Source organism: Micromonospora sp. M71_S20, assembly GCF_003664255.1.
Classification (GTDB): Bacteria; Actinomycetota; Actinomycetes; order Mycobacteriales; family Micromonosporaceae; genus Micromonospora.
Map to the genome: position 1 here is coordinate 735,809 of NZ_RCCV01000001.1, position 228,736 is coordinate 964,544.

At 74.5% G+C, this 228,736-nt stretch carries 204 protein-coding genes, 3 tRNA genes, 4 pseudogenes and 1 riboswitch (2 of these 212 cut by a window edge); of the genes and pseudogenes, 66 read left to right on the forward strand and 145 right to left on the reverse strand.

What is annotated here, in order from left to right; translation table 11 throughout:
* The 3 genes in view from DER29_RS03450 to DER29_RS03460 are tightly spaced (at most 41 nt apart) and all read left to right on the forward strand, a layout consistent with a single transcriptional unit that may run on beyond the window.
* Positions 1 to 86: the 3' end of a glutamate ABC transporter substrate-binding protein gene (locus DER29_RS03450; protein ID WP_121395987.1), read on the forward strand. 793 nt of this gene lie to the left of the window's left edge; only the last 86 of its 879 coding nucleotides appear in the window; its start codon lies off the left edge, out of view; its stop codon occupies positions 84 to 86.
* A gap of 41 nt (positions 87 to 127) precedes the next feature.
* A complete protein-coding gene (locus DER29_RS03455; RefSeq protein ID WP_121395988.1) occupies positions 128 to 835 on the forward strand; it encodes an amino acid ABC transporter permease in 708 nt (235 codons plus the stop codon).
* Positions 832 to 1,800 (forward strand): amino acid ABC transporter permease, encoded by a 969-nt coding sequence (locus DER29_RS03460; protein WP_121395989.1) that lies wholly within the window; start codon positions 832 to 834, stop codon positions 1,798 to 1,800. The genes DER29_RS03455 and DER29_RS03460 overlap by 4 nt, the downstream gene beginning before the upstream one ends.
* Before the next feature lie 59 nt (positions 1,801 to 1,859).
* Here the strand turns inward: DER29_RS03460 and rny are convergent, their stop codons facing one another.
* The 9 genes from rny to DER29_RS03505 all read right to left on the reverse strand — a co-directional run bounded on the left by rny (position 1,860) and on the right by DER29_RS03505 (position 12,268).
* Complete coding sequence (rny, locus tag DER29_RS03465; RefSeq protein ID WP_121395990.1) at positions 1,860 to 3,626, reverse strand: ribonuclease Y; 1,767 nt, start codon at positions 3,624 to 3,626, stop codon at positions 1,860 to 1,862.
* Positions 3,627 to 4,535: 909 nt separating this feature from the next.
* On the reverse strand, positions 4,536 to 5,249 hold the full coding sequence (locus DER29_RS03470; RefSeq protein WP_121395991.1) for a 3-keto-5-aminohexanoate cleavage protein: 714 nt from the start codon (positions 5,247 to 5,249) through the stop codon (positions 4,536 to 4,538).
* Between the two features lie 88 nt (positions 5,250 to 5,337).
* Positions 5,338 to 6,033, reverse strand: a complete 696-nt coding sequence (locus DER29_RS03475) for a regulatory protein RecX (protein ID WP_121395992.1) — start codon at positions 6,031 to 6,033, stop codon at positions 5,338 to 5,340.
* Between the two features lie 14 nt (positions 6,034 to 6,047).
* The gene (recA, locus tag DER29_RS03480) at positions 6,048 to 7,094 is read right to left on the reverse strand and encodes a recombinase RecA (protein WP_089001435.1); all 1,047 of its coding nucleotides are present in this window, start codon (positions 7,092 to 7,094) and stop codon (positions 6,048 to 6,050) included.
* 184 nt (positions 7,095 to 7,278) lie between these two features.
* Positions 7,279 to 7,479: a DUF3046 domain-containing protein gene (locus DER29_RS03485; protein ID WP_121395993.1), complete on the reverse strand. Its 201-nt coding sequence runs from the start codon at positions 7,477 to 7,479 to the stop codon at positions 7,279 to 7,281.
* Between the two features lie 4 nt (positions 7,480 to 7,483).
* Positions 7,484 to 8,791 (reverse strand): MFS transporter, encoded by a 1,308-nt coding sequence (locus tag DER29_RS03490; RefSeq protein ID WP_121395994.1) that lies wholly within the window; start codon positions 8,789 to 8,791, stop codon positions 7,484 to 7,486.
* A gap of 78 nt (positions 8,792 to 8,869) precedes the next feature.
* Entirely contained in the window at positions 8,870 to 10,012 is a 1,143-nt protein-coding gene (locus tag DER29_RS03495) for an acyl-CoA dehydrogenase family protein (protein ID WP_121395995.1), read from the reverse strand.
* A 62-nt stretch (positions 10,013 to 10,074) separates the two neighbouring features.
* Complete coding sequence (locus DER29_RS03500; RefSeq protein ID WP_121395996.1) at positions 10,075 to 10,779, reverse strand: UdgX family uracil-DNA binding protein; 705 nt, start codon at positions 10,777 to 10,779, stop codon at positions 10,075 to 10,077.
* Between the two features lie 148 nt (positions 10,780 to 10,927).
* Complete coding sequence (locus DER29_RS03505) at positions 10,928 to 12,268, reverse strand: aminotransferase class I/II-fold pyridoxal phosphate-dependent enzyme (protein WP_121395997.1); 1,341 nt, start codon at positions 12,266 to 12,268, stop codon at positions 10,928 to 10,930.
* A gap of 34 nt (positions 12,269 to 12,302) precedes the next feature.
* On the opposite strand from DER29_RS03505, the gene DER29_RS03510 reads away from it, so the two are divergent.
* The gene (locus DER29_RS03510) at positions 12,303 to 13,547 is read left to right on the forward strand and encodes a bifunctional pyridoxamine 5'-phosphate oxidase family protein/GNAT family N-acetyltransferase (RefSeq protein WP_121395998.1); all 1,245 of its coding nucleotides are present in this window, start codon (positions 12,303 to 12,305) and stop codon (positions 13,545 to 13,547) included.
* The gene (gene leuE, locus DER29_RS03515; RefSeq protein WP_121395999.1) at positions 13,544 to 14,212 is read left to right on the forward strand and encodes a leucine efflux protein LeuE; all 669 of its coding nucleotides are present in this window, start codon (positions 13,544 to 13,546) and stop codon (positions 14,210 to 14,212) included. Before DER29_RS03510 ends, leuE begins: the two co-directional genes overlap by 4 nt.
* A 10-nt stretch (positions 14,213 to 14,222) precedes the next feature.
* Here the strand turns inward: leuE and DER29_RS03520 are convergent, their stop codons facing one another.
* The 10 genes from DER29_RS03520 to DER29_RS03565 all read right to left on the reverse strand — a co-directional run bounded on the left by DER29_RS03520 (position 14,223) and on the right by DER29_RS03565 (position 24,636).
* Entirely contained in the window at positions 14,223 to 15,149 is a 927-nt protein-coding gene (locus DER29_RS03520) for a sporulation protein (protein ID WP_121396000.1), read from the reverse strand.
* Between the two features lie 168 nt (positions 15,150 to 15,317).
* A complete protein-coding gene (locus DER29_RS03525; RefSeq protein ID WP_121396001.1) occupies positions 15,318 to 16,382 on the reverse strand; it encodes a hemolysin family protein in 1,065 nt (354 codons plus the stop codon).
* Complete coding sequence (locus DER29_RS03530; RefSeq protein ID WP_121396002.1) at positions 16,379 to 17,728, reverse strand: hemolysin family protein; 1,350 nt, start codon at positions 17,726 to 17,728, stop codon at positions 16,379 to 16,381. The genes DER29_RS03525 and DER29_RS03530 overlap by 4 nt, the downstream gene beginning before the upstream one ends.
* A 211-nt stretch (positions 17,729 to 17,939) precedes the next feature.
* Positions 17,940 to 18,272: a monovalent cation/H(+) antiporter subunit G gene (mnhG, locus tag DER29_RS03535; protein WP_121396003.1), complete on the reverse strand. Its 333-nt coding sequence runs from the start codon at positions 18,270 to 18,272 to the stop codon at positions 17,940 to 17,942.
* A complete protein-coding gene (locus DER29_RS03540; RefSeq protein WP_121396004.1) occupies positions 18,272 to 18,541 on the reverse strand; it encodes a monovalent cation/H+ antiporter complex subunit F in 270 nt (89 codons plus the stop codon). The genes mnhG and DER29_RS03540 overlap by 1 nt, the downstream gene beginning before the upstream one ends.
* A gap of 3 nt (positions 18,542 to 18,544) precedes the next feature.
* Complete coding sequence (locus tag DER29_RS03545) at positions 18,545 to 19,117, reverse strand: Na+/H+ antiporter subunit E (protein ID WP_121396005.1); 573 nt, start codon at positions 19,115 to 19,117, stop codon at positions 18,545 to 18,547.
* On the reverse strand, positions 19,114 to 20,619 hold the full coding sequence (locus DER29_RS03550) for a Na+/H+ antiporter subunit D (protein ID WP_121396006.1): 1,506 nt from the start codon (positions 20,617 to 20,619) through the stop codon (positions 19,114 to 19,116). The genes DER29_RS03545 and DER29_RS03550 overlap by 4 nt, the downstream gene beginning before the upstream one ends.
* A 25-nt stretch (positions 20,620 to 20,644) precedes the next feature.
* Entirely contained in the window at positions 20,645 to 21,097 is a 453-nt protein-coding gene (locus DER29_RS03555) for a Na(+)/H(+) antiporter subunit C (protein ID WP_121396007.1), read from the reverse strand.
* A gap of 23 nt (positions 21,098 to 21,120) precedes the next feature.
* Positions 21,121 to 23,955: a Na+/H+ antiporter subunit A gene (locus tag DER29_RS03560; RefSeq protein WP_121396008.1), complete on the reverse strand. Its 2,835-nt coding sequence runs from the start codon at positions 23,953 to 23,955 to the stop codon at positions 21,121 to 21,123.
* 279 nt (positions 23,956 to 24,234) lie between these two features.
* On the reverse strand, positions 24,235 to 24,636 hold the full coding sequence (locus tag DER29_RS03565; protein ID WP_121396009.1) for a hypothetical protein: 402 nt from the start codon (positions 24,634 to 24,636) through the stop codon (positions 24,235 to 24,237).
* A 157-nt stretch (positions 24,637 to 24,793) separates the two neighbouring features.
* Between DER29_RS03565 and DER29_RS03570 the strand changes: the two genes are divergently transcribed.
* On the forward strand, positions 24,794 to 29,389 hold the full coding sequence (locus DER29_RS03570) for an ATP-dependent helicase (RefSeq protein ID WP_370040030.1): 4,596 nt from the start codon (positions 24,794 to 24,796) through the stop codon (positions 29,387 to 29,389).
* Between the two features lie 8 nt (positions 29,390 to 29,397).
* Here DER29_RS03570 and DER29_RS03575 read toward each other — a convergent pair whose 3' ends face one another.
* A complete protein-coding gene (locus tag DER29_RS03575; protein ID WP_121396011.1) occupies positions 29,398 to 29,994 on the reverse strand; it encodes a hypothetical protein in 597 nt (198 codons plus the stop codon).
* 146 nt (positions 29,995 to 30,140) lie between these two features.
* On the opposite strand from DER29_RS03575, the pseudogene DER29_RS35040 reads away from it, so the two are divergent.
* Together DER29_RS35040 and DER29_RS35045 are read left to right on the forward strand one after the other, a co-directional pair.
* A pseudogene (locus tag DER29_RS35040) lies at positions 30,141 to 30,524 on the forward strand (GNAT family N-acetyltransferase); the annotation flags it as partial.
* Between the two features lie 345 nt (positions 30,525 to 30,869).
* Positions 30,870 to 31,658: an S-adenosyl-l-methionine hydroxide adenosyltransferase family protein gene (locus DER29_RS35045; protein WP_233600003.1), complete on the forward strand. Its 789-nt coding sequence runs from the start codon at positions 30,870 to 30,872 to the stop codon at positions 31,656 to 31,658.
* 129 nt (positions 31,659 to 31,787) lie between these two features.
* Here DER29_RS35045 and DER29_RS03585 read toward each other — a convergent pair whose 3' ends face one another.
* Complete coding sequence (locus tag DER29_RS03585; RefSeq protein ID WP_121396013.1) at positions 31,788 to 33,002, reverse strand: hypothetical protein; 1,215 nt, start codon at positions 33,000 to 33,002, stop codon at positions 31,788 to 31,790.
* Positions 33,003 to 33,112: 110 nt separating this feature from the next.
* On the opposite strand from DER29_RS03585, the gene DER29_RS03590 reads away from it, so the two are divergent.
* Both DER29_RS03590 and DER29_RS03595 read left to right on the forward strand, forming a co-directional pair.
* Positions 33,113 to 34,021, forward strand: a complete 909-nt coding sequence (locus DER29_RS03590) for a zinc finger domain-containing protein (protein ID WP_121396014.1) — start codon at positions 33,113 to 33,115, stop codon at positions 34,019 to 34,021.
* 224 nt (positions 34,022 to 34,245) lie between these two features.
* Positions 34,246 to 37,890 carry a hypothetical protein gene (locus DER29_RS03595; protein ID WP_121396015.1) on the forward strand — a complete coding sequence of 1,215 codons (3,645 nt, stop codon included), beginning with the start codon at positions 34,246 to 34,248 and terminating at the stop codon, positions 37,888 to 37,890.
* A gap of 122 nt (positions 37,891 to 38,012) precedes the next feature.
* On the opposite strand, the gene DER29_RS03600 is transcribed toward DER29_RS03595, so the two are convergent.
* From DER29_RS03600 to DER29_RS03630, 7 genes are all read right to left on the reverse strand, one after another.
* The gene (locus DER29_RS03600) at positions 38,013 to 38,792 is read right to left on the reverse strand and encodes a hypothetical protein (protein ID WP_121396016.1); all 780 of its coding nucleotides are present in this window, start codon (positions 38,790 to 38,792) and stop codon (positions 38,013 to 38,015) included.
* Positions 38,793 to 38,815: 23 nt separating this feature from the next.
* Entirely contained in the window at positions 38,816 to 39,688 is an 873-nt protein-coding gene (locus DER29_RS03605) for a PspA/IM30 family protein (protein WP_121396017.1), read from the reverse strand.
* Positions 39,689 to 39,916: 228 nt separating this feature from the next.
* Entirely contained in the window at positions 39,917 to 40,351 is a 435-nt protein-coding gene (locus DER29_RS03610) for a helix-turn-helix domain-containing protein (RefSeq protein WP_121396018.1), read from the reverse strand.
* Between the two features lie 145 nt (positions 40,352 to 40,496).
* The gene (locus tag DER29_RS03615; RefSeq protein ID WP_121396019.1) at positions 40,497 to 41,084 is read right to left on the reverse strand and encodes a CinA family protein; all 588 of its coding nucleotides are present in this window, start codon (positions 41,082 to 41,084) and stop codon (positions 40,497 to 40,499) included.
* A 172-nt stretch (positions 41,085 to 41,256) separates the two neighbouring features.
* Complete coding sequence (pgsA, locus tag DER29_RS03620) at positions 41,257 to 41,850, reverse strand: CDP-diacylglycerol--glycerol-3-phosphate 3-phosphatidyltransferase (protein WP_121396020.1); 594 nt, start codon at positions 41,848 to 41,850, stop codon at positions 41,257 to 41,259.
* A gap of 77 nt (positions 41,851 to 41,927) precedes the next feature.
* Entirely contained in the window at positions 41,928 to 43,427 is a 1,500-nt protein-coding gene (rimO, locus tag DER29_RS03625; protein ID WP_121396021.1) for a 30S ribosomal protein S12 methylthiotransferase RimO, read from the reverse strand.
* A gap of 86 nt (positions 43,428 to 43,513) precedes the next feature.
* The gene (locus DER29_RS03630) at positions 43,514 to 44,437 is read right to left on the reverse strand and encodes an ornithine cyclodeaminase family protein (protein WP_121396022.1); all 924 of its coding nucleotides are present in this window, start codon (positions 44,435 to 44,437) and stop codon (positions 43,514 to 43,516) included.
* An 88-nt stretch (positions 44,438 to 44,525) separates the two neighbouring features.
* A riboswitch (guanidine-III (ykkC-III) riboswitch) is annotated at positions 44,526 to 44,591 on the forward strand.
* A gap of 64 nt (positions 44,592 to 44,655) precedes the next feature.
* On the opposite strand from DER29_RS03630, the gene DER29_RS03635 reads away from it, so the two are divergent.
* On the forward strand, positions 44,656 to 44,970 hold the full coding sequence (locus tag DER29_RS03635) for a multidrug efflux SMR transporter (protein ID WP_121396023.1): 315 nt from the start codon (positions 44,656 to 44,658) through the stop codon (positions 44,968 to 44,970).
* A gap of 91 nt (positions 44,971 to 45,061) precedes the next feature.
* Positions 45,062 to 45,307 (forward strand): hypothetical protein, encoded by a 246-nt coding sequence (locus DER29_RS03640; protein ID WP_121396024.1) that lies wholly within the window; start codon positions 45,062 to 45,064, stop codon positions 45,305 to 45,307.
* A gap of 139 nt (positions 45,308 to 45,446) precedes the next feature.
* Here the strand turns inward: DER29_RS03640 and DER29_RS03645 are convergent, their stop codons facing one another.
* Positions 45,447 to 47,894 carry a DNA translocase FtsK gene (locus DER29_RS03645; RefSeq protein ID WP_121396025.1) on the reverse strand — a complete coding sequence of 816 codons (2,448 nt, stop codon included), beginning with the start codon at positions 47,892 to 47,894 and terminating at the stop codon, positions 45,447 to 45,449.
* 113 nt (positions 47,895 to 48,007) lie between these two features.
* Here DER29_RS03645 and DER29_RS03650 point away from each other — a divergent pair, with 113 nt between their 5' ends.
* Together DER29_RS03650 and DER29_RS03655 are read left to right on the forward strand one after the other, a co-directional pair.
* Positions 48,008 to 48,487 (forward strand): YbjN domain-containing protein, encoded by a 480-nt coding sequence (locus DER29_RS03650; RefSeq protein WP_121396026.1) that lies wholly within the window; start codon positions 48,008 to 48,010, stop codon positions 48,485 to 48,487.
* The gene (locus DER29_RS03655; RefSeq protein WP_121396027.1) at positions 48,484 to 50,133 is read left to right on the forward strand and encodes a YbjN domain-containing protein; all 1,650 of its coding nucleotides are present in this window, start codon (positions 48,484 to 48,486) and stop codon (positions 50,131 to 50,133) included. The genes DER29_RS03650 and DER29_RS03655 overlap by 4 nt, the downstream gene beginning before the upstream one ends.
* Positions 50,134 to 50,204: 71 nt before the next feature.
* Here DER29_RS03655 and DER29_RS03660 read toward each other — a convergent pair whose 3' ends face one another.
* The 5 genes from DER29_RS03660 to DER29_RS03680 form a co-directional block, all read right to left on the reverse strand.
* Positions 50,205 to 51,893, reverse strand: a complete 1,689-nt coding sequence (locus DER29_RS03660; RefSeq protein WP_121396028.1) for a ribonuclease J — start codon at positions 51,891 to 51,893, stop codon at positions 50,205 to 50,207.
* 52 nt (positions 51,894 to 51,945) lie between these two features.
* Positions 51,946 to 52,872 carry a 4-hydroxy-tetrahydrodipicolinate synthase gene (gene dapA, locus DER29_RS03665; RefSeq protein WP_121396029.1) on the reverse strand — a complete coding sequence of 309 codons (927 nt, stop codon included), beginning with the start codon at positions 52,870 to 52,872 and terminating at the stop codon, positions 51,946 to 51,948.
* A 53-nt stretch (positions 52,873 to 52,925) separates the two neighbouring features.
* The gene (gene thyX / locus DER29_RS03670; RefSeq protein ID WP_121396030.1) at positions 52,926 to 53,663 is read right to left on the reverse strand and encodes an FAD-dependent thymidylate synthase; all 738 of its coding nucleotides are present in this window, start codon (positions 53,661 to 53,663) and stop codon (positions 52,926 to 52,928) included.
* 647 nt (positions 53,664 to 54,310) lie between these two features.
* A complete protein-coding gene (locus DER29_RS03675; RefSeq protein ID WP_121396031.1) occupies positions 54,311 to 54,964 on the reverse strand; it encodes a DUF2752 domain-containing protein in 654 nt (217 codons plus the stop codon).
* Complete coding sequence (locus DER29_RS03680) at positions 54,961 to 56,190, reverse strand: winged helix-turn-helix domain-containing protein (RefSeq protein ID WP_121396032.1); 1,230 nt, start codon at positions 56,188 to 56,190, stop codon at positions 54,961 to 54,963. Before DER29_RS03680 ends, DER29_RS03675 begins: the two co-directional genes overlap by 4 nt.
* A 78-nt stretch (positions 56,191 to 56,268) precedes the next feature.
* Here DER29_RS03680 and DER29_RS03685 point away from each other — a divergent pair, with 78 nt between their 5' ends.
* Positions 56,269 to 56,820 (forward strand): GNAT family N-acetyltransferase, encoded by a 552-nt coding sequence (locus DER29_RS03685; protein WP_121396033.1) that lies wholly within the window; start codon positions 56,269 to 56,271, stop codon positions 56,818 to 56,820.
* On the opposite strand, the gene DER29_RS03690 is transcribed toward DER29_RS03685, so the two are convergent.
* Positions 56,719 to 58,026: a glycosyltransferase 87 family protein gene (locus DER29_RS03690; protein ID WP_121398979.1), complete on the reverse strand. Its 1,308-nt coding sequence runs from the start codon at positions 58,024 to 58,026 to the stop codon at positions 56,719 to 56,721. The two genes, DER29_RS03685 and DER29_RS03690, sit on opposite strands and share 102 nt — an antisense overlap.
* Positions 58,027 to 58,061: 35 nt before the next feature.
* On the opposite strand from DER29_RS03690, the gene DER29_RS03695 reads away from it, so the two are divergent.
* Both DER29_RS03695 and DER29_RS03700 read left to right on the forward strand, forming a co-directional pair.
* Entirely contained in the window at positions 58,062 to 58,712 is a 651-nt protein-coding gene (locus tag DER29_RS03695; protein WP_233599628.1) for a GNAT family N-acetyltransferase, read from the forward strand.
* A 188-nt stretch (positions 58,713 to 58,900) separates the two neighbouring features.
* Positions 58,901 to 59,281: a VOC family protein gene (locus DER29_RS03700; RefSeq protein WP_121396034.1), complete on the forward strand. Its 381-nt coding sequence runs from the start codon at positions 58,901 to 58,903 to the stop codon at positions 59,279 to 59,281.
* A 5-nt stretch (positions 59,282 to 59,286) separates the two neighbouring features.
* On the opposite strand, the gene DER29_RS03705 is transcribed toward DER29_RS03700, so the two are convergent.
* The 19 genes from DER29_RS03705 to rimP all read right to left on the reverse strand — a co-directional run bounded on the left by DER29_RS03705 (position 59,287) and on the right by rimP (position 79,104).
* Complete coding sequence (locus tag DER29_RS03705) at positions 59,287 to 59,781, reverse strand: GNAT family N-acetyltransferase (RefSeq protein ID WP_121396035.1); 495 nt, start codon at positions 59,779 to 59,781, stop codon at positions 59,287 to 59,289.
* 48 nt (positions 59,782 to 59,829) lie between these two features.
* Positions 59,830 to 60,603 carry a 4-hydroxy-tetrahydrodipicolinate reductase gene (gene dapB / locus DER29_RS03710; protein WP_121396036.1) on the reverse strand — a complete coding sequence of 258 codons (774 nt, stop codon included), beginning with the start codon at positions 60,601 to 60,603 and terminating at the stop codon, positions 59,830 to 59,832.
* A 133-nt stretch (positions 60,604 to 60,736) separates the two neighbouring features.
* Positions 60,737 to 62,161 carry a pitrilysin family protein gene (locus tag DER29_RS03715; protein ID WP_121398981.1) on the reverse strand — a complete coding sequence of 475 codons (1,425 nt, stop codon included), beginning with the start codon at positions 62,159 to 62,161 and terminating at the stop codon, positions 60,737 to 60,739.
* 49 nt (positions 62,162 to 62,210) lie between these two features.
* Entirely contained in the window at positions 62,211 to 64,595 is a 2,385-nt protein-coding gene (locus DER29_RS03720; protein WP_121396037.1) for a polyribonucleotide nucleotidyltransferase, read from the reverse strand.
* A 227-nt stretch (positions 64,596 to 64,822) separates the two neighbouring features.
* Positions 64,823 to 65,092: a 30S ribosomal protein S15 gene (rpsO, locus tag DER29_RS03725; protein WP_121396038.1), complete on the reverse strand. Its 270-nt coding sequence runs from the start codon at positions 65,090 to 65,092 to the stop codon at positions 64,823 to 64,825.
* A gap of 181 nt (positions 65,093 to 65,273) precedes the next feature.
* Positions 65,274 to 66,203, reverse strand: coding sequence for a bifunctional riboflavin kinase/FAD synthetase (locus tag DER29_RS03730; protein WP_121396039.1), 930 nt, complete (start codon positions 66,201 to 66,203; stop codon positions 65,274 to 65,276).
* Positions 66,204 to 66,258: 55 nt separating this feature from the next.
* Positions 66,259 to 67,143 (reverse strand): tRNA pseudouridine(55) synthase TruB, encoded by an 885-nt coding sequence (gene truB, locus DER29_RS36170; RefSeq protein WP_121396040.1) that lies wholly within the window; start codon positions 67,141 to 67,143, stop codon positions 66,259 to 66,261.
* Between the two features lie 180 nt (positions 67,144 to 67,323).
* Entirely contained in the window at positions 67,324 to 68,649 is a 1,326-nt protein-coding gene (locus DER29_RS03740; RefSeq protein ID WP_121396041.1) for an MATE family efflux transporter, read from the reverse strand.
* Positions 68,650 to 68,695: 46 nt separating this feature from the next.
* Entirely contained in the window at positions 68,696 to 69,652 is a 957-nt protein-coding gene (locus tag DER29_RS03745) for a DMT family transporter (protein ID WP_233599629.1), read from the reverse strand.
* Between the two features lie 376 nt (positions 69,653 to 70,028).
* Positions 70,029 to 70,541 carry an adenylate kinase gene (locus DER29_RS03750; RefSeq protein ID WP_233599630.1) on the reverse strand — a complete coding sequence of 171 codons (513 nt, stop codon included), beginning with the start codon at positions 70,539 to 70,541 and terminating at the stop codon, positions 70,029 to 70,031.
* Positions 70,542 to 71,086: 545 nt separating this feature from the next.
* Positions 71,087 to 71,296 (reverse strand): DUF6186 family protein, encoded by a 210-nt coding sequence (locus DER29_RS03755; RefSeq protein ID WP_199729397.1) that lies wholly within the window; start codon positions 71,294 to 71,296, stop codon positions 71,087 to 71,089.
* A complete protein-coding gene (locus DER29_RS03760; RefSeq protein ID WP_121396043.1) occupies positions 71,296 to 71,703 on the reverse strand; it encodes a hypothetical protein in 408 nt (135 codons plus the stop codon). The genes DER29_RS03755 and DER29_RS03760 overlap by 1 nt, the downstream gene beginning before the upstream one ends.
* 88 nt (positions 71,704 to 71,791) lie before the next feature.
* On the reverse strand, positions 71,792 to 72,769 hold the full coding sequence (locus DER29_RS03765; protein ID WP_233600005.1) for a bifunctional oligoribonuclease/PAP phosphatase NrnA: 978 nt from the start codon (positions 72,767 to 72,769) through the stop codon (positions 71,792 to 71,794).
* Positions 72,770 to 72,870: 101 nt separating this feature from the next.
* Complete coding sequence (rbfA, locus tag DER29_RS03770; protein ID WP_121398986.1) at positions 72,871 to 73,371, reverse strand: 30S ribosome-binding factor RbfA; 501 nt, start codon at positions 73,369 to 73,371, stop codon at positions 72,871 to 72,873.
* Between the two features lie 156 nt (positions 73,372 to 73,527).
* Positions 73,528 to 73,821 carry a DUF503 domain-containing protein gene (locus DER29_RS03775; protein ID WP_101414636.1) on the reverse strand — a complete coding sequence of 98 codons (294 nt, stop codon included), beginning with the start codon at positions 73,819 to 73,821 and terminating at the stop codon, positions 73,528 to 73,530.
* Positions 73,822 to 73,908: 87 nt separating this feature from the next.
* On the reverse strand, positions 73,909 to 76,920 hold the full coding sequence (gene infB / locus DER29_RS03780) for a translation initiation factor IF-2 (protein WP_121396045.1): 3,012 nt from the start codon (positions 76,918 to 76,920) through the stop codon (positions 73,909 to 73,911).
* Positions 76,921 to 77,013: 93 nt separating this feature from the next.
* Positions 77,014 to 77,346, reverse strand: a complete 333-nt coding sequence (locus DER29_RS03785) for a YlxR family protein (protein WP_121396046.1) — start codon at positions 77,344 to 77,346, stop codon at positions 77,014 to 77,016.
* A gap of 16 nt (positions 77,347 to 77,362) precedes the next feature.
* Positions 77,363 to 78,406, reverse strand: coding sequence for a transcription termination factor NusA (nusA, locus tag DER29_RS03790; RefSeq protein ID WP_121396047.1), 1,044 nt, complete (start codon positions 78,404 to 78,406; stop codon positions 77,363 to 77,365).
* Positions 78,403 to 79,104 (reverse strand): ribosome maturation factor RimP, encoded by a 702-nt coding sequence (gene rimP, locus DER29_RS03795; protein WP_121396048.1) that lies wholly within the window; start codon positions 79,102 to 79,104, stop codon positions 78,403 to 78,405. Before rimP ends, nusA begins: the two co-directional genes overlap by 4 nt.
* Positions 79,105 to 79,333: 229 nt before the next feature.
* Here rimP and DER29_RS03800 point away from each other — a divergent pair, with 229 nt between their 5' ends.
* The 7 genes from DER29_RS03800 to DER29_RS03830 all read left to right on the forward strand — a co-directional run bounded on the left by DER29_RS03800 (position 79,334) and on the right by DER29_RS03830 (position 85,599).
* A complete protein-coding gene (locus DER29_RS03800; RefSeq protein ID WP_121396049.1) occupies positions 79,334 to 79,783 on the forward strand; it encodes a hypothetical protein in 450 nt (149 codons plus the stop codon).
* Entirely contained in the window at positions 79,780 to 80,226 is a 447-nt protein-coding gene (locus DER29_RS03805) for a ferritin-like domain-containing protein (protein WP_121396050.1), read from the forward strand. The genes DER29_RS03800 and DER29_RS03805 overlap by 4 nt, the downstream gene beginning before the upstream one ends.
* 64 nt (positions 80,227 to 80,290) lie before the next feature.
* The gene (locus DER29_RS03810) at positions 80,291 to 80,878 is read left to right on the forward strand and encodes a PadR family transcriptional regulator (protein ID WP_121396051.1); all 588 of its coding nucleotides are present in this window, start codon (positions 80,291 to 80,293) and stop codon (positions 80,876 to 80,878) included.
* On the forward strand, positions 80,875 to 81,633 hold the full coding sequence (locus tag DER29_RS03815) for an ABC transporter ATP-binding protein (protein WP_233599631.1): 759 nt from the start codon (positions 80,875 to 80,877) through the stop codon (positions 81,631 to 81,633). Before DER29_RS03810 ends, DER29_RS03815 begins: the two co-directional genes overlap by 4 nt.
* Positions 81,630 to 84,335 carry an FtsX-like permease family protein gene (locus tag DER29_RS03820; protein ID WP_121396052.1) on the forward strand — a complete coding sequence of 902 codons (2,706 nt, stop codon included), beginning with the start codon at positions 81,630 to 81,632 and terminating at the stop codon, positions 84,333 to 84,335. The genes DER29_RS03815 and DER29_RS03820 overlap by 4 nt, the downstream gene beginning before the upstream one ends.
* A 28-nt stretch (positions 84,336 to 84,363) precedes the next feature.
* Positions 84,364 to 84,864, forward strand: a complete 501-nt coding sequence (locus DER29_RS03825; RefSeq protein WP_121396053.1) for a nitroreductase/quinone reductase family protein — start codon at positions 84,364 to 84,366, stop codon at positions 84,862 to 84,864.
* A gap of 9 nt (positions 84,865 to 84,873) precedes the next feature.
* The gene (locus tag DER29_RS03830; protein WP_121396054.1) at positions 84,874 to 85,599 is read left to right on the forward strand and encodes a nucleotidyltransferase domain-containing protein; all 726 of its coding nucleotides are present in this window, start codon (positions 84,874 to 84,876) and stop codon (positions 85,597 to 85,599) included.
* Between the two features lie 13 nt (positions 85,600 to 85,612).
* Here DER29_RS03830 and DER29_RS03835 read toward each other — a convergent pair whose 3' ends face one another.
* Positions 85,613 to 86,329: a VIT1/CCC1 transporter family protein gene (locus DER29_RS03835; protein ID WP_121396055.1), complete on the reverse strand. Its 717-nt coding sequence runs from the start codon at positions 86,327 to 86,329 to the stop codon at positions 85,613 to 85,615.
* Positions 86,326 to 87,183 (reverse strand): type I methionyl aminopeptidase, encoded by an 858-nt coding sequence (map, locus tag DER29_RS03840; protein ID WP_121396056.1) that lies wholly within the window; start codon positions 87,181 to 87,183, stop codon positions 86,326 to 86,328. Before map ends, DER29_RS03835 begins: the two co-directional genes overlap by 4 nt.
* Positions 87,184 to 87,278: 95 nt before the next feature.
* On the opposite strand from map, the gene DER29_RS03845 reads away from it, so the two are divergent.
* A complete protein-coding gene (locus DER29_RS03845; RefSeq protein WP_233599632.1) occupies positions 87,279 to 87,596 on the forward strand; it encodes an STAS domain-containing protein in 318 nt (105 codons plus the stop codon).
* Positions 87,597 to 87,661: 65 nt separating this feature from the next.
* Here DER29_RS03845 and DER29_RS03850 read toward each other — a convergent pair whose 3' ends face one another.
* The 9 genes from DER29_RS03850 to pcaF form a co-directional block, all read right to left on the reverse strand.
* On the reverse strand, positions 87,662 to 91,330 hold the full coding sequence (locus DER29_RS03850; RefSeq protein WP_121396058.1) for a SpoIIE family protein phosphatase: 3,669 nt from the start codon (positions 91,328 to 91,330) through the stop codon (positions 87,662 to 87,664).
* A gap of 316 nt (positions 91,331 to 91,646) precedes the next feature.
* Positions 91,647 to 92,360: a gamma-glutamyl-gamma-aminobutyrate hydrolase family protein gene (locus tag DER29_RS03855; protein WP_121396059.1), complete on the reverse strand. Its 714-nt coding sequence runs from the start codon at positions 92,358 to 92,360 to the stop codon at positions 91,647 to 91,649.
* Entirely contained in the window at positions 92,357 to 93,124 is a 768-nt protein-coding gene (locus DER29_RS03860) for a 3-oxoacyl-ACP reductase (protein ID WP_121396060.1), read from the reverse strand. The genes DER29_RS03855 and DER29_RS03860 overlap by 4 nt, the downstream gene beginning before the upstream one ends.
* 4 nt (positions 93,125 to 93,128) lie before the next feature.
* Complete coding sequence (locus tag DER29_RS03865; RefSeq protein ID WP_121398989.1) at positions 93,129 to 94,484, reverse strand: aldehyde dehydrogenase family protein; 1,356 nt, start codon at positions 94,482 to 94,484, stop codon at positions 93,129 to 93,131.
* Positions 94,485 to 94,631: 147 nt separating this feature from the next.
* Entirely contained in the window at positions 94,632 to 95,993 is a 1,362-nt protein-coding gene (locus tag DER29_RS03870; RefSeq protein ID WP_121396061.1) for a glutamine synthetase family protein, read from the reverse strand.
* Positions 95,994 to 96,758: 765 nt separating this feature from the next.
* Positions 96,759 to 97,259, reverse strand: coding sequence for a DUF456 domain-containing protein (locus DER29_RS03875; protein WP_121396062.1), 501 nt, complete (start codon positions 97,257 to 97,259; stop codon positions 96,759 to 96,761).
* Complete coding sequence (locus DER29_RS03880) at positions 97,256 to 99,430, reverse strand: bifunctional diguanylate cyclase/phosphodiesterase (protein ID WP_121396063.1); 2,175 nt, start codon at positions 99,428 to 99,430, stop codon at positions 97,256 to 97,258. Before DER29_RS03880 ends, DER29_RS03875 begins: the two co-directional genes overlap by 4 nt.
* A 4-nt stretch (positions 99,431 to 99,434) precedes the next feature.
* Positions 99,435 to 100,253: an SAM-dependent methyltransferase gene (locus tag DER29_RS03885; RefSeq protein ID WP_121396064.1), complete on the reverse strand. Its 819-nt coding sequence runs from the start codon at positions 100,251 to 100,253 to the stop codon at positions 99,435 to 99,437.
* 377 nt (positions 100,254 to 100,630) lie between these two features.
* On the reverse strand, positions 100,631 to 101,833 hold the full coding sequence (gene pcaF, locus DER29_RS03890) for a 3-oxoadipyl-CoA thiolase (RefSeq protein ID WP_121396065.1): 1,203 nt from the start codon (positions 101,831 to 101,833) through the stop codon (positions 100,631 to 100,633).
* 107 nt (positions 101,834 to 101,940) lie between these two features.
* Between pcaF and DER29_RS03895 the strand changes: the two genes are divergently transcribed.
* From DER29_RS03895 to DER29_RS03910, 4 genes are all read left to right on the forward strand, one after another.
* Positions 101,941 to 102,906 (forward strand): glutathione S-transferase family protein, encoded by a 966-nt coding sequence (locus DER29_RS03895; RefSeq protein WP_121396066.1) that lies wholly within the window; start codon positions 101,941 to 101,943, stop codon positions 102,904 to 102,906.
* The gene (locus tag DER29_RS03900) at positions 102,899 to 103,534 is read left to right on the forward strand and encodes a DUF998 domain-containing protein (protein WP_121396067.1); all 636 of its coding nucleotides are present in this window, start codon (positions 102,899 to 102,901) and stop codon (positions 103,532 to 103,534) included. Before DER29_RS03895 ends, DER29_RS03900 begins: the two co-directional genes overlap by 8 nt.
* A 260-nt stretch (positions 103,535 to 103,794) precedes the next feature.
* Entirely contained in the window at positions 103,795 to 105,099 is a 1,305-nt protein-coding gene (locus tag DER29_RS03905) for a dicarboxylate/amino acid:cation symporter (RefSeq protein WP_199729398.1), read from the forward strand.
* 179 nt (positions 105,100 to 105,278) lie between these two features.
* Positions 105,279 to 106,346, forward strand: coding sequence for an NADH:flavin oxidoreductase/NADH oxidase (locus DER29_RS03910; RefSeq protein ID WP_121396069.1), 1,068 nt, complete (start codon positions 105,279 to 105,281; stop codon positions 106,344 to 106,346).
* Positions 106,347 to 106,492: 146 nt separating this feature from the next.
* On the opposite strand, the gene DER29_RS03915 is transcribed toward DER29_RS03910, so the two are convergent.
* The 5 genes from DER29_RS03915 to dxr all read right to left on the reverse strand — a co-directional run bounded on the left by DER29_RS03915 (position 106,493) and on the right by dxr (position 114,892).
* Entirely contained in the window at positions 106,493 to 110,095 is a 3,603-nt protein-coding gene (locus tag DER29_RS03915) for an ABC transporter ATP-binding protein/permease (RefSeq protein ID WP_121396070.1), read from the reverse strand.
* Between the two features lie 217 nt (positions 110,096 to 110,312).
* Positions 110,313 to 111,152 (reverse strand): DUF4081 domain-containing GNAT family N-acetyltransferase, encoded by an 840-nt coding sequence (locus tag DER29_RS03920; protein ID WP_121396071.1) that lies wholly within the window; start codon positions 111,150 to 111,152, stop codon positions 110,313 to 110,315.
* 93 nt (positions 111,153 to 111,245) lie between these two features.
* Entirely contained in the window at positions 111,246 to 112,418 is a 1,173-nt protein-coding gene (gene ispG, locus DER29_RS03925; protein ID WP_121396072.1) for a flavodoxin-dependent (E)-4-hydroxy-3-methylbut-2-enyl-diphosphate synthase, read from the reverse strand.
* Between the two features lie 9 nt (positions 112,419 to 112,427).
* Positions 112,428 to 113,678 carry an RIP metalloprotease gene (locus DER29_RS03930; protein WP_121396073.1) on the reverse strand — a complete coding sequence of 417 codons (1,251 nt, stop codon included), beginning with the start codon at positions 113,676 to 113,678 and terminating at the stop codon, positions 112,428 to 112,430.
* Positions 113,678 to 114,892, reverse strand: a complete 1,215-nt coding sequence (gene dxr / locus DER29_RS03935) for a 1-deoxy-D-xylulose-5-phosphate reductoisomerase (protein WP_121396074.1) — start codon at positions 114,890 to 114,892, stop codon at positions 113,678 to 113,680. Before dxr ends, DER29_RS03930 begins: the two co-directional genes overlap by 1 nt.
* 678 nt (positions 114,893 to 115,570) lie before the next feature.
* Here dxr and DER29_RS03940 point away from each other — a divergent pair.
* Positions 115,571 to 116,887 carry a family 43 glycosylhydrolase gene (locus DER29_RS03940; RefSeq protein WP_121396075.1) on the forward strand — a complete coding sequence of 439 codons (1,317 nt, stop codon included), beginning with the start codon at positions 115,571 to 115,573 and terminating at the stop codon, positions 116,885 to 116,887.
* A gap of 86 nt (positions 116,888 to 116,973) precedes the next feature.
* Here DER29_RS03940 and DER29_RS03945 read toward each other — a convergent pair whose 3' ends face one another.
* Complete coding sequence (locus DER29_RS03945) at positions 116,974 to 117,528, reverse strand: GNAT family N-acetyltransferase (RefSeq protein WP_121396076.1); 555 nt, start codon at positions 117,526 to 117,528, stop codon at positions 116,974 to 116,976.
* 51 nt (positions 117,529 to 117,579) lie between these two features.
* On the opposite strand from DER29_RS03945, the gene DER29_RS03950 reads away from it, so the two are divergent.
* Positions 117,580 to 118,455 (forward strand): YhjD/YihY/BrkB family envelope integrity protein, encoded by an 876-nt coding sequence (locus tag DER29_RS03950; RefSeq protein ID WP_121396077.1) that lies wholly within the window; start codon positions 117,580 to 117,582, stop codon positions 118,453 to 118,455.
* On the opposite strand, the gene DER29_RS03955 is transcribed toward DER29_RS03950, so the two are convergent.
* Entirely contained in the window at positions 118,359 to 120,557 is a 2,199-nt protein-coding gene (locus DER29_RS03955) for an MMPL family transporter (RefSeq protein ID WP_121396078.1), read from the reverse strand. The genes DER29_RS03950 and DER29_RS03955 overlap by 97 nt on opposite strands.
* A 103-nt stretch (positions 120,558 to 120,660) precedes the next feature.
* Here DER29_RS03955 and DER29_RS03960 point away from each other — a divergent pair, with 103 nt between their 5' ends.
* The gene (locus tag DER29_RS03960; RefSeq protein WP_121396079.1) at positions 120,661 to 121,389 is read left to right on the forward strand and encodes a TetR/AcrR family transcriptional regulator; all 729 of its coding nucleotides are present in this window, start codon (positions 120,661 to 120,663) and stop codon (positions 121,387 to 121,389) included.
* Between the two features lie 55 nt (positions 121,390 to 121,444).
* Here the strand turns inward: DER29_RS03960 and DER29_RS03965 are convergent, their stop codons facing one another.
* On the reverse strand, positions 121,445 to 122,092 hold the full coding sequence (locus tag DER29_RS03965; RefSeq protein ID WP_121396080.1) for a hypothetical protein: 648 nt from the start codon (positions 122,090 to 122,092) through the stop codon (positions 121,445 to 121,447).
* 205 nt (positions 122,093 to 122,297) lie between these two features.
* Here DER29_RS03965 and DER29_RS03970 point away from each other — a divergent pair, with 205 nt between their 5' ends.
* Positions 122,298 to 123,893 carry an NAD(P)/FAD-dependent oxidoreductase gene (locus DER29_RS03970; RefSeq protein WP_121396081.1) on the forward strand — a complete coding sequence of 532 codons (1,596 nt, stop codon included), beginning with the start codon at positions 122,298 to 122,300 and terminating at the stop codon, positions 123,891 to 123,893.
* A gap of 147 nt (positions 123,894 to 124,040) precedes the next feature.
* On the opposite strand, the gene DER29_RS03975 is transcribed toward DER29_RS03970, so the two are convergent.
* Positions 124,041 to 125,624 carry a Rieske 2Fe-2S domain-containing protein gene (locus DER29_RS03975; RefSeq protein ID WP_121396082.1) on the reverse strand — a complete coding sequence of 528 codons (1,584 nt, stop codon included), beginning with the start codon at positions 125,622 to 125,624 and terminating at the stop codon, positions 124,041 to 124,043.
* Positions 125,625 to 125,896: 272 nt separating this feature from the next.
* Here DER29_RS03975 and DER29_RS03980 point away from each other — a divergent pair, with 272 nt between their 5' ends.
* The gene (locus DER29_RS03980; RefSeq protein ID WP_121396083.1) at positions 125,897 to 126,118 is read left to right on the forward strand and encodes a DUF2631 domain-containing protein; all 222 of its coding nucleotides are present in this window, start codon (positions 125,897 to 125,899) and stop codon (positions 126,116 to 126,118) included.
* A gap of 100 nt (positions 126,119 to 126,218) precedes the next feature.
* Here the strand turns inward: DER29_RS03980 and DER29_RS03985 are convergent, their stop codons facing one another.
* From DER29_RS03985 to DER29_RS04020, 8 genes are all read right to left on the reverse strand, one after another.
* Positions 126,219 to 127,601 (reverse strand): DivIVA domain-containing protein, encoded by a 1,383-nt coding sequence (locus DER29_RS03985; protein ID WP_121396084.1) that lies wholly within the window; start codon positions 127,599 to 127,601, stop codon positions 126,219 to 126,221.
* Positions 127,602 to 127,632: 31 nt separating this feature from the next.
* Complete coding sequence (gene rlmN / locus DER29_RS03990; RefSeq protein ID WP_121396085.1) at positions 127,633 to 128,784, reverse strand: 23S rRNA (adenine(2503)-C(2))-methyltransferase RlmN; 1,152 nt, start codon at positions 128,782 to 128,784, stop codon at positions 127,633 to 127,635.
* Positions 128,785 to 128,888: 104 nt separating this feature from the next.
* Positions 128,889 to 130,085 carry a phosphatidate cytidylyltransferase gene (locus DER29_RS03995; protein WP_121396086.1) on the reverse strand — a complete coding sequence of 399 codons (1,197 nt, stop codon included), beginning with the start codon at positions 130,083 to 130,085 and terminating at the stop codon, positions 128,889 to 128,891.
* A gap of 292 nt (positions 130,086 to 130,377) precedes the next feature.
* On the reverse strand, positions 130,378 to 130,935 hold the full coding sequence (gene frr / locus DER29_RS04000; RefSeq protein WP_089001534.1) for a ribosome recycling factor: 558 nt from the start codon (positions 130,933 to 130,935) through the stop codon (positions 130,378 to 130,380).
* A gap of 76 nt (positions 130,936 to 131,011) precedes the next feature.
* Positions 131,012 to 131,779 (reverse strand): UMP kinase, encoded by a 768-nt coding sequence (pyrH, locus tag DER29_RS04005; protein ID WP_091096741.1) that lies wholly within the window; start codon positions 131,777 to 131,779, stop codon positions 131,012 to 131,014.
* Positions 131,780 to 131,939: 160 nt separating this feature from the next.
* Positions 131,940 to 132,770, reverse strand: a complete 831-nt coding sequence (gene tsf / locus DER29_RS04010) for a translation elongation factor Ts (RefSeq protein ID WP_121396087.1) — start codon at positions 132,768 to 132,770, stop codon at positions 131,940 to 131,942.
* Positions 132,771 to 132,906: 136 nt separating this feature from the next.
* Complete coding sequence (rpsB, locus tag DER29_RS04015) at positions 132,907 to 133,821, reverse strand: 30S ribosomal protein S2 (RefSeq protein ID WP_121396088.1); 915 nt, start codon at positions 133,819 to 133,821, stop codon at positions 132,907 to 132,909.
* 411 nt (positions 133,822 to 134,232) lie between these two features.
* Positions 134,233 to 135,498, reverse strand: coding sequence for a hypothetical protein (locus DER29_RS04020; RefSeq protein ID WP_121396089.1), 1,266 nt, complete (start codon positions 135,496 to 135,498; stop codon positions 134,233 to 134,235).
* A 276-nt stretch (positions 135,499 to 135,774) separates the two neighbouring features.
* On the opposite strand from DER29_RS04020, the gene DER29_RS04025 reads away from it, so the two are divergent.
* Genes DER29_RS04025 through DER29_RS04035 form a run of 3 tightly spaced genes read left to right on the forward strand, consistent with a single transcriptional unit; the run spans position 135,775 to position 138,897 of the window.
* Positions 135,775 to 136,134 carry a YraN family protein gene (locus tag DER29_RS04025; protein WP_121396090.1) on the forward strand — a complete coding sequence of 120 codons (360 nt, stop codon included), beginning with the start codon at positions 135,775 to 135,777 and terminating at the stop codon, positions 136,132 to 136,134.
* A 37-nt stretch (positions 136,135 to 136,171) separates the two neighbouring features.
* Positions 136,172 to 137,692, forward strand: a complete 1,521-nt coding sequence (locus tag DER29_RS04030) for a YifB family Mg chelatase-like AAA ATPase (protein ID WP_121396091.1) — start codon at positions 136,172 to 136,174, stop codon at positions 137,690 to 137,692.
* Entirely contained in the window at positions 137,689 to 138,897 is a 1,209-nt protein-coding gene (locus DER29_RS04035) for a DNA-processing protein DprA (RefSeq protein ID WP_121396092.1), read from the forward strand. The genes DER29_RS04030 and DER29_RS04035 overlap by 4 nt, the downstream gene beginning before the upstream one ends.
* Positions 138,898 to 138,923: 26 nt before the next feature.
* Here the strand turns inward: DER29_RS04035 and DER29_RS04040 are convergent, their stop codons facing one another.
* Complete coding sequence (locus tag DER29_RS04040) at positions 138,924 to 139,259, reverse strand: hypothetical protein (RefSeq protein ID WP_121396093.1); 336 nt, start codon at positions 139,257 to 139,259, stop codon at positions 138,924 to 138,926.
* A 460-nt stretch (positions 139,260 to 139,719) separates the two neighbouring features.
* Here DER29_RS04040 and DER29_RS04045 point away from each other — a divergent pair, with 460 nt between their 5' ends.
* Positions 139,720 to 140,820 (forward strand): tyrosine recombinase XerC, encoded by a 1,101-nt coding sequence (locus DER29_RS04045; protein ID WP_199729399.1) that lies wholly within the window; start codon positions 139,720 to 139,722, stop codon positions 140,818 to 140,820.
* Positions 140,821 to 140,942: 122 nt separating this feature from the next.
* On the opposite strand, the gene DER29_RS04050 is transcribed toward DER29_RS04045, so the two are convergent.
* Positions 140,943 to 141,527, reverse strand: coding sequence for a GNAT family N-acetyltransferase (locus tag DER29_RS04050; RefSeq protein WP_121396095.1), 585 nt, complete (start codon positions 141,525 to 141,527; stop codon positions 140,943 to 140,945).
* Between the two features lie 146 nt (positions 141,528 to 141,673).
* On the opposite strand from DER29_RS04050, the gene DER29_RS04055 reads away from it, so the two are divergent.
* Positions 141,674 to 142,855: an aminotransferase class V-fold PLP-dependent enzyme gene (locus DER29_RS04055; protein WP_121396096.1), complete on the forward strand. Its 1,182-nt coding sequence runs from the start codon at positions 141,674 to 141,676 to the stop codon at positions 142,853 to 142,855.
* Between the two features lie 46 nt (positions 142,856 to 142,901).
* Here the strand turns inward: DER29_RS04055 and DER29_RS04060 are convergent.
* Positions 142,902 to 143,477, reverse strand: a pseudogene (locus tag DER29_RS04060) (murein hydrolase activator EnvC); the annotation flags it as partial.
* A gap of 261 nt (positions 143,478 to 143,738) precedes the next feature.
* On the opposite strand from DER29_RS04060, the gene DER29_RS04065 reads away from it, so the two are divergent.
* Positions 143,739 to 144,845: a sulfite oxidase gene (locus DER29_RS04065; protein ID WP_121396098.1), complete on the forward strand. Its 1,107-nt coding sequence runs from the start codon at positions 143,739 to 143,741 to the stop codon at positions 144,843 to 144,845.
* A 98-nt stretch (positions 144,846 to 144,943) separates the two neighbouring features.
* Here DER29_RS04065 and DER29_RS04070 read toward each other — a convergent pair whose 3' ends face one another.
* The 12 genes and pseudogenes from DER29_RS04070 to proS form a co-directional block, all read right to left on the reverse strand.
* A complete protein-coding gene (locus DER29_RS04070; protein WP_007075222.1) occupies positions 144,944 to 145,267 on the reverse strand; it encodes a DUF2469 domain-containing protein in 324 nt (107 codons plus the stop codon).
* Positions 145,264 to 146,076 (reverse strand): ribonuclease HII, encoded by an 813-nt coding sequence (locus tag DER29_RS04075; RefSeq protein WP_121396099.1) that lies wholly within the window; start codon positions 146,074 to 146,076, stop codon positions 145,264 to 145,266. The genes DER29_RS04070 and DER29_RS04075 overlap by 4 nt, the downstream gene beginning before the upstream one ends.
* Positions 146,070 to 146,564 carry an NUDIX hydrolase gene (locus DER29_RS04080; RefSeq protein ID WP_121396100.1) on the reverse strand — a complete coding sequence of 165 codons (495 nt, stop codon included), beginning with the start codon at positions 146,562 to 146,564 and terminating at the stop codon, positions 146,070 to 146,072. The genes DER29_RS04075 and DER29_RS04080 overlap by 7 nt, the downstream gene beginning before the upstream one ends.
* A gap of 48 nt (positions 146,565 to 146,612) precedes the next feature.
* Positions 146,613 to 147,233 (reverse strand): signal peptidase I, encoded by a 621-nt coding sequence (gene lepB / locus DER29_RS04085; protein ID WP_121396101.1) that lies wholly within the window; start codon positions 147,231 to 147,233, stop codon positions 146,613 to 146,615.
* 9 nt (positions 147,234 to 147,242) lie between these two features.
* Positions 147,243 to 148,117 (reverse strand): annotated as a pseudogene (lepB, locus tag DER29_RS04090) (signal peptidase I).
* Positions 148,118 to 148,301: 184 nt separating this feature from the next.
* The gene (gene rplS / locus DER29_RS04095; protein ID WP_091458359.1) at positions 148,302 to 148,658 is read right to left on the reverse strand and encodes a 50S ribosomal protein L19; all 357 of its coding nucleotides are present in this window, start codon (positions 148,656 to 148,658) and stop codon (positions 148,302 to 148,304) included.
* A gap of 142 nt (positions 148,659 to 148,800) precedes the next feature.
* Positions 148,801 to 149,574, reverse strand: a complete 774-nt coding sequence (gene trmD / locus DER29_RS04100) for a tRNA (guanosine(37)-N1)-methyltransferase TrmD (RefSeq protein ID WP_121396103.1) — start codon at positions 149,572 to 149,574, stop codon at positions 148,801 to 148,803.
* Positions 149,575 to 149,594: 20 nt separating this feature from the next.
* Positions 149,595 to 150,203: a ribosome maturation factor RimM gene (gene rimM / locus DER29_RS04105; protein ID WP_199729400.1), complete on the reverse strand. Its 609-nt coding sequence runs from the start codon at positions 150,201 to 150,203 to the stop codon at positions 149,595 to 149,597.
* A 2-nt stretch (positions 150,204 to 150,205) separates the two neighbouring features.
* Positions 150,206 to 150,466 carry an RNA-binding protein gene (locus tag DER29_RS04110; protein WP_172862164.1) on the reverse strand — a complete coding sequence of 87 codons (261 nt, stop codon included), beginning with the start codon at positions 150,464 to 150,466 and terminating at the stop codon, positions 150,206 to 150,208.
* The gene (rpsP, locus tag DER29_RS04115; RefSeq protein WP_121396105.1) at positions 150,441 to 150,908 is read right to left on the reverse strand and encodes a 30S ribosomal protein S16; all 468 of its coding nucleotides are present in this window, start codon (positions 150,906 to 150,908) and stop codon (positions 150,441 to 150,443) included. The genes DER29_RS04110 and rpsP overlap by 26 nt, the downstream gene beginning before the upstream one ends.
* Positions 150,909 to 151,177: 269 nt before the next feature.
* Complete coding sequence (locus DER29_RS04120) at positions 151,178 to 151,825, reverse strand: DUF402 domain-containing protein (protein ID WP_121396106.1); 648 nt, start codon at positions 151,823 to 151,825, stop codon at positions 151,178 to 151,180.
* 107 nt (positions 151,826 to 151,932) lie between these two features.
* Positions 151,933 to 153,339 (reverse strand): proline--tRNA ligase, encoded by a 1,407-nt coding sequence (proS, locus tag DER29_RS04125; RefSeq protein WP_121396107.1) that lies wholly within the window; start codon positions 153,337 to 153,339, stop codon positions 151,933 to 151,935.
* Positions 153,340 to 153,442: 103 nt separating this feature from the next.
* Here proS and DER29_RS04130 point away from each other — a divergent pair, with 103 nt between their 5' ends.
* Positions 153,443 to 154,048 (forward strand): TetR family transcriptional regulator, encoded by a 606-nt coding sequence (locus DER29_RS04130; RefSeq protein ID WP_121396108.1) that lies wholly within the window; start codon positions 153,443 to 153,445, stop codon positions 154,046 to 154,048.
* A 96-nt stretch (positions 154,049 to 154,144) separates the two neighbouring features.
* Here the strand turns inward: DER29_RS04130 and DER29_RS04135 are convergent, their stop codons facing one another.
* On the reverse strand, positions 154,145 to 155,224 hold the full coding sequence (locus tag DER29_RS04135; RefSeq protein ID WP_121396109.1) for an amidohydrolase family protein: 1,080 nt from the start codon (positions 155,222 to 155,224) through the stop codon (positions 154,145 to 154,147).
* Between the two features lie 302 nt (positions 155,225 to 155,526).
* Between DER29_RS04135 and DER29_RS04140 the strand changes: the two genes are divergently transcribed.
* Positions 155,527 to 159,096, forward strand: coding sequence for a S8 family serine peptidase (locus DER29_RS04140; protein WP_233599633.1), 3,570 nt, complete (start codon positions 155,527 to 155,529; stop codon positions 159,094 to 159,096).
* Between the two features lie 66 nt (positions 159,097 to 159,162).
* On the opposite strand, the gene DER29_RS04145 is transcribed toward DER29_RS04140, so the two are convergent.
* The 7 genes from DER29_RS04145 to ftsY all read right to left on the reverse strand — a co-directional run bounded on the left by DER29_RS04145 (position 159,163) and on the right by ftsY (position 167,769).
* On the reverse strand, positions 159,163 to 159,459 hold the full coding sequence (locus tag DER29_RS04145) for a Uma2 family endonuclease (RefSeq protein ID WP_121396111.1): 297 nt from the start codon (positions 159,457 to 159,459) through the stop codon (positions 159,163 to 159,165).
* Between the two features lie 66 nt (positions 159,460 to 159,525).
* Complete coding sequence (ffh, locus tag DER29_RS04150) at positions 159,526 to 161,085, reverse strand: signal recognition particle protein (protein WP_121396112.1); 1,560 nt, start codon at positions 161,083 to 161,085, stop codon at positions 159,526 to 159,528.
* 180 nt (positions 161,086 to 161,265) lie between these two features.
* Positions 161,266 to 163,695 (reverse strand): [protein-PII] uridylyltransferase, encoded by a 2,430-nt coding sequence (locus tag DER29_RS04155; RefSeq protein WP_121396113.1) that lies wholly within the window; start codon positions 163,693 to 163,695, stop codon positions 161,266 to 161,268.
* Positions 163,696 to 163,711: 16 nt separating this feature from the next.
* Positions 163,712 to 164,050 carry a P-II family nitrogen regulator gene (locus DER29_RS04160; protein WP_176733926.1) on the reverse strand — a complete coding sequence of 113 codons (339 nt, stop codon included), beginning with the start codon at positions 164,048 to 164,050 and terminating at the stop codon, positions 163,712 to 163,714.
* A 25-nt stretch (positions 164,051 to 164,075) separates the two neighbouring features.
* Positions 164,076 to 165,518 (reverse strand): ammonium transporter, encoded by a 1,443-nt coding sequence (gene amt / locus DER29_RS04165; protein WP_233599634.1) that lies wholly within the window; start codon positions 165,516 to 165,518, stop codon positions 164,076 to 164,078.
* Positions 165,519 to 165,710: 192 nt separating this feature from the next.
* The gene (locus DER29_RS04170; protein ID WP_192581443.1) at positions 165,711 to 166,574 is read right to left on the reverse strand and encodes an aminoglycoside phosphotransferase family protein; all 864 of its coding nucleotides are present in this window, start codon (positions 166,572 to 166,574) and stop codon (positions 165,711 to 165,713) included.
* A gap of 7 nt (positions 166,575 to 166,581) precedes the next feature.
* A complete protein-coding gene (gene ftsY, locus DER29_RS04175) occupies positions 166,582 to 167,769 on the reverse strand; it encodes a signal recognition particle-docking protein FtsY (RefSeq protein ID WP_121396114.1) in 1,188 nt (395 codons plus the stop codon).
* Between the two features lie 150 nt (positions 167,770 to 167,919).
* Between ftsY and DER29_RS04180 the strand changes: the two genes are divergently transcribed.
* Together DER29_RS04180 and DER29_RS04185 are read left to right on the forward strand one after the other, a co-directional pair.
* Positions 167,920 to 169,632 (forward strand): alkaline phosphatase D family protein, encoded by a 1,713-nt coding sequence (locus DER29_RS04180; RefSeq protein WP_121396115.1) that lies wholly within the window; start codon positions 167,920 to 167,922, stop codon positions 169,630 to 169,632.
* A gap of 123 nt (positions 169,633 to 169,755) precedes the next feature.
* The gene (locus DER29_RS04185) at positions 169,756 to 170,277 is read left to right on the forward strand and encodes a DinB family protein (RefSeq protein ID WP_121398990.1); all 522 of its coding nucleotides are present in this window, start codon (positions 169,756 to 169,758) and stop codon (positions 170,275 to 170,277) included.
* A 29-nt stretch (positions 170,278 to 170,306) separates the two neighbouring features.
* Here the strand turns inward: DER29_RS04185 and DER29_RS04190 are convergent, their stop codons facing one another.
* From DER29_RS04190 to DER29_RS04200, 3 genes are all read right to left on the reverse strand, one after another.
* Complete coding sequence (locus DER29_RS04190) at positions 170,307 to 170,927, reverse strand: HAD-IA family hydrolase (protein ID WP_121396116.1); 621 nt, start codon at positions 170,925 to 170,927, stop codon at positions 170,307 to 170,309.
* Complete coding sequence (gene smc, locus DER29_RS04195) at positions 170,927 to 174,538, reverse strand: chromosome segregation protein SMC (RefSeq protein ID WP_121396117.1); 3,612 nt, start codon at positions 174,536 to 174,538, stop codon at positions 170,927 to 170,929. Before smc ends, DER29_RS04190 begins: the two co-directional genes overlap by 1 nt.
* Positions 174,539 to 174,869: 331 nt before the next feature.
* Positions 174,870 to 175,064, reverse strand: coding sequence for a hypothetical protein (locus DER29_RS04200; RefSeq protein WP_091096806.1), 195 nt, complete (start codon positions 175,062 to 175,064; stop codon positions 174,870 to 174,872).
* Between the two features lie 374 nt (positions 175,065 to 175,438).
* On the opposite strand from DER29_RS04200, the gene DER29_RS04205 reads away from it, so the two are divergent.
* Both DER29_RS04205 and DER29_RS04210 read left to right on the forward strand, forming a co-directional pair.
* Positions 175,439 to 176,668, forward strand: a complete 1,230-nt coding sequence (locus DER29_RS04205) for a CAP domain-containing protein (RefSeq protein WP_121396118.1) — start codon at positions 175,439 to 175,441, stop codon at positions 176,666 to 176,668.
* Between the two features lie 106 nt (positions 176,669 to 176,774).
* Positions 176,775 to 177,617, forward strand: coding sequence for an endo alpha-1,4 polygalactosaminidase (locus DER29_RS04210; protein WP_121396119.1), 843 nt, complete (start codon positions 176,775 to 176,777; stop codon positions 177,615 to 177,617).
* A 48-nt stretch (positions 177,618 to 177,665) separates the two neighbouring features.
* On the opposite strand, the gene mutM is transcribed toward DER29_RS04210, so the two are convergent.
* The 8 genes from mutM to rsmD all read right to left on the reverse strand — a co-directional run bounded on the left by mutM (position 177,666) and on the right by rsmD (position 183,003).
* The gene (mutM, locus tag DER29_RS04215) at positions 177,666 to 178,523 is read right to left on the reverse strand and encodes a bifunctional DNA-formamidopyrimidine glycosylase/DNA-(apurinic or apyrimidinic site) lyase (protein ID WP_121396120.1); all 858 of its coding nucleotides are present in this window, start codon (positions 178,521 to 178,523) and stop codon (positions 177,666 to 177,668) included.
* The gene (gene rnc, locus DER29_RS04220) at positions 178,516 to 179,310 is read right to left on the reverse strand and encodes a ribonuclease III (RefSeq protein ID WP_233599635.1); all 795 of its coding nucleotides are present in this window, start codon (positions 179,308 to 179,310) and stop codon (positions 178,516 to 178,518) included. The genes mutM and rnc overlap by 8 nt, the downstream gene beginning before the upstream one ends.
* The gene (locus tag DER29_RS04225; protein WP_121396121.1) at positions 179,307 to 180,302 is read right to left on the reverse strand and encodes a phosphate acyltransferase PlsX; all 996 of its coding nucleotides are present in this window, start codon (positions 180,300 to 180,302) and stop codon (positions 179,307 to 179,309) included. Before DER29_RS04225 ends, rnc begins: the two co-directional genes overlap by 4 nt.
* Before the next feature lie 114 nt (positions 180,303 to 180,416).
* Positions 180,417 to 180,590 (reverse strand): 50S ribosomal protein L32, encoded by a 174-nt coding sequence (rpmF, locus tag DER29_RS04230; protein WP_018786309.1) that lies wholly within the window; start codon positions 180,588 to 180,590, stop codon positions 180,417 to 180,419.
* Between the two features lie 5 nt (positions 180,591 to 180,595).
* Complete coding sequence (locus DER29_RS04235; RefSeq protein ID WP_121396122.1) at positions 180,596 to 181,159, reverse strand: DUF177 domain-containing protein; 564 nt, start codon at positions 181,157 to 181,159, stop codon at positions 180,596 to 180,598.
* Between the two features lie 109 nt (positions 181,160 to 181,268).
* Positions 181,269 to 181,766 carry a hypothetical protein gene (locus DER29_RS04240; protein ID WP_121396123.1) on the reverse strand — a complete coding sequence of 166 codons (498 nt, stop codon included), beginning with the start codon at positions 181,764 to 181,766 and terminating at the stop codon, positions 181,269 to 181,271.
* 188 nt (positions 181,767 to 181,954) lie between these two features.
* Entirely contained in the window at positions 181,955 to 182,443 is a 489-nt protein-coding gene (gene coaD / locus DER29_RS04245; protein WP_121396124.1) for a pantetheine-phosphate adenylyltransferase, read from the reverse strand.
* Complete coding sequence (rsmD, locus tag DER29_RS04250; RefSeq protein ID WP_121396125.1) at positions 182,440 to 183,003, reverse strand: 16S rRNA (guanine(966)-N(2))-methyltransferase RsmD; 564 nt, start codon at positions 183,001 to 183,003, stop codon at positions 182,440 to 182,442. Before rsmD ends, coaD begins: the two co-directional genes overlap by 4 nt.
* 314 nt (positions 183,004 to 183,317) lie before the next feature.
* Here rsmD and DER29_RS34060 point away from each other — a divergent pair, with 314 nt between their 5' ends.
* Positions 183,318 to 184,565: a hypothetical protein gene (locus tag DER29_RS34060; protein ID WP_158618961.1), complete on the forward strand. Its 1,248-nt coding sequence runs from the start codon at positions 183,318 to 183,320 to the stop codon at positions 184,563 to 184,565.
* A gap of 126 nt (positions 184,566 to 184,691) precedes the next feature.
* On the opposite strand, the gene recG is transcribed toward DER29_RS34060, so the two are convergent.
* Entirely contained in the window at positions 184,692 to 186,893 is a 2,202-nt protein-coding gene (gene recG, locus DER29_RS04260) for an ATP-dependent DNA helicase RecG (RefSeq protein ID WP_121396126.1), read from the reverse strand.
* On the reverse strand, positions 186,890 to 188,506 hold the full coding sequence (locus tag DER29_RS04265) for a DAK2 domain-containing protein (RefSeq protein WP_121396127.1): 1,617 nt from the start codon (positions 188,504 to 188,506) through the stop codon (positions 186,890 to 186,892). The genes recG and DER29_RS04265 overlap by 4 nt, the downstream gene beginning before the upstream one ends.
* Positions 188,507 to 188,790: 284 nt before the next feature.
* Between DER29_RS04265 and rpmB the strand changes: the two genes are divergently transcribed.
* Positions 188,791 to 188,982, forward strand: coding sequence for a 50S ribosomal protein L28 (rpmB, locus tag DER29_RS04270; RefSeq protein WP_088963534.1), 192 nt, complete (start codon positions 188,791 to 188,793; stop codon positions 188,980 to 188,982).
* Positions 188,983 to 189,254: 272 nt separating this feature from the next.
* Here rpmB and DER29_RS04275 read toward each other — a convergent pair whose 3' ends face one another.
* Together DER29_RS04275 and DER29_RS04280 are read right to left on the reverse strand one after the other, a co-directional pair.
* Positions 189,255 to 189,722: a GNAT family N-acetyltransferase gene (locus tag DER29_RS04275; protein ID WP_121396128.1), complete on the reverse strand. Its 468-nt coding sequence runs from the start codon at positions 189,720 to 189,722 to the stop codon at positions 189,255 to 189,257.
* Between the two features lie 30 nt (positions 189,723 to 189,752).
* A complete protein-coding gene (locus DER29_RS04280; RefSeq protein ID WP_121396129.1) occupies positions 189,753 to 190,691 on the reverse strand; it encodes a thiamine-phosphate kinase in 939 nt (312 codons plus the stop codon).
* 125 nt (positions 190,692 to 190,816) lie between these two features.
* Between DER29_RS04280 and DER29_RS04285 the strand changes: the two genes are divergently transcribed.
* Positions 190,817 to 191,050 carry an Lrp/AsnC ligand binding domain-containing protein gene (locus DER29_RS04285; RefSeq protein WP_091621086.1) on the forward strand — a complete coding sequence of 78 codons (234 nt, stop codon included), beginning with the start codon at positions 190,817 to 190,819 and terminating at the stop codon, positions 191,048 to 191,050.
* Positions 191,051 to 191,695: a DUF3515 family protein gene (locus DER29_RS04290; RefSeq protein ID WP_121396130.1), complete on the forward strand. Its 645-nt coding sequence runs from the start codon at positions 191,051 to 191,053 to the stop codon at positions 191,693 to 191,695.
* Positions 191,696 to 191,795: 100 nt separating this feature from the next.
* Here DER29_RS04290 and DER29_RS04295 read toward each other — a convergent pair whose 3' ends face one another.
* Positions 191,796 to 192,902 carry a D-alanine--D-alanine ligase family protein gene (locus tag DER29_RS04295; RefSeq protein WP_121396131.1) on the reverse strand — a complete coding sequence of 369 codons (1,107 nt, stop codon included), beginning with the start codon at positions 192,900 to 192,902 and terminating at the stop codon, positions 191,796 to 191,798.
* A 195-nt stretch (positions 192,903 to 193,097) separates the two neighbouring features.
* Here DER29_RS04295 and DER29_RS04300 point away from each other — a divergent pair, with 195 nt between their 5' ends.
* Positions 193,098 to 194,381 (forward strand): 26S protease regulatory subunit, encoded by a 1,284-nt coding sequence (locus DER29_RS04300; protein ID WP_121396132.1) that lies wholly within the window; start codon positions 193,098 to 193,100, stop codon positions 194,379 to 194,381.
* Positions 194,382 to 194,496: 115 nt separating this feature from the next.
* On the opposite strand, the gene DER29_RS04305 is transcribed toward DER29_RS04300, so the two are convergent.
* Entirely contained in the window at positions 194,497 to 194,715 is a 219-nt protein-coding gene (locus DER29_RS04305) for a hypothetical protein (RefSeq protein ID WP_121396133.1), read from the reverse strand.
* A 279-nt stretch (positions 194,716 to 194,994) separates the two neighbouring features.
* Between DER29_RS04305 and DER29_RS04310 the strand changes: the two genes are divergently transcribed.
* Positions 194,995 to 195,840 (forward strand): helix-turn-helix transcriptional regulator, encoded by an 846-nt coding sequence (locus DER29_RS04310; protein ID WP_121396134.1) that lies wholly within the window; start codon positions 194,995 to 194,997, stop codon positions 195,838 to 195,840.
* A 4-nt stretch (positions 195,841 to 195,844) separates the two neighbouring features.
* Positions 195,845 to 196,045: a DUF397 domain-containing protein gene (locus tag DER29_RS04315; RefSeq protein ID WP_121396135.1), complete on the forward strand. Its 201-nt coding sequence runs from the start codon at positions 195,845 to 195,847 to the stop codon at positions 196,043 to 196,045.
* 185 nt (positions 196,046 to 196,230) lie between these two features.
* Here DER29_RS04315 and DER29_RS04320 read toward each other — a convergent pair whose 3' ends face one another.
* From DER29_RS04320 to DER29_RS04340, 5 genes are all read right to left on the reverse strand, one after another.
* Positions 196,231 to 197,283, reverse strand: a complete 1,053-nt coding sequence (locus tag DER29_RS04320; protein ID WP_121396136.1) for an ROK family protein — start codon at positions 197,281 to 197,283, stop codon at positions 196,231 to 196,233.
* Between the two features lie 147 nt (positions 197,284 to 197,430).
* The gene (locus DER29_RS04325) at positions 197,431 to 198,222 is read right to left on the reverse strand and encodes a putative protein N(5)-glutamine methyltransferase (RefSeq protein WP_121396137.1); all 792 of its coding nucleotides are present in this window, start codon (positions 198,220 to 198,222) and stop codon (positions 197,431 to 197,433) included.
* Positions 198,219 to 199,337, reverse strand: a complete 1,119-nt coding sequence (locus tag DER29_RS04330; protein WP_121398992.1) for a cystathionine gamma-lyase — start codon at positions 199,335 to 199,337, stop codon at positions 198,219 to 198,221. The genes DER29_RS04325 and DER29_RS04330 overlap by 4 nt, the downstream gene beginning before the upstream one ends.
* A gap of 5 nt (positions 199,338 to 199,342) precedes the next feature.
* Positions 199,343 to 200,341, reverse strand: a complete 999-nt coding sequence (locus DER29_RS04335) for an NAD(P)H-dependent glycerol-3-phosphate dehydrogenase (protein WP_121398994.1) — start codon at positions 200,339 to 200,341, stop codon at positions 199,343 to 199,345.
* A complete protein-coding gene (locus DER29_RS04340) occupies positions 200,338 to 201,075 on the reverse strand; it encodes a 1-acyl-sn-glycerol-3-phosphate acyltransferase (protein WP_121398996.1) in 738 nt (245 codons plus the stop codon). The genes DER29_RS04335 and DER29_RS04340 overlap by 4 nt, the downstream gene beginning before the upstream one ends.
* 128 nt (positions 201,076 to 201,203) lie before the next feature.
* Here DER29_RS04340 and cofC point away from each other — a divergent pair.
* The 4 genes and pseudogenes from cofC to DER29_RS04355 all read left to right on the forward strand — a co-directional run.
* Positions 201,204 to 201,839 (forward strand): annotated as a pseudogene (cofC, locus tag DER29_RS04345) (2-phospho-L-lactate guanylyltransferase); the annotation flags it as partial.
* 18 nt (positions 201,840 to 201,857) lie between these two features.
* The gene (locus tag DER29_RS35065) at positions 201,858 to 202,055 is read left to right on the forward strand and encodes a cold-shock protein (protein WP_233600006.1); all 198 of its coding nucleotides are present in this window, start codon (positions 201,858 to 201,860) and stop codon (positions 202,053 to 202,055) included.
* A gap of 53 nt (positions 202,056 to 202,108) precedes the next feature.
* Complete coding sequence (locus DER29_RS04350) at positions 202,109 to 204,439, forward strand: RNA degradosome polyphosphate kinase (protein ID WP_121396139.1); 2,331 nt, start codon at positions 202,109 to 202,111, stop codon at positions 204,437 to 204,439.
* Positions 204,440 to 204,463: 24 nt separating this feature from the next.
* Entirely contained in the window at positions 204,464 to 205,447 is a 984-nt protein-coding gene (locus DER29_RS04355; protein ID WP_121396140.1) for an NUDIX hydrolase, read from the forward strand.
* Positions 205,448 to 205,499: 52 nt separating this feature from the next.
* Here the strand turns inward: DER29_RS04355 and DER29_RS04360 are convergent, their stop codons facing one another.
* From DER29_RS04360 to leuC, 4 genes are all read right to left on the reverse strand, one after another.
* Positions 205,500 to 207,476: an endonuclease/exonuclease/phosphatase family protein gene (locus DER29_RS04360; protein WP_121396141.1), complete on the reverse strand. Its 1,977-nt coding sequence runs from the start codon at positions 207,474 to 207,476 to the stop codon at positions 205,500 to 205,502.
* A gap of 130 nt (positions 207,477 to 207,606) precedes the next feature.
* Entirely contained in the window at positions 207,607 to 208,293 is a 687-nt protein-coding gene (locus tag DER29_RS04365; protein ID WP_199729116.1) for an HU family DNA-binding protein, read from the reverse strand.
* A gap of 172 nt (positions 208,294 to 208,465) precedes the next feature.
* Positions 208,466 to 209,053 (reverse strand): 3-isopropylmalate dehydratase small subunit, encoded by a 588-nt coding sequence (gene leuD / locus DER29_RS04370; protein WP_121396143.1) that lies wholly within the window; start codon positions 209,051 to 209,053, stop codon positions 208,466 to 208,468.
* A 12-nt stretch (positions 209,054 to 209,065) separates the two neighbouring features.
* A complete protein-coding gene (gene leuC / locus DER29_RS04375; RefSeq protein WP_121396144.1) occupies positions 209,066 to 210,514 on the reverse strand; it encodes a 3-isopropylmalate dehydratase large subunit in 1,449 nt (482 codons plus the stop codon).
* Positions 210,515 to 210,563: 49 nt separating this feature from the next.
* Here leuC and DER29_RS04380 point away from each other — a divergent pair, with 49 nt between their 5' ends.
* Positions 210,564 to 211,250 (forward strand): IclR family transcriptional regulator, encoded by a 687-nt coding sequence (locus DER29_RS04380; RefSeq protein ID WP_121396145.1) that lies wholly within the window; start codon positions 210,564 to 210,566, stop codon positions 211,248 to 211,250.
* Positions 211,251 to 211,670: 420 nt separating this feature from the next.
* Here DER29_RS04380 and DER29_RS04385 read toward each other — a convergent pair.
* The 4 genes from DER29_RS04385 to DER29_RS04400 all read right to left on the reverse strand — a co-directional run bounded on the left by DER29_RS04385 (position 211,671) and on the right by DER29_RS04400 (position 213,404).
* Positions 211,671 to 211,743 (reverse strand) — tRNA-Glu (locus DER29_RS04385).
* A 471-nt stretch (positions 211,744 to 212,214) separates the two neighbouring features.
* A tRNA-Glu gene (locus tag DER29_RS04390) sits at positions 212,215 to 212,287 on the reverse strand.
* Between the two features lie 133 nt (positions 212,288 to 212,420).
* A tRNA-Gln gene (locus DER29_RS04395) sits at positions 212,421 to 212,492 on the reverse strand.
* Between the two features lie 108 nt (positions 212,493 to 212,600).
* The gene (locus tag DER29_RS04400; RefSeq protein ID WP_121396146.1) at positions 212,601 to 213,404 is read right to left on the reverse strand and encodes a fumarylacetoacetate hydrolase family protein; all 804 of its coding nucleotides are present in this window, start codon (positions 213,402 to 213,404) and stop codon (positions 212,601 to 212,603) included.
* A gap of 193 nt (positions 213,405 to 213,597) precedes the next feature.
* On the opposite strand from DER29_RS04400, the gene DER29_RS04405 reads away from it, so the two are divergent.
* Both DER29_RS04405 and DER29_RS04410 read left to right on the forward strand, forming a co-directional pair.
* Positions 213,598 to 214,881 carry a hypothetical protein gene (locus tag DER29_RS04405; protein ID WP_121396147.1) on the forward strand — a complete coding sequence of 428 codons (1,284 nt, stop codon included), beginning with the start codon at positions 213,598 to 213,600 and terminating at the stop codon, positions 214,879 to 214,881.
* A 34-nt stretch (positions 214,882 to 214,915) separates the two neighbouring features.
* Complete coding sequence (locus DER29_RS04410; RefSeq protein ID WP_121396148.1) at positions 214,916 to 215,809, forward strand: 3-methyladenine DNA glycosylase; 894 nt, start codon at positions 214,916 to 214,918, stop codon at positions 215,807 to 215,809.
* Between the two features lie 19 nt (positions 215,810 to 215,828).
* Here DER29_RS04410 and arfB read toward each other — a convergent pair whose 3' ends face one another.
* The 7 genes from arfB to DER29_RS04445 all read right to left on the reverse strand — a co-directional run bounded on the left by arfB (position 215,829) and on the right by DER29_RS04445 (position 221,411).
* On the reverse strand, positions 215,829 to 216,254 hold the full coding sequence (gene arfB / locus DER29_RS04415) for an alternative ribosome rescue aminoacyl-tRNA hydrolase ArfB (RefSeq protein WP_121396149.1): 426 nt from the start codon (positions 216,252 to 216,254) through the stop codon (positions 215,829 to 215,831).
* Positions 216,255 to 216,263: 9 nt separating this feature from the next.
* Complete coding sequence (locus DER29_RS04420) at positions 216,264 to 216,566, reverse strand: hypothetical protein (protein ID WP_121396150.1); 303 nt, start codon at positions 216,564 to 216,566, stop codon at positions 216,264 to 216,266.
* Between the two features lie 109 nt (positions 216,567 to 216,675).
* Complete coding sequence (locus tag DER29_RS04425) at positions 216,676 to 217,539, reverse strand: S1C family serine protease (protein ID WP_121396151.1); 864 nt, start codon at positions 217,537 to 217,539, stop codon at positions 216,676 to 216,678.
* A 44-nt stretch (positions 217,540 to 217,583) separates the two neighbouring features.
* The gene (locus DER29_RS04430) at positions 217,584 to 218,543 is read right to left on the reverse strand and encodes a VWA domain-containing protein (RefSeq protein ID WP_121396152.1); all 960 of its coding nucleotides are present in this window, start codon (positions 218,541 to 218,543) and stop codon (positions 217,584 to 217,586) included.
* Positions 218,540 to 219,526 carry a DUF58 domain-containing protein gene (locus tag DER29_RS04435; protein ID WP_199729401.1) on the reverse strand — a complete coding sequence of 329 codons (987 nt, stop codon included), beginning with the start codon at positions 219,524 to 219,526 and terminating at the stop codon, positions 218,540 to 218,542. The genes DER29_RS04430 and DER29_RS04435 overlap by 4 nt, the downstream gene beginning before the upstream one ends.
* A gap of 29 nt (positions 219,527 to 219,555) precedes the next feature.
* Positions 219,556 to 220,605, reverse strand: coding sequence for a MoxR family ATPase (locus tag DER29_RS04440; RefSeq protein WP_121396154.1), 1,050 nt, complete (start codon positions 220,603 to 220,605; stop codon positions 219,556 to 219,558).
* 278 nt (positions 220,606 to 220,883) lie between these two features.
* Positions 220,884 to 221,411, reverse strand: coding sequence for a hypothetical protein (locus DER29_RS04445; protein ID WP_121396155.1), 528 nt, complete (start codon positions 221,409 to 221,411; stop codon positions 220,884 to 220,886).
* Between DER29_RS04445 and DER29_RS34065 the strand changes: the two genes are divergently transcribed.
* Positions 221,410 to 221,577, forward strand: coding sequence for a hypothetical protein (locus DER29_RS34065; protein WP_158618962.1), 168 nt, complete (start codon positions 221,410 to 221,412; stop codon positions 221,575 to 221,577). The genes DER29_RS04445 and DER29_RS34065 overlap by 2 nt on opposite strands.
* Before the next feature lie 281 nt (positions 221,578 to 221,858).
* Positions 221,859 to 222,806: an endonuclease/exonuclease/phosphatase family protein gene (locus DER29_RS04450; protein WP_199729402.1), complete on the forward strand. Its 948-nt coding sequence runs from the start codon at positions 221,859 to 221,861 to the stop codon at positions 222,804 to 222,806.
* A gap of 48 nt (positions 222,807 to 222,854) precedes the next feature.
* Here DER29_RS04450 and cimA read toward each other — a convergent pair whose 3' ends face one another.
* The gene (cimA, locus tag DER29_RS04455) at positions 222,855 to 224,435 is read right to left on the reverse strand and encodes a citramalate synthase (protein ID WP_121396156.1); all 1,581 of its coding nucleotides are present in this window, start codon (positions 224,433 to 224,435) and stop codon (positions 222,855 to 222,857) included.
* 341 nt (positions 224,436 to 224,776) lie between these two features.
* Between cimA and DER29_RS04460 the strand changes: the two genes are divergently transcribed.
* The 4 genes from DER29_RS04460 to DER29_RS04475 all read left to right on the forward strand — a co-directional run bounded on the left by DER29_RS04460 (position 224,777) and on the right by DER29_RS04475 (position 227,290).
* On the forward strand, positions 224,777 to 225,337 hold the full coding sequence (locus DER29_RS04460) for a peroxiredoxin (protein ID WP_121396157.1): 561 nt from the start codon (positions 224,777 to 224,779) through the stop codon (positions 225,335 to 225,337).
* Positions 225,338 to 225,339: 2 nt separating this feature from the next.
* Entirely contained in the window at positions 225,340 to 225,870 is a 531-nt protein-coding gene (locus tag DER29_RS04465; RefSeq protein ID WP_121396158.1) for a carboxymuconolactone decarboxylase family protein, read from the forward strand.
* Between the two features lie 166 nt (positions 225,871 to 226,036).
* Positions 226,037 to 226,495 (forward strand): PRC-barrel domain containing protein, encoded by a 459-nt coding sequence (locus DER29_RS04470; protein WP_121396159.1) that lies wholly within the window; start codon positions 226,037 to 226,039, stop codon positions 226,493 to 226,495.
* Between the two features lie 30 nt (positions 226,496 to 226,525).
* A complete protein-coding gene (locus DER29_RS04475; RefSeq protein WP_370040243.1) occupies positions 226,526 to 227,290 on the forward strand; it encodes a tyrosine-protein phosphatase in 765 nt (254 codons plus the stop codon).
* A gap of 53 nt (positions 227,291 to 227,343) precedes the next feature.
* Here DER29_RS04475 and DER29_RS04480 read toward each other — a convergent pair whose 3' ends face one another.
* On the reverse strand, positions 227,344 to 228,120 hold the full coding sequence (locus DER29_RS04480) for an ABC transporter permease (protein WP_121396160.1): 777 nt from the start codon (positions 228,118 to 228,120) through the stop codon (positions 227,344 to 227,346).
* A protein-coding gene (locus DER29_RS04485) for an ABC transporter ATP-binding protein (protein WP_121396161.1) crosses the window boundary here: on the reverse strand, positions 228,117 to 228,736 show its 3' portion. The gene runs 319 nt beyond the window's last position; only the last 620 of its 939 coding nucleotides appear in the window; the start codon falls outside the window, past its right edge — the gene reads right to left on this strand; its stop codon occupies positions 228,117 to 228,119. Before DER29_RS04485 ends, DER29_RS04480 begins: the two co-directional genes overlap by 4 nt.

Here is a 228,736-nt window from a genome sequence, read left to right on the forward strand (position 1 = left end):
ACGGCAGCTGGAAGAAGGCCTGGGACGACACCGCCGGCAAGTTCGGTGCCGAGCTCGGCGCCGCGCCGACCGTCAACCGCTACTGAGCTGATCCGTTGATCTGGAGGGTGGGGAGGAAGACCGGCCCGTGAGTGTGCTCATCGACAAGTTCGACGTCTTCGCGGGTGGTTTCTGGCTCACCCTCCAGATCTGCGTACTCGCCGCGGTCGGCGCCCTGCTCCTGGGCGCCGTCCTGGCGGTGCTGCGGATCTCCCCGGTGCCGCCGCTGCGGGCGGTCGGCACCGGCTACGTCAACGTCTTCCGCAACATGCCGCTGACCGTGGTGATGTTCTTCGCCGCGTTCGGCCTGCCGGCGCTCGGCTCCAACGCGGACTTCCTGCGCGTCCCCGGCCTCGACGCGGTGTTCAGCCGGCTCGACACCGATCTGCCGTACTTCCGCTTCGCGCTGATCGCGCTGGTGCTCTACACCGCGGCGTTCGTCTGCGAGGCGCTGCGCTCCGGCGTGAACGCCGTGCCCGCCGGCCAGGCGGAGGCCGCCCGGTCGCTGGGTCTCACCTTCGGCCAGAACCTGCGGTACGTGGTGCTGCCGCAGTCCTGGAAGGCCTCGGTGGTGCCGCTCGGCTCGGTGATCATCGCGATGATCAAGAACTCGGCGCTGGTCGGCTTCTTCGGCGTGGTCGGCGACCTCTCGCAGACCGCCGACCAGCTCACCTCGGCCGAGGGCTACGCCTTCGTGCCCGTCGCCATCGGCATCTCGATCGGATATCTGATCATGACCGTCCCCCTCGGCGCGCTCCTCGACCGGATCGAGAAGCGGCAGGCGGTGGCCCGATGAGCCAGCAGAGCGTCCTCTACGACGTCCCCGGCCCCCGGCAGCGCCGGCTCACGCTGATCGGCAGCGTGGTGGCGACGGTGCTGCTGCTCGCCGCCGCGTACTTCCTGGTCTACCGTCCGCTGGACGACAAGGGCCAGTTCTCGATGGAGCTCTGGGGGCCGCTGATCGACCCCTCCAACGAGAACTTCTCGCTGGTGTGGAAGCGCATCGGCACCGGCTTCCAGAACACGCTGACCGCCGCCGCCCTGGCGATCGTCTCCTCGCTGGTGGTCGGCACCCTGCTCGCGGTGCTGCGGATCCAGCTCAAGAGCCTGACCCGGCGCCGCTTCACCGGGCTCGCCACGCCGCTGGCGTACCTGCTGCGCGGGCTGAACATGCTGCTGTCGGCGGTCACCCGGGTCTGCGTCGAGGTGTTCCGGGGCCTGCCCGTGGTCATCACGATCTTCTTCGTGGCCCGCGGCTTCCCCGAGTTCGGCGTCTCGTTCGACACGCTGTGGTACCTGGTCATCGGCCTGACCATCTACAACTCCGTGGTGATCGCCGAGATCCTCCGCTCCGGCATGGAGGGCCTGCCCGGCGGGCAGGCCGAGGCGGCTGCCGCGATCGGGCTCTCCCCGGCGCAGACCACCCGGATGATCCTGCTGCCGCAGGCGTTCCGGATCATGCTGCCGGCGCTGATCAGCCAGCTCGTCGTGGTGCTCAAGGACACCTCGCTCGGCTTCATCATCAGCTACGAGGAGACCCTGAACATCGGCAAGCAGATCATCGGCGCGCTGGACAACCCGATCCAGGTCTACGTCGTGATCGCGGTGATGTTCATCCTGGTGAACTACTCGCTGTCGAAGCTGGCCCAGTACGTCCAGCGCCGGCTCTCACGCGGTCGCAAGACCGCCGGCACCCCGGCCCAGAACCCGCCCCCGGCCGCGCTCGCCTCGCAGTCGGAGAGCAACGGCCAGGGCATCTGACCCCGACGTACGACGAAGGGCCGGCCCGATGATCGGGCCGGCCCTTCGTGTCGACGCCGTCAGCGGGCGATCTCGGTGACCCGGGACTCGCGGACCACGGTCACCCGGATCTGACCCGGATAGGTCAGCTCCTCCTCGATCTGCTTGGCCACGTCCCGGGCCAGCACGGCGGCGCCGATGTCGTCCACGTCGTCGGGCTTGACCATCACCCGGATCTCCCGGCCGGCCTGCATGGCGAAGACCTTCTCCACGCCGAGCTTCCCGGCCGCGATCTCCTCGATCCGCTCCAGCCGCTTGACGTACGCCTCCAGGCTCTCCCGCCGAGCCCCCGGCCGACCGCCCGAGCAGGCGTCGGACGCCTGGGTGAGGACGGCCTCGATGGTCTGCGGCGGCACCTCGTTGTGGTGCGCCTCGATGGCGTGGACGACGTCCTCGCTCTCGCCGTACTTGCGGGCCAGGTCGGCGCCGATGATGGCGTGGCTGCCCTCCACCTCGTGGGTGAGCGCCTTGCCGATGTCGTGCAGGAACGCCGAGCGCTTGATGATCGGCACGTCCAGCCGCAACTCGGCGGCCATGATGCCGGCGATGTGCGCGGTCTCCACCAGGTGCTTGAGCACGTTCTGCCCGTACGACGTCCGGTAGCGCAGCCGGCCGAGCAGGGTGACCAGCTCCGGGTGGATCTCGGTGATGCCGACCTCGACCAGGGCGTCCTCGGCGGCCCGCTGGCAGAGCTCCTCCACCTCGTGCCGGGCCAGGTCGTAGACCTCCTCGATGCGGTGCGGGTGGATCCGCCCGTCCAGGACCAGCTTCTCCAGCGTCAGCCGGCCGACCTCCCGGCGCACCGGGTCGAAGCAGGAGAGCAGCACCGCCTCGGGGGTGTCGTCGATGATCAGGTTGACGCCGGTGACCGACTCGAAGGCTCGGATGTTGCGGCCCTCCCGGCCGATGATCCGCCCCTTCATCTCGTCGCCGGGCAGGTGCAGGACGCTGACCACGCTCTCCGCCGTCTGCTCGCTGGCGACCCGCTGGATGGCGTCCACGACGATGTGCCGGGCGCGCTGCTCGGCGGTGCCACGGGCGTCGGACTCGATGTCGCGGACCAGCAGGGCGGCCTCCCGCTTGGCCTGGACCTCGATCGCCTCGATGAGCTCCGCCCGGGCCGCGTCGGCGGTGAGGCCGGCGACCCGCTCCAGCTCGCGGCGCCGGTGCTCCTCCGCCTCGGCCAGCTCGGCCTCCCGCTGGGCGAGGGCGGCCTCGCGGGCCGACAGGGCCGCGCTGGCGGCGGTGAGCTGCCGCTCCCGCTCGGCGAGCCGCTCCACCTCCTCGGTGTGCAGCCGCTCGCGCTCGTCCATCCGGGCCGCCCGCCGCTCCACCTCGGCGGCCTGCTCGCGGGTGGTGGCGGCGAGCACCGCGACCTCCCGCTCGCCGCTGCGCCGGGCGGTGGCCCGCAACTGCTCCGCGTCGGCCTCGGCCTGCTTGTGGGCCCGCTCCAGGACGGTGTCGGCCTCCGCCCGGGCGTCGTCGAGCACCCGGCGGGCCTCCGCCCGGGCCGCCTTCGCCTCGGCCTTCGCGGCCGCCGCCTCGGTGCGGGCCGCCGCGGCGGCGGACTTGGCCACGTCGATCGTGCTGTTGGCCTCGTCGGCGGCGGTGCGCAGGGCCGCGAGGGACTGCTCCTGCCGGTCCTTCTCGGCGATGAAGGCGGGATCCTCGGGCGCCGGCGCCGCACCGAACCGGCGCAGTGCCCGTACGCCGAGCAGCACCGCCCCGAGCACGACCACGGTCAGGACCAGCACCACGGCGAGGATCACGACGTCGAACCCGCTCATGTCGGCGCCCCGTTCCGCCCGGTGGCCACGGGGCCCGGCCCGACCGGCCCGCTCATGTCGGGACCCCGGTGGAACTGCGCCGCCTCGCCATGGCCGCCTCCCCTGAACGTCGGGACCGCAGCGACCGTGCCGTTGGGCACGCACCCTGCGGCTGTGGACGCCCGACCGGAGCGACTGGCCGTGGGGTAGCTTCCGTCGGCGGTGCCCACGCGGGAGCATCGCCGACGGCCGGGTGCAGTTGTCACGCCAGCGTCGGACCGGCCAGTCCGAAGCTGCCGTCAATGACCGATCGGATCGGCCAAAGTGATGCTGTTCCGTTACGCGATCTATGTTGTGCGCTTAGCCTGCGCTTGGTCGGGCAATGTGAGCCTGTATGGCGAGGCTAGGTCTCCCGGGGGGCTCCGGTCAAGAACTCATGATCAAACCCCCCGAACGGAGAGAAGTTGCCGCGTCACGCAAAGCTGATGCGCGCCCGGACACCGGTGGACAAAACGGCAGCGGATCGGGCCTCCCGGCACGTCGGCCCTGCTCAGCGGTGGCCCCGAGCGCCCGCCCGCTGAAGGGCCGCCCGACGGCCGCGCGCGTGCCCGCCGGTGTGCCACCGGCCGGCTGTGACGCAACCGTCTGCGCCGCAGCGCTCGCCGGAACCCGCCGGTAGCCGCACAACTGCACCACTCCCCTGATCGTTTGTCACCGAGCCGGCCGTTCACGGGGTCCGGGGCCGGACCCTCGTCAACTGATCGTGAGCGCGCGACGAGGCCGGCGAGCCGCGCGCAGCGGAGGGGTCGCAGGGTGGCGAGGCGGCGGTGGGGCCGCAGGGTGGCGAGGCAGCGGCGGGGCCGTAGAACGTGGGGCGGCGGCGCGCCGAGGTAGCGGCGGGGCCGCAGGGTTGGTTCCGGGTCGGGCGGGTCAGCGGGCGCCCGCTGCCAGCGCCGCCGCCACCAGTGCGGCGTTGTCGGGCGCGGGCGAGCCATCGGGCAGCGACAGCGTGTCCTCCAGCCCGACGCGGCCGTGCAGGCCCCGGCGCACCGCCTCGGTCAGCACCGGCCAGGTCGCCGGCCCCTCGGCATGCAGCAGGACCGGCGGGCTTCCGACCGCGGGGGACGGCAGCGCCGCCAGCATCGCGGCGGCGTCCGCAAGCGCCACCGCAGGATCCTCGGCCATGCACTCGATCAGGATCCGCCCGGCGGGCACCCGCCACCGCGCGTACGCCCCGACCGCGTCGACCGTCCAGAGCCCCGCCTCGACCATGACGCCCCGCTCGTGCAGGGCCGCCGCCACGTCCTCCGCGCCCGGCTCGTGAGCGTTGACCGAGGCGAAGTCGGGCAGCACGGTCCAGGCCCGGACCGCGGCCACCCGGGCGGTCGGCTGCGGCTCGATCCAGGACCCGGTGCTCACCCCGACCGGCAGCCCCGGCCGGGCGGCCCGGATCGCGTCCAGCGCGGCGGCGACCACCGACGGATGCAGGGACTCCCGGCCGGCGGCGTCCCGAGGATGCACGTGCACCGCGCCGACCCCGAGCGCCGCGCAGCGGGCCGCGTCGGCCGCCAGCTCGACCGGGGTGACTGGCAGCGCCGGATGCTCGTCACGCCCTCGGGCGCCGTTGAGGCACGCCTTCAGCATCGAAGTCTTCCCTCCGCCCACCACCGGACTCAGCGGCCCGTCGCGACACGTCTTGAGCAGCAGAGCCCTCCCGGCCCGGCGCTCCCGTTCACCCGAGGGGGCGGCTGTCCCGGTCCGGCTCGCCCTCGGCGTCGGCGAGCGCGTCGGCGTCGATCTGCTCGGCGAACTCGGCCGCCTCGGCGCTCTGCGCGGCGAGCGCGTCCTTCACCGCCCGGATCGCCACGCCCGGCGGGTAGCCCTTGCGGGCCAGCATGGCCACCAGCCGCCGGAAGACCGCGTCCGGCTCGCCCCGGGCGGTGCGCAGCTTCCGCTCCACCAGGGCGCGGGCGGTCTCGGCCTCGGTCTCCTCGTCGAGCTCGCCGAGCGCCTCGCTCGCGACCTCGCCGTCCACCCCGCGCTGGCGCAGCTCGTTGGCCAGGGCCCGGCGGGCCAGGCCCCGGCCGGAGTGCCGGCTGGCCACCCAGGCCCGGGCGAACGCGGCGTCGTCGATGATGCCGACCTCGTCGTAGCGGTCGAGCACCTCCGCCGAGACCTCGTCGGAGACGCCCCGCTTCGCCAGCGCCCCGGCCAGCTCGGCCCGGGTGCGGGGCCGGACGGCCAGCTGGCGCAGGCAGATCTCCCGCGCCAGCTCGGCCTCGTCGCGCGGCGGGGCCGGGGGCGCCTCGGGGTCGGTGTCGTCGGTACGGCCGCGCCAGGCCCGACGGGGCCGGGGCGCGCTGTCGTCACTCGCGCGGGCGGGGCTGGCATCCCAGCCCCGCCCGGTGCGAGCGCGTCGTCCTGCCACGGGTCAGGGACCGGTCAGAAGTCGACCGGCGGCAGCTCCGGGCCACCGGCGGCGTCACCCGCGCCGACCCCGACGCCGAGCTTCTCCAGGATCTTCTTCTCGATCTCGGCGGCGACGTCCGGGTTCTCCCGGAGGAACTCGCGGGCCTTCTCCTTGCCCTGGCCCAGCTGGTCGCCGTCGTAGGTGTACCAGGCGCCGGACTTGCGGATGATCGCCTGCTCGACGCCGACGTCGATCAGCGAGCCCTCGCGGGAGATGCCCTTGCCGTACATGATGTCGAACTCGGCCTGCTTGAACGGTGCGGCGACCTTGTTCTTCACGACCTTGACCCGGGTGCGGTTGCCGACCACGTCGGTGCCGTCCTTGAGGCTCTCGATGCGGCGCACGTCGAGCCGGACCGAGGCGTAGAACTTCAGGGCCCGGCCACCCGTGGTGGTCTCGGGGCTGCCGAACATCACGCCGATCTTCTCGCGGAGCTGGTTGATGAAGATCGCCGTGGTGCCGGTGTTGTTGAGCACACCGGTGATCTTCCGCAGCGCCTGGCTCATCAGCCGGGCCTGGAGACCCACGTGGCTGTCGCCCATCTCGCCCTCGATCTCGGCGCGCGGCACCAGCGCGGCCACCGAGTCGATGACGATGATGTCGATCGCGCCGGAGCGGACCAGCATGTCCGTGATCTCCAGCGCCTGCTCGCCGGTGTCCGGCTGGGAGACCAGCAGGGCGTCGGTGTCGACACCGAGGGCCTTCGCGTATTCCGGGTCGAGCGCGTGCTCGGCGTCGACGAAGGCGGCGATGCCGCCGGCCCGCTGGGCGTTGGCCACCGCGTGCAGGGCCACCGTGGTCTTACCGCTGGACTCCGGACCGTAGATCTCGACGACCCGGCCCCGGGGCAGACCGCCCACGCCGAGCGCCACGTCGAGCGCGATCGAACCCGTCGGAATCACCGAGGTCTGGACGACCGGCCGCTCTCCCAGCCGCATCACCGAACCCTTGCCGAACTGCTTGTCGATCTGAGCGAGAGCAAGGTCGAGTGCCTTCTCCCGATCGGGCCCTGCGGCCATGTTTGCCACCCCTGCCTTCGCCGGCGTCTTTCCTGAGCTTCGCGTCACGCGGACACGCTAGGCGCTGGGTCCGACAGAAAACCAGCCGACCGGCCGTGAGCTGTGGACGAGCACCCCGCTGTGGACAATAGCCGAACAGGTGTACGAGTCGGCAAGCGACACGCGGAAGCCGCGAAACGGCTGCTCAGCGTAGTCGGGCGGGCACCCGGTCGGGATAGGCGGCGCAGACCGCCCGCCACACCACGTGGGTCTGCTCACCCGACGCCAGGGCCTGCTCGATGGTCCGCCCACCGAGCTGCGAGAGGACCTGGTCGCGGGCGATGCTGCCCGCGTAGCCGGGCCCGAAGGCCTCCTCCAGCCGGGACCAGAAGTCGGTCAGCCGCACGTGATCAGTCCTCCTCGTCCGGTGCCCCCACCGGCACCGGCCGCAACGCTAGCGTCACCAGGGGCACCACCGCGACCGCCGCGAGTCCGGTGAGCACCGGGTAACCGGCCGCCTCCACGACAAACCCGCTGACCGCCCCGGCGGCGGCACCGGCCAGGCCCATGGTCAGGTCGGAGAGCCCCTGCACGCTCGGCCGGATCCCCACCGGCACCGACTCCGACAGCAGCGTCGAGCCCGCGACCATGGTCCCCGACCAGCCCAGGCCGAGCAGGAACAACCCGACCGAGAGCCAGGCCGTGTGGTGCCCGGCCGTGCCGGCGACCGCACACGCCGCGAGCAGCAGCCCGACGCCGCCGAGGATCACCGCCCGGCGACCGACCCGGTCGGTGAGCCAGCCCGCCACCGGGGCCAACGCGTACATGCCGGCGATGTGCAGGCTCAGCACGAGACCGACCACCCGCAGCACGTCGGCGTCGTCGTGCCACTCGTGCAGGCGCACCGGGGTCATCACCATCACCGCGACCATGACCAGGTGGCCGACCGCCACCGCGACGATGCCGAGCCGGGCGGCCGGCCGCGCGCGTACCACCGCCCAGGCGGCCCGCATGCCCGCACCGCGCCGGGCGGTCGGCGCCGGCAGGACGACCGGGGTCGCCGGGGTGCCGGTCGCCGCCAGCCGGCGCGCCGTGAGCAGCGGGTCCGGCCGCAGCAGCGCCAGGATCGCCCCGGCGGCCAGCACCAGCGCGACGGCGCTGAACGCGAACGGACCGGCCAGCGTCGGCAGCCCCCAGCCGCTGGTGGTGCGGTCGGCGAGCGAGGCGAAGTTCGGCGCGGCGACCGCGCCGAGGGTGGTGGCCCAGACGATCAACGAGAGCTGGCGGCCCCGGCGCGCCGGCTCGGCCAGGTCCACCGCCGTGTAGCGGGCCTGGAGGTTGGCCGCGCTGCCGCCGCCGAACAGGAGCATGCCGAGGAAGAGCAGCGGGACCCAGCGGGTCACCGCGGCGAGCACCACCAGCGCGCCGCCGGCCGCGCCGGTCAGGTACGCCACGACCAGGCCGGGCCGTCGGCCACCGACGGTCATGATCCGGGTGACCGGCACGGCGAGCAACGCCCCGCCCACGACGGCGGCGCTGCTGACCAGGCCCGCCACGGCGGTGCCGGCGATGTCGGAGGCGAGCAGCGCCCCGACGGCGACGCCGATGGTCACCCCGACCCCGCCGATGATCTGGGTGACGAAGAGCAGCCGCAGGGTACGCCGCTGGATGGCCGCGACATCGGGCGCGGCGAGCGGCGCGGCGAGGTCGGTGGCCATGGCGGCTCCTTCGGGGTAAGGGGCGAGATGCCATCTCATCCTTGCGCACCAGCCCCTCCGCCCGGCAGCCGGTTGACGCTACAACCCGAGGCCCCGGCCGATGATCTCCTTCATGATCTCGGTGGTGCCGCCGTAGATCGTCTGCACCCGCCCGTCCAGCCACGCCTTCGCCACCGGGTACTCCAGCATGTAGCCGTAGCCGCCGTGCAGCTGCACGCAGCGGTCGGCGACCCTGTTCTGCAGCTCGGTGGTCCACCACTTCGCCTTCGCCGCGTCGGTGACCGAGAGCCGGCCGGCGTTGTGCTCCGCGACGCAGTGGTTGACGAAGGTGCGGGCGATGGTGACCTCGGTGTCCAGCTCGGCCAGCAGGAAGCGGTTGTGCTGGAACGCGCCGATCGGCCGGCCGAACGCCTGCCGGGAGCGGGCGTAGTCGAGGGTGACGGCCAGCAGCCGCTCGGCGGCGGCCACCGCGGCGACCGCGATGCTCAGCCGCTCCCGGGGCAGGTTGGCCATCAGGTGGTAGAAGCCGTGGTTCTCGGTGCCGATCAGGTTCTCCGCCGGCACCCGGCAGTCGTCGAAGAACAGCTCGGCGGTGTCGTTGGCCTTGAGCCCGACCTTGGCCAGCCGCCGGCCCCGGGAGAAGCCGGGGGTGCCGCTCTCCACCGCGATCAGGCTCACCCCGTGCGCGCCCTGGTCCGGCGCGGTACGCACGACCACGACCACCAGGTCGGCCATCTCCCCGTTGGTGATGAAGGTCTTCTGGCCGTTGAGTACCCAGCTGTCGCCGTCGCGGACCGCGCTCGTGCGGATCCCGGCCAGGTCGGAGCCGGCCCCCGGCTCGCTCATCGCGATCGCGGTGACCAGGTCGCCGGAGCAGAACCCGGGCAGCCAGCGCTTGCGCTGCTCGTCGGTGGTCAGCTCGGTCAGGTACGGCGCCACCACGTCGTTGTGCAGGCCGAAGCCGAGCCCCGTGCAGCCGGCGGCGACGATCTCCTCGTCCAGCACGGCGTTGAACCGGAAGTCCCGCTGACCGCCGCCGCCGTACTCCGCGTCGACGTCCATGCCCAGCAGGCCGGCCGCCCCGGCCCGGCGCCACACCTCACGGTCGACGATGCCGTCGGCCTCCCAGCGCTCGTGGTGGGGCACCGCCTCGCGGGTCAGGAACTCGCGGCACAGCTCGCGGAACTCCTCGTGGTCGCGCTCGTAGAGATGCTGCTCCATGGCGGCAAGTGTGGCACCGCCCACCCGCCCTGCCCAGCGGCCGACGGGCCGGAAGCGGCGGCTCAGCCGACGAGGGCGCGGGCGGCGACGGTGAGGTCGGCGACCAGCCCCTCGTACGCCTTGTCCTGGTCGTCCGCGCGCAGCACGGCGGACGGGTGGATGGTGGCCAGCAGCCGCGCCGGCGGGGCGTCGGCGACGGCGCCCTCGGCGTCCACGGGCACCCGCCGGAAGTCCTCCGGGTGCTGGGCCGAATCCGGCCAGGGCAGCAGCTCGCCGCGCTGGCGGGTCACCCGGAACGTCGGGCCGAGCAGGGCCTTGGCGGCGGTGGCGCCGAGCACCACCACGATCTCCGGGCGCAGCCGGGCGAACTCGGCCACCAGCCAGGGCCGGCAGGCGGTGATGTGCACCCGGTCCGGGGTCTGGTGGATGCGCCGCTTGCCGCGCTGCTCGAAGCGGAAGTGCTTCACCGCGTTGGTGAGGTAGATGTGGCCCGGGTCGAGTCGCGCGTCGTCGACCGCCCTGCGCAGCAGCCGGCCGGCCGGGCCGACGAACGGCAGGCCCTTCTGGTCCTCCATGTCGCCGGGCTGCTCGCCGACGAAGACCACCCGCGCACCGGCGTCGCCGCGGCCGAAGACCGTCTGCGACGCGTCCCGGTAGAGCTCGCAGCCACGGCAGCCGGCGGCGGCGGCGCGCAGGTCGTCGAGGGTGTCGGCCCGCGGCGGGATGAACTTCTGCGCGCCCGGCGCGGTCTCGGTCTGCTCGGCCATGGCGACTGTTCTACCCGGTGCGGGAGGAAACACGCGCGGGGACCCGCCGGGCGGGACACGCCGGTGCGAACAAAGTGGACGGTGTGGGCGGAGTGACGACGCGGCGTCGCCCGCACCGGGCCGGCCGGGGTCGCCTCGGGCTACCCGCTCACGCCGTGAAGCCGGCGACCGGGGCGGGCTGGACCGCCCGGGCCACCGCCTCGGCCAGGTCCGCGATCTCCGCCTCGTCGAGCGAGCTGACGGTGATCCGCAGCGCCGGCGGGCCGGCGATCCGGTGCAGCGCGCCGGGCGCGACCGCCCAGCCGGCGTCGCGCAGCGCGGTCAGCACACTGGTCTCGTCGTCCACCGGCAGCCAGACGTTGATGCCGCTGCGGCCGTGGGCGACCAGGCCGTGGTCGGCGAGCGCGTCGATCAGCGCCGTACGCCGCCGCTCGTAGCTGCCGGCGGCCCGCTCCACCAGCCCGGCCACGGCGGGGTCCCGCCAGAGCGCCAGGACCAGCCGTTGCAGCACCGTGGAGACCCAGCCGGCACCGACCCGGGCGCGCCCGGCCACCCGGGCCACCGTGGTCTCGTCGCCGACCAGCACGGCCAGCCGCAGGTCGGGGCCGAACGGCTTGCTCACCGAGCGGACGAAGGCCCACGTCGGGGTCGCCCCGGCGAGCGGGTGCAGCGGTACGCGAGCCAGCTCGGCGGCGTGGTCGTCCTCGATCAGCAGCAGGTCGGACCGGCCGGCGAGCAGGGCGCGCAGCTCGCCGGCCCGCTCGGCGGAGACCGCCGCGCCCGTGGGGTTCTGGGCCCGGCTCGTCACGATCAGCGCCCGCGCGCCGGCGGCGAGCGCGGCGGCGACCCCGCCGACGAGCGGACCGTCGTCGTCGACCGGCACGCCGATCGGCCGCAGCCCGAGCGCGGCGACCAGGTCGAGCAGGTTGGCCCAGCCCGGGTCCTCGACCGCGACCGCGTCGCCGGGGCGCAGGTGCGCGCCGAGCAGTCGCTCGATGCCGTCCAGCGCGCCGCCGGTGACGGTCAGCTCCGCCGCCGGCACGCCGTCGGCGGCCAGCCGCTCGCGGGCCGCCTCGGCCAGCTCGGGCAGCACCCCGGCCGCCGGGTAGCCGACCGGCTCGCCCGCGGCGGCGGCCAGGCCGGCGAGGTGCGCCCCGAGGGGTGGCAGCAGCCGCACGTCCGGCTCGCCCCGGGAGAGGTCGCGCAGGCCGGGGGCGGTCGGCGGGCGCAGCGCGGACCGGCGCGACGCCACCGGCGGTCGGGGCCGGACCCGGGTGCCGTGCCGGCCGGCGGTGACCACCAGGCCCCGCTGGCGCAGCTCCTGGTAGGCGCGGGCGGCGGTGGCCGGGCTCACCGCGAGCCGGGCGGCGAGCTCCCGCACGGGGGGCAGCGCGTCGCCCGGGGCGAGGGCGGCGGAGCGGATGCCCGATTCGATGCTGGCCGAAATCTCGGCGGCCGTCGTACCGACGACCTGATAGCGTGCTGACACAAATCAGAGATTGTACTAGAACAAAGGTCGAGCCATGTACGCACCCACCGACCGGACCACCGCCAGCCGCTCCCGGGAGCGGATGAGCTACGACGAGGCCGCCGCGCACGCCGTCCTCGACGAGGCGTACGACTGCGCGCTCGGGTTCACCGTCGACGGCGAACCCCGGGTGCTGCCCACCCTGCACGTGCGCGTCGGCGACACCCTCTACCTGCACGGCTCCACCGGCAGCCGGCCACTGCTCGCCGCCCGGGGCGACGGGCTGCCGGTCTGCGTCGCGGTCACCCTGCTCGACGGCCTCGTCTACGGCCGCTCGCAGTTCCACCACAGCGCCAACTACCGCTCCGTGGTCGCGCACGGCACCGCCCGCCTGGTCACCGACGAGCGGGAGAAGCTGCGGATGCTGACCGCCCTGGTGGAGAAGGCCGGCGCCGGGCGCAGCGCCGACAGCCGACCCCCGTCGCGCCGGGAGCTGGCCGAGACGGCCGTGCTGGCCCTGCCGCTGCGGGAGGTGTCGGTGCGCGCCCGCACCGGCGGCGTACGCGACGAGGAGACCGACCTCGCCCTGCCGCACTGGGCCGGCGTGGTGCCGCTGCGGCTGACCGCCGGGCTGCCCGAACCCGACGCCGGGGTGACCGTGCCGGTGCCGGCGTACCTGCGGCCGGAGACGTCGCCGTGGCTCGACCCGGCGGTGCTGCGCGGGGAGCACGTGCTGCTGGAACCGCTCGACCTCGCGCACGCCGACGAGCTGCACGCCGCGACGGCCGACCGGGAGGTCTGGCGGCACCTGGGCGGCCCGCAGCCGGTCGACGCCGCCGGCACCGCCGACGAAATCGCCACCGCGCTGGCCGCGCACCGGCGGGGCGAGCGGGTGCCCTGGGCGCAGCGCTGCGCGGTGACCGGCACGGTGGTCGGCACCACCTCCTTCTACGAGGTGGACCCGGAGCGCCGGGCGGTGGCGATCGGCTACACCTACCTGGGCCGCCCCTGGTGGCGCACCGGGATCAACACGGAGGCGAAGCTGCTGCTGCTCACCCGCGCCTTCGAGGAACTGGGCGCGGTACGGGTGGTCTGGCACACCGACATCCGCAACGAGCGCTCGCAGCGGGCGATCGAGCGCCTCGGCGCGTCCCGCGAGGGGGTGCTGCGGCGGCACCGGATCCGTCCGGACGGCTCCTGGCGGGACACCGTGCAGTATTCGATGACCGTCGACGAGTGGCCGAACGCACAGGTCACGCTCCGGGAAAGGCTTCGCCGGGCGGCACCCGTGGCCCCATGATGGCGGGCGTGCTGGGCATCACCGACTTCTGGACGTACGTGCTGGGCACCGTGGCGATCGTTCTGCTGCCCGGTCCCAACTCCCTCTTCGTGCTCTCCACCGCCGCGCAGCGGGGCGTGGCGGCCGGCTACCGGGCGGCCGGCGGGGTCTTCGTCGGCGACGGGGTGCTGATGTTCCTCTCCGCCGCCGGCGTGGCGTCGCTGGTCCAGGCGTACCCGCCGTTCTTCCTCGTGATCAAGTACGCCGGCGCCGCGTACCTCGGCTATGTGGGGTTGACGATGCTGCGCGGCGCGTGGCGACGCTGGCGGACCCGCAACGACCCGGCCGCCCCGCGGCTCATCGACGCCGCGGAGCCGGCGGCGATGCGCAGCCCGTTCCGCAAGGCGCTGGTGATCAGCCTGCTCAACCCGAAGGCGATCCTCTTCTTCGTCTCGTTCTTCATCCAGTTCGTGGACCCGGGCTACGCCTGGCCGGCGCTGTCGTTCCTGCTGCTCGGGCTCATCGCCCAGGTCACCAGCGTGCTCTACCTGACCGCGCTGATCTTCACGGGCACGTTCCTGGCGGCGCAGTTCCGTCGGCGCCACCGCCTGGCCGCCGGCGCCACCACGGGCGTCGCCGCGCTCTTCCTCGGCTTCAGCCTCAAGCTGGCCACCGCCACCGCCTGACCCCGTCGGGTCACGTGCCGTCGCCGCCGCCGGAGCCGCCGATGCCGCCGGAGCCGGCGGTGCCGCCCAGCCCGAAGCCGGGGTGGATCGGCTCGTCCGGCGGGCGGCTGACGTGCGCCGACCCCGAGATGGTCGCGGACCAGTCGGCGTGCGCGGCGGCCGCGGCGTGCCGGTTGATCGCCGTACGCAGCCAGGCGTCCACGGTCGCGATCCAGTCCCGCTTGTCGGCGCCGACGTGCCAGACCCGGAACCGGCTGATGCTCTGGTGGGTGATCCCGGCCAGGGCCAGCCGCCGGTCCAGCCAGAGGATCACCTCCAGGCCGGCCGGCTCGGCGATGAAGATCAGTTCCAGCTCGGTGATCGGCCCGGCGTAGAGCGGCGCCACCCAGTAGCCCAGCCGCTGGTGCAGCGGCAGGGTCTGCGCCACCCCCGGCAGCCGCGCGTCGACCAGGCCGGCCTGGCGCATGCTGAAGCCGAGCGTGTCGAGGGCTGCCAGGACGTGCGCCTGGGTGGGCAGCGGATGCACGAAGACCGGCACCATCGCGCCCTGGTCGAGGCGGGGCTCGACCGCCACCTCCGTACGCAGCCCCATCCGCAGGCTGAGCAGGGGCGCCCCGCCGAACACGGTCACCGGGGTCTCCCACGGCAGCGGGAACTCGAACGGAATCGACCGGCCCCGCCCGGCCCGCAGCACGAAACCGCCGGCCACCGTCGCCTGGTGGAACTGCACCAGGCGACGGGGCGCCTCCGGGTCGTCCGGCTCGGCCGTGGTGACCAGGCCGAGCCGGACGTGCAGGACGGGTACGTCGGTGGAGCCGGCGACGACGGTGACCCGCCCCGGCAGCCGCAGCCCGGGACGGGTGCTCGCGTTGGCCAGGGCCGTGCGCACCGACAGGCCGGTCCAGCCGGACTCGGGCGACACCCCCGTCAACCGCACGGCACTCCCCCGTCCGCCACCGGGCCGGTCCCGCTCAGCCACCCCACGGTCGCGGACCTCGCGCGGGGTCCCTCCATGGTCGCGGACCCGGAGGGTGGCCCCCTCCATGGTCGCGGACCCCGCGCGTGGCCGCCCCGACTTCGGCGAACAGCGGCCACCTGTCCGGTTTCACCTCATGCGTCGACCGCGCGGCACCGGGTCGGTCTCGTCGTCGAACTCGCCGATGACCTCCTCCAGCAGGTCCTCCAGCGCGACGAACCCGATCGGCCGGGTCGGCCCGCCCCCGTTGCGCACCAGCGCGAGCTGGGACTGCCGGGCGCGCATCTCCGCCACGGCATCGCTGACCGACGCCGAGGCCGGCAGGGTGAGGGCGTTGGTCATCAGGTCGCCGGCGGTGGCCGTACGGCCCGTGGTGGTGACCCGCACCGCCTCCCGGACGTGGACCAGGCCGCAGACGTCGCCGTTGGCGTCCAGCACGGCCAGCCGCGAGCGGCCGCTGTCCCGGCTGACCTGCTCGATGCGGTCGGCCCCCTCGTCGCGGCGCACCGTCACCATCTGGTCGAACGGCTCCATCACCTGCGCCACCGTGGTGCCCTGGAGCTCCAGCATGCTGGTCAGCATCTCGTGCTGTTCGGCGCCCAGCAGGCCGTGCTCGCGGGACTGCTCCAGCAGCATCCGCAGCTCGTCCGGGCCGTGCACCTGGGCGAGCTGGTCCTGCGGGTTGACCTTGACCAGCCGCAGCATCGCGTTGGCCAGCGCGTTCATCACCGACAGCACCGGCCGGGCGACCCGCGCGAAGGCGCGGAACGGCAGCGCCAGCAGCACGGCCGAGCGCTCCGGGTGGGTGATCGCCCAGGACTTCGGCGCCATCTCCCCGACCACCAGGTGCAGGAAGGTGACGACGCTCAGCGCGAAGATCAGTGCGATCACGTGACTGGCGGCGTCCGGCAGCCCGACCGCGTGCAGGAGCGGGCTCAGCAGGTGCTCGATCGCCGGTTCGGCGAGCGCGCCGAGACCCAGGGTGCACAGGGTGATGCCGAGCTGCGCGCCGGCGAGCATGAGCGACAGCTCACGTACGCCGTCCAGCGCGGCCCGGGCGGCCCGACCGCCACCGGCGGCGGCGTGCTCCAGCCGGTAACGCTTGCTGGCCACCAGGGCGAACTCGGCGGCCACGAAGAAGCCGTTCAAGGCCAGCAGGATCACCGACGTGAAGAGCGCGATGCCGGGGCTCATGCGGACACCTCCCCGGGCTCGGCGATCCGCAGCCGGACCGAGTCGGCCACGTGCCGGTCGACGGCCAGCACCTCGACCAGGGCGCGCGGCTCCTGCGCGCCGTCCTCGCCGTCGGCCGGCAGGCTGATCTCCAGCCGGTCACCGACCTCGGGGACCCGCCCCAGCTCCCGCATGACCAGGCCGGAGAGCGTGTCGTACTCCGGGGCCTCGGGCAGCGAGATGCCGGTGCTGTCGGCGACCTCGTCGATGCGCCAGCGGGCCGGCACCACCCAGGAGCCGTCCTCCTGCCGGGCCGGAGCCCGCTCCGGCGGGTCGTCCTCGTCCCGGATCGGGCCGACCAGTTCCTCGGCGATGTCCTCCAGCGTGATCACGCCGGCGAAGCCGCCGTACTCGTCGACCACGCAGGCCAGCTGCCGGTGGCCGGAGCGCAGCCGGTCCAGCACCGTCGGCAGCGGCAGCGTCTCCGGCACCAGCAGCGGGGGTCCGGCGACCGCGCTGACCGGGGTGCTCGCGCGCTTCTCCGGGGGTACGCCGAGCACGTCGGCGATGCCGACGACGCCGACGAGGTCGTCGACGCCCTCGGTGCCGCGTACGGGGAAACGGGACTTGCCGGTGTCCAGCAGCTCCACGACCCGGCTGAGCGGCTCGTGCGCGCGTACGGTGTGCACGTCGACGCGGGGCACCATGGCCTCGCCCGCGGTCAGCCCCCGGAAGTCGAGCCCCCGGTCGAGCAGCGTGGACATCTCGGCGGTCAGGTGCCCCTCCTGGCGGGACTCGGCGATGATCTGCTCCAGGTCCTGCGGGGTGGCGCCGCTGGGCAGCTCCTCGATCGGCTCGATGCCGACGCGGCGGAGCAGCCGGACCGCGGCCCGGTCGAAGAGCTTGATCAGCGGACCGGCGACCTTGAGGTAGATCAGGGTGGAGCTGCTCAGGGCCTTCGCGAGGGGCTCGGGCCGGGCGATGGCGAGGTTCTTCGGGGCCAGCTCGCCGAGGACCATCTGCACCACGGTGGCGATGACCAGGGCCAGGACGACGGAGAGCGGCAGGGTGACGGCCGTGGAGACGCCGGCGACCCCGAGCAGCTCGGCCAGCCCGGCACCGAGGAACGGCTCGGCGACGTAACCGACCAGCAGGGCGGTGACGGTGATGCCGAGCTGCGCGCCGGAGAGCATGAACGACAGCCTCGCGGTCACCTCCAGCGCCCGGGCGGCGGCCTTGTCGCCGTCGTCGGCCAGCTGCTTGAGCCGGCCCCGGTCCACGGCGACGTAGCCGAACTCCTGGGCCACGAAGTAACCCGTGGCGACGGTGAGAACGATGATGAGGAGAAGACCAACGACGATCAACACGGGTCGCTCAGGGCTCCCGGGGTCGTCGGGGTCGGGATACGCCGGGCACGACCCGGCTGGCTACTGCTGCCCTCCTGGGCAGAAGAGTCGATCATGCGGCCCATTTTATCGGGATCGGCTGGATATCCGCTGAAGGTGTGCCGAAGGCCCCCCGGCGTCCGCGCCGCCGCAGCCGGCGGGGGACGCCTCGGCCGCCGTGGGCGGGGGGCCGTCAGCGGTCGGCGAGTTCGTCGGCGTCGAGCAGGGCCGGATCGACCCGGCCGGCGCGGTACGCGGCCCGGCCGATCATCTGTGCCGCCACCGGGGCGGTGGCCAGTTGGAAGATCCCGACCAGCGCCACCATGCCCAGGTCGGCCGGGGCACGCAGGCGCAGCCCCAGGCCCAGCAGCAGGAGCAGCACCCCGAGCACCTGCGGCTTGGTCGCGGCGTGCATCCGGTCCAGCGTGCCCGGGAAGCGCAGCACCCCGATCCCGGCGGCGAGGCTCAGCAGGGCGCCGGCCACCAGGCAGCCGGCGCCCACCCAGTCGGCCAGGTCGCCCCACATCACACCTCACCGTCCTCGCGGACGGCGAAGCGGACCAGCGACACCGATCCCACGAAGCCGAGCATGGACAGCGCCACCAGCACCGGCAGGGTGGTGGCGTGGCGGTTCACCGCGGCCTCCGCGCCGACCGCGCCCACCATGGTGGCGAGCAGCATGTCGGCCGCGACCACCCGGTCGATCAGCGACGGCCCCCGGTAGAGCCGGATCAGGGCCAGCAGGGCGGTCACCGAGAGCAGGGTGGTGAGGGTGACGGCGAGGAACGTGGTCACGGGTCAGGGTCCCCTCTCGACGGGATCGGCGCTCACCTGGCGGACCTCGGCGTCGGAGCCGACCGCGCGGACGAGCCGCCGCTCGACGGCGAGGATCCGCCGCCGGCTGCCACGGAGGTCCTGCGGACCGTGGGTGTCGAACACGTGCACGTAGAGGACTCCGACGTCCCGGTCCACCTCGACGATCAGCGTGCCCGGCACCAGCGAGATCGCCTCGGCGGTGAGCGCCAGGTTCAGGTCGGTACGCACCCGCAGACGGACCGCGATGATCGCCCCCCGGGGCCGGTAGCCGGGCTGCACCGCGACCCGGGCGACGTGCGCGCTGGCGCTGACCAGCTCGCCGACGAAGCGCACCGCGAAGACGAACAGCGGCCCGGGGCGCAACCGGCCGCCGAAGCTCACGGGCGGCAGCGGGAAGAACAGCAGCACGGCACCGGCCACCAGCGCCCCGCCCGCGAGGTTGCCCCACGAGAAGTCCCCCCAGAGCAGGCTCCAGACCAGCACCAGCCAACCGAAGGCGATCAGCCGGTCGCGGCGCCCCCGCCCGCGCGGCGGCGCCGCGGAGGCCCGGGTCACGGGGCACCGACCGGCAGCACGGAACGGATGTACGGGGTGCGCTCGCGCAGGTCGGCCGCCGCGTCGGCGGTGACGTCGAACAGCGGCCCGGCGACGACGGTCAGCGCCAGCCCCAGCCCGACCAGCGCGATCGTCGCGCCGACCATCAGCGCGGGCAGGCGGACGACCGGCTCGGTGGTGGCCAGCCGGGGGGCACGCCAGAAGGCGATGTTCCACACCCGCGCGGCCACGTAGAGGGTGAGCAGGCTCGTCACCGTCCCCGCCGCGACCAGCACGCCGGGCAGCGGCTCGCCCGCCGCGACGCCGGCCTGGAGCAGGCCGAGCTTGCCGAGGAACCCGGAGAAGGGCGGCACCCCGGCGAGGTTCATGGCGGGGACGAAGAAGAGGACGCCGAGCAGCGGGGCCGCCCGGGCCAGCCCGCCGATGCGGCGCAGGTCGGTGCTGCCGGCCCGCTCCTCGACCAGCCCGGCGACCAGGAACAGCGTGGTCTGGATGGTGATGTGGTGCACCACGTAGAAGATCGCGCCGGAGAGCCCGGCCACGGTGCTGAGCCCCACTCCGAAGATCATGTAGCCGATGTGGCTGACCAGGGTGAACGAGAAGAGCCGCTTCATGTCGGACTGGGCCACCGCGCCGAGGATGCCGACCACCATGGTCAGCCCGGCCACCACCATCAGCAGCCCGGACAGGTGGCCGCCGGGGAAGAGCAGCGTCTCGGTGCGGATGATCGCGTACACGCCGACCTTGGTGAGCAGGCCGGCGAAGACCGCCGTGACCGGCGCCGGCGCCGTCGGGTAGCTGTCCGGCAACCAGGCCGAGAGCGGGAATACCGCCGCCTTGACCCCGAAGGCGAGCAGCAGCATCAGCTGGAGGGTCAGCCGTACGCCGTCGGGCAGGGCGTCCAGCCGGTGCGCCAGCTGGGCCATGTTCAGGGTGCCGGTGGCCGCGTACACCAGGCCCACCGAGGCGAGGAAGATCATCGAGGAGAGGATGCTGACCACCACGTACGTCGAGCCGGTGCGGATCCGGGTCTCGGTGCCACCGAGGGTGATCAGCACGAAGCTCGCGGCCAGCAGGATCTCGAAGCCGACGAAGAGGTTGAACAGGTCGCCGGCGAGGAACGCGTTGGTCACGCCGGCGGTCAGCACCAGGTAGGTGGGGTGGTAGATGGTCACCGGGACGGTCTCGCCGAAGTCCCCCTGTCCCTGGCCGACGGAGTAGAGCAGCACGCACAGGGTCACCGCGGAGGAGACCACCAGCATCAGCGCGGCGAGCTGGTCCGCGACCAGCACGATGCCCACCGGCGCCGGCCACCCGCCGACCTGGACCACCACCGGCCCGTGCCGGTACGCCTGCACCAGCAGCACCGCCGCCACCGCCAGCGTGGCGGTCAGACACGCCACGCTGACGACCCGTTGCAGCCCGGGCCACCGGGCCAGCAGCAGGGTGAGCGCCGCGCCCAGCAGCGGCACCACCACGGGCAGCGGCACGAGCCAGCTCATCGGGCGCCCTGTCCCGCGTACCCGGTCATCCGGGGCCGTCCCCGCGCCGCAGCCGGCGCGGCGGCTCCGGGTCGACCTGCTCGGGGTCGGCGTCCGGGCCCTCGCCGCCGAAATCGGCGGCGGCTGGCTCGTTGCGCTCGGCCGCCTGCCTGACCTGCCGGTCCTCGATGTCGTCGGGCACCTCGTCGTCGCCGGTCAGATACCAGCTGCGGTAGCTCACCGCCAGCAGGAACGCGGTCAGCCCGAAGGTGATCACGATGGCGGTGAGGATCATGGCCTGCGGCAGCGCGTCGCTCAACGCGCCGGCGGGCGCCGCGCCGACCACCGGGGCGGCCCCGGCGCGCCCACCGAGCAGGATGAGTGCGTTCACCCCGTTGCCGAGCAGGATGACGCCGAGCAGGATCCGGGTCAGGCTGCGTTCCAGCAGGAGGGTGACCCCGCAGCCGACCAGCACCCCCACGGCGACGACCAGCACCATGGACGGTCCCTCGACGCCCGTCCTCACGGCCGCTCCCCCTGCCGGTCGACCCGCAGCCCGCCCCCGGACTCGCCGGCCGCCTCGATGTGCCGGTCCACCTCGGCGCCGAGGCTGCGCAGGATGTCCAGCACCAGCCCGACCACGACCAGGTAGACGCCGACGTCGAAGAAGAGGGACGTGACCAGGTAGAAGTCCCCGATCAGCGGCAGCCACAGGTTGATCCGGGCGCTCTCGAGCACCGAACCGCCCGCGAACAGGGCGACGGCGCCGGTGCCGATCGAGACGAAGAGACCGGCGCCGAGCACCGTGCCCGCGCCGACGGGGGCGGCCTCGGCCAGCTCGTAGCGGCCGCCGGCCAGGTACCGCACGGCCAGCGCCAGGCTCGCGACCAGGCCGCCGGCGAAGCCGCCGCCCGGCGCGTTGTGGCCGGCGAAGAGCAGGAACAGGGAGAAGACCACCACCGTGTGGAAGACCAGCCGGGTCACCACCTCCAGCACGATCGAGCGCTGCCGCTCGTGCAGGGTCGCCCCGCCGCGCAGCCAGACCCGGTGCCCCGGCCGCTGCACGCGGCTCGGCGGCTCCGGGCGGCGGGGGCGGGGCCCGGTCCGGGACTGCTGGAAGACCAGGCTGGCCACGCCGGTCGCGGCCACCACCAGCACCGACAGCTCGCCCATCGTGTCCCAGGCGCGGATGTCGACCAGGGTCACGTTGACCACGTTGCGGCCGTACCCCTCGGTCACGGCCAGGTCCGGGAACGCGTCGGAGATGGTGGGCGCCCGCCTGGCCGAGGCGGCGGTCAGGGCCAGCCCGCCGGCCACCACGCCGACGACCAGCCCGATCGTCCGACGCACCCACTTCATGTGTCTCGGGCGGGCCGAGAACCGCTCCGGCAACCGGCGCAGCACCAGCACGAACACCGCGATGGTGGCGGTCTCGACGAGGAACTGGGTCAGCGCCAGGTCCGGCGCGCCGTAGACCACGAAGAGCATCGCCGTGCCGTAGCCCGTCATGCCCACCAGCAGCATCGCCGTCAGTCGCCGGCGGGCGCCCACCGCCAGCACCGCCGCGACGGTCACCACCGCCACCACCACGACCTGCAACGGGCTGTCCCAGAGGGCGATCCGGTCCCGCCACGGACGGGTGGCCAGCATCGCCCCGCCGGGCACCAGGGCGAGCACGATCAGGATGACGCCGAGGTACTGCGGCAGCGAGCCCCGCTGGGTGGCCCCGGTGACCCTGATGGCCAGCCGGTCGAAGCGGCGGGTGAACCACTCGTACCCCTGGTTGCCACTGACCGGTACGTGCAGCCGGGCCAGCACCGGGGCCAGCGGGCCACGCAGCGCGAACAGCAGCGCGCCGCCGGCCACGGCCAGCGCGGAGAGGCCGAGCGCGGGGCTGAGGCCGTGCCAGAGCGCCAGGTCCTTGCCGACCACGCCGAACGACTCGGCGTACGGGCGGAGCAGGCCGTCGAGGATCCCGGCGGCAGGGCCGGCGGCCAGCCCTACGGCGGCCAGCAGGGCCGGCGGGGCGAGCATCGACGCGGGGACCCGCCCGAGCACGGCCGGCGCCACGCCCGGCCGGGTGGCGAACGCGCCCCAGACGAAGCGGGCGCTGTAGGCGACGGTGAGCGCCGTGCCGACCACCAGCACGGCGACGACGGCGGGTCGGTCGGTGAAGGCGGCCAGCACGGCCTCCTTGGCGACGAAGCCGACCAGCGGCGGCAGCCCGGCCATCGACGCGGCGGCGAGCACCGTCACGGTGACGAGCAGCGGTGCGCGGCGCCCCAGTCCGGACAGCTCCCGCAGGTCGCGGGTGCCGGCGCAGTGGTCGATGATGCCGACGACGAGGAAGAGCGGCGCCTTGAACAGGGCGTGGGCCAGCAGCATCGCCACCCCGGCCAGCGCGGTGTCCGGGGTGCCCGCCCCGATCGTCACCGCGATCAGGCCGAGCTGACTGACCGTGCCGTACGCCAGCAGCAGCTTCAGGTCGGTCTGCCGCAGCGCCGCCCAGCCCCCGGTCAGCATGGTGGCCAGGCCGGCGACCACGACCACCGGCCGCCACGGCCCGACGCCGGCCAGCACCGGGGCGAGCAGGCCGATCAGGTAGACGCCCGCCTTCACCATCGCGGCGGCGTGCAGGTACGCGCTCACGGGCGTGGGCGCCGCCATCGCCACCGGCAGCCACGAGCTGAACGGCAGCAGCGCGGACTTGGACAGTGCCCCGGCGAGAATCAGCAGGACCGCCGCGACGAGGTACGCCCCGCCCGGCAGCGGGGCGGCGGCGATCTCCGACCAGCGGTAGGTGCCGGCGTGCTCGCCGAGCATGATGAACCCCACCAGCATCGCCAGCCCGCCGAGCGTGGTCACGGTCAGCGCCTGCGCCGCCGCCCAGCGGCTGGAGCGCCGCTCGGTGCTGTGCCCGATCAGCAGGTACGAGAAGATCGTGGTGAGTTCCCAGCAGACGTAGAGCAGCAGCAGGTCGTCGGCGAGGACCAGGCCGAGCATCGCCCCCGCGAAGGCCACCAGCACGGCCGCGAACCGGGCCACACCGGCCGACTTCCGGCCGAAGTAGTGGGCGCTGTAGACCAGGACCAGCGCCCCGACGCCACCGACGAGCAGGGTCATCAGCCAGGACAGGGTGGTCAGCCGCAGCGCCAGGTCGACGCCGAGTTGGGGTATCCACGGGTACGTCTCGACCACCGCGCCGCCGTCGTGGACGGCGGGCGTGCGGGCCAGTGCCCAGCCGAACGCCGCCGCCGGCGCCAGCGCCAGCGGGTAGCAGGCGCGGGGACCCCACCACCGGACGAGCAGCGGCGCGACGAGGGCCGCCACTAAGTGGAGGATCAGCAGTACGAGCACCCGCGCTCCCGGTCGAGGTGGCTGCGGCGCGCGCCGGAGGTGAAACGGCACCTAGCTGCGATCACACGCCAGTTCGTCGCCCGGCGGGCGGTTTTGCGCGAATTCGTCCTGTTGTCGCCCGCAGCCGGTCAGCCGGCGCGGACGGGAGGGCAGCCGTCAGCCGAGGGCGACACGGAAGGGCGGCCGGGCGTAGGCGGCAGGGCGGCAGGGCGGCCGGGCGCCGGTGGGACGGCGGCCGGGCGCCGGTGGGAGGGCGGCGGCCAGCCGGAGGCGGTGGCGTCAGCCGACGGCGACGTCGGCGGTGGGGGCGACGGGCTCCCGGGCGGGGCGCTCGCCACGGGACTCCACCAGCAGTTCGGGACGGCCGAGCTGGACCACGACCTTGTTGACCACCCGCTGGGCGGCGGCGAGGGAGCGCACCGGCAGCAACCGGCCCCGGCTCTCCCGGCGCAGCACGAAGTAGTGCACGGCGGCGCGGACCTGCCCCCGGTCGGCCGCGCTGGCCTGGGCGGTGGAGACGACCAGCTCCCGCAGCGCGGCGGCGAGTCGCTCGGCCAGCTCCAGCTCCGGGCCGGACAGCCCGGTGCGGACGGCGGCGAGGTGACTGTCGACCTTGCGGATGAGCACGTCGGTGCCGGGCTCGAAGCTCCGCTGCTCGACGGTCAATCCGATCTCCTCCACCCCGGGCCGACGCTCCGGGTGAAGTTACTTTATGTTGTGGGGCACAAGCAAGCAGTTAAGTAAGACTTAACGGATTCAACGCGCAAACATCGCGTATGAGCCGGAGCGGGGCAATGGCCCCCCGACGAAGGCCTGGATGTCACACCGCCGGGGCAGGATGGATGGCGTGACGGATGCGATGGCGGGTTTCGGCGCGGCCACCCGGGAGTGGTTCGGCGCCGCCTTCGCCGCGCCCACCGCCGCCCAGACCGGCGCCTGGAACTCCGTCTCCGCCGGGCGCAGCGCGCTGGTGGTGGCCCCCACCGGCTCGGGCAAGACACTGGCCGCGTTCCTCTGGTCGCTCGACCGACTCGCCCGCGAGCCCGCACCGGCCGACCCCCGGCAGCGGTGCCGGGTGCTCTACGTCAGCCCGCTCAAGGCGCTCGCGGTCGACGTCGAGCGCAACCTGCGCACCCCCCTCACGGGCATCCGGCAGGCCGCCACCCGGCTCGGCGTCGCCCCGCCGGAGATCACCGTCGGGATGCGCACCGGCGACACCCCGGCCGACGAGCGGCGGGCCTTCGCCCGCACCCCGCCGGACATCCTCATCACCACACCCGAGTCGCTGTTCCTGCTGCTCACCTCCGCCGCCCGCGACTCCCTGCGCGGTGTCGAGACGGTGATCGTCGACGAGGTGCACGCGGTCGCCGGCACCAAACGCGGCGCCCACCTCGCGCTCTCCCTGGAACGCCTCGACGAGCTGCTGCCGGCCCCGGCACAGCGGATCGGCCTCTCCGCCACCGTCCGGCCCGTCGACGCGTGCGCCCGTTTCCTCGGCGGCGCCCGCCCCGTCGACGTGGTCGCGCCCCCCACCGCCAAGACGATCGAGGTCAGCGTCCAGGTGCCGGTGGAGGACATGACCCGCCTCGACGAGCAGGAGCCGCCGGAGGACGACCTCGGCGGCCTCGGCGCCCGCCGGGCGTCCATCTGGCCGGCGGTGGAGGAGCGCGTCTTCTCCCTGGTCAGGGCGCACCGGTCGACCATCGTCTTCACCAACTCCCGGCGTTCCGCCGAGCGCCTCTGCGCCCGGCTCAACGAGCTGGCCGGCGAGGAGCTGGCCGGCGGGTCCACGCCGGCGGCGGGCGGCGTGCAGGAGTGGGGCGGCCCGGAAGGGCCGGTGCGCGTCGGCCGTACGCCGGCGGAGCTGATGGCGCAGGCCGGGGCGGCGGCCGGCGCGGCGGCGGTGATCGCCCGCGCCCACCACGGCAGCGTCTCCCGGGAGGAGCGCAAGCACATCGAGGAGGCGCTCAAGTCCGGTCAGCTGCCCGCCGTGGTGGCGACCTCCAGCCTGGAGCTGGGCATCGACATGGGCGCCGTCGACCTGGTGGTGCAGATCGAGGCGCCGCCCAGCGTGGCCGCCGGCCTGCAACGGGTGGGTCGGGCCGGGCACCAGGTCGGCGCGGTCTCCCGCGGGGTGGTCTTCCCGAAGCACCGGGGTGACCTGCTGTCGTGCACCGTGGTGGCCGAGCGGATGGCCGTCGGCGCCATCGAGGAGCTGCACCACCCGCGCAACCCGCTCGACGTGCTGGCCCAGCAGATCGTCGCCATGGTGGCGCTGGAGCCGTGGCGCGTCGGCGACCTGGCCGTGCTGGTACGCCGGGCGGCGCCCTTCGCCGAGCTGCCCGACTCGGCCCTGCACGCCGTGCTCGACATGCTCTCCGGCCGCTACCCGTCCACCGCGTTCGCCGAGCTGCGGCCCCGGCTGGTCTGGGACCGCGCCACCGACACGCTCACCGGCCGGCCCGGCGCGCAGCGGCTCGCGGTGACCAGCGGCGGCACGATCCCCGACCGGGGCCTGTTCGGGGTCTTCCTGGCGGGGGCCGAGCGGGCCGCCCGGGTCGGCGAGCTGGACGAGGAGATGGTCTACGAGTCCCGGGTCGGCGACGTCTTCCTGCTCGGCTCGTCGTCCTGGCGGATCGAGGAGATCACCCCCGACCGGGTGCTGGTCTCCCCGGCCCCGGGGCAGGCGGCGAAGATGCCGTTCTGGAAGGGCGACCAGCTCGGCCGGCCCGTCGAGCTGGGCCGGGCCATCGGCGCCCGGGTGCGGGCCCTGCTGCGGCAGGACGACGAGACGGCGGTCGCCGCGCTGCGGGCCGGCGGCCTGGACGACTGGGCCGCCGGCAACCTGATGGCCTACCTGCGCGAGCAGCGCGCCGCCACCCGGTCCCTGCCCGACGACCGCACCGTCGTGGTCGAACGGTTCCGCGACGAGCTGGGCGACTGGCGGCTGGCCGTGCACAGCGTGCTCGGCGCCCGGGTCAACGGGCCGTGGGCGCTGGCCATCGGCCGCCGGCTCGCCGAGCGCTACGGCGTGGACGCCCAGGTGATGCCGTCCGACGACGGCATCGTGGTCCGCCTGCCGGACACGGCGGAGGAGCCGCCCGGCGCCGACGTGGTGGTCTTCGAGCCGGAGGAGATCGCCCAGCTCGTCGAGGAGTCGGTGGGCACGTCCGCGCTCTTCGCGTCCCGGTTCCGCGAGTGCGCCGCCCGGTCGCTGCTGCTGCCCCGGCGCGACCCACGCCGCCGCCAGCCGCTGTGGCAGCAGCGGCAACGCGCCGCCCAGCTGCTCGACGTCGCCCGCGAGTACGCCGACTTCCCGGTCACCCTGGAGGCCGCCCGGGAGTGCCTCCAGGACGTCTTCGACCAGCCCGCGCTGGCCCAGCTGATGCGCGACCTGGCCGCCCGCAAGGTGCGCCTGGTCGAGGTGGAGACCGCCCAGCCGTCGCCGTTCGCCCGGTCGCTGCTCTTCGGCTACGTCGGTGCCTTCCTCTACGAGGGCGACGCGCCGCTGGCCGAGCGCCGGGCCGCCGCGCTGGCGCTGGACTCGACCCTGCTCGGTGAGCTGCTCGGCCGGGTCGACCTGCGGGAGTTGCTCGACCCGACGGTGCTGGCCGAGACCGAGCGGCAGCTGCGCTGGCTGACCGAGCAGCGCCGCCCGCGCGACGCGGAGGACGTGGTCGAGCTGCTCCGCGTGCTCGGCGACCTCTCCGAGGCGGAGCTGGCCGAGCGGGGCGCCTCCCCCGGCTGGCTGACCGAGCTGGCGGCGGCCCGCCGGGTGCTGCGGGTGCGCGTGGCCGGCGAGGAGCGCTGGGTGGGCGTCGAGGACGCGGCCCGGCTGCGCGACGCCCTCGGCGTGGCCCTGCCGGTCGGGGTGGCCGAGGCGTACCTCGCCCCGGTGGCCGATCCGCTCGGCGACCTGGTCGCCCGCTACGCGCGTACGCACGGGCCGTTCGCCGCCGCCACCTGCGCGGCCCGCTTCGGGCTCGGCGTCTTCGTGGTCGAGCAGACGCTGCGCCGGCTCGCCGCCACCGGTCGGGTGGTCGCCGGCGAGTTCACCCCCGACACGGTCGGCAGCCAGTGGTGCGACGCGGAGGTGCTGCGGCTGCTGCGCCGCCGGTCCCTGGCCGCGCTGCGCCGGGAGATCGAGCCGGTGCCGCCCCGCGCGCTGGCCGCGTTCCTGCCCCGCTGGCAGCAGGTCGGCTCGTCCGCGCGGGGGATGGAGGCGCTGGCCGCCGCCGTGGAGCAGTTGCAGGGGGCGGCGGTGCCGGCGTCGGCGCTGGAACGGCTGGTGCTGCCCGGCCGGGTCGCCGACTACTCCCCCGCCCAGCTCGACGAGCTCTGCGCCAGCGGCGAGGTGCTCTGGGCCGGCTCCGGGGCGATCTCCGGCGGGGACGGCTGGGTCACCCTCGCGTACGCGGACGTCGCGCCGCTGCTGCTCGCCCCGCCCGACGAGGCGCTCACCCGCACCCCGCTGCACGACGCGGTCCTCGACGCGCTCGGCGACGGGCAGGCGCTGTTCTTCCGGTCGCTGTCCGACCGGGTCGGCTCGACGGACGACGCCGCGCTGAGCGCCGTCGTCTGGGACCTGGTGTGGGCCGGCCACCTCACCAACGACACCCTGTCGCCGTTGCGCGCGGCGCTCGGCGGCGGCGGGGCGCACCGGTCCCGTGCCACCGCGCCGCGCACCCGTTACCGGCGCCCCGGGCGGGTGGCACTGCCGACGCGCGGCGGCCCGCCGACCGTCGCCGGCCGCTGGTCCCGCCTGCCGGATCGCGACACCGACCCGACCCGCCGCGCCGCGGCCCTGGCCGACGTGCTGCTCGAACGGCACGGCGTGGTGACCCGGAGCGCGGTGCTGGCCGAGCAGGTGGCCGGCGGCTTCGCCGCGGTCTATCCGGTGCTCTCCGCGCTGGAGGAACGCGGCGCCGCCCGGCGGGGCTACTTCGTCGAAGGGCTGGGCGCGGCGCAGTTCGCGGTGCCGGGGGCGGTGGACCGGATCCGGGCGCTGGCCGAGCCGACCGACGGCGGGCGGGGGCGTGGCGGGCCCACCCTGGTGCTCGCCGCGACGGATCCGGCCAACCCGTACGGTGCGGCGCTGTCCTGGCCGGAGCGGGTGGTCGACTCGGGCGACGGGGCGGCCCCGGCAACCGGGCACCGGGCGGGGCGCAAGGCCGGCGCCGTGGTGGTGCTGGTCGCCGGCGAGCTGGTGCTCTACGTCGAACGCGGCGGGCGGACGATCCTCTCCTTCGCCGACGACGCCGACATGCTGACGGCGGCCGGGAAGGCGCTTGCCGACGCGGTCCACTCCGGCGCGTTGGGCGCGATGTCGGTGGAGCGGGCCGACGGCGAGGCGGTGCGCTCCTCGCCGCTGCGCGACGCCCTCACCGCCGCCGGTTTCCGGGCCACCCCGCGCGGCCTGCGGCTGCGCGGCTGACCCGCACGTCAGCGCAGGCTCGTGAGGACCTTCTCGTACCTGGCGCGATCGGCGGCGGGGGTCTTCGCCTCCAGGTAGTTGAGCACCACCGTGCCGCGCCGGAACGACTGCCCGCCCCACGTCTCGGCGATGTCGCCGGCGCTGGTCTCGTCGGGGAAGACGTACACGGTGACGGCGTCGGTCGCGACCAGCTCGGAGCAGCCCAGGCCGAGCCCGTCCGGGCCGCACTCGACCGACCGGTCCCGGGGGTTCGGCACCTTCAGCCCGGCGGCCTTGAACGCGTCGACGACCTGCCGCGCGCCGGGCGTCCCGGTCGGCCGGACCGGCAGCTTCACGGGCGGCGGGCTGGCGGGACGGCGCTGGGTCGGCCCGCCGGCGCTCGGACCCGCCGGTCCCGGGCCCGTCGACTTCGCGGTCGGCGGGGCGGCCGGCATCGTCGAGGCTTCCGCCGCGCCGGTCGGGCCCGAGGAAGGCACGTCGGCCGGGGTCGACGCCGTGGCGGCCGGGGGCGCGGCGCGCCGGTCCTCCGCGTCGTCGCCGCAGGCGGCGGTGAGGGCGGCGGCGATCACGAGCACCGCGACGGCGGGCAGGCTCCGGTTGGTCACCCCTGGCAGTCTGCCCAACCGGATCCCGTCCCGGCAGTGGCCGGTCGGTCAGTGCCGCTGTCCCATTTCTGCCAGCCCGCCCCGGTCGACCGGGGCGGGCGGCCGACGTCGGTACGATCCCGACCGGTCGACGAGGGGAGCCGAGGATGACCGGGACGAACGGGGCGGACGGGGTGGACGGGGCGGACGGGGTGACCGTCCGGCCGGCGCGGGCCGGGGACCGCCCGGCCGTCGACGCGCTGCACGAACGCGAGTGGGGTGGGCCGTACGTCGTCGCCCACGACACCCGGTACGACCTGCGTGCGCTGCCCACGCTGGTGGCGACCGACGGGGCCGGGGCGGTCGTCGGGGCGCTCGCCCACCACGACGACGCCGACGGGCTGGAGGTGGTCAGCGTGGTGGCCGCGACGCCCGGCGGGGGCGTCGGCACGGCGCTGCTGGCGGCGGCCGGGGAGGTGGCCCGGGCCGGGGGCCGGGCCCGGCTCTGGCTCGTCACCACGAACGACAACCTGCGGGCGCTGCGGTTCTACCAGCGGCGCGGGCTGCGGCTGGTGCGCGTGGACCGGGGCGCGGTGGACCGGGCCCGCCGGCTCAAGCCGAGCATCCCGCTGGTCGGCGAGGACGGCATCCCGCTGCACGACGAGCTGGTCCTGGAGCTTCCCCTCACCGCCGACGCAGCGGCCCTGACGCGGCCCCGCACCGCCGACGCAGCAGCCCTGACGCGGCCCCGCACCGCCGACGCAGCAGCCCTGACGCGGCCCCGCACCGCCGACGCAGCAGCCCTGACGCGGCCCCGCACCGCCGACGGACGGGTTCCCGCCGGCCGCCCGGTCGACGGTCGACAGGTCGTCGCCGGCGCGGCCCGCGCCCCGTGGATCTCCCTGACCACCGACTACGGCCTCGCCGACGGATTCGTCGCCGCCTGCCACGGGGTGATCGCGCGGCTGGCGCCGGAGGCCCGGGTCGTCGACGTGACGCACCTCGTCCCGCCGGCCGACGTACGCCGGGGCGCGGCGGTGCTCGCGCAGGCCGTGCCGCACCTGCCGGAGGGGGTGCACGTGGCCGTCGTCGACCCGGGTGTGGGCACGACCCGGCGGGGCGTCGCGCTGGCCACGCCCCGCGGGCTGCTGGTGGGGCCGGACAACGGCCTGCTGGTGGAGGCCGCCGAGGCGCTGGGCGGGGTGACCGCGGCCGTCGAGCTGACCGATCCGGACTGGCTCGCGCCCGAGGTGTCCCGCACGTTCCACGGCCGGGACGTCTTCGCGCCGGTCGCCGCACGGCTGGCGCTCGGCGCACCGCTGGCCGGGGTCGGTCCGGCGGTCGACCCGGAGTCCCTGGTCCGGCTGCCGGCGCCGGTGCTCCGGCGGGAGGCGGACGGGTTCACGGCCGAGGTTTCGACCGTCGACCACTTCGGCAACGTCCAGTTGGCCGCGCCGGCCGACCTGCTGGCGCCGCTGCCGGCCCGGGTCCGGGTGCGGTCGGGCACGGGTGGCGAGCCCGGCCGCGAGGCCGTGCACGGGCGCACCTTCGGCGACGCCCGGCCGGGCGGGCTGGTGGTGCACGCCGACTCCGCCGGCCGGGTCGCCGTGGCGGTCAACGGCGGCCGGGCGGTGGACCTGCTGGCGGTGGCGCCGGGCGACCTGCTGCGCGTCGCGGCCGACTGAGCGACGGGCCGGCGGGGCAACGGGCCGCCGCCGGACCGGGCGGACGCCGGACCGGCGGGACGGGCGACCCGAGCGCCGGGCCGGGCCGGAGCCACCCGTCCCGGCCCGGCGGGCGTACGCGGGTGGTGGTCAGCAGAGCGGCACCGTGCCGCCGTAGACCGCCGAGACGTACGCGTGGCTGACGTACTGGCCGCCGGCGAGGCGGTTCCACCGGTTGGTGGTCCGGTACGGGCCGGCGACGGTCTGCCCGGTCACGTAGCACTCGATCGGCACGTTGGCGTACCTCGCGGCCAGGCCACGCACCGCGTACCCCGTGCCGGCGCCGGCGCGGATGTTGAGCGGGCCGTCGCCGACCACGCCGCGCGGGCCGCCGCCGGTCCACAGGTACGCCACGTCCACCCAGGCGTTGGTGGTGAGCTGCAGCCCGTCCCAGAAGGTGCCGTCGGCGAGGTCGACGCCGGCCGGGTTCAACACCACCCGCCCGAACTGGTCCCGCCCGCCGTTGTAGCCGTACTGGTAGGCCGCCTGTGCCTGCGGCCTGCCCTGCGGAAGGTCCTTCCAGTTCTCCCGGACGGCGCTGAGGTTCCAGTAGTCGTCCCGGGTGTTCCACGGGCCGACGTCCCAGACCGGGGCGTACTCGCAGCGGCTGCCCGTGGTGGTGCAGACCCGGACGGTGTAGTCGCCGGTGTTCGCCGGGGCCAGGCCGCGCCGGGAGGGCAGTGCGACGAAGTGGTCCCCGGGCACGATCGTGTGCCCGTTGGCGGTCACCTCGCCGACCAGCCCGATCCGGGTCGCGTACACCCGGTAGGTGAGGCCGGGCGTGGCGGCGGCGACGGCGGCGACGGTGTCGGCGGTGTCGGCGGTGAGGCGCACGGCACGCACCTCCGCGGTGGCGCCCGGCCGGCTCGCGGTGAGCACCACCCGGGTCTGCACGCGGGTGACCGGCCGGTCGAAGACCGCCCCGCCGGTGGCCTCGCGCCACTCGGTCCAGCCCACCGCCCGCCAGCCCCGCACCTGGGCCTCTGCGGTGCCGCCGGCGGCGGTGCGGGCGTCGACGGCGGCGCGGACCCGGGTGGCGGGCCGGGTCAGGGTGCGCGGCGGCCCGAGGAAGATCCCCTCGGCGACCGCGCTGCGGGGCACGCGGGCCGGCGCGGGGCGGGGGTCGGCCAGGCGGAGCCCGGCGCGGGTGTGCCGGACGTTGACGTCGTCGGCGTCGACCCGGGAGAGGTCGGTGCTCCACCGTTCGCCGGCGGCGGCGAGCGCGGGGCCCGGGGAGGGTACGAGGGCGAGGGCGAGGATGACGGTCAGGGCGGCGGTACGGGCGCGACGGTGGGGCAGAATCATGGGCATTCTCCTCAGAACTCCCTGATCGTGCCCTTGTCGGTAGATCGACAGGAACCTCCATACAAATAGCGACACATGCGAATTCGGCTCGGACGAGGAAGGATGGACGGGTGCCCGAAGGCGACACCGTCTGGAACACCGCCCGCGTGCTGCACCGCGCCCTGGCCGGCGCGCGCCTGACCGGCAGCGACTTCCGGGTGCCGCAGCTCGCCGCGACCGACCTCGCCGGCTGGACGGTGCGGGAGTCGGCCAGCCGGGGCAAGCACCTGCTGCTGCGCCTCACCGCCCCGCCGCACGCCACGCCACCGCCCGACGCCCCGACCGCACCGGAGGGCGGCGCGGCCCCGGCGCAGGGTGGTGCAGTCTCGGCGCAGGCCGGCGGCGCGGCACCGGGCGACGACGGCGGGGCGCGCTGGACGCTGCACTCGCACCTGCGGATGGACGGCGCCTGGCGGGTGTACGCGCCGGGGGAACGGTGGGCGGCCCGGCCGGCGCACCTGATCCGGGTCGTGCTGCGCAGCGCGCGGGCGGTCGCCGTCGGCTACCACCTGCACGAGCTGGCGCTGGTGCCGACCGCCGAGGAGGGGTCGCTCGTCGGGCACCTCGGCCCCGACCTGCTCGGCGCGGACTGGGACCCGACGGAGGCGGTACGCCGGTTGGCCGCCCACCCGGACGTCACCATCTCCGAGGCGCTGCTGGACCAGCGCAACCTGGCCGGCGTCGGCAACCTCTACAAGTGCGAGGTGCTCTTCCTGCGCGGCGTCTCGCCGTGGACTCCGGTGCGCGCGGTGCCGGACCTCGCCGGGACCGTCGCCCTGGCGCAGAAGCTGCTCGCGGCGAACCGGGGCCGCTGGACGCAGAGCACCACCGGATCGCTGCACCGGGGGCAGACCAGCTACGTCTACGGCCGGCGCGCCCAGCCCTGCCGTCGGTGCGGCACCGCGATCCGCAAGGAGGAACTGGGCGAGCGGGTCACCTACTGGTGCCCGGTCTGCCAGCCGGAGCCTCCCGCCGACTGACGCCGCCGGGCCGGCACGCGGCCACCGGCCGGCGTGTCGGGCCTGACACTCCGTCGACGCGGCCGCGAGTCGCATCTCTGCCACAGATACGGACGATTGGGTACTTCCTAACGTCGCCGTCGAGGTCGCATGCTGCGGTTGACTCCTCACGCATCGTCAGCGACGCGCGACCGCGTCCGCCACGCCGCCGTGGTGGCCGCCGCGCCCGGACACCGGGGAGAGCCATGGAGCTGTTCCGCAGACTCCGGATCCCGTGGGCGGAGCGGGCGCCGGCCCGCGCCGACGGCGACGGCGACGGGACCGGGGCGGGTCCCGTCCCGGCGGCCCGACGCGCCGCGGAGCCGGTCGTCGCGCCGGCCAGCCTCGACCCGGCCGCCGTCCCGCGCTACTTCGGTCCGGTGCCGAACCACGCCCGCAGCCCGCTGCCGGTCGTCGACGCCGACGGTCGCGTGGTGCCCGGCACCGGCATCCGCAAGTTCGTCGACGCGCTGCCCCGCCCCGGCGCGCTCGGCCGCACCGAGCTGGGCGCCCACCTGCCGGTGGCGGTGCCGGACACCGTCAGCTACCCGGGCTGCGACTACTACGAGATCGGCCTGGAGCAGTACGCGCAGCGGCTGCACCGGGACCTGCCGGCGACCCGGCTGCGCGGCTACCGGCAGCTCAACCTCGGCACGGACGCCCACGGGCACAACACGGTCGCGCCGGCGGGGCGCCCCTGGCACCTCGGCCCGCTCATCCTGGCCCGGCGCGGCCGGCCGGTCCGGGTCAAGTTCATCAACCAGCTCCCCACCGGCCGCTCCGGCGAGCTCTTCCTGCCGGTCGACCCGACCGTCGACGGCGCCGGGGCCGGCCCGCTCGACGGCCCGGCGCCCTACCCGCAGAACCGGGCGGTGCTGCGGCTGGCCGGCGCGCACACCGCCTGGACCAGCGCCGGCAACCCCTGGCAGTGGGTCACACCGGCGGGCGAGATCACCCCCTACCCGACGGGGCCCGGCCTGACCCACGTGCCCGACATGCCGCCGCCCGGCGCGGGCGCCACCACGCTCTACTACCCGAACGAGCAGAGCGGGCGGCTGTGCTGGTTCCACGACAACACCGTCGGCCTGGCCCGGCTCACCGTCTACTCCGGGCAGCTCGCGCTCTACCTGCTCACCGACCCGGCCGAGGAGCGGCTCGTCGCCGACGAGGTGCTCCCCGCCGACCAGCTGCCTTTGGTGATCGAGGACAAGACCTTCGTACCCGAGGACACCCAGCTCGCCGGGGAGGACCCGACGTGGGACCGGGACCGCTGGGGATCCCGGGGCAGCCTCTGGCATCCGCACGTCTACCAGCCCCGGCAGAACCCGCACCGGGCCGACGGGACGAACCCGACCGGCCGGTGGGACTACGGGCCGTGGTCGCGTACGGGCGACGACGCCGGGCAGCGGGAGCACGGCGGTACGCCGCACCGGGCGGAGCCCGTCCCGAACCCGCACCACGACCCCGTCGCCGAACCCGACGAGCCGCCGCTCGCGCCCGGCGTCCCGCACCCCTCGGCGGTGCCGGACGCGTTCGGCGACACCGTGCTGGTCAACGGGACCGCGTACCCGTACCTGGAGGTCGAGCCGAGGACGTACCGGTTCCGGATCCTCAACGCCTGCCTGGACCGCGGCCTGAACCTCCAGCTCTACCGGGCCCGCTCCGACGGCCCGATGTGGGACCCGGACGGCGGGCTGGCCGACGGCGACGCCGGTGAGGTGCCGATGGTGGAGGCGGTACGCGCACCGCACCGGCCGGCCGGCTGGCCGGCGGACGGGCGCGACGGCGGGGTCCCGGACCCGCGCGCCGCCGGCCCGGAGTTCATCCAGGTCGGCAACGAGTGCGGCCTGCTGCCCGCGCCGGTGGTGGTGCCGAACCAGCCGGTCGGCTACCGGTACGACCGGCGCGACCCGACCGTGCTCAACGTCGACGCGCACGCGCTGCTGCTCGCCCCCGGGGAGGCCGCCGACGTGTTGGTGGACTTCTCCACCGTCCCGCCAGGCGGCACGCTGATCCTCTACAACGACTGCCCGGCGCCGCTGCCCGGCTTCGACCCACGCGCCGACCACCACACCGGCGCGCCGGACCGCGGCGCCGAGGGCGGGGCGCCGCCGACCCGCCCCGGGTACGGGCCGAACACCCGCACCCTGCTCCAGTTCCGGGTCGCCGGCACCCCGGCGCCGCCGTACGACCTGGCGCGGCTGCGCGAGCGGCTGCCCGGCGCGTACGCGGCCAGCCAGCGCCCGCCGATCGTGCCGCAGCCGGCGTACGACGCGGCGTTCGGCACCCGGACCGCGCGTGACACGGTGGTCCCGGTGCACGCCGCGACGGTCAGCTTCGTTCCCGCCGGCGCCGCCGCCCCGGTGCTCCTGCCGCTGGAGGTCAAGGCGGTGCAGCAGGTCTTCGAGCCGGAGCACGGCCGGCTCGTCGGCCGCCTCGGCGTCGGGCACCCGCACGCCGGGCCGCTCTCCCCCACCGTCCTGCCGCTCGGGCCGACCGACCCGGCCACCGAGGTGCTGCACGTCAGCGACCCCGCCGTCGCGTTGGGCGGGCCCGCCGACGGCACCCAGCTCTGGCGCATCCGTGGCAACAGCCGGCAGACCCAGCCGGTGCGGTTCACCGGCTGCGACGTGCAGCTGGTCGGCCGGGTCGGCTGGGACGGCGCCACCCGGCCGCCGCACCCGGCGGAGCGGGGCTGGAGGCAGGTCGTCCGGGTCAACCCGCGCGAGGACGTGATCGTCGCGCTCCGGCCGGTCGCGCCGCCCCTGCCGTTCAAGATCGGCGACAGCGTACGGCTGCTCGACCCGGTCCGGCCGGCGGGCACCCGGACCGGCTCGACCCCGGTCAGCCCGGTGGACGGCCGGCCCGCGGTGGTGGTGAACCAGCTCGTCAACCTCGGTTGGGAGTACCACTGGCACAGCCAGCTCGGCGGCCACCGGGACCAGGGCATGACCCGACCGCTGGTGCTGCGGGTGTCGCCCCGGGCACCGACCGGGCTGACCGCGACGCCCGCCCCCGGCTCGGCCACCGCGCTGCCCGCGATCGCGCTGACCTGGACGGGCAACGGCAGTCGCCCGCCGGCCACCAGCCACCTGCTCCAGCGGGCCACCGACGCCGCCTTCACGGAAGGGCTCACGGCGATCACCGTGGCGGCCACGGCGACCCGCCACACGGACGCCACGGTCACCCCCGGGGTGACCTACCACTACCGGATCCGGGCGGAGAACGCGGTGAGCTGCTCCACCTGGTCCAACAGCGTGCCGGCCGCGGTGCACCTCGCCGCGCCGGCCGGGCTGACCGCGGCGATCCCGCCGGCCGCGCCGCTGCGGATCGCGCTGCGCTGGGCCAACCGCTCCTTCGCCACCGGGATCGACGTGCAGCGAGCCACCAACCCGACGTTCAGCAGCGGGCCGGGCACCACCGCGATCGGCGTCGGCGACAACCATCTCGACGCCGCCGTGGCGCCGGACACCACGTACTACTACCGGGTGCGGACCACCTACCTCGGCGCAGCGTCGGCCTGGTCGACGGTGGCCCGGGCGACCACCCCGCCGGCGCCGGGCCCGCCCACGGGGGTGACCGCCACCGCGACGGCACCCGGGCCGGACACGGCGACGGTGATCCTCGCCTGGGCGGCGAGCACCCCGGCCGGACCGGGCGCGGGGTTCATCGTGCAACGGGCGCTGGACCCGGCGTTCGGCCGGGAGGTGGCGACCTTCACCGTCACCGGCCGGGGCTTCACCAACAGCGGACTGGCGCGCGGCGTCACCTACCACTACCGGATCCGGTCGTTCAACGTCGTCGGCAGCTCCCCGTTCACCGGCCCGATCCCGATAACCACGCCTCCCTGACCGGCCGCGCCACGGCCCGCGCCGATCATGCAGTTGTGGTGGGGTGCGAAACGCCCGAACGGTTGCCGAGCCAGCACCACGACTGCATGATCGACCCGGTCGTGAGGCGGGGCGGGGCGGCGTCAGGGGGTGCGGAGGGGGGCGCCGACGCCGCGCAGCTCGGTCAGGGCCATGGCGACGCCGTGCAGCAGGTCGGTCGCCTCCGTGAGGCGGGAGGCGGCCGGGTGGGCGGCGTCGGGGTGGGCGTCCCCGGCCACGTAGCCGGCGGCGGCCACGACGAGCCGCTCGTACGCGGCGACGCCCTGCTCCAGCTGCGCGGTGAGGGCCCGGTGCGCCTCGGCCAGCGGCGGCCGGGCCTCGGCCGGGGCGAGCCGCAGCGTGCGCTCGACGCTGGCCACCCGGTCGGCGAGGTCCCGCAGCGACCGGTCGGCCTCGGCGGCCTCCAGCACGGCCGGCGAGGCGAGCCCCGTGAGCCGGTTGGTCATCCCGGCGAGGGTCAGGGCGGCCCGGTCCAGCCGGGCCCACGGCTCGGCGGCGCTGGTGCCGCGCAGCGCCACCCGGGAGCGCACCCGGCGGACCTCGGCCAGCACGCCGGGGCCGACGGGGAGCCGTTCCACGGCGGCGACCAGCTTGGCGCGGGACCGCGCGGCGGCCTCGGCCGGGTCGAGCGCCGGCGGTGCCGGCCGGGCGGCCAGCGCCCGCAGGTCGATCCACCGCCAGGCGGCGAGCACCACCGCGCCGCCCGCCCCGGCCACCCAGGCCGCGTCGGGCAGCCCCAGCCCGGCGTACGGGGTCAGCACGGCGGCGGCGCCGCCCAGGCCGCCGGCCGTGACGCTCCACCGGCGCGCGGACCGCCGCAACCGGCTCAGGCGCCGGAAGTACCGCGTGCGCTCGTCTGCCACCTCTGCCTCCTCGACCCGGCCGCTCAGCCGGCGGCGGTGGTGTCTCCGGTGCCGCGCTCCCGGCCCATGCTGGCCCGGATCTCGTCCAGCCGGGCGGCGGCCGCCGGGTCGGCGGCCGGCGCGGCGGGCTGGGCCTGCGCCGCACCCTGTCGTTCCTGCTTGCCGCCGAGCTGCTCGCCGGCCATGCTCGACCGGATCTGCTCCAGGCGGGAGGAGCCGGCCGAGTCCAGGGTCGCCTTCTGGATCTCCAGCATGCGGCCCTCGACGGAGTTGCCGGCCAGCTCGGCGCGGCCCATCGCCGTGGCGTACCGCTGCTCGATGCGGTCGCGCACCTCGTCGAGCGAGGGCGTGTTGGCGGGGGCGGTCAGCGCCGACATCGACTCCAGCGAGCGGGCCACGCTCTCCTGCATCTTGGCCTGCTCCAGCTGGCTGAGCAGCTTGGTGCGCTCGGCGAGCTTCTGCTGGAGGATCATCGAGTTGTTCTCGACCGCCCGGCGGGCCTGGGCGGCGGCGCCGAGCGCCTGGTCGTGCAGGGTCTTGAGGTCCTCCGTGGCCTGCTCGGCCGAGACCAGCTGGGTGGCCAGGGTCTGCGCGGACTGCTCGTAGCGGCCGGCCTCGGCCTCGTCGCCCCGGGCGCGGGCCTGGTCGGCGAGGACCAGGGCCTGGCGGGCGTTGGCCTGCAACCGCTCGACCTCGGTCATCTGGCGGGACAGCTTCATCTCCAGCTGCCGCTGGTTGCCGATCACGGCGGCGGCCTGCTGGACCAGCGCCTGGTGCTGACGCTGGGCCTCCTCGATGGCCTGCTGGATCTGCACCTTCGGATCGGCGTGCTCGTCGATCCTGGCGCCGAAGAGCGCCATCAGGTACTTCCACCCCTTGACGAACGGGTTAGCCATCTTTGCGTTGCCCCCTTGAGTAGCGTCGCTCCGCCTCGACCGCGCCGGGTGCTCCCGGCCGGCTCCCGCACGGCAGTGGCTCCATCGTCCCAGCCGGACGCCACCGGGGCATCCGTACCGGCGAGCGAAGCGAGCGCCGACGCCGTCCGCGATCAAGGGTACGCGGCGCCGTCGAGGCCGACCACGTGGTGCGAGAGGGGGTGGATCAGGCGACGCGAGGGGGGTGGATCAGGCGGCGCAGACCACGTCGCGCTCGCTGCCCCGGACCCGGGAGCTGCGCAGGGTGGCCTTGAGCGGGGAGTCCTGGCGGACCTGGACGGCGACCGTGCCGTCGGAGCTGACCTGGTGGACGCCCCGGCCCGTGCTCCTGCGCACGGCGACGGGCGCGGCCGGCTCGTCCTGCACCGGCACGAGCACGCCGGGCATCTGCTCGGCGAGGGCGACGGTGTCGCTGACCTCACGCAGCAGCTCGGACAGGCGCGCACCGAGGGCGTCGCAGATCGCGGCCAGCAGCTCGCTGGAGGGCTCCTTCTGGCCGCGCTCGATCTCGGACAGGTAGCCGAGGCTGACGTTGGCGGCGGAGGAGACCTCGCGCAGGGTGCGGTGCTGCCCCTGCCGGCGCGCCCGCAGTGCGTCACCGATCACGCGGCGTAGCAGGACCATTCGCACCTCCCCCTGAGGGACACCACTCGTCCACGCGGCCCGTCCGGCACGTCGAGCCGGACCGGTCGTCGGAGCCTTCCCGCAACCGTACCCGTTGCGGGCCCCCACGACATCCCACCCCGCCCCTCGGATCGCGGGGAGAGCGTCAACGGCGCCCTGCGCCAGCCGCGTCGGCCCGCCCGTCGTCGACCCCGGCCGCCGGGGTGTCGGCCTCCTCCGCCCCGGAAGCGTCGGTCCCGTGGATCCGCGCGGCGAGCAGCCGCAGTGCCTCGACGACCGCGGCGGAGCGGATGTGGTCGCGACCGCCGTCCAGGTCGAGCTGCCGGACTTGGGTGCCGGACGGCCCGGCCACGGCGACGTAGACGAGCCCGACGGGCTTGCCGTCCTGCGGTTCCGGGCCGGCCACCCCGGTGGTGGCGAGGCCCCAGTCGGCCCCGCAGCGGCGCCGCCCACCCTCCGCGAGGGCCACCGCCACGTCCGGGTCGACCGGCCCCCTGTCGGCCAGCAGGTCCTCCGGCACGCCGGCGAGCTGCGACTTGAGCTCGGTGGCGTAGACCACCAGGCCGCCCCGGTAGATCCCGCTGACCCCGGCGATCTCCACGATCGAGGCGGCCAGCAGGCCGCCCGTCAGCGACTCGACGGTGGCGAGGGTCTCGTGCCGTTCCGAGAGGCTGTGCACCACGCCGGCCGCCGGACTCCCGACCGGCCGCGCTCCGTCAACGTCACTGTCCATGTCCCGGATCCTTTCCCCGCCCCGCCGGCCCTACTCATCCTTCCCGACCGGCGTGGGCGCGGGCGGGCGGCCCGGCTGCCCCGTCGGCCTCCGCCGCGAGGGCTTCGGGCGACGGCGTCCGGTCCGGACGGGAGGGGACGGACGGGCGCCGGTCAGATGGCCAGGCGGCGGGTCAGGCGGCGGGGCGGCGGAGCCGGAGGGCCTGGGCGACGTAGTCGAAGCCGGTGATCACCGTGACGCCGACCGCGGCGGCCATGATCCACGGGCCGACGGCGGCCAGCGCGTCCGGCATCGGCCACAGGTACCAGGTGATGGCCAGGATCTGGAGCGCAGTCTTGATCTTGCCGCCCCGGCTGGCCGCGATCACGCCGTGCCGGATCACCCAGAAGCGCAGCGCGGTGATGCCCAGCTCCCGGACGAGGATCACGGCGGTCACCCACCAGGGCAGCTGGTCGTACCAGGAGAGCAGCAGCAGCGCGGCCCCGGTGAGGGCCTTGTCCGCGATCGGGTCGGCGACCTTGCCCACCGAGGTGACCAGGGCGAAGCGGCGGGCGATCCAACCGTCGACCAGGTCGGTCGCGGAGGCGACGGCGAAGATCAGGCAGGCGACCATCCGCCAGCCGGCGTGGCTCATCGCCGAGGCGACCACGGACGCCGCGAAGACCGGCACCAGGGCCAGCCGCAGCGCGGTGAGCGCGTTGGCCGCGTTCAGCACGGGCACGCCGGCCACCACCGGCGCGGGAGTCGAGTCCGTCGCCCCGGTCACCGCCGCACCCCGCTCCGGCCTCCGTGGCGCACCTGACACCCCACCACGTGGCTCCCCCGCTCCCTCCGGGCCCGCCGTCACCGTGTTGCGCCGGGCGCAGCCGAGATCATCTCATCCGGGACCGCGACCAGGTCCACCCCTTCGGTGCCCGTGACCGTCGCCCGCACCAGGTCGCCGGGGCGCAGCGCGGCCAGGTCCACTCCGCCGCCGGACGGGGCGACGAGGGTGGTCGAGCCGTCGACCTCGGGGGCCTGGTGGGCCGCCCGGCCCTCGACCACGCCGTCGTCGACCGAGTCGACGAGCACCTCGACCGTGGAGCCCAGGCGTTCCTCGGCGCGCTGCGAGCACAGCTCGTCGGCGAGCGCGCTGAGCTTGTCGTAGCGACGCTTGACCGTGGCGGCGGAGACCTTGCCGGGCAGCCCGGCGGCCTCGGTGCCGTCCTCGTCGCTGTAGTCGAACACCCCGATCGCGTCGAGCCGGGCCTCGGTCAGGAACCGGACCAGCTCCTGGTAGTCGCCGCGGGTCTCGCCGGGGAAGCCGACGATGAAGTTGCTCCGTGCGCCCGCGGCCGGGGCCAGCGCGCGGGCGCTCGCCAGCAGCTCCAGGAACCGCTCGGTGGAGCCGAAGCGGCGCATCCGGCGCAGCACCGGCTCGCTGGAGTGCTGGAACGACAGGTCGAAGTAGGGCGCCACGCCGGGCGTGGTGGCGATCGCCTCGACCAGGCCGGGACGGGTCTCGGCCGGCTGGAGGTAGCTCGCCCGCACCCGGACGATGCCGTCGATCGCGGCGAGCTGGGGCAGCAGCTTCTCCAGCGCCCGGGGGTCGCCCAGGTCCTTGCCGTAGGAGGTGGAGTTCTCGCTGACCAGCACCAGCTCGCGTACGCCGGTCTTGGCCAGCCACTCCGCCTCGGCGAGCAGCTCGTCCGGCGTACGGGAGACGAAGGCGCCGCGGAAGGCGGGGATAGCGCAGAACGCGCAGCGCCGGTCGCAGCCGCTGGCCAGCTTGAGCGAGGCGACCGGACCGGTGTCGAGCCGGTGACGCAGCACCTGGCGCAGGTGGGCCGGGGTGTGCTCGTCGGTCTCGGTGACGCCCCGCACCGGGGTGCCGTGGCCGGGCAGCGACACCCCGCTGTCCCGCCGGGAGACGGGGGTGAGGGGCAGCAGCTCACGCCGGTCGCGCGGGGTGTGCGCGCCGATCCGCTCGCCGGCCACGACCGCGTCCAGCCGGGCGGCGATGTCCGGGTAGTCGTCGAAGCTCAGCACCGCCTGCGCCTCGGGGAGGCTGTCGGCCAGCTCGCGGCCGTACCGCTCGGCCATGCAGCCGGCGGCGACCACCTTGGCGCCGGTGTCGGCGGCGGCCAGCAGGGTCTGGATGGAGTCCTGCTTCGCCTTCTCCACGAAGCCGCACGTGTTGACGACCACCACGTCGGCGCCTTCGCCGTCGGTGGTGACCTGCCAGCCGTCGGCGTGCAGCCGGGCGGCCAGCTCCTCCGAGTCGACCTCGTTGCGGGCACAGCCCAGGGTCAGCAGGGCGACACGGCGGCCGTCGGTCGGGGAAGGGGAGGTGGCAGACACCATCCGAGGGTACCGGGCGGGTGGGCGGCGGCCGTCAACGGCGGGCCGCCCGCACCGGCCGCCGCACCCTTCCCGCCGCCACGACCGGCTCAGACCGCCGCCGCGCCGACCCCGACCAGCCGGTCGAGCAGGAAGACCTCCGTGCCGGCCAGGCCGGTCGAGCAGAAGACCGAGACCTGGTCCGCGCCGGTCCGGCCCGCGACGGCGCCGGCCAGCACCGCGCCCAGGTCGCGCAACCGTCCGGCGTACGCGGGCAGCGTCGCCAGCATCGGCGGGTCGTACGCTGCCGCCTGCGCCGGCGAGTCGGTGACCAGCAGGTCGGCGGCGTCCAGCAGGTCGGTGCCGAACTCGTGCCGGTCGACCTGCTTGAAGCCGACCGTGTTGACGTGGGTGCCGGGGGCCAGGTCGGCGGCGTCGAGCACGGGGCCGACGGCGGTGGTGGCGAGCACCACGATGTCGCGGTCACGGACGGCGGCCCGCGCCGAGCCCACCGCCCGCGCCGGCACGCCCAGCTCGGCGCGGACGCGGGCGGCGAACGCCTCCCGCCGGGCGGCGGAGCGGCTGTGCACGGTGACCTCGCGCAGCGGGCGGACGGCGGCGGCGGCCCAGACCTGGGTCCACGCCTGCCCGCCGGAGCCGATCACGCCCAGGGTGGCGGCGTCCGGCCGGGCCAGGGCGTCCACGGCGACCCCGCCGAGCCCGCCGGTACGCCGGGAGCCCAGCTCCTCCCCGACCGCCACCGCCCGGACCGCCCCGGTACGCCCGTCGTGCAGCACGACCACCTGCTCGCTCTCCGGGTGCCCGAACGTGTCGTACGAGCGGTAGCCGTACCACTCGCCGGTGAGGTGGCCGGCGGTGAGCACCATCCGTCCTCCGCCCAGCGGCGCGGCGGCCCGGGGCGGGGCCACCAGGCGGCCGGCGTACGCGGCGAGCAGGGCGTCCCGCATCGCGGCGACCGTGGTGGGGGCGTCCAGCGCGGCGGCGACCTCGGGATCGGAGAAGAGCAGCGGCATACCCCGATACTGCAAGTTGAAGCGAGGTTCACGTCAACCCGTGGTGGCCCGGCTCACCCCGGGCACCGCCCGCCGGTGCTACCGTCGGTCGTGGCGGCCCGAGGTCGCCCCGGACGAGTGGTGGGCGTACCCGGTCAGGCCAAGACGCCCCGCGTGTGTGTACCGAGCCCACTCTTCCCGGCCCGATGGTCCGGGCGCCTACGCAGAGGTGATCTTCCATGGCCTGGATCGTTCTGGTGATCTCCGGACTTCTCGAGACCGCGTGGGCGATCGCCCTCGACCGCAGCGCCGGCTTCACCCGGCTCGTCCCGTCGCTGGTCTTCGTGGTGACCCTGGTGCTCAGCATGGCCGGCCTGGCGTACGCGCTGCGCGAGATCCCGGTCGGCACCGGCTACGTCGTCTGGGTGGGCATCGGGGCGGTCGGCACCGCCCTGGTCGGGATGCTCGCGCTGAACGAGCCGGCCAGCCTGCCCCGGATCGCCTGCCTGCTGCTGGTGGTCGCCGGCGTCGTCGGCCTGAAGGTCTTCCACTGACCGGCGTCTTGCGGGGCGAGGCGTGACGGAAGACCACAGTGGGTAGAGCTGTGCCTGGCACCGGAAAGGCTCTCACCCACGGAGGCAGACAATGGCCAACATGCACTCGACCGCCCGCCCGCGCACCAACGCCGCCCGCATCTGCACGATCCTGGGCTTCGTGTTCGCGGTCCTCGCGCTCCTGCTCAACCCGCTCGTCTTCGGCGTGATCGGGCTGGTCCTGGGCATCGTCGGCGCCGTGCTCGGCGACAAGCCGCTCGGCTGGTACGCCGCCGCCGCCAACGTGGCCGCCATCGTCATCAGCCTGCTGATCATCAACGCGCTCGTCAACAACTGACCTCCGCTCCCCCGGGCGAAGACCGGGCCCGCCGGCGTGCCGGCGGGCCCGTCGTCTGTGCGCCCTGTCGGGCGGTTGCCCGGCTCAGCCCCGCCGTGACGACCGGGAACGCCCCCGCGCCATCAGCGGCCGGCCCGTCCTAGTCCTCGCCGCCGCGCAGGCCGACCAGTACCTCCTCCAGCTCGTCCGGCTTGACCAGCACGTCACGGGCCTTGGACCCCTCCGACGGGCCGACCACGCCCCGGGTCTCCATGAGGTCCATCAGCCGCCCCGCCTTGGCGAAGCCGACCCGCAGCTTGCGCTGGAGCATCGAGGTCGAACCGAACTGCGAGGTGACCACCAGCTCGACCGCCTGCACCAGCAGGTCGAGGTCGTCGCCGATCTCCTCGTCGATCTTCTTCTTGCCGGCGTCCGGCGCGACGAGCACGTCCGGGCGGAACTCCGGCTCGCGCTGGTCCTTGCAGAACTTCACCACGTCGGCGATCTCGCGCTCGGTCACCCAGGCGCCCTGGATCCTGATCGGCTTCGAGGCGCCCATCGGCAGGAACAGGCCGTCGCCGCGACCCAGCAGCTTCTCCGCGCCCGGCTGGTCGAGGATGACCCGCGAGTCGGCCAGCGAGGAGGTGGCGAACGCCAGGCGCGACGGCACGTTGGCCTTGATCAGGCCGGTGACCACGTCGACCGACGGACGCTGGGTGGCCAGCACCAGGTGGATGCCGGCCGCGCGGGCGAGCTGGGTGATCCGGACGACCGAGTCCTCCACGTCGCGCGGGGCGACCATCATCAGATCGGCCAGCTCGTCCACGATCACCAGCAGGTACGGGTACGGGCGCATCTCCCGCTCGCTGCCCGGCGGCGCCTTGATCTCGCCGTTGCGCACCTTGCGGTTGAAGTCGTCGATGTGCCGGACCCCGTTGGCGGCGAGGTCGTCGTAGCGCATGTCCATCTCGCGGACGACCCACTCCAGCGAGTCGGCCGCCTTCTTCGCGTTGGTCACGATCGGGGTGACCAGGTGCGGGATGCCCTCGTAGCCCGTCATCTCGACCCGCTTCGGGTCGATCAGCAGCAGCCGCACCTCGTCCGGGGTGGCCCGGGTGAGGATGGACACCAGCAGCGAGTTCAGGCAGGACGACTTGCCCGCGCCGGTCGCGCCGGCGATCAGGATGTGCGGCATCTTGGCGAGGTTGGCCACCACGTAGCCGCCCTCGATGTCCTTGCCGAGCGCCACCACCATCGGGTGGTGGTCGCTGGTGGCGGCCCGCGACCGCAGCACGTCGCCGAGCGCCACGTTCTCCGGGTCGGTGTTCGGGATCTCCACCCCGACCGCGCTCTTGCCCGGGATCGGGCTGAGGATCCGCACGTCCGGCGACTTCACGGCGTACGCGATGTTGCGGGAGAGCTGGGTGATGCGCTCGACCTTGACGCCGGGGCCCAGCTCCACCTCGTAGCGGGTGACGGTCGGGCCGCGGGTGAACCCGGTGACGGCGGCGTCCACGCCGAACTGGTCGAAGACGCCGGTGAGCGCGACGATCACCTCGTCGTTGGCCTTGCTCCGGGACTTCGGGGCCGCGCCGCTGCCGAGGATGTTCGCCGGCGGCAGCGTGTAGTCGCCCGCCAGCCCGGTCAGCGCGAGCTGCTCGGCCCGCGTCGGCGCGGGCGAGTGCTCCGGCGGCTCCGCCGGCTTGCGGCTGGCCGGCACTTTGCCCGGGGGCTTGCGGGGCAGCACCAGGGTTTCCTGGAGGTCCACCCCGTCGAGGTCGTCGTCGAACTCCCCCGGCTCGGGCGGCGGCGGGGCCGCCCGCTTCGCCGGGCGCTTGCGGGGCGCCGGCCTGGCGGGCTCCTCGTCCGTCTCCGCCACGACCGGCGGGGCGATCCGGGTGCCGAACAGCAGGCCGAGCCGCTCCGGAACCTTGTTGATCGGGGTCGCGGTGACCACCAGCAGGCCGAAGACCAGCAGCAGGATCAGCAGCGGCACGGCCACCCACGCGGTGACCGCCCGCTCCATCAGGCTGCCGACGCCGGCGCCGACCAGGCCGCCGGCGAAGTCGCGCTGGCCCGCGTCGGCCGGGTCCTGTCCGATGTGCAGCATCGCGGCGGTGGCGACCAGCATGGACGTCCAGCCGACCAGCCCCCGGCCACGGTGCTCGGGATCGACGGGCTCGCGCATCAGCCGCCAGGCGCCGATCATCAGCAGCACCGGCACCACGACCGAGATCGCCCCGAGGAAGAGCCGGAAGGTGTCGGCCAGCCGGGCGCCGACCGGGCCGGCGCCGGAGAACCAGAGGGCCACCGCGCTGAGCAGGGCGAGGCCGAAGACCAGCAGGCCCGCGCCGTCACGGCGCTGCTCCGGGTCGAGCCCCCGGGCGGAGCCGGCCTGCCGGAACGCCCAGCCGACGCCGTGCGCCATCCCCATCCACAGTGCGCGGACCGCCTGCCCGACGATCGGACCCGGGCCCGGCCGGGCCGCCGGCCGCCGCCGGGGCGCCGCCCGGCCGGCCTTCTTCGCCGGCTGACGGGCACGACTGTTCGTGGTGCCACGCGGCGACGCGCCGCGCCGCCGGCTCGCCTGAGAGGTACGGCCCGCCATAGCATCAACCTAATGGCGTGACCCGGCAGATCGCCGCCTTTCCGGGTCGTGTCCGCGTGTCGCAGCGCGGGCCCGCCGCGTCACGTGATATCTGCCTCAGAAGGGTTGCCCCCATGGCGTCGCCGGAAACCGAGGACGGTCGGGACGGCCCGCTGGCCGGGCACCCGGGGGCGCTGGAACCGCTGACCGGCGAGCTGATCGCCGCCGTGCTGCGCAGCCGGGGCTACCACGTCGGGGCCGACGCCGACGGCGACCTGGTCGGCCGCTGGGACGACAGCCTGATCTGGTTCCTGCGCCCCGGCGCCAACGGCGAGCTGCTCCAGGTCCGCACCCTGACCGCGCCGGCGTTCCCCATCGAGTACGTGCCGGCGCTGCACGCCTTCTGCAACGCGTGGAACCACGACCGGCTCTGGCCGAAGGCGTTCGTGCACGTCGAGGACGACGGGCGGGCCCGGATCTGCGGCGAGGTCATCACCGACCTGGAGCGCGGCGTCACCGCCCACCAGCTCGACCAGTTGCTCGACTGCGGCATCGCCACCGGCTGCCAGCTCGCCACCGAGGTGGCCCGGCTGCCCGGCGGGGTGGTGGCGTGACGGGTCAGGGCGAGGGCCTGGCCGGGCGCGGCCTCGACCCGTTCGGGCTGCCCGGCTGGTGGAGCGGGCTGCGGCGCGGGGGCCGGCAGCCCGACCCCGCGCTGGCCGGAGCGCTCGCCGACGCCCGCGACACCCCCGACGGCGAGGCCCGCAGCACCGAGCTGGAACGGATCGCCGCGCACGCCGACGCCACGGGCGACGACCGGACGGCGCTGGCGGCCCGGTTCGCGCTGATCGAGGCGTACCTCCTGCACGGGCAACGGTGGCGGCTGGTCGAGCCGGTGCGCCGCTGCCTCGCCACCGCCCAGCGCCGCCCCGACCTGCTGGCCGGAGACCAGGCCGAGCTGCTGCGGCGCCACCGACGGTACGCGGTCGAGGCCCTGCTCGGCTCGCCCCGGGTCGGGCTGGACCAGGCCCGTTCCATGCTGGACGACCTCGCCGCGCGCGCCGCCGACGACCCGGCGGTGGTCGCCGAGCTGCGCTGCCGCGTCGCCGACCACCTCGGCGACGAGCCCACCGCCCGGCGGTGGTACGACCGCTGGGCGACGGCCGGTCCGGGACCGGTCGGTGGCTGCCCGGACTGCGCGTCGGCCCGACGGGCGGAACTGCTCGCCGGCTGGGGCGACCACCGGGCCGCGCTGGCCGCTTTGGAGGACTCCCCGCCCGGCGGCGTCGACTGCACCGAGCAGCCGGAGCGGACGCTGGTCGCCGGGCTGCTGTCCTGGCTGCGGGCCGGGGAGCCGGAGCGAGCGGCCGAGGCGCACGTCCGGGCGTACCGGCGGCACCGGCGGGAGCGGGCCGCCTTCGGGTTCCTCGCGACGCACCTGCGGTGGTGTGCGCTGGCCGGGCACCCCGCCCGGGGCCTCGACGTCCTCGCCGAGCAGCTGCCCCGGCTGGACCGGCCGCACGACGACCTGTCCGCGATGGAGTTCGCCGCCGCCGGGGCGCTGGTCTGCGCCCTCGCCGTGGAGGCGGGGCTCGGCGGGCGGACGGTGCACCGCCCGGCGTACGGGGTGCGTCCGGCCGCCGAACTCGACGTGGCCACGCTCGGCGCCACCCTGCTCGGGGTGGCCACCGCGCTGGCCGGCAGCTTCGACGCCCGCAACGGCACCGGCCACCAGTCCGGCCGGATCGCGTCCTGGCTGGCCGAACGGCCGGCCGCCGCGCCGGTGCCCCTGCCGCCCGACGACGACCCGGACGACGACGCCGACGACCCGCCCCACGAGGACCCGCCGGACGGGGAGCCGCGCCCGCTGAGCCTGGCGATGATCACCGCCGAGCTGGACCGGCGCGGGGACCGGTACGCCGTCGACGACCGTGGCGCCGTGACGGGCCGGTGGGGCGAGGCGCTGATCCAGTTCCGGCGGGCCGGCGAGCGTGGCGAGATCCTCCAGGCCCGGTCCGTGGCGAACCGCCGCCTACCGGCCGACCGGCTCGCGGAGGCGTACGCCTTCTGCAACGCCTGGAACCACGACCGGCTGCTGCCGAAGGCGTACGTGCACGAGCGGGAGGGCGAGCTGCTGCTGGCCGGTCACGTCGCCACCGACCTGGCGCACGGGGTGGCCCCGGCCCAGCTCACGGTGCTGCTCGACGCGGCCGTGGAGACCGGCGTCGCGTACGCCCAGGCCGTGGCCGCCCTGCCCTGAGCCGGGCGGCCCGCCCTACGGCGACGCCCGCCGGCACACGGGGTGCGGGCGGGCGTCGCGGCGGCGCGGGGTCAGACCTCGACGACGGTGGGAACGATCATGGGCCGACGCCGGTACGCGTCGTTCACCCACCGTCCCACGGTGCGTCGGACGATCTGCTGGAGCTGGTGCGGGTCGGTGATGCCGTCGGAGGCCGCCCGGTTCAGGGCCTCGGTGACCAGCGGGATCACCGGGCTGAACGCCTCCGGGTCCTCCGAGAAGCCCTTCGCCGACAGGGTCGGGCCGCCCACCACCTTGCCGGTCACGGAGTCGACCACCACGGTGGTGGCGATGAACCCGCCGTCGCCGAGGATCCGGCGCTCGGTGAGCAGCGACTCGCTGACGTCGCCGACGGCGAGGCCGTCGACGTAGACGTAGCGGCTCTTCACGTGCCCGACCAGGCTGGCCCGGCCCTCGACGAGGTCGACGACGTCGCCGTCCTCGCAGAGCACCACCCGGTCGGGGGCGACGCCGGACTCGATGCCGAGCCGGGCGTGCGCGCGCAGGTGCCGCCACTCGCCGTGCACCGGCATCAGGTTGCTGGGCCGGACCACGTTGAGCAGGTAGAGCAGCTCGCCGGCGGGCGCGTGACCGGAGACGTGCACCTTGGCCACGTCCTTGTGCACCACCACGGCGCCGGCCCGGGCCAGCCGGTTGATCACCCGGTAGACCGAGGTCTCGTTGCCGGGCACCAGCGACGAGGCGAGCACCACGGTGTCGCCGGGGGCGATGGTGATGTGGCGATGGTCGCCGCTGGCCATCCGGCCCAGCGCGCTCATCGGCTCGCCCTGCGAGCCGGTGGACATCAGCACGATCTGCTCGGGCGGCATGTTCGTCGCCTCTTCGATCCCGATGACCAGCCCGGACGGGATGTTGAGCAGCCCCAGGTCACGGGCGATGCCCATGTTGCGGACCATGGACCGGCCGATGAGGGCGACCTTGCGGCCGTGCTCGGCGGCGGAGTCGAACACCTGCTGCACCCGGTGCACGTGCGAGGCGAAGGACGCGACGATGATCCGCCCCTTGGCCTTCGCGAAGATCGAGTCGAGCACCGGCCCGATCTCCCGCTCGGGGGTGACGAAGCCGGGGATCTCCGCGTTGGTGGAGTCCGAGAGCAGCAGGTCCACGCCCTCGGCGCCGAGCCGGGCGAAGCCGGCCAGGTCGGTGATCCGGCCGTCCAGCGGAAGCTGGTCCATCTTGAAGTCGCCGGTGTGCAGCACCAGGCCGGCCGGCGTGCGGATGGCCACCGCGAGCGCGTCGGGGATCGAGTGGTTGACCGCGAAGAACTCGCACTCGAACGGGCCGAGCCGCTCCCGGCCGCCCTCCCGCACGGTCAGCGTGTAGGGCTGGATCCGCCGCTCGGCCAGCTTCGCCTCGACCAGGGCGAGGGTGAACTGGGAGCCGACCAGCGGGATGTCGGGCTTGTGCGCGAGCAGGTACGGCACCGCGCCGATGTGGTCCTCGTGGCCGTGGGTCAGCACGATCGCCTGGACGTCGTCGAGCCGGTCCAGGATCGGACCGAAGTCGGGCAGGATCAGGTCGACCCCGGGCTGCTCCACGTCGGGGAAGAGGACCCCGCAGTCGACCACCAGCAGCTTGCCGTCGTACTCGAAGACGGTCATGTTGCGACCGATGGCGCCGAGCCCGCCGAGCGGGATGATCCGCAGCCCACCCTCCGGCAGTGGCGGGGGCAGTTCCGTCTCGAAGTGCGCCTCGGTCACGCGTCCACCTCATTCTGCGACGCCGTCACTCGGCGTCCGTCGTGTCGTTCGGTCATTCGGAAAGTTCCACGCCCGCCGCCGCGCTGTCGGCGCGGAGCTGGGCGATCTCGTCGTCGGTCGCGTCGACCAGCGGCGAACGCACCGGCCCGGCGGGGAGCCCGGCAGCCGCCAGGCCCGCCTTCACCAGGATCACGCCCTGGGTACGGAAGATGCCGGTGAACAGCGGCAGCAGCCGCCGGTGCAGGCTCAGCGCGGTGGCGGTGTCCCCCGCGTCGTACGCCTCGATCATCTGCTTGGTGAGCGCGCCGGTGAAGTGGGTCGAGGTGCCGACCACGCCCACGCCGCCCACGGCCAGCGAGGGCAGGGTGAGCGAGTCCTCGCCGCTGTAGAAGGCGAGGTTCGTCCGGCTGGTGACCCAGCTCGTGGCGGTCAGGTCCCCCTTGGCGTCCTTCACCGCGACGATCCGGGCGTGTTCGGCCAGGCGCACCATCGTCTCGGTGTCGATCGGCACGCCCGCCCGGTGCGGGATGTCGTAGAGCATCACCGGCAGCCCGGTGGCGTCCGCGACGGCGGTGAAGTGCCGCAGCAGGCCGCTCTGCGGCGGCTTGTTGTAGTAGGGGGTGACCACGAGCAGGCCGTGCGCGCCCGCCTTCTCGGCGGCCGTGGAGAGCTCGATGGTGTGCCGGGTGTCGTTGGTGCCGACCCCGGCCACGACCTTGGCGCGGTCACCGACGGCCTCCACCACGGCCCGGATCAGCTGTTCCTTCTCGGCCTCCGTGGTGGTCGGCGACTCGCCGGTGGTGCCGTTGACCACCAGCGCGTCGTTGCCCTGCTCGTCGACCAGGTGGCTGGCGAGCCGCGCGGCGCCGTCGAGGTCGAGCGAGCCGTCGGCGGTGAACGGGGTCACCATGGCCGTGAGCACTCGCCCGAAGGGGCGGGACACCGCCCGGGCGGGCGTGTCAGGGTGGTCGTGCGTCATGCCACCAACCTAGCGGACGACCACCGGCGCCCCGCCGGGGAAGCCCTCAGGACTCACTCGGCGTGCGGGCTCGCCGCGACCTCGGTGCCGTCGGGCAGGGCCGAGATCACGAAGTCGGCGAAGACGTTCGGGGCGACACCCTGGAGCTGCCGCAGGCACTCCACCGCCAGCTCGCGGATCTCCACGTCGGCGTGCTCGGTCGCGCGCATGGCGATGAAGTGCCGCCAGGCCCGGTAGTTGCCGGTGACCACGATGCGCGTCTCGGTGGCGTTGGGCAGCACCGCGCGGGCCGCCTGGCGGGCCTGCTTGCGCCGCAGCGTGGCGTTCTCCACGTCGGCGAAGCGCCGTTCCAACCCCTCCAGCAGCTCGTTGTACGCCCGCACGCTCGCCTCGGCGGCCTCCACGAACTTCTTGTGCAGCTCCGGGTCGTCGGCGATCACCGAGGGCTCGACCATGGCGGCGTCGCGCTCCGGCACGTACCGCTGGGAGAGCTGGGAGTACGAGAAGTGCCGGTGCCGGATCAGCTCGTGGGTGAAGGAGCGGGACACCCCGCTGAAGTAGAAGCTGACCGAGCCGTGCTCCAGCACGCTCAGGTGGCCGACCTCCAGGATGTGCGCGAGGTAGCCGGCGTTGGTGGCGGTGGCCGGGTTCGGCTTCTTCCAGCTCTGGTAGCAGGCCCGGCCGGCGAACTCCGCGAGGGCTTGGCCGCCCTCGGCGTCGGTCGACCACGGCACGTCGTCCGGCGCCTCGAAGTGGGTCCACGCGACGAGCTTGACCTGGGGCTGCACCATCTCCGGCATTCCTGGGACTGTAGTGGCGTCGCCCCTGCCCGCCCAAGCCAGGCTCGCCGGGTGCAATGTCGGTCACCGCGGACGGACGGCACGGGCGGCCGGATCCCGGTCGCTCGACGAAGTGAGCGGGGGTGACGGCAGGTTCGTACGTGCCCTTTCGAGCTGAGTCGGCTACGACATCACGCGCGCCGGCGGCGGACGTGGGCGGCCGGCGGCACGACGCCACGCGGGCAGCCGACGGCGGGACCCCCACGCGGGCAGCCGGCCGGAGGACCTCCGCGCCGGCGGGACGCGCACCGGTCGCACGCGCACGCGCCGACCTGCGCGACCGGCATGGCTGCCCCCACGTGCGCCGGACGGGCGCACCGCCGCCGGGATGCCGGACGGGCTCATCGCCCGTGGCCCCGCGGAGCGAGGCCCCGGCTGCTGATGTCGCAGACGATTCAGCTCGAAAGGGCGCGTGTAGCGATCGGTCACCGGGCGGACGGACGGCACCGGCGGCCGGATCGCGCCGCCCGGCGGCGTGAGCCGGGTGAACGGGGTGACGGCAGGTTCGTAGGCGCGACCGGCCGGCGGCGGCGCGGACGTCGGACCAGGCGCCACCGCTGGCGGCAGGCACAGACGTCAGGCTCGGCGCGTGGCGAGGGTCAGACGTAGAGGGAGGTGAACGGTGCCCAGGGAAGGTTGCGCAGGATCGTGAAGGCCAGCCAGGAGGCCAGGAAGACGCCGATCACCCGGGAGCTGATCCGCAGCTCGGGCAGGCGCCAGCCGAACGCCTGCCGGCCCGCCCAGGCGACGAAGAGGTACGCCAGGAAGGGCAGCGCGAAGACGAAGAGGAAGTGGTGCCGGGCGGCGGCCGGCAGGTCGGCGTGCAGCACGTACCAGAGCGCGCGCGTGCCGCCGCAGCCCGGGCAGTCCAGCCCCGTGGTGAGCTTGAGCAGGCAGGTCGGCGCGGCGTCGGGCGCCGATCGGGTGGGGTCGCTGATCAGCGCGTAGCCGATGCCGGCGGCGACGCAGCCGAGCGCGGCCAGGGGCACCGCCCAGCGCGGAGAACGCTCGTAGAGACGCACGACGAAGCGGGTGAGCCGGTCCGGCTCCGCGACGGGGTAGGGCGCCGCCCCCGGATAGGGCGAACCGGGGTGGGCCGCTCCGGGGTAGGGCGACCCCGGGTGGGGCGGCGCCTGCTCCGTGGGCCATCCGCCGGCCGGCGCGGCCGGACCCGCCTCGGGCGGGGCGTCGAGCCCACCCGTCTGCGGATGCGACGCCGAGGCCGGTCCGTCAACGCTCGTCACGTCGCTCACCGTACACCGGCCACGCCCGCCAGCGCGGCGGCCAGCGGGACGGCCAGGTCGCCGGCGGCGGGCGGGGCCACCGCGTCCAGGCCCAGCCAACCCGCGAGGCGGTGCAGCTCGGCGGCGAGCGCCAGCGCGGTCTCGCCCCGGTCGACGCCCGGCTCGGCCCAGGCGGCCGGCACCAGCAGCACGCGGGCCTTCCGGTCGGCCTTCAGGTCGACCCGGGCGGTGAACCGCTCCCCCTGCAGGAACGGCAGCACGTAGTAGCCGTGCACCCGCTGCGGCGCCGGCACGTAGATCTCGATGCGGTAGCTGAAGTCGAAGAGCCGCTCGGCGCGGGCCCGCTCCCAGACCACCGGGTCGAACGGGCTGACCAGGGTGTTGCCGCGCACCCAGCGGGGCAGCCGCGCACCGGCGTGCAGCCAGGCGGGCCGCCGCCAGCCCTGCACGGCGACCGGCAGCAGCTCGCCCGCCTCGACCAGTTCGGCGATGGCCTGCCGGGCCCCGGCCACCGGCAGCCGGAAGTAGTCGCGCAGCTCCGGCTCGGCGGCCACCCCGAGCGACCGCGCGGCGATGCCCACCAGCGTGCGGTGGGCATCGGCGTCGGTCGGCGTCGGTGCGTCGAGCACGGCGGCCGGCAGCACCCGCTCCGGCAGGTCGTAGCGACGGGCGAACGACGTCGTGCGGTCGGCGGCCGTCACCTCCCCCGCCCAGAACAGGAACTCCAGCGCCCGCTTGACCGCCGACCAGTTCCAGCCCCAGTTGCCCGTCTCCCGGGGCGCGTCGTGCTCGATCTCGGCGGCCGTGAGCGGCCCCCGGGCGGCCACCTCGTCGCGGACCCAGGCCACCAGGCCGGGCTGCTCCTGGGCGATGCGCCGCATCCCGCCCCAGGCCTCCGAGCGGGCGCGGGCCATCCGCCAGCGCAACACCGGGTGCAGCCCGACGGGCACCAGCGACGCCTCGTGCCCCCAGTATTCGAACAGCTCCCGGGGGCGGCGGTAGGCGGCGGCGTCGAGCAGCGAGGTCGGGTAGGGCCCGAGGCGGCTGTAGAGCGGCAGGTAGTGCGCCCGTTGCAGCACGTTGACCGAGTCCATCTGGATCAGCCCGACCCGGTCGAGCACCCGGCGCAGGTGCCGGCGGGTGGGCGCGCCGGTGGGCGCGGGGTCGGCGAAGCCCTGGGCGGCGAGCGCCACCCGGCGTGCCTGGGCGAGCGAGAGCGATTCCGGTGCGGCCATCGTCGGGCACCCTAATCCACCGGTACGACACCGGTGCGGACACTGGACCGATCACCCGCCGGGGCATAGAACGGACGCATGCTCACGATCCGCCGCGAGGAGCCCGACGACGCCGAGGCGGTCGCCCGGGTGCACATCCACGGCTGGCAGGCCGGCTACGCCGGGATCATGCCCGAGGAGGTGCTGCGGCGGCTCAACGTCACGGCCTGGGCGCAGCGCCGCCGGGACCTCGGCACCGCCGACCCGGAGCACCCGTTCACCACCCTGCTCGCCGAGGTCGAAGGGACGCTGGCCGGGTTCACCACGTTCGGCCCGTACCGCAACAACCAGGACCGTGGCGACCTCGACGCCGCGCACGGCGAGGTCGTGGCGATGTACGTCGAGCCGACCCGCTGGGGCGACGGCACGGCGCGGGCGCTGCTGGCCGCGGCGCGGGACGGACTGGTCGCCCGGGGCTGGTCGGACTACCGGCTCTGGGTCCTGGAGGCCAACCACCGGGCCCGCCGGTTCTACGAGCGGGCCGGGCTGTCACCGGACGGTGAGCGGTCGACCTATCCGGTGCCGCTGGCCGGCGGGCGCCCGCCGGTCGGGCTGGTCGAGCTGCGGTACGCCGGGCGCCTCGGCGGCTGACCCGGCCGGCGCCGCCCGACGGCGGTTGCTCCGGCCCGGGTCGCCCCAGCGGCGGATGGGCAGGAACGCCAACAGCGCCAGGCTGATCCAGACGTAGGTGTTGCTGCCGAGGAAGCCGTCGAGCCCGGTGAAGTCCTTCTCCCAGGCCCAGACGATGCGGCTGATCAGGAAGCCGTAGCCGACGATCGCGGCGCCCAGCAGGACGCGGCGTCGACGGCTGCCGGCGGGCGCGGCCATCCCGTTGTCGACCAGCAGGATCAGCGCGGGCAGCAGCCAGACCAGGTGGTGCACCCAGGTGACCGGGCTGACCAGGCACATCACCGCGCCCGTCAGCGCCAGGCCGGTCGCCTCGTCGCCGGCGGCCACGGCGGCGCGGGAGCGCCAGGCCCACAGCGCCAGCGTGGCGAGCACCAGCGCCAGCCAGGCCAGGGTGCTCGGGTGTTCCGGGTTCAGCCGGGCGACCACGCCGCGCAGCGACTGGTTGGAGACGAACGCCAGCTCACCGACCCGGCCGGTGTTCCACAGCGCCTCCGTCCAGAACTCCCGCGAGGCGTCGGGGAAGAGCGCGGCGGCCAGCAGCGTCGTGCCGGCCGCGGCGGCCATCGAGGTGACCGCGGCCCGCCAGCGGCGGGTCACCAGCAGGTAGACGATGAAGATGCCCGGGGTCAGCTTGATCGCGGTGGCCAGGCCGATGCCCACGCCGGCCCAGCGGTTGCCGGCCGGCAGCAGCCGGAGCAGGTCGATCGCGACCAGGAAGAGCAGCAGCATGTTGACCTGGCCGAAGTTGACCGTCTCGCGCATCGGCTCGTACGCGGCGGCCAGGCAGAGCGCCACGGCGAGGGCGAACCAGCGGGTCCAGCCGGAGCGGCGGGAGACCGGGTCGATCAGCCACCAGAACAGCACGGCGGTGACCACCACGCTGGCGGCCACGCTGACCGCGATCGCCGCCCACCACGGCAGGTACGCCATCGGCAGCATGACCAGGGCGGCGAAGGGCGGGTACGTGAAGCCGTACTGGGTGCCGGGCTTGAGGAAGTCGTAGATCTCCCCGCCGTCGTGCACCCACCAGGTCAGCGCGCCGTAGTAGACCTTCAGGTCGAAGAAGCCGTGCCGGACGGCCGCGACGGACAGGAAGGCGGTCACCGCGACGGCGAGCGCGACGACGCCGACGACCTGCTGGATCGTCCGTCGGGGACCCTGCGCCACCATCGCCTCCCTCGCCCTGCGTAGGCTTCCGTCCCATGGCTCTCGGGTACGTCCGCCCGGCGCGTCCGGAAGACGCCGGCGAGATCGCACGCATCCAACTCGCGACCTGGCGGGTCGCCTATCGCCGGATCCTGCCCCGGCACGTGCTCGACAACCTGGACGAGGCGTGGCTCGCCAGGCGGTGGAGCGCGGCCGTGCAGGAGCCGCCCTCCGGCGCCCACCGGGTGCTGGTCGCCGTCGAACAGGCCGAGCAATCCTATCTGGTGGGGTTCGCCGCCTCCGGTCCGGCCGACGCCGAGGCGCTCGCCCCGGGTGAGCCGGCGGAGGTCCTCGGGCCGGACGTCGCCGCGGTGACGGACCTGCTGGTGGAGCCGCGCTGGGGCCGGCGGGGGCACGGCAGCCGGCTGCTCGCCGCGACCGTCGACCTGTGGCGTGCCGACGGGTTCACCCGCGCCCTGGCCTGGGCCTTCGACGGCGACGCGGCGACCCGGAAGTTCCTCACCAGCACCGGCTGGGAACCCGACGGCGCGGCCCGCGCGCTGGACGTGGAGGACATGCTCGTCCCGCAGGTGCGCCTGCACGTGGCGGTGCCCGCGGACGCGGACCCGGCGGACGCGACGCCCGCCGAGGCGACGCTGCCGGACCTGACGCCGGGTGCGTCGCCGCCGGCGACGCCCGGGGACTGACCGTCCCTGGCGGCGCTCCCCGGCCCCAAGGGCGACCGGGCCGGGCGTTCCCGGGCCCGGAGGGCACCGACACCGACCCACGGTCCCCGACCCGCCGGTGCCGGCGTTCCGCCGGACACTGTCGGGGGCGTCGCCTACGGTGACCTCATGGTCGCGGTGGCGGCGTCCACGAGAGGGAGGCACCGGGCATGTTCACGGACACGACGGCGTGGAGCAGTTTCTCGGTCGACGACCCCGGCCGGGCCGAGCGGTTCTACGCCGACACGCTCGGCCTGCGGGTCTCGCGGGACGACGCCATGGGCGGCCTGCTGACGCTGCACCTCGCCGGGGGCCGGGACGTGATGGTCTACACAAAGGCGGACCACGCCCCCGCGGGCTACACGGTGCTCAACTTCCCCGTCGACGACGTCGACCGGGCCGTCGACGAGCTGACCGCGCGCGGGGTGCGGTTCGCGCGCTACCCCGGGATGCCCCAGGACGACAAGGGCGTCATGCGCGGCAACGGGCCGACCATCGCGTGGTTCACCGACCCGGCCGGCAACATCCTGTCGGTGATCGAGGAGGGCTGACCCCGTCAGGGTCGGGGCGGGACCTGGGCGGGCGGAAGGAGTTCGACGACCAGTTCGTCGTCCTCCATCGCCCCGGTGGGCACGAAGCCGAGGCTCGTGTAGAGGCGGGCGGCCTGGACGTTGTCGGGGTGGTAGGAGAGCCGGACGGGGTGACCGCCGTCCTGACCGCCCAGCCACGCGGCCAGGGTGCGCACGGCCGCCCGCCCGACGCCCCGGTCCTGTTCCGCCGCGTCGACCACCATGCCGCCGATCCACCGGGACCCGTCGTCGTCGACGCCCCACATGACGTGCCCGGCGACGGTCTCGTCCGCGTACACGGCCAGCGAGGTCCACACGTCGGAGCGCATGGTCAGCAGCAGGTAGCGCGCGGCCAGCGCCGCCACCCACCCACGCTGGTCGTCGCGCGGGGCGACGTCGGCCACCGCCCGCCAGTTGTCGTCGTCCACCGGGCGCAGGGTGACCCGGCGCCCGGCCCGGTCGGAGAGTCCAGAATCGATCACCCGGGCAGCCTAGGGGCCGCCCGGGTGCCGCCGCGACGGGTTTGCCCGTCAGTCCAGGAGGGCGTCCAGGCCGACGGTCAGCCCGGGCCGGGTGCGGACCGCGCGGACGGCCAGCAGCACGCCGGGCATGAACGAGACCCGGTCGTACGAGTCGTGCCGGATGGTCAGCGTCTCCCCCACGGTGCCGAAGAGCACCTCCTGGTGGGCGACGAGGCCGGTGGCGCGCACGGCGTGCACGCGTACCCCGTCGATGTCGGCGCCCCGGGCGCCCGCGACCTCGTCCTTCGTGGCGTCCGGCGCCGGGCCGAGCCCGGCCTCGGCGCGGGCGGCCGCGACCAGCCGCGCGGTGTGCGTGGCGGTGCCGCTGGGGGCGTCCAGCTTGCGGGGATGGTGCTGCTCGACGATCTCGACCGACTCGAAGTGCCGGGCGGCGCGGGCGGCGAACTGCATCATCAGGACCGCGCCGATGCCGAAGTTGGGGGCGATCACCACGCCCACCCCGGGCTTGTGGGCCAGCCAGCCGCGCACCCGCTCCAGCCGCTGCTCGGTGAAGCCGGTGGTGCCGACGACCGCGTTGATGCCCTGGTCGATGCACCAGTGCAAATGGTCCATGACGACGTCCGGGGTGGTGAAGTCGACGACCACTTCGGCCCCGGCGTCGGACGCGGCGAACAGGCCGTCGCCCTGGTCGACCATGGCCACCAGCTCCATGTCGGCGGCGGCGTCCACGGCCCGGCACACCTCGATGCCCATGCGTCCCCGGGCGCCCAGCACGCCGACCCGGATCAGCTCGTCCGGGCTCTTCTCCTGCTCGTCAGTCACGGGGCACAACCTATCCCAATCGGGACGCGCGCATCCGGGCGGACCGGCACCGGCGGGGACGTGCGGGACAGTCCGCAACGCCGGCGACGACGCGACGGGCCGGCGTCGGGCGGGACCGGGCGAGCGGGACGGGTCAGCGGGCGGAGAAGTCGCCCGCGCCGAACGGGCCGACCACGGCCAGCGACATCGGCCGGCTCAGCAGCTCGGCGGCCAGGGTGTTGACGTCGGCCACCGTGACCGCGTCGACCCGGCCGAGCAGCTCGTCGACCGGCATCAGGTGGCCGTAGAGCAGCTCCCCCTTGGCCAGCCGGCTCATCCGCGAGCCGGTGTCCTCCAGCCCCAGCACGAACGAGCCCTTGCTCATCCCCTTGCCACGGGCCACCTCGGCCTCGGTCAGGCCGTCGGCGGCCACCCGGGCGAGTTCGGCCCGGGTCAGCTCCAGCACCTCGTCGACCTTGCCCGGGGCGCAGCCGGCGTAGACGGCGAAGAGGCCGCTGTCGGCGTACTGGCTGGCGTAGGAGTAGACCGAGTAGGCGAGGCCGCGCCGCTCGCGGATCTCCTGGAACAGCCGGCTCGACATGCCGCCGCCGAGGATGTTGTTGAGCACGCCCAGCGCGAAGCGCCGCTCGTCGAGCCGGTCGATGCCGGGGCAGCCGAGGATGACGTGCGCCTGCTCGGTCTCCTTCGGCTCCACCAGGGTGGTGGCGGGCTTCGTGCGTACGGCCGGGGTGGCCGACCGGTGCGACGCGGGCGTCGCCGGGTCGGTGTCCAGCGGGGTGCCGCGCAGCGCCTGGCGGACCAGCTTGACCACCGTGGCGTGGTCCAGGTTGCCGGCGGCGGCGACGACGATCTGCGGAGCGGTGTAGCGGCGGCGGTAGAAGCCCTGGATCTGCCGCCGGGTCATCGGGGTGACGGTCTCCTCGGTGCCGGAGATCAGCCGGCCCAGCGGGTGGTCGCCGTAGACGGCCCGGGCGAAGAGGTCGTGCACCTCGTCGCCGGGCTCGTCGTCGTGCATGGCGATCTCCTCGAGGATCACGCCCCGCTCGGTCTCCACGTCGGCCGGTTCCAGCACCGAGTCGGCGACCAGGTCGCACATCACGTCGATGGCCAGCGGCAGGTCCTCGTCCAGCACGCGAGCGTAGTAGCAGGTGTATTCCTTGGTGGTGAAGGCGTTGGTCTCGCCGCCCACCGCCTCGATCTCCGAGGAGATGTCCAACGCGCTGCGCTTGTTGGTGCCCTTGAATAGCAGGTGCTCCAGGAAGTGCGCCGCGCCGGCCTGCGGGCCGGTCTCGTCCCGCGAGCCGACCGCGACCCAGACGCCGAACGAGACACTGCGCATCGCCGGGATCGCCTCGGTGAGCACACGCAGCCCGCTGGGCAGCACGGTACGCCGTACCGTGCCGCCCAGCGGGTCGTCGCTGATCGTGCGGGTCACCGCCCGGGCGGCGCCGCCGGAGCGGGCCGCCGCGGTGCTCCGGTGGAAGGCCCCTGCGGGGCCCGGGACGGACGCCACCCCCCGTCGATCCGGCGGAAACGGCGCGCTGACGGCCCGACTCACGTGTTGCTCCCAGATCGACGAGGGGTGGGTGATGCGATGGTGCGGTGCGTCAGCTGCGCCGGGTGCGGCGGCGCGGACGCTCGCCGCCCTCGCCACCCTCGCCGCCGCCCTCGCCGCGCTCGCCGCCGCCCGGGCCACGACCGCCCCGGTCGCCGCCGCGCTCACGGTCGCCCCGGTCGCGCGGAGCCCGGTCGTCCCGGTCCCGGCCGGCCGGACGCTCGCCACCGGCGGCCTCGCCGGCGGCCGGCGCCTCGGCGCCCTCCGGGCGGACCTTGTCCAGGTAGATCTTGCCGCGGGCGTCGATGTCCGCGATCTCGACCTCGACCCGGTCGCCGACGTTGAGGAAGTCCTCGACCCGCTCGACCCGCTTGCCGTCGCCCACCTTGGAGATGTGCAGCAGGCCGTCCCGGCCCGGCAGCAGCGAGATGAACGCGCCGAACGCGGCGGTCTTGACCACCGTGCCGAGGAACCGCTCCCCGGCCTTCGGCAACGTCGGGTTGGCGATCCCGTTGATCCGGTCCACCGCCGCCTGGGCCGACGGGCCGTTGGTGGCGCCGACGTAGATCGTGCCGTCGTCCTCGATGGAGATCTCGGCGCCGGTCTCGTCCTGGATCGCGTTGATGGTCTGCCCCTTCGGGCCGATCACCATGCCGATCTTGTCGACCGGGATCTTGACGGTGGTGACGCGCGGGGCGTACTCCGACATCTCGGCCGGGCCCTCGATCGCCGCCTGCATCACGCCGAGGATGGTCTGCCGGGCCTCGTACGCCTGCTGCAGCGCGGCGGCCAGCACGTCCGACGGGATGCCGTTGAGCTTGGTGTCGAGCTGGAGCGCGGTCACGAACTCCGGCGTGCCGGCGACCTTGAAGTCCATGTCACCGAACGCGTCCTCGGCGCCGAGGATGTCGGTCAGCGTCACGTACTGGGTCTTGCCGTCCACCTCGTCCGAGATGAGCCCCATGGCGATGCCGGCCACCGGCGCCTTCAGCGGCACACCGGCGGAGAGCAGGCCCAGCGTCGAGGCGCAGACCGAGCCCATCGAGGTGGAGCCGTTGGAGCCGAGCGCCTCGGAGACCTGCCGGATGGCGTACGGGAACTCCTCGCGCGACGGCAGCACCGGGATCAGCGCCCGCTCGGCGAGCGCCCCGTGGCCGATCTCGCGCCGCTTCGGCGAGCCGACCCGGCCGGTCTCACCGGTCGAGTACGGCGGGAAGTTGTAGTTGTGCATGTAGCGCTTGCGGTTCTCCGGGGACAGCGTGTCCACCATCTGCTCCATGCGCAGCATGTTCAGCGTGGTGACGCCCAGGATCTGGGTCTCGCCACGCTCGAACAGCGCCGAGCCGTGCACCCGGGGCAGCACGCCGACCTCGGCGGTCAGCGGGCGGATGTCGCGCGGGCCGCGGCCGTCGATACGGACCTGCTCGCGCAGCACCCGGTTGCGCACCTCGGACTTGGTGAGCGACCGGAAGGCGGCGCTGAGCTCCTTCTCCCGGCCCTCGAAGCGACCGCCGAGCTCCTCGGCGACCTTGGCCTTGATCCGGTCGAGGGCCTCCTCGCGGTCGGCCTTGCCGGCGATCTGGAGAGCCTCGGCGACCTCGGCGCGGGCCACGCCGGCCACCGCCTCGTAGACGTCGTCCTGGTAGTCCAGGAACACCGGGAACTCGGCGACGGGCTTGGCGGCCACCTCGGCCAGCTCGGCCTGCGCGCGGCACAGCTCGCGGATCGCCGGCTTCGCGGCCTCCAGGCCGCTGGCCACGATCTCCTCGGTCGGGGCGGTCGCGCCGCCCGCGATCAGGGTCACGGCGTTCGGCGTCGCCTCGGCCTCGACCATCATGATCGCGACGTCGCCGTCCGGCAGCGAGCGGCCGGCCACGACCATGTCGAAGGTGGCCCGGGCCAGCTCCTCCAGGGTCGGGAAGGCGACCCACTGGCCGTCGATGTGCGCGACCCGGGTCGCCCCGATCGGGCCGGAGAACGGCAGGCCGGAGAGCTTGGTCGACATCGAGGCGGCGTTGATCGCCACGACGTCGTAGGGGTGCTGCGGGTCGAGCGCGAGGATGGTCTCGACGACCTGGACCTCGTTGCGCAGGCCCTTGACGAACGACGGGCGCAGCGGCCGGTCGATCAGCCGGCAGGTGAGGATCGCGTCCTCGCTGGGGCGGCCCTCGCGGCGGAAGAACGAGCCGGGGATGCGGCCCGCGGCGTACATCCGCTCCTCGACGTCGACGGTCAGCGGGAAGAAGTCGAACTGCTCCTTCGGCTGCTTGCCGGCGGTGGTGGCGGAGAGGACGACCGTCTCGCCGAGCTGGGCGACGACGGACCCGGCGGCCTGACGGGCCAGCCGGCCGGTGGAGAAGGTGATCTCACGGGTGCCGAAGGACCCGTTGTCGATCACGGCGGTGCGGGATTCGGTGCCGAGGTTGGTCTCGGTCATGGTGCTGTCGTGCTCCTTCGCATCAGGGGCCCACGACGCGGGGAGCTGCTCAGACGGCCGGTCTTCGATCGAAGCGCCCGGGTGGCCGGCGCAATGCCGGGGTGCCCGGGGGCCACTACCGGAGACCGGTACGCTGACCGGCTCCCGTTCTCGGGTGGTCGCGCGGCCCGGTTTTCGTGTGGTGGCGAAGCGGGGGAGCGGCCCGGTCGGGCCACTCCCCCGTCACGTCACCGGCGCAGACCGAGCCGCTCGATGAGCGACCGGTAGCGGTTGATGTCCTTCTTCTGGACGTAGTTGAGCAGCCGACGGCGGCGGCCGACCAGCAGCAGCAGCCCACGGCGGCTGTGGTGGTCGTGCTTGTGCACCTTCAGGTGCTCCGTCAGTTCGGCGATCCGCTTGGTGAGGACCGCGACCTGCACCTCCGGCGAACCGGTGTCGCCGTCGGCGGTCGCGTACTCCGCGCGGATCTTGGCCTTGGCTTCCTGGTCGAGCGCCATGTTCTCCCTGTTTCGTGGGTTGTTCGATGATGTCCGTCGGATCGGTCAGTGGACCGGAAACGGACCGGTACCTCGCACCCGCGGCGTCGTGCAGGCACGCGAGGCCCCACGTCGGTCAGCCGACGTCCCCGCCAGACTACCAGCCCTGCCGGACGGCGGCCTGTCAAGGGCCGCGACGCGGTCAGCCGAGCACGCGCCGGGTCCGCTCGACGTCCTGGTTCATCTGGGCGATCAACGGCTCGATCGCGTCGTAGCGGATCTGCCCGCGCAGGTGCGCCACGAAGTCCAGCGCCAGCCGCTCGCCGTAGAGGTCGCCGGTGAAGTCGAGCACGTACGCCTCCACCCGCCGCTCCCGGCCGGAGAAGGTCGGGTTGGTGCCGACCGACACCGCCGCCGCCAGGGGCTCGGCGTGGCCCCGGCGCACCAGCCGGGCGGCGTAGACGCCGTCGGCGGGCACCGCCGCGTACCGGTGGCAGAGCAGGTTGGCGGTGGGGAAGCCCAGCTCGCGGCCGCGCTGGTCGCCGCGGACCACCACGCCCTCCACGCGGTGCGGGCGGCCGAGCGCGGCGGCCGCCGCCGTCACGTCCCCCGCGTCGACGCAGGAGCGGATGTACGTGGAGGAGTAGACCGTCCCCGCCTCGGCGACCAGCGGGGCGCCCTCGACGGCGAAGCCGAAGGTGCGGCCGAGCCGCTCCAGCAGCGCCACGTCACCGGCGGCCCGGTGCCCGAAGCGGAAGTTGTCCCCCACCACGACCAGCGCGGCGTGCAGGTGCTCGACCAGGATGTCGTGCACGAACGCCTCGGCGGGCAGCCGGGAGAACTCCGGGGTGAACGGCACCACGCAGAGCACGTCCACGCCGAGCGCCTCGATCAGCTCGGCCTTGCGGGCGGTCTCGGTGAGCACCGCCGGGTGCGAGCCGGGGCGCACCACCTCGGCCGGGTGCGGGTCGAAGGTCACCACCACCGACTGCACGCCCAGCTCGCGAGCCCGGGACACGGTGTGCCCAATGGTCGCCTGGTGTCCCTTGTGCACGCCGTCGAAGACGCCGATGGTGACGACCGACCGCCCCCAGCCACCTGGCGCCGCGTCGTACCCCCGCCACCGCTGCATGCCGCTCCTCCCCTGCCTTTCCGGCGGCCCGCACCGGCCGCCGCCCTTCGCCCCGTCAGGCGGGGGCGAGCACGATCTCCGCGCGGGCCCGGCCGTCCCGCTCGCTGACGATAGCGATCAGGCCGCCGTCCGGGCCGAAGACCGCGTAGGGGCCGGCGATTCCCACCGGGTCGAGCGGCCCGCCGTGGGAGAGGACCTTCGCCTCGTCGGCCCCGGCGTCGCGGCGCGGGAAGAACCGGTCGGCCGCCGCCGCCAGCGGCAGGTTCACCACCTCGGGGGCGCGCTCCTCCAGCTGGTCGAGGGTGGCGGCCTCCGCGAGGGGGAAGTTCCCGACGGCGGTACGGCGCAGCGCGGTCAGGTGCCCGCCCACCCCGAGCGCCAGGCCCGCGTCCCGGGCGATGGCCCGGATGTACGTCCCGGAGGAGCAGGTCACGTCGATGTCCACGTCGACGACGTCGGGCGCGTCGCGGCGCACCGCCAGCAGCTCCAGCCGGGACACGGTGACCCGACGGGCGGGCAGCTCGACGCTCTCCCCCTCGCGCACCCGCTTGTACGCCCGCTGCCCGTCGACCTTGATGGCGCTGACCGCGCTCGGCACCTGGTCGATCTCGCCGGTCAGCGCGGCCAGGGCCGCCCGGATCGCCTCGTCGGTCACCTGACCGGCCGGGGTGGTGGCGATCACGTCGCCCTCGGCGTCGTCGGTGACGGTGGCCTGGCCGAGCCGGACGGTGGCCGTGTAGCTCTTGTGCGCGCCGATCACGTAGGTGAGCAGGCGGGTGGCCCGCCCGACCCCGATCACCAGGACGCCGGTGGCCATCGGGTCGAGGGTGCCGCCGTGCCCCACCCGACGGGTCCGGGCCAACCGGCGGATCCGCGCCACCACGTCGTGCGACGTCATGCCGCCGGGCTTGTCGACCACGATCAGACCGTCTGTGCTCACGACACCCAAGCCTGCCAGACCGGGTCGGACGCCCCGCCGCCGCCGTACCTGGTCGGGTGGACGGCCGGCGCCGCGTCCACCGGCGCCCCACGGCCACGCCGAGCGACGACGTCTACGGTCCGAACCGGCGGCCCGGCGACGGCGAGAGCTGCTGACCGGGGGCGGCAGCGGTGCGGAGGCTCAGCGCACCGCACCGGTCACGACCCAGCCCCCGGAGCGCAGCCGCAGCAGCAGGGCGACCAGCCGGACCACCACGAACAGCGTCAGCCCTGCCCAGATGCCGCCGAGGCCGAGGTCGAGCCCGTAGGTCAGCCAGATCGCGGGCAGGAAGGCACCGAGCGCGGCCACGATGGTGAGGTTGCGCAGGTAGCGGACGTCGCCCGCGCCGATCAGCACGCCGTCGAGGGCGAACACGACACCGGCCAGCGGCAGCATCGTCACGAACCACGGCCAGGCGAGCATGGCCTGCTCGCGTACCTGCGGATCGGAGCTGAACCAGCCGGGGACCACGCCGGCGCCGGCGGCGACGAGCACGGCGAACGCCACGCCGCAGACGCCGCCGAGCAGCCCGATCCGGCGGGCCAGGTCCCGGGCGGCGGCGTCCTCGCCGGCCCCGAGCGCGGCGCCGATCAGGGACTGGGCGGCGATGGCGAGCGCGTCGAGCACCAGGGCGGTGAAGAACCACAGTTGCAGGGCGATCTGGTGCGCGCCCACGGCGGCGGCCCCGAAGCGGGCGGCGACGGCGGTGGCGGAGAGGAAGCTGGCCTGGAACGCGACGCCCCGGATCAGCAGGTCCCGGCTGAGCGCCAACTGCTGCCCGATCAGCCGGGGGTGGGGCCGCAGCGAGACCCGTTCGGCGATCAGCGCCCCGACGAAGAGCGCCCCGCAGATGGTCTGGGCGACCACGTTGGCCACGGCGGAGCCGACCAGGCCCAGCCCGACCGGATAGACCAGCAGCGGGCAGAGCACGGCGGAGAGCACGTTCGGGCCGAGCACGAACACCAACGGGCGGCGCATGTCCTGCACGCCGCGCAGCCAGCCGTTGCCGGCGGCGGCGAGCAGCAGGCCGGGCGCGCCGAGCGCCGCGACCCGCAGCCACTGCGCGGCGGCGTCGGTCACCTCGCCGGGGCTTCCGACGAGGGTACGCGCCAACGCCCCGCCGCCGACCTGCATGCCGAGCGCGACCAGCACCCCCACCCCGAGGGCCAGCCAGGACGCCTGGACGCCCTCGGCGACGGCGGACGCCCGGTCGCCCGCCCCGAACCGCCGGGCCGACCGCCCCGTGGTGCCGTACGCGACCACCGTGCCGAGCCAGGCGATGAGCGTCAGCACGGTGCCGCCGACGGCCAGGGCGGCCAGCGGCACCCGGCCGAGGTGCCCCACCACCGCCGTGTCCACGAGCACGTAGATCGGTTCGGCGGCCAGCACCACCAGCGCCGGCAGGGCCAGCGCGGCGATCCGGCGGGGCGCGACCGCTCGCGGCCCGAAGGCGAGGGATTGGCTCATCGCCGCCGATCCTGGCACGGACGAGTAAGGATCGCAAGCCGACCGATCACTTACCGGGAGCCAGCTGGACGACGCTCACAGCACCGAGCAGAAGCACTCCCCCGACGACCATCGGCACGGAGAGCGACTCGCCGACGAGCCAGACCGCGAGCAGCACGGCGGTGAGCGGCTCCGCCAGGGTGACCAGCGCGGCGGCGCTGCCGGTGACGGCGCGCAGCCCGGCATAGAACAGGGCGTACGCCACCGCCGTGGTGACCACCCCGAGGTGGACGAGCAGGCCGATCGGCGCGAGCCGGGCCGGGACGCCGATCCCCTCGGCCAGCGCGACCGGGGCCAACGTCAACGCGCCGACCACTGCGGACACGGTGGTGAGCGTCATCGTCGCGACGCGTCGCGCGGCGTGCCGGCTCAGCACGGTGCTGGCGGCGTAGCCCACCCCCGAGCCGAACGCCGCGAGCAGACCGAGCAGCGGACGCGGCGCGGTCGCGCCCGGATCCCCGACCGACACCGTGATCAGCACGAGGCCGGCGACGCCGGTCACCAGGGCGCCCAGCATGGTCCGCCCGGGCAGCCGCCGCGCGCGCAGCGACTCCCACCCGAAGATGAGGACGGGGGCGATCCCCAGGCTGACCACGGTGGCCACCCCGACACCGCCCGCCGCGACCGCGAGGAAGTACAGCGCCTGGTAGCCCCCGAGCCCGACCCCGACCCCGACGAGGGCCACCGGTTGCGACCGCAGCGCCGCGAGCACCGGGCCCAGCCGGTGCGCCACCAGGGCGACCAGCACCAGCGCGCCGATGGCGAGGCGGTAGAAGCCGATGCCCGTCGGGGTGAGCGTGGTGGACTCGCGGACGAGTTGCACCGCGACACCGGTGGTGCCCCAGAGCACGGCGGCGCCGGTGACGTAGAGCAGCCCCCGGCGGGCGCCGACGCTCGGCGCGGGCCGGAGGCGGCGCGGGGTGGACGTGGACGTGGACGACGGCAGAGAAGACGATCGGGTCACGGGTGCGCTCCAGGCAGGATCGGGCCGCTGACAGGGTCGACGTCAGTCGGAGCGCACACACGACGGACAGGCGGCGGGCGATTCCACCCGGGCCCTGCGGGGAGGGCGCCGTTCAGGCGGACCGCCCGGCGAGTGGACCGGCGGCCATCCCGCAGGGGGAGGCGGGCCGGTGGCGTGGCGCTCCGGTCAGGAGCGCGGCGGGGGCAGAACGCCCCGGAACAACCTCATGCCCGCACCCTAGCGAGAGCCGCCCCGGCACGGCTCGGCATTTGCGGGTGGCGTGGCCGGGGGCACGGCCTGGACGTCTCGTCGAGCAGGTCGCCCCGCTCGACGGTGACGTCGCGGGCGACGGGCGGAAGCGTGGAGACGCGGACGCTCAGGCCGGGGGCAGGGAGTCGAGCCAGCGGCGTACCTCGGCGCGGCTGCGGAGCCGGACCACCGGGGGCGCCGGCGAGTGCGTGGCGACCGCGGTGAGCAGCCGGGGACGGGACCGGCGGGGATAGCGCCACACGTACCGGAGGAACTCGACGTCGATCGTCTCCGGGCAGCCGGGCGGGAGGTCGGGACGGCCCGTGGCGCGGTGCGCCCAGCGGCGGCGCAGCACCCGGCCGAGACAGAGCAGCCGGCCGAGGTCGCAGAAGACCAGCAGGTCGGCGCGGGGCAGGCGCAGGTCGAGCGTGCCGCCGTAGTTGCCGTCCATCACCCAGGCCGGCCGGTCGGCGAGTTCGGCGACCGTGGCCCGCCAGCGGGCGTCGCCCAGGGCCACCCAGCCGGGCTGCCAGTAGTGCCGGTCGAGGTGGATCAGCGGAAGGTCGAGCCGGCGGGCGACCTCACGCGAGAGGGTGCTCTTACCGGCGCCCGCGCTGCCGACGATGAGGATCCGGCGCATGCGGGGAACCGTAACGGTCCACCGGGTTGGACGATAAGTCGTTTCCTGGCCAGGGTCGACGGACGCCCGCGACCGGAGGCCGGGGCCGGGTGGGCGGTGACGCTGTCGGCGCGGGACGCCGGCGGCGTCACCGCCGGTCGGCGTCGGTCACTGACGGGTGTCCATGGACGTCTGCAGCGCGCGGCGCATCTGCTCGCGGGCCTCGTCGGTGGTCTGCGGCTTGGGCTTGCTCGGCATGGTGGTCCCCTTCCAGGGCGTGGGCCGCCGGCGAACGGCAGCCCTCACGGGCGGTCGTGCTGAGCGCCCGTGAGCGGCCCGGGGTCACCGGAGCGGCTGTGGGCAGCGGAAGCCCGGGTCGGTCCGACCCTGGAGGGAAGCGCCACCGGGTGTGGCGACACCGCCCACGGCCAGCGCCGCCACACGACGCCGGCCGATTCCCAAGCTATCGTTCAGGTCCACATACTGCCCATGGTTCCCGCGATTTGGACTCGCGTTCGCGGCCGGGGCCGCCGCGGCACGGGCCCCGGAGGATGCGGGGCACGCGGTCAGCGGGCCAGGAAGTGCCAGCCCAGCCACCACCAGAAGCCGAACAGGCCGATCCGGCCGACCGGCACCGGGCCCACCTCGTAGCGCATCACGTAGGCGCAGACCTCGCCGAGCGTGGGGATCCGCGAGCCCTCGCGGCGGGCCGCCCACTCGACGGCCGCGAAGAACACCAGGGAGGCCAGGAAGCCCCCGATGGCCAGCATCCGCATCATCGCCGCACCAGCCCCCAGAACGCCGAAAGCCAGCCCAGCCAGACCGCCGAGCGGACCAGTTGGTCCTCCAGCAGCGGATCGGCCAGCCGCGAGAAGGTGGGAAAGTCGTCCCCCGCCGCCAGCACGAACGTGGTCCCCTCGAAGACCCCGAAGACCACCACCGGCAGGGCCCACCAGGCCGCCGGGGCGCCCAGCCGGCGTGGCGCGGGCCGCCGGGGCACCCGGTTGCTCAGGCCCAGCCAGATCAGCACCCCGCCGGTGCCGAGGGTCCAGAGATTGGCCTCGGTCGAGAAGGACGGGAACCGGCCGCCGACCAGCGAGAGGCAGACGAGCACCGGCACGGTGACGGCGGGACGGTCCCAGGCGCGGGGCGCCTCGACGGTGAGGTCGTGGGGCTGTTCCATCCCGCGATTCTCCCCGTACTCGCCGGAACCGGGAAGACGGACACTCCCCGAGCTCACCCTGATCTTCCCGCGCCGGGCCCTTTCCGGATCAGTGCCGGCCGGGGCCGGTCAGCGCGCCGTCGAGCTCCGCGCGGATGCGGTCGACGACCTCGTCGACAGTCCCCGAACCCGTGAAGCCGGCGGCGAAGCGGTGCCCGCCGCCGCCCAGCGCGACCGCCACCCGGCTGACGTCGACCGCGCCCTTGCTCCGCATCGACACCGCCCAGTCGCCGGCCGGCGTCTGCTTGACCACGCAGCTCACGTCGGCCTCGGCGGTGCACCGGACCGAGTCGATAAGCGCCTCCAACACGTACGGGCGCTGGTCGTGCCGGGCCAGGTCGTCCTGTGTCGCGTACGTCCACACCAGACCGTGCCCGGCGGCCCGGGCGGGTTCCAGGCGGGCCCGGCCGAGCACCTCGCCGAAGAGGCGGACGGCGCCGAACGGCCGGGTGTCGAAGATCCGGCGGGAGATGTCACCGGGCCGGATGCCGGTCGCCAGCAGGCGGGCCGCCAGCTGGTGCACCGCCGGGGTGGTCGCCTCGAACCGGAAGGAGCCGGTGTCGGTGCTCAGGGCGACGTAGAGGCACTCCGCGATCCCGGCGTCCAGCCCGACGCCGAGCCGGGCGAGCAGCCCCTCCGCGACCACCGAGGTGGCCGCCGCGTGCGGGTCCACCAGGTTGATCCGGCCAAAGCGGGTGTTCGACGCGTGGTGGTCGAGCACCAGCGCCTCGCCGGCGGTCTCCAGCCGGTCGACCAGGTCGCCGAGGCGCGACTCGCTGGCCGCGTCGAAGCAGATCACCAGGTCCGGGTCCGGGTACGCCTCGGTCGCCGGCACCAGCAGGTCGAGACCGGGCAGCCCACGGAACGGCTCCGGCACCTCCGGCGGGCCGGGGAAGGTCGCCTGCATCCGCCGCACACCCAGCCGACGCAGCCCAAGCCCGAAGCCGAGCATGCTGCCCAGCGCGTCCCCGTCCGGGTTGACGTGGCAGATCAGCAGCACCCGCCCGTCCGGCGGCAGGTCCCGCACGGCCGCGACGCCGGCGGCCCAGTCCGCCTCGGTCGGGTTGGAGTCGACGGGTGGCGGCGCCTCGGCGAGGGCGCCACCGGTCGTGCCGCCGGAGGGCTCGGTCACCGGGGGTCCCCACCCCGGGGCGGGGTCTCGTCGGCGTCGCGTGCCTCGTCGGCGTCGCGTGCCTCGTCGGCGTCCTCGTCCTCGTCCAGCCGGTACGGCTGGGGTTCGCCCGCGTACTCGGCCCGGGCAGCGATGCGCTGCACCTCGGCGTCGGCGTTGCGGGCCTGGGCGAGCAGGTCGTCGATGTGCTTGACCTGGTCCTGCACGTCGTCCAGGACGAAGGTCAGCGTCGGCGAGTGCCGCAGCCCGAGCGCCTTGCCGACGGTGCTGCGCAGCATGCCCTTGGCGCTCTCCAGCGCCGCCGCCGTGCCCGCCTGGGCCGCCGCGTCGCCGAGCACCGTGTAGAAGACGGTCGCGTCGCGCAGGTCGGCGGTGATCCGGGCGTCGGTGATGGTGATCATGCCGAGCCGGGGATCCTTGATCTGGCTTCGCACCACCGACGCGACCAGTTCACGCACCCGCTCCGCGTGCCGGCGTACCTTGGCCGGATCCGACATCTTCGCCACCTCCACGGCGTCCCGCTCCCGGCCGTCGTCCGGCGACGCGGAGCGCCCCGGAGCCGACGGCCCAACAACCCGAACACTACCCGCGCGGCCACCCGCGCCGCGCGGCGCCGGCTCCGTCCCGGCTTCCGACGGACAGGCGCCGCCGGGTCAGTCCTCTTCGCCGTACAGCCGTCGGCGCACCGAGAGCAACTCGGTCTCCGGCCGACCGGCCACCAGGCGCTCGCAGGAGTCCAGCACCTCGCGGACGTGCGACGCCTCGGCGGCCACCACGGCCACGGCTATCTCGGCCCGACCGTGCAGGTCGAGCGCTCCCACTTCGGCGGCCGAGACCTCGAAGCGGCGCAGCGCCGCCACGATCGGCCGTACGTATGATCTCTTGGCCTTGAGCGACCGGGAGTCGCCCGGCAGCAGCAGGTCGAAGACCGCGGTTCCGGTGAACATCGCCCCGGACGATACCCGCAGGGCCCCCCACATGATCAAGGGGTTTACGCCTTTCGGCGCAAACCCCTCGATCAGTGGTTCACCGGATCAGGCGCGAACCTTCTCGCGCATCTCGAAGGTCTCGATGATGTCGCCGACCTGGACGTTGTTGTAACCACCCAGGGTCAGACCACACTCGAAGCCCTCGCGCACCTCCGTGGCGTCGTCCTTGAACCGCTTGAGCGAGCTGACGGTGAGGTTGTCCGCCACCACCGACCCGTCCCGCAGCAGGCGCGCCTTGGCGTTGCGCCGGATGATGCCCGACCGGACGATGCAGCCGGAGATGTTGCCGATCTTGGACGAGCGGAAGACGTCGCGGATCTCCGCGGTGCCCAGCTCGACCTCCTCGTACTCCGGCTTGAGCAGGCCCTTGAGCGCCGCCTCGATCTCCTCGATGGCCTGGTAGATCACGGTGTAGTACCGGATCTCCACAGCCTCGCGGTCGGCGATCTCGCGGACCTTGTTGGCGGCCCGCACGTTGAACCCGATGATCGTGACCGGCTCGGACGACGCGCTCGCGAGCATGACGTCGCTCTCGGTGATCGCGCCCACGCCCCGGTGGATGATCCTGAGCTGGACCTCCTCCGGGATGTCGAGGTTGAACAGCGCGTCCTCGAGGGCCTCCACGGAACCGGAGACGTCGCCCTTGAGCACCAGGTTGAGCGAGGTCTTCTCGCCCTCCTTGAGCTGCTCCATGAGCGTCTCGAGGGTGGCCCGGCCGCGGGAGTTGGCGAAGGACGCCGCCCGCCGCCGTGCCTGCCGCTGCTCGGCGATCTGGCGCACCGTGCGGTCGTCCTCGGCCGCCAGGAACGTGTCGCCGGCACCGGGCACCGCGGTCAGACCGAGCACCAGGACCGGACGGGCCGGACCTGCCTCGGCGACCTGGTTGCCGTTCTCGTCGAGCATCGCCCGGACCCGGCCGTGCGCCCCACCGGCGACGATGGAGTCGCCCGCCCGCAGGGTGCCCTTCTGCACCAGCACCGTCGCCACCGCACCGCGGCCCTTGTCCAGGTGCGCCTCGATGGCCACACCCTGCGCCGGCCCGTCGATCGGAGCGGTCAGCTCCAGCGACGCGTCGGCGGTCAGCAGGACCGCCTCGAGCAGCTCGTCGATGCCGATGCCCGGCTTCGCCGCCACGTTGACGAACATGGTGTCGCCGCCGTACTCCTCGGCGACCAGGCCGTACTCGGTCAGCTGCTGGCGGACCTTGTCCGGGTTCGCCTCCGGCTTGTCGACCTTGTTGACCGCCACCACGATCGGCACGTCGGCCGCCTTGGCGTGGTTCAACGCCTCGATCGTCTGCGGCATGACACCGTCGTCGGCCGCGACGACGAGCACCACGATGTCGGTGACCTGGGCACCACGGGCACGCATGGCGGTGAACGCCTCGTGACCCGGGGTGTCGATGAAGGTCACCGCGCGGTCCTCGCCCTCGTGCGGCACGTGGACCTGGTAGGCACCGATGTGCTGGGTGATGCCACCCGCCTCGCCGGCCACGACGTTCGCCTTGCGGATCGCGTCGAGCAGCTTGGTCTTACCGTGGTCGACGTGACCCATGACGGTCACCACCGGCGCACGGTCGACCAGGCGGTCCTCCGCGACCTCGGCGTCGAGGTCGATGTTGAACTGCGCGAGCAGCTCGCGGTCCTCGTCCTCCGGGCTGACGATCTGCACGTTGAAGCCGAGGTGCTCACCCAGCAGGAGCAGGGTGTCGTCGGAGCACGACTGGGTCGCCGTGACCATCTCGCCCAGGTTGAACATCTCCTGGACCAGCGAACCCGGGTTGGCGTTGATCTTGTCGGCGAAGTCCGACAGCGAGGCGCCACGGGAGAGCCGGACGACCTGACCCTGACCTCGGGGGGCACCCGAGCTCATGGTCGGGGCCGACAGGTTGTCGAACTCCTGTCTGCGCTGCTTCTTGGACTTGCGACCGCGCGTCGGCCGGCCACCCGGACGCCCGAAGGCACCCGCGGCACCGCCGCCACGGCCACGACCGCCACCACCCGGACGACCGCCGCCGCCGGCCGGAGCACCCGGACGGAAACCGCCGCCCGGCGCGCCACCGCCGCCGCCACCGGGACCGCCACGGTAGCCACCGCCACCGCCGCCGCCACCGGGACCGCCGCGGAAGCCACCGCCACCGCCGCCGCCACCGGGACCGCCGCGGAAGCCACCGCCACCGCCGGCGCCACCGGGACGACCCGCGCCGCCACCGGGGCCGCGACCGGCGCCACCGGGGCCGGGGCGACCGGTGGCGGGACGCTGGCTCGGCATGGAGGCCGGGCTCGGACGGGGCGGCATGGAGGCCGGGCTCGGACGCGGCGGCATGCCGGCCGGGCTGGGCCGGGGACCACCCGCACCGGCGGCCGGGGGCCGCTGCTGCTGCTGGCTGCCCTGGATGCCGAACGGGTTGTTACCGGCGCCGCGCGCCGGCGGACGCCCGCCCGGACGACCACCCGGACCCGGCGCTGGCGCGCCGGGACGACCGGCGGCCGGGGAACCCGGGCGGGGCGGCATGGCACCCGGACCCGGTCGGGGACCGGGACGGTTGCCACCGTCCGCCGGGGGCTCCCGGCGGACGTTCTCACGCTGCTGCTGCCGAGCGGCCTGGGCGGCCTTGACCGCCGCCTCCTGCTCGGCCTTCAGCGCGGCGGCACGCGCCTCGGCGGCCGCCACCTCGATGTCGTGGGCACTCGCCGGCTTGGCGACCGGGGCCGCGGGCTGCGGCGGACCGGGCACCGGGCCCTTGGGCTTGGGACCGGGCGTCGGCGCGGCCGGCCGCCGGGGCGGCATCGGCTTGGCCGAGACCCGGGGCCCACCGGGGGCCGGGGAGGGCGTCGGGGTCGGGGTCGGCGCCGGGGCGGCCGCCGGTGGGGCGGCCGGTGCCGGAGATCCGGCGGAGGCGACGAATGCGCTACGCAGCCGTCGGGCGACGGGCGCCTCGACGGTGCTGGACGCGGACTTCACGAACTCGCCCATCTCCTTGAGCTTGGCGAGAACGGTCTTGCTTTCGACCCCGAGCTCTTTTGCAAGCTCGTGTACGCGGGCCTTACCTGCCACTGCACTCCTCACTCCGAGGTCGTGCGGGCAGCACCCGCAGCGACCTCACTCGTGCACTTGAAGCCTGGTCATTTCAGGGACTTCATCGTGTGCTCATGTCGGTCGTCCTACCTTGCTAGCGACCCTCGCCCGGTCGGGCTGACCGGACGTAGTGGTTGGCGCATCGACGTGCTCCGCAAGCTCACCGTGGTCGGGGACCCCGGTGATGCGCAGCGCACGCCCGAAAGCGCGTCGCCGCACCGCTTGCGCGAAGCAGGCCGGATCCGGGTGCATGTTCGCTCCCCGACCCGGCAGCCTGCGGGCCGGATCGGGCCGAAGGCTGTGACCAGCCTCGTCGCCGACCGCGACGATCCGCAGCAATTCGCTGGCCGGCGCACGTCGTCGGCAACCCACACAGGTGCGTTCCGGCAGCGCGCGTCGTACCACTGGAGAAAGTCTACCCCTAGGCGCCCGAGATCGCGCCGCCCGGCTCCGGGACGTGATCAGCTCCGCCCCGGCCGGTGGCACCGGACTGCTCGGCGTCGGACCGGATGTCGATCCGCCAACCGGTCAACCGGGCAGCAAGTCGGGCGTTCTGCCCCTCCCGGCCGATGGCGAGGGAGAGCTGGAAGTCCGGCACGGTCACCCGGGCGGTGCGGGTGGCCAGGTCGACCACCTCGACCCGCAGGGCCTTGGCCGGCGACAGGGCGTTGCCGACGAACGTCGCCGGGTCGTCCGACCAGTCGATGATGTCGATCTTCTCGCCGTGCAGCTCGCTCATCACGGCACGTACCCGCTGCCCCATCGGACCGATGCAGGCGCCCTTGGCGTTGACGCCCTGGGTGGTGGAGCGGACCGCGATCTTCGTGCGGTGACCCGCCTCACGTGCGATCGCGCCGATCTCGACCGTGCCGTCGGCGATCTCCGGCACCTCGAGCGCGAAGAGCTTCTTGACCAGCGCCGGGTGCGACCGGGAGAGGGTGATCTGCGGCCCGCGCATCCCCTTGGCCACGTGCACCACCACGCAGCGGATCCGCTCGCCGTGCACGTAGCGCTCGCCGGGCACCTGCTCGGACTGGGGCAGGACGCCCTCCAGCTTGCCGAGGTCGACGCTGACGATGCCCTTCTCGCTGCGCGCCTCGTGCGCCTGCACCACGCCGGTGACCAGGTCACCGTCGCGGCCCACGTACTCGCCGAAGTGCACCTCGTCGGTGGCCTCCCGCAGCCGCTGGAGGATCACCTGCTTGGCGGTCATGGCGGCGATCCGGCCGAAGTCGTGCGGGGTGTCGTCCCACTCCCGTACGACGGCGCCGTCGTCGTCCAGCTCCTGCGCGTAGACCAGGGCCGCGCCGGACTTGCGGTCGATCTCCACCCGGGCGTGCGACTCCGCACCCTCGGTGTGCCGGTAGGCGGTCAGCAGCGCGGTCTCGATCGCCGCGAGGATCGTGTCGAACGGGATCTCCCGCTCGCGCTCGAGTGCGCGCAGCGCCGCGAGGTCGATGTTCACCTCTCCTCGTCCTCCACATCATCTTCGTCGTCGAAGTCGTCGGTGTCGTCCATGTCGTCGGGTTCGTCCGTCTCCTCGATCTCGTCGAGGCGGTGGAACTCGACCTGCACCCGGCCGGGGCCGAGCTCTGCGTACGTCCATACGGCGCGGCCGGCGTCGGTCTCCAGCACCACGCGCTCGTCGTCGGCCTCGACCACCCGGCCGGTGACCTGCCGGTCGCCGGTGGGCTGCCCGGCCTGCTGGCCGGTCGGGGCGCCCGCGCCGCGGGCGGTCACCTTCACCAGCCGGCCGACGTTGCGCCGCCAGTGCCGGGGCAGGGTGAGCGGCCGGTCCACGCCGGGGGAGCTGACCTCCAGCTGGTACTCCCCGGCGACGATGTCGCCCCCGGCCTCCTCGGCCGCGTCGAGGGCCGCGGAGACGGCCCGGGAGACCACGGCGACGGCATCCAGGTTGATCCCGCCGTCGGCGTCCACGATCACCCGCACCACGTGCCGCCGGCCGGCGCGGGACACGGAGAGGTCCTCCAGGTCGTAACCGGCGCCGGCGACCACCGGCTCGATCACCTCACGCAGCCGGGCCCGCCGGGCGGCGAGGTCGCCGCGCGGGCCGCCGGCACGCTCCCCGCCCCGTGGGGCGTCGGCGCGTCGGGGTCTCCCCGCCGGACCCGTCGACCTCGTGGCACGGCCACGCTGCGTCATCTCCGCACCCTCCTGCTGATCGACGGCACCCGGTCGGCCGCCATGCCGGCACGCCACCGGAGCTGACGCGCCGGTGGCTGCGCAGAGCGTAACGCGCCCGCCGCGTGCCGGGCCGGGCGGCGCACCGACGCCGATCGCCCACGTACGGCCGGTGATGGTGTTGACTTGTCCGGTGGCGACGGGCAGAACGACACGACGCGGCGAGACGACCGGGCATTCCCGGCGCAAGGTGCTGCGCGCCGGGGCTCTCCTGGCGCTCGGCGGGGCGGCGGCGCCGCTGACCGGCTGCGGCCTCCTCGACCGCGACGACGAGCCCACCCCGGGGCCGGATCCGCTCACCCCGCTGCTCGACGAGTCGCTCCGGCTCGCCGCCGGGCACCGGGACGCCGCCGCCGCGCACCCCGCGCTCGCCGGCCTGCTCACGCCGATCGCCGAGGCGCACCGCGCGCACGCGGCCGAACTGGCCCGGGTCGTCGGCGTACCGCTGCCCTCGGCGTCCGCCGCGGCCACGCCCGCCGCGCCGGGCGACCCGGCGGCGGCGCGGGCCGCGCTGCGCGAGGACGAACGCGCCGCCCGGGAGGCGGCGACCAGGGCCTGCGCGGCGGCGCCGGCCGAACGGGCCGCGCTGCTCGCCTCGATCGCCGCCGCCCGGGCCACGCACGTGGAGGCGTTGCGGTGACCGCGCCGACACCGTCGGGTCCGGCCGGGGCGCTGGGCGCGGCGCTCTCCGCCGAGTACGCCGCGATCTGGGCGTACGGGCCCATCGGGGTACGCCTCACCGGCGCCGCCCGCAACGCCGCGAAGGAGGCGGAGGCCGCGCACCGGCGCCGCCGTGACGACCTGATCGTGCAGCTGAGCGCCGCCGGCGGGAACGTCCCGCCGGACCGGGCCGGCTACACGCTGCCGTTCCCGGTCACCGACCGGGTGAGCGCGCTACGGCTGGCCGTCGAGGTGGAGGAGCGCACGGCCGCGTTCTGGCGGGCGGCGGTGCCGGCCACCAGCGGCGCCGACCGGGACAGGGCCCTGGCCGCCCTGGTCGAGTACGCCCTGCGGGCCACCCGCTGGCGGCGGACGGCCGGGATCACCCCGCTGACGGTGCCGTTCCCGGGCCGCCCCGCCTGATCGGCGGCCCCTCGGCGCCTGCTCCGGTTGCGGGTCGCATACCAGGTATGCATACTCCGTTGCCATGTCCATCCGTCACGGGCTGCTCGCCCTGCTCGAACGCGGCCAGATGTACGGCTACCAGCTCCGCGCCGCGTTCGAGGAGTCGACCGGTTCGACCTGGCCGCTCAACATCGGGCAGGTCTACACCACCCTGTCCCGCCTGGAACGGGACGGGCTGGTCCGGTCGCTGCCCGAGAGCGAGACGGGACAGCGCCCGTACGAGATCACCGACGCCGGGCGGACGGACCTGGCCCTGTGGTTCGCCACCCCGATCAGCCGCACCGACCGGCCCCGCGACGAGCTGGCGATCAAGCTCGCCCTCGCGCTGACCACCCCCGGGGTGGATGTCCGGTCGGTGGTGCAGACCCAGCGCAGCGCGACCATGCGGACGTTGCAGGAGTTGACGCGGTTGAAGTACGCCAGCGACCGCCCCGAGGACCTGCCGTGGCGGCTGGTGCTGGACGCCATGGTCTTCCAGGCCGAGGCCGAGGTGCGCTGGCTGGACCACTGCGAGAGCAGCCTCGTGCGCTACCGTCCGGCGGAGCCCGGCCGCGTCCCGACGACGCCTGACGAGGCGGTGGACCGGGCGGACGAGGAGGCGCGACGGTGAGCACGGGGAACCGGCCGGCGGACGGCAGCCCGGGCACGCCAGTGCTGGACGTGCGTGACGTGCACCGCACCCACGGCGCCGGCGCGGCGGCCGTGCACGCGCTGCGCGGGGTGAGCCTCGCCGTGCGCGCGGGGGAACTCGTCGCCGTGATGGGACCGTCCGGCTCGGGGAAGTCGACGCTGCTCGCCCTGGCCGGCGGGCTGGACGGCCCGACCGCGGGCGAGGTGTACGTGGAGGGCGAGCCGCTCGGCGCCCTGGACCGGCGGCGACTGGCCCAGGTGCGGCGCCGCCGCATCGGCTACGTCTTCCAGGACCTCAACCTGCTCGGCAGCCTCAGCGCCGTGGAGAACGTCGCCCTCCCCCTCGAACTCGACGGCACCGGCGTGCGGCGGGCCCGCCGCCTGGCGCTGGACGCGCTGGCCGAGGTGGGCCTGACCGAGCTGGGCGACCGGTTCCCCGACCAGCTCTCCGGCGGGCAGCAGCAGCGGGTGGCCATCGCCCGCGCGCTCGTCGGGGAGCGCCGGCTGGTGCTCGCCGACGAACCGACCGGCGCGCTGGACTCGCAGACCGGCGAGGCGGTGCTGCACCTGCTGCGCCGGCGGGTCGACGCCGGGGCCGCCGCCGTGCTGGTCACCCACGAGGCGCGGCACGCCGCCTGGGCCGACCGGGTGGTCTTCCTCCGCGACGGGGTCCTGGTCGACACGACGGCCCCGCTGGGCAGCGTGGAGCAGCTGCTGAGCGGCAGCGGTCGGTGAGCCCGGGCCGGGGCGGCCGACTCGCCCGGGCGGCCGGCTCCTGGTGGGCCGCGCTGCGCATCGCCCGGCGGGAGGCCCGGCGGGCCCGGGGGCGTACGGCGCTGGTACTGGCGATGATCACGCTTCCGGTGCTGGTGCTGACCTTCACCGCGGTGAGCTGGCGGATGTCCGAGCTGACTCCCGCCGAGCGGACCGACCGCCAGCTCGGGGCGGCCGACGCGGAGCTGGGCTGGATGGTGCGGCAGCCGATCGTGCAGAGCGCCTGGGGCGACGCCTGGCAGGCCGACCGGGAGGACGCGCCCCCGGCCGGGGTCGTCACCGCCGAGCAGGTCACCGCCCTGCTGCCGGCCGGGAGCCGGGTGGTCCCGCTGCGCCGCTGGGTGTCGTTCGACGCCCGGGTCGGCGAGCGGATCGACGACACGATCGTGGGACGCGCCGTCGACCTCACCGATCCGCTCGGGCGGGGGCTGGTCCGGTTCCACTCGGGGCGGGCGCCGGCCGGGCCGGACGAGATCGCGGTCAGCCCGGCGGCGCTGCGCCGCCTCGACGCCCGCCTCGGCGGCATCGTCACCTCCGGCGACGGCGCCCGCTCCTGGCGGGTGGTCGGGGTGGCCGAGTACCCCGACGACCTGGGCGCGGTGGTGACGCTGCACCCGTCGGAAGGGCGGATGGAGACCGAGCCGGACACGAGCTGGCTGGTCGACCTGCCCGGGCCCCCCGACGAGGGACTGTTCCGCCGGCTCAACGGGCACGGCATCCTGGTCCACGCCCGCACTCCCGCCCCCGCGTCGGACCTCGTCGCGTTCGGACCGGACGTCCGACTTCCGATGGACGTGGAGGGGATGAGCGTCTCGGTGCTCGTCGGCGGGCTGGGGCTGCTGGAGGTGGTGCTGCTCGTCGGGCCGGCGTTCGCGGTCGGCGTACGGCGGCGACGGCGGGACCTCGCGCTGGTGGCGGTGGCCGGCGGCGACGACGCCCACCTGCGCCGGATCGTGCTGGCCGACGGCGTGGTGCTGGGCGCCCTCGGCGCCGCCGTCGGGGTCGCGCTGGGCGTCGCCGCCGCGTTCGCCGGGCGCCCGCTGGTGGAGCAGCACCTCTTCGGCGCACGCTTCGGCGCGTACCGCTGCTGGCCGGAGGCCCTCGCGGCGATCGCGGCCGTCGCGGTGCTGGCCGGGGTGCTGGCCGCGCTGGCCCCGGCCTGGACGGCCGCCCGGCAGGACGTGGTGGCGGGGCTCGCCGGCCGGCGCACCCCGCCCGGGCACCGGCGACGCTGGCTCACCGCCGGGGTGGCCCTGGCCGTCGGCGGGGCCGCGGTGGCCGCGTTCGGGGCGGCCCGGACCGCGCCGGCGGTGATCCTCGCCGGCCTGGTCCTCGGCGAACTGGGGTTGGTCTTCGCCACCCCGACCCTGGTCGGGCTGCTCGCCCGCCTCGGACGGTCGCTGCCGCTGGCGCCCCGGATCGCGCTGCGCGACGCCAGCCGCAACCGGTCGTCCACCGCCCCGGCGATCTCCGCCGTGATGGCGGCCGTCGCCGGGAGCGTCGCCATCGGCGTGTACCTGGCCAGCGACGACGCCCGGTCGGCCACGATGTACCGGCCCGCCCTGCCGGCCGGCACCGTGCTGGTGACCAGCCACGGCCCGAACGAGCCGCCCGCCCTGCCCCGGGTCGCCGAGGCGGCCCGCGCCCACCTGGGGGTGCGGGCCGTGGCGCCGCTCGCGGAACCCGGGTGCGGCGGCCCCGACACCGACCCGTGCGTGGTCTCGCCGGTGCTGCCGGTCGAGCGCGCCTGCCCGTGGACGCCCGGCGACCGGCTCAGCCCGGCGCAGCAGCGCCGGGCCCGCGCGGACGCCCGCTGCACGGTCCCGGAGGACCACCTCGGCGGGTACTTCCACGTGGTGGTGGACGACGGTGCGGCGCTGCCGGTGCTCACCGGCGCCGCCCCCGCCGAGGTCGCCGCCGCCACCGCCGTGCTGCGGGCCGGGGGCGCGGTGGTGACCGATCCGCGCTACGTGCGCGACGGGCGGGTCGACGTCAGGGTGACCCGCCCCGGGCAGGCCCGGCCCGACACCCCGACCAGCACCACCGTCGCCGGGTACCCGCTGCCCACCGGGCTGGGCGCGCACCGGCTGCTGCTCTCCCGGCCCGCCGCCGAGCGGCTCGGGCTGACCGTCCGCCCGCTCGGCTGGGCGATCACCGCCGACGGCGTGCCCGACGAGGACCGGCAGAACCGGTTCGTCGCCGCCGTACGCCCGCTCGGCGCGCAGGTGGAGATCGAGCGGGGTGCCCTGGCGGACACGGGACGGCCGCTGCTGCTCCTGCTGGCCGCCGCGGCCGGGGTGATCACCGTGGGCGCCGCCGGCATCGCCACCGGGCTGGCCGCGGCCGAGGGGCGGGCGGACCTGTCCACCCTCGCGGCGGTCGGCGCCGGCCCGGGGCTGCGTCGGCTGCTCTCGCTCTGCCAGTCCGGGGTCATCGCCGTGCTGGGCTCCGCGCTCGGCATCGTCGCCGGCCTCGGCTCCGCGTCGATCATCCTGACCGCCCTCAACCGCCGTTACGCCGGCCTGTGGCCGGTCGCGGAGCCGTACCCGGTGGTCATTCCCTGGACCACGCTCGGCGTCCTGGTGGTGGTGCCGCTGGTCGCGATGCTCGGCGCGGGCCTCTTCACCCGGTCCCGCCTGCCGGTCGAGCGACGTCTCGACTGACGGGCCGGGAGCGGGCACACTGGTCGCCGTGCCCGTGCTGGGAGCCCTGACCCGCCGTGTCGGTCACCACCGCTGGTTCGGCGCCGCCGTCCGCCTGCTCGTCCCCGCCGACCGGATGGTGGGGCGGCTCACCCGGGGGCGGGTGGTCGCGCTCGGGCTCATCCCGTCGCTGGTGATCACGACCACCGGCCGCCGCTCCGGCAAGCCGCGCAGCAATCCGCTGCTCTACGTGCCCGACGGCGACGCGTACGTGGTGGTCGGCTCCAACTTCGGCCAGACCCACCAGCCCGGCTGGGCGATGAACCTGCGCGCCGATCCCGCCGCCGAGGTGGCCGTCAAGGGCCGCCGCGTCCCGGTGCGCGCCCAGGTCGCCACCGGCGCCGAACGGGACCGCCTCTGGACGCTGCTGGTCACCGAGTGGCCCGCCTACCGGACGTACGCCCAGCGGGCCGGCGGCCGGGAGATCCTCGTCTTCCGGCTGGTGCCCACCGGGCGCGGCGTGCCGGGCGGGCCGACCGGGCGCGAATAGGCTGGTGCGGTGACCGGCGCCGACGGCGAACCCCACTCCGACGATCCACGGTGGGCGGTGGCCGAGCGGGTCGCCGACGCCGCGCGCCGGCGGTTCCCGGCCGACGTGCTGGCGGTCGCGGTGCACGGGCCGCTCGCCCACGGCGACGACGACGGCGGCGGGGACGGCGAGGTCGGGCTGCTGGTCGTGACGTACCGGCCCGGCGGCGGACCGTCCCCGGCGACCCGGCGGGTCGACGGCGTGCTGGTCGACCTGACCGTGGCCGGCGCGGACGACTACCTGCGCCAGGCCCGGGTGATCTCCCCGCTCTGGCCGTTGACCGCCGACCGCTACGTCAGCACCCGGGCGCTGCACGACCCCACCGGCTGGCTGCGCACGCTGCGCGACGAGCACCTGGGCCGGCTGGCCCGGGCCCGGCCGGCCGAGTTCAGCACGGCGGCCCGCCGGGCCTGGTACCGGGGCGGCGCGGCGCACGCCCGGGCCGCCCGGCTGGCCGAGTGGTACGAGACCGACCAGGCGCTGCTGATGCTCGGCGAGGCACGGCTGGCGGCGGCCACGGTCGCCGGCCTGCTCAGCCGCACCTACTTCCGCGACCCGGGCGACGCGGTGCGCCGGACCGGCCTGGCGGGCGCGGACATGACCGAGGTGGGCGTCGTCCTGGCCCGCCAGGCGGACGAGCTGGCGGCCCGGGGCCGCCCCGTCGACGGCACGGTCGACGACCTGCTCGACGGCTGAGGAGGCCCCGCGCTCAGCCGAGCCCGCCCTGCACCCCGATGAGGGTGCCGACGAGGTACGTGGCGCCGGCCGCCGCCGCGCCGAGCAGGAGCTGACGCAGACCGCCGGACCACCAGGACCGGGCGGTGAACCGGGCGACCACCGCCCCGGCCACGAAGAGCCCGAGCCCGCCGACCGCGAGCGCCAGCCACAGGCTCGTCGCGCCGAACAGGTACGTCAGCAGCGGCACCAGCGCCCCGACCGAGAAGAACAGGAACGACGAGATCGCGGCCGCCCAGGGGCTGGGCTGCTCGTCGGGGTCGACGCCGAGCTCCTCCCGTACGTGCACCCGCAGGGCCTCGTCCGGGTTGCGGCGGACGGCCTGGGCGACCTCCATGGCCAGGTCGCGCGGCAGTCCCCGGGCGACCCACGCCTCGGCCAGCTCGCGCGCCTCGGCCTCGGGGTGCCGCTCCAGCTCGCGACGCTCCTTGGCGACCTCGGCCGCCACCTGTTCGTTCGCCGAGCGGACGCTGGTGTACTCCCCCAGCCCCATCGAGATGGCGCCGGCCACCAGGCCTGCCACGCCGGTGAGCACGACGCTGCGGGGCGACACCCCGCCACCCGCCACCCCGGCGATCAGGGCGATGTTGGTGACCAGCCCGTCCATCGCCCCGAAGACGGCGGGGCGCAGCCAGCCGCCGGAGACGTCCGCGTGGTGCGCCTCACGCAGCGCCGCCGGGGTGTCCGTCACGGCAGCGTCAGGATCTCGTGCCCGTCCTCGGTCACCACGATGGTGTGCTCGAACTGGGCCGTCCACCTGCGGTCCTTCGTCACCACGGTCCAGCCGTCGTCCCACATGTCGTACTCGTGGGTGCCGAGGGTGATCATCGGCTCGATGGTGAAGGTCATCCCCGGCTCCATCACGTCCGTGGGGCGGGGGCTGTCGTAGTGCGGCACGTAGAGTCCGCTGTGGAACGCCTCGCCGATCCCGTGGCCGGTGAAGTCGCGGACGACGCCGTAGCCGAAGCGCTTCGCGTACGACTCGATGACCCGACCGATCACGTTGATCTGGCGGCCCGGGGCGACGGCGCGGATGCCGCGCATCATCGCCTCGTGGGTCCGCTCGACCAGCAGCCGGGCCTCCTCGCTGACCTCGCCCACGCAGAAGGTGGCGTCCGTGTCGCCGTGCACCCCGTCGAGGTACGCGGTCACGTCGACGTTGATGATGTCGCCGTCGGCGAGCACGGTGGAGTCGGGGATGCCGTGGCAGATCACCTCGTTGAGGCTGGTGCAGCACGACTTCGGGAAGCCCCTGTAGCCCAGCGTCGACGGGTACGCGCCGTGGTCGCAGAGGAACTCGTGCACGACCCGGTCGATCTCGTCGGTGGTCACGCCGGGCTTGCAGTGCTCGCCGGCGAGCTGGGTGGCCTGCGCCGCGAGCCGACCGGCGACCCGCATCTTCTCGATGGTCTCCGGCGTCTGCACGTGCGAGCCGCGCCACTCCTGCGGACGCTTCTTGCCCACGTACTCCGGGCGGACGATGTGGGCGGGCACGGGCCGCAACGGGGTGAGCGTGCCGGGGGTCAGCGGCGCACGGACGGTCATGACGCGAGTTTATCGCCGCGCGCGGTGGTGACCCCCGCCACCGCCCACCCGGAGCGGTTGTTGCCGTGCCCGGTCCGCTGTGCAATTGTGGCTCCGTGGATCAAGGGGGTGGCACGACTCCCGTCTTCTCCGCCCAGGCGGAGATCGACGGCGGCCACCTCCGCGTCCTGATCACCGGCGAGGTGGACATGGCGACCGCCGACGTCATGTTCCAGACCGCGCTGCGGGAGTCGGCCGAGCGGGTGACGCTCGATCTCCGGGCAGTCACCTTCTTCGACTCGGCGGCGATCCACGCCGTGGTCCGGCTGGCCCAGCATCTTCCCGGCACGCTCACCGTGCTGCCGTCGCGGCAGGTCCACCGGGTGCTGGACATCTCCGGCCTGGGCGATCAGGCCTGGCTCCGCCCGGCCTGAGCCCTCCCGCCCTGGGCCCCCGCCGCACCGCCGGTCGCGCGCCGGAGCACCGCCGGTCGGCGCGCTCAGTCCGCCAGTCGCCGCCGCAGCGTCACCTCGGTCCCCTCGGCGGTACGGTTCACCGACAGCTCCCCGAGCGCCTCGATCAGCGACAGCCCCCGCCCCCGGAAGCCCGATCCGGTCGACTCCCGCCACCGGCCGCTGTCGCGCACCGTGGCGACCACCGTGCGGTCGGAGACGGTCACCTCCACGCTGATCGTCGGCTCGGCCGGCTCGACCGGGTGCTCGATGGCGTTGGCGGCGGCCTCGGAGACGGCGACCGTCAGGTCGAACAGGTCCGTCTCGCTGACCTTGTGCGCGACGAGGAAGTCCTCCAGCCGTTTGCGCAGCACGCTGAGCCGGGTGGGATCGGCCGGCAGCCGCAGCGCGAACCGGTTGAGTTCCGCCGCCTCCAGGGCGAGCACCGCGACGTCGTCGCGCAACGGTCGCCCGGCGACCCGCTCCACCACGGCGTCGATCAGGTCGGTCACGTGCTCGCCGGGGGTGGCCGCGTCCTGCCGCAGCGTGGCCAGCGCGGCGTCGATGCCCAGCTGCCGGTCCTCGATCAGCCCGTCGGTGTAGAGCAGCAGCCGGCTCCCGGCGGCCAGCTCCCCCTCGACCGTCCGGTAGGCCGTGTCGGGGATCGCGCCGACCGGCGGCCCGAGCGCCCGGTCGTGCAGGAACGCCACGTCGTCTCCTCGGATCAGCAGGGGGGACGGGTGACCGGCGCTGGCGTACCGCATCCGGCCAGTGCGGGGGCTGAACCACAGGCAGAACACCGTCGCGAAGGAACGCCCCTCGTTGGTGCCGACGAGCCGGTTGAGCCGGGTCAGCGACTCGCCGGGATCGAAGCCCTCCAGGACGTACGCCCGCAGCGCGTTGCGGAGCTGGCCCATCGCGGCGGCCGCCCGTACGCCCTTGCCGACGACGTCGCCGATCGCCAGCACCAGCTCGTCGTCGCCGAGCGCGACGACGTCGTACCAGTCCCCGCCGACCTCCACGTCGGCGCTGCCCGGCAGGTAGCGGCTGGCCACCAGGGCGCCCGGCAGCTGCGGCAGCGACCGGGGCAGCAGGCTGTGCTGGAGCGTGGTGGCGATGCGGTGCTCGGCCTCGTAGAGCTGGGCGTTCTCCAGCCGCACCCCGACCAGCCGGGCGAGCTGGGTGAGCGCGGCCTCGTCGGTGTGGGTCCCGTCACCGTCCGGGCGCCAGACCCGCAGCTCGCCGAGCCGTTCGCCGGTGGTGCCGGTCAGCGGCAGCACGAAGGACGGCTCGATCGAGGCCAGCCCGCCGCCGTCGGCCTCGAAGCGCATCCCGGTGGCCGAGACCACCACCCGGGCGGCCTCGGCGAGGCTCAGGGCGTGCCGCGCGGCGACCTGGAGCACGTCGGCCGTGGAGCGGGCGGTGTTGACCGCGACCGCCGCGTCGGCCAGGGCCCGCAGCCCACGGATGATCTGCCCGCGGAGCTGGCCCAGCTCGACGTTGGCCCGTACCCGGGCGGTCAGCTCCTGACCGGAGAAGGGCTTCGTGAGGTAGTCGTCGGCGCCGACCGCGAGCCCGGCGACCTCCTCGGCGGAGCCGGCCCGGGCGGAGAGCAGCACGATCGGCACGTGCCGGGTACGCGGATCCGCGCGCAACGCGGCGACCAGCCCGAACCCGTCGAGCCGGGGCATCATCACGTCGGTCAGCACCAGGTCGAACGAGCCGTCGACGGCGTGCCGCAGCGCCTCCACGCCATCGGTGACCGCGACCACCTCCCAGGACGGGGCGAGCAGCCGGGTGACGTGCTCGCGCAGGTCGGCGTTGTCGTCGGCGACCAGGATCCGGCCGGCGGCGCCGCTCCCCCGCGTCGAGCCGGCGCCGTCGGCCGGCCCGACGGCGCCGGTCCAGAGCGCCGTCTCCGCGACGTAGAGGTCGGCCTGCGCCAGCTCGACCTGCCCCGGGGGGCCGGCGTCGACGACCCGCTCGGCCGGCAGGTGCCCGGCGCCGAACGGGACGGTCACCGTGAACGTGCTGCCCTCGTCGACGCCGCTGCGCACGGCCACCTCGCCGCCGTGCATCTCGACCAGCTCGCGGACCAGCGCCAGGCCGATCCCGGTGCCCTCGTGGCTGCGCGAACGCACCCCGGGCACCCGGTGGAAGCGCTCGAAGATCTGCGGCAGCTCCTCCGGCACGATGCCGACGCCGGTGTCGGTGACCTCCAGCCGGGCGGCCCCGTCGACCGCGCGGATCCGCACCCGGATCTCGCCGTCGAAGGTGAACTTCACCGCGTTCGAGACCAGGTTGAGGACGACCTTCTCCCACATGTCCCGGTCCACGAAGACCGGCGCCGGCAGCGGCGGGCAGTCCACGACCAGGCGCAGCCCGGTCCGCTGGGTGGCCGACCGGAACGTGCTGGCCAGCCGGGCGGTGTAGTCGGCGAGGTCGGTGGGCTGGTAGCGGGCGGACAGCCGCCCGGACTCCAGCCGGGAGAAGTCGAGCACCGTGTTGACCAGCTTGAGCAGCCGCAGCGCGTTGCGGTGCATGGTGGCGAGGCGGTCGGTGTACGTCTCGGGCAGCGCCGGGTCGGCCAGCAGGTCCTCCAGCGGGCCGAGCACCAGGGTCAGCGGGGTGCGGAATTCGTGGCTGACGTTGGCGAAGAAGTTGGTCTTGGCCCGGTCCAGGGCGGCCAGCTCGGCGGCGCGGGTGCGTTCCTGCTCGTACGCCTGCTGCCGCCCCACGGCCCGGGAGATCTGCGCGGCGACCAGGTCGAAGAAGTCCCGGTACTCGTCGGTGAGCGGCAGCCGGCGGGCGACGCCGACGACCACCGTGCCCACGGTCTCGTTCCCGGCGGTGACCGGCAGCACCAGCGCCTCGCCGGTCGCGTCGGCCGGCGCCTCGGTGAGCAGGTCCGTCACGGCGACGCTGGCGGCGGTGCCGGCGGCCGTGACCTCGGCGAGCCGCGCCGGCAAGGGCGTGGCGACCGCCCGGGGGCCGACGCCGCCGCACCCGGTCAGGGCCAGCTCGCCGGCCTCGTCGAGCAGGTACACCAGCGAGAACGGCACGTCCGACCGGTGCCGGTCGAGCACCGCCGCAGCGGTGCGACCCAGCTCGGGCCTGCTGTCCACCTCGGCCAGTTCGGTGCCCAGCTCGGCCAGCAGCCGCAGCCGACGCTCCCCGACCACCCGGCCGGTGGTCTCGTTGACGATGCAGAAGACACCGTCGACGGCGCCGTCGGCGCCCAGGATCGGGTCGTAGGAGACGTCGAAGTAGGTCTCCTCCAGAAAACCGCGCCGGTCGAGCGGGAAGGGGTGGTCCTGCGCGCGGTACGACCGGCTGTCCCGCCGGACGCCCTCCAGCAGCGGCCCGAGCACGCTCCAGGTCTCCGCCCAGTGCTCACGGGCCGGCTGGCCCAGCACGTCCGGGTGCTTGCCACCGATGGTGGGGCGGTAGGCGTCGTTGTAGAAGGCGAGCTCGTCCTCGCCCCAGAACATGACGATCTGCGAGCTGGAGGCGAGCATCAGGCCGATCGCCGAGCAGAGCGTCGCCGGCCAGCGGTCGGGGGTGCCGAGCGGATGGGCGGACCAGTCGAGGCGGCCCATCAGCTCGCCCATCTCACCGCCGCCGGCGAAGGCGGCGGCCAGCATCGGGGGGAACTCGACGCTCTGCCCTCCCTCGGACGGGCAACCCTCGTCCATGCCCCCCTGGGCCGAGCTCATAGTTCCTCCCGCTCCGGCCATCACCGCCTCGGCCCGGTGATCCGACCGGCCGTGCCCCGCTTGGTACCCCGACGGACGAGCAACGTAACGCATACCGCCCGCCGTGCGCTGTTCATGTCCGCCACACCCGGCCGCCGCTCTCCGGCAGCGGCGTCGCGGGCGGGATCCACACGGGACTGCCGGTCACCCGAATCTGGACCAGCGCGGCATTTCAGTCCCGTGGACGGGACGATGCGGAGCCGGTCAGGCGCCACCCGGCGGGCGACTGTGATCTGCGACACCTCCCACGCCCGCCGGAACGGTGGAGGGAGCGGTGTCAGCGACGCGCCAGAGCGGCCCGGCCTTCCCGGGCGGCCCCGACCAGTGCGGCGATCGGTCGCGGGTCGGGCTCGTTCTCCGGGTGCCACTGCACGCCGAGCAGGAAGGGCCGGTGCGGATCCTCGACCGCCTCGACCACCCCGTCGTCGGACCAGCCCGTCGCCGTCAGCCGGCCCGGGTCGGCCACCGCCTGGTGGTGGTAGGAGTTGACCCGCCCCACCCCGGCCATCACCGTCGCGGCCAGGCTGCCCGGGGCGAACCGCACGCCGTGCCCGCCGTAGACGCCGGGGGCGGGGCGGTGCAGGTCGTGTCCCACCAGGTCCGGCAGGTGCTGGTGCAGCGACCCGCCGGCCGCCACGGCGAGCAGCTGCATCCCCCGGCAGACCCCGAGCACCGGCAGGTCCGTTTCGAGGGCGGCGGTGAGCAGGGCCAACTCGCCCGCGTCGCGCTCTGGGCGGCTCTCGGTGCGGGGCGCCGGAAGCTGGCCGTACCGGGCCGGGTCGACGTCCGCGCCGCCGGCCAGGACCAGGCCGCCGAGCACCCGCAGCACGTCCGCGTCACGGTCGTCCGGGGGCAGCACCACCGCCCGACCCCCGGCCGCGGTGACCGCCCGGACGTACGCCTCGGGCACCAGCACCGCCGGCACGTCCCGCCACACCCCCCAGCCGACCGGCTCGACGTACGCGGTGATCCCGATCAGTGGCCGGCTCACAGCGGGGTGACGTACGCGCCGGTGATGCCGCCGTCCACGACGAACTGCGCGGCGGTCATGAAGGACGAGTCGTCGCTGGCCAGGAACGCCACTGCCGCGGCGATCTCCTCCGGCTTCCCGAACCGCCCCATCGGCACGTGCACCAGCCGGCGGGCGGCCCGCTCCGGGTCGGCGGCGAAGAGTTCCAGCAGCAGCGGGGTGGCGACCGGGCCGGGGCAGAGCGCGTTGACCCGGATGCCCTCCCGGGCGAACTGCACGCCCAGCTCCCGCGTCATCGCCAGCACCCCGCCCTTGCTCGCCGTGTACGCGATCTGCGAGGTGGCCGCTCCCATCAGGGCCACGAACGACGCGGTGTTGATGATCGAACCCCGGCCCTGCCGGCGCATGTGCGGGATGACGTGCTTGCAGCAGAGGTAGACGCTCGTGGTGTTGACCCGCAGCACGCGTTCCCAGGCGTCCAGCCCGGTGGTCAGGATGGAGTCGTCCTCCGGCGGGGAGATGCCGGCGTTGTTGAACGCCACGTCGATGCGCCCGTGCCGCTCGGCCACCCCGTCGAACAGGTCCCGTACGGCCGACTCGTCGGCGACGTCCGTGGCGACGAACTCGCCGCCGACCTCCTCGGCGGCCCGCCCGCCCGCCTCCGGGTCGACGTCCACGCAGACCACCCGGGCCCCCTCGGCGGCGAACCGCCGCACGGTGGCCAGCCCGATCCCGCTGCCCGCTCCGGTGACCACGGCCACCCGGCCCTCAAGACGACCCCGCACCTGATCACTCCTCCGTCGCGATGAACACGTTCTTGACGTCCGTGAAGGCGTGCAGCGCGTCGGGGCCCAGCTCGCGGCCCAGCCCGGAGCGCTTCATCCCGCCGAAGGGCGTCCAGTACCGCACCGAGGAGTGCGAGTTGACGCTGAGGTTGCCCGCCTCCACCGCCCGCGCCACCCGCACCGCCCGGCCCACGTCCCGGGTCCAGACCGAGCCGGACAGGCCGTATTCGGTGTCGTTGGCCAGCCGGAACGCGTCGGCCTCGTCGTCGAACGGCAGCACCGAGACGACCGGGCCGAAGATCTCCTCGCGCCAGTGCCGGTCCGCGGGCGAGTCGGCGAGCAGCACCGTCGGGGCGTACCAGAAGCCGGGGCCGTCGGGGCGGGAGCCGGCGAAGGCCACGTTCGCCCCGTCGACGTACCCGGCCACCCGGTCCCGCTGGGCCGCGGAGATCAGCGGCCCCATCTCGGCGGTCTCCCGGGCCGGGTCCTCCACCCGCAGCGCGCGCACCCCCGGTTCGAGCAACTTCAGGAAGCGGTCGTACGCCGGCCGCTGGACCAGGATCCGCGACCGGGCGCAGCAGTCCTGACCGGCGTTGTCGAAGACGGCGTACGGGGCGGTGGCCGCCGCCCGCTCCAGGTCGGCGTCGGCGAAGACGAGGTTGGCGCTCTTGCCGCCCAGCTCCAGGGTCAGCCGCTTCACCTGCGCGGCGCAGCCGGCCATGATCCGGGTGCCCACCTCGGTGGAGCCGGTGAAGCAGACCTTGCGGACGGCGGGGTGGGTGACGAACCGCTCCCCCACCACCGACCCGGCGCCCGGCAGCACGGTGAACACGTCGTCGGGCACCCCCGCCTCGCGCGCCAGCTCGGCCAGGCGCAGGGCGGTCAGCGGGGTCAGCTCGGCGGGCTTGAGCACCACGGTGTTGCCGGCGGCGAGCGCCGGCGCGAACCCCCAGGCGGCGATGGGCATGGGGAAGTTCCACGGCACGATCACCCCGACCACGCCGAGCGGCTCGTGGAACGTCACGTCGAGGCCGCCCGGCACGGGAATCTGCCGCCCGGTCAGCCGCTCCGGCGCGCCCGCGTAGTAGTCGAGGACGTCGCGGACGTTGCCTGCCTCCCACCGCGCGTTGCCGATGGTGTGCCCGGAGTTGCGCACCTCCAGCCGCGCCAGCTCCTCCAGGTGCGCGTCGACCACCGCGGCGAACCGCCGCAGCACCCGCGCCCGCTCCCCCGGCGCCACCCCCCGCCAGCGCCGGAAGGCCGCGTCCGCCCGCGCTATCGCCGCATCGACCTCCCCGATCGACGTGGCGGGCACGAACCCCACGACCTCCCCGGTAGCCGGATCCACCACCTCACTCAAGCCCACCCCTCCCCTCTCCCTGCCGCTGTCTGCGGCGTCTGCGACGTCTGCGGCGTCGATGATGCAGTTGTGGTGCCTCACGAAAGCCACGGACCGCCACCAAACGGCCACCACAACTCCTTGATCGACGGAACGGGGGGTGGGGGGTCAGAGGCGTTCGAAGCCACGGGTCAGTTCCCAGTCCGTCACGGCGGCGTCGAAGGCCGTCAGCTCGATCCGTGCCTGGTTGGCGTAGTGGGCCGTCACCTCGTCGCCGAACGCCTCGGCGGCCACCGTCGAGCCCTCCCAGAGGGCCAGGGCGTCGCGGAGCGTGCCGGGAACCCGGTCGGCGGCCGGATCGTCGTACGCGTTGCCGGTGCACTCCTCGCCCAGTTCCAGCTCCCGCTCGATGCCGTGCACCGCGCCCGCGACGAGTGCCGCGATCGCCAGGTACGGGTTCACGTCCGCCCCGGGCACCCGGTTCTCCACCCGCATGCCCTGCCCGTGCCCGACCAGCCGCAGCGCGCAGGTGCGGTTGTCCGTGCCCCAGCGCAGCGCGGTGGGGGCGAACGACCCGGGCTGGTAGCGCTTGTACGAGTTGATGTTCGGAGCGAACAGGAGGCTGAACTCGCGCATCGTGGCCAGCAGTCCGGCCAGCACCCGCTGCCCGGTCGTCGACAGGTGCGCCGGCCCGTCGCCGAGCATCGCCGAGCGGCCGTCGGCGTCGCGCAGCGAGAAGTGGATGTGGCAGGAGTTGCCCTCCCGCGCGTTCGGCTTGGCCATGAAGGTGATCGACATACCCTCCTGGGCGGCGATCTCCTTCGCCCCGTTCTTGTAGATCACGTGGTGGTCGGCGCAGGCCACCGCCTCGTCGTAGCGGAAGGCGATCTCGTGCTGGCCGAGGTTGCACTCCCCCTTCGCGCTCTCCGGGGTGAGCCCCGCGCCGGCCATCTCCCGCCGGATGCGGCGCAGCAGCGGCTCCACCCGGGCGGTGCCGAGCAGGGAGTAGTCCACGTTGTACTGGTTGGCCGGGGTCAGGTCCCGGTAGCCGCGCCGCCAGGCGTCCTCGTACGAGTCGCGGAACAGCACGAACTCCAACTCGGTGCCGGCGTACGCGGTCAGCCCGTGCGCCGCCAGCCGGTCGAGTTGCCGGCGCAGGATCTGCCGGGGCGAGGCGACCACCGGGGACCCGTCCAGCCAGGCCAGGTCGGCCAGGAGCAGCGCGCTGCCCGGCTGCCAGGGCACCCGGCGCAGCGTGTCGAGGTCCGGCACCATGGCGAAGTCGCCGTAGCCGCGTTCCCAGCTCGACATCGCGTACCCGTCGACCGTGTTCATGTCGACGTCCACGGCCAGCAGGTAGTTGCAGCCCTCGCTGCCGTGTGCGGCCACCTCGTCGAGGAAGTAGGGCGCGTGGAACCGCTTGCCCTGCAACCGGCCCTGCATGTCGACCAGGGCCAGCACCACGGTGTCGATCTCGCCCTCGGCGACGGCGACCCGCAACTGTTCCAACGTGAGCGGAGCTTTCCTCATCGGCGGGCCTCCATCACCAAGGTCTACTGGCTAACCGGTTGACCGTCAATGCCCTGCCCGGCATCCCGGCAACCGCCCCCGGGGCGGCGGGTGTTGCCGGCGGCCCGTGTCGAGCTGCCACGTCCATGAGACCGGCGCCCACCGTGCGAGCCGGGCTGGACCGGACCGAGGCGGAGACCGCACACCGGGCCGATCCGGACCGAGCCCGACCGCGCAGACCCAAGCCGGCCGGATCGAGCCGGACCGGACCAGACCAGGCCGAACAAGACCGGACCGGACCGGACCGGACCGGATCAGGCCGGACCGGGCGAAGCCGGCCCGGACTGCGCCGGGCGGCACGCACGCCGGGGACCGCGCACTGGGCCGGGCCGAGCGCCCCGCCCGACGGGGCAGCTCGACAGGCGGTCGCGCGGTGCACAGCTCCGCTACCGGCCCGTCCGGCGCTCCCGGCGGGCGACCAGGCGACCCGGCGGGCGGTCGGGCGGGCAAATTGCGTTGCCGTGCCGGGCGCGTGCGCCGCATGCTTGAGCCCGTGACCAGGCCCGATCGCGACGGGCCACCGCCGGGCGCTCGGACCGCCCGGCACGCGGCGGCGCGGGGCACGTCACCTCTCTCTCACCGTACGGCGCTGCGCCGTACCCGACGCACGCCCCACGCCGCCGCCTCCCACCGCACCGACCCGCACAACCGCGCCCGCACTGCCCCGGCCCCGCACTGCCCCGGCCCCGCACTGCCCCGCAGCGCACCGGCCCGGCTCGCACCGTCTCAGGTGAGCAGCAGGCCGGCGACCCAGAGCGCGGCGACGAGCAGACCGGCGAGGAACTCGACCAGCATGGACAGGCCGGCCGCCGCGACCGCCTGCTTCGTCGCCGGCCAGGCCAGCCGGGAGTCGCCCAGCCGCAGCCGCTCCGCCGCCCACACCCCGCCGACGAAGCCGAGCACCAGCCCGATCACCGGGATCACGAAGAAGCCGACCAACCCCAGCAGGCCACCGGCGAGCAGCGACGAGGTGGGCACCCCGGTGCGTTTCAGGTTCCGCCCCGGCCAGGCGTACTTGACGACGGTGCCGCCGGCGGCGACGACGGTCGCGGCGGCGAGCACCGCCCAGCGGCCGGGCCCGGCGCCGCCGAAGATCGCCCAGACCAGCACCCCGCCCCAGCACAGCGGCAGCGCCGGCAGGCCGGGCACCACCACCCCGGCGAGCCCGGCGAGGATCGCCAACCCGGCGAGTACGGCGACCGCCGCCTCGCTGTCCGTCAGGCTCATGCCGTCGCTCCCCGCTCGTCGCCGCGCAGCCGGGCGGTGATCTCCGCCGCCGGGGCGGGCGGCCCGAAGAACCGCCCCTGCCCGGTGTCGCAGCGCAGCGCGCGCAGCCGCTCGGCCTGCACCCCGGTCTCCACCGCCTCGGCGGTGACCCACAGCTCCAGCGCGTGCGCCAGCCGGACCAGCGCGTCCACGATCCGTTCGTCCCGGTGGTCGGGCGCCGCCTCGGCATCCTCACCCCGGATGCCCTCGACGAACGGCCCGGCCAACTTCAGGCAGTGGATCGGCAACCGGCGCAGGTACGCCAGATTGGAGTAACCGGTGCCGAAGTCGTCGATCGCCATCCGTACGCCGAGGGCGGCCAGCCGGTGCAGCGACCGCAGCGGCTCCCCGGCGGTGCCCATCACCGCGCTCTCGGTCAGCTCCAGTTGCAGCAGGTCCGCCGGCAGCCCGGTGGAGGCCAGCGCGTCGGCGACGGTGTCCACGATCCCCGGGTCGTCGGCCTGCCGGGCGGCCAGGTTGACGCTGACCACCAGCTGGGCCCGGGGGAACTCGCGTCGCCACGCCTCGGCGTCCCGGCAGGCCTGGCGCAGCACCCACTCACCGAGCCGGACGATCAGGCCGGTCTCCTCGGCGAGCCCGATGAACCGGTCCGGCCCGATCAGTCCCAGCTCCGGGTGCTGCCACCGGACCAGCGCCTCCACGGCCAGCATCGAGCCCTCCAGCAGGGACACGATCGGCTGGTAGTGCACGACGAACTCGCCCCGGTCCAGCGCCGCCGGCAGCCCGGCGGCCAGGGCGGAACGGGCGATGTCCCGGGCGCCGCGCTCCGGGTCGTAGACCGCCCACCGGCCCCGACCCTCAGCCTTCGCCCAGTAGAGCGTGGTGTCCGCGGCCTTCATCAGCTCCGAGGCGCTCGTCCCGCCGACCGGGCACTCGACGATGCCGACGCTCGCCGACACCGCGAGCTGCTGCTCGCCGATGCGGACCGGGGCGGAGACCGCCGCCAGGGCCTCCTCGGCGACGCGTACGGCGTCGTCGATGCCGGCGCCGTCGTCGACCAGGATGACGAACTCGTCCCCACCCATCCGGGCGACGAGGTGGCCGCGGCCCGCGACGCAGTCGGCCAGCCGCTTGGCGATCACCACGAGCAGCCGGTCGCCGAGGTCGTGGCCGAGGCTGTCGTTGACCGCCTTGAAGCCGTCCAGGTCGAGGAAGCAGACCCCGACCCGCCGGGCCGCGTCGGCGACCTCGAAGACCCGGCCCAGCGTCTCGAAGAACAGGGTCCGGTTGGGCAGGCCGGTGAGCGGGTCGTGCAGCGCCTGGAAGCGCAGCCGCTGCTGGAGTTCGTGCCGCTCGGTGATGTCCTCGATCATCGCGACGGTGAACCGTGGCCGGCCGTCGTCGTGGCGGATCAGCGAGACGGACAGGTCCGTCCAGACCACGCTGCCGTCCTTGCGGTAGTAGCGCTTCTCCACCCGGGCCCTGTCCTGCTTGCCCTCCGTCAACTCCTGGTAGAGCTCCCACATCCCGGCTGCGTCGTCGGGGTGGAACAGCGCGGCCACGTTGGTCTGCCGCAGCTCCTCGATGGAGTAGCCGAGCATGTCCGCGAACGCCTGGTTGACGTCGATGATCTGGCCGTCGACACCGGCGATGCCGATGCCCGTGGCCGCTCCCACGAAGACCGCCCGGAACCGGGCCTCGCTGTCCCGCAGGGCCTGCTCCACGTCGTCGCGGGCCTGCCAGGCCGAGCGGGCGATCCGCTCCTGCTGGGCGAAGGTACGGTCGCGCAGGGCGCGGGCGAAGCCGGCGGCGAGCCCGCCCTGCAACGCCGCGACCCGTTGCGCCGTCTCGTCCCGGTGCGCCCGGCCCGGCACCACCCGGGCGGGGAACCGGTCGCCGAGGGCCCGCACCGACCAGTCGAGCACCCGGGGCTCGGTCAGGTGCTCCTCGACCAGCGCGCGCCCCACCTCCTCGGCCGGCAGGGCCGAGAAGGGCTCGGCGAGCAGGGCCTGGGCCAGCCGGACGGTGTGCAGGTGCAGCAGGCGCTCGGTCTCGGCCGCGCTGCGCGGCACGAAACCGAGCCGGCGCACCGCCCGGGCCCACTCGGCCGCGTACCGCTGGGCGCCCGACCGGCTGAGGTCGTCGCCGCCGGGCTCCGGGACGGCGGCCATCGGCTCAGGCGGTGGGCTGGTCGTACCGGGCGACGCCGCCGAAGGCGCCGAACCGCTCCGGGTGCTCGTCGACGTCGGAGGGCGAGTCGGGGCGCCACCGCGGCATGTGCACCACACCCGGCTCCAGGAGCGTCCAGTCGCCGAAGAAGCTCGTCACCTCGGCCCGGGAGCGCAGCGTGATCTCGGTGTCGGTACGCGCCGAGAGTCGCTGCGCGTCGAGCATCTCCTGCGGCTGGTCCTCGAACGTGGAGTGCGAGACGACCAGGTGGCTGCCCGGGGCCGCGGCGGCCCGGAGGGTGGCCAGGATGTCACCGGGGCGGTCGGCGTCTCCGACGAAGTGCACCACCCCGGCGAGCAGAATCCCGAGCGGCCGGTTGAAGTCGAGCAGTCCGAGGTCACGGGCCGCGGCCAGGATCCGCTCCGGCTCGCGCAGGTCGCCGTGGATCACCCCGGTCAGTTCGTCGCCGGCGAGCAGCTCCCGGCTGTGCGCCACCGCGACCGGGTCGATGTCGACGTAGACGACCCGGGCCTTCGGGTTGGCCGTCTGGGCGACCTCGTGCACGTTGCCCACGGTGGGGATGCCGGAGCCGATGTCGAGGAACTGGTCGATGCCGGCGTCGAGCAGCGTGCGTACGGCGCGACGCAGGAACTCCCGGCCGGCGCGCATGGTCGCCGCCAGGTTAGGGGTCATGCCGGCGATCTGCTCGGCCAACTGCCGGTCGATCTCGAAGTTGTGCGCCCCGCCGAGGAAGTAGTCGTAGACCCGGGCCGCGCTCGGCCGGGAGAGGTCGATCTCGGCGGGAAGTCCGTCCGGCATCTGCACTGCTGCACCTCATGGTCGTCGCCGCGGTGCGGGAGGGAACCGCTGCCGGGGTGCGTGGGGCACGCGAGGCACCGGCCGACCCGCGGGTCGTGTGGTGCTCACCACTCTAGGCCGGGAACGCCCGGGTCCGGGAGGTCCCATGACCCACTTCGTCGGCCCGTCGGATGTCCGTCACGGACCAGACACCGCACCCGGAACCGGCCCCGTCACGGTCCGACCACGCACGGGGACCGGGCGGGCCGGCGAACGGACCTCCCGCGCGCCCGGTCCCGCTGGTCGGCTACACGCCTGGGCCCCGTGTCCTGCCGCGTGGCGGAGAAGGCCGGCTACGGCCGGAGCGGGACCGACTGGCTCCGCCGTGGCGCCCGGGTCACGGGTCAGGCGGACTCCAGCAGCAGCGAGATGCCCTGCCCCACGCCGACGCACATGGTGGCCAGCGCCCGGCGCCCGCCCCGGCGGCGCAGCTCCAGCGCGGCCGTCAGCGCCAGCCGGGCGCCGCTGGCGCCGAGCGGGTGCCCGAGCGCGATCGCCCCACCGTTCGGGTTGACGTGCTCGGCGTCGGTCGGCAGGCCCAGCTCGCGCAGCACCGCGACGGACTGCGCGGCGAACGCCTCGTTCAGCTCGATCACGTCGACCGCGTCGAGGCCGAGGCCGAGGCGGTCGAGCAGCTTCCGGGTGGCCGGCACCGGCCCGACGCCCATCACCCGCGGGGGTACGCCGGCCGCGGCGGCGCCGGCGACCCGGGCCAGCGGGGTGAGGCCGTAGCGGGCCACGGCCGCCTCCGAGGCGACCAGCAGCGCCACCGCGCCGTCGTTGACGCCCGACGAGTTGCCGGCGGTCACCGTGCCGCCCTCGCGGAACGGGGTGGGCAGCGCGGCGAGCTTCTCCAGCGAGGTCTCCCGGGGGTGCTCGTCGACCTCGACGAGCTTGGTCTCGCGCCGCCCCGCCGGCACGGTCACCGGCACGATCTCCTCGGCGAACCGGCCGTCGGCCTGCGCCTTCGCGGCCCGCTGCTGCGACCGGTACGCGAACTCGTCCTGCTCGGCGCGGCCGACGCCGTACTCCGTGGCGACGTTCTCCGCCGTCTCCGGCATGGAGTCGATGCCCCACTGCTTCTTCATCAGCGGGTTGACCAGCCGCCAGCCGATGGTGGTGTCGTAGACCTCGGCGGTGCGGGAGAACGGGGTGGTCGCCTTCGGCAACACGAACGGGGCACGGCTCATGCTCTCCACCCCGCCGGCCACCACGAGGTCGGCCTCGCCGGCGACGACGGAGCGGGCCGCGGTGGCGAGGGCGTCCAGGCCGGAGCCGCAGAGCCGGTTGACCGTGCTGCCGGGCACCTCCTCGGGCAACCCGCCGAGCAGCGCCGCCATCCGGGCCACGTTGCGGTTGTCCTCGCCGGCCTGGTTGGCGCAGCCCAGGATCACGTCGTCCACCCGCGACCAGTCCACCGACGGGTGCCGGGCGACCAGCTCGCGGATCACGTGCGCGGCCAGGTCGTCGGGTCGGACGCCGGCGAGGGCGCCGGCGTACCGGCCGATCGGGGTGCGGACACCGGCCACCAGGTATGCCACGGTCATCAGCGCGATCCTTCGGGGGGTGGGAAGGGGCGGGGGGCGGGCGGTTCCGGGTCGCGGGGACGCCCGGCCGCCAGGATATCCGCGCGCGCAGCGGATAGGTTGGCGGCATGGCCCGGGCCCAGTTCAGCGCAGAGACCAGCGGCGGTGGCGAGTTCGTCCGCCAGCCCAACCGGTTCACCGGTCGGGTCACCCCGGACTCCGACTCGCCGCCCGGTGGCGGGCCGGACGCGCAGGGCCGGTGGCCGCTGGAGCCGGGCCGCTACCGGCTGGTCTGGTGCCGGGCCTGCCCGTGGGCGCACCGGGCCCGGATCGTCCGCGGCCTGCTCGGCCTGGAGGACGCGATCTCCCTTGGCACGGTCGACCCGATCCGCGACGAACGCGGCTGGCGGTTCGCCCTCGACCCCGACGGCTTCGACCCGGTGCTCGGCATCGGCTTCCTCTCCGAGGCCTACCTCGCCACCGATCCCGACTACACCGGGCGGGTCACCGTGCCGGCGCTGGTCGACACGCGCACCGGCCGGGTGGTCACGAACGACTATCCGCAGCTCACCCTGGATCTGTCCACCGAGTGGCGCAGCCTGCACCGGCCCGGGGCGCCCGACCTCTACCCGGAGGCGCTGCGGCCGGAGCTGGACGCCCTGATGGCGGAGATCCACCGGGACGTCAACAACGGGGTCTACCGGTGCGGCTTCGCCACCTCGCAGGCCGCGTACGACGAGGCGTACACGGCGCTGTTCGCCCGGCTCGACGCGCTGTCGGAACGGCTGGCGGACCGGCGCTACCTGATGGGCGACGCGATCACCGAGGCCGACGTGCGGCTGTTCACCACCCTGGTCCGCTTCGACGTGGCGTACCACGGTCACTTCAAGTGCAACCGGCAGAAGCTCACCGAGCTGCCGGTGCTCTGGGCGTACGCGCGGGACCTGTTCCAGACCCCGGGCTTCGGCGAGACGGTCGACTTCGACCACATCAAGCGGCACTACTACGGCACCCATGCGGCGATCAACCCGACGGGGATAGTCCCGCTGGGCCCCGACACCTCCGGCTGGACCACGCCGCACGGGCGTGGCTGAGCCGCGCCGGGCCGGCCCGCGTACCGCCCCGCCCCGGGCCGCCGCCGCGTCGGCCTCCGCCGCCTGCGTCGTCGGGGGCGCCCTCGCGGTGACCGTCGCCGTGGTCGCCGGTCCCGGGCCGGGCCTGACGGGGTACGTCAGCGAGGCGGGCGTCACCGACAGCGCGTACGCCCCGGCGTACCGGATCGGGGTCTTCGCCCTGGCGGCCGGGTTGCTGCTGCTCGCGACGGCGCTGCCCCCGGTGCTGCGGGCGGCGGCCGGGCTGCTCGCGGCCGGGAGCGTCCTCGCGCTGGTCTCCGGGGCGGTGACGTGCAGCGCCGGCTGCCCGCTGCCGCCGTTCGAACGGGCGACCGCGGCGGATCTGGTGCACGGCGCGGCGAGCATCCTCGCGGTGGCCGCGGTGGTCCTCGCGATGCTGGCGGTCACGCTCACCCGGGCGGCGCCGTCGGCGCTGCGCCGGCTGGCCGCGGCGGCCGTGGCGGTGGCCCTGCCGCTGGCGGGCGCCACGGCCGTGACCCTGGTCTTCGTGGGGCGCGGCGGCCTGATCGCGGTCCTGGAGCGGCTGCTGCTGCTGGTGGCCGTCCTGTGGGGTACGGCCTCCGCGACCGCCGTCGCCCTCCGCAGGTGACCGCGGGCACCTGTGCCGCCGGGGATGGGGGAACGGTCCCTTCTTGCACCTGCTGTAAGGAGCGTCACCGCGGAGACTCCTTCCGCAGCATCGACGGCCGGCGTTACCCTCGGCGGCGATGACCAACGTCTGGCACCTGACCGTGCGCCTGTATGTCGACCTCCGACTGCAGGCCAGCGGCGTCTGTCCGGCGCAGCCGCTCTCCTGACGCTGCCCGTTCCGACCACCAGACCCTGGGACACACCCTGATGGCTTCCGCCCTGCGCAAGATTCCCTTCTCCGTGCAGATCCTGCTCGGCCTCGTCCTCGGCGTGGCGCTCGGCTTCCTCGCCCGCGCCAACGACCTCAGCTGGCTCACCAGCACCCTCGACACCGTCGGCGGCCTCTTCGTCCAGCTGCTCAAGCTGGCCGTTCCGCCGCTGGTCTTCACCGCCATCGTGGTCAGCGTGGTCAGCCTGCGCGGGGTGGCCAACGCCGCCCGGCTGGCCCTGAAGACCCTGCTCTGGTTCGGCGTCACCGCGCTGATCGCGGTGGGCGTCGGCATCGGGCTCGGTGTGCTGACCGACCCGGGCCGCGGCGTCACCCTCGACACCGCCGGCGCCAGCGCGCCCACGAGGACCGGCTCGTGGACCGACTTCCTCACCGGCATCGTGCCGACCAACCCGGTCGGCGCGTTCGTCGACGGCAACGTGCTCCAGATCGTCTTCCTGGCCCTCGTCGTCGGCGCGGCGGCGCTGCTGGTCGGCGAACCCGCGGAGCCGTTCGTGGCGATCAACCGCGCGCTGCTGGAGATCGTCCAGAAGGCGCTGTGGTGGGTCATCCGGCTCGCCCCGATCGGCACCCTCGGCCTGATCGGCAACGCCGTCGCCTCGTACGGCTGGGACCTGGTGGCCCCGCTCGCCAAGTTCACCACCGCCGTCTACGTCGGCTGCGCGATCGTGCTGTTCGTGGTCTACCCGCTGCTGCTGGTGGGCGCCGGCCGGCTCAACCCGCTGCGCTTCTTCGCCGGCGCCTGGCCCGCCATCGAGCTGGCCTTCGTGTCCCGCTCCTCGGTGGGCACGATGCCGGTGACCCAGCGCTCGGTCGAGCGCCTCGGCGTCCCCCGCGAGTACGCCTCCTTCGCGGTGCCGTTCGGCGCCACCACGAAGATGGACGGCTGCGCGGCGGTCTACCCGGCGCTGGCCGCGATCTTCGTCGCCCAGGTCTTCGGAATGGACCTCGGGATCACCGACTACCTGCTGATCGCCTTCGTCTCGGTGGTCGGTTCGGCGGCCACCGCCGGCCTGACCGGCGCGATCGTGATGCTCACCCTGACGCTGAGCACGCTGGGCCTGCCGCTGGCCGGCGCCGGCCTGCTGCTGGCGATCGACCCGATCCTGGACATGATCCGCACCGCCACCAACGTCGCCGGCCAGGCGCTGGTGCCGACCATCGTCGCCGCCCGCGAGGGCACCCTGGACCGGGCCGCGTACGACTCGGCGGGCCGGCGCTCGCCGCTCGCCCCGGCGGACGCCGACGCCGACGGCCCGCGCCGCTCGGAGGAGCTGAGCCCCGTCCCGGCCTGAGCCGCCCGAAACGCTCGCGGGCGCCCGGGGCGGGCCTGGACCGCTCCGGGCGTTCGCGGCGAGCCTGCCTGGCGCTGCGGCGCGCCTGAGCCGCCCGCCCGCGGCCGTGCCCGGCGCGACCCCGACGAGTCGGGAGGGCCCCGCCCCGGGGTCCTCCCCGCGTCCGAGAGGATGACCGCATGAGTGTCCTGTTCACCCCGCTCACCCTGCGCAGCGTGACCCTGCCCAACCGGATCGCCCTGGCGCCGATGTGCCAGTACACCGCCGGCCCGGACGGCCTGCCCACCGACTGGCACCTGGTGCACCTGGGCGCCCGGGCGGTCGGCGGCGCGGGCCTGGTGATGACCGAGGCGACCGCCGTGCTGCCCGAGGGGCGGATCAGCCCGCAGGACACCGGGCTCTGGTCCGGGGCGCACGTCGACGCCTGGCGGCCGGTGACCGCGTTCGTCGCCGCGCACGGCGCGGTGCCGGTCGTGCAGCTCGCGCACGCCGGGTTCAAGGCGTCGACGTACCGGCCGTGGGCGCCCCGGCGGGGCGGGGTGCCCGACGCCGAGGGCGGCTGGACGCCGGTCGGCCCGGGGTCCGCGCCGTTCGTGCCCGACTACCGGGTGCCGACCGCGCTGGATGAGGCGGGCATCGCCGGCGTCGTCGAGGCGTTCGCGGCGGCGGCCGGCCGGGCGGTCGACGCCGGGTTCGCGGGCGTGGAGATCCACGCCGCGCACGGCTACCTGCTGCACGAGTTCCTCTCCCCGCTGACCAACCACCGCGACGACGGCTGGGGCGGCGACCGCTCCGGCCGGATGCGGCTCACCCTGGAGGTGGCGCGGGCGGTCCGCGCGGCGGTCGGCGAGGACGTGCCCGTGCTGACCCGCATCTCGGCCACCGACTGGGAGCCGACGGGCTGGACGGCCGAGGACAGCGTGGTGCTCGCCGGCGAGCTGGCCGCCGCCGGCGTGGACCTGGTCGACTGCTCCTCGGGCGGCGCGTCGGCCACCGCGACCATCCCGGTCGGCCCGGGCTACCAGGTGCCGCTGGCCGCCCGGGTGCGCCGGGAGTCGGGGGTGGCCACCGGTGCCGTCGGCCTGATCGTCGAGCCGGAGCAGGCCGAGGAGATCGTCGCGTCCGGCGACGCCGACCTGGTCCTGCTCGGGCGGGAACTCCTGCGGGACCCGTACTGGCCGCACCGGGCCGCCGCCAAGCTCGGCGCCACCCCCACCTGGCCCGACCAGTACGCCCGCGCCACCTGACCCCACCCGCCACGTCGATCATGAGGTTGGCGGCACGGATGGAGATCGACATCGCCGCCAACCTCATGATCGACGTGGTCGGGGCGGGGCGGGGCGGGGCGGGGCGGGGGACGGGATGGGGCGGGGGCGGGGTGCGGGTTGGTGGGTCAGCCGGCCAGGTGGGACCAGTGGGGTTCCAGGTCGCGCCAGGGGCCCTGGGCGGCGACCGTGCCCGAGCGGAGGACCACGACGTGGTCGGCCCGGACCAGGGCGGCGCGCTTCGAGGTCGAACCCACCACGGTCACGCCGTGCTCGCGTAGCGCCTGCCACAACGCCAGCTCGGTGGTGACGTCCAGCGCCGAGGACACGTCGTCGGCCACCAGCAGCTCGGTACGCGGGGCGAGCGCCCGGGCCAGCGCGAGGCGCTGCAACTGCCCGCCCGAGAGCCGGGTGCCCTTGTGCCCGATCAGCAGCCCGAGCCCACCCCCGGCCGCGGCCAGGTCGTGGTCGAGCTGGGCGGTCGACACCGCCGCCGCGGCGTCCACCTGGTGGCCGAGGGTGATGTTGTCCGCGACCGTGCCGGAGAGCACCCGGGGCAGCTGGCCGACGTAGCCCACCTGGTGCGGGCGCAGGAACAGTTCCGGCTCGGTTACCCGGTCGCCGTTCCAGGTCAGCCGGCCGGTGTGCGGCGCGATGCCGGCCAGCGCCCGCAGCAGCGACGACTTGCCCGAGCCGACCGGGCCGACGACCAGCACCAACTGGCCGCGTTCCACCGTCAGGTCGACGTCGCGTACGGCCACCGTCCCGTCGGTGTGCCGGACGCCGAAGCCGGTCAGCTCCAGCCGGCGCAGCGGGTGCCGGGGCGGCACGACGGGCGCCGGGGCGGTCCCCGCGCCCAGGTCCACCTCCGGCACCGCCGCCGAGTACGCCTCCACTCCGGTCATCGCCACCGTCCGCCGGGTCCACACCCGCGCCGACGGGATCTGCGAGATCAGCGACGCCGTCGTCCAGGCGAACCAGCGGGCGGCGGCCAGGGTGGCGACCGCCACCAGCGTGGCGCCGGCCGACAGCTGCCCGGCCAGGAACAGCGCCCACGCGCCGATCGGCAACAGGCCGCTGACCAGCGACGGGGTCGACCGGGACCAGACCTGCACCGAGATCTCCCGGCGTTGCCGGTCGCTGCGGACCACGTCGAGGTCGGCCAGGTGGGTCAGCACCGGGCGGGTGGCCCCGGCGAGTTTGACCGTACGGGCGGCCGACAGCGAGGAGACCAGCGCGGTGGCGAACGCGGCCCGCGCCGCGACGGTGGCCCGCGCGGAACGTTCCAGCTTGGGGCCGAACAGCGTCGCGGCCAGCCCGGAGACCAGCATCGTGCCCGCGAAGAAGAGCCCGGGCACCACGCTCCCGGTGACGGCGGTCATGGTGACCAGGAGCACGAGCGAGAGCCCCTGGTCCATCACGTTGTCGGCGAGCTGCACCACCCGCTCGGTGTCGCCGCCCTGGGCCACCACCTCGGCCGGCGTGTGCCCGCTGACCCGGCGGGGCCCGGTCTGACCGTGCACCAGGCGCAGGCTGATCCGCAGCATCTGCCGGACCCACCACTGCGGGAACCGCAGGCCGTTGACGTACGGCACCGGCAGGGTCACCAGCAGGCCGAGGACGATCCCCAGCGCCGGCTTCCACGGGTCGCCGGTGCCGTCGACCAGATCGGCCCAGAGCCAGGGCAGCACCGGCCCCTCCAGCCCGAGGAGCACGAGCAGCAGGAACAGCGAGAGCGAGGCGAGTCCGTACCGCGCGTCGTTGACGCACAGCCGCAGGATCTCCCGCAGCCCCCGTAGCCCACGCAGGGCCGGCTCCCCGGCCTCCCCGGACGTGCCCGTTCCATCGCCGGCCGACCCGACCGGCGGCACGGCCGACGACTCCGTCGGGGTCACGGTGGACGACCCGTCCGGAGGCGCGCCGGCCAGGAGCGCGACCGGCGGCACGGCCGGGGGCGCGGCCGGCGGGAGGGCCTCGTCCGCGCCGGCGGGCGGCCACGGGTCCGACGGGCCGGTCAGCAGGTCCACCCCGCCGGAGCGACCCGGCGCCGCGTGGGCGTACGCGGTGGCGTGGCTGGTGGCGAGCAGCTCGGCGAAGCGTTCCGAGGAGTGCAGCGGCCCGGCCTCGACGACCGCGCCGTCGGCCATCACCACCACCTCGTCACAGCGGCGTACGGAGGAGAGGCGGTGCGCGATGACGATGCCGATCCGGTCGCGCAACAGCCGTTCGGTGGCCTGCTGCACCCGTGCCTCGGTCACCGGGTCGAGGCGGGCGGTGGCCTCGTCGAGGATCACCACGTGCGGATCGCGCACCAGGATCCGGGCGAAGGCGACCAGCTGCTCCTGGCCCGCCGAGAGCACGTGGCCGCCGTCGCCCAGCCGGGTGTCCAGGCCGGCGGGCAGCTCGGCGATCCAGCCGCCCAGCCCCAGCTCGCGCAGTGCCCGGGCGGCGGCGTCGAGCAGGTTCGGATCGAACAGCGCGACGTTCTCGGCGAGGGTGCCGGCGAGGATCTCGGTGCGCTGGGGCACCACGGCGATCCACCGGCGCAGCGCCTCGACGTCGAGGTCGCACACGTCGTCGCCGGCCAGGAAGACCGTCCCGGGCGGCACATCGACGGCCCGGGTGAGCACCTTGGCCAGTGTCGACTTGCCGGAGCCGGTCCGGCCGACCAGGGCGTACGAGCGGCCCCGCGTGAAGGTCAGGTCGACGTCGCGCAGCGCGGGCCCGCGCCCGTCGTCGGCACCCGCGTAGCGGAAGGTGAGGCCCCGCACCACCAGGTCCCCCTCGGCCGGGGCGGCCCCGCCCTCGGGTTCCTGGGGGGAGTTCGCCAGCAGCTGCACCCGTCCCCACGCGCCGAGGGCGTACTGGAGTTCGGGGACCATCCGGCTGACGTGCTCGACGGTCATGCCGAAGCCGACGACGAGCAGCCAGATCGCGGTGAGGCGGGCGCCGTCGATGCGGCCGCTGACCAGCGCCCACGCGCCGCCGAGCACCACGGCCGCGATGCCGGCCCGGATCACGCCGGCGGCCACGGTGGTGACCTGGGCGGACATCCGCCACACGCGCACCCCGCGACTGAGCACCTCGGCGGCCCGGCGGGCGTAGAGGCGCAGCACGTACGGCCGGGCGAGGCTGGTGCGCACGTCGTCCTGGCCGTGGATGGCCTCCTCCATCACGGCGGCGAGGTCCGACCAGGCCTCCTCCTCGGCCATCCGGGCCGGACCGATCCGCGCGGTGGGCTTGCGCAGGCCGACGGCCAGCAGCACGGTGAGCAGCAGCATCCCGACGCCGGCCGGCCACCACACCGCGAGGGCGACGGCGGTCGACAGCACGCCCGCGGCCAGCCCCTGCGCGATCCGTACGCCCTGGTTGCGCACCGCGGCGGCGACCTGGTAGACGTCGCCGTCGATGCGGTCGAGCAGCTCGCCGACCGGGGTGGTCTCCAGGGTGGGCAGGTCCTGCCCGAGCGCGACCCGACACAGCCGGCGCCGCACGTCGGCGGACCAGTCGGCCGTCAGCCCGGCCATCAGCAGGCTCACCGCGAGGTCGGTCAGGACTGCGGCGACCAGCGCCACGGCGAGCAGTGCGAAGAACCCGGCGGCGCGGTGCACCAGGACGGGGCCAGCCAGCGCGGCGGCGGCGGCCTGGCCGCCGGCACCGAGCACGATCAGGCAGGTCACGATCGTCATTCGGCGGGGCGAGGTGGCCCACATGTCCCGGAGCAGACGCATGACGGAGTCCCTTCGGGCAGAACGGGGCGGAGCATCCAGCCTGGTCGGTGGGGCCGGCCGGCTCAACGCATTTACCCGCCGTTCACCTGGCCGGAGGCCGGTGGCGTGGGCCGCGCCGGCAGGGGGCCGCCCCGGGGACGCCGCGGCCGGTGGCGTGGCCGGTGGCGTGGCCGCGCTGACAAGGGGGCCGCCCCGCGCGGACGCCGCGCGGGACGGCTCAGAAGAGCACGGTGGCGAGCGTGCCGACCGGGCGGAATCCGCAGCGCTCGTAGACCCGGCGGGCCGGCAGGTTGAAGTCGTTGACGTAGAGGCTGACGGTCGGGGCGACCCGCAGCAGCGCGTCGCGCACCACCGCCGCCATCGCCGCCGACGCGATGCCCCGGCCCCGCCAGTCGGGCGCCACCCAGACGCCCTGCACCTGGGCGGTCCGGCGGGTCACCACCGCCAGCTCGGCCTTGAACACCACCTGGCCGTCGACGAACCGGGCGTACGCCCGCCCGGTCCGGACCAGGTCGGTGACCCGCCGCCGGTAGCCGCGCCCGCCGTCGTCGGCGAGCGGCGAGACGCCCACCTCCTCGGTGTACATCGCCACCGCCGCCGGGAAGAGCCGGTCGACCTCGCTGGCGCGCACCCGCCGCACCTCCGGGTCCGCCCGCAGCGCCGGCAGCGCGTCGGTCGCCAGCAACGGCTGGTTGGGGCGTACGTCCCGGGCCGGCCCCCAGACGGCGGAGAGGCGGTCCCAGAGCCCGAGCACCGCGTCGGCCCGGCCCACGATCGACGAGCAGAGCCGCTCCTCGCCGGCGAGCAGGTCGGCGTAGGCGGCGACGGCCGGCTCGGTGGCGAGCACGGGGGTGAGGTTGCCGCCGAGCCAGCAGATCGACTCCAGGTTGCGGCGGCTGCCGTAGCCCAGCACCCGCCCCTCGGCGCGCCACCAGGCCAGGCCACGCGCCGTGATCCGCTCGGCGACCTGCGCGCCCGCGAACGGGTCGAGGTCGAGCAGCCGCTCGACCGCGCGGCGCTCCGACTCCCCCAGTTGCCGTACCGGCACCGTCAGCACGGATACCAGCCTGCCAGATCCGCCCGGTGCCGCGCGGGCCGAGTGACGAGTGGGACCACGACACCGTGACCGCCCGGCCGGCGGCGCGACGGGTCAGTGCACGGTGACGGTGGCACCGGGGAGCAGGCTGCGCAGCTCCTCGGGCAGCTCGGCGCCCATCTCGTCGGCGATGCGCAGCGCCTCCTCGATCAGGGTCTCCACGATCTGCGCCTCGGGCACGGTCTTGACCACCTTGCCCTTGACGAAGATCTGGCCCTTGCCGTTGCCGGAGGCGACCCCGAGGTCGGCCTCGCGGGCCTCGCCCGGACCGTTCACGACGCAGCCCATCACCGCGACCCGCAGCGGCACCGGCAGCCCCTCCAGGCCGGCGGTGACCTCCTCGGCCAGCTTGTAGACGTCGACCTGGGCGCGACCGCAGGACGGGCAGGAGACGATCTCCAGGCCCCGCTCGCGCAGCCCGAGCGACTCCAGGATCTGGTTGCCGACCTTGATCTCCTCCACCGGCGGGGCCGACAGCGAGACCCGGATCGTGTCGCCGATCCCCTCGGCCAGCAGCGCGCCGAAGGCGACCGCCGACTTGATGGTGCCCTGGAAGGCCGGGCCGGCCTCGGTGACGCCCAGGTGCAGCGGGTAGTCGCACTTCTCGGCGAGCTGGCGGTACGCCCGGATCATCACCACCGGGTCGTTGTGCTTGACCGAGATCTTGATGTCGCGGAAGCCGTGCTCCTCGAACAGCGAGCACTCCCACAGCGCCGACTCGACCAGCGCCTCGGCGGTGGCCTTGCCGTACTTGGCGAGCAGCCGCTTGTCGAGCGAGCCGGCGTTGACGCCGATCCGGATCGGCACGCCCGCGTCGCCGGCCGCCTTGGCGATCTCCTTGACCTTGTCGTCGAACTGACGGATGTTGCCCGGGTTGACCCGGACCGCCGCGCAGCCGGCGTCGATCGCGGCGAAGACGTACTTCGGCTGGAAGTGGATGTCGGCGATCACCGGGATCTGCGACTTCTTCGCGATCGCCGGCAGCGCCTCCACGTCGTCCTGGCTGGGCACGGCGACCCGGACGATCTGGCAGCCGGACGCGGTCAGCTCGGCGATCTGCTGGAGTGTGGCGTTGACGTCGGAGGTGAGGGTGGTGGTCATCGACTGCACCGACACCGGCGCGCCCCCGCCGACCGGCACCGAGCCGACCATGATCTGGCGGCTGAGCCGACGCGGGGCGAGCGGCGGGGGCGGCACGGAGGGGATACCGAGACTGACAGCGGTCACTTCAGGCACTCACCTTGAGAAGAGCGTGATCGGGTTGACGACGTCCGCGGTGATGGTCAGCAGCGTGAACACGCCACCGACCAGGATCACCGCGTACGTCAGGGGCATGAGCTTGAGGTAGTCGACGCGGCCGGGGTCGGCGCGGCCGATCCGGGCGTAGAGCCAGGAGCGGGCCCGCTCGAACCAGGCAATCGCGATGTGCCCGCCGTCGAGCGGCAGCAGCGGCAGCAGGTTGAACACGCCGATGAAGAAGTTCAGCGAGACGAAGAGCATGAAGAACAGCAGCCAGGCGTTGTTCTCCACCGCCTCGCCGCCGAGCCGGCTGGCGCCGACCACGCTGATCGGGGTGTCGATGTCCCGCTCGCCGCCGGTGATCGCCGTCCAGAGGGCCGGGACCTTCTGCGGGATGCGCTTCATCGCCTCGAAGGTGTTGACGGCCATGTCGCCGGTGAAGTCGGCGGTCGCGCCGAACGCGCCGACCGGCCCGTACGTCACCCGGGTCGGGGTGCTGGGGACGAGGCCGACGCCGAGCGCGGCGACCGCGGTGACCTGGCCCTTCGGGTCGTCGAGCGGGGGCCGCTGGGTCTGCGCGAGCACCGTGCTGGCCGTGGCCGGCTGGCCGTCGCGGACGTACGCGATCTGCGCCGTGTCGCCCGGCTTGAGGCTGCGCAGGGTGGTGAGCAGCTGGCCGTAGTCGTTGATCGGCGTGCCGTTGATGGCGGTGATCCGGTCGCCGTCGCGCAGCTGCGCCTGGGCGGCGGGGCTGGCGGGGTCGGCGGTGGTGCACTCGCGCAGCGTGTTCTCCGGGACCACGCACTTCGACAGCGCGATGACCGCCGGCTCCTTGCGGATCTCGGCCTCGGTGCTCGGGAACTCCGGGTTGGGCAGGCCGGCGGAGACCGCGATGATCCAGAGGGCGATCAGGGCGAGGGCGAAGTGGGTGATCGAGCCGGCGGACATCACGATCGTCCGCTTCCACACCGGGAACCGCCACATCGCGCGCGGCTCGTCGGCCGGGTCGACGTCGTCGTCCTGGGGGGTCATCCCGACGATCTTGCAGAAGCCGCCGAGCGGGATGCCCTTGATGCCGTACTCCGTCTCGCCCCGCTTGAAGGACCAGAGCGTGGGGCCGAAGCCGACGAAGTAGCGGGTGACCTTCATGCCGAAGGCCTTGGCGGTGAGCATGTGCCCCGCCTCGTGCAGGCTCACCGAGATGAGGATCGCGAGGGCGAAGAGCACCACCCCGAGCAGGTACGCCATCAAGCTCCTTCCACCGAACCCGCGATGATGATCTCCTGCGCGTGCGCGCGCGCCCACGACTCCGCCGCGAGCACGTCCTCGACGGTACCCGGTTCGTCGAAATCGGGAGCGTCCTCCAGCACCCGCCGGAGGGTGTCGACGATGCCGAGGAAGGGCAGTCGGCCGGCCACGAACGCGGCCACGCACTCCTCGTTCGCCGCGTTGTAGATCGCCGGCCGGCAGCGGCCGGCCTCGCCGGCGGCCTTGGCCAGCGCGACCGCCGGGAACGCCTCGTCGTCCAGCGGCGCGAACTCCCAGGTGTGGGCCTTCGTCCAGTCGACCGCGGCGGCGGCGTCGGCGACCCGGTCGGGCCAGCCGAGGCCGAGCGCGATCGGCAGCCGCATGTCCGGCGGGCTGGCCTGGGCGAGGGTGGACCCGTCGGTGAACTCGACCATCGAGTGGATCACCGACTGCGGGTGCACCATCACGGCGATGTCGGCGTACGGCACGTCGAAGAGCTCGTGCGCCTCGATCACCTCCAGCGCCTTGTTGACCATCGTGGCGGAGTTGATCGTGACGACCGGCCCCATGTTCCAGGTCGGGTGCGCCAGCGCCTGCTCGGGCGTGACCTGTGTCAACTCGTCGCGCCGCTTGCCCCGGAACGGGCCGCCGCTGGCGGTGACGACCAGCCGCCGCACCTCGCCCCGGGTGCCGCCGCGCAGGCACTGGGCCAGCGCCGAGTGCTCCGAGTCGACCGGCACGATCTGCTCCGGCCGCGTCACCGCGGCCTTCACGAGAGAGCCGCCGGCCACGAGCGACTCCTTGTTGGCCAGCGCGAGCGTACGCCCGGCGCGCAGCGCGGCCAGCGTCGGCGCGAGCCCGAGCGAGCCGACCACGCCGTTGAGCACGACGTCGCAGGGCCACTGCGCCAGCTCGGTCATCGCGTCCGGGCCGGCCACGATCTTGGGAAGCTTGAAGTCCCCGCTGCTCCATCCGCGCCGGCTCGCCTCGGCGTAGAACGCGAGCTGGAGATCCTGCGCGGCGGACGCCTTCGCCACGCCGACCGCGTCGACGCGCAGTTCGAGGGCCTGGGCGGCGAGCAACTCGACGTTGCCGCCACCGGCGCCGAGCGCGACCACCCGGAACCAGTCCGGGTTACGCCGCACGATGTCGATGGCCTGTGTGCCGACCGAACCGGTGGAGCCGAGCAGGACGAGTTCCCGGAGCGAAGTCACCGGGCCATTCTTCCCCACCACCGCTGTGCCCCCGCTGGGAGCCTCAGCCTTCCGCCTCGGCCTGCTCTTCCGATGCCTCCACGCTTTCCTCCGGCGCCGCCTCGTCGAGGAGGTCCGCCGGTTGGGCGTTGCCGTCGCGGTGGGCGCTGACGACGCGCTTCTTGGACTACCGCACATTGCCTCTTGCACGACGGATGCGCCGCGAAAGCACACGCCCCTTGCCCGCACCTGGTCGAGTTCGGCAGCAACCACGTCGGGGCCCGGTGATCAGGACCTCATGGACGTTGCCGGGCCGCTTTGAGGTACACGGCGTCCTGATCACCACTGACCGGTCCGGCGTTCGCGAACTGCGTCAGCAGTCAGTGAAGAGTTCGGACCGGTGTGGCGCAGCGTCGTCCGCACCAGCCCGCATGCCATGATCGGTCGACGCTCACCCGGGCGGGACGCGGCCGGGAGCCCGGCGGAACGTCACCCGACCTTCAGCACCGCCGGCCCGGCGCTCCTTGACGGCACCGCTGCCACCACAGCCCCGCCCACACCTGGGCAGAGGCGGACAGCAGCGCCGCCGTCGGCACTCCGGACGCGACCGGGACGGGATGCCGATCCCTGGGCGCGCCTCAGAGTCGGCCCCCGCGAAGAAAACTTTCCACGTATCGATGACTGTGGTTGACTTTCGTCATGCGGAGAGCTCTCGTCTGGCTGGCGGCCGTGCTGGTCGCCGCCCCACTGCTCGTCAGCCCGGGAGTGGCCCAGGCTGCCACCACGACACCGTCGCTGGTCATCGCCAGCGACTTCCCGGACCCCGACGTCGTCAAGTTCGGCGGCACCTACTACGCGTACTCGACGAACAACGGCCACGGCAACGTCCCGGTCGCCACGGCCACCTCGCTGACCGGAGCCTGGACCAGGCGGGCCGACGCGATGCCGACCCTCGGCGCCTGGGCCAACGGGGGCCTGACCTGGGCGCCCGACGTGTCCCAGCGGGCCGACGGGCGTTACCTGCTCTACTACACCGCCCGCAGCCGGGCCACCGGTCGGCAGTGCCTGGGCGCGGCGCTGGCCACGTCGCCGCTCGGCCCGTTCACCTCCGTCGGCACCCAGCCGCTGGTGTGCAACGCCGGCGAGGGTGGCGACATCGACGCGGCGAGCTTCACCGACAGCACCGGCCTGCGGTACCTGCTCTACAAGGACGACGGCAACGCCATCGGCCAGCCGACGAGCCTCTGGCTGCAACGGGTCGCGGCCGACGGGGTGACCCTCCAGGGCGCCCGGGTCGAATTGCTGCGCAGCGGTCGCGCCGAGGAGGCCGGCATCATCGAGGCGCCGGTGCTGACCAAGGTCGGCGCGCAGTACGTGCTGTTCTACTCGCTCGGCGGCTACGGCGGCGACGGCTACCAGACCAGCTACGCCACCTCGACCTCGCTGACCGGCCCCTACACCAAGGCGTACCGCTCGCTGATGACCACGGCGTCGCTGGACTCGGCCGTGCGGGGGCCCGGCGGGGCGGACGTGGTGCGCGAGGCGGGCGGCGACCACATCGTGTTCCACGGCTGGATCAACAACTACTCCGCCCGGGGCATGTACGTGGCGGCGCTGGGCTGGGCCGGCGGAAACCCCGTGGTGCGGGGCAGCCGGGTGCGGTACGAGGCCGAGCGCGGCGGGCTCAACCGGTGCGCCGTGCGCGCCGCCCCGAACACGTCCCAGGGACAGGTGGTGGCGTACATCGACCACGCGGACAGCTGGGTCGAGGTCACGGTCTTCGCGCCCCGGGCCGGCGGCTACCGCGCCCACGTCGCCTACGCCGCCGGCTACGGCGACGCCCAGCACACGCTGACGGTCAACGGCGCGAACCCGAAGGTCGTCACCTATCCCAACACGGGCTGGGACGTCTGGCGCCAGGCGGGCGTCGACGTCACGCTCAACGCGGGCTTCAACACCCTCCGGTTCACCCACCTGAGCCGCTGGGCGGAACTCGACTTCGTCGAGGTGGCGTAGCCCGCGCCGGGAACGCGTGGAGATCTTGGTGGAAAGGTGCCCCTCCAGGGGCCGTTTCCTACCAAGATCTGCATGCGGAGTGGGGTTCAGGCCCCGGCGGCGGGTGCGGCCAGCACGAAGGTCTCCAGGGACTCGCCGCCGTACCAGTCCGAGCGGCGGCCCACGTGGGTCATGCCGAGCCGGCGGGCCACCGCCATCGACGCCTCGTTGCCGGGCGCCACGACGGCGTACACCTCCCGCGTGCCGGCGGCCAGTTCCCGCGCCGCCGCCGCCCGGGCCGCCTCGGTGGCGTACCCGTGGCCCCACGAGTCGGGGTGCAGGTGCCAGCCCACCTCGATGTCCTCGGTCGGCACGTTCTCATCCCGGCCGGGCAGCGGCTTGAGCAGCACCGTGCCGGCCACCATGCCGGTGTCGCGGACCTCGATCGCCCAGGTGCCGTACCGGCCGCCGTGCCCCGCGTGCCGCTCCCGCCACATCGCGAGCCGGTCGGCGGCCTGCGCCGGGTCCGTCAGCGGCAGGCCGGGCGCGCCCAGCCAGCGGGTGACCTCGGGCCGGGAGTAGATGTCGAAGAGCCGGGCCAGGTCGGCCGGGTCCTCGGTCCACTCCCGCAGTACCAGGCGCTGGGTGGTGAGAACGGTCATGGGCCGTGATCATAATGAGTGACGCGGGAGGGTACGGGGAAAGAAGCCGCGATGGGCGGCGGATGGCAACGGGCGAAGCGGATCACCAGTGCGGCGTTCCGCCCGCTGCGGGGCCGGGACCTGTCCCTGCACGCCGCCGCCATCACCTTCTACGGGGCGATCGCCGTGGTGCCGGTGGCCCTGCTGGCGATCTGGCTGACCTCGCTGCTCGCGGGAGCCGAGCGGGTGCACCGGCTCACCTCGTACGCCGTGGACACGCTGCCGGACGCGATCGGCGCGCCCCACGCGGTGCAGGCGCTGGTCGAGGCCGGGGTGGGGCTGACCCCGCTGCTGGCCCTGGCGTCGCTGCTGCCGGCGTCGCTCTACGGCGAGGGGCTGCGCCGTGCCTTCGTCTCGGTCGCCGTGCCGCGCAGCGAGGAGTCGCTGGTCGGCTGGCGGGGCCGGCTGCTGCTGCTGCCGCTGCTGGCGCCGGCCCCGGCCCTGCTGCTGTCGATCCTGCTCGCGCTGCCCACGACGACCGGGCTGGTCCGGCAGGGCGGCTGGACCGGCGCGCTGGGGGTGGTGCTGTCGTTCCTGGCGGTCTGGCTGGTGCTCACCCCGGTGCTGCTCTGGCTGTTCCGGGTGGTCGGCCCGGCGTCGCCGGACTGGCTCTCCGCGCTGGCCGTCGGGTCGTTCACCGCCGCCAACCTCTCCGGTTTCCTGCACGGCTTCGTGCTCTTCGCCTCGCTCCCGATCGACCTGGGGGTGCCGTTCGGGGGCTTCGACGAGATCGGCGCGGGGGTGGCGGTCCTGCTCTGGCTCTACCTCTTCCACGTGATCGTGCTGGCCGGCTACTCCGCGACCCTCGCGCTGTCCCGGTGGCGCAGCGCCCGCTCCGGGGCCGCCGGCCCGGGCTCGTCGGACTCCTTGATGCCGAAGCGGCGGTAGACGCGGGCCAGCGGGCCGGGGGCCCACCAGTTCCAGCGGCCGAGCAGCCGCATCGTGGCCGGCACCAGCAGCGCCCGGACCAGCGTCGCGTCCACCACGATCGCCACGATCATGCCGATCCCGATGAGCTTGATGTACGCCATCTCGCCCGTCGCGAAGCCGGCCACCACGATGATCAGCAGCAGCGCGGCGGCGGTGATGATCCGCCCGGTGCGCTGGAGCGCGACGGCCACCGACGCGGTGTTGTCGCCCGTGCGGTCCCACTCCTCGCGCACCCGGGAGAGCAGGAACACCTCGTAGTCGGTCGCCAGCCCGAAGAGCACGGCGAGCATGAGGATCGGGTTGCTCGGCTCGATGAACCCGGTCGGGGTGAAGCCGAGCAGGTCGGCGAAGTGCCCGTCCTGGAAGATCCAGACCACGACGCCGAACGACGCGCCGATCGACACCAGGTTCATCAGCACCGCCTTGACCGGCAGCACCACCGAACCGAAGGCGAGGAAGAGCAGGACCAGGATCGCGGCGGCCATCAGCAGGGCCATCCAGGGCAGCCGCTCGGCGAGACCGTCGATCAGGTCGAGGTCGACGCCGGGCCGGCCGCCGACGAGCACCTCGGCGTCGGCCGGCGGCGGCAGGTCGCGCAGCGCCCGGACCACGTCGTGCGCCGCGTCGCCCGTCGGCTCGCCCGGGTAGGTCACCGTCAGCAGCGTCGACGCGCCCCGGTTGGCCGCCACCTGCACCCCGGTCACGCCCGGCACGGCGGCCACCCGGTCGGCGAAGGGCTGCACCTGCTCCGGGGACGCCCCGGAGACCAGCACGTCGATCGGCGCGATCGTGCCGCCGGGGAACTCGGCGGCGATCCGCTCGGAGACCACCCGGGGCTCGGCGGTCGCGGGCAGCACCCGGTCGTCGAACCCGCCGAACTCCATCCGCAGGATCGGCGTGGCCAGCAGCAGGAGCAGCACGGTCACCCCGACCAGGTAGCGCACCGGGCGGCGCATCACGCTGTGCGCGATCCGGGCCCAGGCGCCGCCCGTCGCACCGTTCGCCGGCCGCGCACCGCGCGCCCCACGCCGCCACGGCAGCGGTACGCGCAGCGCGTCGATCCGGTGGCCGAGCACCGCGAGCAGGGCCGGCAGCACGGTCAACGCCGCCAGCATGGCGACCAGCACGGCGGCCATCCCGCCGAGCGCCATCGAGCGCAGGAACGCCTGCGGGAAGATCAGCAGGCTGGCCATGGCGGTCGCGATGGTGAGCCCGGAGACCAGCACCGTCCGCCCGGCCGTGGCCATGGTCCGCCGGATCGCGGCCGGGGTGTCGTGCCCGGCGGCCAATTCCTCGCGGAACCGGCTGACCACGAAGAGGGCGTAGTCGACCGCCATGCCCAGGCCGATCAGGGTGATCACGTTGATCGCGAAGACCGACACGTCGGTGACCATGTTGACCAGCCGGACGGCGACGAACGCGCCGAGGATGGCGAGCCCGCCGATCAGCAGGGGCGTGGAGGCGGCCACCAGCCCGCCGAAGATCAGCACGAGCAGCACCAGGAGCACCGGCATGGAGAGCAGCTCCGCGCGCGTGATGTCCTTGGTGGTCTGGGTGTTCGACTCCTGCAGGGCCGCCGTGGCGCCGCCGACCTCGGTCCGTACGCCGGGCGCCGCGAGCGCCGGCCGCAGCTCCTCGTACGCGGCGGCCTTGTCGTCCTTGTCGGCGGCCCGGAGCTGGACCAGGGCGTAGGTGGCCCGGCGGTCGGTGGAGAGCAGCACGGGGGCCTGGGTGTCGTACCAGGTGGTGACGCTGGTGATCTCCGGGCGCTCGCGCAGCCGGGCGACGGTGGCCGCGACCGGGTCACGGAAGGCGGGCTGGTCGACGGTCGAGGCGTCGCTGGACCAGAGCACGACGAGGTCGGCCCCCTGCGGCCCCAGCTCCCGGGTGATCCGCTCGGCGGCCCGGCTGGACTCGCTGGCCGGGTCGTCGAAGCCGCCGCCGGTCAGCTGCCCGAAGACCCCGACCCCCCAGGTGGAACCGACCGCGACGAGCACCAGGGCGGCGGCCAGCACCGACCAGCGCAGCCGCACGACCATGTGTCCCCACCAGGCGAACATTCGCCTCCCCCTCCGACGACGGCTACGCTGTGACCATCGCTTATTTGAGTGAACGCCGTTAACTATCGCAACGGCGGTCGTTTCGGTCAAGGGAGTCAGCCGGATGGGCGCACCGAGCCGACGGGAACGCCTGCGCTCGGCGACGGTCGCCGAGATCAAGGACGGGGCTCGGCGGCTGCTGGTGACGGGCGGGGTCGACGCCGTGTCGCTGCGGGCCATCGCCCGCGACATGGGCATGACCGCGCCGGCCATCTACCGCTACTTCCCCAGCCTGGAGGCGCTCGTCGCGGCGCTGGCCGGCGACCTCTACGACGAGCTGCGGCTGCGGCTGGAGGCGGCCCGGGACGACGCCGGGGGCGAGCCGGTCGACCAACTGATGGCCATGTCCCGGACGTTCCGCGCCTGGTCCGTGGCGCACCCCGCCGAGTTCGGGCTGATCTTCGGCGCCCCGACCCCCGGGCGCAACGCGCCCGTCGACGACGGCGCCGATCCGGACCATCCCGGCGCCCGCCTCGGCGCGGTCTTCGTCCGACCGATCCTCGACCTCTGGCGCCGCTCCCCCTTCCGCACCCCGCCGCCCGAGCTGCTCCGGCGGCACCTGGGCGGGCGGCGGCTGGAGCCGCTGCGGCTCAGCCACGGCGAGGTGCCCGTCGAGGTCGCGTACGCCTTCCTCGCCGGCTGGACCCGGCTCTACGGGCTGGTGGCCATGGAGGTCTTCCACCAGTTCGACTGGGCGGTCACCGACGCCGAGGCACTCTTCGAGCTGGAGCTGGAGACGTTCACCGCCCAGCTGCTGGCCGACCCGCCCACGGGCGACGACGCGCCCTCCTGAGGGACACGGCCGGCCTCTCCGGCGGCGTCTGGGGCCGGCAGATCGGCGGGACGGACTATCGCCCTCGCGCCCGGGTCCGCTCCCGGTGCCCGGCGCGGTCGGGCCGGCCGATGTGGCTGCGCTCGCGCCAGGATTCACCGAGCCAGAGGTGCGGCGCGTAGTGGCGGACCGCCGCCACCGCCACGGGCACGTCGGCGGCCTCGACCCGGAGCCGGTGGCGCAGGCGGGGCAGCCCGGGACGGAACGGTTCCTCCTCGCGCACCAGCGTCCACAGCACCGGATCGTCGCGGTCGACGGGGCCCGTCGGGTACAGCTCCAGCGAGTGGAAGCTGGACCTGTGCCCCTGGCTGTGGAACAGGCCGACGCCGGCGAGCGTGCGCCACGGTATGACCTGGCGCCGGGTGCCCGTGTCGAACCACATGCCGGCGTGGTCGACGAGGATCCTCGCCCGCCGCTGCCGCCAGAACGCCACGAGGAGCAGGCCGCCCGGCACACCGAGGGCCGCCAGGATGCCCGCCGCGACGAGCCCCGCGACGGGTGACCGTGGCTGGTGGCTCCCGCCGATGACCGCGACGGCCGCGACGAGCCCGCCGACCCCGGCCAGGACGAGGAGCAGGGCGAGGGGCAGCCCGATCCGGGCGCGACGTCGCCCGGTGGGTATCACCGCGGCGTTCGGGGCGGGGGCGGTGAAGGGTGCTGCCATGGCAGGCAAGCCTAACGGGACCTACCTGCCCTTCCACCTGCCCCTTCGTCGTGATCCACACTGTGGGCCCCGCGGCGCACCTGTGGGCCCCACGGTCGCCCCCCCGGGGGCACCGGGCTCGCCGGCAACGGGCCCCCGACGACGAGAGGCCGACAGGCGGCGAAGGGCTGACCGGCGGCGGCTGCGGGCAGTAGGCTCCCCCGGCATGGGTGACGAGCTGCCACCCCGGGCCGACGTGGTGATCGTCGGCGCCGGGCACAACGGTCTGGTGTCCGCGATCCTGCTGGCCCGCGCCGGGCTGGACGTGCTGGTGCTGGAGGCGGCGGACGTGATCGGCGGGGCCACCCGCACCGAGGCGCCGTTCCGCAAGGTGCCGGGGCTGCGCCACTCCACCGGGTCGTACCTGCTCGGGCTGATGCCGCCGGAGCTGCTCGCCACGCTGGACGTGCGGATCCCCGTGCTGCGCCGCGACCCGCACTACTTCCTGCCCACCCCCGGCGGCCCGGGCTCGCCGTACCTGCTCTTCGGCAGCGACACGGCGGCCACCCGGGCGCAGCTCGCGGAGTTCTTCTCCCCCGCCGACGTGGCCGCCGACGACGCCCTCCAGGCCGAGCTGGCCGCGCTTCGGGAGGATCTCGCCCCGGCCTGGCTGGCCGAGCCGCTGTCCGTCGAGGAGACCGCCGAGCGGCACGTCCGGCCGGCGCTGCGGCAGGTCTTCGTCGACCTGGTCCGCGGCTCCGTCGCCGACCACCTGGCCCGCTTCGACTTCCGCTCCGAGCTGCTGGTCAGCATGTACGCCGTCACCGACGGCCTCTCCGGGCTCAACGCCGGCCCCGACGACCCCGGCACCGGGCACAACTTCCTCGTGCACAACATGTGCCGGTTGCCCGGCTCCGACGGCACGTGGATGATCACCGAGGGCGGGATGGGCACCGTGTCGCGCGTCTTCGCCGAGGCCGCCCGGGCCGCCGGCGCGACGATCCTGACCGGCACGCAGGTCAGCGCGATCACCCTGGACGGCGGCGCGGCGGGCGGGGTGGTCCTCGCCGACGGACGGGAGGTCGCGGCCCGGGTGGTGCTCGGCGCCTGCGACCCGTACCGGCTGATGGACCTGCTGCCCGACGGCGCGCTCCCGGCGCCGCTGGCCGACCGGATGGCGGCGGTCCGCCGCCCCGGCACCACGCTCAAGCTCAACCTGGCGCTGACCGGCCTGCCCCGCTTCTCCTGCCTGCCCGGCGACGCGCCGAGCCCGTTCGGCTCGACGATCCACCTGCTGCCCGGCTCGGACTCGCTGACCGGCGGGGGCGGCGAGCCGCCGATGGCGGCGCTACGCGCGATGTGGGCGGACGTGCAGGCGGGGCGGCTGCCCGACGAGCCGACCATCGAGTGGTACCTGCACACCACCGTGGACCCGTCGCTGTCGGACGGCCGGGGGCACCACTCGTCGGCGCTCTTCGTGCAGTCGGTGCCGTACGAGCTGGCCGGTACCACCTGGGACGAGGCGCTGCCCGGCTACGTGGACCGCCTGATCGGGGTCTGCGAGCGGTACGCCCCCGGCACCGGCGACCTGATCGCCGACGCGGTGCCCCTGCCGCCGCCCGGCATCGAGGCGCACTTCGGGATCACCGGCGGGCACATCCACCACGTCGACAACACGGTCTCGTTCACCGACCGGATGCCGTACGCCACGGGGGTCGACGGCGTCTACGCCGGCAGTGCCGGCTGCCACCCGGCGGGCAGCGTCATCGGCGCCGCCGGCCACAACGCCGCCCGCCGCATCCTCACCGACCTCTCCCCCTGACCACCCGCCCCCTGCTCCCCTGCTCGCTGTGCTCGCGCGCCCGGGAGCGTCGATCATGCACTCATGGCGCCTGATTCAGGCCGCTTGGGGCGGTTTGTCATCCACCACAACTGCATGATCGACGCGGGAGAGGGCGGGGGGTTGCCGTCAGCTGGCCGCGTCGGCCGCCGGGGCGGGGGTCTGCTGCTCGCCGGCCCGGTGCGCCCGGACCTTGTGGCCGACGCTGGTCAGGCAGCGGCCGCTGGGCAGGTCGAACTTCCAGCCGTGCAGCTGGCAGGTGAGCTGGTCGCCGTCGACGATGCCGAACCGGGTCAGGTCGGCCTTCAGGTGCGGGCAGCGCCGCTGCACCACCCAGTCGCCGAGGGTGATGTCCTCGGCGTCGCTGGTCCGCTCGTGCTCGTCGTACCAGCCCTCGGCGTACTGGAGGCGCTCCGTGGAGAGGCACTTGAAGAAGGCGTAGACGAACTCGTTGTACTGGCCGATCCGGGCCGCCGAGAAGCGGCAGGAGAGGAAGAGGGAGTTGACCCAGTCCACCTCGCCGATGTGCAGCAGGTGCTCGATCAGCGCCCGCTCGGTACGGAACCGGTAGCGGACCTTCTCGTCGGCGTACGGCCGGACCTGCTTGCCGGGGAAGTCCACCACGATGGATTCGACGCTCTCGCCGTCGTAGCCCACCAGGTCGAAGCGGACCGGGCCGCCGACCCCCTTGGCCAGGTAGATCGACTCCTCCAGCAGGGGCTCGACGCGGCGCTGCATCTCCTTGAGCACGTCCACCTCGGGGTGCCGCCAGGAGGCCTTCTCGGCCTCGATGACGGGCCGCTTGCGCTCGCGCATCTCCTCCAGGTGGGCGACCTTGTTCGCGAAGAACTCCTCCACCGGCACCGGGTGGCTGGTCTCGCAGCTCTCCGTGGTGACCTCGGCGACGCTGCCCGGGAGCAGCACGACGCCGTTGGTGCCGCCGACCTTGGCGTACTCGCTCAGGAAGACCGACTGGTCGGGGAAGATGTTGCCCTCGTCGCCGTGGATGTCGTTGAACTGCCACAGCTCGTCGTCGAGGAAGCAGGGCGGCCCGGCGATCGGGAAGACGTGGTCGGCCTTCAGGTCGTCGATGTAGCGCCAGGTGCGGTCGAACTGCCGGTCCCGCTTCTGCTTGCCGAACGCCGTCTTCGCCGCCTGCGGCAGCTCGTAGACCATCGGGTACCAGATCGCGCCGGAGAACTGGAGCATGTGCGCGTGCACGTGGCCCAGCTCGGCGAAGACGCTCAGGTCGGTCGGGCGGGCGTCGTTCTGGTTGAGCAGCCGGACCCCGTCGTACTCCACCCACAGCGAGGAGTCGCCGATCGGGCCGTCGGTCGGGCTGGTCAGCGCCTGGATCATGATCTTCAGGCCGCCGTCCAGCTCCACGACCTGCTCGTTCGGCGCCTTCAGGAACTTGGTGAAGCCCAGCTCCCGCAGCTCGTCCTCCATCTCGGAGGTGGGGAACGCGGGCAGCAGCACGGTGGCCGACTTCGACACGAAGCGCTTCAGGTGCGCCGCGTCGAAGTGGTCCCGGTGCAGGTGGGAGACGTAGAGGTAGTCGACGTCGCCGAGCGCCTCCCAGTCGAGCAGGGAGTTGTCCGGAAACGGGAACCACGAGGCGAAATAGGCCGGATTGACCCACGGGTCGCACAGGATGCTGCCCGCGGCCGTGTCGATCCGCATGCTGGCGTGCCCCGTACCGGTCACTCGCACCGCAGTTCCCCCTCAAAACGACAAACAAGGTGTACGCCAGAAACGCTACCGGAGGGAGTCTGGCGACCTACCCGCGACGCCGGTAGTGCCGATGCGCCCGGGTGGGGCCGGGCCCTTGGTCCCGACCTGCCGGCCCGCGTACGTCCACCGGTCCGACGCCCACCTCGCCCGGTCGGATCGTGCGGTCCGCCCCATCGGTCGGACCCAGCGCCGGGCCCGGCACGGGGCGTGCCAGACTAACCGGAGATCCGATCGCGAGGGAAGGACCGACAGTGGCAGGAAGCGAGCCGGTAACGTCGCCAGACCAGCACAAGCCCGGGCACCGCAAGTCCGGGCGGATCGGCGCGGTGGTCTCCGCGCTGGCCCTGCTGGCGATGCTCTGCGGCAACCACGAGGGCAGGGTCGAGAACATCTGGCTGATCGGCCTGGCCGTGCTGCTGCTGCTCATCGTCATCGGCGACACCGTGCTGCGGCGCAACGGCCTGCGGTCCTGACCGCACCCGCGTCAGCCGGCGTCGCACCGGTCCGCGCGCCGGAGGCCACACGCACGAGGGCCCGCCCCCGACCGGGGAGCGGGCCCTCGCCGTACGCGGATCAGCGGCCGAACAGGATGTCCTGCACGTCCTTGAGCGCGGCGTCGACCTCGGCCTCGAAGTAGCCGCCGGGCACCAGCCCGAAGCGCAGGGTGTCCAGTTCCTTCGGGTTCACCGGCATCGGGTTGCGCCCCTGCATGCCGCCCAGCAGCGTGTCGAAGAACCGGTCGACCTGGTCGGGGTCGTACCCGCTGCCGAACCGGCGCACCTGGAAGCTGCGCCGGATCTGGTCGACGCGGTAGAGGTCGCTGCCGGGCGGGCCGGCCATCGGCGGGCCCGCCATCGGCGGCGGGCCACCGACGGGTGGGCCACCCCCGGGTGGGCCACCGACCGGCGGACCACCGACCGGCGGGCCGGCGTGCGGTGGGCCGCCGAAGCCCGGCTGCGGAGGCGGCCCGGCCGGGCCCCGGCCCCGCAGTTCACGCAGGTCCCGCTCGGGCATCCGGATCTCGGCGGTCATGTCGGCGCGAGCACGCCGGCCGGCCTCGAACCCGTCGAAACGCGGCTCGTCGCCGTAGCCACCGGGGCCGTCGCCGTAGTTGCCGGGGCCGTCGCCGTAGCCGCCCGGACGGTCGCCGTAGTTACCCGGGCCGTCGGCGTAGCCGCCGCCCGGACCGTCGGCGTAGCCACCACCCGGCGCGTCGGCGTACTTGCCGGGACCGTCGCCGTAGCCGCCGCCCGGACCGTCGGCGTACTTGCCCGGACCGTCGCCGTAGCCGCCGGGGCGGTCGCCGTAGTTGCCGGGGCCGTCGCCGTAGCCGCTGGGGCCGGCGGGCAGGCCGCGCGGCGGCGGGGCGCCGTGGCCCATCGGGGCGCCCGGTCCCATCGGGCCGGGGCCGCCGGGGCCGCGCGGCGGCTCGTAGCCGCCCCGGGGGGCGTCGTACCCACCGGCGAAGGCGCCGGTGGGCTCGTCGTAGCGGCCGTAGCGGTCGCCGGGCGGACCGGCCTGGGCCGGCATCGGTCGGGGCGGCATCGGCTGCGGGACCGGCGACATGCCGCGGTCGTCGCGCACGGGCGGGCCCATCCGGTCCGGGGGACCCATCCGGTCTGGCGGACCCATGCGGTCGGGCGGGCCGAGGCGGTCCGGCGGGCCCAGGCGATCGGCGTCGCGGGGGTCGCCGCCGCGGCCGCCGGCGCCACCGCGCTCCTCCAGCTCGGCCAGCTGCCGCTCGACCCGGTCGAGGTGCAGGTCGACCTGCCACTCGTCGTAGCCGTTGAAGCGGACCCGGAAGACGACGTCGTGGACCTCCTGGGAGGCGACGGGGGCACCCACCGGCCGGCCGTCGAGCGTCGCCTCGACCCGGTCCAGGAAGGCGTCGACCTCGTCGACCTTGTATCCCCGGCGGAGCGCCTTACGCCGGAAACGCTGACCCTGACTCGCCACTATGTCTCCTGGTCTCGTTCGCTACGCCCGGTCACGCCTTCTCCCCGGCCCGGTCGGTGTCGGTGTCCATGTCCTCGGCGGCGGCGAGCTGCCCGCACGCTCCGTCGATCTCGCGACCCCGGGTGTCCCGCACGGTCGTCGACACCCCGGCCTCGCGCAACCGCCGGACGAACTCCCGCTCCACCGGCTTGGGGCTGGCGTCCCAACGGCTGCCCGGAGTCGGGTTGAGGGGGATGAGGTTCACGTGGGTCAGCTTCCCGGCCAGCAGCCGCCCGAGCAGATCGGCTCGCCACGGCTGGTCGTTCACGTCTCTGATCATCGCGTACTCGATCGACACGCGACGCCCCGTGCGGGCCGCGTAGTCCCACGCCGCGTCCAGCACCTCGGACACCTTCCAGCGCTGGTTGACCGGCACGAGTTCGTCGCGCAGCTCATCATCGGGGGCGTGCAGCGACAACGCAAGGGTCACCGAGAGGTCTTCGCTGGCCAGTCGGCGGATGGCCGGGACCAGGCCGACCGTGGAGACCGTGATGTGACGCTGCGACAGCCCGAGCCCCTCGGGCGCCGGGGCGACCAGCCGACGGATCGCCGCGACCACCCGGGAGTAGTTGGCCAGTGGCTCGCCCATGCCCATGAAGACCACGTGCGACAGGCGCGGCGGAGAACCCGCCACCGCTCCGGAGGCGGCCACCCCGGCCAGGTAGACCGCCTGGTCGACGATCTCGGCGGTGGAGAGGTTGCGGGTCAGTCCCGCCTGGCCGGTGGCGCAGAACGGGCAGGCCATGCCGCAGCCGGCCTGGCTGGAGATGCAGACGGTGACGCGGTCCGGGTAACCCATCAGCACGCTCTCCACCAGCGCGCCGTCGTGCAGCCGCCAGAGCGCCTTGCGGGTCGCGCCGTCGTCGCAGGCCAGCTCGCGGACCGGGGTGAGCAGCCGGGGCAGGAGCTGGTCGGCGAGCTTCTCCCGGGTGGCAGCCGGCAGGTCGGTCATCTGCCCCGGATCACGCACCAGTCGACCGAAGTAGTGGGTGGAGACCTGCTTGGCGCGGAACGCCGGCTCCCCCAGCTCGGCGACCAGGGCCCGGCGGCCGGCGAGGTCGAGATCGGCGAGGTGACGGGGAGGCATCGCGGGCCGCCGCCCGGGGGCGTCGGGGTCTGCGGGGATCAGGGGCAAGCTCGTCATGGCGCGTCCAGTCTGTCACGCCGGACGGCCGACACACCCGTCCGGAGGTGCCGAATCGCCCCCCGCCGCCCGGGCGGGACCACTGACGACGGGTGATTCACGCCTCACTCCAGCACCGGGACGAAGACCGCCAGGAGCAGGTACGCGGTCGGCAGCGCGAAGAGGATCGAGTCCAACCGGTCCATCAGGCCGCCGTGCCCCGGGAGCAGGTTGCTCATGTCCTTCACCCCGAGGTCCCGCTTGATCATGGACTCGGCGAGGTCCCCGAGGACGGCGGCGCCGGAGACCGCCAGCCCGAAGAGCGCGCCCCACCACGGGGCCACGTCGAGGAGCAGCCAGAGCAGCAGGGCGCTGCCCAGCGCCGCGGCGGTGACCGAGCCGGCGAAGCCCTCCCAGGACTTCTTCGGGCTCACCGAGGGGGCCATCGGATGCTTGCCGAAGCTGACGCCGGCGGCGTACCCGCCGGTGTCGGAGAGGACCACCGCGGCCAGCGTCACCAGCACCCGCAGGTCGCCGTCCTCTGGCACGGCCGCCAGCAGCGCGGCGAAGCCGCCGAGGAACGGCACGTACACCGCGATGAGGGTGGCGGCGGTCAGGTCACGCTGGAAGCCGCCCGGCCCGTCGCCGAGCCGCCAGACCATGGTGCCCAGCACCGTCACCAGGAGGCCGAGGCTGAGCGCGTCGGGACCGGAGAACCAGGCCAGCCCGACGGTGAGCACCCCGCCGGCGATCAGCGGCACCAGCGGCGGATGCGCGCCGCTGCGGCGTACCGCCCGGGCCATCTCCCACATGCCGACGGCGACCGCCGCGGCCACCACCACCAGGAAGGCGGTCCGGTAGAAGAACAGCGGCACCACGATCAGGGCGCCGAGGCCCACGCCGACGGCGATGGCCGCGGGCAGGTTGCGCCCGGCCCGGCTCGGGACGGGCTGCTGGGTCGGGGGCCGGTCGGCACCGGCCCGGCGCCGACCGCGCTGCCGGCGGCCCGGGGGCCGCGCGGGCTCCGGCTCCGGCTCGACGTCCCGGACCGGTTCGAGCTGGGTGGTCGGGTATTCGGAATCGTCGGGATGGTCGCGGTGGCCGTTCATCGCCGCCGGGTCACCGGCCGCCGCCACGTCGGCCTGCGGGCGGGAGCGGGCCGGCGCCTCGGCGTACGCGTCGGGGAGCACGGCGGGCCGGCGGTGCCACTGCCCCGGGTCGATCTCGGGCTCCGGCCAGGGGAGGGCGGGCGCCGGTGCGGGGGCTTCGGGGCGGTCCCAGCCGCGGGGCTCGGCGCTGCCGTGGGGATCGAGGTGGGACATCACGCACCGAGCGGGACCGGTACGAGATCCACCAGATGACGCACAACCACAACCATTCCCCTACCCGCGCGACTGTTCCGTCCGGTCGACCCGCCCGACGGCCGGCCGATCCCCAGCGTTCACCGCAGGGTGGCCGGGAATCCTGCCGAGCCTACTGCACCCACCGATCCCTCACGTCGGACCGGCCCCGTGCCGGCCCTCCTACGACGGTGGCACCGGGCCCGCCGCCCGGGATCGGACGATGGAGCGCCGGTGCCACGATGTCGTCGCCGGTGGGGTGCCGGCGTACGGCTCACACCTCGAGAAGCTCGTTCTCCTTGTGCTTGACCAGGTCGTCGACGGCGGCGACGAAGCGCTGGGTCAGGTCGTCGAGTTCCTTCTCGGCGCGGCGGCCGTCGTCCTCGCCGACCTCGCCGTCCTTGACGAGCCGGTCCAGCTCTTCCTTGCCCTTGCGGCGGATGTTGCGGATGGCCACCTTGGCCTCCTCACCCTTGTGCCGGGCGACCTTGATCATCTCTCGGCGGCGCTCCTCGGTCATCTGCGGGAGCAGGATGCGGAGCTGGTTGCCCTCGTTGTTCGGGTTGGCGCCGAGGTCGGAGTCGCGGATCGCCTTCTCCATGGCGTTGATCTGCGAGTTGTCGTACGGCTTGATGATGACCATGCGCGGCTCGGGGACCCCGATGGACGCCATCTGGGGCAGCGGGGTGGGGCTGCCGTAGTAGTCGATGATGATCTTGGAGAACATGGCGGCGTTGGCGCGACCGGTGCGGATCGCGCCGAACTCCTCCTTGGCGTGCTCGATCGCACGCTCCATCTTCTCCTCGGCCTCGAGGAGGGTGTCGTCGATCACCGGTCTCCTCGCCTCCTTCTGTGCTCGTCGTGGGCTTGTCGTGTCGGAGGGACCGCTGAGGTCGGGGTCAGACCGCTCAGGCGGTGATCAGGGTGCCGATCTTGTCGCCACCCACGGCCCGGATGATGGTGTCGTCGCCCTGCGCGCCGAAGACCAGCATCGGCAGGCCGTTCTCCATGCACAGGCTGAACGCGGCGGCGTCGGCGACCCGCAGGTTACGCCGCAGCACCTCGGAGAAGGTGATCGAGTCGAACTTGCTGGCGGTCGGGTCGACCCGCGGGTCGGCGGTGTAGACGCCGTCCACGCCGTTCTTGCTCATCAGCACCACGTCGGCGCGGATCTCCAGGGCCCGCTGGGCGGCCACGGTGTCGGTGGAGAAGTAGGGCATCCCGGCACCCGCGCCGAAGATCACCACGCGGCCCTTCTCCAGGTGCCGGATGGCGCGCAGCGGGATGTAGGGCTCGGCGACCTGGGCCATCGTGATCGCGCTCTGCACGCGCGTCTCGATGCCCTCCTTCTCCAGGAAGTCCTGCAACGCGAGGCAGTTCATCACGGTGCCGAGCATGCCCATGTAGTCGGCCCGGGCCCGGTCCATGCCGCGCTTCTGCAACTCCGCGCCCCGGAAGAAGTTGCCGCCGCCGACCACCACCGAGACCTGCACGCCGCGGCGGACCACGGTGGCGATCTGCCGGGCGATGGCCTGCACGACGTCCGGGTCCACCCCGATCGCGCCCCCGCCGAACACCTCACCGGAGAGCTTCAGCACCACCCGGCGGGCCCGACCGGGGGGTGGCGCCGTCGGATCGTCCGCCGCCAGACTCCGGTCACTCACAACCTGCGTCATCCGCCCCGCCCTTCCCCATGCGCACGTCCCGTACGCCCCGTACCGCGAAACTGCCGTAGCCGACCCTATGTGACGAGGAGGCCGCGGTGCCTGTCACGTACACCGGCGGCCTCCTCGTCGACGTTTCCCTGCCCGCGGCGCGCGGAGCGCCCGGGGCGGCTCAGGCCTGGCCGACCTCGAACCGCACGAAGCGGGTGACCTCGATGCCGGCCTCGGCCAGCAGCTGCTTCACCGACTTCTTGTTGTCGGCGACCGACGCCTGCTCCAGCAGGACGTAGTCCTTGAAGAACGCGTTCACCCGACCCTCGACGATCTTCGGCAGGGCCGCCTCGGGCTTGTTCTCCTCGCGGGCGGTCTGCTCGGCGATGCGCCGCTCGGACTCGACGACGTCGGCCGGCACCTCGTCCCGGGTGAGGTACTTCGGCCGCATGGCGGCGATCTGCATCGCCACGCCCCGGGCGTCCGAGTCGGACGCCTCGTCGCCGGCCGTGCTGGTGTACTGCACCAGCACGCCGACCGCCGGGGGCAGGTCCTGGCTCTTGCGGTGCAGGTAGACGGCGGTGGTGCCGTCGAGCTTGGCGAAGCGGTTGAGGACGAGCTTCTCGCCGATTTTGGCGGACTGCTCCTGCACCAGGTCGGCGACGGTCTTGCCGTCCAGCTCGGTGGCGAGCAGCTCCTCGGCGGTGCCGACGCCGCTGCGCTCGCCGTGCTCCACCAGCTGCTGGGCCAGCTCGATGAAGGCGTCGGTCTTGGCGACGAAGTCGGTCTCGCAGTTGAGTTCGAGCAGCGCCTTGCCGGAGTGGGCGATCAGACCGTTGGCGGCCGTACGGCCGGCCCGCTTGCCGACGTCCTTGGCGCCCTTGACGCGCAGGATCTCGACGGCCTTGTCGAAGTCGCCCTCGGCCTCGGTCAGCGCCTTCTTGCAGTCCATCATGCCGGCGCCGGTGAGGTCGCGGAGCTTCTTGACGTCCGCGGCGGTGAAGTTGGACATGGCTCTCTCTTCGGTGTTGAGACTGCGGGTGGGTTGGTCCTGGTGCCGGTTACCCGGATCCGGGCGCGACGTGCCCGGCGTACCTGCCGCTCCCCCGCCGCCCGGGAGAACGGGCGGCGGGGAAGCGGCGGTGCGGTCACTCCGCGGCGGCGGTCGCCGGCTGCTCGACCGGCTGGGCCTGCTCGGCCTGCGGGGCCTGCTCGGCCTGCGGGGCCTGCTCGGCCTGGGGAGCCTGCTCGGCCTGCGGGGCCTGCTCGTCGGCCTTCTTCGGCTCCTCGAGCAGCTCGCGCTCCCACTCGGCCAGCGGCTCGTCGGAGGCGACGCCCGGCTCCGGCTTCTCGTCGCTGCCACGACGACGGCCGGAACGGGCGATCAGGCCGTCGGCGACGGCGGCGGCCACGACCTTGGTCAGCAGCTCGGCCGAGCGGATCGCGTCGTCGTTGCCCGGGATCGGGAAGTCGACCTCGTCCGGGTCGCAGTTGGTGTCCAGCACCGCGATCACCGGGATGCCCAGCTTGCGGGCCTCGTCGACGGCGATGTGCTCCTTCTTGGTGTCGACCACCCAGATCGCGGCCGGGAGCTTCTGCATGTCCCGCAGACCGCCGAGCGTGCGGGTCAGCTTGATCTTCTCGCGGGAGAGCTGCAGGGTCTCCTTCTTGGTGTAGCCGGCGGCGGTGCCGCTCAGGTCACCCAGAGCCTCCAGCTCCTTCATCCGCTGGAGCCGCTTGTAGACCGTCTGGAAGTTGGTCAGCATGCCGCCGAGCCAGCGGTGGTTGACGTACGGCTGACCGACCCGGGTCGCCTGCTCGGCGATGGCCTCCTGGGCCTGCTTCTTGGTGCCGACGAAGAGGATGCTGCCACCCTCGGCGACGGTCCCGCGCACGAACGAGTAGGCCTTCTCGATGTAGTCGAGGGTCTGGCGCAGGTCGATGATGTAGATACCGTTGCGCTCGGTGAAGATGAAACGCTTCATCTTCGGGTTCCAGCGCCGGGTCTGGTGCCCGAAGTGGACACCGCTCTCCAGCAGCTGACGCATGGTCACGACGGCCATGGTGGGGTACTCCTCGTGGTCCCTGGTTGTCCCGCCCGGCCAGGCGGCCGGGCGTCCTGGCGCCCGGTCGGCGGCCATGGCGGGCCCGACCAAGATCGGGACCAGGGAGGCCGTCGCCCCACGACGGCTCGTGGAGAGGGCGCGCGAGGTCGACCGCGCGAGGCGGTCGCCAGTCGACCAGTGTACGCCCCTTCCCCGCCCCCGATGCCTCGGGTGCGGGGAAGGGGTCGGAACGCCCATTTCCGGCACTCGGCGCGCCCGCCCCGGCCGGTGCTCGCCGTCAGGCGGAGCGCTCTCTGAGGGCGTCAGGCGCAGCGGTCCCGCCGGCGTCGGACCCGGACGGCGTCAGGCCTGAGGGAGTCGGCCCCGACGGCGTCAGGTCCGAGGGAGTCAGGTCCCGACGGTCGAGGGTCAGCCGACCGCGAGGGCGGCGGCGACGAAGAGCACCAGGCCCACGGTCAGGTACGCCGTCGGCGGGCGCAGCCAGCCCCGGCTCCCCTCCGCCAGCGACAGCCCGCCGGTGCGCAGCCCGTACAGGCCGATCGCGAAGATCGGCAGACCGCAGACCAGGAAGATCCCCACCACGACGTCGGCGGCCGAGACCGGGTCGCCGGTCACGCCGCTGATCAGCACCCGCATCGCGGGCACCTCGAACACCAGGACCAGCAGGGTGAAGAGCGCGGCCAACGCCGGCCGCCGGGTCCGGTAGACCCCGTCGCCCGCCGGCGCTCCCGGGTGCGGGGCGACCACCGGCGGGTACGCCGGCAGTTCCCCCGGCGCGAGGTCGCCGCGGGGCGCGATCGGCGGCATCGGCCCGGTCGGCATCTCCAACGGGTTCGGGGGCGCGACCGGCCGGACCGGCTCCTCGACCGGCGTCTCCGCCGGACTCGCGGCCTCGGCCACCCGACCTGGCGCGACGATCGGGTAGCCCCCCAGCGGGGCCGGGCGGGCCGGCTCCGCGGTCCGCTCCACGGGTCCCGCCCCGGCCAGGGCGTCGACGCCCGACGTCGACAGCGCGTCGCGGGTCTCCCTCGATTCCCGGGCGGCGCGCCGACCCGGGCGGTCGGCGGGCAGTTCACCGGAGACCTCCGGATCCGCCTCGGCCCGACGCGAGCGGCTCGCCCGGTATCCCTCGGTCTCCGACCGGGCGTCCCCGAGCGGCGGCACCGCCGCGAAGCGCCCCGAATCGCCCTCGCCGAACCTTCCGGGCTCCGATCCCGTGACGGCGAACCGGCCGGAATCCTCGGGGCCGGTGACGGCGAACCGGCCGGAGTCCTCCGGTCCCGTCGCGGCGAACCGGCCCGGGTCCTCCCGTCCCGTGGCCGCGAACCGGCCCGAGTCCTCCGGTCCGCCGAAACGACCCCGGTCGGGGTCGACGGCTGCGAAGCGCCCGGAGTCGGGCTCGACGGCTCCGAAGCGGCCCGAGTCGGGCTCCGTCGACGCGCCGAAGCGTCCTGGTTCACCGCGCCGGGTCCCCCTGGAGTCGCCGTAGCGGTCGTCCTCCGCGGCCCGGCGCTGCTCGGGGGCGTTCAGGTCGTCGTCCCGGTATCGGCCCTCGGCCGGACCGCGCCAGTCCGCCTCCCCGTAGCCGCTCTCACGGTCGCGGTCGCGGTCGGCCGGATACCAGCGCGACTCCTGATCTTCGACAAAGTTCCGTCGTCCGTCCACGTCCGGCACCGTATGCGACCGGCTCCACGGGCGCCATTCGCCCCCGGGACACCCGCGCTCCCGCGAGCGTCGGTCACCGCGCGGCGCCGGTCGCAGACAGCGACGGCGGCGGCGGGCAGGCCCAGCCCAGCGGTGCACCGCGTGGCTGATCGCGGCGGTCCACCGGGGCGGGCCGCGTAGCACGACGAGGGCATGATCGTCCGTCCGTCCACAGCGCCCCCGTCGTCCACAGTTTCCGGGGCGCGGGGCGGCGGCTGCCCGCCCGTCGGGTGCACGGTGCCGGACATGACGAAGCGGAACCAGGCGGTCGGCGCGTACGGGGAGCGGTGCGCCGTCCGGCACCTGATCGGGGCAGGACTGCGCCCGGTGGCCCGGAACTGGCGCTGCCCGGCCGGGGAGATCGACATCATCGCCTGGGACGGGCCGGTGCTCGCCTTCTGCGAGGTGAAGACCCGCCGCACCGACGAGTTCGGGCCGCCGGCGGAGGCGGTCGTACCCGCCAAGGCGCGGCGGCTGCGCGGGCTCGCCGCCCGGTGGCTCGCCGACACCGGCACCACCGCCGACGAGGTGCGCTTCGACGTCGTCTCGGTACGCCTCACCGGCGCCGGCGCCGCCCGGGTCGAGCACCTCAAGGGGGCGTTCTGATGGCCGGGCCCGGCGTCGAGCGACGACGGGCGGCGTCATGAGCTACGCGAAGGTGCTCTGCGTGGGCCTGGTGGGTGTCACCGGGCACCTGGTGGAGGTCGAGGCCGACCTGGCCGCCGGCCTGCCGGCGGTGGTCATCTCGGGGCTGCCGGACACCGCCCTGCACGAGGCCCGGGACCGGGTCCGCGCGGCCGTGGTCAACTCCGGTCAGCGGTGGCCCAACCGGCGGATCACCCTCAACCTGCTGCCGGCCGACCTGCCGAAGTTCGGCTCCGCGTTCGACCTGGCGATCGCGGCGGCCCTGCTGGGCGGCTCCGGCGAGCTGCCGCTGCTGCCCCTGGAACACGTGGTGGTCCTGGGCGAGCTGGGCCTCGACGGCACGGTCCGGCCGGTGCGCGGTGTGCTGCCGATGGTCGCCGCGGCCGCCCGGGCCGGCGTCGGGAAGGTGATCGTCCCGGCCGGCAACGCCGCCGAGGCGGCGGTCGTTCCCGGGGTCCGGGTCCGGGCGGTCGACACGCTGCACCGGCTGGTCAGCTTCATCCGCGACGGCTCGCCCCTGATCGAGCCGGAGTCCGACGGGCCGCCGCCGGCCGGCGGCGGGCCCGACCTGGCCGAGGTCGCCGGGCAGGGGCTGGGCCGCAGGGCGCTGGAGGTGGCCGCGGCGGGCGGGCACCACCTGGCACTGGTCGGGCCGCCGGGGGCCGGCAAGACCATGCTCGCCGAGCGCCTCCCGTCGATCCTGCCCGAGCTGGACGACGAGGCCGCGCTGGAGGTCACCGCGCTGCACTCCATCGCCGGGCTGCTGCCGCCGGGCGGCCGGCTGCTGCGCCGCCCGCCCTTCCAGGCACCGCACCACACGGCGACGGTGCCGTCGCTGGTCGGCGGCGGTTCCGGGCTGGCCCGCCCCGGCGCGATCTCGCTCGCCCATCGGGGCGTGCTCTTTCTCGACGAGGCGCCCGAGTTCAGCCGGGGAGCGCTGGAGGCGCTGCGTCAGCCGCTGGAGAACGGCCGGGTCCGGCTCGTTCGCAGCCGAGGCGGCGCCGAGTACCCGGCCCGCACGCAGCTGGTGCTGGCGGCCAATCCGTGCCCGTGCGCCAAGCCGGCCGGGGACGCGTACTGCGAGTGCCCGCCACAGGCCCGGCGGCGCTACCTCAGCCGGCTCTCCGGGCCGTTGCTGGACCGGATCGACGTGCAGGTGAAGCTGCCGCCCCTCCGGGCGGCCGAGCTGATGGAGGCCACCGTCGACAGCGAGGCCTCCGTCACCGTCGCCGCGCGGGTGGCGGTGGCCCGGCGGGCGGCGGCCGCGCGCTGGGCGGTGCTCGGCCACCGGCTCAACGCCGAGATACCCGGCCCGTACCTGCGCCGCCCGCCCTGGCGGTTGCCCGGGCCAGACACGGCCGAGCTGCGGGCCCGGCTGGACGCCGGGTCGCTGTCGGCCCGGGGCTTCGACCGGATCATCCGCCTGGCCTGGACGATCGCGGATCTGGACGGTCGGGACCGCCCCGACCGGGAGGACGTCCGGGAGGCCATCCAACTGCGAACGGGGGACGCGACGTGAGCACCGACGAGGAGACCCTGGCCAGGGTGGCGCTCACCTGGCTCGCCGAGCCGGGCACCTGGTCGGTGCACCGGCTGGTCGACCGGCTCGGCCCGACGAGGGCGCTCGACCTGCTGCTCGACGGGGGCGCACCGGAGGAGACGCTGCGCAACACCGTGGCGGCCCGTTGCGCGGCCGGCGACGCCCGGGCCGTCGCGGCCGAGGCGCTGGCCCGCACGGACCGGCTCGGCGCCCGGATCGTCGTCCCCGGCGACGACGAGTGGCCCGTCCGGGTCGGCGACCTGCGCCGGCTCCGGCTGCCCGGCGCCTACCGGCGGGTGGACGTCGAGACCGCTCCCCCGCTCTGCTTCTGGGTACGCGGCTCGTGGCCGCTCGCGGAGGCGTTCGACCGCTCCGTCGCGGTCGTCGGTGCCCGCGCCGCCACCGGGTACGGCGCGCACGTCGCCACGGAACTCGGCTACGGGCTGGCCGACCGTGACTGGACCGTCGTCTCGGGCGGAGCCTTCGGCATCGACGCCGCGGCCCACCGGGGCGCGCTCAACGCCGGCGGCCTCACCGTGGCGGTGCTCGCCTGCGGCGTGGACCGCCCCTACCCGATGGGCAACGCGGCGCTGTTCGACCGGATCGCCGACACCGGGCTGCTGGTCAGCGAGTGGATGCCGGGAGCCGATCCGCTCCGGCCCCGGTTCCTCATCCGCAACCGGGTGATCGCGGCGGGCACCCTCGGCACGGTGCTGGTGGAGGCGGCCGCCCGCAGCGGCGCGACCCAGACCACCCACCGGGCGCTCGCCCTGGGCAAACCCGGCATGGTGGTGCCCGGCCCGGTCACGTCGGCGATGTCGGTCGGCGCGCACGAGACGCTGCGGGAGTACCCGAAGGCCCGGCTGGTGACCGGCGTCGCGCAGGTGCTGGAGGAGGTCGGGCGGATCGGCGACCTGGCGCCCGTACCGCGCGGCCCGCAGCAGCCGGCCGACCTGCTCGACGACGACGCACGGGCCGTCGTCGAGGCGTTGCCCCGCCGGGGCGCGGTCGGCGTGGACGTCCTCGCCGCGCGGGCCGGGGTGCCCGTCCGTACCGCGCTGCGGAAGCTGTCGATGCTCGAGGAACTGGCCCTGGTGCTTTGCCGCGACGACGGGTACGCCCTCGCGCCCCCGCCGGCCCGGAGCGCGGACGCCGGGCGACCGGCGACGCCGGACAGACCGTGAACCGCCGGACGGGCCGCGAACCGCCGTCAGTCCCCCTCGAAGCGGATCTCCATCGCGCGGTCCTGCCGGCAGCGCCGCGCCAACCGGTCCAGCCGGCGCACGTGCGTCAGCTCTGGCGTCGACCGGGCCACCTCGGCGAGGCAGCGCACCTCGGCGAGGAGCTGCGGCGTCTGGCCGGCAGGGACCACCAGCTCGCCGACCGGATCCACCCGGTCGAGCAGCGGGGTACGCCCGGCGCCACGGACCCGCCGGACGAGGTTCAGCAGTACGTCGTCGGGATCGGGCAGCACCTCGGCCGGCACGAGGCGACGCCGGCCGGAGCCCGCCCCGACCACCCGGTAGAGGACGACGTCCACCCCCATGTCCGGTCCCCCTTCGTCGAGCCTGATCCCGTCGCGCGGCGACCACGACCAGGGCCCACACCCGTTGGTACGACAAGTCTGCGCGCACCGGCCCACCCAATCCACCACCCGGGCCGCGCGTCCGCGCCGGAAGCACCCACGAGCGGGCTCAGTCGGTCGCCTCCCGGTCGCCCGGTCACCGGCCCCGGCACCCTGCCGGTGGCGCCGGCCGGCCGTAGGCTGGTCCCGTGCCGCCCGAGGATCCGCCGCCCACCGCCCCCACGGCCTCGATCCGCGCCGAGGTGCACCGAGGGGGGCGGCTTCCCGTGCGGCCCGGCCAGGCGGCACATGCGGCTCGGCCTGGCGGGGCGGGGACGCCCACACGAGGCATGCCGGGCACCCGACGGGCGGCTGCGAGGGACTCGCGGTGAGCCGGGAGGCGAACGGCACCCGGGCGACCCACGAGGCTCTCCCACCGGGGATGCGCGAGGCGGTGGACGACTTCGCCGGGCACCTCGCCGCGGTGCGCAACCGGTCCGCCCACACCGTCCGGGCGTACGTCGGCGACGTGGTGTCGCTGTTGGACCACGCCCACCGGATGGGCTGCGCCGAACTGCCGGAGCTGGACCTCGCCGTGCTGCGCAGTTGGCTGGCGAAGCAACGGACGATGGGGGCCGCACGGACGTCGCTCGCCCGCCGGGCGGCCTCGGCGCGGACGTTCAGCGCGTGGGCGCACCGCGCCGGGCTGCTCCCCGCCGACGTGGCCGGCGCCCTGTCCAGCCCGCGCGCCCACCGGGACCTGCCGACCGTGCTGCGCGCCGACCAGGCGGCGGCCCTGGTCGAAGCGCCGGGCCGGTTCGCCCCGGCCGTGCCGCCGTCCCCACCCGCCGAGGGCCCCTCCCGACCCTCGTCACCCGCCAGGGAAGGCTCCCAGTCGTCGACGCCCGACGGAAAGGGCCCCCAGCCGTCGTCGCCAGATGGAAAGGGCTCCCGACCGTCGACGCCCACCGACGACGGGTCCGGGCCGGCGTCGCCAGGGTCGTCGGATCCTTCCCCTGCGGCTGACGGCGTCGCCGAGGCGGTACTGCTGCGGGACCGGGCGCTGCTGGAACTGCTCTACGGCACGGGCGTGCGGATCAGCGAGGCGTGCGGCCTCGACGTCGCCGACGTCGACCACGCGCGACGGGTCGTGCGGGTGTTCGGCAAGGGCGGCCGGGAACGCGCCGTGCCGTACGGGGTGCCGGCGCAGCGGGCGCTCGACGAGTGGCTGCGCCACGGCCGGCCGACGCTGGCCGCACCGCACTCCCGCGACGCGCTGCTGCTCGGCGCCCGCGGCGGACGGCTCAACCCGACGACGGCACGCCGGATCGTCGGCGGGTACGCGGCGGCGACCGGCCTGCCCCCGATCAGCCCGCACGGCCTGCGGCACTCGGCGGCGACCCACCTGCTCGAGGGCGGCGCCGACCTGCGGGCGGTGCAGGAGTTGCTGGGGCACTCGTCCCTGGCGAGCACCCAGATCTACACGCACGTGTCCGTGGAGCGGCTCCGCACCGCCTACCGCCAGGCCCACCCCCGCGCCTGAATCCGCCGTCGCGGACCACCCCGCGCCCTGCGTGGCACGGTCGGCGGCCGGACGCCCGTGGGGTGGACACGGCCGAGTTCCGCAACCGGCAGACGACGACCTGTCAGGCAAAGGCCGGGTGCTCAGGCCCGGCGCGGCGACGAGCCCGGCCCGTCGGGGGCCGAGCCCCGGAGCACGACGTGCGGCTCGCGCCCGAGGTCCAGGCACATCCGCACGTCGTCGTAGCGTTCGTCGCCCACCTCGATGACGTTCGGCAGCCGCCCCCACTCGCGGAAGCCGAGGCGCTCGTACAGCTCGATGGCACCGTGGTTGTTGCCGCGCACGCCCAGCGCGAGGGTCTCGATGCCGGCCTTGCGGGCGTCGTCGATCAGCGCGCCGGTGACGAGCCGACCGATGCCGCGGCCACGGGCGGCGGGGTGTGCGGCGACCTTCTCCAGGTCGGCGTAGTGGGTGAAGATCGGCTTCGGACCGCGCCGCCACGTCCCGGTGCCCACCACCCGCTCGTCGAGCACGGCGAGGACCAGCGCGGCGTCGCCGGCCGCGCCGAGACCGAGCACCCCGTCCAGCCATGCGTCGGTCTCGGCGCGGCCGGGCGGGACCGCGTACCCGATCGCACCGCCCCGCTCGGCCACTGCGTGCAGCACCCGGTGCACCTCGGCGCGGAGCTGCCGGTCGGCGGCGGTCGGCCAGCGCAGTTCGACGTCCATGACCAGCGATTCTCCGGGATCGAGGACGGTCGACCGGCATCGGCTCGATGGAACCGTGCCCCGGACGGGCGCCCCGACCGCCGTGCCCGACGGACCGTACCCCGCGGAACGGCGGCGGTAGATCGACCGGTCGCTACGATCACCGGGTGAGCCTCCCGCAGCCGCCCGAGCCGATCGCGGCAGCCCGCCTGCTCTTCTCGCTCGACCCGGCGGTCAGCCACCTGAACCACGGTTCGTTCGGCGCGGTACCGATCGCCGTGCAGCGGGCCCAGCAGCGGCTGCGCGACGAGATGGAGGCCAACCCGCTGCGCTTCTTCACGCAGGGCCTGGTCGACCGGCTCATCCACACCCGCCGGCACCTGGCCAGCTTCCTGGGCGCCGACCCGGACGGCACCGCCCTGGTCCCGAACGCGACCACCGGCGTGGCGGTGGTGCTCCAGTCGCTCGGCCTACGCCCCGGCGACGAGGTTCTCGCCACCGACCACGGCTACGGCGCGGTCGGCCTCTCCATCGCGCGGGAGTGCCGGCGTACGGGGGCCGTCGCCCGGGTGCTGCCCGTCGGGTTGACCGCCTCGAACGAGGAGATCGTCCAGATCGTCCGCGCCGGGCTGCGCCCCGGCCGGACCCGGCTGCTCGTCGTGGACCAGCTCGCCTCGGCCACCGCCCGGTTCTTCCCCGTCGCCGCGATCGTCGGCGTCGCCCGGGAGCAGGGGATACCGGTCCTCGTCGACGCCGCGCACGCCCCGGGCATGCTGCCGACGCCGGTCAGCGACGTCGGCGCCGACTTCTGGGTGGGCAACCTGCACAAGTGGGCGTACGCGCCGCGCGGCACCGCCGCGCTGGTGGTCGCCCCGCCGTGGCGGGAGCGGATCGAGCCGCTGGTCGTCTCGTGGGAGCAGGAGTCGGGGTTCCCCCGCCGGGTCGAGTGGGCGGCGACGCAGGACTACACGGGCTGGCTGGCCGCGCCGGTGGGCCTGTTCACGCTGCGCAGCCTCGGCCTCGACCGGGTACGCGGGCACAACGCCGCGCTGGCGGCGTACGGCCAGCGGGTGCTGGGGGACGCGCTCGGGGTGGCGCCCGCCGACCTGCCGGACCCCGGCGGGCCGGGGGTCGCCATGCGGATCGTGCCGCTGCCGGCGGGCCTGGGCACCACGTTCGAGGCGGCGCGGGCGCTGCGGGAGCGGATCGCCGAGCGGCTCGCCACCGAGGTCGCCGTCATGGCCTGGAACGGACGCGGCTGGCTGCGGCTCTGCGCCCAGGTCTACAACACGCCGGACGAGTACGAGCGGCTCTCGGTGCGGCTCCCCCCGCTGCTCGCCCAGCGCTGAGGGCGGGATCGGTGCCGTCGAGCCCGCCGTCCCCAGCGGGGTCGGCGCCGTCGAGCGGCAGCAGCCGCACGGCTCCCAGGCCGAGCAGGGCCAGCGGATCGAGGTAGTCGGCGCCGCGTCGCAGCCCCCAGTGCAGGCAGGCGGGGGCGGGGCAGCCGGGGTGACCGGTGAGGAGGGCGCCCAGCGGCGCCCCGGCGGTCAGGTGGTCGCCGGGGCGGACCGCCGGCGACACCGGCTCGTGGGTGGTCCGCAGACCGTCGGCGTGCCCGACCGTGACGACGGGGCGGCCGGCGACCAGGCCGGCGAAGAGCACCGTGCCGGCACCGGCGGCCCGCACGGTGGCGCCCGGCGCGGCGGCCAGGTCGACGCCCCGGTGTCCGGGCAGCCACGGCCGGGGCGGCGGGTCGAACCGGCGCACCGGGCGGGGGACGCCGTCGAGCGGCCACCGGAACCGCGCCGCGCGGGACGGCGCGGTCCCGGAGGGCGACGCCGCGGCGGCGCTTGCGGAAGCGGGCGGCCGGACCGCCGCCGACACCGGCGGGGAGGCGGGCGCGGCGGCCGGCCCGAGAGACAGCAGGGCGGCGCAGAGCACGGCGGCGCCGGTACGCGTGGCTGGTCGCATGGGGCGCAGCCTGTCCGGCGGGTGTCCGCCCCCGCCACCCGCGACGCCCGCTCCTGTGGACGGCGCGTGTCCTGTGGACGGACCACCGGAGGGCGGGCCGATCTGCTACGGGCCGGCGGTCGGCCGACCACGGGGCGGCGCGACCGCCGACGGACGCCCGGCCCGTCGGGCGGGCCCGGGAGCGGCGGCGGGCACCGGTGAGGCCCTAGGCTGGGACGGGCGACACGGCGGAGCCGCCGCCGTCCCACCGGGGAGGCCTCGATGACCACTGTGGACGACGTCAGCCGGCCCTCCCGCGTGGCGGAGCCCGGTGAGGGGATCACCGCCGAGGAGTTGCAGCTCGCCGCCCGCAACCACGGCATCCCGCTGGAGGCGCTGCGCTACGACGTGACCCCGGCCGGCCTGCACTACCTGCTCATCCACTACGACATCCCGGATGTCGACCCGGCCACGCACGCGCTGACCGTGGCCGGCGCGGTGGACCGGCCGCTGACCCTCGACCTCGCCGCGCTGCGCGAGCGGCCCCGGGTCACCCGCCGGGTGACGCTGGAGTGCGCCGGCAACGGACGCGCCCTGCTGCACCCCCGGCCGGTGAGCCAGCCGTGGCTGGTCGAGGCGGTCGGCAACGCGGAGTGGACCGGCACCCCGCTGGCGCCGCTGCTGCGCGAGGCGGGGATCGCCGCCGACGCCGTGGACGTGGTCTTCACGGGCGCCGACCACGGCGTGGAACGCGGCGTCGAGCAGGACTACCAGCGGGCGCTGCCGGCCGCCGACGCGCTGCGCGAGGAGGTGCTGCTGGCGTACGAGATGAACGGCGCTCCGCTGCTACCGCAGCACGGTGCCCCGCTGCGGCTGATCGTGCCCGGCTGGTACGGCATGGCGCACGTCAAGTGGCTGCGCGCGATCGACGTACGCACCGAGGCGTTCGACGGCTACCAGAACGCGGTCGCCTACCGGCTGCGCCGGGACGCGGCCGATCCCGGGGTGCCGGTGACCCGGATCGAGCCGCGGGCGCTGGTCCGGCCGCCCGGCTTCCCCGACTTCATGTCCCGCACCCGCGTGCTGCGGCCCGGTCCGTGCACGCTGGACGGTCGCGCCTGGTCCGGCCACGCCCCGGTCGTCTCGGTGGAGGTGACCACCGACGGCGGGGCCAGTTGGCGACCGGCCATCCTGGACGAGCAGGTCGGCGGGGAGTTCGCCTGGCGCCGGTGGCGGTACGAGTGGACGGCGCCGCCGGGCAGGCACGTCCTCGGGGCCCGCGCCACCGACGCCTCCGGGCGCAGTCAGCCGGTCGAGCAGCCGTGGAATCGGGGCGGCTTCGCCAACAACCTCGTGCAGCGCGTCGAGGTCGTGGTGCTGCCGGAGTGAACCCCTGGCGGGGCGGAGAGGGGCGACGGCCGCGCGGGGTGGGGGCGCCGACGGGGCCGTGCGTCCGGCGGCGGGACCACCGGGCGGGAGACCGGCGATCAGCCGCCGAAGCCGGAGTCGGCGGGCAGCGAGATGTCGGGCTTCTCCAGCTCCTCGACGTTGACGTCCTTGAAGGTCATCACTCGGACGTTCTTGACGAACCGGGCGGGACGGTACATGTCCCACACCCAGGCGTCGTGCATCTCGACCTCGAAGTAGACCTCGCCGTCGGAGTTGCGCACGTGCAGGTCGACCTGGTTGGCCAGGTAGAACCGGCGCTCCGTCTCCACCACGTAGGAGAACTGGCGGACGATGTCGCGGTACTCCCGGTAGAGCTGCAGCTCCATCTCGGTCTCGTACTTCTCGAGGTCTTCCGCGCTCATCGCACTCCGCCTTCCATGACCACATCTTCCCCCACCGACGCCGGAGGCTGAGGCTGCTCGCCCAACGCCACGCCGACGGTACCCCCTGGCGGGCAGGAGCGCTCCATCGGCTCGTCCCGCCGCACGTCCGCCGGCCGACGCGCCCGGGGTGGGGCGCCGTCGCGACCGGACACCGTCGCCACGTTGACGTACGAGAACCGGTGCTCCCGGCAGGGCCCCCGGTCCCGCAGCGCCGCGGTGTGTTCCGCGGTGATGTAACCCTTGTGCTCGGCGAACCCGTAGCCCGGGAACGCCCCGTCCAACTCGACCATCATCCGGTCCCGGGTGACCTTGGCCAGTACGCTCGCCGCCGCGACGCAGGCGGCCACCCGGTCGCCCTTCCACACCGCCAGCCCCGGCACGTCGAGGCCGTCCACGCCGAAGCCGTCGGTCAGCACGTAGTCGGGGCGGGTCGTCAGCGACGCCAGCGCCCGTCGCATCGCGGCCAGGTTGCTCACGTGCAGGCCCCGCTCGTCGACCTCCTCGGCCGGGATGACCACCACGGCGTACGCCAGCGCGCGGGCCACGACCTCGTCGTGGATCCGCTCCCGGCTGGCGGGGGTGAGCAGCTTGGAGTCGGCCAGCCCGTCGATCTCGCCGCGGCGGCCCTCGGGCAGGATCGCGGCGGCGGCGACCAGCGGTCCGGCGCAGGCGCCGCGACCCGCCTCGTCGGCCCCGGCGACGTGCCGGAAGCCGCGCCGCTGCAACGCGCGCTCCAGCGCGTAGAGCCCACCCTCGCGGCGCACCACCGTGCGCGGCGGCGTCAGCACGGCGCGTCCTGCCCGGTCGTGGGCGCGGCCGTGGCGGCCAGCGCCCGCGCCAGCACCGCCGGCAGGTCCGGCGGGTAGTAGCGCTCGCCGCTGGCGGCCAGCTCGTCCGGCGGCCACCACCGGTGCGCGGCGACGCTGGCCCGCTCGATCTCGCTGAAGCCCGCCGTGTCGACCTCGTGACCGGTCACCCGCACCAGGAAGAACTCCTGTTCCTGCCGGTACCACACGCCGTCGAAGGGGAACTCCGTCACGTCGCGGTGCACGGGCGCGCCGAAGGCCGACGCCGGCAGCCGCAGCCCGGTCTCCTCGGCCAGCTCCCGCGCGGCGCACCCGGGGTAGGTCTCCCCCGGGTCCAGGCCGCCGCCGGGGGTGAACCACCAGCGGCCGTGCTCGGGGCGGGCCGGGTCGGAGCCGCTGAACAGCAGCACCCGACCCGCCGCGTCGACGAGCAGGACGCGCGCCGCACGCCGGGGGGTGTAGACGGTCACCGCACCAGCCTGCCAGACGCCGCCGACAACGCACACGCCCGGCGACCCCTACGGCTCGGGGATGGCCTCGTACGGCTTCGGGACGCTCAGCCAGGTGGCCCGGCCGACGGGCCAGAAGACGGTGAAGGCCCGTCCCACGACGTCGTCCTCGGGGATGGTGGCGACGGTGATGTCCTGACCGGACTGCTGCCAGTGCTCCAGCGAGTCGCCCGACGCCTCGCGGTGGTCGCCCATCACCCAGAGCCGGCCCTTGGGGACGGTGATGTCGAACTCCTCGGCGGTCTTGTCCCCGGGGAAGATGTAGGGCTCGTCCAGGGACTTGCCGTTGATCACCAACCGGTCCTGCGCGTCGCAGCAGACCACGTGGTCGCCGCCCACGCCGATGACGCGCTTGATGAAGTCCTCGCCGTCGGGGTTGGCGCTCCACTCCAGGGGGGCCTTGAAGACGATGACCTCGCCCCGGTGCGGGGACCGGAAGTCGTAGACCAGCTTGTTGACCAGCACCCGGTCGTCGATCTGGAGGGTGTTCTCCATCGACGGGGAGGGGATGAAGAAGGTCTGCAGCACGAAGGCGCGCACCAGCACCGCGACCAGGATCGCCACACCCAGGAGGATGGGCAACTCCTTCCAGAAGGAGCTGCGCGGCTTGTCGGTCTGCTCGTCAATCACGGCAAGAGCCTACGTTGCCCGACCGGACGCCACCGTCCGGAACGCGCGAGAACGGCCAGCGCGGCAGCGACCGGGACGAGCAGCACCACACCACCGGCCGGCGTGGGACGGACCGGGGGCGGTGCGCCGGTGGAGGCGGCCGGCGGGTCGGCGACGTCGTCGAAGGTCGCGGGCACCGACAGGGCGCTCCAGCGCGACGACGGCCAGACCACGGTGAACGCCCGGCCCACCACGTTCTCGATCGGCACCGGGCCCTGGCAGCGGGCGTCCTGGGAGACCATGCGGTGGTCGCCCATGACGAAGATCTGCCCGGGCGGGACCACGACCTCCTCGAAGCGCCGGGACCGGCACTCGCGGGGGTTGGGCGGGATGTCGAGCGGCGAGTCCCGCAGGACGTACGCCGACTCGTCGAGCGGCGTGCCGTTGACCAGCACCCGCCCCTCGGCGTCGCAGCACTTCACCCGGTCGCCGGGCAGGCCGATGACCCGCTTGATGAAGTCCTTCTCGCCGGGGCGGCTGACGCCGACCAGGTCGCCGACGGTCCGGCTGAGCTTCCCCGCGAACCCGGGCTCCGGTTCCTCGTCGACCTGCGGCGCCCACCGGTCGGTGCCCCGGAAGACGACCACCTCGCCCCGCACCGGGTCGCGTACGTCGTAGACGACCTTGTTGACCAGGACCCGGTCGCCGACGAGGAGGGTGTCCTCCATCGAGCCGGAGGGGATGAAGAACGCCTGGAGCAGGAAGGTGCGGATCAGCACCGCGAGGCAGAACGCGACGACGAGCAGCAGCGGCAGCTCCTGCCAGAGGGGCATCTGACGGCGGGGCCGGCGGGCCCGACGGCGCCAGGGGTCGACGGCGCCGTCCTCGTCAAGCGTCTGCACCACGCCACTCTCCGGTCAGCAGAAATGACACTACCGCCCGGGAACCCTGTCGGGGCTCCCCGGGCGGTAGTGGTCGTCGCTCCGCCGTCGTGGCGGGACGTCGCCCGGCTGCGCCCGTAGCGACCAGGGTAGTGCGCTCCGGTCGGTACGACATACGCGCAGCTCGGGCGGCGTGGCGAGCGCGAGGTCAGCTGGGCTGCTTCTCGCGCTTCTCCTTGATCTTGGCCTTCTTGCCCCGCAGCTCGCGCAGGTAGTAGAGCTTGGCGCGGCGGACGTCACCGCGGGTCACGATCTCGATCCGGTCGATCGCCGGGCTGTTGATCGGGTAGGTGCGCTCGACACCGACACCAAAGCTGATCTTGCGGACCGAGAAGGTCTCGCGCAGACCGTCACCCTGGCGGCGGATGACGACGCCCTGGAAGATCTGGACACGGGACCGGTTGCCCTCGACGACCCGGGCGTGCACCTTGACGGTGTCACCGGCACGGAAGTCGGGGAGGTCGGTGCGCTTCGACTGGGCGTCAAGGGCGTCCAGGATGTTCATCGCTGCGTCCTCGTGAGGCTCACGGCGCACCGTCAATCGGTGCGCGGGTGGGTGATTCTGATCCCCGGGTGGCGGTCGGTGACCCGACCCCGGTCGAGGATCCTCGCAGCCGTCCGCGGCGCGGCCGGCTGCGGCAACCCCCCTACTTTGCCACATCCCCCGGCGGCACCTGAAATCCGGCCCGGTCCAGCGCGGCGACGTCCCGTTTGTCCAGGCGGTGCGGGTCCAGCGCGGCGAGCATGTCGGGACGACGCGTCGCGGTGCGGGTCAGCGCCTCGTCCCGCCGCCAGCGGGCGATCCTGCCGTGGTCGCCGGAGCGGAGCACTTCCGGCACCTCCAGCCCCCGCCAGGTCGCCGGCTTCGTGTACATGGGGGCCTCCAGCAGCCCGTGGGCGTGCGACTCCTCGGCCAGCGAGCCCGCGTTGCCGAGCACGCCGGGCAGCAGCCGGGTGACCGCCTCCAGGATCACCAGCACGGCCACCTCCCCGCCGAAGAGGACGTAGTCGCCGAGGGAGACCTCGGTCACCGGCATCCGGGTCGCGGCGTGGTCGAGCACCCGCTGGTCGATGCCCTCGTACCGGCCGCAGGCGAAGAGCAGGTGCGGCTCGGCGGCCAGTTCGTGCGCCATCGCCTGGGTGAAGGGGGCGCCGGTCGGGGCCGGCACCACCAGCCGGGGCGGGGTCACCTCCGCCGGGGCGAGGGCGTCGAGCGCCTCGCCCCACGGCTCCGGCCGCATCACCATGCCGGGCCCGCCGCCGTAGGGCGTGTCGTCGACCGTGCGGTGCACGTCGTGGGTCCAGATCCGCAGATCGTGTACGGCCAGCCGCAGCGTGCCGTTCGCCCGCGCCCGGCCGATCAACGACAGGTCCAGCGGGCCGAAGTACTCCGGGAAGATCGACACGATGTCGACGCGCATGCGGGGGTGCTCCAGCGGTTCTACAGATCGAGCAGACCGGCGGGCGGGTCGACGACGACGCGACCGCCGGCGAGGTCAACCTCGGGGACGATCGCCTTGACGAACGGGATGAGCGCGGTGCCGCCCTCGGGACGGCGCAGCACCAGCAGGTCGGACGCGGGGGCGTGGTCGATCCGGGCCACCTCGCCCAGCCGGTCGCCGGCCGGGGTGACCACGGCCAGCCCGACGAGCTGGTGGTCGTGGAACTCCTCCGGGTCCTCCGGCGGGGCGACGTCGGCGCTGTCGACCGCGACCAGCGTGCCGCGCAGCGCCTCGGCGACGTCCCGGTCGAGAATGCCCTCGAACGCGACCAGCATCCGCCCCTGGTGCCAGCGGGCGGACTCCACGACCAGCTCGGCGGGCACCCGGAAGACCGCCCCCTGCTCGGGCGCGGACGGCGACGGCTGAGGCCTCGCCCCGGGCTCAGCGCGCAGCACGCGATTGCTGGGCACAGCCGGGGGCGTCGCCCCCGGCATGGTGCGCAGCACCATACCGGGGGCGAACCGCGCTTCGGGCTCGTCGGTGCGCACCTCCACGGTGACCTCACCGCGGATGCCGTGCGGCTTGCCGACCCTGCCGACGACGAGCAGCATCAGTACGAGTCGACGATGTCGACGCGCACGCCGCGCCCGCCGATGGAGCCGATCACCTGGCGCAGCGCCTTGGCGGTCCGGCCGGACCGCCCGATCACCGTGCCGAGGTCCTCCGGGTGCACGCGGACTTCCAGCCGCTTGCCCCGACGGGAGTCGACCATCCGGACGCGTACGTCATCGGGGTGGTCGACGATGCCCTTGACCAGGTGCTCCAACGCCGGACGCAGAGGCATGTCAGGCCTGCTCACCGGCGTCGGCAGCGGCAGCCGGGGCCTCGGCCGGAGCCTCGGTCTTCGGCGCCTCGGCCGGAGCCTCGGCCTTGGCGGCCTTCTTGGCCGGCTTCGCCGGCGCCTCGGCCAGCCCGGCGGCGGCCTTCGCCTCGGCCTCGTACGCCGCGGTGCGGTTGACCCGCTCCGGGGCGACCTTCAGCGGCGGCGGGGCCGGCAGGCCCTTGAACTTCTGCCAGTCACCGGTCAGCTCCAGCAGCCGCTGCACCGCCTCGCTCGGCTGGGCGCCGACGGACAGCCAGTACTGGACCCGCTCCGACTTGACCTCGATCACCGAAGGGTCTTCCTTCGGCTGGTAGACCCCGACGAACTCGATCGCCCGGCCGTCGCGCTTGGTGCGCGAGTCGGCGATGACGATGCGGTACTGCGGGTTGCGGATCTTGCCCATCCGCAGGAGCCGGATCTTTACGGCCACAGTTGTTTCGCTCCTGTTGCGATCTCACCTGCCCGAACGGGCGGTGCACGGGTGAGTGTCGACCGGCACAGTGGGGTTGGGCCGGAGACTGCTCGGTGGACTGGCGACGTGCCCGGGTTAGAGGGCGCCGGACACGCGCCGGATACCAGCCAGCCATTCTGCCAGATCGGGAGCGGATCGCTCACACCGGACCGCCCCGGGTCACCCGCCGGGCGGCAGAAGTGACGGAAAGCACACCGGCGGCGGCCGGTCCGCGTGCGCGGCGGGGGTCAGCGCACCGGGGGGCGGTCCCAGCCGGGCGGCAACTCGTCGGGGACGATCCAGTCGGGTGGCGGGGTGAAGTCGCACCAGGTGCCGTCGAACGGGAACTCCCCCGCCTCGGCCAACGCGATCACCCGCTTCCCCTCGGCCCGGACCGCGTCCGGGTCGGGCACCCAGTAGTGGTCGGGGAAGGCCAGCCGCTCGACGAACTCCCCCTCGTCCTTCCACTCCCAGCCCCGGTCGGGGCGGACGACCAGGTCGAGGTCCTGGTCCACCATGTCGACGCCGGCGAGCGTGCCGTCGTCCCAGCGCACCCCGGGCTCCTCCAGGTTGACGTACCAGGTGGCGAAGCGGTCGTGCGCGTCGCGGAACCACCACACGGAGTGGGCCGCCCCGGCGGGCAGGAACTTGAGCACGGAGGGGCCGTCCCAGCGGCCGGTGGCCAGCCGGTACGACGAGGAGATCCACTCGGTGAACGGCACCGCCCGCATGCCCAGCCCGGCCTCGGTGACCTCGCTCGCGACCGGGGAGTCGCGGGCCACCCAGAGCAGCAGGCCCCGGTCGTCGTCGCTGACCACCCGCGCGGTGCGTACCCAGCCGATCCGCCCCCGGCGCACGTTGCGGTGCACGATCAGCCGCCCAGCTTCGAATCTCACGCACCGACCCTACCGGCGCCCGGCGGGCCCCCGGCCCGTCGACCCGCCGGGTGGCGGAACGCGGACGGCCGGCCCCGCGAGGCGGGACCGGCCGTCGTACGGGTCGGTCAGTAGGCGCGGGCCAGGATGGCGACCAGGTCGGGCTCGTCCTCGGAGTCGGGCACCGAGCCGTCGGCGCGCAGCAGGCAGCGCACGGTGACGCCCTGCCCGTTCGCTTCCGCCTCGCCCTGGACGCCGACCGCCGACCACGGCACCATGGCCCAGCCGGTGGCCGCCGCCTCGATCGCCTCGGCGAGGGTCGACACCTCGACGGTGCGGGACTTCCGGTGGGCCAGCGCCTGGTCGTGCAGGGCCCGCTGGTCGGCGTCGAGGGCGGCCAGCACGGCGGTCACCACGTCGGCCACCGGCGTCGGGGACTTCGAGCCGTCCGTACGCCGGACCACGACCGCGTTGCCGGCGGCCAGGTCGCGGGGGCCGACCTCGACGCGTACCGGATAGCCGCGCAGCTCGGCGTCGACGGCCCGGCGGCCGAACGGGGTGTCGACGCGGTCGTCGAGCGCGACCCGGACCCCGGCGTCGCGCAGCGCGTCGCGCAGCTTGGCCGCCGCCTCGCCGACGCCCTCGCCGTCCTTGACCACCATGACGTACGCCTGCACGGGCGCCAGCTTCGGCGGCACCCGCAGGCCGTTGTCGTCGCCGTGGCACATGATCAGGCCGCCGAGCATCCGGGTGGAGGTGCCCCAGGAGGTCGTCCACGCGTGCTCCCGGCCGCCCTCGGCCGACGAGTAGCTGATGTCGAAGGCCTTGGCGAAGTTCTGCCCCAGCTCGTGGCTGGTGCCGAGCTGGAGGGCCTTCCCGTCGCCCATCATGCCTTCGCAGGTGTAGGTGGCGGTGGCGCCGGCGAAGCGCTCGCGGGCCGTCTTCAGGCCGACGACCACCGGGATGCCGAGCAAGTTGACCATCAGGTCCTCGTACGCCTCGTGCAGGATCCGGCGGGCGTAGGCGCGGGCGTCGTCGCGGGTCGCGTGCGCGGTGTGCCCCTCCTGCCAGAGGAACTCGCTGGTGCGCAGGAAGATCCGGGGGCGCAGCTCCCAGCGGACCACGTTGGCCCACTGGTTGAGCAGCAGCGGCAGGTCCCGGTAGGAGTCGATCCACTTGGCCATGAACTCGCCGATGACGGTCTCGCTGGTGGGGCGCACCACCACCGGCTCGGCGAGCTGCTTGCCGCCGCCGTGGGTGACCACCGCGAGTTCCGGCGAGAAGCCCTCGACGTGCTCGGCCTCGCGCTTGAGGTAGCTCTCCGGGATGAAGAGCGGGAAGTACGCGTTCTCCGCGCCCGCCGCCTTGATCCGGGCGTCCATCTCGGCCTGCATCCGCTCCCAGATGGCGTAGCCGGCCGGGCGGATGACCATGGTCCCCCGGACCGGGCCGTTGTCGGCCAGCTTCGCCTTGGCGATCAGGTCCTGGTACCAGCGGGGAAAGTCCTCCGCACGGGGAGTGAGCACGCGTGCCATGACCGCACATCCTATGCGTCGGCCGAAGGGACGACGTCATCGGGCGCGACGTCGCCGGTCTCCGCCGTGCCGGCCGGTGCGGTCGGGCTAGGATTCGACCACCATGGGTGAGGTGAGGGACGGCACCCGTTCCCGGGAGGCGATCGTCGAGGCCGCCCGGGCGTTGACCATCGCGACCGGCTGGGACGGCGTCCGGATGGGCGCCGTCGCGCGCGCGGCGGGGGTCAGCCGGCAGACGGTCTACAACGAGTTCGGCACCAAGGCGGGGCTGGCGGAGGCGCTCGCCCGGCGGGAGGTCGACCGGTTCGTCGGCGACGTACGCACCCTGCTGCGCGCACACGGCGACGACGTGCGCGCCGCCGCGCACGCCACCATCTCGCACACCCTCACGCAGGCGGTCGACGACCCGCTGATCAAGGCCGTCCTGACCAGCTCCCGGGGCGGCTCGGACGACCTGCTGCCCTACCTCACCACCCGGTCGGAACTGGTCCTGATTGAGGCCACCGAGGTGCTGCTGGAGTGGGCCGACGAAGTCCTGCCGGGCGCTGACCGGAACGCCGTCGCGTTCGCCACGGACTCGGTCGTCCGGTTGGTGATCAGCCACATCGTCCTGCCCGGCGCCCCCGTCGCGCAGACCGCCGCCGCCCTCGCCGACCTGGCGGTGTACCTGCTCCTGCACGCGGTCACCCAGGGCACCCACTCCGGCTGACCGGGCGCCGCCCCGGGCGGCAGCGCCGCACCGCCGGTCGGGAGCGCCGGCGGCCCGGCCGGGAGCATCCTCGGCCGGCGGCCCGGGCGCGGCGGGTCAGCGGACGACGCGACCGCGCAGCACGATGCGGGCGGGGCTACGCACGGCGCGCAGGTCGGCGCGCGGGTCCTCGGGATAGACGACGAGGTCCGCCAGGCCGCCCTCGACCAGCCCGGGGAAGCCGAGCCACTCGCGGGCCCGCCAGGACGCGGCGGCGAGCACGTCGGTGGTGGACATGCCGGCCTGCTCGTGCAGCAGCAGCATCTCCTCCGCGGCGAGGCCGTGGTCGATGCCGCCGCCCGCGTCGGTGCCGACGTAGATCGGGACCCCGGCCTCGTACGCCGAGCGCACCACCTCGGGAAACCGGTCGCGCAGGGCGAGCATGTGGTCGGCGTAGCCGGGGAACTTGGCCCGCGCCTGCTCGGCGATCCCGCCGAAGGTCCGAATGTTGATCATCGTGGGGATGAGGGCGGTGCCCCGCCGGGCCATCTCGTCGATCAGGTCCAGGCTCAGCCCCGTGCCGTGCTCCACCGAGTCCACCCCGGCGCGCACCATGATCTCGACGGCCGACTCGGAGAAGGTGTGCACGGCGGCGCGGACCCCGGCGGCGTGCGCGGCCCGGACGGCGGCGGTCATGGTGTCGGCGTCCCACGCCGGGGCGAGGTCGCCGACACCCCGGTCGATCCAGTCGCCGACCAGCTTCACCCAGCCGTTGCCGGCGCGCGCCTGCGCCGCCACCGTCGCCGCCACCTCCGCCGCGCCGACCTCCACGCCGATGTCACGCAGGTAGCGCTTCGGCGGCGCGACGTGCCGGCCGGCCCGGGCCAGCCGGGGCAGGTCGGGCTCGTCGTCCAGCTCGGGGTACGGGTACGGCGACCCGGCGTCGCGGATCGCGAGGACCCCGGCGTCCCGGTCGGTGCGGGCCAGCTCGCGGGCCTGGTCGAGCGAGGTGATCGGCGCCCCGCCCCGGGCGATGCCGATGTGGCAGTGCGCGTCGATCAGGCCGGGCAGCACGAAGCCGCCGTCGGCGATGGTCTCCGCGCCGGGGACCGGGGTGAAGGTCACCCGGTCGCCGACCAGCCAAAGGTCACGGACCTCGTCGTCGGGCAGCACCACGCCGCGTACGTGCCAGGCCATGCGTCCTCCGTCTGCGCGCAAAGGGAGCGGTCCGCCCGCCATTCTTCCCGGTCGGCACGGGCCGGGGACGCCCGGGTGCAGCGACTGCGCCGGTCCGCCGGCCGCGCCCGGCCCCACTCGGCACGGTCGCCCTCGACTCCACTGCGTGTCCCTGCCGACACCGAGCGACACGAACAGTCGATTGACAGATTTCTTTATTTACACATGTCTTGATGAAGAGATCCTTCGTCACCAGGATGCTCCCAGGCGCCCGGACACGGGCGTCCACAGTGTCGCCTCACCCCAAAAGGAGCGTCGGGACAGTGTCACCACGACGATGGCGAACGGCCGCGGTCGGCTTGGCGGTCGGTCTCACCCTGCCGATCGGCGCCGCGGCGCCGGCCGCCGCCGCACCGGACTCCGCCGACACGAAGGTCAGGGCGGTGGCCGCGAAGGTCGACAGGAAGGTCACCACCCGGCTCGCCCGCGAGGGCAGGGCCAGCTACTGGGTCTTCCTGGACAGCAAGGCCGACCTGTCCGGCGCGGCCAGCCTGCGCGGCAAGACGGAGAAGGCCGCCCACGTCCACCGCACCAAGACCGCCCACGCCGAGCGCAGCCAGGCCGGCCTGCGCGCCATGCTGGCCCGCGAGGGCGCGGAGTTCACCCCGTTCTGGCTGGTCAACGCGATCAGGGTGACCGGCGACGCCGAGTTGCTCGGTGACCTCGCCGTGCGCGCCGACGTGGCCGAGATCCTCGCCGACGACCCGGTCGAGATCCCGAAGCCGCTGCCCGGCGAGACCGTCCCCACCACCAACGCCACCGAGTGGAACATCGACCGGATCAACGCGCCGCGGGTCTGGAACGAGCTGAACGTACGCGGCGAGGGCATCGTGGTCGCCAACATCGACAGCGGCGTCGACGTCACCCACCCCGCCGTGGCGGCCAGCTACCGGGGGCGCAACGGTGACGGCACCCTCGACCACAACTACAACTGGTTCGACCCGGCCGACGTCTGCCCCACCGAGGCCCCGTGCGACAACAACAACCACGGCACGCACACCATGGGCACGATGGTCGGCTCGGACGGCGCCAACGTGATCGGCGTGGCCCCGGGTGCCCGGTGGATCGCCGCCAAGGGCTGCGAGACCAGCGGCTGCTCGCGAGCGTCGCTGCTCGCCTCCGGCCAGTGGATCGTCGCCCCCACCGACCTCAACGGCGCCAACCCGCGCCCCGACCTCGCCCCGGATGTCGTGAACAACTCCTGGGGCTCCAGCGCGTACGACCCGTGGTACACCGAGATCGTCTCGTCGTGGGTGGCCGCCGGCATCTTCCCGGCCTTCTCCAACGGCAACAGCGGCCCGAGCTGCAACACCTCGGGCAGCCCCGGGTCGTACACGATCAGCTACAGCTCCGGCGCGTTCGACGTGAACAACGCGATCGCCAGCTTCTCCAGCCGGGGCACCGGCGAGAACGGCGACATCAAGCCGAACATCGCCGCGCCGGGCGCCAACGTCCGCTCCTCGGTGCCGGGCGGCTACTCGGCGCTCAGCGGCACCTCGATGGCCTCCCCGCACACCGCGGCGACCGTGGCCCTGATGTGGTCGGCCTCGCCGGCCCTACAGGGTGACGTCGCCGAGACCAAGCGCATCCTCGACGACACCGCGATCGACGTCGACGCGCTCACCTGCGGCGGTACCGTCGACGACAACAACGTCTTCGGCGAGGGCCGGCTCGACGCGCACGCGGCGGTCGACGCCAGCCCCCGGGGCGCCCTCGGCGCGCTGGGCGGTCGGGTCACCTCCGGCGGCAACCCGCTGGCCGGGGCGGACGTGACGGTCACCGGCCCGATGACCCGCGTCACCAGCACAGGCGCCGACGGCTCGTACGCGCTCGACCGCCTGATGGTGGGCAGCTACACGGTCTCGGTGAGCAAGTTCGGCCACACCACGGGAACGACCTCGGTGACGATCACCGAGAACCAGACGGCCGACGCGGACGTCGCCCTCGAGGCGGCCCCCTCCGCCACGCTCAGCGGCACGGTGCGCACCTCGAACGGCACGGCCGGCGGCGCCACCGTCGCCGTCCTCGGCACCCCCCTCACCGCCACCGCCGACGCCGACGGCCGCTACCGGGTGACGGTGCCGCACGGCACGTACGACGTCCGCTTCGCGCACACGTACCGCTGCTCGGACGAGGTGACCAGGTCGGCGCAGGTCGGCGCGGACGCCGTCCTGGACGTCACCCTGCCCGACCGGGTCGACTCCTTCGGGTACGCCTGCGGCCCGGCCGGGGGCTCGTTCGTCGCCGGCACCCAGCTGCTGGAGACGTTGACCGGTGACAACAAGTCCGTCCCCGTCACGCTGCCCTTCCGGGTCCCGCTCTACGGCAACTCCTACCGGCAGGCGTGGGTGAGCACCAACGGCGTGCTCGGCTTCGGCACCTCGTCGACCAGCCGCCTCAACACCGCCCTGCCGAACACCACCAACCCCGACCTCGCGCTCTTCCCGTTCTGGGACGACCTCTACGTGGAGGAGGACTCGGGGGTCTACACGGCCGTCACGGGTGCCGCGCCGCGCCGCACCTTCGTGGTGGAGTGGCGCAACGTGTCGATCTTCGCCGACCGGTCGATGCGGCTGACCTTCAGCGCCGCCATCGGTGAGGACGGCTCGATCACCTACCGGTACGCCGACATCGACGGCGACGGCGCGGAGACCGGCACCGGCGCGTCGATCGGCCTGGAGAACGTCGACGGCACCGTCGGCTTCGAGTACTCGTACAACGCCCAGGCGGTCGCCGACGGCACGGCGATCACGTTCCGCACCACCCGCAGCGGAGTGCTCTCCGGTGTGGTCACCGACGCCAACGACGGGCGCCCGGTCGCCGGGGCCACCGTGACCGCCCGGGTGGGCGACGCGACGGCCACCCAGACCACGGAGGCCGACGGCACGTACCTGATCCAGGCCCCCGCCGGCACGGTCGAGTTCGCCATCGACAAGCAGCACTACGAGGCGGCGTCGGGCTCGGTGGCGGTGCAGGCCGGCGCGGCCGAGGTCCGTTCGGCGGCGCTGCGTACCGCACGCGTCGGCACCCCGACGAGCGAGCTGACCGTCGTGTCGGGGGCCGAGCAGACCCGGAGCCGACAGATCACCCTCAGCAACACGGGGGTGCTCGGCACCGACGTCACGGTCACCGAGCTGAACTCCGACGGCACGCCGCAGGACATCGGCTGGCTCGGCCTGTCGGGTGCCACCGTCACCCTGGGCAGCGGCGGCCGGCACACCGTCGGCGTGGCGACCAGCACCGCCGGCCTGGCCCCCGGCAGCTTCCACCAGGCCAGGCTGCGGATCTCCTCGGCCAGCGGACGCCAGCCCGTCCTGGACGTCCCGGTCACCCTGGTGGTGCCGCGCACCACCCTGGCGATCGACGCCGGCGCGACGTCGGCCCGGGCCGACGTCGAGGGCCAGACCTGGTCGCCGGACCGGGCCTGGACCGCCGGCGGCGCCGGCTACCTCGGCACTTCCAGCCGCCGGACGACCAACACCCCGATCACCGGCACCAACGACCCGGCCCGCTTCGCCAGCCAGCGGGAGGGGATGTACGAGTACCGCGTCGACGGTCTCGCGGACGGCCACTACACGGTGGAGCTGGACTTCGCCGAGGTCAAGCGGCAGTACCCGGACCGGCGGGTCTTCGACGTGCTGATCGAGGGCCAGGAGGTGCTGCCGTCGCTGGACGTGGCCGGTGAGGTGGGCAGCTACGCCGCGCTGAGCCGGACGTACACGGTGCGGGTGATCGACGGCCAGCTCAACGTGCGGTTCGTGACGCACAAGGGCTACAGCGTGCCGATCGTGAACGCGCTGCGCGTCACCGACCGGCCGGACCTGCTGTCCTGACGGTCGCACGAGAAACGGGGCCCGGCCGGTGACGGCCGGGCCTCGCCCGTGTGGACCGCGGGGCGCTCAGCCCTCGTCGCGCGCCAGCAGCCCGGCCCGCCGCGTCGTCAGCGCGGGCAGGTCGACGGAGACCTTCCAGGGCCGCTCGGTGACGAAGAGGTCCTCGGTGTGGGTCAGCACCTCGTACTCGCCGGTGGGGTCGAGCGTGTATTCCGTCAGGGTCATCCGCTCGTGCAGCGGGTCGACCACCCAGTACGTCCGCACCCCGGCGTGCGCGTAGACCTTCGCCTTGTCCTTCGGTGGGTCACCGAGGTCGTCGACCGTCCACTCCGACCACTCGGGCAGGATGGGTGCCACGATCATGACTCTCCTTCCAGGGGCGACATCACCCTAGGCAAGGATCATGTCACCCGCGGTCGGCGACACACCTCAGCGGGGCCGGCCGTCGCCGCCCTTGCCGAGCTTGTTGAAGTCGATCTTCGGCAGCTTGAAGCCCGGCGGGAGGCCCTGGCCGGCGGTCAGGTCGTTCGGGTCCATGCCCGGCGGGAGCTGCGGCATGCCGCCCGGGAAACCGCCCGGCATCCCGGCGCCCGCCCCGGCGCGCGGCCGGTTGCCGCCCTTGGTGCCCTTGCGCTTGTTCTTCGGCGACTTGGTCGCCTTGCGCCGGCCGCCGCCCGGCAGGCCCATCATGCCGCCCATCTGCTTCATCATCTTCTGCGCGTCGGCGAAGCGGTTGAGCAGCTGGTTGACGTCCATCACCGTGACGCCGGAGCCGTTGGCGATACGGGCCCGGCGCGAGCCGTTGATGATCTTCGGGTTGGTGCGCTCGGCGGGGGTCATCGACCGGATGATCGCGGTGACCCGGTCGAAGTGCTTGTCGTCGACCTCGGCGAGCTGGTCCTTCATCTGCCCCATGCCCGGCATCATGGCCAGCACGTTGGCGATGGGGCCCATCCGCCGGACCGCGATGAGCTGGTCGAGGAAGTCCTCCAGGGTGAACTGCTCGCCGCCCATCAGCTTGGCGGTCATCTTCTCCTTCTGATCGGTGTCGAAGGCCTGCTCGGCCTGCTCGATCAGAGTGAGGACGTCGCCCATGCCGAGGATCCGGCTGGCCATCCGGTCGGGGTGGAAGACGTCGAAGTCCTCCAGCTTCTCGCCGGTGGAGGCGAAGAGGATCGGCTGCCCGGTGACCTCCCGGACCGACAGCGCGGCGCCGCCGCGGGCGTCGCCGTCGAGCTTGGAGAGGACCACGCCGGTGATGCCCACGCCGTCGCGGAACGCCTCGGCGGTGCGCACCGCGTCCTGGCCGACCATCGCGTCGATGACGAAGATGACCTCGTCCGGGTCGACCGCGTCGCGGATGTCGGCGGCCTGCTGCATCATCTCGGCGTCGATGCCGAGCCGGCCGGCGGTGTCGACGATGACGATGTCCCGGGCGGCCCGCTTCGCGTGCTCGATCGAGGCGCGGGCCACCTGCACCGGGTCGCCGGTGCCGTTGCCGGGCTCGGGAGCGTACACCTCGACGCCGGCGCGGCCACCGAGCACCTGGAGCTGCCCGACGGCGTTGGGGCGCTGGAGGTCGGCGGCGACCAGCAGCGGCTGGTGGCCCTGGGCCTTGAGCCAGCGGGCCAGCTTGCCGGCGAGGGTGGTCTTACCGGAGCCCTGGAGGCCGGCGAGCATGATCACCGTCGGCGGCTGCTTGGCGAACTGGAGCCGCCGCCCCTCGCCGCCGAGGACGTTGATCAGCTCCTCGTTGACGATCTTGATGATCTGCTGCGCCGGGTTGAGCGCCTGGGAGACCTCGGAGCCGCGCGCCCGCTCCTTGACGTTGGCGATGAAGCCCTTGACCACCGGCAGCGCGACGTCCGCCTCCAGCAGCGCGAGGCGGATCTCGCGCGCGGTGGCGTCGATGTCGGCGTCGGTGAGCCGACCCTTGCCGCGGAGCTTGGTGAAGATCCCGGACAGGCGGTCACTCAAGGTGTCAAACACGCGAACATCCCGTTTGTCAGTGTTCCGGCGGGCACATCGGCGACCGGGCGAGGTGTCCGGCCACCGCTAGGGTAGCCGGCCGGGCCGCGGGGCCGCTCCGGGCCGGGCACAGCCGGGCGCGGAACGGCGCCGCTGTGCCCGCGCACGCCGAGGGTCGGCGGACCGGCAGGAGGCAACTCCTCACACCGCGGCCAGCACCGCCGCCTCCAGGCGGGCCCGGGTGGCGTCGTCCGGCCAGCCGCCGACGAGGTAGAAGGCGTCGACCACGTCCCCGCCCAGCGTCGAGATGCGGGCCGCCCGCACCTGGGCGCCGGCCTCGTCGAGGGCGCAGGCGACCCGGTAGAGCAGGCCCGCCGCGTCGGCGGCGCGCAACTCCAGCAGCACGGCGTCGGTGGCCGCCTCGCGGTGCCAGACCACCCGTGGCGCGGCCCCGCCGGACCGCGCCGCGAGCGCCCGGCCGCGCAGCCGCTGGGTGACCGAGACGTCGCCGTTCACCGCGCGGCGCAGGTCCGCGCCGAGGGTGATCGGGTCGGGCGCGAGCCCGTACCGGGGCTGCACCCGGCACTCGACCAGGGCCCGGCCGTCGACGGTGGAGGCGTCGGCGGAGAGCACCTCCAGCCGGTGCAACGCCAGGCAGCCGGCCACCGTCGCGAGCAGGCCGCGCCGGTCCGCCGCGGCCACGGCCACCCGCTCCCCCGTCAGGTGTACGACCGGCAGGGGCCCCGCCAACAGGGCCGGATCGGGGGCGGGTGGGGCGGGCAGCGCGCCCGTGTCCAGCGCGGTCCGCACCCGGGTGACCAGCTCGGCGACCAGCCGGCCCTTCCAGTCCGACCAGGCGGCCGGCCCGGTGGCGGCGGCGTCGGCCCGCACCAGGGCGTGCAGCAGGTCCAGCGTGGTCGGGTCGCCGACCCGCTCGGCCACCCCGGCGATGGTGACCGGGTCGGCGAGGTCCCGCCGGGTGGCCACGTCGGGCAGGAGCAGGTGCAGCCGGACCAGCGTGCCGATCAGCGCCACCTCCGGCGCGGGCAGGCCGATCCGGGCGGCCACCGCCTCGGCCAGCGGCGCCCCGACGGTACTGTGGTCGCCGGGGAGCCCCTTGCCGACGTCGTGCAGGAGGGCGCCGAGCAGCAGCAGGTCGGGGCGGTCCACGTCGCGGGTGTGCCGGCCGGCCTCGTAGGCGGTCTGCACGAGGTGCCGGTCGAGGGTGAACCGGTGCACCGGGTTGTGCTGCGGGAGGCTGCGCAGCCGGGTCCACTCGGGCAGCCAGCCCTCGATCAGCCCGTACCGGTCGCAGGTCTCCCAGGCCGGCACCAGGCCGGGACCGGCGCCGAGCAGGGTGATCAGCGCGGCCCGGGCCTCGGCCGGCCACGGCGCCGGCAGCGGCGGGCAGTACGCGGCCAGCCACTCGCAGGTGGCCCGGGCGATCGGCAGCCGGGTGACGGCCGCGGCGGCGGCCACCCGCAGCGACAGGCTCGGGTCGGGGCGCGCCCCGATCGCGGTGCGGGCCAGCACCAGTTCGCCGTCGTGCTCGACGACGTCCCGGGCGACCGGTCGGCGCAGCGGACGCCCGTCGGCGCCCCGGCGGCGGCCCGAGCGGAGCCGGTCGGCGGCGCGGAAGGCGTCGTCGAGGGCGTGGCTGACGGTCCGGGCGTCCCCGGCGACCCGGCGCAGCAGCGCGTCGCCGTCGCCGACGGTCCCGGGGGCGGCTGCGGCCCGCCGCGCGCCGACGGCCGCGCCCGTCGAGGGCTGCGGGACGTCTCCCGCACGCGACGAGGGCTGCGCGACGTCTGCCGCACGCGACGAGGGCTGCGGGACGTCTGCCGCGCCCGACGGGAGGTGCCGGAGCCCGAGCAGCGCGGCGACCCCGTCGCGTTCCTGGGCGACCAGCCGGTCGACCCGGCGGCCGACCTGCCGGTGCAGCGCGTCGCGGGTGTCCAGCAGCCGCAGGTGCGCGGCGCGGACGGCGGGGCGCAGCGCGTCGGTGATGCCGGCGGTGGCGATCGCCCGCAGGATGCCGACGTCGCGCAGCCCGCCGGCCGCCTCCTTGAGGTCGCCCTCCAGCAGGAACGCCAGCTCGCCGTGGGCGGCCCAGCGGGCGGCGGTGATCTCGCGGAGCGCCGGGAGCTGCCGCACGGCGGTACGCCGCCAGTGGTCGGCGGCGGTGCGGGCGAGCGTGTCCGCGAGCGCGGCGTCCCCGGCGACCAGCCGCGCGTCGAGCAGCCCGAGGGCCACCTTCACGTCGTCCTGGGCGACGGAGAGCGCCTCGGGGACGGTCCGTACGGAGTGGTCCAGCCGCAGTCCGGCGTCCCACACCGGGTACCAGACCGAGGCGGCCAGTTCGTCCACGCCGGGCACCCCGGCGTGCAGCAGGACGAGGTCGAGGTCGCCGTGCGGCGCGCACTGCCGGCGGCCCAGCCCGCCGACGGCGATCAGCGCCACCCCGGGCCGCCGCGGCAGCAGCCCGCGCAGCCACCGGTCGTACGCGTCGGCCCGCGCGGCCCGCGCCGGTTCCCCGACGCCGCCGTTGACGCCGACGACCTCGTCGACCAGGAGTCCGGCGGCACCGTCGCCGGTGCGTCCCGACGCGTTCTTCCTGGTCGACGAGGTCATGTCGGTGGGTGGCCGGTCAGAGCGCGTCGAGGCCGCGCTCGCCGGTGCGGACCCGGACTACCTCCTCGACGGCGGTCACCCAGACCTTCCCGTCGCCGATCTTGCCGGTCCGGGCGGCGCCGACGACGGCGTCGACGATCTTGTCGACGTCGATCTCGTCGGTGAGCACCTCCACCCGGATCTTGGGCAGGAACTCGACCGTGTACTCGGCACCCCGGTAGACCTCGGTGTGCCCCTTCTGCCGCCCGTAGCCCTGGACCTCGCTGACGGTCAGGCCGGCCACGCCGAGGGCGTGCAGGGCCTCCTTCACCGCGTCCAGCTGGTACGGCTTGATGACCGCGGTCACCAGCTTCATGTCCAACCCCTCCATCCCAGGAACGTTAACCGGCGACCTTCTCGGCGGCGGACTCGGCGGCCGGCCCGGCGGGCGCGACCGGCTCGGCGGGAGCGGTGGGCGCGGTGGCCGGCTCCGTCGCCGGCCTGGTGCCGGTCAGCCCGGCCATGGCGAACGCGCTGCCCCCGCCGCTGCCGGCGGCCGGCGACAGGTCGTAGCCGCTCTCGGCGTGCTCGGCGATGTCGATGCCGCCGACCTCGTCCTCGGCCCGCAGGCGGAAGCCGATCGTCTTCTCGATGGCGAAGGCGAGCACCCAGGCCACCGCGAAGGACCAGGCGGTGACGATCAGGCCGGCCAGGGCCTGCCGGCCGAGCTGGGTCACCCCGCCGCCGTAGAAGAGCCCGTCGGAGGCGCCGATCACGTCGGTGATCGCGCCGTTGACCGAGTTGGTGGCGAAGAGGCCGAGCCAGAGCGAGCCGATCCAGCCGCCGACGAAGTGCACGCCGACCACGTCGAGCGAGTCGTCGTAGCCGAGCTTGTACTTGAGGCTGATCGCCAGCGCACAGACCGCCCCGGCGACGAGACCCAGCAGCACCGCCGCCCAGGGGGCCACGAAGCCGCAGGCCGGGGTGATGGCGACCAGTCCGGCGACGGCGCCGGACGAGGCGCCGACCAGCGTCGGCTTCTTGTCCTTGATCCACTCGACGACGATCCAGCCGAGCACCGCGGCGGCCGTGGCGAGCTGGGTGTTGATGAAGGCCAGGCCGGCGACCGAGTCGACGGTGAGCTCGGAACCGGCGTTGAAGCCGAACCAGCCGAACCAGAGCAGCCCGGCGCCGAGCGCGACGAGCGGGATGTTGTGCGGCTTCATGCCCTCCCGGGGCCAGCCGAGCCGCTTGCCCAGCACCAGGGCCAGCGCCAGGGCCGCCGCGCCGGCGTTGATGTGCACGGCGGTGCCGCCGGCGAAGTCGAGCGCGTGCAGGTCGCCGCCGATGATGCCGCCGCCCCACACCCAGTGCGCGACCGGGAAGTAGACAAGCGTCGCCCAGCCGAACGCGAACAGCAGCCAGCCGGCGAACTTCGCCCGGTCGGAGACCGCGCCGCTGATCAGCGCGACGGTGATCACGGCGAAGACCATCTGGAAGGCCATGAACACGTAGAGCGGAACGCCGATGCCGCTCGGGTTCTCCGCCGTCGCCCCCCAGAGGTCGGTCTCGGCGAGGAACGTCTTGGTGCCGAGGTAGGCGCCCGGGTCGCCCCAGAGGCCGTTGACATCGCTGCCGAAGGCGATGCTGAAACCGTAGAACCACCACAAGACAGAGATGAGCCCGATCGCGGAGAAGCTCATCATCATCATGTTCAGTACACCCTTGGACCGGTTGAGGCCGCCGTAGAACAGCGCCAGTCCGGGCGTCATGAGCAGCACGAGCGCCGTCGACACCAGCAACCACACGGTGTTGCCGGAATCGATCGTGGGTGCCTCAGGCACGCTGGCCTCCTAAAGGTGAAGTTCCCTCCTTCACGGCTTCCGGGGCAGCGTCGCCCGTACGCCGGATGGGCGGAAGCCTGCTCGCCTCCTGTTTCCCCCAGCGTCACCCGTCGATTTCCGGATGGTGACGGGTTGTTTCGGACGTGTGAAGAGAACCTCACCGCCGGCCGGCGCGGCCGACGGCACGACCGCTCAGCGCAGCGCGTACTCCAGGGCGTTGCGCTCGTAGTCGAGCAGCCGCAGGTCCCGCATCGGCCGGCGCAGGTGCCCCTTGTGCACGATCCGGACGAAGGCCGGCTCGCCGGCGGCGGCCATCCGGCGGATGCCCTCCACGTGGTCCACGATCCGCTTGCGGATGGTCCGGATCAGCCGGTGCCGGTCCCGGGGGATCAGCCCGTACGCGTCGGCGAACAGGCGCAGCCGGCGCGGCCGGTCGGGGTGCTTCCAGCCGAGCGTGATCGAGTCCCGGTCGGAGAAGATCGGCACCCAGGTCCAGGCCGCGTACGCCACGTCGTAGATCCGGGCGCCGGGCGAGGCGAGGTCGAAGTCGATCAGCCCGAGGGTGCCGTCGGGCCGCCAGATCACGTTGTGCGGGGCGGCGTCGTGGTGACAGATCACCTCGGTGTCCGGCGGCGGCGGGCCGAACGAGCGCCACACCGCACCCGGCGGCGGGACGAAGCCGTACTGGGCGTCGTGGAACATCCGCAGCATGGTGGCGACGGTCACCAGCGCCTCGTCGGTGACCCAGTGCGGGGCCAGCGGGTACTCCCCGCACTCCCCCTCCAGGTACGACAGGACCTCCCGGTTGCGCTCGTCCATCCCGAGCGCGCGGGGGGCGCCGGTGAACCCGACGTACTCCAGGTGGCGCAGCAGGGCGTGCACCGAGGGCGTCCACGGCCCGGCGTTGCGCCGGACCGTGTCGCCGACCCGGACGACGGTGCTGACGTTCCCGCCGTGCAGCGGGATCTCCTGCGAAGTCACGTACGGTCTCCCGAGGCCCGTCGACGGGTGGCTGGGGTCGCGCCACCCGGCGTAGGCGCGATCGTCGGTCGTCACTGCGAGGTTACGCGTCCCGGGCGAGCGGCTCGGTACCGAGCAGCGCGTCGACGAACTGGGCGGGGTCGAACGGGGCCAGGTCGTCCTTGCCCTCGCCGAGCCCGACCAGCTTGACCGGGATGCCCAGCTTGCGCTGCACGGCGATCACGATGCCGCCCTTGGCGGTGCCGTCGAGCTTGCTGAGCACGACACCGGTCACGTTGACCACCTCGGTGAAGACCCGGGCCTGCTCCAGCCCGTTCTGCCCGGTGGTGGCGTCGAGGATGAGCAGTGTCTCGTCGATCGGGCCGTGCTTCTCCACGACCCGCTTGACCTTGCCCAGCTCGTCCATCAGGCCGATCTTGTTCTGGAGGCGGCCGGCGGTGTCGATCAGCACGGTGTCGACGCCGGTGTCGATGCCCCGCTTGACGGCGTCGAAGGCCACGCTGGCCGGGTCGGCCGCCTCGGGCCCGCGCACGGTCTCCGCGCCGACCCGCCCGCCCCAGGTCTCCAGCTGGTCGGCGGCGGCGGCCCGGAAGGTGTCGGCGGCGCCGAGCAGCACGCTGCGGCCGTCGGCGACGAGCACCCGGGCGATCTTGCCGCAGGTGGTGGTCTTGCCCGCGCCGTTGACGCCGACGACCAGCACGACCGCCGGCACGCCCTCCTTGGGCGCGGTCCGCAGGGACCGGTCCAGGGTCGGGTCGAGCGCGTTGACCAGCTCGGCGGCGAGCAGGGCACGCAGCTCGCCCGCGGACCGGGTGCCGAGGACCCGGGTCCGCTCGCGCAGCCGGTCGACGATCTCCCGGGTGGCGTCGATGCCGACGTCGGCGGTGATCAGACTGTCCTCGATCTCCTCCCAGGCGTCCTCGTCGAGGTGGTCGCGGCTGAGCAGGCCGAGCAGGCCCTTGCCGAAGGCGTTCTGCGAGCGGGACAGCCGCGAGCGCAGCCGGACCAGCCGCCCGGCGGTCGGCTCGGGGACCTCCAGCACCGGGGCCGGCGCCTCCACGACCGGCGGTTCCACCAGGATTCCGGTGGACAACTCGGCCTCCGGCGCCTCCACCGGCGGGCCGGCGAGGTCCTCCTCGGCCCGGGTCTCGACCTCCGTCTTCGGCAGCGGCGGCTCCGGTCGCCGGCGCAGCCGCGGCACGACCAGCCCGATGCCGCCAAGGATCAGCACGCCGAGCAGGGCGAGCGCGATGAGGAGGTATTCGGTCATGCCGGAATCCTGTCAGATGCCGGCGAAGCTGTCCCAGCCACCGCTCCCGACCGGGCCCAGGGAGGCCGGCGGTAGGCTCCGTCACAGCCAGCAGTGGTGCGACCGCCGGCCGGGTAGTAAAGATGAAGTCCGCTCATCTGGAGGTCGACCATGCCCGCGGCACACCTGCTCATCGGCCCGTTGCTCCGCAGGGTGGTCGGCACGAGGGCCACCATCTGGGTCGAGACCAGCGCGCCCGCGGTGGTCACCGTCCGCACCGCCGACGGCGCCGGCGGCACCGCCCCCACCTTCTCGGCGTACGACCACCACTACGCGCTCGTCGTCGTGGAGGGGCTCACCCCCGACAGCGCCACCACCTACGAGGTGCTGATCGACGACGAGGTCGCCTGGCCGGTGCCGAAGAGCACGTTCCCGCCCAGCATGATCCGCACCCGGGCGGCCGACGACCTCGACCAGCCGGTCCGGTTGGTCTTCGGCTCCTGCCGCGAGACCACCCAGCACGCCACCACCAGGCGGCTGCCCCCGGACGCCCTCGACGCGTACGCCCGACGGCTGATGGCCGACCCGGACCCGGCCGACGTGCCCGACCTGCTGGTGCTCCTCGGCGACCAGGTCTACGCGGACGTGACCTCCCCCACGGTCCGGCGGCTGCTGAAGCGGCGCCGCCGGCGGCCCAAGGGCGCGCCGGGCGACCAGGTGGTCAGCTTCGACGAGTACACGAAGCTCTACCTGGAGTCCTGGCGGGACCCGGAGATCCGCTGGCTGTTCTCCACCGTGCCGAGCGTGATGATCTTCGACGACCACGAGATCATCGACGACTGGAACACCTCGGCCCCCTGGCGGGCCGACATGCGCGACCAGCCCTGGTGGGCGGAGCGGATCGCCAGCGGCCTCGCCTCGTACTGGGTCTACCAGCACCTGGGCAACCTCTCCCCAGACGAGATCGCCGCCGACCCGGTCTACGCCAAGGTCGTCGCGGCGGAGGACGCCACCGGGGTGCTGCGCGAGTTCGGGCAGCGGGTCGACACCGAGGCCGACCTCGCCCACGACACCGAGCGGTGGCGGGCCGTGCAGTACCAGTGGAGCTACGCGCTGGACCTGGGTCGCACCCGGCTGGTCATGCTGGACAACCGGTGCAGCCGGGTGCTGGAGCCCGGCCAGCGGGCGATGCTGCCCCCGGGCGAGTGGTCGTGGTTCCTCGACCGCGCCCACGGCGTCTACGACCACCTCGTGGTCGGTGCCTCCCTGCCCTGGCTGCTGCCGCCCGGCATCCACCACGTGGAGGCGTGGAACGAGAAGCTGGCCGACTCCCGGCGGCGCTGGGTCGCCGGGCTGTCGGAGAAGCTGCGCCGGGGGCTGGACCTGGAGCACTGGGCCGCGTTCCGCCGCTCGTTCGACGCACTCGGCGCCCTCTTCGCCCGCCTCGGCAGCGGCACCCCCGGCACCCCCGGCGAGCGCGTCGGGGCCGGCCCGGCGTACGCGCCACCGGCGTCGATCAGCGTGCTCTCCGGCGACGTGCACCACTCGTACGTGGCGCGGGCCCGGTTCGACGACCGGAGCGTGGTCACCCCGGTGCACCAGCTCACCTGCTCGCCCATCCACAACCAGGTCCCGGCCGGGATGCGCCCGCTGATGAAGCTCGGCTGGTCGTCCGGGCCGTCCGGGGCCACCCGGGCGCTGGCCCGCACCGCCGGGGTACGCCGCCCACCCTTCCGCTGGAAGCGGCTCGCCGGGCCGTACTTCGGCAACGCCGTCGCCACGCTGGTGCACGCCGGCCGGACGGCCGAGGTGACCATCGAGGGCACCACCAGCGACGGCCACCTGCGCGAGGTCATGCGGCAGCGCCTCACCCCCGGCGGCTGAACCTCTCGCCGGGCCCCGGCCGGCCCGCTCGCGACGGGCGGCCACCGCCGGCGCACCGCCGGTGGTCGCGGCGCCCCGATAACCGCTCGCCGGATGTCGGAGCTGCCGGCCAGGATGACCGGCATGACATGGCGAGCACCGGAGATCACCCGGACCCCCGAGCCCCACGTCGGCGACGAGCGCACGATGCTGGAGGGCTGGCTGGACTACCACCGGCAGACCCTGCTGCTCAAGTGCGCCGGGCTGACCGCCGAGCAACTACGCACGCCGAGCGTCGAGCCCTCCGGGCTCACCCTGCTCGGCCTGGTCCGGCACCTGGCCGAGGTGGAGGCCTGGTGGTTCCGGGAGAACTTCGCCGGCCAGCAGGTCGACTACCCCTACTTCACGCCCGACAACCCGGACGCCGACCACGACGTCAGCACCGCCGACGCCGAGGCCGACCTCGCCACCTTCCACCGGGAGGTCGCGCTGGCCCGCGCCGCCACCGCCGGCCGGTCGCTCGACGAGACCTTCACCGAGGTCGGCCCGAAGCGCCGCACGTTCAACCTGCGCTGGGCCTACGTGCACATGATCGAGGAGTACGCCCGGCACAACGGCCACGCCGACCTGATCCGCGAACGCATCGACGGCGCCACAGGCGAGTAGCCCGCCCCGGGGGTGGGCGGCTCAGCCGGTCAGTACGCCAGGGCGGCCCGCGCGTACCGCAGGTCGGCCGGGCCGCTCCAGCGCAGCGCCGACAGGCCGGCGACGCGGGCGCCCCGGATCGCCCAGTCCTCGTCGTCGACGAAGAGCACCCGGGCCGCCGGGGTCTCCAGGGCCTCGCAGGCCGCCTGGAAGTACTCCTTCGCCGGCTTGTTCACCCCGATCCTGGACGAGTTGACCACCGCGTCGAACTCGTCCGTCAGGTCGAGCGCGGCGAGGTCGGCGTCGAGCAGGTCGGTGGCGTTCGTGCCGAGGCCGACCCGGATGCCGCCGGCCCGCGCCTCGCGGACGAAGGCGAGCACCTCGGGGTCCACCTCGCCCCGGTAGCGCTGCCACTGCTCCACGGCGGCCCGGGCCCGCTCGGGGCCGCCCACGGAGTCGGCCAGCGCGTCGGCCACGCTGGTCATCCACTCGGCGTGGCTGACCCGGCCGGTCAGCACCGGCTGGAGCCGCCCCCACTGCATGGCGATCTCGGTGAGTACGCCCTCGGACAGGCCGTACTCCCGCTCCACCCCGGCGGCCACCGCCGGGTCCCACCGCCGCAGGACCCCGTCGAAGTCCACCAGGAGCGCCGTCGCCCGTTCCCGACCCACTACTCGTTCTCCTCGCCGCGGCCACGCCGCTCGTCTCCGTCGGCCCGGTTGAGCCGCTGGCTGATCACCTGGGTCACCCCGTTGCGCATGGTCACGCCGTACAAGGCGTCGGCGACCTCCATCGTCCGCTTCTGGTGCGTGATGACGATGAGCTGGCTCTTCTCCCGCAACTGGGCCAGCAGCGTGATCAGCCGCCCCAGGTTGACGTCGTCGAGCGCCGCCTCCACCTCGTCCATGATGTAGAACGGGCTGGGCCGGGCCCGGAAGATGGCCACCAGCATCGCCACCGCGGTCAGCGAACGTTCGCCGCCGGAGAGCAGCGACAGCCGCTTGATCTTCTTGCCCGGCGGGCGGGCCTCGACCTCGACGCCGGTGGTGAGCAGGTCGTCGGGGTCGGTGAGCACCAGCCGCCCCTCGCCGCCGGGGAAGAGCACGGTGAAGACCTGCTGGAACTCCCGGGCCGTGTCCTCGAACGCGCTGGCGAAGACCTCCAGGATCCGGTCGTCGACGTCCTTGACCACGGTGAGCAGGTCGCGGCGGGTGGCCTTGAGGTCCTCCAGCTGCTCGGAGAGGAACTTGTAACGCTCCTCCAGCGCCGCGAACTCCTCCAGGGCCAGCGGGTTCACCTTGCCGAGCAGGGCCAGTTCCCGTTCCGCCTTGGCCGCCCGCTTCTCCTGCACCGGCCGCTCGTAGCGGACCGGCTCGGGCACCGGCAGGCCGTCGCGTTCGGCCGCCGCCACGTCGGCCTGGGTGGGCGGGACGGCCTGGGTCGGGCCGTACTCGGCGACGAGGGTCTCCACGTCCAGGCCGAAGTCCTCGGCGGCCTTCGCCTCCAACTGCTCGATGCGCAGCCGCTGCTCGGCGCGGGCCACCTCGTCGCGGTGCACCTGGCTGGTCAGCCGCTCCAGCTCCGCGCCGAGCCGCTTGGCGGCGCCGCGTACCTCCTGGAGCTCGGCCTCGCGGGCGGCGCGCTCGCGCGCCACGGCGTCACGGTGCTCCTCGGCCGCGGCGATGGAGGTGGCCAGCCGGGTGAGGGCCTCCCGGGCCCCGCCCGCCACGGCCCGGGCGATCCCCGCGCCCCGGGTGCGCGCCGCGCGCCGCGCCGCCGCGCGTTCCCGCGCGGCCCGCTCGGCGGTGGCCTGCCGGCGCAGCGAGTCCGCGCGGCCGGCGATCGAGGAGACCCGCTCCTCGGCGGTACGCACCGCGAGGCGGACCTCCATCTCGTTCTGCCGCGCCTGCGGCACCATCGCGGCGAGCTGGTCGCGTTCCTCCGTGGAGGGTTCCGCGTCGACGGGGGTCTCCTCGGCCAGCCGCAGCCGCTCCTCCAGCTCGGCGAGGGTGAGCAGGTCCCGCTCCCGGGCCGCCTCCGCGCGGGCCCGGGACTCGCCGAGCCGGTCGGTCTCCGCCTTCGCGGAGCGGGCCGCCGCGCCCAGCTCGGCCAGGCGGCGGGCGGCGGCGTTGCGGTGGCTCTCCGCCTCCCGCTTGGCGGCGGCGGCGTGCTGCACCGTCTCCTTGGCGGCGGCCACCTCGGCGCGGGCGTCGACGAGCTGTTCGCGCAGCTCCGCGCCGGTGCGTTCGGCGGCGACGCGGTTCGACCGGGCCTCCTCGACGGCGGCCTGCACCTCGATGAAGCTGGGCGCCTTGGCTGACCCGCCGGCCGCCGCGTACGCCCCGACCACGTCGCCGTCCGGGGTGACCGCGCGCAGCTCCGGATTGCCGGCGACCACCTCGGCCGCCGAGGCGAGATCGTCGACCAGCACCACGTCGCGCAGCGCCCGGTGCACCGCCGGACGGATCTGCGGGGAGCACTCCACCAGGTCGGGCGCCCAGCGGGCGCCGTCGGGCAGCCTCGGCCGCAGCGCATCGGCGGGGCCGTCCATGCCCGGCCCGGCGGGGCTGCCGACCAGCAGGCCGGCGCGCCCGGCGTCGGAGATCTTCAGCAGCCGCATGGCCTCGACCGCCTCGTCGACGCCGCTGACCGCGACCGCGTCGGCGAGCCCGCCGAGCGCGGCGGCGAGCGCGGCCTCCTGCCCGGGCGCGACGGTGAGCAGCCCGGCGAGGCTGCCGAGCAGGCCCGGGACCTCGTCGGCGCGGGCCAGCAGCGCGCCCGCGCCGTCCTTGCGGCGCAGACCGAGGGCGAGCGCCTCCTCCCGGGCCTTCCAGGTGGCGGCGTCCTTCTCCGCCGCCCGCTCCGCGTCGGTCAGCGACCGCACGGTGGCCTGCGCCCGCTCCTGGGTGGCGACCGCCTCGGCGTGCCGGGCGTCGAGGTCGGCGTTGTCCCGGTCCGCCTCGGTGGACTGCTCGGCGACCGCGTCGAGTTCGGCCTGGGCCTGGTCGGCCCGGGCCAGCGCGTCGGCGTGCGCGGTGGCGAGCCGTTCGATCTCCTCGCCGGCGCTGGTGGTCCGGGCGCGGGCGGAGTTGACCTGGCCGGTCAGCCGGGCCAGGCCCTCGCGCCGGTCGGCGATCGCCCTGGCCGCGGCGACCAGCTCGCGTTCGGCGGCGGCGAGCTGCCGTTCCAGCTCCTGGCGGTGCTCGACGGCCTCGGCCAGCCGGATCTGGTCGTCGGTGAGCGCGCCGCGCAGCTCCTCCTCCTGCTCGCGGATCCGCTCGGCCTCGGCCTCCAACTGCTCGGGGTCGCGGCCGGGGCGCTCGTCGTCGGGGGTGGCGCTGAGGTGCCGCAGCCGTTCCCGGGCGAGCTGCTCGATGGAGCGGAACCGCTCGGAGAGGGCGGAGAGCTTGTACCAGGTGTCCTGGGCGGCGGCCAGCAGCGGCGCGTCCTCGGCGAGGGCCGCCTCCAGCTCGGCCAGCCGCGCCTGCACCTCCGTGTGCTCGGCCTCGACCTGCTCGCGCCGCTCGCGCACCGCGGTCTCGTCGGCGATCTCCCGGTCCAGGGTGGCCCGCAGGGTGGCCAGGTCGTCGGCGAGCAGCCGCAGCCGGGCGTCGCGCAGGTTGGCCTGGATGGCGGCGGCGCGGCGGGCCACCTCCGCCTGCCGGCCCAGCGGCTTGAGCTGGCGGCGCAGCTCGGCGGTGAGGTCGGTGAGCCGGTTGAGGTTCGTCTGCATCGCGTCGAGCTTCCGCAGCGCCTTCTCCTTGCGCTTGCGGTGCTTGAGGACGCCGGCCGCCTCCTCGATGAACGACCGCCGGTCCTCCGGCTTGGCGTGCAGCATCCCGTCGAGTCGCCCCTGGCCGACGATGATGTGCATCTCCCGGCCGATGCCGGAGTCCGACAGCAGTTCCTGGATGTCGAGCAGCCGGCAGGAGTCGCCGTTGATCTCGTACTCGCTCTCGCCGGAGCGGAACATCCGGCGGGTGATCGACACCTCGGTGTACTCGATCGGCAGCGCGCCGTCGGTGTTGTCGATCGTGAGGGTCACCTCGGCCCGGCCCAGCGGGGCCCGGCCGGCGGTGCCGGCGAAGATGACGTCCTCCATCTTGCCGCCGCGCAGCGCCTTGGCGCCCTGCTCGCCGAGCACCCAGGCGATGGCGTCGACGACGTTGGACTTGCCGGAGCCGTTCGGGCCGACCACGCAGGTGATCCCCGGTTCCAGCTTCAGCGTCGTCGCGGAGGCGAAGGACTTGAAGCCCTTCACCGTCAGGCTCTTGAGATGCACCTTCTCGATCCTCGTCCGGTGGCCGCCGTACCGTCGCCGGCTGCGCGGACCTGGGTGAACCCGCAGACTAACCCGGGACCGGGGACCGCCGGGCACGCGACCCGCCTGGCGACCACCCGGCGCTCGTCCCAGGTGGCGCGGGTCGATCCGCCGGCCGGCGTGCTCCCGTGCGCCTTTCCGTCGGCCGGGAGCCGCGCGGGAATCGTCGCGGCGGGCCGCGCAAGATCAGGAATTGGTGCGGCGATAAGAGGTGCGGACAGAGCTGCGCGCCGGCACAGAAGTGTCGGCGCGCTCTTTTTGCGTGATGCGATTCAGTTTTGCGATCCGGAGATCAGGTCAGCGCGGGCTCGGCCAGACGGAGCAGATCGTCCGCCTCCGCCGCAGCCGCCGCGAGCCGATCGTTCTCGGCACGCAGCCGCGTGATCTCGAACTCCAGAGCCCGAACCGTGGCACGCAGTCGGGTGACCTCGTCGAGCAGACGCCGATCGGGCGCCGCACCTACGTGGCCGTACAGGGCCTTAGCCATGTTGACTCCTTGATATGCGCTGCCGGAAGGGCCGGCCAACGCGCGCCCAAATGTGTACGCGGCTGTCACCCCAGACGATTCTGGGCATGACCGGGCGCGACTGGCGACACCTACATATTGAGCCGACACCCCCTCTTTCGTCAAGTTCTCGCAGGCCGTAGATCATTTCCACGTCGACCTGTCCACTTGCCGGGGGGCTGCCACAAGGCGCGGACACACTCTGTCCGGACACCTTGACTCTACGCCTCGGATCCCGGGAAGTCCCCACCCTGCCGTCCGGCTTCCCCTTAACTCTTCCTTAGCCACGTTGCCGCTGTTCACGCCCGCCACGTAGCGTCACCCCGGCCCGCAACCGACCCCCTGGAGGCAGAGGCGTGTACGGCTGGACCGACCCGAACGACCCGGACGGCGCCGCCCGGCACCACGAGCAGCCGCTGGGCGAGGAGCCGCCGGCCTGGCTCACCGACCGTCCGGAGCCGAGGTCGGCCTACCTGTTCGGGGACGACCCGGAGCAGCCCGCCGACGAGTGGCACCGCGACCAGCCGACCGCCCGCTGGCAGCCCGAGCCCACCGAGCCCACCGCGACCTGGCAGCCGCGGTCCACCGGACCCACCGCGGCCTGGCGGCCCGAGCCGGACGACCGCTGGCAGGCCGGGTCGGACGACCGCTGGGCCGAGGGATCCGGCCACCCGGTGGACGGGCCGTACCGGGCGGAGCGTCACCTCCCCGCCGACCGGACCGCTGGCGCCTGGCCGGTCGACGACCCGACCGCCCCCGTCGACCTCTCCGCGCTCCGGGCCGCCCCGGCCGCGGCGACGCCGGCCACCGCCGAGGGCCGCCACCGCCCCCGCCGCCGGTTTTCCCGCCCACTGGTCATCGGCGGTGCCGCCGCGGCCGCCACGCTGGTGGTGAGCCTCGGTGTCGGCGCGGTCGCGCTGACCGGCGACGGCCCGGCGACCGACCCCACCGCCGTCGACGACACGATCGCCGCCGCCCCGGTGCTGCCGGGCGGCGGGTCGGCACCCGGCGACGCGCTGGCCCCGCCCAGCCCGAGCACCACCCCCAGCACCGCGCCGACCACCGCCAGGCCGACCCCGTCGGCCACGACGACCACCAGGCCGACGCCGGCGCCGTCGCGTACGACCGCGGCCTCGCGGCGCACCGCCGAGCGGAGCACGGCGCCGGCCGGCGGCGGCACGAAGGCCCCGGTCAGCAGCGGGGCCAGCAGCCAGGCCCGCGAGGTGGTCGACCTGGTCAACGCCGAGCGCGCCAAGGCCGGCTGCGGCGCGGTGAGCGTCGACGACAAGCTGACGACCGCCGCCCAGCGGCACAGCCAGGACCAGGCCGACCACCGGAACATGTCGCACACGGGCAGTGACGGCAGCAACGTCGGGACCCGGCTGGACCGGGTCGGCTACTCCTGGCGCACCTACGGCGAGAACGTCGCCTGGAACCAGAAGACGCCGGCCGCCGTCATGGACGCCTGGATGAACAGCCCCGGCCACCGGGCCAACATCCTGAACTGCGCCTTCACCGAGATCGGTGTCGGCGTCGCCAACAGCAACGGGCCGTACTGGACGCAGGTCTTCGCCGCGCCGCGCTGAACGCGAGTCGTGGCCGGGTCCGCGCTCGTTTGACGGGGTGAGGTACGCCGACGCGGCGTACCCGCTCCGGGCGGTGTGCCGCCGCCCGCGACCTGCGGAGCTGCCGATGCGGATCCGGCCGCGTACGCGCGCCGTCGGGCGGAGCCTGCGCCGGACCCTGCCGGCCTGCGTCGCGCTCGCGCTGCTGAGCGTGCTCGCCGCCTGCCGGCCGGACCTCACCGCGCCCGGCGCCCCGACCAGCTGGCCGGCGGCGTCGACGGGCCGGTGGCAGTGGCAGTGGCAGCTCAGCGGCGTGCTGGACCCCACCGTCGACGCCGACGTCTTCCTGCTCGACCCGGTCGCCACCACCGCCGCGCAGACCGCCGAGCTGCGCTCCCGGGACCGCCGCCTGGTCTGCCAGGTGCACGTCGGCTCCGTCCTGCCGACCGACCCGGACGCGGACCGCTTCCCGGCCGCCGTACGGGGTGCCGTGTCCCGTCGGCCGCAGGGCCGCTGGCTCGACGTACGGCAGTGGGACGCGCTGCGTCCGGTGCTCGCCGACCGGTTCCGGCTCTGCCGGGGCAAGGGCTTCGGGGCGGTCGCGCTGGCCGACGCCGACGGGTACGCGCACCGCTCCGGCTTCCCGCTCGGCTTCGACGACCAGCTGCGGTTCAACCGCCGGCTGGCCGCGCTGGCCCGCTCGCTGAGCCTCTCCCCCGGCCTGGTCAACGACCTGGGGCAGGTGGCCGCCCTGGCCCCGGACTTCGACTTCGCCGTCAACGAGGAGTGCGTACGGCTGGACCAGTGCGCCCGGCTGCTGCCGTTCGTCGAGGCGGGCAAGCCGGTGTTCCACGTGGAGTACGCCGGCTCGACGACGGACTTCTGCGTCACCACGGTGGGCTACGGCTTCTCCTCGATGCGCAAGGAACGCCGGCTCGACGCGTGGCGGCTCCCCTGCCCGTCGTACTGACCACCGGCGCCTGCCCGCGTGGTCCTCGCCGACGGCGACGCCGCCCGGTCAGCCCCGGAGGGACCCCCGGGGGCGGGGCTGGCAGCGCGGGCAGCTGTACGACGAACGGTTCATGAACGCCTCACGACGGACGGGTGCGCCGCACCGGTGGCACGGCAGCCCCTCCCGGCCGTAGACGTTCAGCGCCCGGTCGAAGTAGCCGCTCTCCCCGTTCACGTTGACGTAGAGGGCGTCGAAGCTGGTGCCGCCGGACTTGATCGCCTCGCCGAGGACGTCCCGGACGTGACCCAGCAGCCGCAGCGCGGCCGGGCCGGTCAGCGCGTCGGTGGGGCGGGCGCCGTGCAGCCGCGCCCGCCACAGCGCCTCGTCGGCGTAGATGTTGCCCACGCCCGAGATCAGCGTCTGGTCCAGCAGCGCCCGCTTGACCTCGGTACGCCGCCGGCGCAGCGCGGCGAAGAACGCCGCGTCGGAGAACTGCGGGTCCATCGGGTCCCGCGCGATGTGCGCGATCTCCGCCGGCAGCTCGGCGCCCCCCGCGGAGACCGACAGGCCGCCGAACGTGCGCTGGTCGACGAAACGCAGCTCGGGACCGTCGTCGGAGAACCGGAACCGGACCCGCAGGTGCGTCTCGTCGGGGGCGTCGGCCGGCTGCACCAGCAGCTGACCCGACATGCCCAGATGCCCGATCACGGCGTCGCCGCTGTCCAGCGGCAGCCACAGGTACTTGCCGCGCCGGCGCACGTCCAGCACCGTCCGGTCGGCCAGCACGTCGGCGAAGTGCCCGCCGCCGGGCGTGTGCCGGCGTACCGCGCGGGGGTGGCGCACCTCGACGGAGGAGATCCGCCGGCCGGTGACCCAGCGGGCCAGCCCCTGCCGGACCGTCTCGACCTCCGGCAGCTCAGGCACGGCCCAGGCCCGCCTCGGCGACCTGCGCCGTCGGGTCCCCGGCCGCCGGGCCCACCGGCCCGACCGGCTCCCGCTCCGCCTGCTCGGTGAGCGTCCGCCAGGCCGCCTCGGCCGCCCGCTGCTCGGCCTCCTTCTTGCTCCGCCCGTCGGCCCCGCCGTAGCGGTTGCCGGCGACGACCACCCAGGCGGTGAACGTCTTGAGGTGGTCCGGCCCGGTGCCCTCGATGCGGTACTCGGGGACGCCGAGCCCGAGCGCCGCGGTCAGCTCCTGGAGGCTGGTCTTCCAGTCCAGGGCCGCGCCCCGGCCGGCCGACTCGGCCATCAGCGGGTCGAACAGCCGGTGGATGACGATGGCGGCGGTGTCCAGCCCGTACTGGAGGTAGATCGCGCCGAGCAGCGCCTCCAGGGTGTCGGCGAGGATGCTCGCCTTGTCCCGCCCGCCGGTGGTCTCCTCCCCCTTGCCGAGCAGCAGGTAGGCGCCCAGCCCGTCCGGGCCGAGGCCCCGGGCCACGTCGGCGAGGGCGCGCATGTTGACCACGCTGGCCCGCAGCTTGGCCAGCTGCCCCTCGGGCAGGTCGGGGTGGTTGTGGAAGAGCGCGGTGGTGATCACCACGCCGAGCACCGAGTCGCCCAGGAACTCCAACCGCTCGTTGGTGGGCAGGCCGCCGTTCTCGTACGCGTACGAGCGGTGGGTCAGCGCGCGCTCCAGCAGCTCCGGATCCAGGCTGACGCCAAACGCGGCTTCCAGGTGGCCGACGGACGCCCGCCGCCGCTTGTCGTTGCTCATGATGTGGGTACCTCGGTGTCGGTGGAGCGGTCCGTGCGTTCCTCGCGGTCGCCCGTTTCGGCGCCGTCGAGCAGCGCGCGGACCTGGTCGGTGGCGCGCCGTCGCCAGAGATGGGCGGCCAGCGCGATGCCCGCGGCGACGTCCTCGGCGCGGGCGGCGCCGTGGCAGACGACCACCGTCCCGGCGACCCCGAGCAGGGCCGCCGCGCGCGGGGCGCCGCCGCCGGACGGGGGCCCGCCGGCCATCGCGTACGCGCCCTCGATCGCCTTGAGCAGCACGTTACCGGTGAACCCGTCGGTGACCACCACATCGGCGCGCGCGCCGAGCGAGACGTCGTACCCCTCGACGAGGCCGACGTAGCGGCCGTCGCAGGGCAGCGACGCGGCGGCGAGGACGGGATCGGCGACGCGGCGGGCGCGGTCGCCCTTGCCCGCCTCGGTGCCCACCGACAGCAGCCCCACCCGGGGCGCGGCGACGGCGTGCGCCACCGCCGCGTAGGCGGCGCCGAGCACGGCGTGGCGGGCCAGGGTGGCCGGGCGTGGCTCCAGCGAGCCGCCGACGTCCAGCAGCACCACCGGGCCGGCGACGGCCGGCAGGGTGGCGACCAGCGCGGGACGGCGCACGTCCGGCCAGCGGCCGAGGCCGAGCGCGACTGCGGTGACGGTGGCGCCGGTGGACCCGGCGGAGACGAACGCGTCGGCGACGCCGTCGCGGACGGCGTGCACCGCCGCGCGGACGGTGCTGTCGGCGCGGGCGGCCACGGGGTGGTCGGCCATGCCGACGGCGGCGCGGACGGGCCGTACGGTGACCCGGGCGCGCTGCGCCGGGTCGAGGGCACGGATCACCTCGCCGGCGGCCTCGGCCGGGCCGACGAGCAGCAGATGCAGGTCCGGGTCGGCGCGCACAGCCCGCAGAGCGCCGTCAACCACGACGGCGGGAGCGTCGTCCCCGCCGAGGAGGTCAACGGCGATCCGCGCGGTGCCCGGCTCCATCGGAACGCCGGCCGGAACGGACCGGCCGGCGTCGGAGAGAGCCGGGACACCGGGCGATTGCCAGGGTGCGCGCGCCGCCCGACCAGGGGTCGGGGGCGTCACTCGGCGTCCAGGTCAGACCTCGAGAACCTGGCGGCCGTTGTAGGTGCCGCAGACGGAGCAGGCGGCGTGGGGCAGCTTCGCCGACTTGCACTGGGGGCAGGCCACGGTCGCGACCACGGTCGCCTTCCAGTTCGCCCGGCGGGCGCGGGTGTTGCTGCGCGACATCTTGCGCTTGGGGACGGCCACGGTTCCTACTCCTCTTTACGGTTCAGTTGCGACAGGCCCGCCCAACGCGGGTCGATCTGCTCGTGACTGTGGTCGGCCGGCAGATCGTCCAAGTGCACCCCGCATTCGGGGCACAGGCCTGGGCAGTCCTCCCGGCAGAGCGGGTTGGTCGGCAGCGTGAGCACCACCGCGTCCCGCAGCGCCGGCTCCAGGTCGATCAGATCGCCCTGCATCCGGCCCACCTCGTCCTCGTCGGTCGTGGTGTCCGTGGTGCTGTTCTCGTACGCGTACAGCTCCTGGATCCGCACGGCCAGCGAGTCGTCGATCTCGCGTAGGCAGCGACCGCACTCGCCCCGGACGGTACCGCTGACGGTCCCCGAGACGAGCACGCCCTCGGACACCGACTCCAACCTCAGATCGAGGTCGAGGTCCGCGCCCTCCGGCACGGCGATCATCTCGCCGCCGAGGTCCGCCGGTGCCGGCACCACCCGCTTGACCGTACGCAAGGCACCAGGCCGGCGCGGCAGCTCCCTCGTGTCGAGGACCAGCGGCGACCTGGGGTCGAGTGTCGATGGCGTGTGTTTGGGCATAGTCAGACTCCGGCCGGTGAGAGGCCGACAAAAGAGGTTACCTGGGCGACCGCCGGACCGTCGAACCGGGGGCGGCGCCCGCCCCGTCTGCCGGCTGGTGAGGTGCCGCTCAGAAGGGTAGCGGGCGTTCCGCCTCCTCCCCACCGAAGGTGCCGATCTCGCGCAGCGCGTGCATCTTGTCCCGGCCGCGCTCTATCGAGGCGAGTGCCCGGGTGAGGAACTGCTCGAAGTTGGCCAGCGCGGTGTCGACGTAGTCGTCGACCTCCTCGCGCAGGCGCTGCGCCTCGGCGCGGGCCTCCGCGATGATCCGCGCGCCCTCGTGCTCGGCGGAGACCGTGATCTCGTTCACCGAGACCAGCCGGGCGTGTTCCGCCTCACCCTCGCTGATGATCCGGTCGGCCTCGCGCTTGCCGGCCTCCATGATCTTGTCCCGCTCCTCGAGCAGCGCGGCGGCTCGGCGCAGGTCGGCGGGGAGTTCGGCGCGCAGCTCGTCGAGGGCCGCGATGAACTCGCCCCGGTCGACCATGCAGTTGTTGCGCGACATCGGGACGGAGCGGGCCTGCTCCACCATGGCGATCAGTTCGTCGATGCGATCGAGCGGGTCCACCGGTACCTCACTCCTGTCGTTCGTCGGGCCGATCTACATGATGCGGGCTACGGCCGGTTTCCCGCTCCACACATCATGTCGCGCCCCGACCACACCGCGCCGCTCACCCCGGCCCGGCGCGTCGCGGTGCGCGACGACGTGATCCCCGCCGGGCACGCTCCGGCGGGGTGGGGGATGGCCGCGGGAGGTCAGTCGCGCGGCGGCGGGGAGAGTCGGGCCCGCAGTTCCGCGCCGACCCGGTCGGGCACGTGGGCGGAGATGTCGCCGCCCCACTTCGCCACGTCCTTGACCAGGCTGGAGGAGAGGAACGAGTAGAGCGGGTTGGTCGGCATGAACAGGGTCTCCACGCCGGCCAGGCCGATGTTCATCTGCGCCATCTGCAGCTCGTAGTCGAAGTCGCTGACCGCCCGCAGGCCCTTGATCAGCACACTCGCCTGCTGCGCCCGGCAGAAGTCGACCAGCAGGCCGCGGAACGACTCCACCCGGACGTTGTCGTAGGAGGCGGTCACCTCGCGGAGCATGTCGATCCGCTCCTCGACGGTGAACAGGCCGCTCTTCGACTGGTTGACCAGCACGCCCACGATCACCTCGTCGAACAGCCGGCTCGCCCGGCCGACGATGTCGAGGTGCCCGTTGGTGACCGGATCGAACGAGCCGGGACACACCGCACGTCTCATGATCGGCGACCGTACCAAAGGGTCGTCTCGCCGTACCGGCGGCTGCGCTCGCCGGTGACGCCCTCCACCCACCCGACCGGGCCGGTGCGGCTGGACCGCTCCACCACCAGCAGGGCGTCCGGGGCCAGCCAGCCGCCGTCGACCAGCGCGGCGAGCATCGCGGTGATCTCCGCGTCCGGCACCGCGTAGGGCGGGTCGGCGAAGACCACGTCGTACGGGTCGCCGTCCGGGCCGGCCGCCAGCACCGTGGCGACCCTCCCGGTGACCAGCCGGGCGGCCGGGGCGGCGCGCAGCGTCGCCACGTTCTCCCGGATCACCCGGGCCGCGCGGGGGTCGGACTCCACCAGCAGCACGTGCGCGGCACCCCGGGAGAGGGCCTCCAGGCCGACCGCGCCGGACCCGGCGTAGAGGTCGGCGAAGCGGGCGCCGGCCAGGTCGACCTCGGCCTGCACGGCACTGAACAGCGCCTCGCGGACCCGGTCCGACGTGGGCCGGGTGCCCGCGCCGGGCGGCGCGGCGAGCCGGCGCCCACCGAGGGTCCCGGCCACGATCCGGGTCACCGTCTCCTCCTGCTCATGCGCACGACGCTACGCGACGCGGAGACGGTCGGCGTCGACACGGTGCGTGCCTCCGACCGACCCGGGCGACCACCCTGCGTATATCGATGATCTCGCATTCATAACAACATCCTCGGTCTTCGCTGAGCGTTGTGCCGCACGCGGCGACCTCGCTAGGGTCTGCCGGTGCCGGCGGGTGCCCCGCCGGCTCCACGGCGCGAGGGGGCGTCCGCGTCGCCGCGCGCGCTCGGTCGAGCCGCCCGACCGCTCCCTTCCGCGCCGCTCCTCCGACGCTTCCTCACACCCCGGGAGTACGCGTGATCCGTCCCCCGCTGTCGCCGCGGCGACCGCTCACCGTGGCAGCCGCCGCCCTGGCCGGTCTCGTCACGGCGTTCGCGGTCTCGTCGCCGGCGATCGCCACCAACCCGTCGCCCTCGGCCTCGGCGAGCGCGACCGCCCCCGCCCCCGAGCCGACCCGGTCGTCCACCCCCCAGGAGCCGACCTGCGTCAGCGCCGCCGACGCGCGCTACACGCACACGTTCGACGGGGCCAGGGGCGAGGCGTCGATCACGCTGACCAACGGCCCGCTCTGCGAGGGCGAGAAGCAGGACTTCGCGCTGGTGTCCTACGTGGCGCCGTCGGCGAAGTTCGCCGTGCCGCAGTACCTGTTCGACAAGTCCGTCAAGGCCTTCGCCCCGGTGCCGGACGGCGAGATCGGCACCGTCGCCAAGCTGGAGTTCAAGGTCGCCGTACCGACCTGCTTCACCCAGGTCGACTTCGTCTTCGGCAGCGAGATCATCGACCCGCTGGTCGAGGGCGGCAAGCGCTACGACAACCGCAAGGTCGGCAGCCCTGCCGGCATCGGCGCCCGCTCCGAGGGCCCGGCCGCCTGGTACAACGGCGGCGAGGGCACCTGCGTGGCCGAGCCCGCCGTCGAGGCCACGTACGACTGCACCGGCAGCGCGACGCTCACCCTGGTCAACCGGGGCAACGTGGCGGCGGTCTTCGCGGTCACGGGCAGCGGCGAGCTCGCCGAGAAGGTGACCGTGGCGGCGGGCAAGTTCGAGAAGCTCGAGCTGACCGAGGCGCAGGCCAAGGAGATCACCGTCGCGGCCGAGGGCATGAAGACCTGGCAGGGCGGCTGGAAGCAGCCCGAGGACTGCCAGCAGCCCGAGGTCGGCAAGCCGACGATCTCCCACGCCACCACCTGCGAGGAGCTGATCCTCAAGGTGGCCAACCCGGAGAACGGCATCAGCCTCACCTCGACCTTCACCCCGAGCACCGGCGAGCCGAAGACCGTGACCTTCGCGCCCGGCACCACGAAGACCGTGACGTTCCCGGCCGCCGAGGGGCTCAGCGTCGTCTTCACCGGTGACCTGGAGTCGGCGAAGCCGATCGCGTGGACCGCTCCCGAGGGCGGCTGCGACGACGGCGGCGAGGGCGGTGGCCTCCCGGTCACCGGCGCGGCGGCCGGCGGCATCGCCGCCGGCGCGGTCGCCCTGCTCGCCCTGGGCGCGGTGCTGTTCGTCGTCGCCCGCCGGCGTCGGGTGCGCTTCACCGCCTGAGCCGGACCGAGTTGACCCGTGAGGGCGCGCCGACCGCGTGGTCGGCGCGCCCTCACCCGTTACGGGACCGCCGTCGATCGCCAGCTGCTCGCCGTGGCCCGCAACACCGCCAGCGACGGGCCAGCGTCAGCCCTTCTCCAGGTATTCCGCGCGTTCCTCGTCTACCAGGGCGGCCACCGACGCGGCCAGCGCCGGATGCCGGGCCAGCTCCGGGTCCTCCTCGACCAGGGCGATCGCCTCGACCCGGGCGTCGCGGATCAGGTCGGCGTCGCGCAGCAGCGAGAGCAGCCGCAGGTGCGAGCGGCGCCCCGACTGGGTGGCGCCCAGCACGTCGCCCTCCCGGCGCTGCTCCAGGTCCAGCTCGGCGAGCTTGAACCCGTCGGTCGTGGAGGCCACCGCGTCGAGCCGCTCCCGCGCGGGCGTGCCCTCAAGCGCCTCGGTGACCAGCAGGCAGAGGCCGGGGGCGGAGCCCCGCCCGACCCGGCCGCGCAGCTGGTGCAGCTGGGAGACGCCGAACCGGTCGGCGTCGAGCACGATCATCACGGTCGCGTTCGGCACGTTGACGCCCACCTCGACCACGGTCGTGGCGACCAGGACGTCGAGGTCGCCGGCGGCGAAGGAGCGCATCACCGCGTCCTTCTCGTCGGCCGGCAGCCGGCCGTGCAGCACGCCGATGCGCAGGCCGTGCAGCGGCCCCTCGGCGAGCAGCGGCGCCACCTCGGTGACCGCCATCGGCGGCCGCCGCCCGTTGTCGTCCTCCGGCGGCGGTTCCTCCTCGCTCGCCGGACCCTCGCCGATACGCGGGCAGACGACGTACGCCTGGTGCCCGGCCGCCACCTCCTCGCGCACCCGGCGCCAGGCCCGGTCCAGGAAGGCCGGCTTCTCGGCGGCCGGCACCACGTGCGAGGCGATCGGCGAGCGGCCCTGCGGCAGCTGGGAGAGGGTGGAGGTCTCCAGGTCGCCGTAGACGGTCATCGCCACGGTGCGCGGGATCGGGGTGGCCGTCATCACCAGCACGTGCGGCGGCTGCTCGGCCTTGGCGCGCAGCGCGTCGCGCTGCTCGACGCCGAAGCGGTGCTGCTCGTCGACCACCACCAGGCCGAGGTCGGCGAAGTCGACGCCCTCGTAGAGCAGGGCGTGGGTGCCGAGCACGATGCCGGCGGCGCCGCTGGCGACCTCGGCCAGCGCGCGCCGGCGGGCCGCCGCGCCCAGCGAGCCAGTGACCAGCTCGACCCTGGTGGCGTCGTCGGCCGCACCCAGCTCGCCGGCCCGCCCGAGCGGCCCGAGCAGGTCGAGGATGCCCCGGTGGTGCTGCGCGGCCAGCACCTCGGTCGGGGCCAGCAGCGCGGCCTGCCCGCCCGCGTCGACCACCTGGAGCATCGCGCGCAGCGCGACCACCGTCTTGCCGGAGCCGACCTCGCCCTGGAGCAGCCGGTGCATCGGGTGGGCCGTGGCCAGGTCCGCCGCGATCTCCACGCCCACGTCGCGCTGGCCGGGCGTCAGCACGTAGGGCAGCCGGGCGTCGAAGGCGTCGAGCAGGCCGCCGGGCTTCGCCGGGCGGGGCCGGGCGGGCGAGGCGGCGGCCCGGCGCTTGCGCTGCACCAGGGTGAGCTGCACGGCGAACGCCTCGTCCCACTTGAGCCGGTGCCGCGCCCGGTAGAGCGCCTCCTTGCTGGACGGCCGGTGGATCTCGCGCAGCGCGGTGCCGATGCCGCCGAGTTTGCGGCTCGCGCGCAGGGTGGCGGGCAGCGGGTCCTCCGGCGCGGTGAAGGTGTCCAGCACCACCCGGACGCAGCGGGCGATGACCCAGGTGGGCACCGCCGCGGCGGCCGGGTAGACCGGGATCAGCGCGCCGGCGAACTCCTCGATCTCCTCGTTGACCGCCGCCTCGCCGTCGCCGCCCTCGCCGAGCAGGACGTACTCCGGGCCGTTGAGCTGCCGCTTGCCCCGGAACTCGGTGACCTTGCCGGCGAAGAGCCCCCACCGGCCGGGGCGCAGCTCCCGCTCCCGCCAGGCCTGGTTGCCGAAGAAGGTCAGCGTCAGGGTGCCGCCCGAGCCGTCGCCGACCGTCACCTCCAGCAGGTTGCCTCGGCGCTGGCGCATCGGGCGTACGGCGGTGCGCTGCACCTGGGCCAGCACGGTGACCTGCTCGCCGACGTCGAGCGCGCGGATGTCGGTGTGCTCGCCGCGCTCGTCGTAGCGACGCGGGAAGTGGTAGATCAGGTCGCCGGCGGTGTGCAGGTCGAGATGCCCGGCGAGAGCCTTCGCGGTCTTCTCGCCGACCAGCTTCTTCAGCGGCGTGTCCATCGTGGCCGGCTCGGACGTCATTCGACCCCCACCAGGAGCGGATAGTGCGGCTGCCCGCCCGGGTACGCCTGCACCTCGACGAACGGCCAGCGCCGCCCGACGTGCTCGCGGACCGCGTCGGCCAGCCCGTCGGGGGCGTCCGCCCCCGAGAGCAGCGTCACCAGCTCGCCGCCGCCGCCGAGCATCCGGTCGACCACGGCGGCGCAGGTGTCGGTCAGATCGGACCCGATCAGGTGCACCTCCCCCTCGACCAGCGCCAGCACGTCGCCGGGACGGCAGGGGCCGGCGACGGTCAGCGCCTCGCGGCGGGCGTAGCAGACCTCGGCGTAGCGGCAGGCGCCGGCCGCCTCGGCCATCGCGATCACGTCGTCGGAGAAGCGCCGCCCCGGGTCGCGCACCGCGAGGGCGGCCAGCGCCTGCACCGGCGAGCGAGTCGGCACCACGCTGACCCTGAGGCCGAGCCCGTGCGCCTCCCGGGCGGCGGCGCTCGCCACCGCCTGCGTGTCGGGGTCGTTGGGCAGCACCACCACGCGCGCCGCCCCGGTGACGCGGATCGCGTCCAGCAGCTCGCCGATCGACGGGTTGCCGGGCACCACCGTCGCGCCCTCGCCGGCGAACAGCTCGGCGATGCCCGCGCCGGCGGCCACCACCACGGCGGCCCGCCCGTCCGCCGCCACGGGGGGCGACACCGGTGCGGCCTGGTCGGCGAAGCGAGTCACCGAGATGCGGTGCGGCCGGCCGGCCACCACGCCCGCCTCGATCGCCGCGCCCACGTCGTTGACGTGCACGTGCACGTTCCAGGTGCCCGCGCCGGCGCTCCCGTCGCCGACGACCACCAGCGAGTCGCCCAGGGCCGCCAGCTCGATCCGCAGCCGGGCCACCGCCTCCGGCCCGGCGTCGAGCAGGAACTGCACCTCGTACGCGTACTCCTCGGAACCGGTCTCGCGCACGGCGGTGGCCGGCGGACGGGCCGGGCGCGACGCGGGCGCGGGCCGCTCGGGGCTCTCGCCGGTCACGACCTCGACCAGGGCGTCGAGCAGCAGGCACAGGCCCCGGCCGCCGGCGTCCACCACGCCGGCCCGGGCCAGCGCCGGAAGCTGCTCGGGGGTGCGCGCCAAGGCGTGCGCCGCCCCGCCCGCCGCCGCCCGGACGACCGCCCGCAGGTCGTCGCTGTCGGCCCGCTCGGCGGCGTGCGCCGCCGCGGCGACGACGCTGAGCAGCGTGCCCTCGACCGGGCGGGCGACCGCCGCGTAGGCGGCGGCGGTGCCGTCGCGCAGGGCGGCGGCCAGCTCGCGCCCCCGCACGGCGGGTGCGGCGGCGACGGCGTCGGCGAAGCCGCGCAGGATCTGCGACAGGATCACCCCCGAGTTGCCCCGCGCGCCCAGCAGCGCGCCCCGGGCCATCAGCCGCAACGCGTGCCCGTGCGCGGTGGACCCGTCCTCCGGGAGGGTGCCGAGGTCCATCGCGAGCGCCTGCTGGGCGGAGGTGAGGGTGAGCACCATGTTGGTGCCGGTGTCGCCGTCGGGCACCGGGTAGACGTTCAGGTCGTCGATCTCGCCCTGGTGACGCTTGAGCGCGACCAGCCCGCCCGCGCACCAACGGCGGACCGCGGCGGCGTCGAGGGTGTCCAGCACGGCGAGAAGCCTACTGGCGCGCACCGACACGCGCCGGGGCCGGCGCGACTCCCACGGCGTGTCCGGTGGCCACGCGCACCCAACTATCCTCGTGGCGCGTCCCCACGCGCGGGGGACGGGCGCGGGCCGGGCGACCGGGACCGCGCCGCGCGGCGACGGCCCCCCACCTCGGGCCGGCGTCCGGGGCCGGTTGGTCGGGCCCCGGGTCATCGGGTAACCTGGCCAGGTTGCCCGGGCTGCGCCTGGCGGCGACCCCATGAACGTTTCAATCCCAGGAGTATCCCGTGGCTAGCGTGTGCGACGTCTGTGGCAAGGGACCGGGCTTCGGCCACAACGTGTCCCACTCGCACCGGCGGACCAACCGCCGCTGGAACCCGAACATCCAGTCGGTGCGTACCCCGGCCGGTGGCGGCAACACCAAGAAGATGCAGGTCTGCACCTCCTGCATCAAGGCTGGCAAGGTCACCCGCGCCTGACGCGGTAGGCCCCACCCTTCACACTCGTCATTGCCGGCGGGCCGTCACGGCCCGCCGGCTCTGTCGTGTCCGGGCGACGCCGTCCGCGGCTCGTTGCCGGGTCCGGCGACCGGCCCGAAGCACCGAGGTGAGCGTCGGTCGTCCCGGCGGCCACGGCCGACAACGCCAGCACGACGGGCACTCCGGCGGTGGGCCGCCCGACGCCCCTCCGCGGGCGGCGCGATCGGGGTGGGCCGCACCGGGAGCCCCGACGGCCCCCGGCGCGGGACGGATCAGAGCGTGCGGGCGAAGGAGATGCAGCCCGGGGCGTCCCGGTAGTAGCCGAAGTTCGGAATGCGCTCGTAGCCGGCCGCCGTGTACATGGCGACGGCCTCAGGCTGCTTGTCGCCGCACTCCAGGACGATCCGCTTGCGCCCGTGCTCCCGGGCCGAGCGCTCCACCGCCGCCAGCACCGCCCGGGCCACGCCCCGGCCCCGGGCCGCCGGTGCGGTGTACATCCGCTTCAGCTCGGCGGTGTCGCCCTCGTCACCGTGGCTGCGCCAGCCGCCGCAGCCGACCGGCTCGCCGCCGAGGTGGGCGACGAGAAAGGCCCCGGCGGGCGGCTCGAACTCCCCCGGGTCGACCGGGGTCTCGTCGCCGCTGCCGCCGTACCGGGCGCCGAGGTCAGCCAGCGCGGCGCGGATCAGCCGCTGCGCCACCGGCGAGTCGAAGCGCTCGACCCAAATCTCGATCTCACTCACGCAGTAAAGGGTACGACGCCGATCGGCCCCTTACCGGAAGTGGTCCCAGCCAGCGGGTCCGTCGTACGGCCGCCCGTCGACCGTGACGCCCGAACCCGCCGTCACCCGCCCGATCGGCCGCCAGTCGGCAGGCAGCGCCACCGCCGACGGGAAGGTCGCGGCCAGCGCGTGGTCGTCGCCCCCGGCGAGGAGCCAGGAGTACGGGTCGACGCCGAGCGCCTGGGCGGCGTCGCGCATCTGCCGGGGCACCTCGAAGGCGTCCCGGCGCACGTCCACGGCGACCCCGCTGGCCTTCGCCACGTGCCCGAGGTCGGCGAGCAGTCCGTCCGACACGTCGATCATGGCGGTGGCGCCGAGCCGGGCGGCGTGCGGTCCCGCCGGGTAGGGCACCTCGGGCCGCCGGTACGCCTCGACCAGCAGCCGGGGCGTGCGGAAGCCCCGGGAGAGCACGGTCAGCCCGGCCGCCGCGTACCCGGTGCGGCCGGCCAGGGCCAGCACGTCCCCGGGCCGCGCGCCGGAGCGCGTCACCGGCGGCCGGCCGCCGAGGTCGCCGAGGGCGGTGACCGCGATCGTCAACGTCGGGCTGGCCGACATGTCCCCGCCCACCACGCTCGCGCCGACCTTCGCCGCCTCGGCGGCGAGCCCGTCGGCCAGTTCCTCGGCCCACCCGGGCGCCAGCTCGGGCGGCATGCAGAGCGCGACCAGCAGCGCGGTCGGCTGCGCCCCCATCGCGGCGATGTCGGCCAGGTTGGCCGCCGCCGCCCGGTGGCCGACGTCACGCGCGCCGGACCAGTCCCGCCGGAAGTGCCGCCCCTCCACCAGCACGTCGGTCGATGCCACGACCCGGGCGTCCGGGGCGGCCACCACCGCCGCGTCGTCCCCGGGACCGAGCAGAACGGTCGATCCGTACGACAACCGGGCGGTCACCCGGTCGATCAGGCCGAACTCGCCGACTCCCGCGACACTCATGCCGGCCCTCCGCCGTCCTGCTCGCTCACCGCTTCTCCTTGACCACCGATAGGGATCAGACCTGGTCCGTAAGGTACTTTCTCCCTTCGGGCCGCTCCAGGGCGGCGACGGACGGAGGTCGAGTCGTGGTACAGGCGTACATCCTCATCCAGACCGAGGTCGGACGGGCGCGTGACGTGGCCGGTCTCATCTCGGACCTTGCCGGCGTGGTACGCGTCGACGCCGTCACCGGGCCGTACGACGTGGTCGTGCTCACCGAGGCGAACACCGTCGACGAGCTCGGCAAACTCATCGTCAGCAACGTGCAGATGGTGCCCGGCATCACCCGCACCCTCACGTGTTCGGTGGTGCGCCTGTAAGTGGACAAGATCACTGACTCTCCCGTGACCGATTCCGCCCAGCCGGACGAGGTAACCCCCGACCGGCCGGTCCGCGACCGCACGACGCGCGGCGCCGCGCTGATCGCGACGCTGGTCGCACTGCCGGTCACCGTGCTGGTGGGCGGGCTCGCGTTCGCCCAACTCTCCCCCGACGAGCGGGCCGAGCCGGCCGCCACGCCGAGCGCGACCGCCACCAGCGCCGGCCCGCGCTCCACCGCCCCGGTCGAGATGGCCGCGCCGGCGCTGGCCGAACGGCCCGCCACGGTCTGCCGGGCCCTGCTCTCGCAGTTGCCGCCCACGGTCAACGACCTCCCCCAGCGCCCGGTCACGGCCGGCCCGGAACAGAACGCCGCGTACGGCGACCCGGCGGTCACCGTCGCCTGCGGTGGGGCCAAGCCGGCCGTCGACGACACGGACCACGTCTGGACGGTCAACCGGGTGTGCTGGTACGCCAGCGAGGAACGCGACGCCACCGTGCTCACCACCATGGACCGGGAGACCGCCGTCACCGTCCGCGTGCCGCACTTCTACGGGCAGGGGTTGCAGTGGGTGGCCCCCGTCTCGGACACGATCGTGGCCTCGGTGCCCTCCGTCGCCGACACCCCGAGCGGCTGCCGCGCCTGACACCGCCCCCGCCCCGCCCCGCGTGCGCGGGCAGGGGCCGGGAAGGGCGTCCTCCCGTTGCACCGTTCGTCGGGAAGGTGCCCCTCCCCGCGCGAGCGGCTCAGTGCAGGCCGACGCCGCGGTGCAGGGCGGTGCGGATGAGGCGGTTGACCAGCTTCGGGTACTCCAACCCGGAGGCCGCCCACATCCGCGGGAACATCGACGTCGGGGTGAAGCCCGGCATGGTGTTGATCTCGTTGAGGTAGACGTCCAGCTCCGGGGTGACGAAGAAGTCGACCCGGGCCAGCCCGGCGCAGTCGAGCGCGGTGAAGGCGCGGACGGCGTACTCCTGGACCTGACGGGTCACCCGCTCCGGCAGGCCTGCGGGGATGTCGTACTCGCAGGCGGACTCGGAGTCGATGTACTTCGCCTCGAAGTCGTAGAAGTCGTAGTCGCCGACCACCCGCACCTCGGCGAGCACGGACGCCTCCGGCGCGCCGCCGGCCTCGCCCTCCAGCACGCCGCACTCGATCTCGCGGCCGACGACCGCGCCCTCGATCAGCACCTTCGGGTCGATCTGCCGGGCGGTGGCGACCGCCGCGTCCAGGTCCGCCCAGTCGTCGACCTTGCTGATGCCGAACGACGAACCGGCCCGGGACGGCTTCACGAAGACCGGCAGGCCGAGTCGCTCCTTGTCCGCCTCGCTCAGCGTCATCCCGTTGCGCAGCACCGCGTACGGGCCCACCGGGATGCCCTCGGCGGCGCAGAGCTTCTTGGTGAACTCCTTGTCCATGGCGGCTGCGGAGGCGAAGACGTTCGCCCCGACGTAGGGGATGCCGGCCATCTCCAGCATGCCCTGGATGGTGCCGTCCTCGCCGTAGGCGCCGTGCAGCACCGGGAAGACCACGTCGACGTCGGCGAGCGCCCGGGGCCCCTCGGTGGGGTCGAGCACCATGAGCCCGTTGCCGGTCGGGTCGGCGCGCAGCACGATGTCGGTGCCGGAATCGGCGGTGATCTCCGGCAGCCGGCGCGCGTTGATCGCCAACTGGCCGGGGTCTCCGCTGGTCAGCACCCACCGGCCGGCCCGGGTGATGCCCACCGGCACCACCTCGAACTCGTCCGGGTCGAGGGCGCCGAGGACGCTGCCGGCGCTGACGCAGGAGATGCCGTGCTCCGGGCTGCGGCCGCCGAACACGATCGCCACGCGGGTCCTGCCTGGGGTGGTCACTGCGTCACCTCTTCGTACGCGACTGCTCCGGTCGTGGCGCTCACCCGGTTGACCTTACTGTGCGTGGCGGGCGCCGGATGCCGATACCCGGGGACAGCCGAAGCGTCGCGGCATTCGGTCAACGGAGGATATACGTTCCGTAATCGCCCGTACGGGGCGGTGACGACACCGGGCGCCCACTACGCTGCACGTCCTATGAGCGCTGATCCCCTCATCCAGTCCCTGACGGCGGCCCTGGACGCCCGCCCCGACGACCTGCCGCTGCGCCTGCACCTGGCCGCGCTGCTGCTGGACGCCGGCCGGGCCGGGGAGGCGATCGCGCAGGTCGGGCAGGCCCTCGCCCGGGATCCGGGCAACGGCCAGGCGCAGGCGCTGATGCAGCGGGCGCTGGGCGGCTCCGTACCCCCGCCGCCGACGCCGCCCCCGGCGGACCCGCGACCGCCGGCGCAGCGCCCGGCGCCGGCCGGGCCCGGCGGTGCCGCCGCGACCTCCGACCACGACCCCCTCGCCGCCTACGAGCAGGAACTGGCCGACGTCGTGCCGCCGCGGTTCGCCCGCGCCGGCGACGAGCCGGAGCCGGTCGCCGGCCACTCCGACCGGGCGTACGACGTGGAGACCTCCGGCATCCGGCTGGCCGACGTGGGCGGCATGTCGGCGGTCAAGGAGCGGCTGGAGCTGGCCTTCCTCGGCCCGCTGCGCAACCCGGAACTGCGCAGGATGTACGGCAAGAGCCTCCGTGGCGGCCTGATGCTCTACGGCCCGCCCGGCTGTGGCAAGACGTTCCTGGCCCGGGCGGTCGCCGGGGAGATGGGCGCGAAGTTCATCTCGCTGTCCATCGTCGACGTGCTGGACATGTGGATGGGCAACTCGGAGCGCAACCTGCACGAGCTGTTCCAGGCGGCCCGCCGCAACGCGCCCTGCGTGCTCTTCCTGGACGAGGTCGACGCGCTGGGGCACAAGCGCTCGCAGGTCGGCTCCAGTTCGATGCGGACGCTGGGCAACCAACTGCTGGCGGAGCTGGACGGGATGGAGGGCAGCAACGAGGGGGTCTTCGTGCTGGCCGCCACCAACACCCCGTGGGACGTCGACCCGGCGCTGCGCCGCCCGGGGCGGCTCGACCGGGTGGTGCTGGTGCTGCCGCCGGACGCCGAGGCGCGCCGCTCCATCCTGGAGTACCACCTGCGGGAGCGGCCGATCGCGGGGATCGACCTGCGGAAGATCGTCGCGGCCACCGAGGACTACTCGGGCGCCGACCTGGCCCACCTCTGCGAGACGGCCGCCGAGTTCGCGATGGCCGACTCGGTACGCACCGGCGAGGTGCGGATGATCGAGCACCGGGACCTGGAGCGGGCGGTCAAGGAGGTCCGGCCGTCGACGAAGCCGTGGATGGCCACCGCCCGCAACGTGGCGATGTTCGCCAACGAGGGGGGCGTCTACGACGACCTGGTCGCCTACCTGAAGCGGCGCAGGATGCTCTGACGCCGGACGGCCCGGCGGGGCGCCGGGCCGCGCCTCCCGCCGGGCCGGGCCTCCTGCCGGGCGGCCCTTCCACCCGGCGGGGCCGCCTCCGGCGACCGCACCGCCCTCGGCGGCGTCAGCCGCGTGCGTGCCGCCGGCCGATGGCGATCACCTTCACCCGCTGCCGGCCGGCCCGCACCATGCCCAGCGCCATGAACGCGCCCGCGATCCGGTCCGCCGCCTCCCGGCTGCTCGCCCCGACCACCTGACGGCGGCGCTCGGGGCAGTTGCGTTCGTCGCGGCCGGCGCCCTCGGCCGGTCGTACGTCGGTGAGGACCACCAGGAACCGCGTCATCGGTGCCCGCCGGGGCGGTCGGTGCGGGCCTGTCGGGCAGTACGCACGTCGAGTCCCTTCCGGCTGGCGGGCCACGGGGCGTGGCACGCGGCGATCGGGTACGGGGGAGAAACCCGATCGCCGCGCGCCCCATCCCCTCCGGTCACTCACCACCACCGTCGCCACGACAACCGGCGGTGAGGACGCGATGACAGATTGACATGTCCACAGCCATGAATGCAACTCTCATCGACGTTCTCTCATCTACACCTTCCCGGAAAGATGTGCGATGATCGATGCATGGCTCCGAAGACCGCCCGTGCCCGGCGACTGGGCATCGCGCTGCGCACCCACCGGGAAGCCGCCGGCCTCACGCTGGAGGCGGCGGCGGACGAGATCAGCAGCACCCGCAGCACCCTGTCCCGCTACGAGAACGCGCAGACGCTGGTCAGCCCCGCCACCGTGCGCGCCCTGCTCACCCTCTACGGGGTCGGCGCGGACGAGGTCGCCGCAGCCGTGCAGCTCGCCAAGGACGCCCGCAAGCCCGGCTGGTGGGTGTCGTACTCGCACCTGCTGGACCGGCGCACCATCGACTTCATCGCGCTGGAGGCCGAGGCCACCGGCATCGCCAACTTCGAGCCCTCCGTGGTGCCGGGCCTGTTGCAGACCGCCGACTACGTCCGGGGCGTGATGCGCGGCGGCCCGCACACCCTCCGCGACGACGAGGTGGAGCAGCGGGTCCAGTTCCGGCTCGACCGGCAGCAGCGGCTCATCAGCGACCAGCCGCCGATCCTGGACGCCATCATCGACGAGGGCGCGCTGCTGCGGCCCGTCGGCGACCGGTCGGTGATGGAGTCGCAACTGCACCACCTGGTCAAGATGGGCGAGCTGCCCAACATCACGGTCCAGGTGATCCCGCTCGCCGCCGGCTACCACCGGGGCACCCGGGGCTCGCTGCACATCCTGGAGTTCGCAGACCCGGAGGACCCGATCATCGCCTCGGTGGAGACGGTGGCCGGGCAGATGGTCCTCGACCGGCCGGGCGACCTGCGTACCTGCACCAAGATCATGGAGCATCTGCGGACCGTCGCGCTCAGCCCGGCGGACAGCCGCGACCAGCTCCTCCAACTTCTGAAGGGACGGTAGGACCATGACACCGACGATCAGCGCGGCGCTGGCCGTGGCGCGGTGGCGCAAGAGCAGCCGCAGCGGCGACGAGGGAGCGTGCGTGGAGATGGCGGTGGTCCCGGGCACGGTCGCCGTCCGCGACTCCAAGGACCCGTCCGGCCCCGCGCTGCTCTTCCCGCCGGCCGCCTGGGCCGCCTTCGTCGGGGCGCCGCCCGGGCACTGACCTCCCCCTCCGGAGGCGCCGGCGCGCCCGCTGACCCGTCGCGCCGGTGCCTCGCCGGCGGCGGTCCCACCGTTGGGAGCCGGTGGGGCCGCCGCCCGGCGGGGGTCGGTGCCGCCCGCCCGGGGGCGGCCCTTCGTCCGCCCCGGCGGAGGCGGTGGACGGTCTGCGCGGCGGAGAGCGGCGGGTCAGCCCGCGACCACCGGGCGCGGCGCGGGGCCGGCGCGCAGCGCCTCCAGCGCCGCGATGGCCACCCCCCGGGCACCGGCCATGTCCCGCTCGGGCACCAGGGCGAAGGTGGCCGACGCGGCCTGCTCCTCGCGCAGCACGGTGTGCTCGCGCACGGTCGCGAGGAACCAGTCCCGGAACTCCGGGGCCGCCTCCACCACCCCGCCCCCGACGAAGTACGCGTGCGGATCGGTGAAGTTGGCCGCCACGGTGAAGAGTCGACCCAGCGCCATGGCCTGCTGGGTGAACACCTCCCGGGCCAACGCGTCGCCGCGCTCCCCGTAGCCCCGGACCAGCTTCGCCGCCCGCTCCGGCGGCTCGACGGCCAGCGGGTGGTCGGGAAACCGACCCAGCCAGTACGGCAGCAGGTTCCGCCCGATGGCGGTCAGCGAGGCGACGCTCTCCGCGTCCCCCGCGAAGCCGCAGGCGCACGTGGGCACCGGCTGGTCCGGCGCGAGCAGCCCGGTCAGCGGGATGTGCACGTGACCCAGTTCGCCGGCCATCCCGGCCGCCCCGGCCACCACCCGGCCCGCCTCGACCACACCGCCGCCCAGCCCGGTGCCGACGATGGCCGACACCGACGAGCGGCGCATCGCCTCCGCGCCGAAGTGCGCGTGGTGGGCGTAGAGCGCGGCGGCGTTCCCGTCGTTGTGGTAGACCACCGGCAGCCCGAGCCGCCGTTCCAGCGCGGTACGCACGTCGTAGCCGCGCCAGGCCGGCTGGGAGAAGTTGGTCGACCCGCGGGAGGAGATCACGCCGGTGGCGCTCGCCGGCCCCGGCGTGTCCAGCCCGACCGCGCGCACCGCCGCGCGGGGCACGCCGGTCAGCGCCAGCACCCCGTCGAACGCGCGGGCCAGCGCCTCGATCGCCGCCGCCGGACCGGCGCGCACCTCGCTCGGGTTCTCCACCAGACCGTCCACGAGGAACCGGCCGTCCACGGTGAGCACCGTGGCGTTGTTGCTGGTGCCCCCGTTGTCCAGCCCGACGACCACCGGCACGTCCGCACCACCCACGACAACCCGCCTTCCGCCGCCACGCCTGCCGTGAGGCTAGTTCCCCTTCCCCGCCCCCGCCAGGCCGCGCGGCTGACACCGGGTGACGGCTGGCGCCGGGGTCACGGTGGCGGCCGGGTCAACGCGTTGGGGAGGGACGGCCGCGGGTCAGCCCGGGCGGCGGGCCGTGACGGCGGTGGCGTCCCGGTCGTCGTCCCGGGTCACCCACGGGTGCAGGCCCACGGCGGTCAGCGCCGCCAGCAGGGCGTCCACCTGCGTCTCCCCCGCCTCCACCACCAGGTGCCCGCCCGGGGCCAGCCAGCGCGCCGCGCCCTCGGCGACCCGCCGCAGCACCGCCAGCCCGTCCGTCCCACCGTCGAGGGCCACCGGCGCCTCGTGCAGCCGGGCCTCCGGCGGCATCAGCGCCACCGCCGCCGTCGGCACGTACGGGGCGTTGGCCAGCACCAGGTCCAGCCGGCCCCGCCAGCGCACCGGCAGCGGGTCGTACAGGTCGCCCTGGAAGACCGGCACGGCCAGCGGGTCGAGGTTGCGCCGCGCGCAGGCCACGGCGGCGGGGTCCACGTCGGCGGCGGCCAGCCAGCGCGGCGCGAGCCGGCGGGCCAGCGCCACCGTGGTGGCGCCGGAGCCGCAGCACAGGTCCACCACGGCCGCCGCCGGGCCGGTCACCGCGACGGCGGCGTCGACCAACAGGGCGGTACGCGCACGCGGCACGAACACGCCGGGGTCGACGGCGATCCGCTCGCCGCAGAACTCGGCCCAGCCGAGCACGTGCTCCAGCGGCAGCCCGGCGATCCGGCGGTCGGCCAGGCCGGCCAGCGCCTCGGCCGAGTCGGCGGCGGCGATCAGCAGTTCGGCCTCGTCCTCGGCGTAGACGCAACCGGCGGCGCGCAGCCGGCGCACGAGGGCGGGCCGGTCGGGGCGGAACGCAACGACCGTCACGCGCCGCGGCTCGCGTCCAGCGCGGCGGCCACGTCGGCGACCAGGTCGACGGCGTCCTCGACCCCGCAGGAGAGCCGGACGAAGCCGGGCGGGGTGTCGTCGCCCCACTGGGCCCGCCGGTCGGCGGTGGTGTGCAGGCCGCCGAAGGAGGTGGCCGCGGCCACCAGCCGGGCCGCGTCGAGGAACCGCGCCACCCGCCCGGCGTCGCCGAGGTCGAAGCAGAGCACCCCGGGGACTCTTCGCATCTGGACCGACGCCACCGCGTGGGCCGGGTCGCCGGGCAGCCCCGGCCAGCGCAGCCCGGTCACGTCGTCGCGCCCCGCGAGCAGCCCGGCGAGGGCCTGCGCGTTCGCGGTCTGCCGGGCCAGCCGCAGGTCCAGGGTGGCCAGCGACCGGTGCGCGAGCCAGGCGTCGAACGCGCCCGGCACCGCCCCGGTGAGGTTCCGCCAGGTGGTGACCGCGTCCCGCAGCTCGGCCGAGCGGGTCGCGACGTAGCCGAGCAGCAGGTCGGAGTGCCCGGTGAGGGCCTTCGTCCCGGAGGCCACCACGACGTCGGCGCCCAGGTCGAGCGGGCGCTGCCCGAGCGGCGTCGCCGTGGTGTTGTCGACCGCGACCAGGGCGCCGGCGGCGTGCGCCCGGGCGGCCAGCGCCGCCACGTCGGCGACGTCCAGGCCCGGGTTGGCCGGGGTCTCCAGCAGCACCAGGCGTACGCCGTCGAAGGCCGGGTGCGGGCCGGCGGTCGGGGCGAGAAGCACCCGTACCCCGACGCCCTGCAGCGTGTCGGCGGCGAAGGCCCGGACGGCGAAGTACCCGTCCGACGGGAGCACCACGGTGTCCCCCGGCCTCAGCACCGTCAGCAGCAGCCCGGTGATCGCGGCCTGCCCGCTGGCGAAGACCCGGCAGTCGCCCCCCTCCAGCTCCCCGACCGCCGCCTCCAGCAGCCGCCGGGTGGGGTTGTCCGGCCGGCCGTAGCCGTCGGGCGCCGCCGCCGGCCCCGCCCACGGGTCCAGATGGTACGGCGCGGCGAACACCGGCCCGGGCAGGAACGGCTGGCCGGGAGCCGGCTCGGGCAGGCCGGCGCGGACGCAGCGGGTGCCGTCCTGGTGCTCGGGCATGTCGCTCACTCCGGCTTGGTGGTGCGGCTCATCAGCGCCTCGACGGCGAGCCGCGGGTCCATGCCCTCGTGGCAGACCAGCTCGACCTGCTCGGTGATCGGCATCTCCACCGCGTGCGCCCGGGCCAGGTCGCGCAGGGCCAGCGCGCTCTTGACGCCCTCAGCGGTCTGCCGGGTGGCGACGCGGGCCTCCTCCAGGGTCGCGCCCCGGCCCAGGTGCTCGCCGAAGGTGCGGTTACGGGCCAGCGGCGACGAGCAGGACGCGACGAGGTCGCCCATCCCCGCCAGGCCGGCGAAGGTGAGCGGGTCGGCGCCCAGGGCCACCCCGAGCCGGGCCGTCTCGGCCAGTCCCCGGGTGACGAGCATGGCCCGGGTGTTGTCGCCGAAGCCCATCGCCACGGCGATGCCGTACGCCAGGGCGATCACGTTCTTCACCGCGCCGCCCAGCTCGCAGCCGATCACGTCGTCGTTGGTGTACGGGCGGAAGTAGGGCGTGGTGATCGAGCGCTGCACCAGCGTCGCCCGGTCGGCGTCGGTGCAGGCGACCACGGTCGCGGCGGGCTGCTCGGCGGCGATCTCCGGGGCCAGGTTGGGGCCGGAGACCACCACCACCCGGTCCGCCGCCACCCCGGCGGTCTCCACGATCACCTCGCTCATCCGCCTGGTGGTGCCGAGCTCGATGCCCTTCATCAGCGACACGAGGGTGGCGTCGGGGTGCAGGTGCGCGGTCCACTCGGCCAGGTTGCCGCGCAACGTCTGCGACGGCACGGCCAGCACCACCACCTCCGCCCCGGTGATCGCCTCGGCCGCGTCCCCGGTCGCCGTGACCCGGGACGGCAGCAGCACGTCCGGCAGGTACTCCGGGTTGCGCCGCTCGGCGCGGATCGTGTCGGCGACCGCCTGCCGGCGGGCCCAGACGGTGACGTCCCGACCGGCGTCGGCGAGGATCTTGGCGAACGCGGTGCCCCACGAGCCGGCACCCAGGACCGCGACGTGCCCGCTCACGCCGCCGCCTCCGGCCGCCGCCGCTCGCCGGCAGGGCGGGCCGTCCGTTCCCACAGTGGTGGCGGGGTGCCGCCCCGGATCTCGGTGAGCATGTCACGAAGGCGCAGCATGATGGTGTCGGTCATCTCCTCGAGGACGGCCTTCGTCGGGGTCGACCCGGCCCACCGGCCCAGGTCGACGGGCGGCCCGGCGACCACGGTCACCGGGATCCGGGGGCGCGGGTTCAGTCGGGACCGGCGCGGGTCGAAGATCCGCTCAGGGCCCCACATGACGACCGGGACGACCGGCGCCCCGGTGGCGAGCGCGAGCCGGGCGGCGCCGGTCTTTCCCTTCATCGGCCACAGCTCCGGTTCGCGGGTGATGGTGCCCTCCGGGTAGATCACCACGGCGCCGCCCTGGTCGAGCGCGGCGACGAGGTGCTCCAGCGACCGCACCGCGTCCACCGTGTTCCGCTCGACCGGGATCTGCCGGCACCGGTGCAGGATCCAACCGACCACCGGGACCCGGAACACGCTGGCCTTGCCGAGGAACTGCGGCCAGCGTCCGGAGTCGTAGACGAAGTGCGCCGCGACGAGCGGGTCGGCGTGCGAGATGTGGTTCGGCACGATGATCACGCCGCCGTCGCGGCGCAGGTGCTCCATGCCGCGCCAGGTGCGCCGGGTCCAGACGGTCATCACCGGCTTGACCAGCACCACGGCGAACCATTGCCAGAACCCCAGCCTCCGCCGTGTCACCCGCGCCTCCTCGTGCCGCCCCGACCCGCACCGGATCCGCACCCGGTGACGCCCGCAGCGGAAATCATGCCTGCTCGACCCGGGTCCGGCCAGAGAGGGTACCGCCGTACGGCTGGCAGGATGGCGGTGTGAGTCAGCCGAGGTGGACCGTGGTGGTGCCCGTGAAGCGCCTCGCCGCCGCGAAGAGCCGGCTGCGGGGGGCGCTGCCGGCCGTACCGCACGAGGAACTGGCGCTGGCCCTGGCCGCCGACACGGTCGCCGCGGTGCGGGCCTGCCCGGCGGTGGCCGGGGTGCTGGTCGTCACCGACGACGCCCGGGTGGCCGAGGCCGCCCGGCGCGCGGGCGCCCGGACGCTGCCCGACGCCCCCGGCGCCGGGCTGAACGCCGCCTTCCGGCACGGCGCGTCGGCCGCGGGCGGCGGCTGGGTGGCCGGGCTCACCGCCGACCTGCCCGCGCTGCGCCCGGCCGAGCTGGCGGCGGCGTTGCGGGCGGCGCAGGCCGCGCCCCCGGGCGTACGCAGGTACGTGGCCGACGCCCCCGGCCAGGGCACCGTGCTGCTGGCCGCGCCGCCGGGCGTGGCCCTGGATCCCCGCTTCGGGGTCGGCTCGGCCGACGCGCACGCCGCGAGCGGGGCGCTCGCCCTCACCGGGGACTGGCCGAGCCTGCGTCGGGACGTGGACACCGCCGACGACCTGGCGGCGGCGGCCCGGCTCGGGCTGGGGCCCCGCACGGCCGCGTTGGCCGCCGGCTGCCCGGCCTCAGGGGCGTGTAGCGTGCGGGGCATGCAGGGCACGGTGGCCACCTACGACGCGGCGACCCGCAGCGGGACGCTGCTCCTCGACGACGGCACCGAGCTGGCCTTCCCGGCCCGGGCGTTCGACGCCTCCGGCCTGCGGCTGCTCCGCCTCGGCCAGCGGCTGCGCGTCGAGACCGACGCCACCGGCGCGGTGGTCCGGGTGACATTGCCGACGATGGCCTGAGCGGCTGGTCGAAGTTCATTTTGCGTTAACCGCATCCGGGTGATTATGGGCAGGTGAGCACCCCTCGCAAGCCCTCCGCCAGCCGCCCGTCCACCGACCCGGCCGCCCCCCGCAACGGCACCCGGTCCCGGGGCGCCGACGGCCGCTTCCACGCCGACGCACCCGCCGGAGGCTCCGCGCCGGACGCCGCCGGGACCGACGCGGCGAGCGCCTCCGCCGGCCTGGAGGAGGTGCTGGACCCGGCGCCCGGCCCGCCCGCCGAAGCGGCGGCGGCGACGCCGCCCGCGCCCGACCTCGGGGACGAGCCCCCCACGGCGGAGCCGCTGCCGGAGGACCGCTTCCTCAACCGGGAGCTCTCCTGGCTCGACTTCAACGCCCGGGTGCTGGCGCTCGCGGAGGATCCGCGCACGCCGCTGCTGGAGCGGGCCAAGTTCCTGGCCATCTTCGCCAGCAACCTCGACGAGTTCTACATGGTGCGGGTCGCCGGGCTGAAGCGCCGGCTCCAGGCCGGCCTGCCGGTCCGCGGCGGGGACCGGATGCCGCTGCGCACCCAGCTGGAACTGGTCGCCGGGAAGGCCGCCACGCTGGTCGCCCGGCACTCGGCCTGCTTCACCGACGAGGTGCTGCCGAAGCTGGCCGCCGAGGACATCCGGATCCTGCGCTGGGCCGACCTGGACGACCCCGAACGGGAGCGGCTGCGCGCGTACTTCCGGGAGCAGATCTTCCCGGTGCTGACCCCGCTGGCGGTGGACCCGGCGCATCCCTTCCCGTACATCTCCGGGCGGTCGCTCAACCTCGCGGTGGCGGTGCGCGACCCGGACGGCGGCTCGGAGTTCTTCGCCCGGGTGAAGGTGCCGAACAACGTGCCCCGTTTCGTCCGGGTGCACCGCAGCCTGCCGGGCGTGCGGATGCTGCCGGTGGAGGACCTGATCTCGGTGCACCTGGGGCAGCTCTTCTCCGGCATGCAGGTGGTCGAGTGCCACCTGTTCCGGGTCACCCGCAACGCCGAGGTGGAGGTCGACGAGGACCGCGACGAGGACCTGCTCCAGGCCCTGGAACGGGAGCTGGCCCGGCGCCGGTTCGGCCCGCCCGTCCGGCTGGAGGTGGCCGCCTCGATCTCCGACCACGTGCTGGAAACCCTCGTGCGCGAGCTGGACATGCACGACCAGGAGGTGCTGCGGGTGCCCGGCCTGCTCGACCTCTCCGCGCTCTGGCAGCTCTACGACGAGGCCGACCGGCCGGACCTGAAGGATCCGCCGTTCGTGCCGGCCACCCATCCCCGCCTCACCGAGGGCGAGGTGCCGCGCAGCGTGTTCGCGACCCTGCGCGACGGCGACATCCTGGTGCACCACCCGTACCACTCGTTCGCCACCAGCGTGCAGCGCTTCATCGAGCAGGCCGCCGCGGACCCGGACGTGCTGGCCATCAAGCAGACCCTCTACCGCACCAGCGGCGACTCCCCGATCGTGGACGCGCTCGTCGACGCGGCGGCCGCCGGCAAGCAGGTGGTGGTGCTGGTCGAGCTGAAGGCGCGCTTCGACGAGGTGGCCAACATCGGCTGGGCGCGCAAGCTGGAACGCGCCGGCTGCCACGTCGTCTACGGCCTGGTCGGGCTCAAGACGCACTGCAAGACCGCCCTGGTGGTACGCCAGGAGGGCAACCAGATCCGTCGCTACTGCCACATCGGCACCGGCAACTACCACCCGAAGACCGCCCGGCTCTACGAGGACTTCGGCATGCTCACCGCCGACCCGGAGATCGGGGCCGACCTGACCGACCTGTTCAACGTCCTCACCGGCTACAGCCGGCAGACCGCGTACCGCCGGCTGCTGGTGGCGCCGCAGGGCATCCGCCGCGGCCTGATCGAACGGATCGAGCGGGAGATCGCGCACGTGCGGCTGGGCATGCCCGGGCTCGTGCAGATCAAGGTCAACTCGCTGGTCGACGAGGAGATCACGGACGCGCTCTACCGGGCCTCCCGGGCCGGCGTCCACGTGGACCTGGTGATCCGGGGCATGTGCACGCTGCGACCGGGGGTGCCCGGCCTGTCGGAGAACATCCGGGTCCGCTCGATCCTGGGCCGGTTCCTGGAGCACTCCCGGATCTTCCGGTTCGGCAACAACGGCGACGCCGAGTTCTGGATGGGCTCGGCGGACCTGATGCACCGCAACCTGGACCGCCGGGTCGAGGCGCTCGTGCGGGTGAGCGACCCCGTCGCCCGGGCCGAGCTGGACCACGTGATGAGCGCCGCGATGAGCCCCGACGTGGACGCGTTCGAGCTGGCGGCGGACGGCACCTGGAGCCGGCGTACCGGCACGGCGGAGGAGCCGCGGGTCCATCTCCAGGAGTTGCTGCTGCGTCGCGTCGGTGGCACGGCGGGCTGACCGGTACCCGCATAGGCTGACCTGATGCTGGATGAGCGGGACGCGGCCGGCCCCGGCCGGGGTCGGCTGGCCGGGTTCCCCGACGCCACGCCCCCGATCCGGGCGGCGGGCGGTGTGGTGTGGCGCCCCGCCGACGACCCCGGGCCGGTCGAGGGACCGGCCGCGGGGAGCACGGCCGCCGTGCCGCGCGGCGGGGTGCTGGTCTGCCTCGTGCACCGGCCCCGCTACGGCGACTGGTCGCTGCCCAAGGGCAAGCTGGAGCCGGGCGAGCATCCGCTGCGCGCCGCCGTGCGGGAGGTGGCCGAGGAGACCGACGTCCGGGCGGTGCCGCAGGTGCGGCTGCCCACCGTGCGCTACCGCAGCGAGGGCCGCCCGAAGGTGGTCGACTACTGGTCGATGCGGGCGGCGGCCACCGGCGGCTTCCAACCGGCCACCGAGGTCGACGACGTGCGCTGGCTCGGCGTGGACGAGGCGATCCGGCTGGTCAGCTACCCGCACGACGCCGAGGTGCTTGCCGCGTTCGCGGCCCTGCCGACGGTCACCGCGACGGTGGCGCTGGTCCGGCACGCCCACGCCGGCAAGCGGGCCACCTGGTCGGGCCCGGACACCGGCCGGCCGCTCGACGCCCGGGGCTGGGCACAGGCCCACGCGCTCGCCCCGCTGGTGGCGCTGGTCCGGCCGGTACGCCTGCTGTCGGCCTCGGCCCGCCGCTGCGTACAGACCCTCGACCCGGCGGCGGCGCTGCTCGACCTGCCGATCGAGGTCGACGGCGACCTGGACGAGCCTCGGCCGGGCCAGCAGCCCGACGAGTGCGCGCTGGCCGCCGCCGCCCGCCTGGCCGCCCTGGCGGCCACCGGCGAGCCGGTGGGGGTGTGCAGCCAGGGCAAGGTGATCCCGGGCGCCCTGGCCCGACTCAGCGGGCGGCCGGGCGACTTCACCACCCCGAAGGGCGGCGGCTGGCTGCTCGCCTTCGCCGGTGACCGCCTACTCGCCGGCGACCGCCTCTGACCGCGCGACCGCGGGCGCCCCGGCGTTCCTGACCGCCCCGGCGGGCGGCGGGTCAGGCCGGCGGCAGGGTCAGCGTCACCGCGACCGGCAGGTGGTCGCTGGCCGTCCCGGACGGGGCCGCCGCGTCGCCGGCGGCCAGGTCGGGCGTGACGAAGACGTGGTCGATCTGCTGGCGCGGGGCGTTCGCCGGGCTGGTCGGCAGGGGGCGGGCGGCGGCCAGCGCGTCGACCAGACCGGCCCGGGTGAACTCGACGAACGCCGGGTCGCCCGGCTCGGTGTTCAGGTCGCCGGCGACCACCAGGGGCCGGCCGGCCGCGTACCGCACGGCGAAGTCGGCGACCGCGCGGGCCTGGACCACCGGGTCCTCGCCGGGCGGCGGTTGCAGGTGGGTGGCGACCACCGCGAGCCGGACGCCCGCGCCGAGGTCGACGGTGACGCCGAGGGCCTGCGCCCCGGTGGGCGCCCCGACCGCCGGCAGCGGCCGGGTCCGCGCCGCGTCCAGCGGCCACCGGCTCAGCACGGCGTCGCCCCAGAGCGGATCGGCGGCCGGCGCGAAGACGTACGGCATGTCCAACCGCTCCGCCAGCAGGTCGAGCGTGTCGTGGCCGCCGTTGAGCAGCCAGCCCCGGTCCACCTCGCTGAGTGCCACGACGTCGGCCCCGGCGACGGCCCGCGCCAGCGCGTCCGGGTCGAAGCGGCCGTCCATCCCGAAGCCCATCCGGACGTTGTACGCCGCCACCCGCACCGTCTCCGGCGGCCCTTCCCGGTTGCTCGCGGACAGCAGTTCGTCGCTCGCGACCGCGGCCAGCAGCGTCAGTACGGCGGCCGAGGCGGCCGTCCACACCGGCGGCAACGGCGACCGGACCGGCCCCGGGGTGGGCCGGGTCGCCAGGGCGACGGCGGCGACCAGCACCGCCACCGCCACCGGCACCCAGGCGTTGGGGTGGCCGAGGTCGTAGGCGGAGTAGTAGGCCACCGCCGCGACGGCGAAGACGAGCATCCCGGCGACGGCGGCGTACCCGCGTCGCCCGGCCGCCCGTGCCGGGTCGTGCCCGCCGCCGGCCGCCCGGGTCGGGTCCGGCCCGCCGCCGTCGGAGACCTGGGCCCGGGCTTCGTCGGCGCCGTTGCCGCCCCGTCCGTCGGCCGCGCCGGCCGACGCCAGGCACGCGCCGAGACCGACGGCGGTGAGCAGGACGGCCGGCAGCAGCAACTCCCCGCGGCCGAGGGCGACGAGGACGGCCCCGCCGACCAGGGCCGCCGGCCCGAGCCACCGCCAGGCGCCCCGGCGGGGCGGGGCCAGCGCGGCGAGCAGGAACCCGCCGACCGCCACGGCGAGCGGGGCGGGGCCGAACAGCGGCACCGTGGCCACGCCCACCTCGTCGGCGGGATCCGACCGCAGCAGGCCGAACTGGTACGACGTCGCCGTCCGGGCGACCGCCGGGGAGAGCGCCACCATGCCGGCGAGCAGCAGCGCCGGCCCGGCCAGCAGCCAGCTCCGTACGCCGCCCGCGCCGGCTGGCGACGCGGGCCGTGCCTGCCCCGCGAGGAAGAGGCCCGCGACCCCGACGGCCGCCAGCCACGCCGGCCAGTCCCCGAAGAACGCCGAGCGGTACGTGTCCAGCACCGTGTGCAGCAGGGCGCCGACCGCCAGCCCGAGCGCCAACCCTGGCACGGGGCGGTCGGTGCCGGCGGCGACACCGGCGAGCCAGACCAGCCCGGCGAGCAGCCCGGCCGTGGCGAGCCAGAGCTGGAGCCGCCCGCCCGGCTGGCCGTTGACGGCGAGCCGCGCCAGCACCAGCAGCACCGCGGCGAAGAGCGTGACGGGGCGGGCGCCCACCCGACGGATCAGCGCGGGCGCGGCCAGGGCGAGCAGGAACCAGCCGAACGCGAACGCCCCCAGCAGTTCGGCGGGGGTCGAGGCGGCCTGACCGAAGATGGTGATGACCGCCGGCAGGAAGACGCGCAGCACGTCGACCAGGAGCACGGCGCCCAGGGCGAGGGTGACGGTGGTGAGGTGGCGGTAGCGCACCGGGCTGCCTTTCGCCGACCGGAAGGGGTGCGGCGATTCTGCGGGCGGGGCACGGTCGGGGTCAACGGCTGGGGGTTGACACGACGAAGGGCGCCCACCGTCGGTGGACGCCCTTGCCGTACCGCTGGGTTCAGCGCTTGGTCGCGGCCTTCTTGGCCGGCGCCTTCTTGGCCGGCGCCTTCTTCGCCGCCGCGCTCTTGCTCGCCGTCGCGGCGGTCTTCTTCGCCGCCGTGGACTTGGTCGCCGCGGTGGTCTTCTTCGCCGGGGCGGCCTTGGTGGTCGCGGTCTTCTTCGCCGCGGTGGTCTTGGTCGCCTTCGCCGCGGGGGCCTTCTTGGCCGCCGCGGTCGCCTTGGCCCCGGTCGCCTTCGCGCCCGCCGCCTTGGCCCCGGTGGCCTTCGCCCCGGTCGCCTTGGCTCCGGTGGCCTTCGCCCCGGTGGCCTTGGCACCCGTCGTCTTGGCCGCCGCGGTGGTCTTGGCGGCGGACGTGGTCTTGGCGGCGGCCGCCGTGGTCTTCTTCGCCGCCGCCGTGGCCTTCGGCACCTTGCCGCTGGCCACCATCTCCTTGAATCCGGCGCCGGGCCGGAAGGTCGGGACGGATGTCTTCTTGACCTTCACCGCCTCGCCGGTCCGCGGGTTGCGCGCTGTTCGGGCGCCCCGGACGCGCTTTTCGAACGCTCCGAATCCGGTGATCGCCACCTTCTCGCCCTTGGTGACCGCCGCCTGGACCTCAGCGAGGACCGCGTCGAGCGCGGCCGTCGCCGTCTTCCGGTCCCCCAGGCGAACGGCGAGCGCCTCGATGAGCTCGGCCTTGTTCACGACTTCCTCCCGATTGTGCAACTGACTCGACGCGAGCCATTCTGCGCGCACGGTATGCCCTGTGCTGCCGGGACACAAACATTCGGTCGAAAAAAGCCCTTGTGTCGCAACGGATTCGCCCCCACCGGTGAGACCGGCGGGGGCGGAAACCGCTGTGGGATCGGGCGTACGGCTATGCGATCGAGGGCAGGAACGGCGGCCGGGTGGCCTCGAAGGCGCTGATCTCCGGCTCGTGGCGGAGGGTGAGTCCAATGTCGTCCAAGCCCTCCAGCAGCCGCCAGCGGCTGAAGTCGTCCATCGGGAACGACCAGGTGGCCTCGCCGACACGCACCTCGCGGGCGGTCAGGTCCACGGTGACCGGGGTGGTCGGGTCAGCCTCCACCAGGTCCCAGATCTGCTCGATCGCCTTCAATTCCAGCTCGACCGGGAGCAGACCCTCCTTGAGGGCGTTGCCCCGGAAGATGTCGCCGAAACGGGGTGCGATCACGGCACGGAAGCCCCAGTCGCGCAGCGCCCAGACGGCGTGCTCGCGGGAGGAGCCGGTGCCGAACTCCGGACCGGTCACAAGAATCGACGCACCGGAATGGACGGGATCGTTGAGCACGAATTCCGGGTCCTCGCGCCAGGCGCTGAACAAGCCGTCCGCGAAACCGGTCCGGGTCACCCGCTTGAGGTACACGGCGGGGATGATCTGATCGGTGTCCACGTTGGAGCGCCGCAGCGGCACGGCGGTGCCCGTGTGGGTGGTGAACCTCTCCATCTGGGTGCCCTTCTACAGGTCGGCGGGAGCGGCCAGCCGGCCCGCCACGGCGGTGGCGGCGGCGACCGGCGGGGAGACCAGGTGGGTGCGTCCGCCCCGGCCCTGGCGGCCCTCGAAGTTGCGGTTGGAGGTGGAGGCGGAGCGCTGGCCCGGCGAGAGCGTGTCCGGGTTCATTCCCAGACACATGGAGCAGCCGGCGAAGCGCCACTCGGCGCCGGCGTCGCTGAAGACCTTGTCCAGCCCCTCCGCCTCGGCCGCCTCGCGGACGGCGGCGGAACCGGGTACGACCAGCATCCGCACCCCGTCGGCGACCCGGTGCCCGCGCAGCACGTCGGCGGCGGCCCGGAGGTCCTCCAGCCGGCCGTTGGTGCAGGAGCCGACGAAGACCACGTCGACCGCGAGGTCCCGCAGCGGGGTGCCGGGACGCAGGTCCATGTACTCCAGCGCGCGCCGGGCGGCGGTCCGCTCGGCCTCGGTGACGAACTCCTCGGGCGTGGGCACCACCGCGCTCAGCGGCGCGCCCTGGCCCGGGTTGGTGCCCCAGGTCACGAACGGGGTGACCGCGCCGGCGTCCAGGGTCACCTCGGCGTCGAAGGTCGCGCCCTCGTCCGTGGGCAGGGTCCGCCACCAGGCCAGCGCCGCGTCCCAGTCGGCGCCCTTGGGGGCGTTGGGCCGCCCCTTCAGGTACGCGAAGGTGGTCTCGTCCGGCGCGATCATGCCGGCCTTGGCGCCCCACTCGATGGACATGTTGGCGATCGTCATCCGCCCCTCCATGGACAGCGACCGGATCGCCTCGCCGCGGTACTCGACGATGTGCCCACGGCCGCCGCCCGTACCCACCTGGGCGATCAGCGCGAGCACCAGGTCCTTGGCGGTGACCCCGGGGGCGAGCCGCCCCGTCACGTTCACCGCCATCGTCTTCGGCCGGCTCTGCGGCAGCGTCTGGGTGGCCAGCACGTGTTCGACCTCACTCGTGCCGATGCCGAACGCGAGCGCGCCGAACGCGCCGTGGGTGGCGGTGTGCGAATCCCCGCAGACGATGGTCATGCCGGGCTGGGTGACGCCGAGCTGCGGGCCGATGACGTGCACGATGCCCTGGTTCTCGTCACCCAGCGGGTGCAGCCGCACACCGAACTCGGCGCAGTTGCGGCGCAGCGTCTCGATCTGCGTACGCGAGGTGGGGTCGGCGATGGTGAGCAGGTCGCCGCGCCGCCGTTGGAACGACGGGTCGGCGTACCCCGTCGGGGTGTTGTGGTCCTCCGTCGCGAGCGTGAGGTCCGTGCGGCGCACCCGGCGCTCGGCGAGGCGCAGCCCGTCGAAGGCCTGCGGGCTCGTCACCTCGTGCAGCAGGTGCAGGTCGATGAAGAGCAGATCGGGCTCGCCCTCGGCGGACCGCACGACGTGCGCGTCCCAGACCTTCTCGGCCAGGGTCCTCGGCTCGGTAGTAGTGACTCCCACCATCTGGACATCCTAAATTCTGGGAGGTAAGTTTCGGCTTGTGGGACACAGTATGAGCGGTGTCGGCGTTCTCGACAAGGCGGTGGTCATCCTGGCCGCCTGCGTCGACGGCGCCAGCCTGGCCGAACTCGTTGAACGCACCAAGCTGCCCCGGGCCACCGCGCACCGGCTGGCACAGGCGCTGGAGATCCACCGGATGCTGGTCCGGGACACCCAGGGGCGCTGGCGTCCCGGCCCGCGCCTGGGTGAGCTCGCCAACGCCGCGCCGGACGTGCTCCTGACGGCGGCGGAGCCGCTGCTGGCGGCGCTCCGGGACGCGACGGGCGAAAGCGCCCAGCTCTACCTGCGCCGCGCCGACGAGCGCATCTGCGTGGCCGCCGCCGAGCGGGCCAGCGGCCTGCGGGACACCGTGCCGGTCGGCTCGGTGCTGCCGATGACGGCGGGCTCCGCGGCGCAGATCCTGCTCGCCTGGGAGCCGCCGGAGGCGGTGATGCCGCTACTGCCCCGGTCGAAGTTCACCGGCCGCACCCTGGCCGAGGTACGCCGCCGGGGCTGGGCACAGAGCGTCGCCGAGCGCGAGGCCGGTGTGGCGAGCGTCTCGGCGCCGATCCGCGACCGTACCGGTCGGGTCATCGCCGCGTTCAGCATCTCCGGCCCGATCGAGCGCCTCGGACGCCGCCCCGGCGAACGCCACGCGATGGCCGTGGTCCGAGCCGGCCAACGCCTCTCCGGCCTCTGACCCACCACCCCTGCCCGCCTACCTACGCCACCCCTGCCCTGCCCTGCGGCTTGCCTGCGCCCACCCCGGCCCTGCCCTGCCGTCCAGGCCAGCGCGCAACTGCCGGGCGATCAAGAAGTTTGCGTCTGGTCCGGCGCCAAATCTGGACGCAAACTTCTTGATCGCCCGATTCGGAGCGCCACGGCGCCAGGGGCCACCGCCCAGCCCGGGCGGCCCGGACAGCCGGGCCCGGCCCGGACAGCCCGACCTGGCCCCGACAGCCCGACCCGGACGCCCCGCACCGGTGATCATGAGGTTGGCGGCAGGGTTAGAGATCATCTTCACCGCCAACCTCATGATCACCGCTCGAAGGTGGGGGTGGGTGGAGGGCGGGATGCGGAACGGCCCGTCCCACCGGGGTGGGACGGGCCGTTCCAGATGTAGCCCCGACCGGATTCGAACCGGCGCTACCGCCTTGAGAGGGCGGCGTCCTGGGCCGCTAGACGACGGGGCCAAGACTTTCACTGCTTCCACCACCCTTCCGAGCGGTGCGGCTGTAGTCTAGCGGCGTCCCCTCGGGGGACGGAAATCGGGGCGACCGATGCCGGCCCGACCGGGATCGACCAGTCAAGACCGGTTCGGCGAAATCGAACCGACCCGGATCGGGTTCGCCGAGACGGGGTCTGCAAGGGCACTGGCGGGAGCCCTCACAGGTCAACCTGGCGGGAGCCCTCACAGGTCAACACAGTCGAGAAGTCGAGCAGTCGGGCCGAGCCAGCCAGCGGAACCAGGTCTCGCCCGCCCAGCGGCCAGCACCATCAAGCCCGCCCAGTGGCCAGCGCCACCGGGACCACCCAGTGGTCAACGCCAGCGGGCGGCAGGGCCGCGCGACCGCCTGCCAGTCGGGTGTCCGCTGGGCCGACGGCACGACGCGGGACATGCGAAACGGCCCGCCCCACCGGAGTGGAACGGGCCGTTCGAGATGTAGCCCCGACCGGATTCGAACCGGCGCTACCGCCTTGAGAGGGCGGCGTCCTGGGCCGCTAGACGACGGGGCCAGAACTACTTGCGGCACCGCTCCGCAGAACGGTGCCGCTGGACTCTATCAGAGAGAACCCCGATCCCCTGCCGGGAACCGGAGTCGTCTCCTACGAGATCCAGCGCCCGAAGCTCTTCCGAACCTCGGCTGCGCTGGGGTACCAGGACTCGAACCTAGACTAACTGAACCAGAATCAGTCGGGCTGCCAATTACCCCATACCCCATTGGCCCCTTGCGGTGCCGGGATCAAACTTTACCCTCCCGGTGCCAGCAGGCCAAATCGAGCCCCCCCAAACCGCCCCTGAACTGCGGAAACGGGGCCTCGACGCGGATCAGGCGACGGGTACCACCGGGTTGGTCAGGTCCCCGATCCCCTCGATCCGCACGGTGACCGTATCCCCGTCCAGGAGTGGGCTAACCCCGGCCGGCGTGCCGGTGAGCACCACGTCGCCGGGGAGCAGCGTCATCACGTGCGAGACGTACGACACCAGGGCCGGCACGTCGAAGACCATGTCGCTGGTCCGGCCGAGCTGGCGGACCTCCATCTCCTCGGGATTGCGACCCACCTCACAGCGGATCTCCAGGTCGCGGACGTCGAGCCCGGTGGTGATCCACGGCCCGATCGGGCAGAACGAGTCGAAGCCCTTGGCGCGGGTCCACTGGCCGTCGGAACGCTGGAGGTCCCGGGCGGTGACGTCGTTGGCGCAGGTGTAGCCGAAGATGGCCCGCTCCGCGGCGGCCCGGTCGGCCCGGCGGGCGCCCGGCGCGCCGATGACCACGGCCAGCTCGGCCTCGTGCTCGACCTGCTTGGAGAAGATCGGCAGCCGGATCGCGTCGCGGGGCCCGATCACGGAGGTGGACGGTTTGAGGAAGAGCAGCGGCTCCTTCGGCACCTCGCTGCCGTGCTCGGCGGCGTGCTCGGCGTAGTTGCGGCCGACGCAGACGACCTTGCTGGGCAGGATCGGCGAGAGCAGGCGGACGTCGGACAGCGCCCAACGGGCACCGCTGAAGGTGATCTGCCCGAACGGGTGGCCCTCGATCTCGGCGACGGTCAGGCCCTGCGGGCCCGCCTCCGGCTCGCCCTCGACGACCCCGAACGACATTCCCTTGGCATGAGCAAAACGAGCGATACGCACCAGGCCAATCTAGCCCCGGCGACCCGCGCCCCGGCCGAGGCCGCGGGGAGGCGCACCGGCACGGCCGGCGGCACGCCCGCAGACCCGCGAGGGCGCACCCTACGCCAGCGCCCGCTCGCGGGGGCGGAGTTCGCGACTTCGTACCCGCCCGGCGTCGTCGCGCCCCTAGCGTCGGCTCCGGAGGTTCGTTCGTATGCCTGCATCGACACGACACCACAGGGCCCTCGCAGTGTTCGTACACTGCCTCGGCATTCTCGCCGCCGTGCCGGCACTGCCCACGGCGGCCCCACCCGCGGCGGCCGCGCCGCCACCACCGGTGCTCGCGCCGACCCCGGAGCCGGCGATGCCATCGGCGCCGCCGGCGGTGCCCACCCCGACCCGGGCCGCCCCGCCGGTGGCGAAGCCGCCGGTCACGGTCGCGGTGGTGCCGGAGCGCTCGCCGGCGCCGCGCTACCGGATCCAGGTCCGCAACAGCGGCGGTACGCCGGTGGACACCACGGTCCGGCAGGAGCTGCCGCCCGGGGCCTCGGCGACCGCCATCACCGACGGGGGTCGGGCCACCCGGGGCGCCGGGCAGTCGGCCACCGAGGTGACCTGGCAGCTGAAGCTTCCCGCCCGCAGCACCACCACCCTGGGCACGGCGCTCAGCACCGCCGCCCCGGCCCGGCCGATGACCGCGCCGGCCTGTGCCTTCGCCCGGGACGGCAGCCGGCCGTACGACTGCGCGACCGCGACCTGGAGCGCGGGCGTGCCGGCCGCCGCGCCCGAGCGTTCCGAGGCGCCGCCGTGGCGCCGGACGCCGGTGCTGCTGGCCGGGCTCGCCACGGTGGCGGTGCTCGCGGTGGGCGGGGCCTGGACCTGGCGCCGGCGCCGCCGGCCGGTCGCCGCGGCCCTCTCCGGCGAGGGGCCGGGGACGGTCTACCCGCGCCCGGCCGTGCCGCGACCGGAACAGGTCCGCCGCAAGCCGTCCGTCTGGTTGATCGTCCCGGTGGCCGCCGCCGTGCTCGCCGGCACGGTGGGGACGGCGGCCTGGACGGCCACCCGGGAGGTCGCCGCCGTCGACACCGGCAGCCAGCCGACCAGCGGCGCGTGGGTGGGTCAGGGGGTCAACGGGACCGTCGGTGAGCCGCTGCGCGAGTCGGCGTTCGAGTTCACCGTGTACCGCGTCGCGTGCGAGCCCGGCGCGGCGGCCCGGCAGTGCGAGGCCACGGTCGGGGTGCGCAACCTCACCCCGGAGCAGCAGAGCTGGCACGGCCGGCTGCAACGGGCCTACCTGCCCGACGGCAACTTCGTCAGCACCGACGAGCAGGCGACGCGGACGGCCAACCAGGGCCGGGACGTCTTCGCCCAGCCGATGGCGGCCGGCAGCCGGACGGTGCTGCCGCTGGTCTTCACCGTCGACGGACAGGCGCCGCCGGAGCAGTTGGAGCTGCGCAGCGGGGTGTTCTCCGCCGGGGTCCGGGTGGACGTGCCCTGACGGGACGCCGGGCGGCGGTCGTACCCTGGGGTCCGTGACCGCCGCCCTCGCCCCGACCGCCGCCGTGCTCGACGCGGCGCGCTGGCAGGCCCGGCGCAGGGCGCACGAGGAGCGGGTCGACACCTGGCTCACCCCGCACCTGGCGCGCCGCCGGCAGGGCGGAAAGCACCCGGTGGAGGACTTCCTCTTCACCTACTACTCGCACCGCCCGGCCCAGTTGCGCCGCTGGCACCCCGGCGCCGGGGTGGTGCTGCGCGACGCGGACCCCGCCGGGTTCGGCCGGGACTACCGCGCCACCGCCGCCGGGGTCACCCTCGACACCGAGGCGGTACGCGCGCGGCGCGCCGAGTCGATCGGGTGGATCCGGGCGCTGCTCGCGGCGACCGCCGACCGGCCCGCGCACCTCGGCTGCTTCGGGATGCACGAGTGGGCCATGGTCTACCGGCAGACCCAGGAGGAGGTACGCCACAACGCCTGGCCGCTGCGGCTCAGCCCGGAGCGGACCGCCGCCCTGGTGGAGGAGCGCGGCGTGCGGTGCAGCCACTTCGACGCGTTCCGGTTCTTCACCGCGCCGGCCCGGCCGTTGAACCTGCTCAGCCCGACGCGCGAGACGCAGCACGCGCACGAGCAGCCGGGCTGTCTGCACGCCAACATGGACCTCTACAAGTGGGCCTACAAGCTGTCCCCGCTGGTGCCGAGCGAACTGGTCGCGGACGCGTTCGAGCTGGCCCGGGAGATCCGCACGCTGGACATGCGCGCCTCGCCTTACGACCTGAGCGCCCTCGGCTACGCACCCGTGCGGGTGGAGACCGTCGAGGGCCGGCACGAGTACGTGCGGGCGCAGCGGTCGTTCGCGGAGCGGGCCGCACCGCTGCGGGCGCGCCTGGTCGCCGAGTGCGACCGGCTGCTGTCGACCGTCGACGGGTGAGCGGCCGACCCGCTCCGGGTCAGTCGCCGTCGACGCGGCGGTCGCGCTTGCGCTGTGACCGGCGCTTCTTCTCGGCCAGCCGGCGTTCCTTCGCGCCGCGCGACGGGCGGGTGGGCCGGCGGGGCGGGGGCGGTGGGGCGGCGGCCTCGCGCAGCAGCGCGGCCAGCCGTTCCCGGGCGGCCTCCCGGTTGGCCAGTTGCGCCCGGTGCTCGCTGGCGGTGACGGTCAGCACGCCGTCGACCAGCCGGCCGGCGAGCCGCTCCAGCGCCCGCGCCCGCAGCGGCTCGGGCACGCCGGGCGAGGCGGCCAGGTCGTAGCTCAGCTCGACCCGCGAGTCGGTGGTGTTGACGCCCTGCCCACCGGGCCCGGACGAACGGGAGAAGCGTTCCCGCAGCTCGGCGGCGGGCACGGTCCACCGGTCGTTCACCCGCAGTCCGTCGTCCACCCCCCGAGGCTAGCGCCCCTGCCGGTCGCTCGGGGTCGCGGCCGGGCTCGGGGTCTCCCCCGGTGGGGCGGGACTGCCGTCGGAGCCGGCGGCGGCGTACGCGACCGCGCCCACCAGCAGCAGGGCGATCACCCCGATCTTCGTGGTGGCCACCTTGATCAGCAGCCACGCGGCGCGCCGGGCGCCGGGCACGGTCTTCCTGACGGTCTGGTAGTCGGCCCACCCGCGTCGTGCCCGGGCGTACGCCGACCCCACACCGGTACCGATCAACAGGCCCACCAGCAGGAGGACCACGATTTCAGGACGCTCCACCCACGCCAGTATCCATACTCAGCGTGATATTTCCATTGGCCGATCATTTCGCGCCGGGTATCCGACAGTTCTCACATTCCCGAGCGGTCCGACGGGGCAAGATCGCAGCTCAGCCGCCCTTTCCGATGATCGTGTCGGCGGTCTGCTGCACCTGTTCGATGGGGATGGCGAAGCCGATGCCGATCGAGCCGTTGCCGTCGATCGTGGCGATGGCCGTGTTCACCCCGACCACCTCGCCGCGCGCGTTCACCAGCGGGCCGCCCGAGTTGCCCGGGTTGATCGAGGCGTCGGTCTGCACGGCGGTGTGCCGGTTGTCGCCGAGGCGTACCTGCCGGTCCAGGGCGCTGACGATGCCGGCGGTGACGGTGCCGGGCAGCCCGAGCGGCGAGCCGACCGCCAGCACCGGCTCCCCCACCCGGGTGGATCCCGGCTTGGCCAGCGGCAACGCCGCCAGGCCGGCCGACGGCGGCACCCGGAGCACGGCGAGGTCGCTACGCGGCTCCCGCCCGACCACCTCGGCGGCGAACCGCCGCCCGTCGGGCAGTTCCACCGTCACCGAGCCGCCGCGCCCCTTGGCCAGGATGTGGTCGTTGGTGATGATGTGCTGCTGGTCGTCGACGGCGAAGCCGGAGCCGGTGGCCGAGGCGCCGCCGGCCCCGCCCACCAGCACCGAGACGACCCCCGGCACGGTCTTGCCGGCGGCGGTCACCAGCTCCGCCGGGACCGGGGCCGCCGAGGCCGCCGCCGGGCCCGGAGCGTCGTCGCGGCCGGCAACGATGCCGCCGGCCACCGCGCCGGAGGCGGTCGACAGGGCCACCACCGCCAGCGCCGCCAGCACCCGCCCGCGCGGGTGCCACCGGCCCGGACCACCGTCCGGTCCGGGCCCGTCCCACCGGGCCCGCCCGTCCGGATCCAGCTCCGGGGAGATGAACCAGGGGCCGCGCGGTTCGCCCAGCCCGGTCTGCACTGCCATGCGTACGCTCCTCACGTGTCCTTCTCGACGGTGGCCGGACAGGTTCAGGGCAGCCGGGCGAACCAGCGCATCGAGCCGGCCGCGGCGCCCATGGCGAACATCAGCCCGAGCCCGATGAAGCGGGCCGAGACGTCCTGCCGTTCGGTGCGGTAGCCCACCGAGGTGCCGATGTCCTCGTAGACGGCGCGCAGCTCGTCGCTCGTGCTGGCCTCGTGGAACACGCCGCCGGTCTCCTCGGCGACCGCGCGCAGGGTCTGCCCGTCGACGGGCACCTGGATCGGCCGGCCGCCCCGGTCCACGGTGCCGCCCGGGGTGCCGAAGGAGATGGTGTGCACCGGCACCTCCATGTCGATCGCCTCGGACGCCGCCTCCATCGGGTCGATGCCGGAGGTGTTCGCCCCGTCGGAGAGCAGGATGATCCGGGCCGGCGGCGGATCCTTCGCCGCCTGGCTGTCGAAGCCCTTCACCGCGCCGAGCGAGGTGCTGATGGCCTCGCCGATGGCGGTGCCCTGCACGCCGGTGGCCCCCTCGACCAGCCGCTCGATGCCCTCGTGCAGCGCCTCCCGGTCGGTGCTCGGCGGCACCAGCACCGCCGCGCTGCCGGCGAAGGCGACCAGCCCGACGTTGAACTCGTCCGGCAGGCCGTCGACGAAGCGCCGGGCGGACTCCTTGGCGGCGCTGAGCCGGTCCGGTTCCACGTCGCCGGCGAGCATCGAGGTGGAGACGTCGACGGCGACCATCACCGTGGCCCGTTCGCGGGGCACCCGGACCTCCGCCGTGGGCCGGGCGAAGCCCACCACCAGCAGCGCCAGCATGGCCAGGAAGAGCCCGGCCGGCACGTGTCGCCGCCAGGCGGGGCGGTGCGGCGCGACCCGGTCGAGCAGCCGCAGGTTGGTGAAGCGGACGGCGTACCGGCTGCGTCGGCGCTGCATCAGCAGGTAGCCGACGGCCAGGGCGAGCACCCCGAGCAGGAGCCAGAGCCGGACGGGCGACTGCCAGATCACGCCGCACCTCCCCGGGCCGCCCGCGCCGGGGCGGCGGCGAGGCGCCGCTGGGCGTGCACGTGCCGCACGATGTCGGCGCCCCAGTCCCGGTCGGTGCGCAGCGGCAGGTGCGTGGCCCCGCTGCGGCGCAGCGCCTGGCGTACCTGCTCGCGTTGGGCGGTCGCGGCGGCGGCGTAGCGCTCGCGCAGCGCGCGGTCGCCGGTCCAGACCTCGCGCCGCCGCCCGGTCTCCGGGTCGACGAGGGTGACCAGGCCGACGTCGGGCAACTCCAGCTCCCGGGGGTCGGTGACCTCCACGGCGAGCACCTGGTGCCGTGCGGCGAGGCGGCGCAGGGGCGCCTCCCAGGACGGCGCCTGCCGTTCCTCGTCGGGCAGCCCGTCGAGGAAGTCCGAGACCACCACGACGAGGCCGCGGCGCAGCGCCACCCGGTGCACGGCGGCCAGCCCGTCGGCCAGGTCGGGGCCCGCCGGCACCGGTCCGTCCCCGTCGTGGCCGCCGACGCGCGGGGCGGCCAGCAGGGCCCGGAGCAGCCCGAACAGGTGGGTACGCCCGCTGCGGGGCGGGAACCGGCGCAGCCCGTCCGGGCCGAGCACCTGCGCGCCGAGGCGGTTGCCCACGCCGCCGGTGAGGAAGCCGACCGCCGCGACGGCGGCCACGGCCAGCTCACGCTTGTCCAGCTCGGCGGTGCCGTACTCCATGCTGGGGCTCGCGTCGACCAGCAGCCAGGTGGTCAGTTCCCGGTCGGCGTCGACCTCGCGCACGTGCGGGACCGTGGTGCGGGCGGTCACCGCCCAGTCCATCCGGCGTACCTCGTCCTCACCGGGCCGGTACTCCCGGCTGCCGGCGGTCTCGCTGCCGGGCCCGGGCAGCAGGCCGCGGTACCGGCCGTGCAGCAGCCCGTCGAGGCGGCGCGTGACGGTCAGCTCCAGCCGGCGCAGGCGACGGTCCGCGGTGAGGTCGGCCAGTCCCGGGTCGGCCGGCACGGGGGCCGGCGCGGTGGCCCCGCGCCACCTCATGCCGCCGCCAGGTCGGCCGCGTGTTCCGGGTGGGCGGTGGCGACGCGGGGCGGCGGCACGGCCTCCACGAGCCGCCGGATGACCGCTTCGGCGGCCACCCCGTCGGCGACCGCGTCGAAGGAGAGCACCAGCCGGTGGGCGAGCACGTCGACGGCGAGTTCGCGGACGTCCTCGGGCAGCACGTACCCGCGGCCGCGCAGCAGCGCCTGGGCCCGCGCGGCGCGCACCAGGCCGAGGGTCGCCCGGGGGCTGGCCCCGTACGCGAGCAGCGGGGCGATCTCGGGCAGGCCGAACCGGCCGGGGTCGCGGGTGGCGAAGATCAGCCGAACCACGTACTCGGCGATCGCGTGGTGCACGAAGACGTGGGCGGCGCGGGCCTGGAGGTCCCGCAGTCGCTGCGGGTCGAGCACCCGCCGGGCGACGGGCCGGTCGGCGCTCATCCGGTAGAGGATGGCGAGTTCGTCGGCGTCGCTCGGGTAGTCGACGACGACCTTCATCATGAACCGGTCGCGCTGCGCCTCCGGCAGCTGGTAGACCCCCTCCGACTCGATGGGGTTCTGGGTGGCCAGCACCAGGAACGGCTCGGGCACGGGATAGCTGTGCCCGCCGATGGAGACCTGCCGCTCGGCCATCGCCTCCAGCAGGGCGGACTGCACCTTCGCCGGGGCCCGGTTGATCTCGTCGGCGAGCACCAGGTTCGCCATGATCGGGCCCAGCTCGATGTCGAAGTCCTCGCGCGACGCGCGGTAGATCCTGGTGCCGACGATGTCGGAGGGGACCAGGTCCGGGGTGAACTGGATCCGGGAGAAGGTGCCGCCCACCACGGTGGCCAGGGTCTGCGCGGCGAGCGTCTTGGCCACCCCGGGCACGCCCTCCAGGAGGCAGTGCCCGTCCGCGATGAGGGCGGTGAGCAGGCGCTCGACGAGCCGATCCTGCCCGACGATCACGCGTTTGACCTCGAATAGCGTCTGTTCCAGGTCGGCCGGGGTCGCATCGGGATCGGCCGGGCTGGGCACGCTGGCCAGGGTGTCCGAGATGTCCGTCACGGTGCTTGCTTCCCGTGCCGGCGGTCGGACAAACGTCGGATTATCGGCGCCGGGGCGGCCCTAAGGGGCCCGAACCGGGACGAGCTTCCCGGTCGGGCGGTGACGGAACGGGCACGCCCGAGCGGGCGTCGATCACGCAGTTGTGGTGCCCACACAAGGCGCATTCGGGGCATAACTCCCACCACAACCGCATGATCGACCTGCGAAGGGGCGGGCGGGGCGGGACGGTGCGGCGCCGGCCCCCACACGAGATGGGGGCCGGCGTCGTCAGCGGGTGCTCAGTTGGCGACGACCAGGTGGAACGGCCGGTCGGCCACGTTCCCCGACGAGCTGCGGGTCTGGATGAAGACCGCATTCGGCGTCTGGAGCCGTGGCGCGACGGAGATCTCGCCGCCCGGGGGCACGTTGTACGGGTCGGTGGTGCCGATGGTGGCCACGAACGTCTTCAGCGAGACGTTGTAGTTGAACAGCACCTGGTACTCCCCGGGACCGTACCGGGTGGCGGAGACCACCTCGGGGGAGCCGCGGAGCAGGGTGCCGCCGCTGGTGACGACGGCGGAGGCGACGGTGCCCGGCGCCGTCGCCAGCGCGGACGGGCCCTGCGCCAGCGCGGCCTTGGCCTTGCGGGCCTCGGCGGGGGTCACCGCCGGCTGACTGCCGGAGCCGGGCTGGCGGGCGGCCGGCTGGGCGACCTCGGCGGGCGCCTGCGCCGCCGGCTGGGCGACGGCGATCCCGCCCCCGGCCAGGGTGAGCGCCAGCGCGGCGAACGCCACCGCCACCGCCTTGCGTCGGAAGAGTGTGGTCATGACAGGTCTCCCTTTTGTTGACCGTGCGGATTCGACCGGTCCCACCGAACGCGGGACGGTTGATTTCCATTTTTCGGGCCGGGGAAATAGCGACAACCGCCTGGAGATCACGCCTTCAGGCCGCACCTTTAATGTTGCCGCTTCAACGATTTTTCACCGGCTCTGAGCAGCTATTACTACTCAGAGTTTCGACGTCTCAACCCACTGGAAGGTAGCACTGCAAAATGCCGGGCGTCAATAGTTGATCTCGCTGGGCCAATCGCTTCATCTGAGGTCGCCGAATTGTGAGAAGCGAGCGCTGGGCCATTCACGAATGCGCGATGCGGAAGCGTCCGGGCCGTCCGGCGTGGGCGCGCGTCCGGTACCGCCGGACGGGCGCGGAGACGCTACCCTCCAGCCGTGATCATCGAGACCGCGCGGCCGGCGACGGGTCGCCGGGCGGCGCGGCTGCGCACCGCACTCTGCTGGGCCGCCGTCGCACCCGGGGTCGCCTGGGCGGCGGTACGGCTGGGCGGGCTCGACCGGGGACCGCTGGTGCAGCTGCTCGCCTTCACGCCGTACGCCGCCGCCGGGAGCCTGCTGCCGCTGGTGCTCGCGCTCGCCCTGCGGCGCCGCGCGCCCGCGGTGGCCGCGGCGCTGGTCGCGGCGGTCCTGGTGGCCGTGGTGGCGCCCCGGGCGCTGCCGTCCGGCCAGCCCTCGGCCACCGGGCCGACGGTGCGGCTGCTGACCGCCAACCTGCTCGCCGGGGCCGGCGACGCGCGGGCGCTGGTCGACCTGGTCCGGCGGCACCGGGTCGACGTGCTCGCCGTGCAGGAGTTCACCCCGGACGCCGAGGCGGAGCTGGACCGGCTCGGCCTGCCCGGGCTGCTCCCCCACCGGCAGCTCCATCCGCAGATCGGCACCGTCGGCTCCGGCCTCTACGCGCGGTTCCCGATCAGCGACGGCGGCGTCCGGCACAATCGCGGCGGCTGGGGCTTCGACCAGGCCTACGGCACGGTGGCGGTCCCCGGGGCGCCGGCGGTCCGGGTCGAGTCGGCACACCCGTCGGCCCCGTACGCGGTGGACCAGGTCGGCCACTGGCGCACCGACCTGGCGGCGCAGCCGCCCGCCACCCCGGACGGACCGCTGCGGATCCTCGCCGGCGACTTCAACGCCACCCTCGACCACTCCCCGCTGCGCGCCCTGCTGGACACCGGCTACGTCGACGCGGCCGACCAGGCCGGCGCGGGCCTGGTCGGCACCTGGGGCCCGTACGACGGGGACCCCATCCCGCCGGTGACCATCGACCACGTGCTGGTCGACCGGCGGATCGCGGTGCGGGCGGTCAGCGTGCACCGCGTGCGGGGCAGCGACCACCGCGCCGTCCTGGCCGAGCTGCGCCTCCCGGCGCGGTGACGCCCGGGCCGTCCCGCCGCCGCCGGTGGCGCGGGTGGCCGGGGCGGCTCAGACCCGGGCGCGGTCGAGGCCGTAGGTGAGCGCGTCGACGAGGGCGTGCCAGGACGCCTCGACGACGTTGGGGTGCACGCCGACCGTGGTCCAGTCGCGGTTGCTGCCGTCGACCGTCTCCAGCAGCACCCGGGTCACCGCGCCGGTGCCGTGGGTGCCCTCCAGGATCCGCACCTTGTAGTCGGCCAGCTCGAAGTCGCGCAGCTCCGGGTAGTGCCGGGCCAGCCCGACCCGAAGCGCCTCGTCCAGGGCGTTGACCGGACCGTTGCCCTCGGCGGTGGCGATCACCCGCTCCCCGCGTACGCGGATCTTGACGGTCGCCTCGGAGACCACCGCGCCGTCCTCCCGGTGCTCGACCAGCACCCGGTACGACTCCAGCGCGAAAGGCCTGGCGGGGGCGGTGTCCAGCTCCGAGCGGACCAGCAGCTCGAACGACGCGTCGGCGGCCTCGAACGACCAGCCGCCGGCCTCCAGCTCCTTGACCCGCCGGGTGACCCGTGACAGCGCCTCCGGATGGCCGGCCAGGTCCAGGCCGAGTTCACGGCTCTTGAGCTCGACGCTGGCCCGGCCGGCCATCTCGGTGACGAGGATCCGCATGTCGTTGCCCACCACCTGTGGGTCCACGTGGTTGTAGAGCAGCGGATCCACCTTGATCGCGCTCGCGTGCAGCCCCGCCTTGTGGGCGAAGGCCGCGGCCCCGACGTACGCCTGGTGGGTGTCGGGGGCGATGTTGGCGATCTCGGCGATGGCGTGGGCGACCCGCACCATCTGCCCCAGGCAGCCCTCCGGTAGGACGGGCAGCCCGAGCTTGAGCTGGAGGTTGGCGACCACGGCGAAGATGTCGGCGTTGCCGGGGCGCTCGCCGTAGCCGTTGGCGGTGCCCTGGAAGTGGCGCACCCCCGCCTCCACGGCGGCGACGGTGTTGGCCACCGCGCAGGCCGTGTCGTTCTGGCAGTGGATGCCGAGCAGCTCCGGGCCGACCCCGAGCCGCGCGGTCAGGTCGGCGATGGCGGCGGTGACCTGGGACGGCAGCATCCCGCCGTTGGTGTCGCAGAGCACCACCCGCTCGGCGCCGGCGGCGAGGGCGGTCTCCACGACGGCGGCCGTGTACGCCGGGTCGGACCGGTAGCCGTCGAAGAAGTGCTCCCCGTCGACGAAGACCCGCCGCCCCTCGGCCACCAGGTGCGCCACCGTGTCGCGGACCATCGCCAGGTTCTCGGCCGCGGTGGTGCGCAGCGCCCGCTCGACGTGCCGCAGGTCCGCCTTGGCGACCAGGGCGATCGCCGGCGTCTGCGCGTCGAGCAGGCCGCGGACCTGCGGATCATCGCCGACGGCCACCCCGGCCCGCCGGGTGGCCCCGAACGCGACCAGCAGCGCGTGCTTCAGGTCGAGCTCGGTGCGCGCCCGCCGGAAGAACTCGGTGTCCTTCGGCACGGCGCCCGGCCAGCCCCCCTCGATGAAGCCGACCCCGAACTCGTCGAGCAGGCGGGCCACCGCGAGCTTGTCGACCACCGAGTAGCTGAGCCCCTCGCGCTGGGCGCCGTCGCGCAGCGTGGTGTCGTACACCTGGAACGTCATCAGGGAGTCCTTTCGGGGAGCAACAAAAAGACCCCCCGGCGGATGCGGGAGGTCTGCGCGCTCGGCGGAGGGGAGGCCGGCGCGCTAGCTGCGAATAATCAGGTCGGTGCTGGTCACGATCGCCACTCTGCCACTTGGAACCCGGTTTTGGGAGGCGTAATCCACATGGCGGGACGGTGACGGAGGGTCCCGGTACCGCACGGGTGGCCGGGTCGCCGGCACAACCCGCCGCTCGTGATCGACTTCACAAGTCACCCGGCCGCCATCCGGCGGAAACGGGACTGCGGAAGTATCTGGAACCGATCCAGTTACCGGCCTCGTGCCGCTGTCAAGGAGGACCTGTGCTCACTGTCGGTGACCGCTTCCCCGAGTACGAACTCACCGCCTGCGTGTCGCTGGACGCCGACAAGGCGTTCGAGTCGATCAACCACAAGTCCCACCAGGGGAAGTGGCGCGTCGTCTTCTTCTGGCCGAAGGACTTCACCTTCGTCTGCCCGACCGAGATCGCGGAGTTCGGCCGGCTGAACGAGGAGTTCGCCGACCGGGACGCCCAGGTCCTCGGCGTGTCGGTGGACAACGAGTTCGTCCACTACGCGTGGCGCAAGGACCACCCGGACCTGCGCGAGCTGCCGTTCCCGATGCTCAGCGACGTCAAGCGTGAGCTGACCGCCGCCTGCGGCGTGCTCGGCGAGGACGGCGTGGCCCAGCGGGCGACCTTCATCGTCGACCCGGACAACGAGATCCAGTTCGTCATGGTGACCGCCGGCTCGGTCGGCCGGAACGTCTCCGAGGTGCTGCGGGTGCTCGACGCCCTCCAGACCGACGAGCTCTGCCCGTGCAACTGGAACAAGGGCGGCGAGACCCTGGACGCCACCAAGCTCCTCGCCGGCGCCGGGGCCTGACCATGGGTCTGGACGCGGTCAAGGCGGCCCTGCCGGAGTACGCCAAGGACATCAAGCTCAACCTCGGCTCCACCATCGGCACCAGCACGCTGAAGCCGGAGCAGGCGTGGGGCACCGCCCTGGCCTGCGCCGTCGCGGCGCGCAACCCGGTGGTGCTGCGCGAGATCGCCGCCGAGGCGGCCACCCACCTCGGGCCGGAGGCGGTCGAGGCGGCCAAGGGCGCCGCCGCGATCATGGCGATGAACAACGTCTACTACCGGGCCAAGCACCTGATCGGCGACGAGCAGTACCAGTCGATCCCGGCGCGGCTGCGGATGCAGATCATCGCCAAGCCGGGCGTGGACAAGGCCGACTTCGAGCTCTGGTGCCTGGCGGTCTCGGCGATCACCGGCTGCGGGGTGTGCCTGGAGTCGCACGAGAAGACCCTGCGCAACGCGGGCTTCAGCCGCGAGCAGGTGCACGAGGGGCTGCGCATCGCCGCCGTCGTGCACGCCGCCGCGGTGACCCTGGACGCCCAGGCCGCGCTCGCCTGACGGGTACGCCACGGGGGGGCCGGTGCCGCGGTGCGGCGCCGGCCCCCCGTCGTCTCCGGCACCGGCCCCCGCCGTTTCCGGTGGCGACGGCCCGGGTAGCTCCTCGGAGGAGACGAGACACCGGACCGGCGAGACGACTGGCGACAGTCGGGGCAGGAGTTGTCAGATGGACAGGCTCGACCCGCACAGCACCCACGGCAGCCCGGACCCGCTGCGCGGCGGCGGCCAGGGCGAGTTCGCCGGTGGCGCCCCGGCCGGCACGTTCGACCCGTGGCGTTACCGCGACACCGCGAGGGTCGCCGACGCCGACCTGGTCGGCTACAAGGTCGAGGCCACCGACGGCGGCATCGGCAAAATCGACAGCGCCAGCCACGAGGTCAACGACAGCTACCTCGTGGTGGACACCGGACCGTGGATCTTCGGCCGGAAGGTCATGGTCCCGGCCGGCACCGTCAACCACGTCGACCACGACGAGCGCAAGGTGTACGTCGACCGGAGCAAGGACCAGATCAAGGCCGCCCCGGAGTACGACGAGACCGCCGACACCGACCCCACCTACCGCGACCGCCTCGGCGGCTACTACGGCGAGACGTACTCGGCCATCCCGCCCGGCACCGCCCGCTAGCCGGCACCGGCACGCGACGGCCTCCCGCGGATCGCGGGAGGCCGTTACCGTGTCAGCGTGGACTCCATCGAGGTCGGTCGCAGGATCCCCTTCTCCGCGATGTTCAACTTCCGCGACGTGGGCGGCCACGTCGGCCACGACGGCCGCACGGTGCGCCCGGGGCGGCTCTACCGCTCCGACTCGCTGCACCGCCTCGACGACACCGACCGGGAGGCGTTCACCGCCCTCGGCGTCCGCACGGTCATCGACCTGCGCCGCCCGTACGAGGTGGAGCGCGACGGCCGCGTCCCCCACTTCGACGGCCTGACCTGGCGCAACATCCACCCGGAGCACGCGGAGTGGGGCGAGCGCCCCTACCGTCCCGGCACCGACCTGGCCCGCTACCTGGCAGACCGGTACGCCGACCTCGCCGGGACCGGCGGCGCCGGGCTCGCCGAGGCGGTCGGGCTGATCGCCGACTCCGCCAACGCCCCGGTGGTCGTGCACTGCGTCGCCGGCAAGGACCGCACGGGCATCGTCTGCGGGCTCACCCTCGCGGTGCTCGGCGTCGCCGACGACGACATCGCCGCCGACTACGCCCTGAGCACCGAGGCCGGCGAGCGCTACCGCGCCTGGTTCGAGGCCACCGGCCGGCAGGCCGGGCACACCCTGCCGGTGCTGACCTGCCCCGCCGAGGCGATGACGCTCTTCCTCGCCGAGCTGCGCGAGGCCCACGGCTCGGTCGAGGGCTACCTGCGCCACGCCGGCGTCACCGACGCCCAACTCGCCGCGCTGCGCGACCACCTGCTGGGTTGACCCCGCCGCGCCAGGGCCGTCACTCGGGAATGGGCGACGGCCCCGGGCCACGGTCAGGACGTGACGTCGCGGCGGGTCAGGGCGATCCCGGCCGCGCAGGCGGCGACCAGGCAGTAGCCGGCCAAGGTGACCAGGGCGCGGGCTGTGCCCGGCCCGCCCGGCTCCGGGTCGAGCAGGCTCTCCAGCAGCAGGCCCGGAAACCATTCGGCGGCCGGCCCCCACGCCTCGCCGAGCACCTGCTCCACCGGCCCCGCCCAACCCACGCCGATGCCGACGGCGACCGGCACCGAGGGCACCAGCACCCCCAGGGCCGTGCCGAGCAGCGCCCAGCCGGTGACGGCGAGCAGCGCACTGCCGTAGTCGCCGGCCATCGCCCGCCACCCCGCGGCGGTGAACCACTCGGCCGTGGAGATGTCCTTCGCCGCGGCGAAGAGCACGGCGGCGACCACGCTGACCGCCTGGGTGACGGCGACCGTGACGGCGGCGAACAGCAACAACGCGGCGAGCTTGCCGGCGACCAGGCGCAGGCGGCCCGGCTGCTGCATGAGCAGGGTCCGCAGGGTGCCACGGGAGAACTCCACGCCCACGGCGCCGGCGAAGACGGCCAACAGGAAAGCGCCGGCGAAGGACGCCGCGACGGTGAACGACAGGGTGCCGCCGCCCGCCCGGGCGAAGTCCTCCGGTGCCGGTCCGCCGACGGCGGCCGGCTCGGCGTTGAGGATTCCCGCCGCAGCCGAGCCTACCGCGAACGCCACCGCCACGACTGCGGTGACCCACAGCATCCGGGGACGGGCGATTTTGATCAACTCGGCGCGGAACGCACGCGTCACCGGTTGCCTCCCGTGCGCGCCAGGACCTGGTCTTCCAGGCTCGGGCGGCGCCGGTGCAGGACGCTCAGGACGACGCCGCCGGCGTGGGCGATCCGGTTGACGTGCGCCGCCGCCGTCCGCCCGTCACGGTCACCGAGCTGCACGACCAGCTCGTCGCCGCGCCGCCGCACGGGGTACCCCGCGGCGACCAGCAGTTCGGCCAGGCGCCCGGTGTCCGCGTTGCCCTCGGCCGCCACGCTGAGCTCGACGCCGACGGCGAACGCCTCGGTCGCACCCTGGTAGACCAGCTCGCCGTGGTCGAGAATCAGCAACCAGTCGCAGACCTGTTCCAGCTCCCCGAGCAGGTGGGAGGAGACCATGACCGTACGCCCCTGCCCGGCGAGACCGGCGATGAGCTCGCGCATCTCGGACATCCCCAACGGGTCGAGGCCGTTCGTCGGCTCGTCGAGGATCACCAGCTCGGGGTCGCCCAGCAGCGCGCCGGCGATGCCGAGGCGCTGCTTCATGCCCAACGAGTACTGGCCGAACCGGCTGCTTCCGCGGCCGCCGAGGCCGACCTGTTCGAGCACGCGCGGGATCCGGGCGACGTCGTGGCCGCCCATGGCCGCGAGCACCC

Excerpts from the sequence above, each read along its gene's own strand:
- DER29_RS04040 (WP_121396093.1), bottom strand. The coding sequence starts at position 139,259 with ATGGGGGTGGACGTCGTCCTCTACCGGGTGGTCGGGGCGGGCTCCGGC.
- DER29_RS03680 (WP_121396032.1), bottom strand. The coding sequence starts at position 56,190 with ATGGCCGCACCGGAATCGCTCTCGCTCGCCCAGGCACGCCGGGTGGCG.
- DER29_RS03685 (WP_121396033.1), top strand. The coding sequence starts at position 56,269 with ATGCTCACGATCCGCCGCGAGGAGCCCGACGACGCCGAGGCGGTCGCC.
- DER29_RS34065 (WP_158618962.1), top strand. The coding sequence starts at position 221,410 with ATGACAGGTCTCCCTTTTGTTGACCGTGCGGATTCGACCGGTCCCACC.
- pcaF (WP_121396065.1), bottom strand. The coding sequence starts at position 101,833 with ATGACCGTGGCATACCTGGTGGCCGGTGTCCGCACCCCGATCGGCCGG.
- DER29_RS03850 (WP_121396058.1), bottom strand. The coding sequence starts at position 91,330 with ATGAGCTCGGCCCAGGGGGGCATGGACGAGGGTTGCCCGTCCGAGGGA.
- rpsO (WP_121396038.1), bottom strand. The coding sequence starts at position 65,092 with ATGGCGCTCGACCAGGAAGCCAAGGCCAAGATCCGCGCGGAGTACGCG.
- DER29_RS03950 (WP_121396077.1), top strand. The coding sequence starts at position 117,580 with ATGGGCGGCGGATGGCAACGGGCGAAGCGGATCACCAGTGCGGCGTTC.
- DER29_RS03720 (WP_121396037.1), bottom strand. The coding sequence starts at position 64,595 with ATGACCGAGACCAACCTCGGCACCGAATCCCGCACCGCCGTGATCGAC.
- DER29_RS04030 (WP_121396091.1), top strand. The coding sequence starts at position 136,172 with ATGAGCTACGCGAAGGTGCTCTGCGTGGGCCTGGTGGGTGTCACCGGG.
- DER29_RS03495 (WP_121395995.1), bottom strand. The coding sequence starts at position 10,012 with ATGGAGCAGCATCTCTACGAGCGCGACCACGAGGAGTTCCGCGAGCTG.
- DER29_RS04470 (WP_121396159.1), top strand. The coding sequence starts at position 226,037 with ATGGACAGGCTCGACCCGCACAGCACCCACGGCAGCCCGGACCCGCTG.
- DER29_RS03880 (WP_121396063.1), bottom strand. The coding sequence starts at position 99,430 with ATGGCCGCCGTCCCGGAGCCCGGCGGCGACGACCTCAGCCGGTCGGGC.
- DER29_RS03915 (WP_121396070.1), bottom strand. The coding sequence starts at position 110,095 with ATGCGTCTGCTCCGGGACATGTGGGCCACCTCGCCCCGCCGAATGACG.
- DER29_RS04160 (WP_176733926.1), bottom strand. The coding sequence starts at position 164,050 with ATGAAGCTGGTGACCGCGGTCATCAAGCCGTACCAGCTGGACGCGGTG.
- mnhG (WP_121396003.1), bottom strand. The coding sequence starts at position 18,272 with ATGTGGGGCGACCTGGCCGACTGGGTGGGCGCCGGCTGCCTGGTGGCC.
- DER29_RS03870 (WP_121396061.1), bottom strand. The coding sequence starts at position 95,993 with ATGAGGAAAGCTCCGCTCACGTTGGAACAGTTGCGGGTCGCCGTCGCC.
- DER29_RS03460 (WP_121395989.1), top strand. The coding sequence starts at position 832 with ATGAGCCAGCAGAGCGTCCTCTACGACGTCCCCGGCCCCCGGCAGCGC.
- DER29_RS04445 (WP_121396155.1), bottom strand. The coding sequence starts at position 221,411 with ATGACCACACTCTTCCGACGCAAGGCGGTGGCGGTGGCGTTCGCCGCG.
- DER29_RS03605 (WP_121396017.1), bottom strand. The coding sequence starts at position 39,688 with ATGGCTAACCCGTTCGTCAAGGGGTGGAAGTACCTGATGGCGCTCTTC.
- DER29_RS04155 (WP_121396113.1), bottom strand. The coding sequence starts at position 163,695 with ATGACCTCGTCGACCAGGAAGAACGCGTCGGGACGCACCGGCGACGGT.
- rimP (WP_121396048.1), bottom strand. The coding sequence starts at position 79,104 with ATGACGCAGCGTGGCCGTGCCACGAGGTCGACGGGTCCGGCGGGGAGA.
- DER29_RS03960 (WP_121396079.1), top strand. The coding sequence starts at position 120,661 with ATGGGCGCACCGAGCCGACGGGAACGCCTGCGCTCGGCGACGGTCGCC.
- DER29_RS03730 (WP_121396039.1), bottom strand. The coding sequence starts at position 66,203 with ATGCAGCGGTGGCGGGGGTACGACGCGGCGCCAGGTGGCTGGGGGCGG.
- DER29_RS03810 (WP_121396051.1), top strand. The coding sequence starts at position 80,291 with ATGTCCATCCGTCACGGGCTGCTCGCCCTGCTCGAACGCGGCCAGATG.
- leuD (WP_121396143.1), bottom strand. The coding sequence starts at position 209,053 with ATGGAGAGGTTCACCACCCACACGGGCACCGCCGTGCCGCTGCGGCGC.
- DER29_RS04180 (WP_121396115.1), top strand. The coding sequence starts at position 167,920 with ATGCCCGCGGCACACCTGCTCATCGGCCCGTTGCTCCGCAGGGTGGTC.
- DER29_RS04405 (WP_121396147.1), top strand. The coding sequence starts at position 213,598 with ATGCCTGCATCGACACGACACCACAGGGCCCTCGCAGTGTTCGTACAC.
- DER29_RS03965 (WP_121396080.1), bottom strand. The coding sequence starts at position 122,092 with ATGGCAGCACCCTTCACCGCCCCCGCCCCGAACGCCGCGGTGATACCC.
- DER29_RS03895 (WP_121396066.1), top strand. The coding sequence starts at position 101,941 with ATGGCCCGGGCCCAGTTCAGCGCAGAGACCAGCGGCGGTGGCGAGTTC.
- DER29_RS04330 (WP_121398992.1), bottom strand. The coding sequence starts at position 199,337 with ATGCCCGAGCACCAGGACGGCACCCGCTGCGTCCGCGCCGGCCTGCCC.
- DER29_RS03650 (WP_121396026.1), top strand. The coding sequence starts at position 48,008 with ATGGCGTCGCCGGAAACCGAGGACGGTCGGGACGGCCCGCTGGCCGGG.
- DER29_RS03555 (WP_121396007.1), bottom strand. The coding sequence starts at position 21,097 with ATGGTGCTGGTCGTCGCCGTGGGGGTGCTGGTCGGCTGCGGGGTCACC.
- ftsY (WP_121396114.1), bottom strand. The coding sequence starts at position 167,769 with ATGACCGAATACCTCCTCATCGCGCTCGCCCTGCTCGGCGTGCTGATC.
- DER29_RS03630 (WP_121396022.1), bottom strand. The coding sequence starts at position 44,437 with ATGCCGCTGCTCTTCTCCGATCCCGAGGTCGCCGCCGCGCTGGACGCC.
- DER29_RS03640 (WP_121396024.1), top strand. The coding sequence starts at position 45,062 with ATGGCCAACATGCACTCGACCGCCCGCCCGCGCACCAACGCCGCCCGC.
- rny (WP_121395990.1), bottom strand. The coding sequence starts at position 3,626 with ATGAGCGGGTTCGACGTCGTGATCCTCGCCGTGGTGCTGGTCCTGACC.
- DER29_RS04465 (WP_121396158.1), top strand. The coding sequence starts at position 225,340 with ATGGGTCTGGACGCGGTCAAGGCGGCCCTGCCGGAGTACGCCAAGGAC.
- DER29_RS35065 (WP_233600006.1), top strand. The coding sequence starts at position 201,858 with ATGCAGGGCACGGTGGCCACCTACGACGCGGCGACCCGCAGCGGGACG.
- DER29_RS03760 (WP_121396043.1), bottom strand. The coding sequence starts at position 71,703 with ATGGAACAGCCCCACGACCTCACCGTCGAGGCGCCCCGCGCCTGGGAC.
- leuE (WP_121395999.1), top strand. The coding sequence starts at position 13,544 with ATGATGGCGGGCGTGCTGGGCATCACCGACTTCTGGACGTACGTGCTG.
- DER29_RS04235 (WP_121396122.1), bottom strand. The coding sequence starts at position 181,159 with ATGCCCAAACACACGCCATCGACACTCGACCCCAGGTCGCCGCTGGTC.
- DER29_RS03750 (WP_233599630.1), bottom strand. The coding sequence starts at position 70,541 with ATGCGCCGGATCCTCATCGTCGGCAGCGCGGGCGCCGGTAAGAGCACC.
- DER29_RS04280 (WP_121396129.1), bottom strand. The coding sequence starts at position 190,691 with ATGAGTGTCGCGGGAGTCGGCGAGTTCGGCCTGATCGACCGGGTGACC.
- DER29_RS03645 (WP_121396025.1), bottom strand. The coding sequence starts at position 47,894 with ATGGCGGGCCGTACCTCTCAGGCGAGCCGGCGGCGCGGCGCGTCGCCG.
- DER29_RS03500 (WP_121395996.1), bottom strand. The coding sequence starts at position 10,779 with ATGGCCGAGCAGACCGAGACCGCGCCGGGCGCGCAGAAGTTCATCCCG.
- DER29_RS04425 (WP_121396151.1), bottom strand. The coding sequence starts at position 217,539 with ATGGCAGTGCAGACCGGGCTGGGCGAACCGCGCGGCCCCTGGTTCATC.
- DER29_RS04045 (WP_199729399.1), top strand. The coding sequence starts at position 139,720 with ATGCGCGAGGCGGTGGACGACTTCGCCGGGCACCTCGCCGCGGTGCGC.
- DER29_RS03635 (WP_121396023.1), top strand. The coding sequence starts at position 44,656 with ATGGCCTGGATCGTTCTGGTGATCTCCGGACTTCTCGAGACCGCGTGG.
- pyrH (WP_091096741.1), bottom strand. The coding sequence starts at position 131,779 with ATGACGCAGGTTGTGAGTGACCGGAGTCTGGCGGCGGACGATCCGACG.
- thyX (WP_121396030.1), bottom strand. The coding sequence starts at position 53,663 with ATGGTGCAGCCCCAGGTCAAGCTCGTCGCGTGGACCCACTTCGAGGCG.
- DER29_RS04130 (WP_121396108.1), top strand. The coding sequence starts at position 153,443 with ATGGGTGAGGTGAGGGACGGCACCCGTTCCCGGGAGGCGATCGTCGAG.
- rimO (WP_121396021.1), bottom strand. The coding sequence starts at position 43,427 with ATGGTGTCTGCCACCTCCCCTTCCCCGACCGACGGCCGCCGTGTCGCC.
- DER29_RS04310 (WP_121396134.1), top strand. The coding sequence starts at position 194,995 with ATGGCTCCGAAGACCGCCCGTGCCCGGCGACTGGGCATCGCGCTGCGC.
- DER29_RS03595 (WP_121396015.1), top strand. The coding sequence starts at position 34,246 with ATGGAGCTGTTCCGCAGACTCCGGATCCCGTGGGCGGAGCGGGCGCCG.
- DER29_RS04070 (WP_007075222.1), bottom strand. The coding sequence starts at position 145,267 with ATGAGCGCGGAAGACCTCGAGAAGTACGAGACCGAGATGGAGCTGCAG.
- DER29_RS03695 (WP_233599628.1), top strand. The coding sequence starts at position 58,062 with ATGGCTCTCGGGTACGTCCGCCCGGCGCGTCCGGAAGACGCCGGCGAG.
- recA (WP_089001435.1), bottom strand. The coding sequence starts at position 7,094 with ATGGCCGCAGGGCCCGATCGGGAGAAGGCACTCGACCTTGCTCTCGCT.
- DER29_RS03945 (WP_121396076.1), bottom strand. The coding sequence starts at position 117,528 with ATGACCGTTCTCACCACCCAGCGCCTGGTACTGCGGGAGTGGACCGAG.
- DER29_RS03955 (WP_121396078.1), bottom strand. The coding sequence starts at position 120,557 with ATGTTCGCCTGGTGGGGACACATGGTCGTGCGGCTGCGCTGGTCGGTG.
- DER29_RS03510 (WP_121395998.1), top strand. The coding sequence starts at position 12,303 with ATGTACGCACCCACCGACCGGACCACCGCCAGCCGCTCCCGGGAGCGG.
- rbfA (WP_121398986.1), bottom strand. The coding sequence starts at position 73,371 with ATGTCGGATCCGGCCAAGGTACGCCGGCACGCGGAGCGGGTGCGTGAA.
- recG (WP_121396126.1), bottom strand. The coding sequence starts at position 186,893 with ATGACGTCCGAGCCGGCCACGATGGACACGCCGCTGAAGAAGCTGGTC.
- DER29_RS04025 (WP_121396090.1), top strand. The coding sequence starts at position 135,775 with ATGACGAAGCGGAACCAGGCGGTCGGCGCGTACGGGGAGCGGTGCGCC.
- DER29_RS04135 (WP_121396109.1), bottom strand. The coding sequence starts at position 155,224 with ATGGCCTGGCACGTACGCGGCGTGGTGCTGCCCGACGACGAGGTCCGT.
- DER29_RS03740 (WP_121396041.1), bottom strand. The coding sequence starts at position 68,649 with ATGAGCCAATCCCTCGCCTTCGGGCCGCGAGCGGTCGCGCCCCGCCGG.
- tsf (WP_121396087.1), bottom strand. The coding sequence starts at position 132,770 with ATGTCCAACTTCACCGCCGCGGACGTCAAGAAGCTCCGCGACCTCACC.
- DER29_RS04065 (WP_121396098.1), top strand. The coding sequence starts at position 143,739 with ATGACCACTGTGGACGACGTCAGCCGGCCCTCCCGCGTGGCGGAGCCC.
- DER29_RS04210 (WP_121396119.1), top strand. The coding sequence starts at position 176,775 with ATGCGGATCCGGCCGCGTACGCGCGCCGTCGGGCGGAGCCTGCGCCGG.
- DER29_RS04355 (WP_121396140.1), top strand. The coding sequence starts at position 204,464 with ATGCTGGATGAGCGGGACGCGGCCGGCCCCGGCCGGGGTCGGCTGGCC.
- leuC (WP_121396144.1), bottom strand. The coding sequence starts at position 210,514 with ATGGTGGGAGTCACTACTACCGAGCCGAGGACCCTGGCCGAGAAGGTC.
- DER29_RS03550 (WP_121396006.1), bottom strand. The coding sequence starts at position 20,619 with ATGAGCTGGCTCGTGCCGCTGCCCGTGGTGGTGCCGCTGCTGGGCGCG.
- coaD (WP_121396124.1), bottom strand. The coding sequence starts at position 182,443 with ATGAGACGTGCGGTGTGTCCCGGCTCGTTCGATCCGGTCACCAACGGG.
- proS (WP_121396107.1), bottom strand. The coding sequence starts at position 153,339 with ATGGCACGCGTGCTCACTCCCCGTGCGGAGGACTTTCCCCGCTGGTAC.
- DER29_RS04315 (WP_121396135.1), top strand. The coding sequence starts at position 195,845 with ATGACACCGACGATCAGCGCGGCGCTGGCCGTGGCGCGGTGGCGCAAG.
- DER29_RS04185 (WP_121398990.1), top strand. The coding sequence starts at position 169,756 with ATGACATGGCGAGCACCGGAGATCACCCGGACCCCCGAGCCCCACGTC.
- DER29_RS03995 (WP_121396086.1), bottom strand. The coding sequence starts at position 130,085 with ATGTCCCACCTCGATCCCCACGGCAGCGCCGAGCCCCGCGGCTGGGAC.
- rnc (WP_233599635.1), bottom strand. The coding sequence starts at position 179,310 with ATGAGCAACGACAAGCGGCGGCGGGCGTCCGTCGGCCACCTGGAAGCC.
- rlmN (WP_121396085.1), bottom strand. The coding sequence starts at position 128,784 with ATGACGAGCTTGCCCCTGATCCCCGCAGACCCCGACGCCCCCGGGCGG.
- rplS (WP_091458359.1), bottom strand. The coding sequence starts at position 148,658 with ATGAACATCCTGGACGCCCTTGACGCCCAGTCGAAGCGCACCGACCTC.
- DER29_RS04380 (WP_121396145.1), top strand. The coding sequence starts at position 210,564 with ATGAGCGGTGTCGGCGTTCTCGACAAGGCGGTGGTCATCCTGGCCGCC.
- DER29_RS04200 (WP_091096806.1), bottom strand. The coding sequence starts at position 175,064 with ATGGCTAAGGCCCTGTACGGCCACGTAGGTGCGGCGCCCGATCGGCGT.
- DER29_RS03700 (WP_121396034.1), top strand. The coding sequence starts at position 58,901 with ATGTTCACGGACACGACGGCGTGGAGCAGTTTCTCGGTCGACGACCCC.
- DER29_RS03755 (WP_199729397.1), bottom strand. The coding sequence starts at position 71,296 with ATGCGGATGCTGGCCATCGGGGGCTTCCTGGCCTCCCTGGTGTTCTTC.
- DER29_RS03940 (WP_121396075.1), top strand. The coding sequence starts at position 115,571 with ATGCGGAGAGCTCTCGTCTGGCTGGCGGCCGTGCTGGTCGCCGCCCCA.
- DER29_RS04305 (WP_121396133.1), bottom strand. The coding sequence starts at position 194,715 with ATGACGCGGTTCCTGGTGGTCCTCACCGACGTACGACCGGCCGAGGGC.
- DER29_RS04300 (WP_121396132.1), top strand. The coding sequence starts at position 193,098 with ATGAGCGCTGATCCCCTCATCCAGTCCCTGACGGCGGCCCTGGACGCC.
- DER29_RS03970 (WP_121396081.1), top strand. The coding sequence starts at position 122,298 with ATGGGTGACGAGCTGCCACCCCGGGCCGACGTGGTGATCGTCGGCGCC.
- DER29_RS04225 (WP_121396121.1), bottom strand. The coding sequence starts at position 180,302 with ATGGAGCCGGGCACCGCGCGGATCGCCGTTGACCTCCTCGGCGGGGAC.
- DER29_RS03930 (WP_121396073.1), bottom strand. The coding sequence starts at position 113,678 with ATGGCGTACCTGCTCGGGGTGGTGCTCTTCGCCCTCGCGATCCTCATC.
- DER29_RS03875 (WP_121396062.1), bottom strand. The coding sequence starts at position 97,259 with ATGAGCCTGACGGACAGCGAGGCGGCGGTCGCCGTACTCGCCGGGTTG.
- DER29_RS04145 (WP_121396111.1), bottom strand. The coding sequence starts at position 159,459 with ATGATCGTGGCACCCATCCTGCCCGAGTGGTCGGAGTGGACGGTCGAC.
- DER29_RS03910 (WP_121396069.1), top strand. The coding sequence starts at position 105,279 with ATGAGTGTCCTGTTCACCCCGCTCACCCTGCGCAGCGTGACCCTGCCC.
- DER29_RS03490 (WP_121395994.1), bottom strand. The coding sequence starts at position 8,791 with ATGGCCACCGACCTCGCCGCGCCGCTCGCCGCGCCCGATGTCGCGGCC.
- DER29_RS04050 (WP_121396095.1), bottom strand. The coding sequence starts at position 141,527 with ATGGACGTCGAACTGCGCTGGCCGACCGCCGCCGACCGGCAGCTCCGC.
- DER29_RS03470 (WP_121395991.1), bottom strand. The coding sequence starts at position 5,249 with ATGCTGAAGGCGTGCCTCAACGGCGCCCGAGGGCGTGACGAGCATCCG.
- DER29_RS03615 (WP_121396019.1), bottom strand. The coding sequence starts at position 41,084 with ATGGACAGTGACGTTGACGGAGCGCGGCCGGTCGGGAGTCCGGCGGCC.
- DER29_RS03775 (WP_101414636.1), bottom strand. The coding sequence starts at position 73,821 with ATGTTCACCGGAACCGCGGTCTTCGACCTGCTGCTGCCGGGCGACTCC.
- DER29_RS03525 (WP_121396001.1), bottom strand. The coding sequence starts at position 16,382 with ATGAGCCCCGGCATCGCGCTCTTCACGTCGGTGATCCTGCTGGCCTTG.
- trmD (WP_121396103.1), bottom strand. The coding sequence starts at position 149,574 with ATGCGCGTCGACATCGTGTCGATCTTCCCGGAGTACTTCGGCCCGCTG.
- DER29_RS03570 (WP_370040030.1), top strand. The coding sequence starts at position 24,794 with ATGGATGGCGTGACGGATGCGATGGCGGGTTTCGGCGCGGCCACCCGG.
- dapA (WP_121396029.1), bottom strand. The coding sequence starts at position 52,872 with ATGACGCACGACCACCCTGACACGCCCGCCCGGGCGGTGTCCCGCCCC.
- map (WP_121396056.1), bottom strand. The coding sequence starts at position 87,183 with ATGACCGTCCGTGCGCCGCTGACCCCCGGCACGCTCACCCCGTTGCGG.
- DER29_RS03585 (WP_121396013.1), bottom strand. The coding sequence starts at position 33,002 with ATGATTCTGCCCCACCGTCGCGCCCGTACCGCCGCCCTGACCGTCATC.
- cimA (WP_121396156.1), bottom strand. The coding sequence starts at position 224,435 with ATGACGTTCCAGGTGTACGACACCACGCTGCGCGACGGCGCCCAGCGC.
- rpsB (WP_121396088.1), bottom strand. The coding sequence starts at position 133,821 with ATGGCCGTCGTGACCATGCGTCAGCTGCTGGAGAGCGGTGTCCACTTC.
- DER29_RS03610 (WP_121396018.1), bottom strand. The coding sequence starts at position 40,351 with ATGGTCCTGCTACGCCGCGTGATCGGTGACGCACTGCGGGCGCGCCGG.